We start from the raw sequence: 230,686 nt of genomic DNA on the forward strand, positions 1-230,686 counted from the left end.
CCGCCGTTGGCCTCCAGCAGATCGCCGCGCTCCATCCCGGCCGAACGCGGGCGGGCGCCGACCAGCAGCGCAACATTGACACCGTCGAACGCCTTGGTGGCGTCGTCGGTGATGTTGATGCCGCGCAGCAACGGGAACGCGCAGTCGTCCAGCTCCATCGCGGTGCCCTCGGCCGCCTTGAGCGCCGGGGTGATCTCCAGCAGGTTCAGCTCCACCGGGGTGTCCGGGCCGAGCATCTGGCCGGACGCGATCCGGAACAGCAGCGCGTAGCCGATCTGGCCGGCGGCGCCGGTAACGGTGACCTTGACGGGGGTGCTCGGCTGGGACATTGCGGTGCTCATCCTCCTCGATGTGCGCGACGTCGGGGCGGGTGTTGCGCTGGACGCCGTGCGGTGAACCGGTCTGCGGAACTGCGGGCGAGCCACTTGCGGAGCTCGGTTCGCCGTTCACCTTCCACCTTGTCACGTTGACGTCGACCCGGCTGCGGCCGGGTGGTGTGACGACCGCCGCCACCAGCCCCGCCGGTAAACTGCGGCGGCACGCTTTCGCTCGACGGGGAGGGTAGGCGCTTGGGGAACTCCGTGAGCCACCGCACGATGCGTGTCGGTGTCGGTGTCGGTGTCGGTGGCGCTGGAGGTACGGCCGGAGTGACTTCACCGCGGTGCATGCCGCGGTGAGCGCCGGATCCGCCGTCAGGGATGTGCTGCGCGGGTTTCCGGAAACCGCCAAGGCCACCGCGTGGGGGCTGGCCACGGCGTGGCGGCAGACCCGCAGTGCCGTGGTGCTCAGCGTTGCCTCCGCCGTGGTTCTCGCTGTCGCTCCCGCGGTGCAGGTGCAGGCCGTCGCCTGGCTGGTCCGCAGCTCGGAATCGTTGCGCGATGCGGCTTTTCCGCTGCTCACCCTTGTGGTCTTCATCGGTGCAGGGCAGGTGCTCGCCGCCATCGACCTGTTCACCCGCCAGCGCGCGAGCCTGCGGCTGGAGCGTTCGCTGCAAGCCACGTTGGTCGGCAGGGTGTCGGGGATGTCGCCCGCCGAGCTGGCCGACCCGGCGGTGTCGGCCGACGTGCAGATCAGCCGGGACTCGCTGCGCGAGCTCGGGATGTTGCCGTGGTCAGCGATCAGCGCGATGTCCGCGGTGCTGGCGTTCGGGGGGTTGTTCGTCTCGGTGTGGTCCATCTCGCCGCTGGCAGCCGGACTCATCATCGCCGCGATCATCCCCAGCCTGGTGATCTTCGCGTGGCCGCGTCGCGGCAGGCAGCGATCTTCGGCGAGGTCGGCGCGGAGCACCGGCGGGTCACCTATCTGGTCGAGCAACTGGTCAGCCAGCGCACCGGGGTGGAGATCGCGTCGTTCGGCTCCGGCGGCCGCCTGGTGCGGCAGATCTCCGAGCGGCAACTCCGCGCCCACACGCTGCTGGATCGGTTGCTGGTCGGCATCATTCGCGGCTCGGCCTGGGGCGGACTGGCCGGGACCGCGCTGTTGGCCGGAGCGTTGACGGCCATCGTTGTCGACGGTGCCGGCGGCGCCGGTATCGCCGCGGGGGTGCTGGGCGTCCTCGGCGGAATCGAGGCGACAAGAGGAGCTGCTTTCGCGCTGGGGGAGGTCTTGGCGGCGACGCCACGAGTGTCGACGTTCCGGCGGGTGACCGCTCCCGGCGCCGCCGGACCGCCGCCCCAGGCCTCGGTGGTATCTGCGGTCGACCGCTTGGAAGCCAGTGGCGTCTCGGTCGTCTATCCGCGTGCAGCTGCGACCGCACTGAACGACGCGAGCGTGCTGGCGCGGCGCGGCGAGATGATCGCGCTGGTGGGCGCCAACGGTGCCGGCAAGACGACACTGGTGCGCGCCCTGGTGGGGCTGGTGCGGGTGAGCTCGGGAGCCGTGCTGGTTGACGGACGCCGGCTGACCGACCTTCCGCTGACCGAGCGGCTGTCCCATTTCGGACTGCTGACCCAGGAGTTCGGTCGGTATGAGCTGACCGTCCGGCAGGCGGTGCTGCTCGGCCTGCCGGAGGGCGTCGACGTCGCCGACGACGCGATCTGGCGCGCGCTGGAGATCGCCCATCTCGCAGCTCTTGTCGCCGACCTGCCGGACGGCCTTGACACCCAGCTCGGCGAGCAGTTCGGCGGTACCGGGCTGTCCGGTGGGCAGTGGCAGCGGCTGGCCCTCGCCCGGATCGCGGTGCGAAACGCCGGCATCTGGATCTTGGACGAACCGACGTCGACCGTCGACGCCGAGACCGAGCGGGAGATCTTCGGCGAGCTGCTGCAACACCGTCGGCATCGCATCACCATCGTGGTGTCGCACCGGGCCTGGACCCTGAAGGGGATGGACCGCATCTACGTTCTCGATGCCGGCCGCATCGTGCAGTGCGGCAGCTACGAGGAACTGCTCGGTACTCCTGGCCGATTCCGCGAGCTGTTCGCCGAGCAATGAGCCGGCCAGTGAGCCCAACAGCGAGCCTCCCTGAGCGGTGCGACACCATGGGGCAATGACACTGGTCGGGAATCGGGCGAATCGCCATGCTGTATCGAATCACCGTGGGGCGTCCAAGGCGGCTGCCCGGCGCGCCGCGGCCCTGGGGTTGCTGTCGACGGTTGTGGTCGCCGGTTGTGCCGCCGTCGGCGGCCCGGCCTCGGAAGGTGTTGCGCCAACAGCAGTGTCAACAACAGCGGGGTCAACAACAACGGGGTCGACAACAACGGTGTCACCAACGGCGGGGTCAACAACGGGAGCGCTGTCCAGCGGGGGACTGCGGACGGGTGGATTCCCGACCACCCGGGTGCCTCCGCCCACCGACATCGACCGGCCGGACGGGCCGCCGCCCACCCCGGATGCCCGGCTGGGTCCGGCGGCGCTGCGAGAGCTGTTGCGTACCAAGGCGAACGGGTCAGGGACCTGCAGCGCGGAAGGCCTGCGGGTGCAATCCGGTGACGTCGATGCGGCGCTCGGCCACCGCTACACCACGATCCGCGCGACCAACATCTCACAACAGAGCTGCACCCTTGCCGGATACCCTGGCCTGGGGTTCCGCGGCGAGTGGGGTACCCCGTTCGGCGTCGTCGCCGAGCGGCGGGAGATCCCGTTGACCGGCCTCGGCAACGAGCAGCCAGATCAACAGCTGCGGTTGGAGCCAGGGGAGGTGGCCGTTGCCGCGCTGGAGTGGACCGGATCGTTGGCGGGCGCCTACGACGAAAAGGCATCGTTGCTCGTCCTGCAGGCCACCAGGGGCGGGCAGCCGATCGGCGTGTCGCTGGTCGCCGACAAGCCCGACCTCGGTGCTGGCACCAGCGTCTACATCGACAGCTGGAAGTCCGCCCAGCCGGAACGCAACTAGCCCCACGGGCTGCCCGACCGGGCGTGCTGTGCGAACGGAGCAGCACCGTGCCGGGCAGGTTCGAGATGGCGTCAGCCTGGCTCCGTCACCTTCGCCAGCTGCACCAGAAGTACGGTCTGCGGATGCCGGCGCGGCAGCCAGATACCGATGTCCGACAACGCTTTTCCGGTGACCGTGTCGTCGCCGACGGGGCCGGTCTCCGGGAGCAGGCCGGCACCCTTCCAGCGCTGCTGTTCGGACATCGGTTCCCACCACCGCAGCGAGTGTTCCGCGTCCGGCTCCAGCCCGGGAATGCGTAGCGTCACGCCGCGATCGTTCCGCGACTCGTCCAGCTGGACGCAGGCCAGCAACGCCCGGTCGCGGTCGGGGCCGACGACGCCGTGCGCGAGGATCGCCGGGTCGCCGGTGTCGATCCGGAACATGCGACCGCTGTGCAGCAGCGGTTTCCACTCGCGGTAGCGCTGCACCCACCAGGCCAGTCGATCGAGTTCGGGTTGGCTCACGTCGCTCAGATCCCATTCAATACCGAAGGATCCGAAGAGGGCCGTGGCACAGCGGAAGTCCAGCCCGATGGCACGGCCGGTCTGATGCGAGACCGGAGCGGAGACGTGTGCGCCAAGGTATTCGGGCGCCACCAGCTGCGCTGTCCAGCGCTGAATGTGTTGGCGCATCAGGGCATCGGTCATGTCCGACGCCCAGAACCGCTGCACCTGCTCGATGGTCTGCAGGTCGACCCGGCCGCCGCCGGACGAACAAGATTCCCACTGCACTGCCGGATGCCGGGCGCGCAGGTCGGCGAGCAACGCGGCGTGGGCGGCGGTCTGGTGGTGGAAGGCGGCGACGTTCCCGTGCGCGTTCGACCCGGCCTCCAGCAGATCCCTGTTGTGATCCCACTTCACGTAGTCGATGTCGTATTCGGTGAGGATCGCGTCGACCTGGTCGCGGACGTGCTGCCACGCCGCCGGCAGGGTGAGATCGAGCACCAGCGAACCCGACCGCGCTGATGCCGGCGTCCTACTACCGGCCGATGGTGCTGGCGCAGCAGGGCAGGCTCGGCGACGGTGCCTACCCGATCGGCGCCATCGACATCGGCTGAGAGAGCGGGCCCGTGACCTTCCCCGGGCCCGCTCCGCCCCGCCCGTCACCGCAAGCCACAAGGAGAATCCCCGAGTGCCCAACCCGAGTCGCACCGCCAGGCCGGTGCATCTCAACCCCGAGCCCAGCAACCCCGGGCACGACAGCGCCGGACGCAGCACCGCCGGTCATAGCACCGCCGGGGACGGCACCGAGGTGGACGGGCACCTTGCCCCGGCTGCGCCGTCGTTCAACGGGCTGCGGGTGGTCGGCACGCACTTCGAACTGGACGGCAGGCCGCACCTTCCGATCACCGGGGAGATCCACTTCTCGCGGTTGCCGCGGGCGCAATGGCGATCGGTGCTGGCGAGCGCCAAAGCCTGCGGATTGACCGGCGTGGCAACGTATGTGTTCTGGAACCACCACGAGCCCGACAGGGGCACCCGAGACTTCACCGGTGCCAACGACCTTGCGGCGTTCGTCGATCTGGCAGCGGCCTACGGCCTCGGCGTGGTGCTGCGCATCGGGCCGTGGGTGCACGGCGAGGCGCGGTACGGCGGCTTTCCCGATTGGGTGCAGGACGGACCGTGGCAGACCCGCACCGACGATTCCGACTATCTCGCCGTCGTCGGCGAGTGGTACGCGGCGATCGCCGCAGAGCTGGGCAGCTGCCGGCGAACCGACCACATCATGGCCATCCAGGTCGAGAACGAGTTGCGTACCCAGCCGGCGCACCTTGCCACCCTGCGCCGACTGGCCGAGCAGCAGGGGCTGCGCGCCCCGGTCTGGACGGCCACCGGCTGGGGAGCGGCGGAGTTCGACCGCAGCATCCTTTTGCCGGTCTACGGTGGCTATTCCGACGCGTTCTGGACCTCGGCACCTCTCGGCTGGGAATCCGCCTGCGCCATGAGTTTCAGCATCCAACCCGACCGCGACGACACGATCATCGGTGCCGACTTCGTGTCGGCTCTGCCGCAGACACCCGGAAGGGACGACAGCGACCTTCCGTATGCGACCTGTGAGCTCGGTGGCGGCATGGCTGTCGCATACCACCGGCGGCCGGTCGTGGATCCGGCCGACATCGGTGCGATGGCCACCGCCAAACTCGGCTGTGGTTCGGTGTGGCACGGCTACTACGTCTTTCACGGTGGGACGGCAACCGGAGCTGGGCGCCGGACCGCTCCAGGAGACCCACAGCACTGGCTATGCGAACGATCTTCCGTTGCGCGACTACGACTTTCAGGCGCCGATCGGCGCCGCGGGCGACGTCCGCGAGCATGCTCAACTGCTGCGGCTGCTGCACGGCGGGGTCACCGCGCTGACCGAACTCTTCGCCACCGGGGTCACCACGTTCCCGCCGCCCCGGCAGGTGAACTTGTTGGACGCCAACACCTTTCGTTACAGTATCCGTACCGCGGGCAACCAGGCGGTCGTTGTCTTCAACAATCATCAGCCGGACACCGCAATGGCGGAGCAGCCGGACGTGCAGCTGCGGGCTGCGCTGCCTGGCGGCGAGGTGCTGGTGCCGCCGGAACCGGTGACGGTACGTGGCGGCGACTACGGGTTCTGGCCGGCCGGGATCGACCTGGGCGGCGGGGCGGTGCTGCGATCGGCCAATGTGCAGCCGATCGGCCGGTGCCGAGTGGATGGCGTCCAGGTGTGGGCCTTCCGCCAGGTGGTGGACGGCGACGCGGTGCTGGACCTCACCCATTCCGCCGGCGCGGCGCGACGGTTGCGGTTGGCGCTGACCGGGGCCGATCCGGTGGTGTCCAGGATCGCAACGGAGCAAGGTCCCGACATCATGCTGATGGTCGCCAACCGGGAGCAGGCCCCGAACTTGTTCCTCACCGGCGCCGGGCCGATCCTCACCGACGCGATGGTGCGGCCGGTGGCGGCAGCCCAGGACGACGCCGAGGGCAACGACCCGGAGGATGCCGGCCGGTTCGCGCAGCAGCTCGAGGTGCTGGCGGCGCGCCCGTCGGAGATCCGGCGGTGGACGCCGGACGGTGGTTGGACCGCCGGCCGGACGGTGGGCGCCGCCGCCGGGCCGCGCGCCCTGAACACCGTCCGGGTGCAGCAGGGAACGCGGCCGTCGTTCGAGTTCGGGCGGCTCGCCGAGGGCGAGCGCACAGCGTCGGGGGACGAGGTCGGCGCCGGGGGCCGGCCCAGCGCTCCGGGTGGCGCGGCCTTCGCCGACGCGGCCGGCTGGCGGGTCGAGCTGCCACCGCTCGACGAACGCGGCCCGGACGACTGGTGCGAGGTGCACTGGGAAGGCGACGTCGTGCGGGTCGCGGTCAGCGATCCGACGATCGACGCCGATGTGGTCGCCGACCAGTTCTGGTCGCCGGGTCGGCCGCTGCGGATCGCCGCGGCCGATCTCGCCGCTGCGTCCAGCGTGGTGGTGGCGATTCTGGCGCGACCGGAGAACCTCTCGCCGCTGGCTCCGGGGCAGGGCGATGAGGCAACGCTGCTGTCGGTGCGCTGGGTGACGGTGCAGACGGCACGGCTGCCGCTGCCCGCCTGAGCCCGCGTCTCAGCCGGCGTTGACGTCCGACGCGGCGTCGGCATCCAGCAGCCAGCGGGTGACGCGGCTGCCGGTGGCGCCGCGGGCGGGCAGCGCGACCGGGTCGCCACCGGCCACGGCTTGGGCAACCGCAGGGGCCTTGTCCGGTCCGCCGACGATGAACCACACCTCGTCGGCGGTGCGGATGGCGGGCAGCGTCAACGAGATCCGCTCGGGCGGCGGCTTGGGGGAGTCGCGAACGGCGATGGCCCCGGTGCTGGTGTCGCGCACCGCATCGGTGTCGGGGAACAGCGACGCCATATGCCCCTCCGGCCCCATACCGAGCATCACGATGTCGAATTTCTCCGGCAGCTGCTCGGTGTATCCGCGGGCTGCCGCGTCGATGTCGGTGCCGAACTCACCGTCGGACGGCGCCATCTCGTAGATCCGTTCCGGGTCGGCGTCGACCACCGCAAGCAGCGCCTCGCGGGCACCCTTGGCATTGCGGTCGTCGGAATCCTCCGGGACGAAACGTTCGTCACTCCAATAGAAGTCGACGTTGCGCCAGTCCACCGCGGCACGGGCGGAGGAGGCGGCGACCTGACGCAGCGTTGCGGTACCGACGCCGCCGCCGGTGAGTGCGATGGCCGGAACCCGGCCGGTGGCCTGGATGTCGGACAGCGCGGTGATCAGCCGGGCCGCGGTCGCCGCGGCCAGCACGTCGCTGTCGGGATAGATCACGATCTCGCGGTCGCCCCGCGCCGAGCCGGGATCGGTTGCCGCGCTTGCGGTGTCGGTCACTTCGTGCTCCTCTTCGCGGTTCCGGTCTTGCTTTTCGTTGACCCGCCGCGCTTGGCCGCGGTGTCGCTCTTGCGCTTGTCGGCTGACGACGCTGACGCCGGCGATCCCTTCGAGGACCCGGCCTTGGATGACCCGGCCTTTCGTGACGCGGCCTTCGGTGACGCCGCCTTCGGTGACGCGGAGCCGGCCGAGCGGGTCGATGCGGTGGCGCGCCTGGATTTCCGGGCAGCGGTGCCAGTGGTGGCAGCGGAACGACTCCGCCCGGTGCTGGCCCGCACCGCCCGGCGGCGCACCGTGGTGCGGTCGGGGGAGTCCACGATCCGGTCGGTGCTGGTGCCGTCGCCGGTCTGCGGTACCTCGATGTCGGTGTCCAGCTCGTCCACCGACTCGACGACGCCGCTGACCCGGCGGCTGCTGGTGGCCGATCGCGGACGCCCGGTGGCCCGGCTCACCCGGCTGCGGGACACCTTGGCCGGCAACGGTTTGTCCGACACCAACGGCAGGCCCTTGATGAGCACGTCGGCGTAGACGTCATCGGCGTCCAGCCGGCGCAGTTCCTCACTGAGGATGTCCCGGAGCGGACGCCGGGGCAGCGCCAGCGTGCGCTCCGGCTGATGTTCCATGATCAGCTCGGCCGTCTTACCGTCCGGCCGCTGCAGGACGATGGCGCCGGACCGTCGGTTCAACACCACCGAGTACAGCCCGCTGCCCGCGCGCCCCTTCTCCGCCCGCTGCACCGGGCACTTCAGCCGCTGGGCCAGCCAGCCTGCCATCAGATCGGCGGAAGCCGAGTCGGGCCCTCCGGTGACGACGGCCGAGATCACCTTGTCGTGCGGCGGCTGATCCAACGCGGCCGCCAGCACGCCGCGCCACGCGGTCAACCTGGTCCAGGCCAGGTCGGTGTCACCGGGCTCGTATGCCTTGCGCCGCTCGATCAATGCGGTCAACGGGCGCTTCGCGGCTGCCACGTCGGTGATCCGCCGCTGCGCCAACGATCCGATGGGGTCGGCGGACGGGTCGGCCGGCGCCTGTCCCGGCCACCACGCCACCACCGGTGCGTCCGCGAGCAGCAACGGCACCACCACCGAGGCGCCCTGGTCGGCCATCGGGCCGAACAGCCGCATCACGATCACCTCGCTGGCGCCGGCGTCGCCACCAACCCGGATCTGGGCGTCCATTCTGGCCGCGCCGCGCTTGCTGCCCTTGGCCACCACGATCACTCTGCACGGATGCTCGAACGAGGCGGCGTTCGCGGCGTCGATCGGCGCCTCGGTGGCGTCCTCGTCCGTGACTATCACCAACGTCAGAACCCGGCCGACCGCAACGGTTCCGCCGCGCTCGCGCAGGTCGACCATCGCCTTGTTGACCGCCGCCGATGTGGTCGAAGGGAGATCAATGATCACGGGAGCCTCCAGGTTCGTCCGTCACGGGCCATCAGATCGTCGGCGGACGACGGTCCCCAGGTCCCCGAGGTGTACTGCTCGGGTTGTGTGCCGCTGCGGTCCCATGCCTTCTCGATGGGGTCGAGGATCTTCCAGGACAGCTCGACCTCCTCGTCCTGCGGGAACAAGCTCGGCTCGCCGAGCAACACATCGAGGATCAATCGTTCGTACGCCTCCGGTGACGCCTCGGTGAACGACTGCCCGTACGAGAAGTCCATGTTCACATCGCGCACCTCCATGGTCGGCCCCGGCACCTTGGAGCCGAACCGGATGGTGGTGCCCTCGTCCGGCTGGATGCGGATCACCAGGGCGTTGCTGCCGAGTTCTTCGGTGTCGGTGTGCGAGAACGGCAGGTGCGGAGCGCGTTTGAAGATCACCGCGATCTCGGTGACGCGCTTGCCCAGCCGCTTGCCGGTGCGCAGGTAGAACGGCACCCCGGCCCACCGCCGCGTGTCGATCTCCAGCTTCACCGCGGCGTAGGTCTCGGTGGTGGAGTCGGGGGAGATGCCGTCCTCCTCGAGATAGCCGGGCACCTTGGCGCCGCCCTGCCAGCCGGCCGCGTACTGCCCGCGGGCGGTGGCCGCCATGATGCCGGCCTGGTCCTTGGGTACCACCACCGCCGAGAGCACCTTGGTCTTCTCGGTGCGCAGATCCTTGGGCTCGAACGACACCGGCTCTTCCATGGCGGTGAGCGCCAGCAACTGCAGCAAGTGGTTCTGAATCACGTCCCGCGCGGCGCCGATGCCGTCGTAGTAGCCGGCGCGGCCACCGACACCGATGTCCTCGGATTGGGTGATCTGCACGTGATCGACGTAGTGGGAGTTCCAGATCGGCTCCCACAGCTGGTTGGCAAAGCGCAGCGCCAGCAGGTTCTGCACCGTCTCCTTGCCGAGGTAGTGGTCGATGCGGAACACGCTGGACGGCGGGAACACCTCGCCGACCAAGCGGTTCAGTTCCTGCGCCGATTCCAGGTCGTGGCCGAACGGCTTCTCGATCACCACCCGGCGCCAGGCATCGCCGGCGTCGGCGACCAGACCGGAACGTTGCAGCTGCCGCAACACCGTCGGGAACGCACCGGGCGGGATCGACAGGTAGAAGGCGTGATTGCCGCCGGTACCGCGGCTGCGGTCCAACTCGTGCAGGGTGGCCGCCAGTGTGTCGAAGGCGTCATCGTCGTCGAACGAACCCTGCACGAACCGGATGCCCTCGGCCAGATGCCGCCAAACCTCTTCGGAGAACGGGGTTCTGGCGTACTGCTTGACCGCTTGGTAGACCTCTTCCTCGAAGTCCTGGTCGTCCCAGTCGCGGCGGGCGAAGCCGATCAGCGAGAAACCCGGCGGCAGCAGGCCGCGGTTGGCCAGGTCGTAGATCGCCGGCATCAGCTTCTTGCGGGACAGATCGCCGGTGACACCGAAGATCACCACCGACGACGGACCCGCGATGCGCGGCAGCCGCTTGTCGCGCGGATCGCGCAGCGGGTTGCTGCGCGCGCCGTCGGCGGACGTCGCAGCGGCAGTACCGGACCGGCCGTGAGGCATGGGATTCGCTTTCTGGTTCTGGCGCCCTCGCCGCGGACGGCGACAGCGGGCATCGGGGAGTGGTCACCCAGCGGTCAGCTGAGCGGTTCGGCGCCGGGCCGGTCGATGCTGGGCGCCGGCGCCGAACCAACGGTCAGCTCAGCGCTCTGGCCAGCGCGTCCAGACCGGCGGTCCGGTCTTTCAGGTGCAGCGTCACCACCGGGCGGCCGTGCTCGGCGAGCACGCTCCCGTCACCGCGGGCCTGGGCTTGTTGCAGCTCACCGAAGGTGAACGGCTGCTCAGGGATCGGCAGATCTTCGGCGCTGTCGCCGGTGATCTGCACGAACACCCCGTTGGGGTGCCCACCCTTGTGGTACTGGCCCGTCGAGTGCAGAAACCGCGGACCCCAGCCGAACGTGGTCTGCAGCCCGGACTTTGCCGCCAACAGCGGACGTAGCGGAGCCGCGTCGTCGGTCAGCCGGTCCAGATAGGCCTGGATCGCCAGGTATCCGGCCGCCGGCGCCGCCTTCACCACGTTGTCCAGCAGCGTGGCGAGATCGGTGGCGCCGTCGACGATCTCGGGCGACCCGGAGACCGTGATGCCGTCCAGCTCGACGGTCGCGGCGGCACCGGGCTTCGACTGCTCGTCGTCACCGTCGGAGTTGCCGCTGCCCTTGGAGCTGTCGCCACCGTCGTTGTTGGTGTCCGCCAACAACTTCCGGGTGGCCGCTTTCGCCGATTCCACGTCGGGCTGATCGAACGGGTTGATGCCGAGTTCGCGCCCGGCCACCGCGATCACGTACTCCCAAGTCAGCATCTGCGCGCCCAGCGGCCCGGAGATGGCGAACGCGAAGCCGGACGCCGGCACCACGCCGGCATCGGTGCCGATGCTGGCCAGAACGGCGTCCTTGCCGGCGTCCGCGAAGCCGGGCGCCTTCGGCGACTCGACCACTACCGGCAGAATGCCGGTGCCCTGTTTGCCGGTGGACTCGGCGATCAACTGTTCCGCCCAATCGCCGAAACCCTTGATGCCGCTACCGGTATCGGCGATGACGACCTTCTCGGCCCCGGCCCGTTGCGCAAGCCCGAGCAGGGCGCCGAGCACCAGGGCCGGATTGCCGGCATCATCGGCGGCCAGCCCCGGCGCGGCCGCTGCCGCCTCGTCGAGCAGCGCCCCGATGTCCACCCCGGCCAGTCCGGCCGGCACCAACCCGAACGCGGTGAGCGCCGAATAGCGGCCGCCGACGTTCGGATCGGCGAGGAAAACCTTGCGGTAGCCCTCGGTTTCGGCGAGCTTGGCCAGCGGTGAGCCGGGGTCGGTCACCACCACGATGTGTTTGGCGGGGTCAAGTCCCTCGTCCCGGAAAGCCTTGGCATAGGCCCGCCGGTGCGAATCGGTCTCCACCGTGCCGCCGGATTTGGACGAGACCACCAGCACCGTGCGATCAAGCTGGTCGCCCAGTGCGGCCCTGATCTGCCCGGGATCGGTGGTGTCCAGGGTGACGAGCGGTTTGCCCGCGGTCGCGCAGATCACCTCTGGCGCCAACGACGACCCGCCCATGCCGGCCAGCACCACATGGGTGAGACCGTCCTTGGCGAGCAGCCCACGCAGCTCGACGATCTCGTTCACCAGCGGCCGGGACGATTCCGCCAGGCCGACCCAACTGAGCCGGATCGAGGCCTCTGACTCGGCATCGGGACCCCACAGCGTCGGATCCTGCGCGGTCAGCTTGCTGGCGACCTTGTCGTCCACCAGCTGCTGAACCTCGGCGGCCAGCGCATCCCGGTCGGGAACCGTTGTGCTCACGGTGATATCGCCGGGCGCGCTGAACGTACTGCCCTGTCGGCTCTGTGCCTGTTGGTTCGCCTCCGCGCTCGCTGCGGGCCGGTTGGACGCTCCTGCGTCGCGTCCGCCCGTTGCCTCCGCTCCCTGTCGGCTCTGTGCCTGTTGGTTCGCCTCCGCGCTCGCTGCGGGCCGGTTGGACGCTCCGGCGTCGCGGCCGCCCGTTGCCTCCGCTCCCTGTCGGCTCACTGCTGGGCGTCCTTCGCGGGGGCGGTGCCCTGATCGGTGTCGGCGTCGTGCGAGCCGTCACCCGAGGTGCCGTCCTGAGAACCCTTGGCGGCCTTGGACAATTCGTTGCCGACGGTGGCGAGCAGCTCGGCCCACGACTTGTCGAACTTCTCGACGCCTTCGCGCTCCAACACGTCGAAAACATCGTTCAGGTCGATGCCGACGGCTTCCAGCGAGGAGAACACCGACGAGGCCTGCCCGTAGTTGCCCCTGATGGTGTCACCGGTGATCACACCGTGGTCGGCGACGGCCTGGATGGTTTTCTCCGGCGCGGTGTTCACGGTGCCGGCGGTGACCAGTTCGGTGACGTAGCGGGTGTCGTCGTAGGCCTTGTCCTTGACGCCGGTCGAGGCCCACAGCGGACGCTGCGGCTTGGCGCCGGCCGCGGCCAGCTCCTGCCACTCGGGGGCGCCGAAGCGCTCCTCGTAGAGCTGGAAAGCCAAGCGGGCGTTGGCGATTGCGGCCTGGCCGCGCAGCGCCTTGGCCTCCGGCGTGCCCAGCTCGTCCAGCCGCTTGTCCACCTCGGTGTCGACCCTCGAGACGAAGAACGAGGCCACCGAGACCAGCTCGGCGATGTTGTGGCCGGATTCCTTGGCCCGCTTGATGCCCTCCATGAAGGCGTCGATCACTTCGCCGTAACGCTCCAGCGAGAAGATCAGCGTGACATTGACGCTGATCCCTTCGGCCAGCACCGCGGTGATGGCGGGCAGCCCTTCCTTGGTGGCTGGGATCTTGATCAGCACGTTCGGCCGGTCGACGATCTTCGCCAGTTCCTTGGCCTGCGCCACCGTCTTGTCGGTGTCGTGCGCCAGCCGCGGGTCGACCTCGATGGAGACCCGGCCGTCGACGCCGCCAGTGGCTTCCCACACCGGTCGGAACACGTCAGCGGCGTTCCGGACGTCGTCGGTGGTGAGGGTGGTCACCACGTCTTCCAACTGGGCGCCGCGGGCGGCCAGCTCGGCGACCTGGGCGTTGTAGGCATCTCCGGACGACAGCGCGCCGGCGAAGATTGTCGGGTTGGTCGTCACTCCCGAGATGTATTGGGTGTTGATGAGCTCCTGCAGGTTGCCGGAGTTGATGCGATCCCTGGACAGATCGTCGAGCCACAGCGAAACGCCCTGGTCGACGAGCTCCTTCAGGGGATTCTGACCGGCGCTCTGGCCGGTCTGCTTGTCGTTGGACATGATGGTCACTTCTCCTTCGGCTGGTCGCCGGGAAGATCCACGACGCCAGGGTTTTCGGTGCGGGACTCGTCGGCGCGGTTCTTGACCGGCGGGGCCAGGGGGCCGCCGTTGCCGGCTTCGGCGACGGCAGCCATCGACTGCTCGGCCGCCTGCACGGCGACGTCAGCGGTGAAGCCGAACTCCTCGAACAGCACGGCAGCGGCGGCGGAGGCGCCGTAGTGCTCGATGGACACCGGGCGGCCGAACGAGCCGAGCCAGCGGTACCACGGCTGGGCGATGCCGGCCTCGATGGAGACCCGGGCCGCCACCGACGACGGGAGCACTTCCTCGATGTAGTCGGCGTCCTGCTGCTCGAACCAGTCGAGGCTGGGCATGGAAACAACGCGCGCGCCGATGCCCTTGTCCTGCAACTGTTTACGCGCCTCGAGCGCAACCTGGACCTCGGAGCCGGTGGCGATGAAGATCACCTTCAGCTCACCTTCCTCCTCGGCCAACACGTACCCGCCGCGGGCAACCCCGACCGGGTCGGTGCCCTCAAGGGTGGGAACGTTCTGACGGGTCAGCGCAATTCCCACCGGCCCGGAGAACCAGTCGTGCTGGCGCTCCAGGATCGCCTTCCACGCGTAGGCGGTCTCGTTGGCATCGGCCGGCCGGACGATCGACAGCCCGGGGATGGCACGCAGCGCAGCCAGCTGCTCGATCGGCTGGTGGGTGGGGCCGTCCTCGCCCAGACCGATGGAGTCGTGCGTCCAGACGTAGATGACGGGGGCCTGCATCACCGAGGCGAGTCGCACCGCACCGCGCATGTAGTCGGAGAAGGTGAGGAAGGTGCCGCCGTACGGACGGGTGGGGCCGTGCAGCGCGATGCCGGACAGGATCGCGCCCATCGCATGCTCGCGGATGCCGAAGTGCAGCGTGCGGCCATAGGGGTTGGCCTCCCACTGCTTGGTGCTGGCCTCGGTGGGGCCGAACGAGTTCGCGCCCTCCATGGTGGTGTTGTTCGACTCGGCCAGATCGGCCGAACCGCCCCACAGCTCCGGCAGTTCGTCGGCGATGGCGGTCAGCACCTCGCCCGAGGCCTTGCGGGTGGCAAGGCCCTTGGCGTCCACCGGGTAGCTGGGCAGCTTGTCCGCCCAGTTCTCCGGCAGGTCGCGTTTGCTGAGCCGGTCGTAGAGCTTCTTGCGCTCCGGGTTGGCCTTGGCCCAGGCGTCGAACTCGGGCTGCCACTTCTTCTCGGCCTCTTCGCCGCGCTGCACCAGCTTTCGGGTGTGCTCCAGCACCTTCGGGTCGACCTGGAAGAACTTCTCCGGATCGAAGTCGAGGATCTTCTTCACCTCGGCCACCTCGTCGTCGCCGAGAGCGGAGCCGTGCGCCTTGCCGGTGTTCATCTTGGTGGGCGCCGGGTAACCGATGATGGTGCGGATCGCGATCAGTGACGGCTTGTCCGTCACCTTCTTGGCCTCTTCGATGGCGTCCAGGATGCCGACGACGTTCTCGCCGCCCTCCACCCGTTGCACGTGCCAGCCGTAGGCCTCGTACCGCTTGGCGACATCTTCGCTGAGCGCGATGTTGGTGTCGTCCTCGATGGAGATGGCGTTGTCGTCGTAGAAGACGATCAAGTTGCCGAGTTGCTGGCGGCCGGCGATGGAGCTGGCCTCGGCGGTGACGCCCTCCTCGATGTCGCCGTCGGAGGCGATGACGTAGATGTAGTGGTCGAACGGGCTCTTGCCGAGCGGGGTGTCCGGATCGAACAAGCCGTGCTCGCGGCGCGATGCCATCGACATGCCGACCGCTGACGACAGCCCCTGGCCGAGCGGCCCTGTGGTGATCTCGACACCGGCGGTGTGGTGGTGCTCGGGATGCCCGGGGGTGAGCGATCCCCAGGTGCGCAGCGATTCGATGTCCTTGATCTCGAGGCCGAAACCGCCGAGGAACAACTGCAGGTACAGCGTCAGGCTGGAATGCCCGGCCGACAGCACGAACCGATCCCTTGCCACCCAGTCCAGGTCGGACGGGTTGTGCCGCATGACTTTCTGGAACAACGTGTAGGCCAGCGGAGCCAGCGACATCGCGGTTCCCGGGTGGCCGTTGCCGACCTTCTGCACGGCGTCGGCGGCCAGCACCCTGATGGTGTTGACGGCCTTGGTGTCCATCTCCGTCCAGTCCGGAGGCAGATGCGGAGTGGTCAGCTCCTTGATGCTGCGCTCGGACAACTGCGCCGAGGTGGCTGGGGGATTGGTGTCGGCTTTGCTCGCTTTACTCGCCATGAGTGGCGACCCTCCTGCAATGAACTCGTCACTGACGGTCGGGTCGCGGCGCCGAAAGCGCCCTGCGCGACCGTCGAGTGGATCGGAAACGGTGAACCACGACCGGTTCGATTCGCGTGTCCGGATCGGGCCGACCCGGCCCGTCCGGTGGGCGACGTTCCGGTCGACCACTGCATGTTCGAGCCTAGTCCCGGCGCGCGCCGGACGCCCGGGGCGGTGCCGTTGGGCTCAACGCGTACCGACCCGGCAGTGGCGACGGTCACCACGGTGCTGCCCCGCGGCGGGTGTGCTGCTGGCCGCTGGGTGTGATCACCTAAGCTCGGGACGTTGGCATCCACGGCATCCAGGCGGGATGGCAGCGGGGCGGAAGGGTCAGGCAGAAGGCAGTGAGTTCAGCGAGCGCGGAGTCGGTATCGCACGGCGACGGCCGGTCCCGCGGTGCCCGCGGCAGCGCAAGCGGCGTCGCTGCGGCCGGCGATGTGCTTCTCGATCCGGCCGATCTGCGTCCGGAACCCGCCGACGGTGTTGCCACCCCGACGCCGGCGCCGGCTGCCGGCTGGCGGCAGCGGCTCGGCGCCTATGTCGCGCTCACCAAACCGCGCATCATCGAGCTGCTGCTGATCACCACCGTTCCGGCGCTGTTCGGCGCCCAGCGGCAGGTACCCGGGCTCGGCCTGATGCTGGCGACACTGGTCGGTGGGGCCATCGCGGCCGGCAGCGCCAACGCACTGAACTGCGTGGTGGACGCGGACATCGACGCCAAGATGCGGCGCACCAGGGTGCGCCCGCTGGCCAGGCACCAGGTGTCGCCCCGAGCCGCCCTGGTGTTCGGGGTGGTACTCGGCGTCATCGCCTGCACGTTCCTGTCGCTCACCACCACCTGGCAGGCCGGCGGGCTGACCGCGGTCGCGATCCTGTTCTACGTCTTCGTCTACTCGCTGTGGCTCAAGCGCCGCACCTCGCAGAACATCGTCTGGGGTGGGCTGGCCGGCTGCATGCCGGTGATCATCGGCTGGTCGGCCGTCACCGGTGGCATCGGTTGGCCGGCCTGGGTTTTCTTCGGCGTCATCTTCTTCTGGACCCCGCCGCACACCTGGGCGCTCGCTATGCGGTATCGCGACGACTACGCGGCCGCCGGGGTGCCGATGCTGCCCGTGGTGGCGCCGGAACGCGTCGTGGTGCGGCAGATCGTGCTGTACAGCTGGGCGATGGTGGTCTGCTCGCTGCTGCTGATCCCGGCATCGTCCTGGATCTACGCGGCCGCGGCTGTGCCGACCGGCCTGGTCTTCCTGGCGTGCGCGCACCTGCTGCACGTCAAGGTGCTGCGCGGGGAGCGGGCCCGCCCGATGACGCTGTTCCACCTGTCCAACCTGTACCTGACGGTGATCTCGGTGGTCTGGGCCGTCGACTCCGCCATCGGGCTCGCCCCGCTGGGTTGGCCGTGGTGACCGGGCAGGCGGTGCACGGTGGTTGAGCCGACCGGCACCGCGGGAGCGTCCGGCGCCGAGGCCGACCCGGTCGACGAGCAGGAGCCGCGCCCGGAGAACCGGCTGCGCGACGTCAGCAACAAGATCCGCGGCTTCGTCGGGAGCTTCGGCGGCGCGCCGAGCCAGACCACAGCGGTGATCGACAATCTGGGCAACCGCGGCGCGCGGATCGTCCTGGTGGCCTCCGACGGCCGCTGGGGTGAGGTGATCGCCTCGACGCCGGAACTCGCGCAACAGGCCTGCGCCGCGACCGAGGTGACGGTCGGCGAGTGGGACCGGGAACTGTCCGCCCGGCTGCGGATCACCGCCGCCGATTGGCGCCGGATGGCCGGCCTGTAGCCCGCTGCCGGTTTTCGGAGCGAGCCCCACGACGCGGCGCGAACCTCCGCCCGGAGGCGGTGTCGTCGGCCACCTCGGCCGGCACGTACGCCGGACGCTGCCGCTGGGCGCCGTAGTGATCGTCGTCGTCGACGGTCTGTGCCGGCGCCGCCACCGATGTCGGCAAACCGCTGCGCCACAACAGGATCAGCATGATCCCGGCGACCACCGCCGCCGCCACAACGGCCTGCACAATGGTGAACACCGGGATCGTCATCCCGTTGGGCATGATGATCAACGCGTAGGCGGCGGTGAACAGTGTTGCCGCCCCGCGGAACCGCCGGTCGCCGGTCGCCGCCGCCAGCGGCAGCACCGCCCACAGCAGGTACCAGGGCTGAATCACCGGGCCGAGCAACACGAAACACGACAGCGCAAGGCCGAGCGCGAGGATCGGGGGCACCCGCCGGCCCTCGTTGATCCAGGGCACGCCGCGCCAGGCCAACCACACAAAGCCGACCGCCAGCAATCCACCCACCGCCGTGCCGGCGGGCTGCAGCACCGCCACCGCGGCGTCGGTGTGGTCACCCAGTCCGAGTACCCGGCCGAGCGCACCGGCGCCGACAGCCAGCGACGTCGAGATGGACAGGAACGAGCGCACCGTGCCCGGCGCACCCAAACCGTTGATCCACCCGAGGCCGTACCCGGCTATCACGGTGAGCGCCGCGAAGGTGGCCGCCGCCACTGCGCCGACCAGAATCACCTGACGCAGCAACGGTTTCCAGCCGACACTCCGCCGCAACGCCAGCGCCACCACCAAGAACGGCAGTGCCAGGCCCGCCGTCGCCTTGATCGCCACCGCAAAGCTGATCAGCATGGTGCCGCCCACCCACGACCGGCCGAGGCCCCACTCCAGACCGACCAGCATGGCGCCGAGCATCAGCGCCTCGTTGTGCCCGCCGGCGATCAGGTGGAACAGCACCAGCGGATTCAGCGCGCCCAGCCACAGCGCCGACACCGGATCAAGGCCGCAGCGCCGGGCCAGCCGCGGCAACGCCCAGATGATGCCGGCCACGCCGATCAGCTCCACCAGCCGCTGCAACAACACCCCGACCACCACGTGCTGACCGCTGATCGCGACGATGCCCTTGGCGATCAGGATGAACGCAGGACCGTACGGGGTGGGGGTGTGCTGCCAGCGCCCGTCGGCCTGATGCACGAAGACGTCGCCGTCACCCAGCGCGTCGTACGGGCCCATCTCGTAGGGGTTGAAGCCGCGCAGCGCCATCGACCCGACAGCGAGGTAGGAGTACACGTCGCGGGAGAAGATCGGCGGCGTCACCAGGAACGGCACCGTCCACATCGCCAGCGTGTGCGACAGCTGCGACCGCGACAGTCGCCGCGCCCGGCCGGGGGCCGCCAGCCGGCCGAGCAGCAGCCAGCTGATCACCAGCAGACCCATGCCGGCGTAAGAGATTCCGAGCGCACCGGTGCTCACCCGAGAGATCAGCCCGATGATGCGCACCCCGTCCACCGGGTTGGGGTTGGGGGTGGCCGCACCGTACGACGACGTCGCGCCCAGCGCCATCAGCAGTGCGCCGGTGGTGCCCCAGCGCCGCAGCCGGCCCAGCTGGGCGCGTTCTTCCTCGTCGAGCGGGCCGGCGGAACTGCGGACGTCCGGCTCGGCCGGGCCGCCGGTATGACCGGTCAGGGCAGCCGAGGCGGGGGACACCCGATGAGTGTGCCAAACCTTCAGCGGCTTTCCAGGTCTGGCTTTCCAGGGCTGGCCGGTGTGAGCGACGATGTGAGCATGAATGACGAGCGCGGCGAGAACGGCACCGTCCTGGACATCGGCTCAGGCATGGGCATCGACTCGCTCACCCTGCGCACCGTGATCCATGACGATGCGGCGTTCACCGAGTGGGCGGCGTCCGGGCAGGACGGTGCCGCACCGGTGCTCGACCGGCTCTTTCGCGACGACCCGGACGGTGCCCAGGTCGCGCTGGACCAGGTCGGCATGACGCTGCCTGCCAGGCGACGGGACGCACTGCAGGCCGAGATCTGGCGCGACCAGCGCCGTTTCGACGACGCTGTGGACACCTACCGCCGACTCATCGAGGAAGCGCCATCGCCAGCGCGCGCCGCCGTGTTGACCCAGCATCTGGGCAAGGTGCGCTTCGCCGCGGGTGACTACGAGTCGGCACGTGACTGTTTCGCGCGGGCGCTGGACATGCGACTGGCGCAGAGCCCGCCGGCGCCCGCCGACCAGGTGGAGTCGAGTCGACTGGCGCTCAGCCGAGTCGAGCAACTTCTGACGGACGGTCGGGCGGAAGCCGGTCGCGCTGGGTCGACCACCCGCTGATCCCATGCCGAGCGGAGCCAACTAAGGGTTGCCTCGCTTGGAGTCGCGCCGGATATAGGGAACACTGGTGTTGTGAAATCAGCTGCGGCAGCGGTCGACGCGGTGGGTGGCGCGCGCCACCCGCGGGTTGACGCGCGCGCAGCCGGCGAGTTCACAGGCGACGGCGAGCGCAACACCCGCGCCGCGGTGCTGCAGCTGCTGCTGGAGCGGCCGGCCACCGCGAGTGAGATTGCCGAGCGGCTCGGGCTGACCACGGCCGGCGTCCGGCGGCACCTTGACGCGCTGGTGGACGCGGGCTTGGCCTGCGGTCGCGAGGTACCGGCGCTCGGCAGCCGCGGTCGCGGTCGCCCGGCCCGGCAGTTCCTGCTCACCGACGCCGGCCGCAGCACACTGCCGCACGGTTACGACCAGCTTGCCGGTGACGCGCTGCACTACCTCGCTGAGGTGGCCGGCGACGGCGCCGTCGAGGCGTTCGCCCGCCGCCGAGCCCAGGCAGTGGTGGACGCCAAGTCCGACGAACTGGCCGCGGCGCCCGACCTCGCCGGCCGGTTGCAGGTGATCGCCGGTGCGCTGAACGAGAACGGCTTCGTCGCCAGCGTCCAGCAGGTGGCCACCGGCCGGCAGCTGTGCCAACACCACTGCCCGGTGGCGCACGTCGCCGAGCAGTTCCCGCAGCTGTGCCAGGCCGAACTCGAGGTGTTCGCGCAGGCGCTGGGCACCAGGGTGCAGCGGCTAGCCACCATCGCCCACGGCGACTCGTTCTGCACCACGTTCGTCCCCGGTGACGAACTCGCCGACCAGCCCGCGGACGTGACCTCAGCATCCAAGACCGACGACGTCGCCACTGCGGCTGCGGCGCAACACCTTTCACCAGCAAAGCCCGGCAAGAAGACCAGCACCACCCAACCCAGCACCGAAGCACCATCGGGAAGGACATCCATATGACCAGCACCGTCCCCGGCACCGACGTTCAGGCCGACACCGGTCTCACCGAGTCGCAGATCGAACAGGCCAAGACCATCGACTCGATCGGTCGCTACGCCTTCGGTTGGGCCGATGCCGACGCCGCCGGCGCCTCCGCCCGGCGCGGTTTGAACGCCGAGGTAGTCGCCGACATCTCGGCCAAGAAGAGCGAACCAGAGTGGATGTTGCAGCGCCGGCTCAAGGCGCTGAGCCTTTTCGAGCGGCAGCCGATGCCCACCTGGGGTGCCGACCTGTCCGGCATCGACTTCGACAACATCAAGTACTTCGTCCGGTCCACCGAGAAGCAGGCCGCCTCCTGGGAAGACCTGCCCGAGGACATCAAGAACACCTACGACCGGCTGGGCATCCCCGAGGCCGAGAAGCAGCGGCTGGTCGCCGGTGTGGCCGCGCAATATGAGTCCGAGGTGGTTTACCACCAGATCCAGGAGGAACTGGAGGCGCAGGGCGTCATCTTCCTCGACACCGACACCGGCCTGAAGGAACACCCGGAGATCTTCGAGGAGTACTTCGGCAGCGTGATCCCCAGTGGCGACAACAAGTTCGCCTCGCTGAACACCGCCGTCTGGTCGGGTGGATCGTTCGTCTATGTGCCGCCGGGCGTGCACGTCGACATTCCGCTGCAGGCCTACTTCCGGATCAACACCGAGAACATGGGCCAGTTTGAGCGGACGTTGATCATCGTCGACGAAGGCGCCTACGTGCACTACGTCGAGGGCTGCACCGCGCCCATCTACAAGTCGGACTCGCTGCACTCCGCCGTCGTCGAGATCGTGGTGAAGAAGGGCGGCCGCTGCCGCTACACCACCATCCAGAACTGGTCGAACAACGTCTACAACCTGGTCACCAAGCGGGCCAAGGCCGAAGAGGGCGCGACCATGGAATGGGTCGACGGCAACATCGGCTCCAAGGTCACCATGAAGTACCCGGCCGTCTGGATGACCGGCGAGCACGCCAAGGGCGAGGTGCTGTCGATCGCCTTCGCCGGTGAGGATCAGCACCAGGACACCGGCGCCAAGATGCTGCACCTGGCCCCGCACACCTCGTCGACCATCATCTCCAAGTCGGTGGCCCGCGGCGGTGGCCGCGCCAGCTACCGCGGCCTTGTCCAGGTGAATCCCGGTGCGCACCACAGCAAATCCACCGTCAAGTGCGACGCGCTGCTGGTCGACAGCGTCTCTCGCAGCGACACCTACCCCTACGTCGACGTCCGCGAGGACGACGTCGCCATGGGCCACGAAGCAACGGTGTCCAAGGTCAGCGAGGACCAGCTCTTCTACCTGATGAGCCGCGGCCTCACCGAAGACGAAGCGATGGCGATGATCGTCCGCGGCTTCGTCGAGCCCATCGCCAAGGAGCTGCCCATGGAGTACGCCCTCGAGCTCAACCGCCTCATCGAACTCCAAATGGAAGGCGCCGTCGGCTAGGCCGAGCAATATCTGCCTTTCGAGCCAACAACGATCCGTCGCCGGCGCGGCGGGTACTCGATCGGCGAGAATCCACCCACGCGAAGGGCGGAAGCCCCGGTGCTGTCACCCCCGTCCAGCGCCGGAGTACGAGACCGCAGCCGCCGGCGATGGACGTGGCAGAAGAAGTCATTGCGATGCTGGCAGAGACAGATAGAGATAGATAGAAGGAAAAAGGAAAAGTGACTGTGACGCAGGCGCCGAATGTGAGTGGCGCGCTGGAGACCTCGGACCGGGTGGCGAGCCATCTGCATCCGGAGGGGTCGTTTGACGTGGCCGACCATCCGGTGCCGAGCGGCAAGGAAGAGTGGTGGCGGTTCACGCCGATGCGGCGGCTGCGCGGCTTGCAGACCGACGCCCCGTTCGCCGCCGGCGGCTGCACGGTCACGGTTCAGGCGCCGGCCCCGGCGACGGTCAGCCAGGTGTCGATCGATGATCCGGTGACCAGGGAGTCCGGGTTCGCTCCGACCGAGCGGGTCAGCGCCAGGGCATGGAATGCCGTCGACGAGGCCACCCTGGTGGACATTCCGGCCGAGGCGGAGCTGGACCAGCCGATCTACCTGCGGCACACCGGAAACGGTTCGGACGTCGCCACCGCGGGGCATGCGGTGATCCGCGCCGGGCGCCACTCCAAGGCGACCGTTGTGCTGGAGTTCTCCGGCTCCGCCACCGTCGCCGACACCGTGCAGGTGATCGCCGGTGACGGCGCCCAGCTCACCGTTGTGGCGATGCTGGAATGGGCCGACGACGCCGTGCACCACAGCGCCCAGCACATCAAGGTGGGTCGCGACGCCAAGGTCAAGCACGCGGTGCTCACCTTCGGCGGCGATCTGGTGCGGGTGCCGGTCTCCGTCGATTACGACGGTCCCGGCGGCGATGTCGAGCTGCTCGGCCTGTACTACGCCGACGAGGGCCAGTACCTGGAGCATCGGATCTTTGTCGATCACGCGAAGCCGAACTGCAAGTCCGACGCGCTGTACAAGGGCGCGCTGCAGGGTAAGGGCGCCCGCACCGTGTGGGTCGGCGACGTGCTCATCCGCAAGGCGGCGGAGGGCACCGAGACCTACGAGATGAACCGCAACCTGCTGCTCACCGAGGGCGCCAGGGCGGATTCGGTGCCGAACCTCGAGATCGAGACCGGCGAGATCGCCGGGGCGGGGCACGCCAGCGCCACCGGCAGGTTCGACGACGAGCAACTGTTCTACCTGCTGTCCCGCGGCATCCCCGAGCCGGTCGCGCGGCGGCTGGTGGTGCGCGGCTTCTTCGGCGAAATCCTGCTGCGCCTCGGCGTTCCGGACGTCGTCGAGCGGGCCAGCGCCATCATCGAACGTGAACTCGCCGTCACCGGCAACTGACCGGCACCCGCCCGACCCACAAACCAAGACGAGCCCGAACCAAGACGAGAAAGCAACCACCATGGCAACTTTGGATATTCGCGACCTGCATGTCGACGTCGTCACCGAGACCGAGAGCAAAGAGATCCTCAAGGGCGTCGACCTCACCGTCTCCTCCGGCGAGACGCACGCCATCATGGGGCCCAACGGTTCCGGCAAGTCGACGCTGGCGTACTCGCTGGCCGGTCACCCGAAGTACCAGGTGACCTCCGGCAGCGTCACCCTCGACGGGGAAGACGTGCTGGCGATGAGCGTCGACGAGCGCGCCCGCGCCGGGCTGTTCCTGGCGATGCAGTACCCGGTGGAGGTGCCGGGGGTGTCGATGTCGAACTTCCTGCGCACCGCCGCCACCGCCGTTCGCGGTGAGGCGCCGGCCATCCGCACCTGGGTCAAGGAGGTCAAGCAGGCCATGAAAGACCTTGACATCACCGAGGAGTTCGCCGACCGCAGCGTCAACGAGGGCTTCTCCGGCGGCGAGAAGAAGCGGCACGAGATCCTGCAGCTGGAACTGCTCAAGCCGAAGATCGCGGTGCTGGACGAAACCGACTCTGGCCTTGACGTGGACGCGCTGCGCGTGGTCAGCGACGGTGTGAACAAGTACAAGGCCGACAGCGACGGCGGCGTGCTGCTGATCACCCACTACACCCGCATCCTGCGGTACATCCACCCGGACAAGGTGCATGTCTTCGCCGGCGGCAAGATCGTCGAGTCCGGCGGTCCCGAGCTGGCCGAGGAACTCGAGAACAACGGCTACCTGCGCTTCACCTCCGGCAAGCCGGCGGCGGTCTGAGGAGCGACAACGCCGTGGTGACAACGCTTCCCGCAGAGTCCGGTACCGCGCCCGGCCCCGCACCCATGGCGGGCGCGGGGGACAGCGGGCTGCTCACCGGGCCGGAGCTGGTCGCCGCCATGCGGGCGCTGCGGGACGATTTCCCGATTCTGGACCGCACCGTGCGGGACGGAAAGCCGTTGGTGTACCTGGACTCCGGCGCCACCTCGCAGCGCCCGGTTTCGGTGATCGACGCCGAACAGGACTTCCTCGCCACCCGCAATGCCGCCGTGAAACGTGGCGCGCACCAACTGGCCGAGGAGGCGACCGACGCCTACGAAGCGGCACGGGAACGCGTCGCCCGTTTCATCGGCGCAGCTCGTGCCGACGAGGTGGTGTTCACCAAGAACGCCACGGAGGCGCTGAACCTGGTGGCGTACGCCTTCGGCAACGGTGCGGCGGGCAGCCGCTGGCGGCTCGGACCCGGCGACGAGGTGCTCGTCACCGAGATGGAGCATCACGCGAATCTGGTGCCGTGGCAACAGCTCTGCCAGCGCACCGGCGCCACCCTGCGGTGGATCGAGGTCGGTGACGACTTCCGGCTGCGGCTGGACAACCTCGACGCGCTGCTCACCGAACGCACCAAGGTGTTGGCGCTGACGCACCAATCCAACGTTCTCGGCACCGTCAATCCGGTCGCCGAGCTCACCGCGGCAGCCCACCGCGTCGGCGCGCTGGTGGTGCTGGACGCCTGCCAGTCGGTGCCGCACCAGCCTGTCGACGTTTCCGCTCTCGGGGTGGACTTCGCGGCGTTCTCCGGGCACAAGATGTTAGGCCCCACCGGCATCGGAGTGCTGTACGGCCGGTACCAGCTGCTTGCCGAGATGCCGCCGTTCCTCACCGGCGGCTCGATGATCGAGCAGGTGTTCATGGACCATTCGACGTTCGCGGCGCCGCCGGCCCGGTTCGAGGCCGGCACCCCGATGACGTCGCAGGCGGTGGCGCTCGGCGCGGCCGTCGACTACCTGGAACATGTCGGCATGGCGAACGTCGCCGCGTACGAACAGGTGCTGACCGGCCATGCCTTGCAGCGCCTCAGCGGTCTTGACGGGGTGCGGCTGCTCGGACCGGACACCGTCGAACACCGCGGCGGGGCGGTGTCTTTCGTGCTGGACGGGGTGCACCCGCACGACGTCGGGCAGATTCTCGACGACGCCGGCATCGCCGTGCGGGTCGGGCACCACTGTGCCTGGCCGTTGCACCGCAAGTTCGGGGTGAACGGCAGCGTCCGGGCCAGCTTTGCCGCGTACAACACCATCGACGAGATCGACGCGCTGGTTGACGGAATTGTTGCGGCGCAACGGTTCTTCGGTGCCGGCGTGCCGGCCGGTGGGCCGGCGGTGCCGGTGGGATCGGTCGGGCCGGTGGGAGGTGGGCACTGATGCAGATGGACCAGCTGTACCAGGAGATCATTCTCGACCACTACCGGGCGCCGCATCATCATGGCCTGCGCGAACCGTTCCAGGCGCAGGTGCAGCACGTGAACCCGGTGTGCGGCGACGAGGTCACCCTGCGGGTGCGGCTGGCCGATCCGCGCGACGCCGGGAGCGCCGTGGTCGACGTGTCCTACGACGGCGCCGGCTGCTCCATCTCGCAGGCATCCACCTCGGTGATGACGGATCTGGTGATCGGCCGGCCGCTGCCGCAGGCTCTCGAGGTGCTCGACGAGTTCACCGACATGGTGACCTCCCGCGGCACCAAGTCCGGTGACGAAGATGCCCTCGGCGACGCGGTGGCCTTCGCCGGCGTGGCCAGGTACCCGGCAAGGGTGAAGTGTGCGCTGCTGGGTTGGATGGCGTTCAAAGATGCTGCCACCCAAGCCGTCACCGGTTCCGCCGGTGCCGGCGCGGCCTCGGCGGCCAGCGCGGACAACACCCCAAACACCTTCGCAGACACCAACGGTTCCGACTCCAACAGCACGGGAGGTCGACAATGAGCGAGACCCTGAACGACGAGACCACGCCAGCACCGGCCGAGGCCGGCGCCGCGGCATCGGCCCAGCCTCCGGTCGGGGCGCCCGCAGCGACGCCGGACCGCACCGGCCGCACCGCCGCGGATCTCGACGCCGAGGTGGCCGCTGCCACCAGCGGGAGCGGCGGCGAGCCGTCCACCGAAGCAGCGGCGGAGACCAAGGTTGCACCGTCCGGTCCCGCCGGTGCCGGCGCCGCCGCAAGCGCCGACAGTGCTGGTGGCCCCGATGGTGCCGACAGCTCCGCCGCTAAGGCAGCCGGAACGTCCGCGGGGTCGGTGAGCAGCGATCCGGCCAAGGTCGACGAGATCTTCGAGGCGCTCAAGGACGTCGTCGACCCCGAGCTCGGCATCAACATCGTCGATCTCGGCCTGGTGTACGACGTGGTGCTCGGCGCCGACGACACCGCGGTGCTGGATATGACGTTGACCTCGGCGGCCTGCCCGCTGACTGACATGATCGAGGATCAGGTCCGTGGCGCCCTTGTCGGCCTGCATCCGGGTGAAGGTCTGGTGGAGGACTTCCGGATCAACTGGGTGTGGATGCCGCCGTGGGACCTGACCAGGATCACCGACGACGGCCGCGATCAGCTGCGCGCCCTCGGGTTCGCGATCTGAGCAGTGCCCGGCGGCAGCGGCGCGGCAGTGCGGCAACGGCCGATTGACAACCCGATAGGTTCGTACGGTGCCAACACCAGCCACTGCCGGCGCCACCGATCCGGCCGAACCCGCCGAGCCGGTTGCACCAGCCGGTTCGGCCGAACCGTCCACTGCGGCCGAAGCAGCCGACCAGGCCGAAGCAGCCGACCCGGCCGAGGCAGCCGACCCGGCCGGCAGCGAAGCCGGCGCCGCCCCGGCGCCCACCAGCAACCTGTCCAGGCGTGAGGCACAGCAGCGCAGTCGCTCGCTGACGCTCGCCGGCTACACGGTGGAGCTGGACCTGGCCGAGGCGGCGGAACCGGGGGCAAGCGAGTACCCGGTGCGCACCACCGTCGAGCTGACCAGCACCGAACCGGACACCTTCCTGGACTTTCTCGGCGGTGCGGTGCTGCGGGTCAGCATCGACGGCGACGAGCAGCCGGTTCGGTACGACGGCGCGCGCATCCAGCTCACCGGCCTGACGCCCGGCAAACCCCAGCAGGTAGTGGTCGACGGCCTGGCCAGGTACTCCCGCTCCGGCGAGGGGCTGCACCGGTTCGTCGACCCGGTCGACGGCAACGTGTACCTGTACACCCACAACGAGCCGGCCGATTGCCGCCGGGTGTTCCCGGTGTTCGACCAGCCGGACCTGAAGGCGCCCTTCACCTTCCGGGTGATCGCGCCGCGGGACTGGGAGGTGCTGAGCAACCAGCGGAGCGTCGATCTGCAACCGGCCGGCGAGGACTCCGGCGGCGTTGGCGACAACACGGGCGACAACGCGGGCGGTGCCGGCGGAGCGGCGCTGCGGGTGTTCGCGCCGACGCCGCCGATGTCCAGCTACCTCACCTGCGTCGCTGCCGGACCGTACGCCGGCTGGCACGACCAATGGTTCGGCGGTACGCCCAGCGGCGAGCAGCTCGGCGTTCCCCTCGGCCTGTACTGCCGGCAGTCGCTGGCGAGCGCCTTCGATCCCGAGACGCTGTTCACCCTCACCAAGCAGGGTCTGGACTTCTTCCACCGGGTGTTCGACGTCGCCTACCCGTGGGGCAAGTACGACCAGATCTTCGTGCCTGAATACAACATCGGCGCCATGGAGAACCCCGGTCTTGTCACCTACACCGACGAGGGCTATGTGTTCGAGTCGGCCGCCACCAGGGCGCAGTACGCCGGCCGCGCAAACACCCTGCTGCACGAGATGTCGCACATGTGGTTCGGCGATCTGGTGACGCCGCGCTGGTGGGACGAGTTGTGGCTCAAGGAATCGTTCGCCGACTACATGGGCGCCCTGGCCAGCGCCGAGGCAACAGAGTTCACCGATGCCTGGACGCCGTTCACCGCCGGACGCAAGGGCTGGGCCTACCGCCAGGACCAGCTGCCCAGCACCCACCCGATCGCGGCCGACATCCCCGACGTGGAGGCCGCGAAGCAGAACTTCGACGGCATCACCTACGCCAAAGGCGCCAGCGTGCTGCGGCAACTGGTCGCCTACGTCGGGCAGGACGCGTTCCTGGCCGGCACCGCCGACTACTTCCGCCGACACGCCTTCGGCAACACCACCATCGCCGACCTGATCGACGCGCTCGAACGCAGCTCGGGCCGATCGCTGGCGCAGTGGTCACGGCTCTGGCTGCAGACCAGTGGGCTCACCACACTGTCGGCCGAGCCCGACATCAAAGACGGTGTGCTGCAACGATTGTGGATCGATCAGCAGCCGGCGGACGGCGTCGGCACCGCCCCGGAGCTGCCGCACCGGTTGGCCGTCGGACTGTACCGGCGTGACGCCTCCGGGCGGTTGTCCAGGGCCGAGCGGTTCGAGCTCGACCTGACCGGCGAGCGCACCGAGGTACCGGCCGCGGCCGGCCTACCCGCGCCGGAGCTCATCGTTGTCAACGACGACGACCTGAGCTACGCCAAGGTCCGGCTGGACCCTGAGTCGCTGCGCACCGTCGCCGACTCGCTGACCGCGATCGACTCGTCGTTGACCAGGGCCGGGCTGTGGGCCAGCCTGTGGAACGCCTGCCGGGACGGGATTCTCCCGGCAACCGACTACCTGGCGATCGTCGCCCGCCAGGCACCGACCGAGACCGACAGCGCCCTGCAGAGCACCGCGCTGGGCAACGCCTGGATCGCGTTGAACCGGTACCTGCCGGCCGCGCAGCGGCCGGCCGCGGCCGCCGGGTTGGCAGCGGCCAGCAGCGAGCAGATGCTCGCCGCCGCACCGGGTTCGGATGCCCAACTGACCTGGGCCAGAACTCTCGGCAGGGTCACCGCGCTGCATCCGGACGGCGCCGAGCAGCTCCGCGGGTGGCTGGCCGGCGCAGAGCCGCCGGCCGGACTGCCGCTGGACTCGCGGTTACGGTGGCAGTGGTGGACAGCGCTGGCGGCAGCCGGACATGCCAGCGTCGCCGAACTGGACGCCGAACGCGACAGCGACCGCTCGCCGGCGGCAGCGCTGCGGCACCTCGAGGCGGTCAGCTCGCTGCCCGACCCGCAGCTGAAACACCAACTGTGGCAGCAGCTCTGCGACGATCTCGGTCAGTCCAACGATGAGCTCTCCGCACGCATTGCCGGCTTCATGGCGGCGGGACATGCCCCGCTGGTTTCCGGCTATTTCCAGCCCTATCTCTCCCAACTCGGCCGGCAGTGGCGCCGGCGCAGCCAGGAACTCGCGCAGCGCTGGGTGGAGGGGCTGTATCCAAGGGCGGTCTCGCTCACCGACCAGGCGTCGGCGGAAGCCGATCCGGAGCAGCACCCGGTGGTGGCCGGGACGACGGCGTGGCTGCGGGACAACCCGGATGCGCCGGGAGCCCTGCGCCGCCTGCTGATCGAGCAACTCGACGACACCCGCCGCGCCCTGCACGCCCAGCAAGCCACCGCCGGCTCGGCGGAATCGGCGCCATGACCGACCACCGGATCGAGCGGCGCACCCCGGAAACCCCAGTGCAGCAACGGGTTTCCAGCCCGGCGGACGCGATCAGCGTCAACCCCAGCGAAGGCCCGTTCCGGGACGATCTGGAACGCATCAGGTTCTCGCCGTACTTCTCGCGGTTGGCGGCCGTCACCCAGGTGGTGTCGCCAGGGGCGCTCGGCAACGTCATCACCAACCGGCTCACCCACACCATCAAGGTGACGGCGGTGGCCAGGGCCATCGCGATGCGGATCCGGCGCGGGCCGGACTCGGCGTTGGCTCAGCAGCTCGGCGGGGTCGATCCGGTTGTGGTGCAGGCCGCCGCCTCCGCGCACGATCTCGGGCACCCGCCGTTCGGGCACCTGGGGGAGCGCATCCTTGACCGGATCGCCCGGTCCCGGTTCGACCTGGCCGACGGGTTCGAGGGCAACGCGCAGACCTTCCGGATTCTCACCCAGCTGGACGTGCACGGCACCGCGCCGTCCGGGCTCAACCTCACCACCGCGGTGCGTGCCGCGGTACTCAAGTACCCGTGGGCGAGATTCGGTGTGCCGCAACCACATCCGTCCACCCTCGACCCCACCCCGAAGGGCGCAGGGGTCGGTGCCGACGGTGTCGGTTCCGGCAAGTTCTCCGCCTACCTGCCCGACGTCGCGGAGCTGACGCAGGTTCTCGCCGGCTACCCCGGCCGCGCCGAGTTCCGGCAGACCGTCGAGTGCTCGGTGATGGACGTCGCCGACGACATCGCCTATTCCCTGCACGATCTCGACGATTTCCATCGAGCCGGGGTGCTGCAGCACGCCAGTGTCGCCGCTGAGTTCAGGGCATGGCAGCGGCACCGCGCCGAGTTGGCCGGCGCCACCGCCGGCGAGCTGCACACCCAGGAGCGGCGCCCCGGCCGCCGGCTCGAGCTGTTGCGCCGCCGGCTGCGCGACAAGGACGGCTGGATCTTCGATGAGGACGTCTTCGCGGTGGCCGTCGCCAGGGTCGCCGACGACCTCGTCGACGGCTTGCTGGCCGCCCCCTACGACTCGTCGATGGACGCCGAGCGGGCCCTTGAAGCGTTCACCGGCAGCTGGATCAACCACCTGCAGGAATCGGTGACGATCACCGCGAACCCGAACCCGCGCAGCGCTTTTGTCGCCCTCAACCGGCAGGCCTGGCACGAGGTAGCGGTACTCAAGTTCGTGCACCAGCGGTTCGTCCTCGATCGTCCGGACCTGGCGATGTTCCAACGCGGACAGGCCGAGCTACTGGCAAACCTGGTGGCAGCACTGGATTCTTGGCTGGCCGACCCTGACGACGCCGGCCGGATCCCGCGCCGCTTGGTGGATCTGGTCGACCTGGCGACCGGCGCCTACACCAGGCTGGCCGCCGAACAGCCCGAGCTGCTGGTGGCGCCGTCGGGGGAACGCAGCACCAGCCCGGACGCCATCCGCCGGCTCGGCAGGGGCCGCGGCATCATCGACTACGTCGCTTCGCTCTCGGACGAGGAGGCGGTGCGCGCCGGCAGCACCCTCACCGGCGCCGGCGGGCTGTCCTGGACAGCGCCCTGAGGATGGCGCGAAACCGCAGAGCGCAAGCGACCGCCAGTGCTTTCCGGCCACGCCCGGCCCCCGGTGGCGGGCGGCAGCTGGAGCTCGCGCCAAGCCGAATCCCCGCGTGGATCAACAGGTTTGCCGCCGGCCACGGTGGCCTTACCGGCCTGCACGGCGACGAACGGCAGCTCCGGGTCAGCGCTGGCGACGGCGCGGCGGCCGTCTTCGATGTGCCATTTCCGCCGCTGGACATTCCCGCGTCAGCGCCAGCGGCCGAAACCGGGCGGCCCGCCACAGTTGCCACTGGCACCGACGGACCCGCCGAGCCGGTGGAAGCCCTGTTGGAGCATCTGGCCGGCCTCGGCGAACTCGGCATCATCCTGGTGCGGGCCGGGGCGCACTCGGTCGGCGTCGCGCTGGACGGCGCGGTGATCGCCTCGTCCACCGATACCCATTACGTGCAGGGCAGGACGGCGGCGGGCGGCTGGTCACAGCAGCGCTATGCCCGGCGCCGCGGAAACCAGCTCACCGCCGCGCAGGCGGCAACCGCGGCGGCCGCCGAGCGGGTGCTGTTCGGGCGGCAGCTGTCCGGCCTGGTCGTCGGCGGCGACGAGCGCAGCGCCGGCGCGGTACTGGAACTGCTGGCCGCGGCCGGCCCGGCAGGTGCGGTGCTCATCGCCCTGCCGCGTCGCGAGTTCTGGGCGGTGCCGGAGCCGCGCCGGGCGGTGCTGGACGAGGTGGCGACGCACAGCCTTGACGTCACCGTCACCGTGACGGAGCAACCGGGTCAACGCTGAGCCGGCGGCCTGAGGTAGCGGCCGGGGCCGTTTCCCGCGCTCAGAAATTCTCAGTGCTCAGAAATTCTCGGTGCTCAGAAATTCTCAGCACTCTGAAATAGGGCAGTCGCCCGATGCGCCGGCCTACCTCAGCGGCCGAACGTGGTGGTCACAACGACCCGCGACCACCTCGGAGGACCCCATGTTCACCGCCCTCGAAGCCGAAATCTCCTATCGCCAGGACCAATTGCAGCGCGCGGCCGGCGGCCCCAAGCAACACCCGGTCCGGCGCCGGCGCCGCTGGCTGTCGCTGTTCGCACCAGCACAGCGACCCGCGGAGGCGCCGCGCACCGATTCCGTCGCGCGGTCCCGACGGGCTCGGGTGGCGCCGAGTGCCTGAACCAGCAGGATCGGCCACATCGGCAGTACCCGCAGCATCGGCAGTATCGGCAGCATCGGCAGCATCGGCTGGCCCGATCACGGCGACGCGGTCCGGCACCCCCGGCCGTCCCTGGCTGTCGGTGGCGCCAGACACAATGGACGGTGTGATCGACGAGCGCCCACAGCAGCCGCTGATCGGCCGGGAGGCCGAACTCGCCGAGCTGCGGGCCGGGCTCGGTCTGCCGCCGGGAGCGGCCGATGCTGCGGCCGACGCCGAAGAACCGCGGCAACCGGGCACGGTGATCGTCGCGGGAGACGCCGGCGTCGGTAAGTCCCGCTTGTTGTCGGAACTGGCGGCGCAGGTCAAGGTGGCCGGTGGCGAGGCGCTCGTCGGGCACTGTCTCGACCTGTCCGACGCGACCTCGCCGTACCTGCCGTTCGCCGAGATGCTCGGCCGCTGGATCCGCGAGCATCCGGAGCGCGCGGCCGACCTGCAGGCCAGGTATCCGGCGCTGGCGGCACTGACCGGGCAGGCGGCCAGCGCGGCCGCCGCCGGAGCGGACGTCCGCGACCAGCTGGTCGCCGTCATCACCGAACTCTCCGAGCCGGGCGAGCGGGGCGATCCCGCCACCGTGGTGCTGATCGAAGACGCGCACTGGGCAGACCGGTCCACCCGCGACGTCATCGGTCTGCTGATGTCCCGCGGGTCGCGGCAGGCCCGGCTGGTGATCTCCTACCGCGCGGACGACGTACACCGCCGGCACCCGCTGCGCGCCGCCCTCGCCGAGTGGTCGCGGCTGCCCGGCGTGCACCGGTTGGGGCTGAACCCGTTGCCGGACAAGGCGATTGTTGAGCTCGTCGGCAAGCTGCATCCCGCGTCGTTCCAACCGTCGGTGCTGGACCGGATCGTCGAGCGGGCGGCGGGCAACGCATTCTTCGCCGAGGAGTTGGTGGGCGCGGCGGGAGACGGCAGTACCGAGTTGCCGGACGATCTGGCCGCGTTGCTGCTGGTGCGGTTGGACCGGCTCGACGACAACGGCCGCCGGGTCGCGGTCGGGGTGGCCATCGGCGGCCACGGGGTCCGGCATGAGGTGCTCAGTGCCGCCGTCGGGCTGGACGAAACCGCGCTGGAGCAGGCGCTGCGCTCGGCGGTCGAACACCACCTGCTGGTACCGGTCGGCGCCGGTTACGGCTTCCGGCACGCGCTGCTGGCCGAGGCGGTGCTGGACGATGTGCTGCCCGGCGAGCGGCGGCGCTGGCACCAGGCCTTCCACGACGCGCTGCTCGGCATGTCCGCAGAGACCGTCGGCACCACGTACTGGGCCGAGCTGGCCAGGCATGCCCGCGCCGCCGGCCGGCCCGCCGCCGCCGTTCAAGCCGGGTTGCGCGCCGCCGACATGGCCTGTGAACTCGGTGGCCCCGACGAGGCCGCCAGGCAGTACCGGACCGTGCTCGCCTCCTTGCAGGAACATCCCGAGCTGGCTGCCGAGCTCGATCCGCGGGACGCCGACCGGGTGGCCATCACCGGCGACCTGATCGCCGCGCTGTCCACCGGCGGCGACGTACTCGCCGCCATCGGCACTGCCAAAGATCTGGTTACCGAGGTTTCCCAGGCGGGCAACCAGCGCGACAAGCTCAGGGCGATGACCCAACTCGCCGAGGCGGCGCTCGCCGAAGACTCTTGGCTCTCGTTCGTGACGGCGCGGGACGCGCTCGCCGAGGCGCCGGCCGATCTGCCCGACTCGCTGCGGGCCAGGCTGCTCAGCGTGCTGGCCCGCAGCCTGATGGGGTCGGGCAAGTACGCCGAAGCCCGCCGGCGCGCCGAGCAGGCTCTCGAGGTGGCCGAGCGGATCGGCCTTGGCGCTGTCGCCGGCGACGCGGCCACCACCCTCGCCCGGCTCAACGACTTCGAGGGCGTTTCCGGTGCCGTCGAAGACGCCGAACGCGAATTCACCGCGATCATGACGAAAGCCCGTCGCGACAACCGGCAGGGCACCGAACTCCGCGCCGGGCATCACTTCGCGGGGGTCTACGCCCAGCGGGGCGACTGGCGCCGGGCCCAGCAACTGCACCAGCGCACCGCCGAACGAGCGCTTGAGCTGGGCCGGCCGTTCGGTCCGTGGGGGCTGGACTCCCGAGTGCTGGCCGCCAACGGCAGCTTTCAGCTGGGCGACTGGGACGCCGCGCTGCAGCTGGCGCAGGTTCCCGGTCAGGCACCACCCGCCGCCGCAGCGGCGCTCGAGGTCATTCGGCTGACTGTCGCCGCCGCTCGTGGCGGCGGCGAACAGCTGGCGCGTTCCGCGCTGGCCCGCAACCCCGGCCTGCCCGACGGCATGGTCGTGGTGATGACCGGGTTCGCAGCCATCGATGCCCTTGGCGACGCCGGCGATCTGCCCGCCGCCACTGCCGGCCACGACGCGGTGGTTGCCCAACTCACCGAGGCCTGGGGCACGCCGTACTTTCCCGGGCGGGTCCGGTTGGCCGCGCTGCTCATCGGCCAGCAGGCCAGGCACGTGCCGGCGCTGCCCCGCAGGGAGTGGGCCGCGCACCTGGAGCGGGCGCGGCAACTCGCCGACGACGCCGCCCGTGCTGCGGCATTCGATCCGGCGGCCGCCAGAACCACCAGCGTGCTGAACCCGACCCCGACCCGCGGCGGGCTGTTCTGGGGACCGGAGGGGCAGGCCTGGTCGGCCAGGGTGACGGCCGAGCTGCTGCGGTTGCGGTGGCAACTTGAGCCCGGCACCGTCACCTCCGCCGCATTGACCTCAGCCTGGGAGACGACGGTGGCGTTGTTCGACGCGCTGCCGTACCCGTTCGAGCAGGCGCGCGCCAGGGCCCGCTGGGCTCAGGCACTGGCCGCCGCCGGCGACGAAGCCAAGGCCAGGGACCTTCGCGACGCTGCCCATGCGGTTGCCCTTGAGTTGTCGGCGGCGCCGCTGCTGGCCGAACTACGGCGGCTGCCGGTCTCCGGCGGCCCGACGCGCCGTCGACGGGCCCGCTCCGCCGAGCCCGCGGCAGCCAAAGCGGCGTCCAGCGCCGCGACGACAACCGGGCCAGGGCGGAACCCGGACGAGTCCGGCGCGCTGGGTGCCGACTTGACCGCAAGGGAACGCGAGGTGCTCGCCCTGCTCGCGCTCGGGCGCAGCAACGGCGAGATCGGCAAGAGCCTGTTCATCTCGACCAAGACGGCGAGCGTGCACGTGTCGAACATTCTCGCCAAGCTCGGCGCCACCGGCCGCACCGAGGCCGCCGCGCTGGCCCGCGAGCATCAACTGGTCTGACCGGCCAGGTACACAGGAAGCATGAGGGCCCGTCCGGCAGCTGTGACCGCGGCCGCATTGGTTGCGCTGGCCGTGCTGCTTGGCGCCTGCACGGCGAACCGGGCCACGCCCACTACCGGGGCGGCCTCAGCGCCCGCGACGTCCGACCAGGAGAGCCGAAACCCGATGTCTGCCAACGACTCCGCCGCAACCGGTGCCAGTCCGGCTGCCGGCCATAACTCCGCGCGGAGCGCCCGGCCGAGCGCGGATCCGAGCGCCGGCCAGGCGCTGCTCGCCGCTGCCGCCGCCGGGGATCTCGCCGGGGTGCGCGCCGCCCTGCAAGCCGGCGCACCCGTCGAGACGACGGACCAGCGCGGCCGCACCGCGCTGCTGCTCGCCGTCACCAACGATCACGTCGAGGTGGCCAAGGCTCTCGTCGCCGCCGGTGCGTCGCCCGATGCGGTGGACGATCAACAGGACACCCCGTGGCTGGTCACCGGTGTTACCGGCAGCGTGGCGATGGCCGAGGTGCTGCTGCCGGCAAACCCGGACCTGACACTGCGCAACAGGTACGGCGGGGTGTCGATCATCCCGGCCAGCGAGCGGGGCCACGTCGACTACCTGCGGCGGGTGGTGCAGACCGACATCGACGTCAACCACGTCAATGACCTGGGCTGGACGGCGCTGCTGGAGGCGGTGATTCTCGGCGACGGCGGCCCGGAGCACCAGCAGATCGTCCAGATCCTGCTGGGCGCCGGAGCCGACCCGGCCATCGCCGACCGGGACGGCACCACCGCCCTACAGCACGCCCGCAGCAGCGGCTACACCGAGATCGTTCGCATCCTGGAGGCGGCGGGCTGACCCTGCCGAGCGGTCTGAGAGGCCGGCCGCGGCGGTCGGCGCACGGTGGTCTGTACGGATGGTCAAGACAGGGTGGTCAGCTCGTCGATGACACGGTGGCCGCGGTCGACCACGGCCGCGACCAGCGTGGGCCAGCGGTGCCGGACCGGCAGCTCGAGCATGTGCAGGATGTGCGCGGCGGTGAGCACCGCAGCCTGATCAGGGCCGACCGCATCCAGCAGCGCCGTCCACAGTCGGGCGCGGACCTCGGCCAGCTGCGGATCGGTGCAGGTGTACCAGACCAACGACGTGAGATCCGTTGCCCGAGTACCGCTTCCGGCGTTCCCGATGTCGACCACCGCTACCACCGCACCGGCCCCGACCAACACATTGGTCGGCGTGGCGAGGTCGGCATGCACCATGTCGGGTGCCTGGGACGGAGCCGGGACCCGCGCCGACAGTGCGCGCAGCCGCGCCACCAGCGCCGCGACGTCCGGGGAGTACTCCGGCAGGGTGGCGATGGACCGGCGCAGCCGTGTCTGCTCCGGCGTGTCGTCACCCCGGCCGGCGGTGAGCGGTGATCCGGTGGCAACGCGCCAGGCGTACCTCCAGTGGTCATACGGCTCGCTGGCCTGGCCGGCCTGCAACGCGATGACGCCCATCAGCTGCTCGATCAGCGGCGGGGTCAGGGCGGCAGCGGGCGCCGCATCGACCAACTCGGTCAGCTGCCACACGTGCCGGGCAGTGGCCCCGACGCCGAGCCACGCCGGGGTCGGATATCCGCGCTCGCGCATGTGCGCGGCCACCCGGTTGGCCCGCTGTGCTTGGGCGAACTGATCGGAGTGGGTCCGCGGCGCGGCCTTGAGCACGGCGGCCTGCCGGCCGTCCAGCACCACCCGCACGGCACCGCCATTGCTGCCGCCGGTGAGCCGGTCGACGGCGGCAACCGGGACGCCGACCACCCGCGTGACGTCGGCCAGCACCGCCGCGGGTAGCGGGTGCGCGGGGCGGCCTCGGTTCATCGGTGCGCACCCAAGACCACGGCGCTGCCGGCCCGGTAGTCGGTCACCGCTCGAGCCTATGCAGCGGCCGGACGGGCAACTCGCCAGGTTGTCTCTCGTCGGCATGACCACCGGTGTGGCCACCGCAGTGACGGCAGTGACCACCGGAGATGCCGCGCAGTGACCGGAGAGTGACCAAGGGCAACCCGGCAGCGGCGTTGACCGGCTAAATCGGTGGCGCACCGCCGGTAGCATTGATGCACGTGATCACCGCAACCGGCCTGGAATTGCGGGCTGGGACGCGGATCCTGCTCGCCGACACCACCCTGCGCCTGCAACCCGGCGACCGCGTCGGGCTGGTCGGCCGCAACGGTGCAGGCAAAACCACAACGCTGCGGGTACTGGCCGGCGAGTCACTGCCCTACGCCGGATCCGTCGAGCAGTCCGGCGAGCTCGGCTACCTGCCGCAGGACCCGCGTGAGGGTGATCTGTCCGTCACTGCACGGGACCGGGTGCTCTCGGCCCGCGGCCTTGATGTGCTGGCCGCCAAGCTGGAGAAGGTCCAGATCCAGATGGCGGAGCTGGCCGACGGGGCCGCCCGCGACGCCGCCGTCCGTGAGTACGGCCGTATCGAAGAGCGCTTCTCCGCGCTCGGCGGGTACGCCGCCGAGTCCGAGGCCGGGCGCATCTGCTCCAACCTCGGCCTGCCCGACCGGGTGCTCGCCCAGCCGATGGCCACCCTGTCCGGAGGCCAGCGCCGCCGGGTCGAGCTGGCCCGCATCCTGTTCGCCGCCGCCGAAGGGGGCGCCGGCGCCGGCACCATGCTGCTGCTGGACGAGCCGACCAACCACCTCGACGCCGACTCCATCACCTGGCTGCGCGACTACCTGAAGAACTACAACGGCGGCCTGGTGATCATCAGCCACGACGTCGACCTGCTGGACGCCGTGGTCAACAAGGTGTGGTTTCTGGACGCGGTGCGCGGCGAGCTCGACATCTACAACATGAACTGGAAGCGCTACCTGGACGCCAGGGCCACCGACGAGCAGCGGCGCCGGCGCGAGCGCGCCAACGCCGAGAAGAAGGCCGGTGCGCTGCTGGCGCAGGCCGCCAAGCTCGGCGCCAAGGCCACCAAGGCCACCGCCGCGCAGAATATGGCCCGCCGCGCCGAGCGGATGATGAGCGAGCTGGACGACGTCAGGGTGGCCGACAAGGTCGCGCACATCAGGTTCCCGGCTCCCGCGCCCTGCGGCCGCACCCCATTGACGGCGAAGAACCTGTCGAAGGCCTACGGCTCGCTCGAGGTGTTCGCCGGTGTCGACCTGGCCATCGACCGCGGCAGCAAGGTGGTGGTGCTGGGACTGAACGGCGCCGGCAAGACCACCCTGCTGCGGCTGTTGTTCGGCCAGCAGGCGCCGGACACCGGTGAGGTGCTGCCCGGCCACGGCCTCAAGCTCGGCTACTTCGCACAGGAGCACGACACCCTGGACCCGGACGCCACGGTGTGGGAGAACACCAGGCATGCCGCGCCGGACACGCCGGCGCAGGAACTGCGAAACCTGTTGGGCTCCTTCCTGTTCCGCGGAGAGCAGCTGGATCAGCCGGCCGGCACGCTGTCCGGCGGCGAGAAAACCAGGCTGGCGCTGGCCGGGCTGGTGTCGTCGTCGGCGAACGTGCTGCTGCTGGACGAACCGACCAACAACCTGGACCCGGCCAGCCGGGAACAGGTGCTGGATGCGTTGCGCCGGTTCACCGGCGCTGTGGTGTTGGTGACCCACGATCCTGGTGCTGTCACCGCGCTGGAGCCGGAGCGGGTGATCCTGCTGCCGGACGGCACCGAAGATCACTGGTCGGCCGACTATCTGGATCTGGTCGAGCTCGCCTGAGCCTGCTGCCGGCCCCGGCGTGTTGCCGACACCGCCGGCGGAATCAGACAAATTCGGCACCGAATGATGGCGGTCGGGCCGGTTGTGGCCGATGATGGATGGCAACCTCCGTCATCGATGTACTGACTCGAGGCGCCCCCCGGCAGCAGGCCGCGCCGGCGTTGCCCGTTCCGGGCGTCGTCCGCGTGACGCGCGGCCGCGCACACCCTGAAAGCACACGGGCCGGGGCGTCCGGCGTCGGTGCCAGCTGACGTGGGTGGGTAGAGCACGGCGCACCAGGGCAGCGGTCTGATCGGCCTGCTGACTGCCGCCGGCACCTGAATCATCACGAGGAAGGCACGCGATGGCTTCAACCAAGAAGGCCACCAACGGGAAGCTGGGACGGGGCGTCCGCATCACGGGCACCGATCGCAGCGCGGTCACCGAAAGCATTCGCAAGCGATACGAGAGTGGCGAGAGCATCCGCTCGCTGGCCTCCGACTTCGGCCGGTCGTACGGGTTCGTCCACCGGATCCTCACCGACGACGGTGTCGCCCTGCGCGGGCGCGGCGGCGCCACCCGCGGTCGGGGCAAGCTCGTTGAGGGAACCGTCGCCGTCCGCTGACCGGCCCCGTAACGATCCCGGCGCCCGCCCCGGTGACGTACCGGTGCCATCCCGGGATCGCTCCATACGGCCATTCGCCAGGGCCCATCACCTGCACAGTTCGTCGGTGCCGTTGCCGGCGGCGGAGCTGCATCGCCGCGCAGCACCGGCGATCAGCGGTACCCATTGACGGTCATCCATCTCGGGTAATCCCGGGCACATCGCGGCGCCACCGCTCGGCGCGCGCCGCGGATTTCGGCCTGCCCCGCGCCGGCGCCAAAGGCGGGGGTTCTACGCTGACGCCAACGCGTCCGCGGGTTTCGCCCGCGCCTCACCAGAGTGCAGGAGTAGCCATGTCAATGGGTCACAGTTCTTCGCGCAGGGCCAGCAGCCAGGAGCAGGCGGAAGCCGCGCGACCCGATGCCGGTGGCACCCGGTTGAACCGCCGTGCGTTCTTCGCGGTCGGTGGGTCGCTGGCGGCCGCCGGTCTGCTGGCTGCCTGTGGCGGTAACACCGGCCGGGGTGACGCCTCGACGACGTCCCAGCCGGGCACCGCGGCGGGCGGTGCCGGCACCAGCGGCGCCGGGACAAGCGGCCCGGCTGCGAGCGGCGCAGGTACCGGCGGCAGCAAGCCGACGCTGCAGCAGTGGTACCACCAGTACGGCGAAGAGGGCACCGAGGCCGCGGTGAAGCGCTACGCCGCCAGCTACCCGAACGCCACCGTCGAGGTCAGTTGGTTCCCCGGCGACTACGAGTCCAAGGCGGCTTCCGCGCTGCTCACCTCCAGCCCGCCGGACGTCTTCGAGGGCGCCAACGGCCCCACCATCGACCAGATCCAGCAGGGCCTGGTGGCCGACCTGACCGACCTGCTCGGTGACGCCAAGAGCGACTTCAACCCGGCGATGCTGGAGCGGATGAGCTACGACGGCAAGGTCTGGGGCATCCCGGAGACCATCGACATGCAGCTGCTGGTGTACCGAAAGTCGTTGCTGGACAAGGCTGGTGTGAAGCCACCGACCTCGTTCGAGGAGCTGCGGGCGGCTGCCAAGGCGCTCACCCAGGGCAAGCAGAAGGGCCTATTCGTCGGAAACGACGGGGGAGTCGGCACCCTGGTCGGCCCCTCGCTGTGGTCGGTCGGCGAAGACTACGTGACCGACGGCAAGGTCGGCTTCACCCCGGAGCAGGCCGGGCCGGCGCTGGCCGGGCTGCACACCCTGTTCACCTCGGGCAACCTGCTGCTCGGGGCGCCGACCGACTGGTCGGATCCGTCGGCGCTGACCAACGGCCTGTGCGCCATGCAGTGGACCGGGCTGTGGAACTTCCCGCAGTTCCAGAAGGCGCTGGGTGACGACTTCGGGGTGGCCGCCTGGCCGGCATTCGCCGCCGGCGCCGGAAAGCCCAGCGTGCCGATCGGGGCGTACGGCTCTTGTGTCGCCGCGAAGGGCGCAAACGTCGACGCCGCCAAGGCTTTCGTGAAGTGGCTGTGGGTGGACAACACCGCCGATCAGCTGGATTTCGCGCAGAGCTACGGCTTCCATCTGCCGTCGAGGGAGTCGGTCGCGGCCAAGGCCGACAAGCTCAAGAGCGGGCAGGCGGCCGAAGCGCTGAAGATCTTCCAGACCGACGGTCACGCCCAGACGCCGATGCTGTGGACCTCCAAGTCGTCGACGGCGATGTCGGATGCCGCCACCCGGATCATCAAGGACGGCGCCGACGCCAAAGCCGAACTCGCCAAGGTGGTGGCGACCGTCGAGGCCGAGCTGAAGCGCGTCACCGCCAAGTAGGCGCTCGGTCTTGGTGAGCTCGGCTGCGGCACCAGCGGCGTCGCGTCCATGGTGGCGGGTGCTCGCCGGCAACCAGAACCGCAATCTGTGGTTCTGGGCGTTTGTCGGCCCGTTCTTCGTCGGGCTGCTGATCTTCGTCTACATCCCGATCCTGTGGAGCCTGTACCTGTCGTTCTTCGACGCCAGGAACACGGTCACCCCAACGGATTTCGTCGGCCTGCAGAACTACGCGACGATGCTGACGGATCCGAACTTCCTGTCCAGCCTCGGGACGTTCGCGTTGTTCGCGGTGTTCATCGTCCCGGTGACGTTCGTGTTCAGCCTCGGCCTGGCGCTGGCGATCAACCGGACCCGGTGGTTCCAGGCGTTCTACCGCTCGGCGTTCTTCCTGCCCACCGCGTGCAGCTACGTCGTCGCCTCGCTGGTGTGGAAGATGGCCATCTTCAACGGGTTGCCGTCCGGCCTGGCGAACACCGTGCTCAGCTGGTTCGGGATCGGGAACATCGCTTGGCTGTCGATCACCGACCCGCCGTGGTACTGGCTGGTGCTGGTGACGCTGCGGCTGTGGTTGCAGGTCGGCTTCTACATGATCCTGTTCCTGGCCGGCCTGCAGCGGATCCCGCCGATCCTGTACGAGGCGGCGGCCATCGACGGCGCCAAGCCGGGCTGGCAGACGCTGCGCTACATCACGCTGCCGCAGCTGCGTGCCACCTCGGCGGCGGTGCTGGTGTTGTTGCTTATCAACGCTTTCCAGGCATTCGACGAGTTCTACAACACGCTGTCCAGCTTCGGCAGCTACCCGCCGTACGCCCGGCCGCCGCTGGTCTACCTGTACTTCATCGCCTTCGGCCGCGAGCAGAACCTCGGCCAGGGCTCGGCCGGCGCCATCATCCTGGCAGTGCTGGTCGGGCTTGTCACCATCCTGCAGCTGCGGTTCCTGCGGGAACGGGACGGAGCCCGCCGATGACGTCCGCTGCGGCGCAGCGCGTCCGGGCCCCGCATCTCAGCGGCGGCGGGGTGCGGCAGCCACCACTGGAGCGGGCCGGGGCGATCCTGCGGACCGTACTGCTGGTGCTCGGCGCACTGCTGTTCCTGATCCCGTTCTATCTGATCATCCGGACCGCGCTGGCCACCGAACCGGAGATCGCCGAGCTGGAGTTCACACTGTGGCCGGCCAAGGCGCAGTGGCAGAACTTCGCCGACGTGTTCAGCAACAGCCAGGTGCCGTTCGCGCGGGCGTTGCTGAACTCGGTGCTGGTGTCGGTGGTGCAGACCGTTCTCACCGTGGTGCTGGCCGCATTGGCCGGCTATGGGCTGGCGCGGATCCCTTATCGGTACTCGGGTCTGGTGTCCGGCCTGGTGCTTGCCACCCTGATGATTCCCGCGGCGGTGACGTTCGTCCCGACGTTCGTGATGGTGTCGTCGTTGGGGTGGGTGTCGTCGCTGCGCGGCTTGATCATCCCCGGCTTGTTCTCGGCGCTTGCGGTTTTCCTGTTCCGCCAACAGTTCTCCGACTTCCCGCGGGACCTGGAGGAAGCCGGGCGCATCGACGGGCTGGGCTACTTCGGGGTGTTCTGGCGCATCGTGGTGCCGAACACCGGCGCGGTGTTCGCGGCCATCGGCGCGATCACCTTCCTGGCATCCTGGAATGCCTTCCTGTGGCCGTTGGTGATCGGGCAGGACCCGAACTCGTGGACCATCCAGGTGGCGCTCTCGGCCTACACCACCAGCCAGAACCCGAACTACTCGCAGTTGTTCGCCGCGGCCACCATCGCCACCGTGCCGGTGCTGCTGCTGTTCGTCGGGTTGCAGCGCTTCATCCGCCAGGGCTACGAGTCCACCGGAAGCACCGGCTGAGGTCGCGCTCTGTTCGGCGAGAGCCGCGGGCCCAGAGCGTCTCCGAACGTCAGCACCCACGTCGGCTGGGATCCAACTCGGTGGCCGCCCACGTCGGCGGGGGATCCAACTCGGCGAGCGCCCAACTCGTGGCACCTCAACTCGGCGAGCACAACCGAATTCGCACGCCACAACCGTTTCAGCACGCTGGAGGGGTTGTGATGTACCGGAACGGTTGTGATCGCCGGCGAATGGTGAAGGGCCGAGCGGGGACGCGCCACCCGCGAAGGTTCACCATCCGCTCCATCCCGGGGCGTTAACGGAACTCTGACGCAATCTTGACGGTCGCCGCACCCCATTGCCGCGCTCGTCGTCGCAGGATGGATCCCATGGCCCGCACCGCTCTCGACGCCGACAGACCCGCAACACCAGCAGCTCCCGTCAGCCCGTGGCATCACCGGGTGCGCTCGGCGACCCTGGTGCTCGTCGGCCTAGGTCTGGTGGTGTCCGGGGTGCTGGGCAGCCTGGCGCACCGCGGGCTGCTGGTGCTGTTCGTCGTCGGGTTGGCGCTGCTGTTGACGGTGCGCATCAGGGCCGCCTGCGATCAGCTCAGCACGCCGCCCCGGCGCGAGCGCCAGGGGCGCTGAGGCGCCAACGAGGCAAACCGTCCGTTCCGGCGACCTGGACTCAGCGCCGGACGGAGGATTCCACCACGTCCAGCACCGCGGAGAATCGGTCGGCGGGCAGCCCGGCCGCGAGATGCGCGACCAGTCCCTCGAGCACCAGCTCCAGATACGAGGCCAGCACCTCGATGTCGACGTCGTCGCGCAGCACCCCGGCGGCCCGCTGGCGCTGCAGCCGCTCCCGGGTAGCGGTGGCCACCGCGGCCGAGCGTTGCGCCCACTCCACCCGGAACTGCGGATCGGTGCGCAGCCGCCGGGAGATCTCCAGCTGGGTGCCGAGCCAGCCGGCGTCCGGATGCGCGATCAGCTCCCGCATCACCTGCACAAGGCCTTGCTCCGCAACGGTTTCGGCCATCGCGGCCACGTCGGCGTCGGCGAGCGCGAGGAACAGCGCGTCCTTGTCGGCGAAGTGGTGGAAGATCGCCCCACGGGACAGCCCCGCAGCCTCCTCCAGCACCCGCACCGTCGCACCCTCGAAGCCGTAGCGGGCGAACGCCGTCCGCGCCGCATCGAGAATCTGCCGGCGCCGGGCGGCCAGGTGATCGGTGCTGACCTTTGGCACGGTGGACGTTCGCTCCTTTCGCACGCACCGGGCGGCTATGGACCCCGGGTGCGTTTGCTGTCGCCGGCCGCGCTGGCCGAACCTGCCGCACAACGACCGCGGCGGCGAGTCGCCGGTGCAGCGACCCGCCGCCGCGGTGCGGCGAAACTACTTACCCGACAACAGATTGCGCAGCACGTACTGCATGATGCCGCCGTTGCGGTAGTAGTCGGCCTCACCGGGGGTGTCGATGCGCACGGTGGCCTGGAAGCTGCCGGCTTCGCGGTTCGGCTTGGTCGGGGTCACCTTGACCGTCACCGTCTTCGGGGTGCGGCCCTCGTTCAGCTCGGTGATGCCCTCGATGTCGATGATCTCGGTGCCGTCCAGCCCCATGTCCTCGGCCGACTTGCCGGCCGGGAACTGCAGCGGGATCACTCCCATGCCGATCAGGTTGGAACGGTGGATGCGCTCGTACGACTGCGCGATCACGGCCTTCACCCCCAGCAGCGCCGTGCCCTTCGCGGCCCAGTCGCGCGAGGAACCGGAGCCGTACTCGGTGCCGGCCAGGATCACCAGCGGGGTACCGGCCTTCGCATAGTTCTCCGATGCTTCGAAGATCGAGGTCTGCGGCGCCTCGTCCGGGTTCTCCGACACCGAGAAGTCGCGGGTGAAACCACCCTCGATGTTGTCCAGCAACTGGTTGCGCAACCGGATGTTGGCGAAGGTGCCGCGGATCATCACCTCGTGGTTGCCGCGCCGGGAACCGTAGGAGTTGAAGTCGCGGCGCTGCACGCCGTGCTCGGCCAGGTACTTGCCCGCGGGGGAGTCCACCTTGATGGCACCGGCCGGCGAGATGTGGTCCGTGGTCACCGAATCACCGAGCTTGGCCAGCACCCTGGCGCCGGTGATGTCGGCGACCGGCTCGGGCTGCGCCGCCATCCCCTCGAAGTACGGGGGCTTGCGGACGTAGGTGGACTCCGGGTCCCACTGGAAGGTCTTGTCGTCCGGGGTGGGCAGGCTCTTCCAGCGCTCGTCACCGGCGAACACGTCGGCGTAATCCTTGGTGAACATCTCCTGGCTGATCGCTGAGGCCATCACCTCTTCGATCTCCTGAGCGGACGGCCAGATGTCTTTCAGGAAAACATCTTTGCCGTCGGTGTCGGTGCCGAGCGGCTCGTTGTTCAGGTCGAGATCCATGGTGCCGGCGATGGCATAGGCCACCACCAGCGGCGGCGAGGCCAGGTAGTTCATCTTGATGTCGGGGTTGATCCGCCCCTCGAAGTTGCGGTTGCCGCTGAGTACGGAGACCACCGCGAGGTCGGACTCGTTGACAGCCGCCGAGATCTCTTCAGGCAGCGGACCGGAGTTGCCGATGCAGGTGGTGCAGCCGAAGCCGACCAGATTGAACCCGAGCTTCTCCAGGTACGGCATCAGGCCGGCCCGCTCGTAGTAGTCCATGACGACCTTGGAACCGGGGGCAAGGGTGGTCTTCACCCACGGCTTGCGGTCGAGGCCCTTCTCGACGGCCTTCTTCGCCAGCAGCGCCGCGCCGAGCATCACCTGCGGGTTGGACGTGTTGGTACAGCTGGTGATCGCCGCGATCGCCACATGCCCGTGGTCGACGTCGAACTGCTGCCCGTCCATGGTGACGGCGGTGGGCTTGCTGGCCCTTCCACTGGTCTTGGCCGGCCGCGGCGTCACCGGCGGGCCGCCGTCGCCGTTCGGGTCGGGCGTGGTGGACGGCGCGTCCGAGGCCGGGAACGATTCGGTGTCGGCGTCGTCGACGTTGCCGGCGTCCGGGTCGTCCGCGTAGGCCTTGAGCGCCTGCCGGAACACCGGCTTGGCCTCGGCCAGCGGCACGCGGTCCTGCGGCCGTTTCGGGCCTGCGATGGACGGCACCACCGAGGCCAGGTCCAGCTCGAGGTACTCGGAGTAGCGGGCCTGGTGCGCCGGGTCGTGCCACATGCCCTGCTTCTTGGCGTAGGCCTCGACCAGCTGCAGCAGCTCATCGGGGCGGCCGGTCAGCCGCAGGTAGTTGATGGTCTCTTCGTCGATCGGGAACATCGCGGCGGTGGAGCCGAACTCGGGGCTCATGTTGCCGATGGTGGCCCGGTTGGCCAGCGGCACCGCGGCGACGCCCTCGCCGTAGAACTCGACGAACTTGCCGACAACGCCGTGCTCACGCAGCATCTCGGTGATGGTCAGCACCAGGTCGGTCGCGGTGGTGCCGGTCGGCAGTTCGCCGGACAGCTTGAACCCGACCACCCTGGGGATCAGCATCGACACCGGCTGGCCGAGCATGGCCGCCTCCGCCTCGATACCGCCGACGCCCCAGCCGAGCACCCCGAGTCCGTTCACCATGGTGGTGTGAGAGTCGGTGCCCACCAACGTGTCAGGGTAGGCGGTCAGCACGCCGTCCTCGGCCGGGACGGTGCGGGTCATCACCACCCTGGCCAGGTGCTCGATGTTGACCTGGTGCACGATGCCGGTGCCGGGCGGCACCACCTTGAACTCGTCGAACGCGGTCTGGCCCCAGCGCAGGAACTGGTAGCGCTCCCGGTTGCGCTGGTACTCCAGCTCGACGTTCCGCTCGAAGGCGTCCTCGCGGCCGAAGACGTCGGCGATCACCGAGTGGTCGATCACCAGCTCGGCAGGGGCCAGCGGGTTGATCTTGTTGGGGTCGCCGCCGAGGGTCTCCATCGCCTCGCGCATGGTGGCGAGGTCGACGACGCACGGCACGCCGGTGAAGTCCTGCATGATGACGCGCGCCGGGGTGAACTGGATCTCGGTGTCCGGCTCGGCGTCGGCCTTCCAGTTGGCCAGCGCCTTGATGTGTTCGGCGGTGATGTTGGCGCCGTCCTCGGTGCGCAACAGGTTCTCCAGCAACACCTTCAGTGAGAACGGCAGGGTGGCCGCGTTCTCCAGGCCGGGCACATCGGTGATGCGGTAGATCCGGTAGTCGGTGCCGCCGACGGACAGAGTGTCCTGGGCGGAGAGGCTGTTGATACTCACGTCAGGGTGTCTCCTCGACTGGTGCGGCCGCCGGTAGTCCCGACGACGCCGTTGCGGGCTTGCACGGCACACCACCCGACCGACCGGGCGGCGGCTCGGCGACAGCCGGCCGTCCAGCACTGCAACAACGGCTGCCGCACAGCGCTCGTCCCTGCAACGTGGCAGGGGGAACGCCTCCACCGCTAACAGTACGCGTGTCCGGTTTAGCGGGCAACGGCGGGTCGCCCGGTGCCCGTTCCGGCGCCGCGATCCGCCGTGCCGTCCTGGGCAGCGGTGTTGCGTCGTGCCGTCCTGGGAAGCCGCGCGGGACGCGTCCTGGGAAGCCGTGCTGGGGGCGTCCTGGAACACTTGAACAACGGAAAGTTACTGGCGGGGACGACGAAGGGCCCCGCCGGTGGTGCCGGCAGGGCCCTTCGGGTCTGGCGTGTGGTGCGGTCGTGCTGGCTGGTTACCTGCCAGCGAGTTACTTGCCCGCGAGCTGCAGCAGCGCGTCGACGTCGCTGGCGTCCAGCGCATTCAGCATGTCGAGGAACACGCCGGAGAAGCTGCGCACCGGGCTGACGTACCACTTGCCGTCCACCTGGGTGGTGACGATGCCGATGTTCAGCAGCGCCTTGAACTCCTTCTGGATCACGGTCTGGATGGCCGGCGGCAGCTGCGCGGACATCGAGCCGGACGAGCCGGGCGAGGAACCGGAAGCCATCTGCAGCAACATGTCCGGGGTCATGGTGCGGGTCTGGCCGTTGGCGGTGACGCTCAGCTTGTCGCCGTCGACGGTGATCTCGACGGTCATCCCGTTCGCGGTGACGGTGGCGTGCTTCAGCGAGACCTTGGTGCCGCCGGTGACCTGAGTGGTGTTCAGCTGCAGTCCGTCAACCTTCACGCCGCTCGCCTGCGGGCCGGGATAGTCGGTGGCCTCCAACAGCTTCGGGCCGTAGTCGTGCATCACGCCCATCTCGACCGGGTCGAGCAGCGAGATGACACCCTCGGCGTCGCGGCTCAGGGACTTGCTCACCAGCGACTGAACGGCCTCTTCGGGGGAACCGGCCCCGGCGTTCGGGATCGGCTTGCCCAGATCGGTGCTGAGCTTCTTGCCGTTGTTGTTCGCCGCCTTCTGCAGCATGTTGTCGGCCAGCGTGTAGAACATGCTCGGGTACCACTTGTCGCCGCGCTTGACGGTGGCGACCCGGACCGGTCCGCCGGTCTTCTTGACCAGATCGGCGATGTTCACGGTCTGCGACTTGGGCTGGTTCTGCTGGGCGCGCTCCAGCTCCGGGCCGAGCGCCTTCTTGATCTTGTCGGTGAACGGGAACTCCGACGAGCCCTTCACGGTGATGGTGCCGGCGGTCAGCTTCTGGATGCTGACGCGGTCGTTGATCTGCTCGGCCTTGGCCTCGTCGAACTTCAAGCCCTTGATCTCGATGGACGAGGAAGTCAGGTTGTTGGTCTGGACGCTGTCCTTGACGATCTGCAGTCGCTTCAGCGTCTTGAGCATGTCACCGCTGATGTCGTCGAACAGCTTGGCCTCGGCCGGGTCGAGCTGATCGGCGATGCCGACGGTGTCGCCCTTCTCCAGGGCGGTCGCGAAGTTCTGCGCGGCCAGCGCGGGGGAGTCGGTGCCACCGGAGGCGGTGGAGTCGCTGCCGTCCTTGTCGCGGAAGCCGAAGAACCAGATACCGCCGCCGACCAGCGCGGCGACCAGCACCAGCGCCGTGACGATGATGCCGGTGCGGTTCTTCTTCGGCGGCTGCTGCTGGCCCTGCCAGCCGGCCGGGCCGCCCTGCCAACCCTGCTGACCCTGTGGCTGCCAGCCCTGCTGGCCCTGCTGACCCCCGCCGGCCTGCTCGGGAGCGCCCTGCTGCCAGCCCTGCTGGCCGCCGGCGGGGAACTGCCCAGGCTGCTGGCCCTGCGGCTGACCCGGACCCCACTGCTGTTGGCCCTGCCCCTGCGGCTGCCAGCCCTGACCTTGCCCCTCGGGTCCGGGCTGCCATCCACCCTGCCCCTGCGGCCCGTAGTTGTCGCTCATGACGTTTGCGTCCTCCCGGCTGCGACCGGCGGTTCCGGTCGAAGTATCTGTGGGTGGCCCGGCTCCCCGAACCGCGCGGCGGCAGCGGACAGACCTGGCCTTACCGCCCTAAGACGAACGGTGTCGATGCTTGGTTCCAGTCTGATTCCAGACTTCTTCCCAGCCAAATCTCGCGCCGCCAAGGTGAGCGCCGTCGCCCAGGGGTGAGCGCGGCCGCCCAGGTGAGCGCCGTTGCCGGGACGGCTCAGGGGCGACCGCATTACGCTACGAGGGTGAGGCACGTCCCGGCTCGGCTGTCGCCCGAGGTGACCAGGCTGCTCCGCAACGCCGATCAGCGGCTGCGTGCCACCCACGGCATCGGCACCCTGTATCCGACAACGCTGGATTGCGCCAGGTCGCTGGCCCAGGTCGACAGCTTCTACATCGGGTTGTACACCGACAACGAGATGCTGGCGCTGGTGTACCTGGTCGATCTCGGGCAGGTGCTCAGCCCGGACGTTGTGCCGATCCGGCCTGGCTCGATCCCGGCGTGGATCCGGGCCGGCGGCTCCGGCTACCGCTACGGCCACGACCAGGGCGCGAGCTTCCGCCCCGTCATCAACTTCGGTGACGTCACCGCCGACAGCGCCGACGTGATGTTCGCGCCGATCCGCTCCGCCGACAGTGCCGCCCCGCTCGGGGTGCTGTGCGCGCTCAGCTATCAGGCTGACGCCTTCGCCGAGGACGATCTGCTCGCCTTCACCGTGCTTGCCCGCATCTTCGGCCGCGACTACCGCCGCACCCATCCGCTGCCGGCGGCGGATGACCCGCTCTACCGCGCATACCCCGAACTGCTCCCTGACGATCCGCGGGCGGTGATGCTGGAGGCGGCCAGCCGGGTGGCGCAGGCGATGAACTTGTGCTCGGCACTGATCGCCAAGGGCGCCCCGGCGGCGACGAGCGCCGGCCTGCGGGAGGTGGTCGAGGTCTGCGCCGAGGCCTCGCAGCTGCTGCTGACCGGTTCGGTCGACCAGCCGGCGGTGCCGGTCAGCGCGGCGGCCGGGGTGCGGCTGACCACCAGGGAGGCGGAGGTGGCCGAGCTGATCGTCCGCGAGGGCGCGAGCAACTCGACCATCGCGAGCCGGCTGACCATCTCGGAGAAGACCGTCAAGGCCCATGTCGGGAGCATCCTGCGCAAGTGCGGGGTCACCCAGCGGTCCGGCATCGCCCCGGTACTGCAGGGTCTTACGACCCAGGACCCGTCGATTTCCGCCTAGGTCCGATAGCGCCGGTCTGCGCGGCGCCGCCAGCATGAGATCTGCCCCCGATCCAGGGTGGCTATCCAATACCGATCCTATGCATCTGGCGGAGGCTGACGATGTGGCTGACAGTGTGGGTGAATCGTGGTGAGTGAAGCATTGGTGGTGAAACCTGCTCACCGGGCGCGGCGACGTGCCGTTGCCGGTATGCGATGGGTGCTCAGTGTTGTGCTGATAGCGGCCGGTCTGATGGCCGTGCAACCCGCCACCTCGGCGCAGGCGGCGACCGGAAACATCTTGCTGCCGTTCACCATCGGCGAGAGTTGGTCGATCTGCGAGGGCTACAAGTCAGGGACACATTCCAGTGATTTCTCGCTCGGCCTGACCAAGGGCAACAACTGTGCCGACGCCGGCACCACCGGCAGTGCGGCGCGCGCCGTGCAGAGCGGCACCGTCTATTACGTGCAACCGCAGTACGGCAACGTCTGCGTCAACACCGATAGTGGTCGGAGCTACGCGGTGTTGCATCTGAACATCGGCGTCGGCGGCGGCCAGTGGGTGAATGCCGGGCAGCAGATCGGCACGGTGGCACCGCCGGGAGCGGCGTCCAACAACGGGATCGCACACATTCACCTGCAGATGTTCAGTGGGCCGAACTGCACGTTCACAAACCCCGCCAGCCAGGTGCCGTTCGATTCCGGGCACGGCGCGCGCATCTGCGGGGCGCCGGATCTGCCGCCGGGTGGTGGCGGCTGGAACGGCCAATGGAGCGGCACCAGGTTCACCGGCGCCAACTGCGGGCCGACGGTGAAGAACGCGATCGGCGCGCGCTGGCGGGCCGACGGCGGTGCCTCGTTCTGGGGTGAGCCGACATCGGAGGAGAAGCCCACTATCAAGAGCGGTGCCTATCAGTTCTTCCAACGGGGCACCATCTACTGGACCGAGAAGACCGGTGCCTGGGGCGTTCGCGGGGGTATCTGGGGCGCATACAAGCGGTACGGCTCCGAGAATGGCGCCTTGGGATTCCCGCTGCGGAACGAGGGTGTCGGGACGGTGGCAGGCGTTGTCTCGCAACCGTTCGAGGGCGGGATGATGTTCTGGCGCGACGGGGTCGGCGGGTATTACGTCCGCGGCGGTATCCGTGCTGCCTACGCAAAGATGGGTGCGGAGAAGAGCTCGATCGGGGTCCCGACCAGCCTCGAGGCCAAGACGGCCAAGGCCGGCGGCGTGTACCAAACCTTCCAGAACGGAACCATCTGGTGGGAGTCCGACGGTTCGTGGCACTTCACCAGGGGCGCGATCAGCGTGCGCTACAAGCAGTTGGGTGGCACCGGCCGGTTCGGCTTCCCGGCCAGCAACGAGATCAAACGCAACGCCGGGGCGTACCAGAACTTCGACAACGGCGACCAGATCTGGTGGTCCGCCGCCACCGGCGCCAAGCTGGTCAAGCGGAACGCCATCTGGAACGCGTGGATGCAGCAGCGCTTCGACATCGGCCTCGGCTTCCCGGTGGCCGAACAGATCGACGGTCTGGTCCGGGGTGGCTCGTACCAGAAGTTCCAGCGCGGCGACATTCTCAAGACCCCCAGCGGCAAGGCATGGACGGTGCGCGGCGGCATCCTGGCCACCTGGCACAAGGTCAAGGCCGAGAATGGCAGCCTCGGATACCCGATCGGCAACGAGTACCTGAGCAACGGGATCGTCATTCAGAAGTTCGAGCGCGGCGAGATCCACTGGACCGACAGCGGTGGCGGCAAGGTCTTCCCCAAGGTCAATGCGGCGCTGCGCAGCGGCGGGTGATCGGCAGATCGCCGACGCCACAACAACAATGCGGTTCACTCTGAGTCAGAGAGAACCAGCGAACCAGGGAGAAACGGAGAGAACCAGATCGGACCGAACTGAACCGTCCTGAATAGCGCAACGGTGCTCGCGGCAGCTCCCGCTGTCGACGCCGCCGTCGCTCCCAGCTCGCGCCCCCGGTTGCCTCCCGCGCCGGGGGCGCGACCTTGTCGGGGGCGGGGGACTGCCGATGGTTGAGCCCTGGTCGCAGCCGATCGCGGGGCGACCTTGTCGGGGAGCGGGGGACTGTCTGCCGTCCCGTTCAGACCGGGCGCCGGCGGTACCCGGCGACGAGCAGGGTGAGGCCGCCGCCGAACAGCACGGCGGCGCCGGCGATCATCAGGACCGGCCCGTCGGTGGCCAGCGACACCCCGAGGGCCGACACGTCGGCGCCGTAATAGAGCCCACCGCCGGCGGCGAAGGCGAACACCATGGCCAACACGGCAGCGCTCGCCCCGGCCCACCGCCAGCACCGCAGGGCGATCAGCAGCAGCGGGAGTACCACCAGCGGCGGCAGCACCGGCCAGAGGGGTACCAGCGGCTGGACAGCGTCCGGCAACACGTGGAACCGCTCCAGCAAGCGTGTGGTCTGGAAACTGCTGCGGAGCGTCTCGCCCGACTTCAACCACGGCAGGAACGCCGCGATCACCACGATGGCCGCACCGGCCACCACGGCCACGCTGCCCAGTGCGACGCCGGCAGGTTGATGCAGCAGGGTGCGGGCCCTGGACGCGGCTGTCACGGCGATCAGTGTGCCGGACGAGCGCCGGCCGCCGGCACCCGGACGGCGCTCACCCTCGGTTGACGCAAGGTCGAGGTCTTGTTCTGACATGACGCTCGGGAGTTCGTGTCCGGTTTGTCGGGTGTGGGACACGATTTACCGGATGTTTCAAGAATTGTTTGCTGTGACGACTGGTCAAAAGGGGGTCAAAAGTGGCATCGTGCTTCGTGGCGTGTCGTATTGACATTCGTGAGACGAGTGGTCCAGACGAGACGCCTGGGCAGCGTCAGGCCGGCTCCGGAGGAGATTCCCCGAGCTTGACCGCAAGCAGTTGACCGAGAGATTGACCCGACGTCCACGGCCCGACCGTGGGGAGGAGCACCTCGTGGGTTCCGTTCGTGCACGTGGCCGCATGCGACCACGCCGGGCCGCCACCGCGCCGGCCTGGCTGGACAGCTGGGCGCCAGCGCCCTGGCGGCGCGCCGCCCGCAGCTTCGCCGTCCTGCTCACCGTCGGTGCGCTGACCGTCGGTGGCGTGAGCGCAGCGCAGGCCGCCCCTGGCGACAGCCCCGGCACCGCCGGGTCCTCCGACACCCAGGGCGATCCCAGCCCGGCCGACCGCGCGCAGAGCGATGCCGACAGCAACACCGGGGACGGCTCCGATAGCTCCAGCGCCGGCACCGACTCCGGTGCGGGCTCGGGTGCGGAGTCTGGTGCGGACTCGATCGGCTCCCTGCTGCCGGCCCCCGATCCGAACCCGCCGGCCAACCCGTCCGACGACGAGATCGCCGGCAGCCAGCAGCAGGCCGATCAGGCCGCGGCCCAGGTGGGGCAGCTGTCCGGTCAGATCAGCGGCACCGAAAGCAAGATCGCCGATCTCAACGACGAGATGGAGGCGAAGTCGGAGCTGGTCAACAAGGCGAACGTCGACCTGCAGATCGCGCAGGCCGACGCCGAGGACGCGGTCGCGGCGGTGGCCAAGGCGAAGGCCGCGGCCGGCACCGCCGACGCCGCCGTCACCAAGGCGAAGCAGGACGCTGCTGAGTTCGCGGCGGCATCGTTCCGCACCGGCGGCCAGCTCAGCTCGCTGGCCGTGGTGATCGGCGCCTCCAGCCCGACGGATCTGTTGTCCCGAGATTCGGTGCTGCAGCAGGTGTCTCGCTCGCAGGGCAGCGTCATCACCGAGCTGGAGAAGGCGCGCAATGGCAAGGCCAACGCCGACGCGCAGGCCAGGGACGCCGAGCGCAAGGCGACCGCCGCCAAGCAGGCAGCGGCCAAGGCCGCTACCGATGCGAAGTCTGCGGCCGACCGCACGGCCCGTGAGCTGGCCACCGGCGAGCAGCAGATGAAGCAGCTGAAGTCTCAGCTGCAGACCCAGCAGCGGGCCTACGAGGATGCGCTCAACAACACCGACAGCCTGAAGGCCGAGCGCGACGCCTACAACCAGTGGGTCGCAGAGAAGAAGGCCTACGACGAGCAGCAGCAGCGGCTGGCCGAGGAGCGGGCGCGCAAGGCGCGCGAGGAAGCCGCTCGTCAGGAAGCAGCCGCGAAGGCCGCAGCCGAGGCCAAGGCCCGCGCCGAGGCGCAGGCCAAGGCCAAGGCTGAGGCCGACGCGCAGGCCGCGGCGGCGGCGCAGGCGCAGCGCAAGGCCGACGCCGACGCCGCGCAGGCCCGCGCCGCTGCGGCCGAGCAGCAGGCTGCCGCGGCCCAGCAGAATGCAGCCCAGCAAGATGCCGCCCAGCAAAACGCGGCGGAGCAGAACGCAGCGGAGCAGGACACCGCAGTCAAACAAGAAGCGAAACAAGCAGCCGAGCAAGCCGCCGAGCAGGCCCCAGCCGAACCGGCGGCCAAACAACAGACGGCGGCCCAGCAGGCACCGGCCCGGCAGGCACCCGCTCAGCAGCAACCGGCGCAGTCGGCGGACCGGTCGGCAGCCACCGGGACTGCCGCGAAGCCAGCGCCGAAGCCCGCGGCAACGCAACCGAGCGCACCCAAGCCCGCGCCGGCTGCCGACTCCAGCAAGCCGTCCGGAAACAACACCAGCGCCAAGCCGAGCACCGATACCGCGGCGAGGACGGCGTCCGACCGGGCCGCGAAGGCCGCCGCCGAGCTCAAGGCAAAGGAGCAGGCAGCGCGGGCAGCCAAGGTCAAGGCCGACGCCGCTAAGGCTGCGCAGCAGCGGCAGCGGGAAGCCGCGGCGAAGGCGGCCGCCGACAAGGCCGCGGCCGACGCGGCGGCGAAGGCGGCGGCGGACGCCAGGGCACGGCAGGCCGAGGCCGACCGCAAGGCCGAACTGGAAGCGGCCCGCAAGGCCAAGGAGATGGCCGATCGGCTCAAACAGATCCGCGGCAGGGGCACCGGCGACGGGTCCTACTTCAAGGATTGCGACGCTGCCAGGGCCGCCGGCAAGGCGCCGCTGCGCAAGGGCCAGCCCGGCTACCGCGCCGCGCTGGACCCCAACGGCAACGGCGTCGCCTGTGATGCCGGCACCGAGTACGACCCGAGTGCAAGCAGCGGCGGCAACAGCAACGACGGCGGCAGTTCAAACGGCGGCGGCTCCAACGGCGGCAGCTCCAACGGTGGCGGCAGCCAGGTGCCCAGCGACGGCTCCAAGGGCTCCATCGTGGTGAACGCGGCGCTGCGCTGGTTGGGCACCCCGTACTCGTGGGGCGGCGGTAACGCCGACGGCCCGACCACCGGCATCCGCGCCGGCTGCTCGGCCAGCTGCCTGCCGTACGAGCCGTGGAACACCGTCGGCTTCGACTGCTCCGGCCTGACGCTGTACGCCTGGGCGCAGGCCGGGGTCAGCCTGCCGCACTACTCGGCGTACCAGTTCAACATCGGGCAGCGTATCCCGCGGGATCAGCTGCAGCCGGGTGACCTGCTGTTTTACGCCGCGAACACCTCGGACCCCAGCACCATCCATCACGTGGCCATCTACATGGGCAACGACCAGATCATCCAGGCGCCCTACTCGGGCAGCAAGGTGATCGTCAGCCCGTGGCGGTCCAGCGGCTACATCGGCGCCACCCGCCCCGGCACCTGAACCGGCGGCAGCCGACACGCAGACGGTCCGGTCGCCCCGAGGGGTGGCCGGACCGTCTGCGTTGCGGAAGGCCCGGCCGGATCGGCCGACCCGCACTGGCCGCACAGCTGGTTGTGGCAGCCTGGTGGATGCATACCCCCAGCGCCACCTCGTCCCGGCCCACACCGGCCGGTGAGGTCACACGCGATTGATGCCAAGGAGGAGCCGGTGACGGCAACCGCACAGCCCGACCAGCCGACCGATCGCCCCAGCCCGGACCTGACCCCACCGGCCGGTGGCGGCGGGACCGGTGGCGGACAGCCAGCCGGCGCGGCGGGCCCCGGCGGCGCTCCCGGCAATCCGGCGCAGGACGCGGCGCTGCTGGAACGCACCATCTTCGAGGTGAAGCGGATCATCGTCGGGCAGGACCGGCTGGTCGAGCGGATGCTTGTCGGACTGCTCGCCAAGGGCCACCTGCTCATCGAGGGTGTCCCAGGGGTGGCGAAAACCCTTGCTGTGGAAACCTTCTCGAAGGTTGTCGGCGGATCGTTCTCGCGCATCCAGTTCACCCCCGACCTGGTGCCGGCCGATTTGCTCGGCACCAGGATCTACCGCGCCGGCCGGGAGGCGTTCGACACCGAGCTGGGTCCGGTGGTGGCGAACTTCGTCCTCGCCGACGAGATCAACCGGGCGCCGGCCAAGGTGCAGTCGGCGCTGCTCGAGGTGATGGCCGAGCGGCACGTGTCCATCGGCGGGCAGACCTACCCGATGCCCAAACCGTTCCTGGTGCTTGCCACCCAGAACCCGATCGAGAACGAGGGCGTCTACCCGCTCCCGGAAGCCCAGCGCGACCGGTTCCTGTTCAAGCTGCAGGTCGGCTACCCGGAGGTGGAGGAAGAGCGCGAGATCGTCTACCGGATGAGCGTCACCCCGCCGGAGCCGAATCAGGCCCTGGCCATCTCCGAGCTGGCCAGGCTGCAAGAGGTGGCGGCCAACGTCTTTGTCCATCACGCGCTGGTCGATTACGTCGTCCGGCTGGTGTTCGCCACCCGCACCCCGGCCGAGCACGGCCTGCCGGACGTCGCCGGCTGGCTCTCGTACGGCGCCTCGCCGCGGGCCACCCTCGGCATCATCGCGGCGGCGCGGGCGCTGGCGCTCGTCCGCGGACGCGACTTCGTCATCCCGCAGGACGTGGTGGACGTCGCCCCCGACGTGCTGCGGCACCGGCTGGTGCTGTCGTACGACGCGCTCGCCGACGGGGTTCCGATGGACGTCATCCTCGGCAAGCTGATGCAGGCCATTCCGCTGCCCCAGGTGTCGCCGTTCACCCACCCGGGAGCGGCTTGATGGCATCCGGCGCCACCGGCCGCGCCGGACGCGCTACCACCCGGACCGGCGCGGCAGCCGCGGCCGAGCCGGGTGAGGGTGCCGGCACCGACAACCCTGCCGGCGTGCCCAGCACCGCCGACCCGGCCCGGCTGGACGCCGCGCTGACCACGCTGGAACTCACCGTCCGGCGGCGGTTGGACGGCCTGCTGCAAGGCAATCACCTCGGGTTGGTCCCCGGACCAGGTTCGGAACCGGGGGAGGCCCGGCTGTACTACCCGGGCGACGACGTCCGGCGGATGGACTGGTCGGTCACCGCCCGCACCACCGAGCCGCACATTCGGCAGAGCATCGCCGACCGCGAGTTGGAGACCTGGTTGGTGGCCGACCTCACCGCGTCGCTGGACTTCGGCACCACCGGCTGCGAGAAGCGCGACCTGGTGGTGGCCGCCGCGGCCGCCGTCGGACACCTGACCCAGGGCGGCGGCAACCGGATCGGTGCGGTGATCAGCAGCGGGGACGGCCTGCACCGGATCCCGGCCCGCGGCGGACGTCCGCACCTGCAGTACCTGCTGCGGCAACTCGTCGGCACCCCGCGCAGCGAGCCCGGCGCCACCGGCGGCCTCGTCGACGGTCTCGAGCAGCTGCGCCGCCCGCCGCGCCGCCGTGGCCTTGTGGTGGTGATCTCCGACTTCCTCGGCCCGATCGACTGGGAACGGTCGCTGCGCGCGCTGCGGGTCCGGCACGACCTGCTGGCCATCGAGGTGCTCGACCCGCGCGACGTCGAGCTGCCCGACGTCGGCACCGTGACGTTGGTCGATCCGGAATCCGGTCGCAGCAAGGAGGTTCAGACGACGGCCCGGCTGCGCAACGACTTCGCCGGGGCCGCCGCCGAGCATCGTCGTCAGGTCGCCGCCGCGCTGCGTCGCTGCGGCAGCGCCCAGCTCACCCTGCGCACCGACCGGGACTGGGTGAACGACGTGCTGCGGTTCGTGCTGAGCCGCAAGCGCGGCTGGACCGGCGCCGGCAGCGGCGCGGCCGGCACCCATACCGAGCCGAACACCGGGCGGGCTGCGGGAACGACGGCGAGCACGGCGGGGACGGGCGGCCCGCGACTGGCACCGATCCGGGCGGTGGGCACGCGATGACGTTCGCCTCGCCGTGGTGGCTGGCGCTGGGCGCCGTGGTGCTGGCGCTCGCCCTCGGCTACCTGATCGCGCAGCGCCGCCGCCGCCGGGACACCATGCGGTTCGCCAACCTTGAGCTGCTGGACCGGGTGGCGCCCAAACGCCCCGGCTGGATCCGGCACGTGCCCACCGCGCTGGTGTTGCTGGGCCTTGCCCTGCTGACGGTGGCCATGGCGGCGCCGACCGCGGAGGCCAAGGTGCCCCGCAATCGCGCCGTTGTGGTGCTCGCCATTGACGTGTCGCTGTCGATGGAGGCCACCGACGTGCCGCCGAACCGGCTGGTGGCCGCGCAGGAGGCCGCCAAGCAGTTCGTCACCGACCTGACGCCAGGCGTCAACCTCGGCGTCCTGGAGTTCGCCGGGGTGCCGTCGGTGCTGGTCAGCCCCACCACCGATCGGGCGCCGGCGCTGTCGGCGATCGACGGGCTGAAGCTGGACGAGGCCACCGCCACCGGCGAGGCGATCTACGCGGCGCTGCAGACCATCGACGTCTACTCCAAGGCCTACGGCGGCACCGAGGAGAAGCCGCCGGCCCGGATCGTGCTGATGACCGACGGCAAGCGCACCGTCGGCCGGGCCGAGCAGGCCGCGGCGCAGGCGGCCGCGGCAGCCAAGGTTCCGGTGTCGGTGATCGCCTTCGGTACCAACAACGCCAGCATCGACGTCAACGGTCAGCCGCAGCCGGTGCCGCTGGACGAGGCCGGGATGAAGGACATCGCCCGGCTGTCCGGTGGCGACTTCCACACCGCCGCCACCAAAGAAGAACTGAAGAAGGTCTACTCGCAGCTGGGCGAGCAGATCGGTTACGAGTTGCAACCCAAGGACGTCTCGCGGCCGTGGATGATCGCCGGCTCGCTGGCGGTGATGGTCGGCGCCGCCGGTGCGCTGGTGGTCGGTCGCCGCATTCCATGACCTCGCGGTCCGCCGGATAGGCTGCTCGGCGCGAGGCAACACCCGGCCCCCCGACGCCGGGACGCGGAGCACGTAACCGCGGCTGCCCGGACCGCAAGGAGAACGACGCCTGTGACCGACCCGAACGCGCCCGCAGCGACCACCGATGCCGCCACCGGATCCGGGACGCCCGGCCCCGGGTCGCGCAGCGTGCTGGTGACCGGCGGCAGCAGAGGCATCGGCCTGGCGGTGGCCCGCAAACTCGCGGAAGCCGGGCACCGCGTCACGGTCACCTACCGCAACGGGGAGCCGCCGGCGGGACTGGCCGGGGTGCGCTGTGACGTCACCGATGCGGCATCGGTGGACGCGGCCTTCACCGAGGTCGAGCAGCGGCAGGGACCGGTCGAGGTGCTGGTGGCCAACGCCGGCATCACCGCCGACACGTTGCTGCTGCGGATGGACGAGGAGACCTTCACCTCGGTGATCGACACCAACCTCACCGGTCCGTTCCGGGTGGCCAAGCGGGCCGCGTCCGGCATGCTCCGAAAGCGTTGGGGCCGACTGATCTTCATCTCGTCGGTGTCCGGCATGACGGGCAGTGCCGGGCAGGCCAACTATGCCGCCGCCAAGGCCGGTCTGCTCGGGTTCGCCCGCTCCATCACCAGGGAGTTGGCCACCAGGAACATCACCGCCAACGTGGTCGCCCCCGGCTTTGTCGACACCGACATGACCAAGGCGCTCACCGACGCCCAGCGGGACCGGATTCTCGGTCAGATTCCCGCCGGCCGGTACGCCCATCCGGACGAGATCGCCGCCGCTGTCACGTTTTTGGCCTCCGACGACGCCAGCTATGTCAACGGCGCGTGGCTGCCGGTTGACGGTGGCCTCAGCATGGGCCACTGACCAGTGCCCACGGCGGATCGCCGGTTGCCGACCGGCTCAGCGGCAGGTGGCCGAGCCCGCCGGCCGCCGGCTGCGCCCCTGTTGCCGATTGCGCGTGACCGCCAATACCCGAAACCCGTGTAGTCCCAACGAAAGTGAGCCTGTAGCGATGACCGAGCCGTCCCAGCCGAACTCCGCCGGCGCGTCCACCCCTCCCGCCGCTGCCGACAGCAGCGCGGCCGACCCGAGCAGCACCGGCACCGGCCTTGGCACCGACCTGTTGGCAGGCAAGAACATTCTGATCACCGGCGTGATCACCGAGGCGTCCATGGCATTCCATACCGCCCGGCTGGCACAGCAGCTCGGGGCGAACGTGGTGCTGACCGGTTTCGGGCGGATGTCGTTGGTGGAGCGGCTGGCCAAGCGGCTGCCGAAGCCGGCGCCGGTGGTGGAGCTTGACGTGAACAACCCCGAACAGCTGGACTCGTTGGCCGCCAGGCTGTCCGAGCACGTTGACCGCCTCGACGGCGTGCTGCACGCCATCGCCTACGGTCCGCCCAGCACGCTCGGTGCGCCCTTCCTCGACGCGCCCTGGGAAGACGTCGCCACCGCCGTCCAGACTTCGGCGTTCTCGCTGAAGTCGTTGGCGGTGGCCACCCTGCCGCTGCTGCACCCCGGCAGCAGCCTTGTCGGTCTGGACTTCGATGCCCGGCAGGCCTGGCCGGCCTACAACTGGATGGGTGTGGCCAAGGCCAGCCTGGAATCGGTGTGCCGCTATCTGGCCAGAGAGCTTGGGGCGCAGGGCATCAGGGTGAATCTGGTGTCGGCCGGCCCGGTGCGGACGATGGCCGCCAAGTCGATCCCTGGGTTCTCCGGACTTGAGGACGGCTGGTCAGGGCGGGCGCCGCTGGGTTGGGACACCTCCGACCCGACCCCGGTCGCCAAGGCCGTTGTCGCGCTGCTGTCCGATCTCTTCCCGGCCACCACCGGATCGATGATCATGGTGGACGGCGGGTTCCACGCCCTTGGCTTCTCGGAGACCGAGGTCGGCGCCGCGCAGCAGTAACGCCGAGCCTGGGCTCGGACGACTCGAACGGCCGGGCGGGCGCCGGGCTTGGTGTCCGATCCCGTCCCGATGTTCGTTCTGATCTAGCTGTCTGATCTGCGCAGATTGGGTATCGAGTCGATCAAAATGCGGCTAGCCGCCTCCCCGCAAGATGATCTTGGCGGTAGCATCGACGGCAGAGCGGGGAAGCCCGCTTGACGGTTCCGGATCGGGGCCGGTCACCTGAGGAAAGGAGCCCGATATGGGACTCGGAGATCTCGGCGACAAGATCAAGCACAAGGGCGAAGAGGTCGTCGGCAAGGTGAAGGAAGGTGTCGGTAAAGCCACCGACAACCCGGACGCCGAGGCCGAGGGCAAATCGCAACAGGCCGAGGCCAACGTCAAGCAGGCCGGCGACAGCGTCGTCGACAAGGCGCGGGACACCTTCGGCAACAAGTGATCTCAGCGCCGGCGGCTGGCTTGACGGCCCGCCGTGGCGGCTGATCACCTAGGTAAGAGGGGCCGGCATCGCAGTGCGATGCCGGCCCTTCTGCTGTGTCTGCCGGCCGGCGGCGCCGACTGGTGGCGGCGGATGGGCGGGTCGGAGGCTGCGCGGATCGCAAACGGCGGCCGGGTGATTGACGTACCAGGGTCGCTCGCTTTAGGTTCACAACATCGCGTCGTGAAACAGCGTTCTACGTTTCGATCCGCTTGCTGTTGCTGGTGTCAGCATCCGCGCCAGCACCATCAGCACCGTCACCGAAGCCGGCCCCCTGGAGGAACAATGCGCCGCCACCCCCGCAACCCCGCCGTCCCGCAGCGGCCAACGCTGGCGGTCGTCACGGTGGCGACGGTGGTCCTGACCAGCCTCGCCGGGAACGTCGAGACCGCGGCGGCCGAGCCGGCCCCGGTGCGGACCTTCGACAGCGAGCCGGTCGGTGTTCCTCCGGCGGACGCGGTCACCCGCGGAGCTGTCACGGTCGCGGCCGCCCCGTTCGGCGACACCGGCAACCGGGCCGTCCGGGTTCGCGACACCAGCACCACCGCAGACAGCTCCGTGTTGTTTCCCGCGCCGGCTGCACCCGCCCGGCGTTTCCAATTCGATCTCGCGCCGAGCACCACCTTTCCGGTGCAGCTCATCGTGCACGGCGTCGACGCCGCCGGCGCCGACGTGCCGGCCTACCGGATGACGGTGGCGCCGCTGTACAACTGGGGCCGCAGCAGCCTCGGCGCGGTCAGCATCGTCAACGGCGGCCAGCAACAACAGTGGGGCGCCATCCCCGATCTGACCGACCAGAACGCCCCGACGGCTCTGAGCCTGACCGCCTCCAAGGACGGCATTGTGCTTGCCAGTGGCCGCTTCTCGTTCTTCTCCACCGCGCGACCGACGGCGGCCGCCGGCCTGGTGAGCATCACCGGGCTGGAGATCGCCTCGTCGGGGGTGAGTGCCACCGGCTCGGAGGTGTACCTCGACAATCTCGCCGCCAGCACCGATGTCGGCGCCGGTGAGCTGCGCCCGGGGCCCAAGCTGGTGAACCTGGTGACCGAGTTGACGGTCGGGCAGCGGCCGGGCCTGCAGGCGGCCGCGACCATCACCGAGCCGGGGCTGAGCCGCGCCGACGTGCGCGCCCAGGTGCATGTCGGCGGCCGCTGGGTGCCGGGGGTGGTGACCGGTGATCCCGGAGCGTTGACCGTCCAGAGCTGGCTCACCGAAAGCGATATCGGCCTGCAGCCGGTCACCGTCACCGTCACCGACCTGCGCACCGGGCTGGTCCGCTCGGTACAGAATCGCACCCAAGTGTACGCCCCGTACCCGACCTCGACGGTGGCGAGCGAGAGCGGGCCGGGTGCCCCGCGATTCGTCGATGCGGTGCGTACCCGTAGCGGCCGCATCGTGCTGGTGTACCACTATGCCGACGGCCACGGCGGCGCCAACGGCGCCATCCGGATGGTGAGCTCGGACGACGAGGGGAAGACCTGGACAGCGCCGATCACCGTGGTGTCCAACGAGTATGACAACCGCGACCCCAAGATCGCCGAACTGCGCGACGGGACGCTGCTGCTGACCAGCTTCCGCACCGACTGGGCCAACGGCGGCCGCAATGTCGGCACGTTCGTCTTCCGCTCCACCGACGGCGGGAAAACCTTCGGGGAGGAGACCAGGATCGAGGGCGCCTATCCAGGCACCTACTCGCATGGCCCCGCCGTGCAGCTGGCCAACGGTGACGTGCTGCAACCGCTGTACGGCGGCGGCGCCAGGGTGGCCCGCAGCACTGATGGGGGCCGCACCTTCAAGGCCGAGAACGAGGTGACGGTGGCGCGCGATTCCGCGACCATCGGCTACCGCGAACCCAACATCACCGTGCTGCCCAGCGGCGAGCTGGTGATGCTGATCCGCGTCTACTACGCCTCGGTCAACGCCGAACGGCAATCGAAGCTCTCCCGCTCGTTCGACGGCGGCCGCACCTGGACCGCGCCGGAGGACACCGACCTGCCGACCTCGTCGCACCATCAGCTGCTCACCCGCGACGGCAGCGTGCTGCTGACCTACGGCAACATCCTGCAGCCCTGGCGGCCCACCTACGCCGCGCTGATCACCAACCCGTCCGGCAGCTGGAGCGGCTACCGCTCGGTGCCCGTCTACAACTCCGGCGCCGCCGACGATCAGGGCAACCCCACCTCGGTGCAGCTGGGCGACGGCTCGTTCCTCTCGTTCGGCTACGACATCGCGGACCGCACCGTGGTCAGCTGGCGCACCACGGTCGGCACCTACCGCTGAGGTGCAGGGGCTCGCGGCCGGTCGGCTGGCCACTAGCCGGAGTACCCGCCGACGATGAGGTCGACGGCGGCCAACCTGGCCTGCCGCGCGGCGTCGGCAAGAGGGGCGAGGGCGGCGTCGGCGGTGCGCAGCTGGTGCAGGTTCACTGCGCTGGTGCCGTGGTCGGCTGCGACCAGCACGATCGCCTCGACCAGACCGCACCTGTGCAGTAGCTCGACGCCGCGCTGGGCGGCTGCCGGCGGTAGCGGAACGGCTCGTTGCTGTTGCAGCGCAAACACTTCGCGGCGTGCGGTGGCGGCGTCCCGGCCCAGGTCCGCGCTGGTCAGCACCGCTGTCGCTTGGTGCACGGCATCGGCCAGCTGTTCGCGCGCCGTCACCGGGTCGGGCACCGGCACGTTGCCGATCCCGGTGAACACCCGCCATTGTCCGTCGCCGGGAAGCAGCGTCGCGGGCACCGCAGGCAGCGCCACCCCGGCGCCCGCGGCCAGTGCCGCGGTGCCGGCCGGACCGGCGGGGACACCGCGGACGTCGCCGGGGCGGGGGAGCAGCAGCGCTGGGCGTCCGGCCCGCAGCAGCGGCAGCAGTTCGGCCGCGCCGGCGGCCGCCTCGCCGGGCCCTGGCAACTCCGCCAGCAGCGGCGAGGTCAACGCGGGCGCCGGCGAACCCGCCGCCTGCCACGGGGTTTCCGCCCCGAGGGCAGTTCCCGCCGCGGGCGCGGGGTCGGCGCTACCACGCCGTACCCCGGCCGTCAGCCCGAAGCCGGTGGCAATGTCCAACGCGGCATCGGCGGGCACAACGCCGGCGCGGTAGGCGGCGGCCCAGACGGTCAGCGCAGTGGCGGCACAATCAAGCACGCATCCACCCTACGGATTCTTGGAAGGTGGGTGGCCGGACCGGACGACGCCGGCCCACCAGCGGGCACGGTGGCCGCTGCCGGCCGTGAGTAGCGTTGCCACCATGAACTATGTGTCTCTCGGCAACAGCGGTCTGAAAATCTCGGAGATCACCCTCGGCTGCATGAGTTTCGGCGAGCGCACCGGCGCCGCGGGCTTCGCGCAACACGACTGGACGTTGAGCGAGCAGGACAGCCGCCCACTGATCCGCGCCGCGCTGGAGGCCGGCATCACCACCTTCGACACCGCTGACGTCTACTCCCAGGGCAGCAGCGAGCGCATCGTCGGTAAGGCGCTGGCCGACTTCACCACCCGCGACCAGGTGGTGATCGCCACCAAGGTGTACGGGCGGATGGGCGACGGCCCCAACGACGAGGGCCTGTCCCGGGCGCACATCATGAATGCCATCGATGCCAGCCTGCGCCGGCTGGGCACCGATTACGTCGACCTCTATCAGATCCACCGCTTCGATCAGCACACTCCGATCGAGGAGACCATGCAGGCGCTGCACGATGTGGTGCGGGCCGGCAAGGCCCGTTACCTCGGCGCGTCGTCGATGTGGGCATGGCAGTTCGCCGAGCTGCAGCATGCCGCCGACCTTGGTGGCTGGACGCGTTTCGTCAGCATGCAAGACCAGTACAGCCTGTTGATGCGGGAGGAGGAGCGCGAGATGCACCCGTACTGCGTCGACCAGGGCGTCGGGGTGCTGCCGTGGTCGCCGCTGGCGCGCGGGCGGCTCACCCGCGATCCGGCCGAGACCACCACGCGTTCCGATTCCGACCGGGTGCTGGGGGCCATGCTGAGCAAGGCCGACGAGTCCGACAACGCCATCATCGAGGCGGTCCGGCGGATCGCCGAGCGGCGTGGGATATCCCGAGCTCAGGTGGCGCTGGCCTGGGTGCGGCAGCAGCCGGCTGTCAGCTCACCCATCGTCGGGGTCACCAAGCAGCGCCATCTGGACGACGCCATCGCTTCCGGAGATGTCACGCTGGATCAGGCCGAGCTGGACGAGTTGACCACGCCCTACGTTGCCCGGGAGCCGTCCGGGTTCTGAGCCGTCCCGTACCGGGCGGCTACGGCTACGGCTGGCCTGGCGGGAGCGGTCCCGGTGGGTCGTCAGGCGGATCGGTGCGGCCGCGCGACCGCCGGGGCATGGCGGTGTCCCGGCGCCGGGCGAGCCAGCCGCCGATCAACCCGGTGAGGATCACCGCGATCGACGCGCCGATGGCCACGGTGTCGGCCCAGAGCGCCGCGTCGTTGCGGATCGCCGGCCGCACCAGCAGCGACAGGATCAGCAGCGCGATGCCCATCCGCACCAGCACCCTGGCGGCCAGCGCGACCAGGCTGTCGTCGCCCGGCCGTCCGTCGTCGGTCAAGCGGCGGGCCCCAGCAGGCGGTTCAACGGTGGCACGCTGTCGGCGAAGTGGCAGGCGGCGTAGTGGCCGCCGCCGGTGTCCAGCAGCGGCGGCCGGGTGGTGCGGCAGATCTGCTGGGCCATCGGGCAGCGATCGACGAACGCACAGCCGGTGTCCGACGGCTCGCGGATCAATCGACCCTCAGCCGACTGTTCGCCGTCGCGCCGGTCGGCCTGGCTCGGGTCGGGTACCGGGATCGACTCGAGCAACAGCCGTGTGTACGGGTGCTTCGGTGCGGTGATCACTTCTTCGGTTGGGCCGGTCTCGACGATGTAGCCGTAGAACATCACCACGATCCGCCCACCCTGCGCGAAGTACCGCACCACCCCGAAGTCGTGGCTGATGAACACGTACCCGAGCTGTCGGTCGGTGGTGAACTTGAGCAGCAGATCGAGAATGGCGACCCGCATCGAGACGTCCAGCATGCTGGTCACCTCGTCGGCCACGATGAATTCCGGCTGCAGGCTGATGGCCCTGGCGATCGAAAAGCGTTGCCGCTGACCACCGGAGAGCTGGTGCGGGTAGCGCTGCAGGAACTCCGGCGTGGCGTCCAGCCCGACCTGCTCCAGCAGCTCGAGCATCAACGGCTCGACCGTGCGCGAGGTCGCCAGCTTGTGGCCGATCAGCCCGGGAGCCAGGGTGCTGCCGAGGGTCAGCCCCGGATTGAGCGAGCCGTAGGGATCCTGGTGGATCATCTGCACCTTGCGCCGCCACTGCATCCTGGCCTTGCCACGCAGCTTCGCGATGTCTTCGCCCTCGTACGAGATGGTGCCGGAGCTCGGTTCGTACAGCCCGGCGATCAACCGTCCGAGAGTTGTTTTTCCGCAACCTGATTCGCCGACCAGCGCAATGATCTCGCCTGGTTCGGCGGAGAGGTTCACGTGGTGCAGCACCGGCCGGCCGTTACCGGAGGCGTAGGTGTGGCTGACGTCGCGGACCTCGACCTGACTCACAGTGTTGCTTCCTTCTCGTTCGGTTCGTGGTCGGGGGCGGCGGACTTGCGCAAAGACGTTGCGTCAGCAGTGGTCTCACTGGCCTCACTGATAGGACTGACCTCAGTGACATCGCGGTTGACCACATGGCAGGCGACGCGGTGATTGTTGACGTCGATCAGCGGTGGCTCCACCTCGCGGCAGATGTCTTCGGCAAGCCGGCAGCGCGGCGCGAACTTGCAGCCGGGCGGCAGCGCGGCCAGGTTCGGCACCGAGCCACCGATCGGTTTCACCTTGAGCCCGCTGTTCAGCACGCTGGGGATGGCATTGATCAGCGCCTCGACATACGGATGCCGCCGCTTGGCGGTGAAAATCTCCTGGACGGTGCCGGTCTCCACCAGCCGTCCGGCGTACATCACCGCGACCCTGGTGGCCAGCTCCGCCACCACCGCAAGGTCGTGGGTGACGAAAATGATGGTGACGCCGAGGGTTTGGTGCAGATCCTTGAGAATGTCGATGACCAGTCGCTGGTTCAGCACGTCCAGCGCCGTCGTCGGCTCGTCAAGAACCACCAGCGACGGCTTGAGCAGTAGCGCCACCGCAATGGCGACGCGCTGCTTCATGCCGCCGGACAGTTGGCTCTCGTAGGCCCGCCAGATCCGGTCGGGGGACAGCTGCACCAGTTCGAGCAGGTGGTTGAAGTAGGCCCTGCCCTCTTTCGGGTCCTTGTACACCTCGGGGTGGGCCTGCAGGATGTGCTGCACCTGCTTGCCGATGGTCAGCACCGGGTTGAACGCGTTCATCGCGCCCTGGAAGACCATCGTCATCTCGGCGCCACGCAGTTTGTTCATCTGCTGCTTGGTGAGCGAGGTGGTGCTGGTGCCCTGGAATGTGATGTCCCCGCCGACGATCTCGCCGGGCGGCGGCACGATGTCCAGCAGCGAGTAGGCCAAAGTTGACTTGCCGCAACCGGATTCACCGACCAGCGCGTAGATCTCGCCAGGTTCGACGGCGAGGGTCACGTCGTGCACCGCGGTGACGGCCTTGGCCCCGGTTCCGAAGGCGACGGAGAGATTCTGGATGTCGATCAGCGCGGTGCCGGTGCCCGTCGTCCCGGGCTTGTCGATGGTGGGTGTGCTCATTGGACTCGCAACCTCGGGTTGAAGACGCTGTCGAGCGCCCTGGAGAAGAAGACGAACGCCACCTGCAAGATGACGATCGCCGCCATCGGGGCGAACAGGTACAGCGCGCTGTCGGTGGTGTAGAGCGCACCCTGCGCCATCGCAAGGTTGATCATGATGCCCCAGTTGGTGCCGCTGATCGGCGCGATGCCCAGCAGGAACAGGCCGACCTGTGCGTAGATGGCGCCGGTGATGGCCAGCAGGAAGTGAATGGCGACGTACGGGCCGACGTTCGGCAGCAGCTGCCGGAAGATCATGTTCCGCAACGGCACGCCCTGCAGCTTGGCCGCTTCGATGAAGTCGCTGCTGCGCAAACTCATCGCCTGGGACCGGATCGACCTGGCCAGGCCGGCCCAGGCGGTGATCGACAGGATGATAGCGAGCACCACCGGGTTGGTGGTCTGGATGAACGCGGCCAGGACGATGATCAGCGGCAGCCCGGGGATGGTCAGGAAGATGTCGGTGATCCGCATGACCAGGGTGTCGAACCAGCCGCCGATGTAGCCGGTCAACAACCCGACGGTGACGCCGATGAACACGGTGATGATGGCGGCGAGCAGGCCGACGACCATGATCGGCCGGGACCCGACGATGATCTGGGAGAGGACGCCCTGGCCCAGCGCGTCGGTGCCGAGCGGGTGCGACCAGGACGGTCCGGCGTAGGCGTTGGCCGGATCCTGCTCGTTCGACAGCGGCACCACCCACGGCCCGATCAGTGCCATCAGGCAGTAGAGCAGCACGATGATGCCGCCGATCAGGGCGCCCTTGTCACCGCGCAGAATGCGCCAGAGATCTTTGAGGAATCTCATGCCATCGTCCCTCCGGCGCCGAGGCCCTCGTCGGGCACCGACTTGTCGGCCTGCACTTCCGCCTTCTTCCGAGTGGCCGGCCGCGCGATTCGCGGGTCGACCAGCGGATAGAGCAGGTCGACCAGCAGGTTGGCAATGATCACCGACACGGTGATCAGCAGGAAGCAGCCCATCATCAACGAATAGTCACGTTGGTTGACCGACTGGATCAGATAGAAGCCAATGCCCGGATATTGGAAATAGGTTTCAATGAACACGGAGCCGCCGAACATGAAGCCGATCGACAGTGCCAGCTGGGTGATCATCGGCAGCATGGAGTTGCGGCCGATGTACGACTGGGTGATCCGCCTCGGACTGAGCCCTCGGGATTCCGCGGCGCGGACGTACTCGGCGCCGAGCACCGAAATCGCACTGCCCTTCATCGCCAGGGCCCAGCCGCCGAACGAGGTGATCACGGTGGCGGCGATCGGCAGCACTGCATGCCAGGCGACGCTCTTCAGATACTCCGCGTTGAACCCTGGGGTGACGTCCACCCCGTAGGCGCCGCCGGACGGGAAGATCTGCCACACCCCGGTGAAGAAGTACAGCAGGATGATCGCGACCAGGTAGTTCGGGATGGCGCTGAGCACCGACACGAAGAAGGTGGTGACCTTCGCGAACCAGGTGTTCTGGAAGGCCGCCATGGCCGCACCGATCGCCACCCCGATGACGAAGCTGATGATCAGCGCGAACGCCACGACGATGATGGTCCACGGCAGCGCCTCGGCGATGATGGCGACCACAGTGGTTCCCGGATTGGTGATCGGCACCCCGAGGTCACCGCGGAAGGCGTTGCCGATGTAGGTCAGGTACTGCTGCCAGACGGGGGCTGTCGGCGTCACCCCGTAGACGGCGTTCAGCCGGTTCTGAATGTCCTGCTCCGTCAGGCCGCCCTGGGCGCGCAGCTGCGCGGCCAGGGCGTCCATCGGGTTTCCGGGCATCAATCGCACCATGAAGAACGACATGGTGAGCACGACCAAGATGACGACCAAGGCCATGCCGAGGCGCCGCAGAATATATGTAGTCAAGACTGCCTTCCAGCGAGCAGGTACTTCACGGTCCGGTCAGGACTTGGGGACGACGTACCCCTTCTGGATAGCCAAAGACAAGCCACCGCCGAGGTCGTTACCGATGATGTTCCACAGCTCACTGGTCTTCTTGTCGTTCTTCTCCGGCCAGTTGTCGAACCGCGCCGTCGAGTAGCTGAACTGATACACCTTGGTGGCGTACCAGAGATACGGCACGTCGTCGTTGACCAGCTGCGCCCACGACCAGGCCTTCTTCTTCATCTCGTCGCCGGGAGGGGTGGTGCGGTAATCCCGGTCGATGGTGGAGGACACGTTGACGTTACCGACGCCGGGCAGGTCTGCCTTCGGGCCGAAACCGATGCCGCGCTTGCCGGCGTAGTTGCCGCCGGACGGAAAGTTGTAGCCAGGGCCCAGCACCGTGTTGAAGAGCTGCAGCGGGTTGCCGCCGCCGACAAACTGCATGCCGATGTCGAAGTCGCCGTTGTGCTGGTTCGCCTCGACCTGGGCGCCGTCGATGGCCCGCACCTGCGAATCAATCCCGAAGTCGGTCAGCGATTTGGCCGCGGAGTTGAACGACGTGACGATGTCCGAGGTCTGTGAATTCACGGTCAACGTCAAGGTGAATTGCTTGCCGTCGGGGCCGAACCACTTGCCGTCCTTCTTGGTGAAGCCCTTGCCCTGCAACAGCTCGGTGGCCTTCTGCTGGTCCACCGGGTACTTGTTCAGCTGCCCGAGCTGATCCGGTGTCAGGTACAGCTGGTCCAGTGATGGCGGCAGCCCAGTGTTGATCTCCTTCCAGGCACCGCCGGCATCGGGGGTGGAGCCATAGGCGGCCTCGGTCATCTGCTGCCGCGGGATCACGTACGCCAGGGCCTGCCGGACCTCTTTGATGTCAAGCGGTTTGCGGCTCGAGTTGAAGCTCATCACGAAGCCGAAGCCCTGCGGCAGTGCCAGCTCGGAGCCCTGGGTGTTCTCCCAGCGCTTGAGCAGCGGCGGCGACAGGTAGACGTTGCTGAAGTCAAGGTTGCCGGTGAAGAGCTGCGAGTAGACGGTCTCGTTGGGGCCGTTGAGGAACCGGATGCCACCGAACTTCACGTTCTGGGCGCCGTACCAGTCGGCCCAGCGGGTGAGCTTGGCCTCCTTGGTGGTGATGTTGTCCAGGGTGAACGGGCCGTTGCCGACCAGCTTGTCCACCTTCATTGCCGCGAGTTCCTTGAACGCGTCCCCGATCCGCTTGAACTCGCGCGACTGACCGGCCTTGTCCGGGTCCGCCTTCTTCGCCGCGAAGTAGGCGATCAGATCCTTCTTGGCGGCGTCGGTGGCGAACTTGCCGTACAGCTTGGACTGGTACGGCCGGATGTCCAGAATGGAGTTCTGCACCAGCTGGAGCGGCTCGCCCTTGCGCACCGTGTAGGTGACGGTGCGGTCGTCGGTCACCTGCACGTCGGTGAGCGACTCCCAGAAGGCGTCGCCGCGCAGACCGTTGAGAATGGTGGTGTCGTACAGATCTTTGGCGGTCAGCGGGGTGTTGTCCTGCCACTTCAGCCCGGACCGCAGGGTGATAGCGATCTTGTCCCCGGTGATCTTCCAGCTCTCCGCGAGCTGAGGTTCGTAATCGGTCAGGCTGGGGAACTGCACGATGCCGAGCCGCATCATCACAAAGTCGTTGGCCATATTCAACGCGTTGACGTTGTACGGATTGGCAGACCAGGTGCTCTGCCACGAGCAGCACGGGAAATACGTCAGCGTCTTACTTAAATCGGCGGGCTGGTTGTTGGCAGCGGGAGCGATGGCCCCAGCGCCGGAAGCGCTCGCGCTGCCGGAAGCGCCTGCCCCGGAACCCGGCGCGGCGCTGCCGCCACCTGCGGCGTTGCTGCCTGGCGTAGCCGCACCGTTGTTGGTTGTCGTGTTGCCCGCCGGTGCGGTGTTGTTGCCGCTCCCTGCGGTGCCGGCGGTACAGGAGGCCACCAGTACAGCAGCGGTAACTGCGCCGAATACGCTCAATGCTCGCCGACTGAATCGTCGGCGGGGTCCAGCAGTGCGGGACGGTCCCGCGGTCGTGACCGGAGCAGTCATTGGTCCTCCTTGACCAAAAGCTGTTGCGCGCGTCTCTACGATGGCGGACGCGTTGTGCCGCACAGTTAATCGGTTTCTCAAGCAGTGCGCAAGGACTCGCCGGAGGTGTCGCAGACTCTGAGACAGCGCTGTCGGGCGGCGCGGTTGCTCTCAGTACCGTGTGGTAAACGTGCGAAGGATTTCCGGCGCCAGGGCGCGAGGATTCGTCCGGCTCGAGATTGCCGCGCAGCCCGAGAGATGCATAGTGAAGGTAAGAGAGTCTGGATGGACAACTCCTACGGCGCTGACGTTCTGGCTGGCCACGACCGGTTCGGGCGCAAGCCGAAACGCGCGATCCCCGAGGTGGCCGCGACCGGTGACGTCGTCGCCGAAGACCCGCTGAGCGGCTTCTGCGGTCTGGTCGTCGGGTGCACCTCGACGGCGGTCACGCTGGAAGACCGGAACGGCAAGCAGCGGAACTTTCCGCTGACGGTCGGGGCCTTCCTCGTCGACGGGCAACAGGTGACGTTGGTGCGACCCATGGCCAAGCCGACCGCTCCGCAACGGTCGGCGTCCGGTTCGGTGGCGGTGTCCGGATTGCGGGCCCGCACCGCGCGGGCGGCGCGCATTTGGGTGGAGGGCATCCACGATGCCGCCCTGCTGGAACGGGTGTGGGGCCACGACCTGCGGGTGGAAGGCATTGTGGTGGAGCCGATTCACGGCTTGGACAACCTGGAAGCGGCGCTGCGCGAGTTCGGCCCGACTGCGCGGCGGCGGGTCGGCGTGCTGGCCGACCACCTGGTGCCGGGCAGCAAGGAGCAGCGCATCGCCGACGCGGTGGCGACCGGACGGCACCGCGCCAACGTGCTGATCACCGGGCATCCCTATGTCGACGTCTGGCAGGCGGTGCGGCCCGCTGCAGTGGGCATCGCGGCCTGGCCCGAGGTGCCGCGGGGTGTCGATTGGAAGACCGGGGTCTGCGCGGCTCTCGGCGTCAGCGACCCGGCCACCATGTGGGGAAGGGTGAACGGCGCGGTGCGCAGCTTCCGCGATCTGCAGACCCCGCTGATCACCGCGGTGGAGCAGCTGATCGATTTCGTCAGTGCCGATGACGTTGGTGTTGACGACGGTTGATGCCGTCGGTGTCGGCGACGTCGGTGTGGACGAAGGTTGATGCCGTCGGTGTTGATGCCGTCTGTGTTGATGACGGCCTCTGCTGAGACGTCAGGGCCGGCGACGAAGCCGACCGCCGCGGCTGATCAGCAGCCAACTCGCAGGGCACCGCACAGGCGCCAGGCACCGCCGTCCGGTTCGCTCATTTTCGCCCATTACAAGACGGTCACAAACAGACGTTCGCGCCCGCTGCGGCCGGGTTCGCGCCAACATTGCTCTGGCAGGATGACGGCATGAGCCCCTGGGTCTGGTTTGCCGCGGCGGTGGTGCTGTCCATCGCCGAGATCCTCGGTGGTGAATTCGTCCTGCTGATGCTCGGTGGCGGCGCGCTCGTCACCGCGCTGGTTGCGATCGGCTTCAACGACCCTTCCGACCTGTGGATTCAGTTGCTGGTCTTCGCGCTGGTCTCGGTGGCGCTGGTGGTGCTGGCGCGTCCGCCGCTGCTGCGCCGGTTCCGACCGACAGCGATCTCCACCGGGGTGGACGCGGTGATCGGCTCACCTGCCACCGTCATCTCCACCGTTGACGCCGATGGCGGCCAGGTGAAGATCGGCGGCGAGGTGTGGTCGGCGATCGGCGTCGAGGGCCATCGCTCGTTGCCGCCGGGCACGCCGGTCACGGTGGTCGAGGTGCGGGGTGCCACCGCCGTCGTGATCTGGGGACGTTGACCGGTATCCGGTTGCGGTCGACCGGAACTGACCGGCGCGAACCGCGCCGATCACCTGTTGCCGGGCTGTCGAGTCCGGCAAGATCGACCACGACGAAAGCCTCACAGCTGCCCACTGCGGGCGTCTGCAGACAAAGGAGTTGTCGCCGATGGATCCCGTCCTGATCGTCGCCATCGTGGTGGCGGTGCTCGCTGTGCTGATCGTGGTGCGATCGGTGAAGGTGATCCCGCAGGCCCAGGCCGCCGTCATCGAGCGGCTGGGCCGCTTTCACAAGGTCAGCGGGGCCGGCCTGGTGTGGCTGGTGCCGTTCATCGATCGCATCCGGGCCCGCATCGACCTGCGCGAGCAGGTGGTCAGCTTCCCGCCGCAGCCGGTGATCACCGAGGACAACCTGACGGTGTCCATCGACACCGTCGTGTACTTCCAGGTCACCGAGCCGCGGGCCGCGGTCTACGAGATCGCCAACTACATCGTCGCCGTCGAGCAGTTGACCACCACGACGCTGCGCAACGTGGTCGGCGGGATGAACCTGGAGCAGACGCTGACCAGCCGTGACGCCATCAACGGTCAGCTGCGGGGGGTGCTGGACGAGGCCACCGGCAAGTGGGGCATCCGGGTGGCCAGGGTCGAGCTCAAGGCGATCGATCCGCCGCCTTCGATCCAGGATTCGATGGAGAAGCAGATGCGCGCCGACCGTGACAAGCGCGCGATGATCCTCACCGCCGAGGGTCAGCGCGAGTCCTCGATCAAGACGGCCGAGGGTCAGAAGCAGGCGGCGGTGCTGTCTGCCGAGGGCGCCAAGCAGGCGTCGATTCTTGCGGCCGAGGGCGAGCGGCAGTCCCGGATCCTGCGTGCCCAGGGCGAGCGGGCGGCCCGCTACCTGCAGGCCCAGGGGCAGGCGAAGGCCATCGAGAAGGTGTTCGCGGCGGTGAAGGCCGGCAAGCCGACTCCGGAGCTGCTGGCCTACCAGTACCTGCAGACGCTGCCGCAGCTGGCGCAGGGCGATGCGAACAAGGTGTGGATGATTCCGTCCGAGTTCTCCAAGTCGCTGGAGGGCTTCGCCAAGATGCTCGGTGCCAAGGACGACGACGGGGTGTTCCGGTACGAGCCGCCGGTGGAAGAGGTGGTGTCCCGTCCCGGCGCCATCGACGACGACGTGGAGGACTGGTTCGGCGGGACCTCCGCCGACGAGGTGGCGCAGGCGGTGCGGCAGGCCGAGCAGGAGGCCGCCTATTCCATCGCCGATCAGGAGGCGGCCAGGATCGCCGACAACAAGTCGGACGTGCGGTCGGCGTTGGAGAAGCCCAAGGCCGCGGCCGCCGCGGCAACCGGCGGGCAGCTGGGTTCGAGTGACTCCGACACTGCCAGCGCCGGCGCCACTGACGCCGATGCCACGGGGCCGCGGCAGGTCCGCGGGGCTCAGCGCGCCGAGCTGCCGGCGTCCGATTCCGAGACCGCTGACGACTTCCGGAAGACCCCGCCGGTGGGGCAACCGGTTTCCGGCCAACCATCGGGTCCGGGTGCGCAGCCGGGCTATCCCGGCGCTCCCTTCGGTCCGGGAAGGCCGGGTGGCCCGCAGGAATCGTTCGGTCCGCCCGCTGGGCCGTCCGGTCAGCCGCCGCAGGGCCAGCCGTGGCAGGGCGGCGCGCCTGGGACGCGACCCGGCGCCGGCGGGCAGCAGGGCACGCCGGGGCAGCATCGCGCTGACCAACCCGGCCGCCCCGACTCGAACGATCGCGAGCACAACGGCCAGGACCAGAACGGCAACGGACCCGACCAACCGTTCGGCGGCTACCCGGGCCGCTGACCCGGCAGCCACGTCGTCCCACCGGCGTGGTTCCGCAACTGTCGAATCGGCCGACACCAGCTGCGGCACAGTGGATCCCAGGCAGTAGCGGCGAGCGGGAACGAGGGAGTCATGCCGAAGACACCAGCCGCGGAGGTGGCGGTCGGTGCTCGTTCGGTTCGGGTGACCAGCCCGGACCGAGTGGTGTACCAGGCCACCGAGCGCACCGGCGAGATCACCAAACTGCAGGTCTGTCAGTACTTCGCGGCGGTCGGCGAACCGCTGATGCGAGCGGTGGGGGAGCGGCCGACCGCGATGGAGCGGTGGCCGGACGGCTGGCGCGAGGGCATGCGGCTGGCGACCGGACCGCAGGACCGCGAGGGTGACGGCTTCTACCAGAAGCGGCTGCCCAAGGGTGCCCCCGACTACGTCGAGACGGTGGCGATCCGATTCCCGAGTGGTCGCACCGCAGACGAGCTGTGCCCGACCGAGCCGGCTGCGCTGGTCTGGGCGGCGCAGATGGGCGCGCTGACGTTCCATCCATGGCCGGTGCGCCGCCCGGACGTCGACCATCCGGACGAGCTCCGGATCGATCTCGACCCCCAGGACGGCACCACCTTCGCCGATGCGCAGCGGGTCGCGCAGGTCACCAAAGAACTGCTCGAGGAGCTCGGGCTCCGCGGCTACCCGAAAACCAGTGGCAACAGGGGTGTTCACATCTACGTTCCCATCCACACTCGATGGACCTTCGACGAGGTGCGGCACGCGGCGATCGGACTCGGACGCGAGTTGGAGCGGCGCGACGGCGGTGTCACCACCGCGTGGTGGAAGGAAGAGCGCGGCCGGCGACTGTTCCTCGACTACAACCAGAACCTCCGCGACCGCACCATTGCCAGCGCCTGGAGCCTGCGCGCCAGACCGGGCGCTCCGGTCAGCACGCCCATGACGTGGCAGCACCTCGCCGACGTCACCGACCCGCGCGATTACAACCTGACCACCGTGCCCGACTACCTGGCCGGCGGCGACCCGTGGGCCGGCATGCACGACCATTCCTACTCGATCGAGCCGCTGCTGCAACTCTGGGAAACCCTGCCGGGTGGCGAGCTGAACTGGCCCCCGGACTATCCGAAGCAACCGGGAGAGCCGCCGCGGGTGCAGCCGTCGAAAAAGGTTGCCGCACACTGGGATGCCGACGGCAACCGCATCGAGAGCTAACGCTCCGGCAGCGGTGCACACCTGACGGAGAGAGCGACGCGGCGCCGCGGGTGGATCCTCGGCTCGCGCCCTAAGCGCGTGCTGGGTGGCCATGTCGGGCGATACCCCACAGATCGGCGGTGGACCAGCGCGACGGGTCGACGGTGATCGACACCGCCAGACCTGGGCGCACCAGATAGAAGAGCTGGTCGCCGGTCAACCAGCCCGGTTGCCCGCGCACTGTCACCGGGCGGTAGTCAACGTCTTCGGGCGGACGCTGCTGGTAGTCGGTGAACCAGTCGTAGAGCGCCTGGCCGTCGGACAGCGCGGCGCCGCTCAACACCGTCAGGTGCAGATCAACCTGCCAGCCGTCGGCAGTCTCCGATTCCCACACCGTGCTGCTGAAATCCACGCTGCCGTAGGAATAGTCGAACGAGCTCGGCTGGCCCAAACCGGCCGGCAACCACGAGAAGCGCATCGCCCCAACGGTGGTCGGTAACGCGCGGCCGTTCGCCGCCGCGGTACCTGCGGCAACCGGACCGGCAACCGTCGCCGCGTCGGCAGCCGGGCTGCCGAACACCGGCAGCAGCACCGCCAGACCGAGCGCCGCGACGCCGGCGACCATACGCAACCACGGCGGCGCCTCCGGCTTTCGGAACCCGGCGTTCAGCCGGCCGACCCGGCCTCCAACTCGCGCCCGACCGTCTGGTCGCGCCCGCCCTTCAACTCGCGTCCGCCCTTCGACTCGCGCCCGCCCTTCACCTGCAGAACCAACCACCGAACCGCGCACCGCTACCTCCCCTTCGCTGCTGGCCGAACCCGCCGCGGGCGGCCTGTCCCCACCCTGTTGCGCCCGGCCGCTTTCGGGAAGTAGGTCGGCCAAGTTGTGGATGGATTCTCGGGGTGTGGACAACTTCATCCACAGGCGGTTTCATCCACAGATGGCTCCATTCACAGGCGGCGGAGTCGCAGGTCCGGCGCGCCAGCGCTGATGACCAAGCGCGCCGCCGTCAACAGAACGCTGCAGGGGAAATATCGGTGTCTCGATGCCGGCATCGAGAATCTGACCTGGGCAGATGCTGTTCGACTCGCCGATTTTTCCGCTGGTCCGGCCGAGCACAAGGCGCCGCTGACCCAACTCAACACCCCAGCACGTGCCGCTGATCCGACTCGACACCCGCGCCCGAGTGCCACCCGCCGCCGTCGACCGGCCACAATGTGCCGATGGACCTTCCCGTGATGCCGCCGGTGTCGCCGATGCTGGCCAAGTCCGTCCCGCAGATCCCACCGGACGCCAGCTACGAGCCGAAGTGGGACGGCTTCCGTTCCATCGTGTTCCGCGACGGCGACGAAGTGGAGCTCGGCAGCCGCAACGAGCGGCCGATGACGCGGTACTTCCCCGAGCTGGTTGAGGCGATCAAGGCGGAGCTGCCCGAGCGTTGCGTGCTGGACGGCGAAATCGTCATCGCCACCGACCACGGACTCGACTTCGAGGCGCTGCAGCAACGGATCCATCCGGCCGCTTCCCGGGTGAAGCTGCTGTCGGAGCAGACCCCGGCGGCGTTCATTGCCTTCGACCTGCTCGCTCTCGGCGACGAGGACTACACAGCTCGACCATTCGCCGAGCGGCGAAAAGCCTTGCAGGGCATCGTGACCGGCCAGGGCGGGTCGGTCCATCTCACCCCGGCCACCACCGATCAGGAGCTCGCGCAACGGTGGTTCACCGAGTTCGAGGGCGCCGGCTTGGACGGGGTCATCGCCAAGCCGATGGACGGCGTCTACCAGCCGGACAAGCGTGCCATGTTCAAGATCAAGCACACCCGCACCGCCGACTGTGTGCTGGCCGGGTTCCGCTGGCACAAGACCTCCACTCCCGAGAAGCCGCTGGTCGGGTCGCTGCTACTGGGTCTGTACAACGATGACGGCAAGCTTCAGCACGTCGGCGTTGTCGGCGCCTTCACCGCCAAGCGCCGCGCGGAACTGGTCGACGAACTGCGGCCGCTGCAGCTCGCCGACGACGAAGATCACCCGTGGGCGCAGTGGGCCAGCGCCGAGGCACACCAGGGACAACGATTGCCGGGCAACGTTTCTCGATGGAACGCCAGCAAGGATCTGTCGTTCGTCCCGCTTCGGCCGGAGCGGGTGCTCGAGGTGAAGTACGAGCACATGGAGGGCACCCGGTTCCGGCACCTTGCGCACTTCATCCGCTGGCGGGACGACCGCACCCCCACTTCGTGTACGTACCAGCAACTCGAGGAGCCGGTGACGTTCCGGCTGGGCGACATCGTCCCGGGGCTGGGGCCTGCCTGAGGCGTCCCGGCCTCTGCCCGTGACGAGCCCGGCAGGCCGCGGCGCCCACGCCAAGGCTGTCCACGCCAAGGTTGCCACGCCGAAGCTGTCCACGCCGAACCGCCCAGCGGGGCGACGCCGTGGCCCGGTACCAGCGCCACCCGCCGCCCGCGCCGCATGCCCGGCCACACCTGACGACGCGCCGAATCCATCACACGCCAGTGACGGCGCCCGCCGCTGGTGGAATGATCGTTCCACCTTGCTCGCCGTCACAGAGCTCGCACCGAGCTTGCGGCGGGCCTGGTGCGGTTTGCGCATCGTCGCCAGATCGCGCTAGCCGTTGGACCCCCCGGGAGTAGCCATGAACCGCCACGAGTCCTCGCCGCCCGCCGCCACACCGAGGCGCCGCCGGCTGCGGTTTGCCGCCGGAGCGCTGGCCGCCGCCCTGGTGGTGACCGCGTGCGGCGCTGGATCGTCAACGCAGCCGGCAAGTACCGCGCCGGCCACGACCGCCACCGCCACCACCGACGGCCAGGCCACGGCCGGCCAGGCCAGCAACGGCGCCGGCGGTGGTAGCGTCGGCTCCCAGCCCGGTGCCGGAGCGAGTGGGTCGGACGGGTCAGCGGCGCCGGCGCCCAGCGGCGACCCGAACGCCACCCTCAACGTAGGTTTCGTGGCGGCCCCGGCCAGCCTCGACTTCACCCAGGACAGCGGTGCCGCCATCCCACAGGCGTTGCTGTACAACGTGTACGAGACGCTGGTGCGCATGACGCCGACGGGCGAGATCGCCCCGTTGCTGGCCAGCAAGTGGACCGTTTCGGACGATCAGAAGGTCTACACCTTCACCCTGCGGGACAACGCGAAGTTCTCCAACGGTGCGGCCTTCACCGCCGAGGATGCGGTGTTCTCCATCAACCGGGTCAAGTCCGACTGGGCGAAAACCGTTGCGGTGGCCCAGGGAATGTCCACCGTCGCCAAGGCCGAGGCGGTGAACCCGACAACGCTGCGGGTCACGCTGACCAAGCCGAGCCAGAGCTGGCTGTTCTCGATGACCACCAGGATCGGCGCCATGTTCTCCCGTACCGGGGTGGCCGAGCTGGCCACCAAGGCGGTCGGGACCGGACCGTACCTGGTGTCGGCGAACCAGCCGAACGTCAAGCTCACCCTGACTCGCAATCCGGATTACTGGGGCACCAAGGCCGGAATGCAGACCGTGAACTTCATGTACTACAAAGACCCCACCGCGATGAACAACGCCGAGTTGTCCCGCGCCATCAACGTGATCTCGTCCGTACAGACCCCGGACCAGCTCGATCAGTTCGGTGACACCGCCAAGTACCAGATCATCGAAGGCACCACCACCGGCGAGGTGTTGTTGAGTTTCAACAACTCCAAGGCTCCGCTGAACAACAAGAACGTGCGCCAGGCGATCAGCTACGCCATCGACCGCAAGGGCCTGCTCGACACGGTGTGGGCCGGCAAGGGCGCGCTGATCGGCAGCCATGCTGTGCCGACCGACCCGTGGTACACCGACCTCGCCAACACGTACCCGTACGACCCGGCCAAGGCCAAAGAACTGTTGGGCGGCAAGACGTACACCCTGCGACTGCGGGTGCCGAACCTGCCGTACGCGACCGCGGCGGCGCCGGTGATCGCCTCGCAACTGCAGCAGGTGGGTATCACCGTCAAGGTCGACACCCTCGACTTCCCGGCGGACTGGCTGACCCAGGTGTTCACCAACGCCGACTACGACATGTCCATCGTCAACCACGTGGAACCGAATGATCTCGCCACCCTGTGGGGGAATCCGGAGTACTACACCCGTTACGACAATCCCGAGGTGCAGAAGCTGCTCGCCGACGGCGACGCCGGCACCCGCGACCAGATGATTGCCGACTACCGCAAGGCCACCGAGATCCTCGCCGACGACGCGGCGGGGGTCTGGCTCTGGGCGTTCCCGAACCTGCTGGTCGCCGATGTCGACGTGAAGGGGCTGGCCAAGAACCAGGTGTCGGAATCCTTTGACCTGACGGGTGTTTCGGTCGGTTGACCACCGCACCGTCGAGAGCCCGACCGGCAGCGGCCGCGCTGCCGGTGGTGCTCGCCCTGCTGCGGCGGCTGGCCGTGCTGCTGGTCAGCGCGCTGGTCGCATCGGTGCTCATCTTCCTGATCATGTCGGTGCTCCCCGGCAGCCCGGCTCAGGTGGCGTTGGGAACCGGCGCCACCCCGGACGCGGTGCGTGCCCTCGAACAACAAATGGGCCTCGACCGGCCGCTGCCCACCCAGTACGTCGAGTGGATCGGCGGCGTGTTGCACGGCGACTTCGGGTTGTCGTACACCTCACGGCAACCCATTGGGCCGCAACTGTTCGACCGGCTCAGCGTGACCTTGTGGCTGGTGCTCGGCGGGATGGTGGTGGCACTGCTGCTGGCGGTGCCGTTCGGGGTGATCGCCGCGCTGCGCAACGGCAGACCGACCGGCCTGGTGATTTCTGCGCTGAGTCAGATCGGGGTGGCGATCCCCGCCTTCCTGGCCGGGATGCTGCTCATCGCCCTGGTGGCGATGCGCTGGAACTGGCTGCCGCCCAACGGCTATGTGGTGCCGGCCACCGATCCGGTCGGCTTCCTGCGGCACATGATCCTGCCGTGGCTGGCGCTCGGGCTGGTGCAGGGCGCGGTCCTCACCCGCTACGTGCGCTCGTCGGTGCTGGACCAACTCGGTCAGGACTACCTGCGCACCGCGCGCGCCAAGGGCATGACGGCGACTGCGGCACTGCGCCGGCACGGGCTACGCAACGCCAGCATCCCGGTCCTGACCGTGCTCGGCGTGCAACTGGTGACGTTGATGATCGGCGCGGTGGTGATCGAGCGGGTGTTCGTGATCCCCGGCGTCGGATCGATGCTGTCCGACGCGGTGTCCAACCGTGACCTGATCACGGTGCAGGGCATCGTGTTGGTGCTGGTGGTTTTTGCGCTGCTGGTCGGCTTCGTGGTGGACGTGCTGTACACCGTGATCGACCCGCGGCTGCGGGTGCAGGCGCGATGACGAGCAGCAACTCGCCTGCGGGTACCCCGCCCGACCCCACGCTCGACCCCACGCGTGACCCGGCGCGCGACCCAGGGCCGGACGAAGCCCCCGATCGCCCGCGGAACTCCGCCCGCGGACTGCTGATCGTCGGCGGCAGCATTGTCGGGTTGGTGTTGCTCACCGGGATCGTGTCGTTCTTCTGGACGCCCTTCGACACCGGATACACCGACCTGGCCAACGCCAAGGCCGGCCCGGGAACGGCCGGGCATCTTCTCGGTACCGACCGGCTCGGCCGCGATATCGCCTCGTCGCTGATGGCGGGTGCCCGCACCACCCTGTACGTGGGGCTGGTCGCGGTAGGTATCGCCGCGCTGATCGGAACCCCGCTCGGCATTCTCGCTGCCATGCTGCCGCCGCGCTGGTCGCAGTTCGTGATGCGCTGTACCGACGTGATGCTGGCCTTCCCGGCGTTGCTGCTGGCGCTGATGTTCGCGGCGATCTGGGGTGGCGGTATCACCACGGCGATGGTGGCCATCGGCATCGCCAGCATCCCGTCGTTCATCAGGGTGGTGCGGTCCGGTGCGCTGGTGGTGATGACCTCCGACTACGTCCAGGCGGCCAGGGTGGCCGGCCGATCACGGTGGGGCATCGCGGTTTCCCACGTGCTCCGTAACGTCGCCGGGCTGGTGATCGTCCAGGCATCGGTGAGCTACGCCATCGCCATCCTTGCCGAGGCTGGGCTGTCGTACCTGGGTTTCGGCGCCGGGTTGACCACTCCGAGTTGGGGTCTCATGCTGCAGGAGTCGCAGTCGACGCTGCGCAGCGATCCGCTGATCACCGTGTGGCCGGCGGTGGCAATCGCGTTGGCGGTCTTGGGTTTCAACCTGTTGGGCGACGGGCTTCGCGACCGGTTCGATCCGCGGCGGCAACGATGAACGGCCAGGACCCGACCGATGGGCCGCTGCTGCAGGTGCGGGATCTCACCGTGCTGGCCGGGCGTCAACCGTTGGTGCAGGACGTCAGCTTCGAGCTGGCAGCGGGCGAGCGGGTCGGCCTGATCGGTGCCTCCGGATCGGGAAAGTCGGTGACCTGCATGGCGATTGCCGGTTTGCTGGCCGACGGGCTGACCGCCGGCGGATCGGTGCAGTTGACCGGCACCGGCGAGCTGCTGACCAGGTCGGAGCGCGGCTGGGCCGAGGTGCGGGGCAGCCGCGTCGGCATGGTGTTCCAGGAACCGATGACGGCACTGAACCCGACCATGCGGGTGGGACGCCAGGTGGCCGAGGCCATGCGGCTGCACGGCACCGACCGGTCGACGGCCAACAGGGCGGCGGTCGATCTGCTGGCCGCGGTGGACCTTCCGGACCCTGACCGGCTGGCGACCGCGTACCCACACCAGCTTTCCGGCGGACAACGGCAGCGGGTGGTGCTGGCCATGGCGATGGCCAACCAGCCCGATCTGTTGATCTGCGACGAGCCGACCACCGCGCTCGACGTCACGGTGCAGGCGAAAGTGTTGCAACTGATCGACGATCGGGCGGCAGCCGCCGGTTCTGCGGTGCTGTTCATCTCGCACGATCTGGCGGTGGTCGCGTCGCTGTGCGACCGGCTGCTGGTGATGTACCAGGGCCGCGTCGTCGAACACGGATCGGTGGTCGAGGTGTTGACGGCGCCGCGCCACCCGCACACCCGGCAACTGCTCGCCGACAGCGAGCTCGCACCGGCCGATGGTGCCGCCGAAGCCGATGCGGGTGATCGGTGATGAGCGCAGCGGCCATGGTGACGGTGTCGCACGGCAGCCGCACCTTCCGCTCGGGACGGCGGCAGGTGGTCGCTCTTGACGACGTCAACCTCAGCGTCGCCGAGGGTGAGAAGTTCGGCGTCGTCGGCGAATCCGGCTCTGGTAAGACCACCCTGATGCGGGTGATCGCCGGGTTGGAACGGCTGGACTCCGGCACCGTCGAGGTGGCCGGCACCGATATCACCGCGCTGTCCGAGGCGGCGTTGCGGCCGCTGCGCCGACGCCTGCAGGTGGTGTTCCAGGATCCGATGGGCTCGCTCGACCCGCGGATGCGGATTGCCGACGTTGTCGCCGAACCGCTGGTGGCGCAAGGCATCAGCGACCGGCGGGCGGACCGGGTGGTGCAGGCGCTTGAACAGGTAGGGCTGACCGCGAACGTGCGGCAACGGTATCCGCACGAGTTTTCCGGCGGCCAGCGGCAACGGATCTCGCTGGCCCGCGCCCTGGTCACCGACCCGGACATCCTGATCGCCGACGAGGCGGTGTCCGCCCTCGACGTCACGGTGCGCGCGCAGATTCTCGACCTGATCGACGCCATCGCCGCCCGCCGGTCGCTCACCCTGATCTTCGTCTCACACGATCTCTCGGTGATCCGGCGGGTATGTGACCGGGTCGCGGTGCTGCGGGCCGGTCGGGTGGTGGAAACCGGTGCCACCCAGGCGGTCTACGACGACCCGCAGCATCCCTACACCCGCGAGCTACTCGCCGCCGTTCCGCGTCTGGACCGGTCGCTGCAGCTGGCCAGGGCGCGGCCGAGCAACGCACACGAACCGCGATAACCGCGCGAGCACCGCACAACAACCGCGCGCAACGCACAACAACAAGGAGCACCCGTGATGACACCCGCGGTCCCGCCGCCGTCGGAACCCGATGCCGCTGCCGACTTTTCGGCGGCCGCGGTCGCACTGACCCAGCAACTGGTCCGGCTGCGCACCGTGAACCGCAGGGACGGCGAGAACATCGAGACGCCGGCAGCCGAGCTGGTGGCGGAGGTGATGCGCGACTTCGGTTGGCAGGTCGACGTTGTCGAGGTCGCACCCGGTCGGCCGAATGTGATTGCCCAGGTGCACGGCCGTCGCCCCGGCCGCACGTTGATGTTCGAGGGCCACACCGACGTGGTGACCGAGGGTGACAGGGCCGCGTGGTCGTTCGATCCCTACAGCGGCGACATTGTCGACGGGAAGCTGCGCGGGCGCGGTTCCGCCGACATGAAATCCGGTGTGGCGGCGATGATTCAGGCCGCCAGAGCCGTCGAACAGGCCGGCTTCGACGGCAGGATCGTGCTCGGTGTGCTGTGCGACGAAGAGGAGGGCATGCTGGGCGCCACCGCGTTCGCCGCCTCCGAGGTGGCCCGCTCCGGCATCGACGGCGTCATCGTGTGCGAGCCCGAAGGCGGAGAGATCTGCCCGATCGCCAAGGGCGCGCTGCGGATCAAGGTCGATCTGCACGGCGTGATGGCACACGGCGCGATGCCGCAACACGGACGCAATCCGATCCCGGCGGTGGGACGGTTGCTGCTGGGCCTTGGCGAGTTGGCCGACCAGATCGCCGCCAACATCGGTGACCACCCGGTGCTCGGGCGGTTCACGGTGACCCCGACGGTGCTGTCCGGCGGCAGCGAGGAACAGGTGAACGTGATCCCGTCCACCGCCTCGGTGTTCGCCGACATCCGTACGATTCCCGGTGTGGCGCACCATGTTCTGGTTGACCTGATCGGCCGGCTGGCCGATCAGATTGCCACCGAGTCCGGTCTGACCGCCACCGTTCAGGTGTTGGTGGACCGGCCGGTGGTCGAGACCCCGGTCGATCATCCGGTGGTGCAGGCGCTCGCCGCCGCGCACCGCGACATCACCGGCACCGCACCGGTTTTCGGGGGCGTCCCCGGCACCACCGACGGCACCGTGCTGACCAGGGACGCCGGCCTGCGCACCGTGGTGTACGGGCCCGGCGGGAAGTGGATAGCGCATCAGGCCGACGAGTATGTTGACGTCGCCGATATCCATACTGCCGTCCGGGTCTACGCCAGAGCTGCCGAGTTGTTCCTGGCCGGGCAACCGGACGGCAATCGAGCGGAGCAGGAGTAGGCCGTGGCCGAGGTGGACGTGACGCCCGGTCGGAGCAATTCGCTGGCCGACGTTGCTGGGCTGCGAGTGGGTCACCGTACCCAGGTCGGTCCGGATCACCTCACCGGCACCACGGTGATCTGGGGCGGCCCCGCAGGCGTCACCGCCGCGGTGGATGTGCGCGGCGGCGCCCCTGGCACCAGAGAAACCGATTTGTTGTCGCCGCTGGCCTCGATGCAGCGGGTCACCGCGATCGTGCTGACCGGCGGATCGGCCTTCGGGCTCGACAGCGCCGGCGGGGCGGTGGCCGAACTGGCCGACCGTGGTTTCGGGTTCCCCGCCGGTGACGCCCCCGGCGAAGTGGTGCCGATCGTGCCGGCGGCGGTGCTGTTCGACCTTGGCAGGGGCGGCCGGTTTCGCTCCACCCCGAGCGCCCAGTCCGGCCGGGACGCCTGCCGGGCGGCGCTGGATCCCGCGCCCACAACCGCTGCGGAGCCGGCCGAGACGGCCGCAGCGGGCTCGGCTTTGCCCGGTGTCCAGCACGGCGCCGGCCCTGCCGGGAACATCGTGGCACAGGGCAATGTCGGCGCCGGCACCGGAGCCGTGATCGGTGGGCTGAAGGGCGGCATCGGTACCGCTTCGGCCCAGCTGCCCGGCGGCGCAACCGTCGCCGCTCTGCTCGCCGTGAACGCTGTCGGGTCGCCGCTGCATCCGGTTTCAGGGAGCCTGCTGGGCGATTGGTTGCTGCTGCCGGGGGACGTCCGGAAGCTGGTGGCGCCGTCGGCGCGGGAGGCGGCCGCACTGCTGGACGTGCGTGCCGCGGCCGGACGGGCACTGTTGCAGCGTGAACAGCAGCGCGGCGCGGCGGCCGCGACGGACTACCTGGCCCGCAACACCACCATCGGTGTGATCGCCACCGACGTCGCCCTGGACAAGGCTGGTTGCGGAAAGCTCGCCGCCATCGGGCACGACGGGCTCGCCCGCGCCATCAACCCGGTGCACACACTGCTCGACGGCGACACCCTGTTCGGGGTGTCCACCGGAGCCAGGCGGTTGACCGGGATGGCAGAGCTGCAGCAGATCCTCAGTGCCGCAGCGAATGTCGTCACCCGAGCGGTGATCAGGGCAGTGCTTGCCGCCGAGTCGGTCACCACCCAGGGCGGGTCCTGGCCCGGCTACAGCCAACTCGCGCCGAGCGCCACCGGGCCCTGACAATGTCGCCGGCGCTTGACCGGCGCTGCTGTCGGCAGCGGCAATGAGCGAGAATGAAGCATGACGGTTTCCCAGCGACCGATCTGCGAGCCGGGCCGACGGACCGCTGTCGACGGCGACCCGCCGGCACCGAGCGCCGAGCAGCCGGACGCGGGGCCGCCCCATCTGGCGCTGCCCGGGCTCGAGCTGCCGGACCTCGGCAGGTTGCCGATCGGACCGGCGCCGGGGCTGCCCGTCTCCGGCCGCGCAGCCGTGACCTTCCCCTACGACGGCAGTCTGATTGCCCAGGCGCCGGTCGGCGACGCTGAGCTGGCCGAGCGCGCGGTCGACATCGCGCATGCCGGCCGCGGCGACGTCGCCGGCATCAGCACCGGCACCCGGCGAGCGGTGCTGGCGGCCACCGCCGAGTTGATCACCGCCCACCGCGATGCGCTCGTCGACCTATTGGTGCTGGAGACCGGAAAACCGTTGGTGGACTGCAGGGTTGAGGTGGACCGCACCGTGCTGACCTGGTCGCTGGCGGCCGAGGAGCCGGCGCGGCTGCACGGCGAGACGGTGCCGGTCGACCTGCTGCCCAGCGCCCAGGGGGCGGTCGGCTATTTCACCAGGCGCCCGGCCGGTGTGGTAGCAGGGATCGCCGGCTTCAACTACCCGCTGATGCTCGCCTCGCACAAGATCGCGCCGGCGCTGGCCGCAGGCTGCCCGGTGATCGTCAAGCCGGCTCCGCAGACACCGCTCGCCACCCTGTGGCTGGTGGGTCGGGTGCGGGCGCTCCTGGCTGCCGAAGGCGCACCGGAGGCTGCGGTGCAGTTGGTCACCGGAGGTGTCGAGGTCGGTGCGGCGCTCACCACCGACCCGAGGGTGGCCATCGTGTCGTTCACCGGCTCGGCGGCTGTTGGACACCAGATCGCCAAGGCCTGCGCGCCACGAAAAGCCCTGCTGGAGCTGGGATCCAACGCCGCCATGGTGGTCTGTGCCGACGCCGACCTGGACGCCGCGGTGGACGCGGCACTGCGCGGCGGCTTCTATGCCAGCGGGCAGGCCTGCATCTCGGTGCAGCGGCTGATCGTCGAGGAACAGGTGGCCGCACAGTTCACCGCCGCGCTGCTGGCCCGACTCGACGAGGTGGTCGTCGGCGACCCAAGGGACGAGCGGACCAGGGTGGCGGCACTCATCGACCCCGCCGCCACCGCGCGGGTGCAGCACTGGCTGGCCGATGCCGAGCAGGCCGGAGCCCGCACCCTGGCCGGTGGCGACCCGATCGGCAGCGCACTGCGGCCGACGGTGCTCAGCGACGTACCGACCGATCAGCCGGCCTGGCGCGAGGAGATCTTCGCACCGGTCGTCGCGGTGGCGACGGTGCCCAGCGTCGACGCCGCCTTCGCCATGGTCAACGACTCCCGTTACGGTCTGCACGCGGCGGTGTTCACCTCGTCGTTGCGCACCGCGTACGCGGCCATCGACACCCTCGAGGTGGGTGGGGTGGTGATCAACGACGTGCCAGGGTTCCGCTCCGATGCCATGCCCTACGGCGGCGTCAAGGATTCCGGCATCGGCCGGGAGGGCCCGCGGTGGGCCGTCGAAGAGTTCACCGTGACCAGAATGGCGGTGATCCGGCCATGACGCAGTCCGAGCCAGCACCCGAGACCACTGACTACCGAAGGCTTTTCGACCTGACCGGCCGGCGGGTGCTGGTAGTGGGCGCCGGCGGAATCGGCGCCCAGGTGTGCGCCGCGCTTGCCCAACACGGTGCGCTGGTCACCGCCGCCGACGTGGACGCCGACACCGCCATGGCAGCCGCGGAGCGCTGCGCCGACCACGGCGGCACCCGGGGTCAGCACCTGGTGCTGGACGCCACCGATCCCGTTGCGGTACAAGCACTTGCCGACCGCGGAACGCCGGACGTTGTAGTCGCAACGGTCGGCGCCAATGTCCGGAAACCGTTGCGCCACTACTCCGACGACGAGTTCGAGCGGGTGCTCGCGATCAACCTGCGCAGCGTGTTCAACCTGATCCGCTCGTACGGCCCCGCGATGGCGTCGGCCGGTCGGGGTTCGTTCATCGCCTTCTCGTCGATCCGCGGCCGCACCGTCGAACCTGGGCAAGGCGTCTACGCCGCGGCGAAGGCCGGCCTGCAGCAGCTGCTGGCGACCGCCGCGGCCGAACACGGACCGGCCGGGGTGCGGTTCAACGCCGTCGCTCCCGGCGTCGTCGCCACCCCGTTGACGGCACAGATCCGCGCCAATCCGGCCTGGGACACCGCGTATGCGACCAAATCGGCGCTGGGTCGCTGGGCCCGCCCCGACGAGATCGCCGGCGCGGTGCTGTATCTGGCCTCGGACGCCGCCAGCTTCGTCACCGGCTCGGTGCTGGCCGTTGACGGCGGTTGGACCGCGGTCGACGGACGCTTCGACCCGTTCGGCTCGCCCCGTGCCTGAGACCGCCAGCTGAGACCGCCAGTTGAGACCGCCAGTTGACCCCACCAGCTGACCCCGCACCATCAATAGCCTCCGATTGATCGTGTTCTGGCCGGTGGCAACGGTAGGTTTGCTGGCGCGGAACGCGCGAGCCGTCGGACGACGACCAGAAGGAGCAGCAGCGATGCCAGCAGACCAGCAGCGGAGCCGACCGCGCGGCGGCGCGCGCCGGGTGCTGTTCGGGGTCGTCGCCACGCTGCTCACCCTGAGCCTTGGGTGGCTGCTACCAACGGCGGCCGGCCTGCCGGCTGGTGCCCCCGCAGCGGCCGCCGTTCCGCTGACCGCACCGCCATCGGCAGCGTCCGCGCCGAGACTGACCGAAGTGATCGGCAGCGTCAACGTCGACCAGGCCGTCCGCGACGTGCAGGCCAGCGGCGTCGCGCTCGCCGGCGGCAGCACAGCGGACGCCAACGCGTTGCGGCAGGTGGTCAGTTCCGCCCGCGGCAAGAAGCTTCAGCTGTCGGTGGTCTCGGTCGGGTTCAATCTGACCGGCGCCGACGCCGAGGCGCTCGCGAAGGCCGTCCAGAGCCGGGTCAACGGCACCGTGCTGGTGCTGTCCACCGACAGCAGCGCCGACTACACCAACGAACTGTCCGAGAGCCAGCGCGCCGATGCCAGGGCCGCATCGGTGGCCGCCGGCCGGGACGATGTCGCGGCCGCCAGGGCCTACGCCAATGCGGCCACCGCTGAAGGCTTCCCGTGGTTCATCGTGATGATCTGCGTCGTGGTGGCGGTGATCGTCGGCGCCATCATCTGGGGTCTGGTGCGCCGCAACAAGTCTCACCAGATGGACGAGCAGCAGCGGGCCGATCTCACGGCAGCGCTGCGGCAACGCCTCGAGCGGTTGGCGCCGCTGGTGCTGTCGGTCGGGTCCAGGGTGGACGTTGCCGGCCGCCCCGACCTGTCCGACCGATTCGCGCGCGCCTCGGGGGAGTTCAGCCAACTGCAGGAAGAGCTGGCGACGCCGTTGAGCAGCCGCGGCGAGGTGGACAGCACCACCGCAAGGGTGGCCGAGGTCGAGAAGGTGATGGGCCGGTTGGACGCGGAACTGGACGATCTGCTGCCCGGTATGGAGCCACCCAGCCCGCAGGCGTGAGCCGGCCGACGCGCCCTGCGCCGTCGGCGCTGACGCGCCAGGCCCCGTCGCGCTGGTGCGCCGGGCGCCCGGATGCCGTGGGGCGGCCCAGCCCGCAAGCAATGGAACACAATGGAGTGGTGACGGCCGCGCGGTGGTACCGACTGGGGTTGGCGGCGTTGCTGCTGACCCTGCTCATGGCTGTGCTGATGCAGGCGCTCAAGGGCGATTGGATGCCACCGGAGATCTCGTTCTCGCAGTACGGCGTCGGGCCGTCGTGGTGGGCCTTCAGCCTGTTCTCACTGGGTGTGGCGGCCACCCCGTTGTGCTTCGACCGGGCGATGCCGACCCACCGGGCCATCACCTGGATGCTGCTGATCGGCGCCGCTGGCTGCCTGTTGATGGCGATCGTGCACACCGACGCCGGTGGCCTGCAGCAGTCCACCAGGGCCAAGGTGCACATGGTCGGGTCGGTTGTTGGTCTTGTCATGGTGCCGCTCGGCGCGTTCGGTGCTTCGGTGCTGTCCGGTCGGATCCACCGGTGGGTGCCGATCTGCCTGACGTTGATCTCGGCTGCCTGTCTGGTGCTGCTGCTGGTGTCCGCGGCCGGTGTCGACACCCTCGGCGTCGGCACCCAACGGTCGTGGGCGCTGTGGCAGACCGGTGCGGTGCTGGCCGACGTGGCCGGCATGCTGCTGCTCGCGGTGCTGGCCCGCCCGCGTCGGCAGCCACCGCCGGGCGGCGGCGATCCGCGCCACCCGGCGCGGACGAGCGGTCGGCCCGGTGTGACAGCAGGGCCAACAACGTCATAGCGTGTTACCAGCACCGTCATCGGTATCGGCCCTGCTGGTGAATCAGCCGGAGCGCGCGACGCAGCGGGAGCGTCGCGACCCGGTCCGGACGGTCAGCAACACGCCCAACCGGCCCCATTGCCGTGGCAGGTGACCACCCGGCTCCCAGAGCCGTGGTGCTCCGAGATCAAGACATGTCCAAGGCGGACAGTTCAGGGATAGAAGGAACAGATGAGCGAGAACCCAGCCACCTCCATCCGGCCGAGCGGCGCCCGCAAACGCCCGCACGTCGTGATTGTCGGCGGTGGCTTTGCCGGATTGTCCGCGGTGAAGGCCCTGGCCAAGGCCGACGTCGACATCACCCTGGTCGACCGGCACACCTACAACACCTTCCAGCCGCTGCTGTACCAGGTGGCGACGGCCGGCCTGAACCCTGGCGACGTCACCTACTTTCTGCGGGCCACCCGGATGAAGCAGCGCAACGTCAGCTTCCGCCAGGGCGAGGTGACCAAGGTCGACCCGCAGGCCAAGATCGTGTCCTTCGAGGACGGCGGCGCGCTCGACTACGACTTCTTGATCCTGGCCTCCGGCGCCACCACCAACTACTTCAGCACCCCCGGCGCCGAAGAATATTCGATGGCTATCTACACGAGGGCGCAGGCGGTGAAGCTGCGGGACGACATCTTCACCCAGCTGGAACACGCCGCCGCCGCGAAGTCGGGCGAAGACCTCACCATCGTGGTGGTCGGCGCCGGCCCGACCGGTGTCGAGATGGCCGGTGCGCTGGCCGAACTCCGCAACGACGCCATGTCGACGGTGTACCCCGAGCTCGACCCGCGGCGCACCCACATCGTGATGCTGGAGATGGCCGACAAGGTGCTGGCCCCCTTCGACAAGAAGCTGCAGGACTACGCCTACAAGGCGATGCGCGAGCGCGGCGTCGAGGTGCGGTTGGGCACCGCGGTGAAGGCGGTGACCCCGGACGGGGTCGAGCTCGGCAACGGCGAGTTCCTCAAGGCCGGTGTCGTGGTCTGGGCCACCGGCGTGACGGTGCCGAAGATCGTCGGCGGCTGGGGCTTCCCGCAGGGCCGGGGCGGCCGCATCGAAACCGGAGAAGACCTGCGCGTCAAGGGATTCGACAACGTCTTCGCCACCGGCGACGTGTCGATCACACCCGACCCGCTGCCGCAACTGAGCCAACCGGCGTTGCAGGAGGGGCACCACGCCGGCAAGCAGATCGAGCGCTTGCTGCAGGGCTACGACACCCAGCCGTTCAAGTACTGGGACAAGGGCACCATGGCCACCATCGGCCGCCGGGCCGCCGTCGCCGACATCAAGGTCCCGTTCCTGAAGAAGGATGTGCGGCTCACCGGCTCGCTGGCCTGGCTGATCTGGATGTTCATCCACATCTACTACCTGCTGGCCAACCGCAACCGGCTGGCCACCTTCGTCAACCTGGCAACCAAGTACCTGTCGCCGTCCCGCCGCACCAACCCCATCGTCGGCGACATCCCGGTGTTCGAGCAGCGGCAGCACCCGGATCTGCCCGCGGGCGACGCCGCTGCGACGGCCGACTCCGCCAAGGCCGGCGAGCCGGTCAAGACCGCTTGATCCGTACTGCCCCATCTGTACGGCCCCGCCGGCCGCCGCTGAGGCAGCTCGACAAACACGCTGATAACGGACGAAAGGCCGCCCCATCGCCGGGCGGCCTTTCGTCCTGCCTGATCAGTACGCTGGAGGGGTGACCGCAACGATTCCGTCCACCACCGCCGAGCTGGCCGAGGACGCCCCGGCGCGTCGACCACGGGTTGACCGGCCCGGCGCCGCCGGGTCGGCAGCCCCCTCGCGCGAGGCCGACGGCCAAGAAGAAGCGGTGCCGTGGCTGTCCGACACCGAGCAGCGGGCATGGCGGGTGGTGCACCGGATGCGCGGCCCGATGCTGGCCAAGATCGGCCGCGCGCTGACCCGTGACTCCGGGCTGTCGCTGCCCGACTACGAGGTGCTGGTGGCGCTGTCGGAGTCGGACGAAGGCGTTGTGCACGTGCAAGACCTGCTGCGCAGCACCGACTGGGAGGCCAGCCGGATGTCGCACCACCTGTCTCGGATGCAGACCCGCGGCCTGGTGCTGCGCCGGCCCTGCCCGTCCGACGGGCGCAGCTCCGAGGTGGTGCTGACCAGGGCGGGCCGAACGGCGATCGAGCAGGCGGCGCCCCGTCATGTCAGGGCTGTGCGCGCGGAGTTCATCGATCTGCTCAGCGACGAACAGCTGCGGGTGTTGGGAGAGATCGACCAGGTGATCGTCGAGCATCTTGGCGACGCGGCTCAGCTGAGCGGCGACTGTGGCACCGCCGAGCCGGGGCCGGACGCGCGATGACGCTGCCAGGCGACGGCGACACCGCCGGCGGCGCCCAGCCACGGCGCAAGGTCGACCCGTTCGAGAGCGAGCCGCCGGTGATCGAGGGCGAGATCGTCGACGACGAGCCGCGGCGGCGCGGCCCGTCTGGCAGCACTGGCCGGTTCGCGCCGGGCTACGGCGACAGTCCGTTCCAGGGCGCCGGCGGCGCCGGAACACCCATCGGCGGGTTCACCATCTTTGGACTCAGCGGATCGGGCGGTGGCGGCCGGATCGGCATGGCCGACGCCATGCGGATGCTCGGTGACACCGCCCCACAGGTCAGGGGCATGCTGGCGCTGCCGCTGCGGATCCTGTCCATCGCAGTGGCGGTGCCGGCGGTCGGCGCGTTGCTGCTGAGCATCGGCCTTGACGGTGTGCCGCGCTGGTTGGCCTGGGTGCTGGCGGCCGGTGGGGCGGCGGCGGTGGTGCTGCTCGAGGTACGGCGCAAGCGGATGCTGGCCGGGTCAGCGCCGGCGGCCGGCGACGACGCCACTGCTCCGGCGCGGACCAGTACGACGGCCGCGCGCGGCCGGGCCGGCAAGGTGGGCCTGCCGCTGCTGATCGGCGGGTCGCTGTTGTGGATGATGCTCACCGGTGGCTTCGATCTGCTGGCGATTCTGTTGATGCTGTTCGGCGCCTGGTGACCGCCGGTGCGCGCTGGAATCAGCTCGGCGCGTGACATGCTGGTGAGCAGCGGGCCGCGGATCAGCCGCAGCGCAGAGTGTGGGTAAGGAGTTTCGGTGAGCGAGCCGTACGACCAGAGCGACAACGATCCCGGCAACGAGGGCGTCGGTGAGCAGCTGACCGAGCAGGACATGCTGCTGGACCGTGGCGTTGACGATCTGCTTGACGAGGGCTACTCACCACCCGACCGGGAACCGGCGGTGGACATTCCCACCGAGGCCGAGGAGCGCGAGGGCGAGTCGCTGGACGAGCGGCTGGCCGAGGAGGTGCCCGACGTCGGCTACGTCGACCCGCTGGACGATCCGGCGGCGACCGGTGCCGCCGAACTCGGCGGCGACGAGGAGTCCGAGGACGACTTCGAGGTGGGGGAGAGCCGCTCCGGCAGGCTCACCGACAGCGAGTCCGACGGCATCAGCGACACCGAAAAAGACTTGGTGGCAGAGGATGTCGGCATCGACGGTGCCGCGGCCAGTGCCGAAGAGGCCGCCGTGCACACCATCGACGAGCCGGCATCGGACTCCCGCGGCAGCGCCACCGATCCCTACCCGGACGGTGCGCTACCGGACCAGCAAGGCTGAGCGCACCCGGCCGGCCGAGCCGGCGACGTCGATCGGCTCAGCCCGACAACACTCCGGCAACAGTCCGGCACTGGGCGCACTCAGGCCAGTGGCGGCCGCCGCGAGCGCGGAATCTTGTTGACCACCAAGCGATACGACTCGTCGACCGCCTCGTAGATCTCGGCGTCCGGAACGGCCCCGCCGATGATGAGGGTGTTCCAACCGGACCGCCCGATGTACGCCATCACCGCGGCATCGTCGGGATAGCGCAGCAGCCACTCGTCGGCCTCGTCGCGGTTCCCGCCGGCCTTGACGCCGACCGAGGCGTCCCCGAGAAAGGCGAAGATCGGTCCGCTGCGCGGTCCGCCGGGGTTCTTGCCGTCGTCGATCTTGGCGACGTAGTCGCCCTCCCACGGCTGGTCACGGAACGCGCCGGGCTTGCCGAGGCAGTAGTCGAGCAGCTGTGCCGGGGTCACCGCTCGGCGTCCTTACCCGAATCGTTCGCGGTGCCGGTCTCCGTTGTCGGTGTCGCTGCCGGCGACCCTGCGGACGTGGCGCCGGAGCTCGAGAGATGTTGCAGCGCTTGGTCTGTGCCGTCGCAGATCGCTACCCGGCTGCTCATCTCACCGGCGGACGTGGCGGCCAGCGCACTCAGCAGCTGCCAGGCCGGGAGCTGATCGCGCCAGTAGTTGCCGTCCAGCAGCACGATCGGTGGCGCGGACGTGGCGTAGAAGCTGCGGGTGGCGGCCTGGAAGATCTCCTGCACGGTGCCGGCGGCACCGGGTAGCACCAGGACGCCGGCGCTGGCCCTTGCCAGCAGGATGTCTTCGCGGATGGCGTTGGCGAAGTACTTGGCGATGCGGTCGGCGAACAGGTTGGGCGGCTCGTGCCCGTAGAACCAGGTGGGCACGCCGATCCCGGCGACGGTTGCCTGGCCGCCGGCATCCGGCTTGTCCGGCAACGCGTCCCGCACCTGCCGGGCGACCGTTGCCCACCTCGAGATGTCGGTGAAGTCCGGGACCGTTGCCAGCCGGTCGAGGGCGGTGCGCAGCGCCGTGTCGGTGTCGGCCGGAGCCGTCCGGCCGGCGACGAACGCACCGAGGTTCACCGCCTCCATCGCGCCGGGACCACCGCCGGTGGCGACCAGATATCCGGCCTGCGCCAGGGTTTTGCCGAGTTCGGCGGCCTCGGCGTAGCCGTCGGTGCCGCGCGCCAGCCCGTGCCCGCCCATCACCGCGACCACCTGGCGCGGGTCGGTGCGCAGCAGCTCGTCGAAAGCATCCGAGATGGATGCATCGTGGATGGCGGCGAACACCGCCGCGGCGACGTCAAGGTCGGCCCGGCTGTCCGCCACCGAGGTGTGGGCGAGATACCAGTCGTAGCAACGCTTGTCGAAGGTGGCCTGATAGCCGTCACCGAGGCCGGCGTAGAGCTCGTCGGCCAGGTAGAGGCCGGCGCGGTAGGGCTCGAACGGAATCGCCGGGTTCTCCGGGAGCACAACGGCGCCACCCTCGGCGAGGCCGTCGAGCACCTCGGGCGGGTAGCGGCCGCCAAGCACCACCAGCCCCGGGGTGACGGTGCGGCGCAACCGTTCCGCCACCTCGGGGTCTCCGGTGAGGTCGAGGTCTTGCAGGCTGATGCCGGACCAGTCGACCGGTGGGCGGGCCAACAGGTCGGTCAGGGCGGGCACGCTGTCGATCTCCACCCGGTTCATTGTGCTCGCCGCGGTGGTCGCCCGCTGCTGCTATTTCGTGTTCTTGGTGGTGCCGGTGTTGCCGAGCGCGTTCAACAGCTCCCGGTTGAAGTCGGGGATGTCGTCGGGGTTGCGGCTGCTGATCAGGTTGCCGTCGACCACCACCGACTCGTCCACCCACTCGGCGCCGGCATTGCGCAGATCGGTCTGCAGGCTCGGCCATGACGCCAGCCGCTTGCCCGAGACAGCGTCGGCCTCGATCAGCGTCCACGGTGCGTGACAGATGGCGGCCACCGGCTTGCCCGAGGCGACGAAGTCGCGGACGAAAGCGACAGCGTCGTCGTCCTGGCGCAACGCGTCAGGGTTGGCCACCCCACCCGGCAGCACCAACGCGTCGTAGTCGTCGACGGTGGCGTCGGCCACCGGCTTGTCCACTTTCTGGGTGTCGGCCTTGTCCAAATGGTCGAACAGCTGCACTTCGCCCGACTCGGGGGAGAGCAGCACCGGCGTGTAACCGGCGTCTTTGACGGCCTGCCACGGTTCGGTCAACTCGACCTTTTCGATCCCTTCGGATGCGGTGAGAAACGCTACGGTGCCCGGCATGTGAACTCCTTCGCAAAGATCGAGTAGGGAAACCGGCGGCCGGTCAACAGGTTTGCTTTCGCGGCGAAGCGGGTCGGCGCTTCCCACGTGGACCGGAATCGGCCGCCACTGTTGCGGTACCCAGTGCGGGCCGAGGGAAACCACCACGATCGGCGCGTGGTGAGGAAACCATTGGCGTGCCATCATCGCGGACAACGGTTGCCGGGCGACGGCGCCGTACTGCCCGCCCCGTGCGGACAACAGCTCCAGCGCGGAAGGATGCGTCGATGACGTCCGCCACCACCCCGATGACCCGCTCCCGGCTGACGGTGATGCGCCCGCGCGACCCGAACGAGCCGAACCGCTCGGCCAGCACCCTCGAGCTGTTCTTCGACCTGGTGTTCGTGGTGGCGGTGAGCACGGCGTCGGTGCAGCTGCACGATGCGCTCACCGAGGGCCACGTCTGGCAGGGCCTGGCCGGCTACGCGGGAGTGTTCTTCGCCATCTGGTGGACCTGGATGAACTTCACCTGGTTCGCCACGTCGTTCGCCACCGACGACTGGCTGTACCGGTTGTTGGTGATCGTGCAGATGGCCGGGGTGCTGGTGTTGGCGGCGGGGATCCAGCCGTTCTTCGTCAACGGCGACAACCGGGTGCTGGTGCTCGCCTATGTGGTGATGCGGGTGGCCATGGTGGCGCAGTGGCTGCGGGCGTCCCGCCATGCCGGCAAGTACCGCAGGACGACGCTGCTGTACGCGGGCGGTACCGCGTTGGTGCAGACGCTGTGGCTGCTGCAGCTGTTGATCCCGCGCGGGCCGCTGGCGCTGAGCTGCCTGCTGCTGTTGCTGGTCGCCGAGATCGCGGTGCCGGTGGTAGCCGAGCGATTCGACCGTGCCAGTACCCCGTGGCACCCGCACCACATCACCGAGCGCTACGGCCTTTTCACCCTGATCCTGCTGGGCGAGAGCCTGCTGGCATCGCCAACGCGATCATCGAGGCGGTGCACGACACCGAAGAACTCGGGCCGCTGATCTCGATCGCGGTGCTCACCCTGGTGGTGACGGCGGCGTTGTGGTGGATCTACTTCTGGCCACCGCACCACGAGCGGATCGGTTCGCTCCGGCAGTCGATCCGCTACGGGTACGTGCACTACTTCGTGTTCGCCGCCGCCGGGGCGTTCTCGTCGGGCATCGAAGTGGAGATCGACGTGGAGAAGGGCGAGAGCAAGCTCGGCGAGGTGGCGGCTTCGTTCACCGTCACCGTGCCGATCGCGGTGTTCGTGCTGGGCATCTGGTGGATCGCGATCCGCGGCAGCGCCGATCGGGTGGTGAACATCGCGGTGCCGCTGGGGGCGCTGCTGGTGTTGTTCGACCCGCTGATTCCGGTGCCGTTCACGCTGACCGCGGTGATCATGGCACTGGTGGTGGCGGTACTGGTGATGCATCCGCCGGTGCCCGAGGACGAATCGAGCGTCGCCGAGGGAAAAACCGGCAGCTCGACGTCACCTTCCGGAACCTGACCTGGGCAAACGCGATTCGAGCCGCCGATCTTTCCGCTGCGCGGGCCGGGACATCGGGCCGCCGCGGATCGAGTAGACTCCACTATCGCGCCCAGCGATGCTGGGTCGCCCCAGGTCCGGGTGGCGGAATGGCAGACGCGCTAGCTTGAGGTGCTAGTGCCCGAAAGGGCGTGGGGGTTCAAGTCCCCCCTCGGACACCGTGTGATCTCGTCGCAGATGCCGGAAGGCCGAACCATCACAGGTTCGGCCTTTTCTGGTCTTCGGCGCCGGTGGAGCGGCCAGCGGCCAGGACGGTCGCCGGTAGCGCTGCAGCGATTCGGGCGACAGCGACGCGGACCGCGACACCTACGGTTGGCAGGTGCAACGCTTCGCGGTGATCCCCGCTGTCTACCTGCTGCTGGTGCGCGGACGCGCTGAGCGCCGCGAGATCCTGCTGCAACTGCGCGCCGGGACGGGCTTCATGGATGGCTACTGGGCGTGTGGTGCGGCCGGGCACGTCGAGTTGGGGGAGTCGCTGGCAGAGGCGGCCGGGCGCGAGGCGGCGGAAGAGCTCGGCATCAGCGACCTGGCCTTGCGGCCGCTCTGCGCGATGCACCGCGTGCAGGGCGACGATCCCATCGGGCACAGGGTCGACTACTTCCTGTTGGCCGATGCCTGGCGCGGTGAACCGCGCATCATGGAACCGGCCAAATGCGCCGACCTGCAGTGGTTTGAACTCTCGCAGCTGCCCGAACCCGTTGTGCCGCACGAACTTACCGTGATTGAGGGGCTGCGCAGTGGCACCGTGCCCCCGATCATCGACATCGGCCCCACGGCCGGCTGACCGCTCTCCGCACGGCAGCACTGTGCGCACACCGCCGACCGCTGCGAGTGTGCAGATATTGCACACTCGACAATCGTGCGCAATACTGCGATGGTGACGCGACAGCACCTGACCCCGCAGCAACGCATTGAACTGGTGCAGCAGCAACTCGCCGGCAGCGTCCCGAGCGATCCTTTGGAGCTGGTCAGGCTGCTGGCCGACATCGCGGCGCAACTGGAGGAGGCGATGAACGAGGCGATGGCGCTTGCCGCGTTGGACGGCGCCGCCGGGCGCACCATCGCGGCCGCCGCCAGCCTGGCACCGAACTCGGTGCCGCCGCGGCTGGCCCGCACCGAACTGCTCAGCAACTTCGCCGAGGACGGTCGGGTCAGCAGCGAGGGAGTTGCCGCCGCCAGGTTCGTCGCCCGGCGCAGCGCGGCCGACGGGCCGGCCCCAGCGGCACCCTTGACCTTCATCCCGCGCACCAGCACCCCGCGCACCAACACCCCACGAACCAGCACCGCGCGCACCAGCACCGCCGGCGCCGACACCGCGCGCACCAGAGCGCCCGGCACCGCGAAGAAACGGAGGCAATCATGACCGATCCGAACTACACCCACATCTCGTTCCTGCTGGACCGCTCGGGATCGATGCAGGCCATCAAGGAGGACACTGAGGCCGGCTTCGACGCGTACATCGAGCAGCAGCGCAGCCAGCCGGGCCGCTGCACCGTGACCCTGGCGCAGTTCGACACCGAGTACGAGACCGTCAGCCACGGCGTCGATATCGCCGAGGTCGATGCGCTTCGGCTGGAGCCGCGCGGTGCTACGGCGCTGCTCGATTCGATGGCACGCTTGATCAACGAGACCGGCCAGTACCTGGCCTCGATGCCGGAGGATCAGCGAGCGGGCAGCGTCGTGGTCGGAATCATGACCGATGGTCACGAGAACTCCAGCGTCGAATGGACCCGCGCGGCGATCAAGAAGCTGATCGAGTCGCAAGAGGCCGACTACGGCTGGACATTCTCGTATCTCGGCGCGAACCAGGACGCCATCGAGGTGGGCACGTCGATGGGCATCGCCGCCGAACGCTCGCTGACCTACGGCACCGGCGACGGCGACGCGGCGGCTGCCTTCGCCGCCTACGGGGCGTCGACGGCGCGGCTGCGCAGTTCCGCCGCGGCCGGTATGACGATCGCCGAATCCCGGCTGCAGTCGGCCTTCACCGACGAGCAGCGAGCAGCCGCGACGGCGGGGGACTCCGGCGCGCGAGCGGCGCGGCCGAGCCGCCGCGCCCGCTGATCGCTGCTGGTCGAAACCAACGGTCATGGCATCGATCCGGGGCGACCTCGTGACGCAATCGTTCGGCTACGACGGCGGCCGGCAGGTGACCGTGTACCGGCCAGCGGAGCGGCCCGAGGCGATCGTCTACGCCGGGGACGGTCAGCTCATCTCTGGTTGGGGCGGTGTGCTGGAAGCGGCCGACGTGCAGCCCACCATGATCGTCGGCGTGCACCGCACCGACGATCCGGATGAGATGGCGCGTCTTGCGGAGTACTCGCCGGCGATAGCCCCGGAACGCTTTGCGGCACACGAGAAGTTCTTTGTCGATGAGGTCGGGGAGTGGGTGCGCGGTCGGCTCGGTGTCACGTTGCCCGCCGGACGCACGGCGGTGTGCGGGGTGTCCGCCGGTGCGGAACTCGCTCTGGCGATGGGGATTCGCCACCCTCACCGGTTCGGTGTGGTGTTCGCCGCCTCACCCGGGGGCGGGTACCGGCCGCGGGCTACCCTCGCCGGGCGGTTGCCGCGGGCCTACCTGGTGGCCGGGACGCTGGAGCCGTGGTTCGCCGAGAACGCGGCTCGCTGGGCCGACGCGCTGCGCGCGGCCGGCGCCGATGTCGTGCTGACCGAACGCGAGGGCGATCACGGAGATCCGTTCTGGCAGAACGAGTTCCCGCTGATGGTGCGCTGGGCCTTCACCGCGCCGGCGCGGCAACAGCACGAAGCCGAATAGCGTCGGCTGACCTGCCCGGAGCGAGTCCGGCCCGCTTACCCTGTCCGGTATGACGGAACAGCGACGGCAGGCCGCCCGGGCGATCCTGATCGACGAGCACGGCCGGTTGGTGCTGCTCAGGCGTTCACGGCCGGGTGAAAGTCCTGTTGGACAGCGCCGGGGGGTGGCGTTGAACGGACCGACGAGTCGCTCGAGGCGGCGCTGCACCGGGAGTTGGCGGAGGAACTCGGCGCCGAAGCTACGCGGGCCTGCGAAGTGTTCCGACTCGAAACTCCGCCGGGTGGCAGCGGACCCGTGCAGCACTTCTTCGTTACCCGGCTGGCAACCATCGACGAGTCCGCGCGTCACGGTCCCGAGTTCTCGGACCCATCGCGGGGCGGCTACGACGTGGTGCGCGTCAGCGTGCGGGGCAACGACCTGGCCGCGATCGATCTGAAACCGATCGAGTTGAAAGAGTTCATCCTGGCCAACCGCGACTCGCTCCTCGCCAACGCCGGCGTCGACGGGTGAGCGTCCCGCGGCGGTCGCCGGGCGCGTATCAGTCGAACAGCCCAGCTTCGTGCGCGGCGATGGCGATCTGCACACGGTTGGTGGCGTGCAGCTTGTCCAGCAGACGCGAGACGTGGGCCTTCACGGTGGCCTCGCTCATGTAGAGCTGCTTGCCGATGTCGGCGTTGGACAACCCCTGGCCGACGGCGGCCAACACCTCGGACTCGCGTTCGGTGAGGCCGGTCAGCCGGTCTAGCGCCGCCTTGCGTTTGGCGTCGCGCCGGCCGTCGGCGAAGTGGGTCAGCAGCCGCTTGGTGACGGCGGGGGCCAGCATGGCCTCGCCGGCGGCGACCACCCGCACCGCGTTGATCAGTTCTTGCGGCGGAGTGTCCTTGAGCAGGAAACCGGAAGCGCCGGCCTGCAACGCGCGATACACGTAGTCGTCCATGTCGAAGGTGGTGAGCACCACCACCTTCGGGCCGTCAACGGCGGTCAACTTCTCGGTGGCGGCCAGCCCGTCGACGCCGGGCATCCTGATGTCCATCAGAACGACATCGGGCCGGTGCGCTGCCACCGCGGTGGGCACCTCGGCGCCGTCGGTGGCCTCGCCGACGACGTCGATGTCGTCGGCTGCACCGAGAATCATCCGCAGGCCGGCCCGCACCAGCGACTCGTCGTCGACGATCAAAACCCTTGTCACGCGATACCTTTCGTCAAATGGGCAACATCGTTGCCGGCTGAACGGCCGCTTGCCGCGTCCGATGCTTCCGCGGAATCCCGCTGCGCCGCATCGGATCCGGCCGGCATCGGTGGCGCATCGGCGGCGGATGCGGGCAACGGGAAGCTGGCCCGTACCACCCAGCCGCCGCCGTCCGGCCCGGCGGTGAGGGTGCCGTCCAGCAGCTCAACCCGCTCGCGCAGCCCGACCAAACCGGAACCGGTACCCGGCAGCAGCGAACCGGAAGCCACCGGCGCGGCGTTGCTGACCCGCACCACCAACTCGGCAGCAGCACCCGACGGTGCTGCCCCCACCACCCGCGCCACCACAATGCGGGTGGCCGAGCCACGCGCGTGCTTGTGCACGTTGGTCAGCGCCTCCTGCACCACCCGATACACCGCGCGCCCCACCGGATCCGGAACCGCGACCTGCTCGATCCGGGCATCGATGCTGACCCCAGCGGCGCGGGACGCTGCCACCAGGGTCGGTACCTCGGAAAGGCCCGGCTGCGGGGCCAGATCGGCGCCGTCGGCCGAGGCGTCGGCACGCAGCACCCCGAGCACTCCACGCAGGTCTTCCAGCGCCTGCCTGGCCGTCGACCGGATCAACTCGGCCGACTCCCGGACCCGATCGCTGCTCATGCCGGGGTTCACCTCCATGCCGCCGGCGTGCAGCGCAATCAGGGAAACCTTGTGCGCCAACACATCGTGCATCTCGCGGGCGATCCGGGACCGCTCGGACACCCTGGCCTGGGCCGCCTTCAGCTCGCGTTCGGCCTCGGCCCGATCGGCCCGGTCCCGCAACGAGGTGACCAGGTCGCGGCGAGCGCCGATATAGGCGCCGACGGCTACAACGGTGGCGGTGAAGAAGGCCCAGAACAGCACCGGTGGCCACAGATCCTGAAAGTTCTGGCGATCGGTGAAGATCAGTCCCATGTGCAGCAGCGCCAGCAGCACCAGCACCCGATCCCGCCGCAGGATCGCCAGCGTGAACAGCCCAAGCGTTGCCACCCCGAAGGTGCCGGTCACCGCCTCCACCGCCAGCGCCAGCAGGGTGACCAGCACCGGGTGCGAGCGCCGCCACCACAGAATCAGCGGCAGCGGCAGCACCACCCATGGCACCAGGCTGTGCGGGAGCAGCGGACGGTTGGTGCTCAGCGTGAAGGCCTGCGCCGTCACCAGCAGCAGCGCGAACAGAATGGCGGCAACATCACGGGTCCGCGGGCCGACGCGTTCCCAGAACGCGATCAGGCGCCTGCGGCGCGTCGTCAGCCACTCACTCACCCGTCCAGAGTAGAAGAGCCAAGCACACCCCAGCGCTGACGAAGGTCGAGCGCTACCCGTCCAGACACCGACTTTCGTCGGTCACCGATCTCGACCCAGGGCCGATGTTCCAGCGGCCGCGGCGCGGCAGAGTCAGCGGCATGATCACCGTGGAGAACGTCACCCGTCGGTACGGCAGCTTCGTTGCCGTCGACAATGTCAGCTTCGAATGCGCGCCCGGCACCGTCACCGGGTTCCTCGGCCCGAACGGCGCCGGCAAGTCGACGACGCTGCGGATCCTGGCCGGGCTCACCCCGGCCAGCTCCGGCAGGGCCACTATCAGCGGCCGCGACTACCACGCGCTGCCCAACCCAGGGCGGGTGGTCGGGATCATGCTGGACGCCGCAGCGCAACACCCCGGCCGCACCGGCTCTGAGACGCTGCGGCTGGCCGCCACCGCGCTCGGGGTCCCGCGGCAGCGCATCGGCGAGATGTTGGACGTGGTGGGTCTGGCCGACGCCGGTGGTCGCCGGGTCGGGCAGTACTCGCTAGGCATGCGGCAGCGGCTCGGCATCGCGACCGCGTTGTTGGGCGATCCGCAGGTGTTGATCCTTGACGAGCCGGCCAACGGCATGGACCCAGAGGGCATCCGCTGGATGCGTGAGCTGCTGCGGGACTTCGCGGCCCGCGGCGGCACCGTGCTGCTGTCCAGTCACCTGCTGTCCGAGGTGCAGGCCACCGTCGACCATCTGGTGGTGATCGGCCGCGGCCGGATCGTCGCGCAGGGCAAGCTCGCCGACCTGCTGCACGGCGGCGGCACCCTGGTCCGCGGCATCGACCAGCCGGCCCTCGCGGCAGCCCTGCAGCGCGCCGGGCTGCAACCCGAGCAAACCTCGGCCGGTGCCTGGCGCGTGGCCACCGATCCCGAGACCGTCGCCAAGGCCGCGATGGACGCCCGTCAGCTGGTGGTCGAGATCCGTTCCGACGACGCCGGTTTGGAGGACCTGTTCTTCTCGCTCACCGGTGACGTCGATCGGCACGCCGCCTGAATCCTGCCGCTTGCGTCCGACTACCTGATCCCGTCGGAAAACGACCGCCCACCCACCCAATCCGTCACCACTCCCGCGGTTCCGCCCCGGCGGCCGCCCTCTTGATGGAGACCCCATGACCATGAGCACCCTTCCCGCCCAACCGGGCGACCATCCGCAGCGACCGGCTTCCGACGGACCGGCCCGGTCGCGTCCGACGGCTTCCGTCGCTCACCTCGACGAGCCCTACCCGGCGATGCCGGTGCGCCGCATCGGCATCGGCACCATGTTCCGTATCGAGTTCCGCAAACTCGTCGACACCTGGGCCGGAAAGCTTTTGCTCGCCGGGATTCTCGGCATCGTTGCGGTGATCTGCGCGTGGCTGATCTTCCGGCAGGACGGCGAGCAGGTGAACTTCGCCGACTTCGGCCGCGCCCAGGTGAACGTGGTGGGGCTGCTGGCTCCGGTGATCGGTCTGATGGCCATCACCGCGGAGTGGACCCAGCGCACCGCCCTCACCACCTTCACCCTGATGCCACGGCGTGGTCAGGTGCTGCTGGCAAAGGTGTTGGCCTCGTTGGTGTTGACCATTGCGACCATCGCGGCCTCGCTGCTGCTGACCGCCGGTTCGGCCTGGCTCGCCGGGCAGCTGCACGGCGGCGGGGTGAGTGTCGCCGGCGCCGCGGACGTGGTGCGCAGCACCCTGATCGTCGGGGCGCTGACCACCGTGATGGCCAGCGCTTTCGGTGCGCTGGTGGCGCAGACCGCCATCGCGGTGGCGCTGTACTTCCTTGCGCCCACCGCCTACTCGATGATCTCTCAGGCTCTGTTCCCGGAGGCAGCGAAATGGCTCGATGTGTTCAGCGCCTTCGATCGGCTCTCCAGCACCCATCCTGGCGCCGACCTGCCGGCGACGCTGCTGTCCATCACGGTGTGGATCGTCATTCCGGCGGTGGTCGGCTTCACCTGGGCCATGCGCCGAGAGGTGAAGTAACGCAACAGCTTGCTGGCCAACGGGTCGCGGTGCCGCTGTCGGGGCGGCGCCGCGACCCTTTCTTGGTGGGTCAGTCCTTGCGCAGCGGATCGGCGCCGGCGGTATCGGCGCCGCCGTCACCCACCGCAGCGGACGCGGCAGCCGCCGAGGCATTCCGCGCCCCAGGGCCGTCGACCGTGCTGGCGGCGCTGGAGGCCTTGGCCACCTCGTGGGTGAGGTTCTCGCCGGACTTCAGGTCGAAGATGTGCAGCTTGCTGGTGTCGTACCACAGCTCGGCGGTCGATCCGTCGCTCACCCTGGCCTCGGGATCCAACCGGACACCGACCTGGATCCCGTCGCCGCCAAGGGATTCCTGACCGGTGTCGGCTGCCAGTTCCTCCAGTTCCTTCGACTTGGCCCCCGAACCGGACAGCGTGAAGTAGGCGAAAATGTCCGAGCCCATCGATTCGACGATGTCGAAGGTGGCGTTGAACCGACCGCCGGGCACGCCCTCCTTGAGCCGGCCGATCTCGAAGTGTTCGGGGCGGATCCCGATGATCACCTCACCACCGCCGCCGCGGGACTCCACCGCGCGCCGCAGCTCGTCCGGCAGATCGACGGTGCCCAGCGCGGTGGTGACCTGACCACCGTTGATCTGGGCCGGCAGGAAGTTCATCGACGGGCTGCCGATGAACCCGGCGACGAAGATGTTCTTCGGGGCGTCGTACAGCTCCTGCGGCGCACCGACCTGCTGGATGATGCCGGCCCGCATCACCACCACCCGGTCGCCCAGCGTCATCGCCTCGGTCTGGTCGTGCGTCACGTAGAGCGTGGTGGTGCCGAGCGTCTTCTGGATCCGCGACACCTGGGTGCGCATCTGCACCCTGAGCTTGGCGTCAAGGTTCGACAGCGGCTCATCCATCAGGAATGCCTTGGGGGAGCGGACGATTGCCCTGCCCATGGCCACTCGTTGGCGTTGCCCGCCGGACAGGTTGGATGGCTTGCGGTCGAGGTGCTGGGTGAGCTCCAGCATCTCAGCAGCCTCCTCCACCTTCTGCCGAATGGTGGCCTTGTCCACCTTCGCCAGCCGCAACGGGAAGCCCATGTTCTCGGCCACCGTCATGTGCGGGTACAGCGCATAGCTCTGGAACACCATGGCGATGTCGCGGTCTTTCGGCGCGACGGTGTTCATCACCTTGCCGTCGATGCGCAGCTCGCCCTGAGTGATGTCCTCCAGACCGGCAACCATGTTCAGCGTCGTCGACTTACCGCAACCGGATGGCCCGACCAGAATGATGAACTCCTTGTCGGCAATCGTCAGGTTGAAGTCCTGCACGGCGAGGGCACCGTCCGGGTAACGCTTGACCACGTGATCCAGCTCAATCTCGGCCATCGCGGGAAACTCCTTTGCTCGTCAGATGATTCGGGAAGCGGCGGTGGGCCCCACAAGCTCACGTCAGCCCTTGACGGCGCCATTGGTCAGACCGGCAACGATGCGACGCTGGAACAGCAGCACCAGCACCAGCACCGGGATGGTGATGACGACAGCGGCCGCGGTGATCGGCCCGACCGGCACCTCGTATGTGGTGGCGCCGGTGAAGTAGCTCATCGCCGCCGGCACCGTGCGTGCCGCGCTGGTACTGGTCAGCGACAGGGCGTAGAGGAAGTCGTTCCAGCAACTGATGAACACCAGGATGGCGGTGGTGAACACGCCAGGCAGGGCCAGCGGCGCGATCACGTCCTTGAACGCCTGGAACGGGGTGGCGCCGTCCATCTTCGCCGCCTTCTCCAGCTCCCACGGGATCTCCCGGAAGAACGCCGACAGCGTGTAGATCGCCAGCGGCAGCGCGAAGGTGACGTACGGAATGATCAGACCCGGCCACGTGTCGAAGATGCCGATGGCCGTCTCGATCTTGAACAGCGGCGTGATCAACGCGATCTGCGGGAACATCGCCACCAGCAGCGACATCATGATCATCAGCTTCTTGCCGGGGAAGTCCAGCCGGGCGATCGCGTAGGCGGCGAACACCCCCAGCAGCAACGCGATCGCGGTGGAGATCAAGCAGATTCCGATGGAGTTGATCAGCGCCCTGGTGAAGACGGTGTCCTTGAAGATGGCCTGGTAGCTCTCGAACGACATGCCACCGGTCGGCAGGTACTTGCCGTCGTTGATGTTTCCTGGCGTCTTGAGCGACAACGAGATCGTCCAGATCACCGGGATCAACGCGTAGATCACCACGGCGATGTCGGCCACCCACCAGGCGGCCTTCTTGCCGGGAGTGGAGTTGAGTTCGGCGAGCGTGGTCATCTACTTCCTCCCACCCGAGTCGGAGCCCGGCGCAGCCGCGCCGAACAACTTGATGAACAGGAACGCGATGATCGCGACCATGACGAAGATCAGCACCGACATCGCCGACCCGATACCGAGATTCAGACCGCCGATCAGGTTGTTGTAGGTGATCATTGAGACCGACGAGGTGTCGTTGTTGCCCGCCGTCAGCACGAAGATGTTGTCGAAGATCCGGAACGCGTCGAGGGTGCGGAACAGCAGCGCCACCAGCAGCGCCGGCTTCAGCATCGGCAGCGTGATCGTCCAGAAACGTTGCCACGGCGAGGCTCCGTCCATCGCCGCTGCCTTCAGCAAATCCTCCGGCACCAGCGCCAACCCGGCCATCAGCAGCAGCGCCATGAACGGGATGGTCTTCCAGACCTCGGCCAGGATGATGATCGCCAGCGACGAGCCCTGGGACGTCAGTGGGGCGGAATCGCCGGCCAGCCAACCGGTTCCCTGCTCGAAGGCATACCGCCAGGAGAACGCGGCCACCACGGTGACGATCGCGTACGGGATCAGCGCCACCGTGCGCACCAGCCCGCGGCCGACCAGCGCCCGGTGCATCACCAAGGCCAGCAGCATGCCGAAGACCAGCTCGAAGAAGACGCTGACGACGGTGATCAGAAGCGTGATCCATACCGCGTGCCACCAGATCGGGCTGCTCAGAATGGTGACGTAGTTGGAGAATCCGATGAACTGGTTGTCGTCCGGCAGCCGCAGATCGGCCCGGTTCAGCGACATCCAGATGGCGTAGACCAGCGGGTAGCCGGCAACGGCGGCCATCACGATCACGGCTGGGGCACACAGCATCCAGCCCAGCCGGCGCTCGGCCTTCTTGCCGTCGCTGGCGCGTTTCCTGGCAATCGCGATGCCCTCGGCCTCATCGTGCGGGCCGACGCCGGTGCCTGCCTCCCGCCCAGGCCCAGGACCGGATGGATCAACGGTGGTTGCTGGATGGCTCACGGCAGAATCCCCTTACCCTCGAGGGTTTCCTGGATATCGGTGCGCAGGCTGTTCGCCGTCGCCTCCGGCTGGATCGACTGTGGCGGCGACAATGTCGACGACACGATCGACGAGATGTTCTGGTACACCGGCGATTTCGGCCGGATCGAGGCCACCTCGAGCTCGTCGAGGATCACCTGGTACATCGGATAGGCCTTCTGGAACTCCGGGTTGTCGTAGACGCTCTGCAGAGATGGCACGTTGCCGGCGGCCAGCGCACCCATCAGTTGGCTGGTCTCGTCCCGTAGGCACATCGCCGCCTCGAAGGATTCCTCCGGATGCTTCGAGTAGCTGGAGATGCCGTAGTTCATGCCGCCCATGGTGACGGTGGTCTGCTTGCCCGGCACGATCTGCGGGTAGACCGCGTAGCCAAGGTCGTCGGCGATCTTCTTGCTGTTCGGGTCGGTCTTGCCGGCATCCCGCATCGACGCCAGCACATAGGGCCAGTTGATCGCGAAGGCGGCCTGTCCGGTCTGCAGCTGGGCGAAGACCTGCGGTTCCTGGCTCTGCGACAGCGACGGCGAGGCCACCCCCGAGGTGGCGAAGTTCTTCAGCAAGGTCAGCGCCTGCACCGTCTTGTCGTCGACGGTGGCCTGCGTGCTGTCCTCGTTGACCAGGGTGCCGCCGTACGAGGTCAGCATGGTGTTGAACGCGACGACATAGCCTTCGTACTGGGATCCGGTGAGGCCGATCTGATAGGTCTTGCCCTCGCTCTTGAGCTGTTGGGCTGTCTTGATCATCTCGTCCCAGGTCTTGGGCGGGTTGGGCACCAAAGACTTTCGATACCACATCAGCTGCACGTTGGTGTGCCGCGGAATGCCGTAGAGCTTGCCCTTCCAGGTGGCCGTCTCCAGCGGCTTGGCCAGCACTCCGTCCGACGCCTGCTGCTGCTGCGCACCGGTGAGCTCGCGAACCCAGCCGGCCTCGGCGAACTCCGCCGTCCAGATCACGTCCATGCCGAGCACGTCCATGCCGGAGTCCTTGGCCGCGAGACGACGCACCAGTTGCTCGCGCTGGCCGTCCGCGTCCGACGGCAGCAGGTTCCCGACGATCCGATAGCGGCCATCGGCCTGCTGGTTGCACCGGTTCAGCACTTTGTCCCAGTCGGTGTCCGTGGTGCCGCCATAGACGTTGATCACCATGCCGCCGTCGCCCGAGCTGCAGGCGGTGAGGCCGGCGGCAGCGACGAGCGCAGCGGCGGCCAGCGCGGTGCGGCGCTTTCTCGCCCGGCGCCCGGTGGCGCGGGTGGAAACGCGGGGGCCGCCGCCGCGGTCGCCGGCCCGTTTGGTACCTGGAGCTTCCTGACGTCGTCGCACAGTTCCTCCATTCATCGCTGACCCGTTCGGCCTTGCGGCCGATGGGTGTGGCCGGCCGGGTAGTGACCTGGACCACGATGAGGCGTGTAGCCGACACTAGGCCGGAGTGCACCGCAGGACAACCGAGCGCGCGGCGCACGACCGCCGGAAATGATCACGTTTGAATGACGGAGCGACAATTCGGCACATGGACCCGGTGCTCCGGCGCGAGAACGGCTGCCTAGCATCGACTCTGTGAGCGAGCCCTTGAATCCGCGTGCGCAACTTTCCGAATCGGATGCCGAGCGCGAAGTGGCGCAACTGTGCAGTGAGCTGATCCGCATCCCGTCGGTGAACACCGGCGATCCGGAAACCATCGGCGACGGCGAGGCGCAGGCCGCCAAATACCTACAGCACAAACTCGAAGAGGCCGGCTACCAGTGCCGCTACGTCGAGTCGGTGCCCGGCCGCGGCAACGTGGTGGCCCGGCTGGCCGGTGCCGATCCCGAGCGCGGCGCGCTGCTGGTGCACGGGCACGTCGACGTGGTCCCTGCCGACCCGGCGGAGTGGACGGTCGATCCGTTCTCCGGCGCCATCCAAGACGGATACGTCTGGGGGCGCGGCGCCGTCGACATGAAGGACATGGTGGCGATGAGCCTGGCCGTCGCCCGAAACTTCAAGCGCCGCAACGTGGTTCCGCCGCGGGACATCATCTTCTGCTTCATGGCCGATGAGGAAGCCGGCGGCGTCTACGGCGCCCAGTACCTGGTTGAGCATCACCCGGACTGGTTCGCCGGTGCCACCGAGGCCATCAGCGAGGTGGGCGGCTTCTCCATCGAGGTGCCGGACGGTCGCGCGTACCTGGTCGCGGCCGCCGAGAAGGGGCTGGCCTGGGCCACGCTCACGGCCACCGGCCGGGCCGGTCACGGCTCGATGGTGGCGACGGACAATGCCGTCACCAAGCTGGCGGCGGCGGTGCAGCGGCTCGGGACCCACGAGTTCCCGATCGTCCGCACCGCCACCGTCGACGCCTTCCTCACCGGCATCGGCGAGTTGACCGGAATCGATTTCGCCGCCGCGGCCGACGACGGTGACCTGGAAGGAGCCGTCGGCAAGCTCGGGCCGATCGCGAAGATCGTGGCGGCAACGCTGCGCAACACCGCCAACCCGACCATGCTCAACGCCGGCTACAAGGCGAACGTGATTCCGTCCACCGCCACCGCTACCGTCGACTGCCGCGTGCTCCCCGGCCAGTTGGAGCAGTTCAAGGCGGAGGTGGGGGAGATTGTCGGTGACGACGTCACCGTTGAATGGTTCGATCTGACGCCGCTGGAGTACCCCTTCGACGGGCCGTTTGTCGATGCGATGAAGGCGGCGGTGCGCGCCGAGGACCCGGACGGACATCCGTTGCCGTACATGCTGTCCGGCGGGACCGACAACAAGTCGTTCAGCAAACTCGGTATTGCAGGCTATGGATTCTCGCCGCTGCGGCTGCCGCCCGATCTGGACTTCTCGTCGCTGTTCCACGGGGTGGACGAACGAGTGCCGGTGGACGCGCTGCAGTTCGGTTGCCGGGTGCTTCAGCGGCTGCTGCTGAGCAGCTGAGTCAGGCCGTCAGGCCGGGCACCAGGCCGCGAGGACGCTTGCGGCGCAACCAGACTCGGCGCGACCCGTCGGCGTACTTCAGCACCCTGGCCAGCTCCCAGCCGGCGAACTCCGCCTGTAGCGCCAGCATGGTCGATGCGGCGGACCGTGACATACCGGCGTCAAGGCGCAGCGGGGCGTACTCGTAGCGATCGTCATCTGCCGGGTCTGGACCGGAACCGGGGGAGCCGGCAGCCGAGGTACCGGAGTCGTTGGGTGCGTTCATCACTCTCCTTCACTGTCGTCTAGCTGGGCCATCGATTCGCCGGCGCCGGTGGCCGCGGCCGCCTGCGCCGCGGGTTGGTTCGGCGTCAACAGATGACATAGCAGGGTACGTCGTGGCCGGGAGCCGACCTGGCGAACCGCCCTGGCAACGGCGGGTCCTGCGGCGTGCACGATCGACAGGTGCCGGCGCGCCCTGGTCAGCGCGGTGTACACCAGCGGCCGGGACAGCATGCTGCCCGCCTCGGCCGGCAGCACCGCAACCACCGCGTCCCACTCGCTGCCCTGCGCCCGGTGCACGGTGATCGCCCAGCCGTGCAGCAGATCACCGAGCGCCTTCCCGCTGACCTCGGCCTCGCCGGACGAGAACGCGACGGTCAGCTTGCGTTCGCCGGCCTTGACCACGGTGCCCACCTCGCCGTTGGCGTAGCCGGCCGGCTCGGCATCGAGATGGTTGGCGGTGGCCACCACCCGATCGCCCACATCAAAACCGCGGACGGTGCCGCGCCCGGGGTTCAGCAGCTTCTTGAGCTGCTGGTTGAGAGCCTGGGTGCCGGCCGGCCCGCCATGCACCGGCGTCACCACTTGCAGTTCGGAACCGGCGACGTCGAAAACCCGCGGAATCGAGTCGGTGACCAGTTGGCTGACCCGGTGTGCCGCCTCCGCAGCCTGCCTGGCACCGACCAGCACCACCTCGTGGTCGGGGTCGTCGATGGCCGGTAGTTCGCCGGCGCGGACGGCTGCGGCGAGCCGGGCGATGGTGCCGCCCTCGTCCTGCCGGTACAACCGGTTCAGTTCGGTGACGGGCACCGCCCCGGAGTCGATCAGGTCGCCGAGCACCCGGCCGGGACCGATCGACGGCAGTTGCGCAGGGTCGCCGACGATCACCAGATGCGCCCGCGGCGGCAGCGCGTTGAACAGCGCCGCGGCCAGCTCCACGTCCAGCATGGAGGCCTCGTCCACCACCACCAGGTCGGCAGACAGCCGGTTGTCGGCGGTGAACTCGAAGCCGGCGCGGCCGGGCCTGGCGCCGAGCAGCCGGTGGATGGTGGTTGCCGGGTGGCCGGCCAGCTCCTCGAGGCGTTTGGCGGCGCGCCCGGTCGGGGCGGCCAGTGCCAGCTCGGCCCCGGCGCGTTCGCACAGCGCGACGATGGCGGCGACGGTGCGGCTCTTGCCGGTGCCCGGGCCGCCGGTGAGCAGGCTGACGCCGTGTTCGGCGGCCAGCTCGACGGCGCCGCGCTGGACGTCGTCAAGAGCGTGCTCGGCGCCGGCGGCGGCCTCCGTCACCGCCTTGATCGCGCGTTTGCCGGCCAACGTCACCGCCTCGCGCTGCAGCCGCTGGACACCGTCGGCAATGGCGGATTCGGCATCCGACAAGACCTTCCGGGCAATCCACGGTTCGCCGGAGCCGGTCGGGTCAGGGACCTCGGCGATGCGCCGGTCGGCCAGCGCAGCGGCCAGACCGGCGCGGAGCGTCTCGGGTTCGGCAGCCCAGAAGGCGCGCAGGGTCTCGGCGACCGCGGCCGTGGGAGCCGCGGTATGGCCGTCCCGTGCGCCCCGCGACAGCGACCACACCAGCAAAGCCGCCGTTCGGCGCGGATCGGATCGCCGCACCGCCGGGTCGAGATGCCTGGCCAGCCGGTCGGCGTCCGCCACCGAGGCGTCCGGCAGTGCCAGCAATCGCCACGGGTCGATCTCCAGCGCGGGCAATGCGCCGTCACCGAGCAGCTCCACCAGCCGGCCGGCCCAACGCACCGGAAAGTCCAACGGCACCAACACTTGTGCCAGTTCCCACAGGTGCCCGACGCCGATCCAGGCGCTGTACAGCCGCTCCGCACGTTTGGGTGTGGTTTTGGGCATGCGGCCCAACGCTGCAATGCTGACGTCGCCCGCGGAGGTGATGCCGGCGTCGCTCAGATTGTCCGCGGTGGCTGCGCCGACACCGGGCCAGAGCCCGGCCGCGCAGAACGCGGCGAAGGTCTGTTGGTCGCCGGAGCCGGAGCTGGAGTCGGGACCAGTCGCGTCATTCATCGACGCGCTATTCATCGACAGGGTCGGTGGCCTTGCCCCGGCGAGAACCAGTGCTGCCGGACGGCCCGGGACCGACCGGGTCGGGCCCGTCCTGATCGGCGCCGGCGGGGTCGATACCGGGAGGATCATCCGGCGTCAGGTCGGCGGACACGTCGTCAAGGGCGCCCCTGATCTCCGCGGGCAGCAACACCTCTTCGGCCGCGAGCACCCCCTGCAACTGCGCTCCGTCGCGAGCTCCGACGACGCTGCTGGCCACCTCACGCCGGTCCCTTGCCCACGCCAGCGCGACCGCCAACGGACTGGTGCCGAGCCCGTCGGCGGCGGTCACCACCGCCTCGACCACCCGCCCGGCCAACTCGGTGCGGTGCCGGTCGACGTACCTGGCGTAGTGCGACGAAGCGCCGCGGGAATCCGCGGGAGTGCCGTGCCGGTACTTGCCGGTCAGCACCCCGCGGGCCAGTGGTGCCCAGCCGAGCACACCGAGCCCGTGCAGCGCGGCGACGTCGAACAAGCCGTCCTCGGCGCTGCGGTCGAGCAGCGAGAACTCGGTCTCGGCGGACGCCAGCGGCACTCCGACGCTGCGCATCCAGGTCGCGATGGTGGCCGTCTGCCAGGCGTTGTGACCGGACACTCCCACGTAACCCGCGCGCCCCGATCGCACCGCCGACTCCAACGCCGAACAGGTTTCCTCCAGCGGAACGGTCGCATCGAAGCCGTGCACCTGCCACAGGTCGACATGATCAGATCCCAACCGCCGCAACGAGTCTGTCAACGCCGAGCTGAGCGCGCCCCGGCCGCTGCCGACGCCGACCGTTGTGCAGGCCAGCACCACATCGCTGCGCGGCACCACGTCGGGCACCAGCGTGCCGATGATCGATTCGGCATCTCCGTCGCCGAAGACGTTGGAGGTGTCGACCAGGGTGCCGCCGGCCTCGACGAAGGCCTCCAACTGGGTAGCCGCGGTGTCGGCGTCGGTGTCGCGGCCCCAGCTCATGGTGCCCAGCCCCAGCCTGGACACCGACAGACCACTGGATCCCAGTCGGCGGGTGTGCATCCGTCCAATCTAAGGCGGTGGGCACCCGCGCTCCGGCAGGCCTGCCGGGCGGTGTGCGGTGTCGCCGCCCGCTCCGGCTGCCGGTGGCGGCGCAGTAGCGTGAAGGTCACTATGGCTACCACCGACCAGCCGGCAGCACCTCAGCAACCCGCAGCACCCCAGCAACCCGCAGCGCACACCCCGGCACCGGCCGAGGACGTCCCAGCCCAACGCACCGTGATCCTGCTGCGGCACGCCAGGTCGACGGCCAACAGCGCGGGTGTGCTGGCCGGCCGTTCCGACGGCGTCGCGCTCGACGAGCACGGCGAGCAGCAGGCGCAGCTGTTGGTGCAGCGGCTCGCCGAGGTTCCGCTGGCCGGCATCATCAGCTCACCGATCCTGCGCTGCCTGCAGACCGTCGCCCCGCTGGCGCAGTCCCGTGGCCTGACCGTGCAGCAACTGCCGGAGCTGGCCGAGGTGGACTACGGCAGCTGGACCGGACGGAAGCTGTCCGAGCTGGGCGGCGAGCCGCTGTGGCGGGTGGTGCAGACACAGCCGTCCGCGGCGCAGTTCCCGGAAGGGGAGAGCCTCGCCGCGGTGTCGGCGCGGGCGGTGCGCGCGGTCCGTGGAATCGCCGCGGTGGGAGCGGGCGTGGAGCCGGCCGGGCCGGTGCTGGTGTGCTCCCACGGCGACGTGATCAAGGCGGTGCTGGCCGATGCGCTCGGCATGCACCTCGACCTGTTCCAGCGGATCAACGTCGGTCCGGCGTCGCTGTCGGTGGTGCGCTACGGCGCCAGGCACAGCCTGGTCGACCTGGTGGGCGACACCGGTTCGTTGGCGGGTGTCGGGACGCCGCCGGCCACCGGTCGATCCGGACAACCGGAAGCCGTCGTCGGCGGCAGCACCGGAGTCACCGGCGCCGGGGCGGAAGGGGCGGACGGCGGTGCGGAAGGGGCGGGCGGCAGCGAGCCGGACGCCGCCAGCCAGCACGGCCGGCACCATGCTGAAACCGCGGCTGAACCCGGGCCTGGACCAGCGGCTGAGACCGCGGCGAGCCGGCCCGGCCCCGTCCCGCCGGGGGACCGCCCCGAGTTGCCATAGTCTGGAGCGGCCATGTCACGACAGATCCATGTATTCCGATCGCCCGAGCGATTTCTGGCCGGCACCATCGGTGCTCCCGGCGAGCGCGAGTTCTACCTGCAGGCCGCCGAGGGACGCAGGGTGGTCTCCGTCGCCTGCGAGAAGCAGCAGGTCGCGGTGCTCGCCGACAAGCTCGGCGCGCTGATCAGCGAGGTCGCCAAGCGGTTCGGTGAGCAGGCCGGCGCCGCGCCGTTCGTCCCCGCCGACGAGCGACTGCTCACCCCGGTGGACGCCGAGTTCAAGGTCGGCACCATGGGGCTGGCCTGGGACGGCGACCGCTCCCAGGTGATCGTCGAGCTGTTGGCGCTCAGCGAGGACGAGGTGTCCGAAGACGTGGTGCTCGAGGACAGCGAGGAAGGCCCGGACGCGCTGCGGGTTTTCCTGTCGCTGGCCGAGGCGCAGTCGTTCGCCCAGCATGCCGAGGCGATCGTCGCTGCCGGCCGCCCGCCGTGCCCGCTCTGCGGCAACCCGCTCGACCCGCAAGGTCATATCTGCCCGCGGCTGAACGGCTACCACCGTGAGCTGGGCTGACGGTCGATCGGCGGCGTGACGGTGGTTGACGTTGGCTGAACCGGCGTGCCGCGATCTGTTGTCGACCGCTCCCATCGACATCGTCGGCCGGTTGACCGAGGCGTCGAATGTGACGCTGCTGGGCCGGCTGGAGGCGCCAGCCGGTTCCGACGGTCAACCGGAATGGTGCGTGTACAAGCCGATTCGCGGCGAGCGGCCACTGTGGGACTTCCCGGACGGCACCCTGGCGGGCCGGGAACGCGCCGCCTACCTGGTCTCCGAGGCCGCGGGCTGGCACTGTGTGCCACCGACGCTGCTGCGGCCTGGGCCGCTGGGCGACGGCATGGTGCAGCAGTGGATCGGACCGCCGCCCGAACTTGACGTCCAAGACGAAGACCGGATCGAAGACTGGGACGAGGACCAGGCCGCCGAGCAGGAAGATTTCGTTGATATCTTTCCGGCCGGCGCGGTACCGGCCGGTTGGTTGCCGGTCTTCGGCGCGCTGGACGAGGCCGGCGACCGGTTGGCGGTGTGTCACCGCGACGACCCGAGGCTGCAGACCATCGCGCTGTTCGACGCTGTCACCAACAACGCCGATCGCAAGGCGCCGCACCTGATCTCGGCCCAGGACGGCAGCGTGCTCGGCGTCGACCACGGGCTGACCTTTCACGTGGACGACAAGCTGCGCACGGTGTTGTGGGGCTGGGCCGGGCAGCCGCTGCCGCCGGCACTGCGGACCGGGCTGAGCCGGCTCGCCAGCTGGCTGGGCTCCGGCAATGACGATCATCCGCTGGACGAGTTGCTGACCGGCTCCGAGCTGCGGATGCTGCGCCGGCGGGTGCGACGGCTGCAGTCGATGCCGGTGTTCCCGCAGCCGCCGGAGGACCGCACCCCGATTCCGTGGCCGCCGCTGTGAGCACGGAACCAACGACAGAACCGATGACGAAGGAGAGTGCCGTGCTGGCAAAGGTTCTCGGCGGTGCCGGACGCATCGTCGGCGGCACCCTGCGGTCCGCCGTCACCGACGTGGCGACCACCGCAGCGCATCTGGCGGAGCTCACCACCGACCGGATCGCCCGCCGGGACCCGGACGACGCGGTGCTCAGGGTCGCCGTGGTGATCCTGTCGAACGCCGACGGCCCGCTGTGCCAGCCGGACGATGTGACGCCGGCGCTGGACCGGGCCCAGCAGATCTTCCGGTCGCAGGCCGGCATCCGGGTGCGTCCGGTGTCCATTCGGGTGGTCTCCGGGCCGGCCCCGGAACACGCGCTGCGGCCGCGCGCCAACCAGAAGCTACTGCTGGACGACCTGCTCGGCCGCACCGAGTGGTACCGCAGGTTCGAGCCGGGGGAGTCGGGTGTCGGGTCGCCGGTCACCGTTGTGGTGGTCGAGGAGATCGCCGGTCGTACCACCGGGTGTTCCCTCGGCATGACGGCGGACTGGGTGGTGTGCCAGGCGTCGCTGTTCGACAAGAACAACCCGCACACCTACGACGAAAGTGTGCTGGCCCACGAGCTCGGGCACGCCCTGAACCTGCCGCACCACAAGGACAACAAGAACCTGATGTTTCCGTCCAGCTCGCCACCCGGCCAGGTGCGCGGCACCGAACTGCAGGGTTGGCAGAAGCTGGTGCTCGGCGGCAACCGGCACGTCATCCCAGGGTTGCGAAGCCGAACCGAAGGCAAGCGCCCGCCGGCAGCGGCGGCCGGCGACCCGGCGAAAACTGCTGCCTCCGAATAGGAGTCAGCTCTTGGACTGGCGCCAGCCCCGCTCGAAAGGCAACCGCCAGGCATGCGGCGCGATCAACTGGTGGATGGCGTTGGGCCCCCAGCTGCCCTGCGGGTAACTCTTCACCGGCGGCGGGTCAGCCAGCAGCGGCGCCGACCGCTCCCAGAGCGACTCGATGCCCTCAGCGGTGGTGAACAGCGTGTGATCGCCGCGCATGGCGTCAAGGATCAGCCGCTCGTAGGCCTCAAGCACATCGCGGGCGCGCTCGGTCTCTTGAGTGGAGAACTGCATCGACAGCTTCTCCAGCCGCATGCCAGGCCCAGGTCGCTTGCCGTAGAACGACAATGACACCTTCGACGAGTCGGCAAGGTCGAAGGTCAGATGGTCAGGGCCCTCCGACCCGACGCCCGAGCCGGGTGGGAACATGCTCTTCGGCGCCTCCCTGAAGGCGATCGAGATGATCCGTTGGCCCTCGGCCAGCCGCTTGCCGGTGCGAAGATAGAACGGCACACCGGCCCACCGCCAGTTGTCGATCCCGACCTTCAGCGCGATGAACGTTTCGGTCTCCGAGTCCGGCGCCACCCCCACCTCGTCGCGGTAGCCGACGTACTGCCCGCGCACCACGTTGCTGGGCAGCACCGGCCTCATGGATCGGAAAACTTTGTTCTTCTCCTCCGAGATGGCCTGCGGCTCAAGGGCTGTCGGCGGCTCCATCGCGACAAACGCCATCACCTGGAACAGGTGGGTCACCACCATGTCCTTGTAGGCGCCGGTGGACTCGTAGAAGTTCGCGCGCTGGTCGAGTCCCAGCGACTCAGGGATGTCGATCTGGATGTGGTCGATGAACTGGCGGTTCCAGATCGGCTCGAACAACCCGTTGGCGAACCGGAACGCGAGAATGTTCTGCGCTGCCTCCTTGCCGAGGAAGTGGTCGATCCGGAAGATCTGCGATTCGGTGAAGGTGTCGTGCACAAAGTTGTTGAGCTCGATGGCGGTGGCCAGATCGGTACCGAATGGTTTCTCCATCACCACGCGCGAGTGCTCGACCAGCCCGGCGTCCCGGAGCATGGTGATCACCGACTTTGCCGCCTTCGGCGGCACCGACAGGTAGTGCAGCACCTGCACCCGTTCCGCCGGAACCCCGCTCTGCGCAGAGATTTCCTGCCGGGCGCGCTGGCAGGCGTCGCGGAGCGCATCCGGACCGGCGGACTGCGGCACGTATTCGAGCTTGGTGGCGAAGTCTTCCCACTGCGCCGCGTCGAGCTTGTGCATGCCGTACTTCTCGACGGACTCCTTGGCAATGTCCCTGAACTCGTCCTGGGTCAGGTCTTCCAGCGAGGTGCCCACCACCCTGATGTCCGGCGCCAGCGCCGACTCCGCGAGGTGGGCGAGTCCCGGGAGTAACTTGCGTTTGGCAAGGTCGCCGGTGGCACCGAACAGCACGATGACGAACGGTTCCAACGGGTCGAGATCCAGCCGGTGGGGCCGGGATCCGGGGGCGGGATAAGCGATCGGGAAGTCCGCGGGAGTGCCCATGGTTCTCATCGTGGCACGTCGTCCTCGTTGGTGCACCGGCGGTGGTTCGGTGGCCGGCGCGCTTCCGATCAGCACTTCCAGATCAGCGCTGCCGAATCGGGCCACCGGCTCGGCCCGCCGCTACCCCTCCCGCGGGACGGCGGCGGGTCCGGTGGCGCAAGTGGCACCGCGCCCGGCCGGTCATGTCCCGGCCCGTAATCTCATGGTGTGCGCTCTTGGCCGGCCCCGACCGTTCCCACGCTCCCCGCTGCGCCGGCGCAGCCGCTGCGGCTGTTCGACAGCGCCGCCGGTGCGCCGGTGGTTGTTCCCGGAATCGACCGACCGGATCCGGATACCCCGGCCACTTTGTATGTGTGCGGCATCACGCCGTACGACGCCACCCATCTCGGCCACGCGGCCACCTACCTGGCCTTCGATCTGGTGCAGCGGTACTGGCTGGCCCAGGGCCGCACCGTGCGCTACGTGCAGAACGTCACCGACGTGGACGACCCGCTGCTGGAACGCGCCGAGCGGGACGGTGTCCCGTGGGAGCAGTTGGCGACCTCGCAGATCGACCTGTTCCGCTCGGACATGACGGCGCTGCGGCTACTGCCGCCGGAGCACTACGTGGCGGTGACGGACGAGACCGCCGACATCGCGGCCGCGGTCGGGCGGTTGCTGGACAGCGGCGCCGCCTATCGGGTGGCCGACGACGAGTACCCCGACGTCTATTTCGATGTCAGCGCGACCGGCCGGTTCGGGTACGAGTCGCGGATGGACACCGCCACCATGCTGGCGTTGTCCGCCGAACGCGGGGGAGACCCGGACCGACCAGGCAAGAAGAACCCGCTCGATCCGCTGCTGTGGCGGCTGGCCCGGCCGGGCGAACCGCGTTGGCCGGCGGAGATCGGCGCCGGCCGTCCCGGCTGGCACATCGAGTGTTCGGTGATCGCTCAGAAGTACCTGGCGCCGTCGGTCGATGTGCAGGGCGGCGGCAGTGATCTGCTGTTCCCGCACCATGAATCGTCGGCGGCGCACGCCGAAGCGCTGGCCGGCATCGACAGGTTCGCCGGCGCCTATGTGCACGCCGGCATGCTCGGTTACCGCGGCGAGAAGATGTCAAAGTCGTTGGGCAACTTGGTGTTCGTCTCCAAGCTGGTTGCCGGCGGCGTTGACCCGATGGCGATTCGGCTGGCGCTGCTGGCCGACCACTACCGCGCCGACCGGGAGTGGACCGACGCCCAGCTCGACACGGCCGCCGCCCGGCTGCGGCGCTGGCGCGAGGCCGCGGCCCGCTCGGGAGCCGCCGCGGACGGCGTCGTCACCGACCTGGCCGCGGCCATCGCTGACGATCTCGATACCCCGAAAGCCCTTGCGGTGCTCGATGACTGGGCCGCCGACCCCAGCTCGGACGGGCCGTCGGTCGCGGTCGCCGTCGACGCCTTGCTCGGCGTCGAACTGAGCGGATCACACTAGTCCGGCTCGCCCCTCAACCGCCCAACAGCTGGCGTACCCGCCGCTCGCCGACTGCCAGCAGCAAAGTCGGCAGCCGTGGGCCGGTGTCGGTACCGACCAGCAGCCGGTACAGCAGCACGAAGAACTCCCGTTGTGCCGCTTTGAGTTCCGGGGTCGGCTTGGTGTCTGCCGGCAGGTCGAGCAACTGCTTGGGCACGCCGTACAGCAGCGAGGTGAGCCCCTCGAGTGACCAGTGCTCGCTGAGTCCGGCAAGCAGCAACTGCAGGCCGCGGCGCTGGCGCTCGTCGAGCCCGGTGAGCAGCTCGGTGTCGGGCTCGGTGCGCACGTGGGTGCGGCTGTCCGCCGGCATGAAGCGCTGCACCCAGGCGGCGGCCCGGTCCAACCGCGGGCGGGCCTGGTCCAGGTCGGTGATCGGATCGGCCGGATCCAACTGGCTCAGGATGCGCTGGGTCTGCGCGTCGTCACCGGTGGTGATGTCCAGTACCGAGGCCAGCATCCGGTAGGGCAGCGGCCGTGGGGTCAACGGCAATTCCCGCTCGGCGGTACGCACCGCCCGCGAGTAGGCGGCCGCCTCGGCGGCACCGGCGGATCCATCAGAGACCTTGCGCCTCAACGCATCGAACTCGTCGTGCACCCGGAAGATTTCGGCGTCGAAGGCAATGGTGAAGCTCTGGTTCGGACGGCGCCTGGCGTACATCCACCGCAGCACCGGCCCCTCCATCACCTGCAGCGCGTCCAACGGGATCGGCACGTTCCCCCGGGACGAGCTCATCTTCGCCATCCCGGTGATGCCGACGAAGGCGTACATCGGCCCGAGCGGTTGGCTGCCGCCGAAGATCTCGGTGACGATCTGCCCGCCGACCACGTACGACGAACCGGGGGACTGATGGTCGACACCCGACGGCTCGAAGTCGACGCCCTCGTAACGCCAGCGCATCGGCCAGTCGACCTTCCACACCAGCTTCCCCGAGCGAAAGTCCTTGAGCAGCACCGTCTCCGAGTGGCCGTTGCGGCAGCTGTAGCTCAGCTCGGTGGTGACGTCGTCGTAGCTCGTCACGGTGGTGAAATCCTTGCCGCACACCGTGCAGTACGGCTTGTAGGGGAAGTAGCCGAGGCTGGCGCTGGACGATCCGTCGTCCTCGTCGGCGGCGCCGCTGCCCTCGGCGGCGAGCTCGGCAGCCTGTCGCTCCTCGTCCGACAGCTTGGCCTGCTTCTGGTTCTGCTTGCCGCCCTTGGCCTTTGCGCCGGGCCTGCGCCGCGCTCCGGTACCAGGTTCGGTCGCCGCAGTGTCGCCAGCGTCGCTAGCACTGCCGGCGGGTGCAGCAGAATCGGAATCGGCATCTGAGCTGGATTCGGAACCGGCATTGGCATCGGCATCGGCCTGCTTGGTGCGGTACCGGTCGAGGATGTTGTCGATGGCCTTGCGGGCACCCACCGCTTCCAGGATCTGATCGGTGTAGGCGCCGGAGGTGTACATCTGGGTCTGGCTGATCTCCCTGACCACGATGCCCAGCTCGGCCATCGCCTGCCGCAGCGGCGCCTTGAAATGCTCGGCCCAGTTCGGGTGCGGGCTGCCCGGCGGGGCCGGCACCGCGGTCAACGGCTTGCCGATGTGTTGCTCCCACGACGGGTCGACGCCGGCCGGTACCCGGCGGAAGCGGTCGTAGTCGTCCCACGACAGGATGTGCTCGCAGGCCCGTCCCCGGCGGCGGATCTCGTCGGCGACAAGGTGCGGGGTGATCAGCTCGCGGAAGTTGCCGAGGTGTACCGGGCCGGACGGGCTCAAACCCGAGGCACAGATGATCGGGCCGGTCTTGCCGCGCCGGTCGACGTCGGCGATCACCTCGTCGGCCAACCGGGACACCCAGTCCTGCTCGGTGCCCGCGGTGGGGGCGCCCGCAGTAGGGACGACGGCCTCAGCCCCCGGCGTCGCGGTGGCGTCGGCTCCCGCCTGCGGAGTGGTGGCGCTGACTCCCGCCTGCGGAGTGGTGGCTCCGGGGGCCCCGCTCGCGGGGTGCTGCTCAGCTCGCTGGTCAGAAGGTGTGCTCACCGTGCTCCGTCTCGCTCAGGCTGAACCGCGCCGCCGGCGGCGGCGACCGGGGTTCATGCCGTCCGGTCTCTCCCGACCATTCTCCCCGGCCCCGCAGGGTCAGTGGTCGCCGGGCTCCCGGCGGCGCAGGTAGCGCTCGAACTCGGCGGCGATGGAGTCGCCGGATGCCGGGCGCAGCACTTCGGGTTCGGAGGATTCTTCCAGCGCGTGGATGTACTCGGTGATGTCCTCGTCCTGGGCGGCGATGTCGCTGACCTCGGTCTCCCATTCGGCTGCCTGCTCGGCGAGGCTGCCGGTCGGCACCGGCCGGCCCAGCAGCTCCTCGATCCGGTCCAACAGCGCCAGGGTCGCCTTCGGGTGCGGGCCCTGCGCGACATAGTGCGGAACGGCGGCCCAGAAGCTGTACGCCGGGATGCCCGCCTGCACGCAGGTGTCGGCGAAGACGCCGGTGATCCCGGTCGGGCCCTCGTATCGGCTGGTGGTGAGGCCCAGCTGCTCGGCGCTCTGTGGATCGGGGGCGGTGCCGGTCACCTGCACCGGCCGGGTGTGCGGCACGTCAGCCAGCAACGCGCCGAGACAGATCACGCTGGCCACCTGCTGCTGCTCGGCCAGCTCCAGCAGCTCGGCACAGAACGCCTTCCACCGGAAATTCGGCTCGATACCGTGCACCAGGATCACATCGGGCAGATCACCGGCCGGAGCGTCCGCCGACTTGGCCTGATGGCCGCGCGGGAAACGCACGACGGTCAGCCGGGTGGTCGGCCACTCCAGCATCCGGGTAACGCCGTCCACCAGCTTGGTGTTCGGACGGCTCACCTGGAAGTCGTAATAGGCCTCGGGGTCGATCTCCGCGAGCGGTTCCGCGTCCCAGCCGAGGCTGAGCTGCTCGACGGCGTTGGTGGCGGCGTCGCCCGCGTCGTTCCAGCCCTCGAAGGCAGCGATCATCACCGGCCGCCGCAACTTCGCAGGCAGGGCGCCGGACGGTTCCGGGGCGTCCAGATCGGTCATCGGTCCACCCTACGGCGAGCGCTCGCACGGCACGTGGAGCGTTCGCCGACGGCGATCCCGCGGTGTCGCCGGTCAGTCCTCGGGGTCGTAACCGAGGTTGGGGGACAGCCAGCGCTCGGCCTCTGCCATCGTCCAGCCCTTGCGCTCGGCGTAGTCGGCGACCTGATCCTGTGCCAGCCGGCCCACCACGAAATACCGGGACTCCGGGTGCGAGAAGTACCAACCGGACACCGACGCGCCCGGCCACATCGCCATGCTCTCGGTGAGCTCGATCCCTGCGGTCCGCTGCACGTCGAGCAGTTCCCACAGGGTGCGCTTCTCGGTGTGGTCGGGGCAGGCCGGGTAGCCGGGTGCAGGACGGATGCCGGTGTACTTCTCCTCGATCAACGCGTCGTTGTCCAGATGCTCGTCGGCGGCGAACCCCCAGAACTCCTTGCGGACCCGCTGATGCATGCGCTCGGCGAACGCCTCGGCCAGCCGGTCGGCCAACGATTCCAGCAGGATCGCGGAGTAGTCGTCGAGGTTGTCCTTGAACTCCTTGATCTTCTTCTCGATGCCCAGACCGGCCGTCACCGCGAAAGCGCCGACGTAGTCCGGCTTTTCGGTGTCCTTCGGGGCGACGTAGTCGCCAAGGCTGCGGTTGGGAACGCCGTCGCGGTGCTCGCCCTGCTGACGCAGGTTGTACAGGGTGCTGGCCACCTCGGTGCGGGTCTCGTCGGTGTACACCTCGATGTCGTCGCCGACGGCGTTGGCCGGGAACAACCCGATGACGCCGGCGGCGGTGACCCACTTCTCGCTGATCATCCGGTCGAGCATCTGCTGCGCGTCGTCGTAGAGTTTGCGCGCCGCCTCACCGGTCGCCGGGTTGTTGAGGATGTCGGGGAAGCGGCCCTTCATCTCCCAGGCGTTGAAGAACGGCCCCCAGTCGATGTACTCGCGCAGTTCGGCGAGCGAATAGTCGTTGAACGCCTTGGTGTACGAGCGGACGGTGCCGCGCCGGTGCTCGGACTCGCCCGTCCCGGAGACCGCCTCATCCTGCTGCAACAGCATCCGCGGGCGTGCCGGATGATACTCCGACCAGTCGATCGGGCTGCGGGCCGCTCTGGCCTGCTCGATGGTCAGCAGCGGCCGGTCGTTGCGCTTGGCGGCGTGCCGGCGGCGGATCGATTCGTACTCGGCCTCGGTCTCGGCCAGCAGCGCCGGCCGGCGCTCGTCGGACAGCAGCGCCGCCGCCGTCGGTACCGAACGCGACGCGTCCTTGACCCAGAGCACCGGGCCGGAGTACTTCGGCGTCACCTTCACCGCGGTGTGCGCCCGCGAGGTGGTGGCGCCACCGATCAGCAGCGGGATGTCGAAACCCTGCCGCTGCATCTCTTCGGCCAGGTTCACCATCTCGTCCAGCGACGGCGTGATCAACCCGGAAAGCCCGATGATGTCGGCATTTTCGGCCTTGGCGGTGTCCAGGATCTTCTGCGCGGGGACCATCACACCGAGATCGACCACGTCGTAGTTGTTGCACTGCAACACCACTCCGACAATGTTCTTGCCGATGTCGTGGACGTCGCCCTTGACGGTGGCCATCACGATCTTGCCGTTGCTGCGGGCCGCCTCGTTCGGGTCCTTCTCCGCTTCGATGAACGGGATCAGGTATGCCACAGCCTTTTTCATCACCCGGGCGGACTTGACCACCTGCGGCAGGAACATCTTGCCGGCACCGAACAGGTCACCGACAACGCCCATGCCCGACATCAGCGGACCCTCGATCACCTCGAGCGGTCGGCCACCGGCGGCGGCGATCTCGGCGCGCAGCTCTTCGGTGTCGGCCTCGACGTACTCGTCCAGTCCCTTCACCAGCGCGTGGGTGATGCGCTCCGCGACCGGCAGCGACCGCCACTGTGCGGCCTCCGCCGGTTCGGCATCCTTTTCTTTGGAGTTGAACTTGTCGGCGATCTCCAGCAGCCGCTCGGTGGCGTCGGCACGCCGGTTCAGGATCACATCTTCGATGCGTTCCTTCAGTTCCGGATCGACCTCGTCGTAGACGACGAGTGCCCCGGCGTTGACGATGCCCATGTCCATGCCCTTGGCGATGGCGTGGTACAGGAACACCGCGTGAATCGCCTCGCGAACCGGATTGTTGCCCCGGAACGAGAACGACACGTTGGACACGCCACCGGAAATCAAGGCGTGCGGCAGGTTTTCCTTGATCCAGCCGACCGCCTCGATGAAGTCGACGCCGTAGTTGGCGTGCTCCTCGATGCCGGTGGCCACCGCGAAGATGTTCGGGTCGAAGATGATGTCCTCGGCCGGGAATCCGACCTCGTCGACCAAGATCCGGTAGGCCTTGCCGGTGATGTCCTTGCGGCGCTGCAGATTGTCGGCCTGACCCTCCTCGTCGAAGGCCATCACCACGATCGCGGCGCCGTACTTGCGGCACAGCTTGGCATGCTCGATGAACGGTTCGACGCCTTCCTTCATCGAGATGGAGTTGACGATCGGCTTGCCCTGCACGCACTTCAACCCGGCTTCGATCACCTCCCACTTCGAGGAGTCGATCATCGTCGGCACCTGCGAGATGTCCGGCTCCGACGCGATGAGCTTGCAGAACCTGTCCATTGCCTCGACGCCGTCGATCATGCCCTCGTCCATGTTGACGTCGATCACCTGGGCACCGGCCTCCACCTGCTGCCTGGCGACGTTCAGCGCGGTCGGGTAGTCGCCGTTGCGGATCAGCTTGCGGAAGCGGGCCGAGCCGGTGATGTTGGTGCGCTCACCGACGTTCACGAACAAGGTGTCGTCGGTGATGTTCAGCGGCTCCAGCCCGGACAACCGGCAGGCCGGTTCGATGCTCGGCAGGTCCCGCGGACCGGCGCTCGCCGCCGCGGCGGCAATGGCGGAGATGTGCTCGGGTGTCGTGCCGCAGCAACCGCCGAGAATGTTCACAAGGCCGGCCTCGGCGAATTCGCCGACAACCGCGGCCATCTGGTCAGGGGTCTCGTCGTACTCACCGAAAGCGTTGGGCAGCCCGGCATTCGGGTGGGTGGAGACGAAACAGTCGGCGATCCTGGACAGCTCGGCGACGTAGGGCCGGATGTCGGCGGCGCCGAGTGCGCAGTTCAGCCCGATGGCCAGCGGACGGGCGTGTCGCACCGAGTTCCAGAATGCCTCCGTCACCTGACCGGACAAGGTACGTCCGGACGCGTCGGTGATGGTGCCGGAGATCATCACCGGCCACCGCCGGCCGCGTTGCTCGAACAGCGTCTCCAGCGCGAAGATCGCGGCCTTGGCGTTGAGGGTGTCGAAGATGGTCTCGATCAGCAGGATGTCGCTGCCGCCGTCGACCAGGCCGTTGGCCTCCTCAAGGTAGGCCTCGACCAGCTCGTCGAAGCTGACGTTGCGCTTGCCGGGGTCGTTGACGTCGGGGGAGATGGATGCCGTGCGGTTGGTGGGGCCGAGCGAGCCGACGACGAACCGCGGTCGGTCGGGGGTCTGCGCCGTCATCGCGTCGCACTCGGCGCGGGCCAGCCGGGCCGAGGCGAGGTTGAGCGCGTAGCCGAGTTCCTCCATGTGGTAGTCGGCCATCGAGATGCGCTGGGCGTTGAAGGTGTTGGTCTCGATCAGGTCGGCGCCGGCCTGCAGGTATTCGCGGTGAATGCCGGCGATCAGCTCGGGCTGGGTGATCGACAGCAGGTCGTTGTTGCCCTTGAGGTCGCTGTCCCAGTCAGCGAACTGAGTACCGCGGTAGTCGGCCTCGCCCAGCTTGTGGCGCTGGATCATGGTGCCCATGGCGCCGTCCAGCATCAGCACTCTGGTGCGCAGCAGCTCGCTGAGTTGCTCGGTGGCGTCCGGACGGACCTCGGCCGGGTCCGCCGGGGCGATGCCCAACCGATCTAGGTCGGCGTAGTCGGTGGAAGTGCTGCTGGTGGAAGCAGCGGGGGATTCTGTGATCGTCACGAAGTGTCCTGTGCGTCGGCTAACGGCTTTCCAGGTGAGTGCTCCGCCGGCCACGGGGTGCATCGGGCCTTGGCTTGTCCTTGCTGGCTGTCGACTTTGACCGCCGGCCCTTGTTCGGGCGGAGTGGCGCACGTCGTGGCAGGCCTGCCGGTAACGAGCGGACTAATACTTCAGGATACGTCGCTGAACGGCCGGCTCCCGCAACGTCGGGCGGCCGCAACGCCGGGCCGCTAGCATCACAGCGCATCGGCTCGTTGGGGAAGCTCGCGTGTGACAAGCGCGAAGGGACGTGCGGACAATGGTCATTCGGCTGCATTTCACCGCATCGGACATCGCGCGTGTGCGGCTGGCGCCCGGTCCCGCGCCGCTGCAGGAGGTGGCGGGGGCCGTCCGGAAGCTGGGCAACCAGCGCCCGGCGCATGCGGCCTGGCGTCGTGAAGTGCTCGCGGGGGTGGACCCGGGCCAGCTGCATCGGCTGGTGGATCTGGTGTGCGGGCCCGGCTGCCGACCCGAGTTCGTCGTTCCGTTGACGGAGGGTGTCGACGAGGGCATCGAGCAGATCATGGCGCAGCCGGCCGCCGTGGTGCGGCAGGATCTGGCCGAGGTCAACGAGTACTCGGGCGTCCTGCCGCGGTGGACCGAGGAGTTGGTGCCGGCCGGGAGTCCGCGCCGCCGGGAGGTGGGCGCCGCGTTGCGTGCGGTGTTCGCGGCCGCTGTGGTGCCGTACTGGCCGACGCTGTTGATCGACCTGCAGGCCGACCGCGCCAGGCTGGTGAGCCGATTGGTTCTCGGCGGGGTCGACGCGCTGCTGTCCGACCTGCATCCAGCCGTTCGCTGGGATGCTCCGGTGCTGCAGGTCGGGCTGGGGAACGAGCCGGCGCACGACATCTTTCTCGAGGGCCGTGGCCTTGTCCTGATTCCTTCGCTGTTCCTCACCGGACGCCCTGCGGTGTCCACCGGCGACGACCCCAGCCGAACCCCCGCGTTGAGTTACCCGGTGCTGCCGGAGTTGCCTGTGCTGTCGGCGCCGGCCGGAGTCAGCGGCTCCGACGCGGCCGCGCTGGCCCGGCTGCTCGGCGCCACCAGGGCGGCCGTCCTGACCGCGGTCGCCGCCGAACCGGGGCAGAGCACCTCGGCCGTCGCGGCCAACCTGGAGATCGCAGTCGCCAGCGCCAGCGAGCACCTCGCTGTGTTGCGCGGCGCCGGGCTGGTGGCCTCCCGCCGGCGGGGGACAGCGATGGCACACCGGGCGACCGATCTCGGTGGCGCTGTGCTCCGCGCTCCGCGCGCTGGCTTTTAGGACAACACAGCGCTCTTGGGAAATACAGCGCCGGCATCCTGTGCGTGCACCGGCGGGTTTCGGGCTGGGCCGAAACCCTTGTGGGGCAATGGCAGCCACCGCATACTCGCGACCGAACAGGGCGGGTAGGTCCGCGGGTCACGCAGGCATCGGGGAGATCGGGGAGTCGGTATGACGTCGCTGCCAGGACGCATGGGAAAGGTCAACCGGGGGCGCGCGGTGCGCGGGTGCGCGCTCGCCGTGGTGCTGGTGGCGGCGCCGGTGCTCGCGGCGTGCTCCGATTCGTCAAGTGGCCCGGCAATTCCGGCGATCCCCGCCGAGACCACCTCGGAGCAGACCCCAACGGCTGGGGAGAACTCGGCGCCGACCGACGCCGCGGATCCCGGCGACAGCGCGGACGTGGCCACCGACCAGACCGACAGCACCGACCAGACCGACACCGGCGGCCAGACCGGCGCGACCGACGAGACCGGCCCGGCGGGCGCGGACAGCTCTGCTGAGGCATCGGCGGGGTCCGGCATGACGCCGGTGGCGCTGACCCCGCACGATCCGCCGCTGAAGTTCGCCGACACGCCGTCGGCCGAGGTCAACAGGGCGGCATTCGAATCCAACATGGGTGGCACCATCACCTCGAACTACTCCACGCTGCGTGGCAGCTTCGACTATGTCGCCACGCCTGCCGGCCTCGAGGGTTACGACCTGGCGAAGAACGTGAAGGCCTGGACAGCACCGTTCGAGAACAACGCGCAACAGGCCAACTCCAGCGGCATGGTGAACACCCAGGGCCCGCTCGCGCCGACGATGAGTGCCGACGGCGCCACCGTCGCGGCGGCCTACGTCCAGCTGAACAAGGGCTCCGGGACCACGAAGGACACCACAACGCTGGTCGGCATCGGGGTCGATGCGAAGACCGGCAAGCAGAAGTGGAAGGTGTCGGCACCGATCAAGGGCGACGACGCGAGTTCCGCCGGTGACGCGCTCACCAGGGTGGTCGGTTTCGACGGCGACACCGCCGTCGTCACCTATTCCGGTGACGCCTCGTACGGCGCGGCGATCTCGCTGGCGGACAACAAGGTGCTGTGGGACGTGACCAGAGAAGTCGGCTGTGAGCTGCAATGCGACGCCGATAACTCGCTTCCGGTGATCGCCGCCGAGGGCGTCTTCGTCGTCGGCTCGCAGTTGCCGCACGACCCGACCGACAACGTCACCCCGATCACCTACACGCTGGACGGTTATTCGATGAAGACCGGAAAGCGAGTGTGGCGGCAGCCGGAGGCGAGCGCGGAGCAGGACGACAAGAAGAAGTGGAGCTACTCCGACACCAAGGCCGACTGGCTGGTCGGCGCGAACCGGCTGGCGGTGATGACGCACACCGAGGTGGATCCACCCGGCGCCGAGGAGTACTCGAACATGCGGGGCGCGCTGCAGATCCGGCAGCTGTCCGACGGGAAGCTGGTGGACACCATCCTCGGCATCCCGGTGAGCATGGGCGGGTCCGGCGACACCATCCGCTGCGCCGGCGACCAGGGCAAGCTGGCGGCCTGCTGGGACGGCGTTTCCAGTGATTGGGTCTTCGCCTTCGATCCGCAGACCGGCAAGGAACTGTGGGAGCTGCCTGATGAGAAGGCGGGCCGGGAGTCGCTCACGGTGGGGCCGTTGTTCCACGGCATGCTGTATGGCAAGAGCTCCAACGGTCCGGTGATCCTTGATCTGCGCACCGGCAAGGACAAGGTCACCGACCCTGGGCCGGGCAGCAACCAGGTGGCGGCGGTCAGTGAGTTCGGCGCGATGGCGCTGGGTGACAACGGCGCCGAGTTCTTCCCCGCCACCGGCTGAGGCAGCAGCTGCCGCACCCGGCATCACGGTCGTGCCGGACGATCGGGTTTACTCGGGAGACCGAGCCGCCGATCAAGACACGAGGTATCCCGCGTTGCCAGCCACCGGCCAGCCGACTCCGGAATCCGATCACCCAGCCGCCCTGCGGGCGGTGCTGTTCGACATGGACGGCACCCTCACCGACTCCGAGAAACTCTGGTCCATCTCGCTCGATCGCACCGCAGCGGATCTGGGTGGCACGCTGTCGCCGCAGGCGCGGGAGGCGATGGTCGGCCACGACATGGTCGATTCGGTCAGAATGTTTCTGGCCGACATCGCGCCGGACCGCACGGATCTCGACCCTGGTGCAGTCGCGCAGCTGCTGACCAGGCACACCGCCGAGTTGTTCGCCGAAGCCATGCCATGGCGCCCGGGCGCACAAGCCTTGTTGGCGGCCGTTCGGGCGTCGGGTTTGCGCACCGCGCTGGTCACCGCTACCCATCACAGTCTGGTGGAGCTGGCGCTGAACACGTTGGGCCGCAACAGCTTCGACGCCATCGTCGCCGGTGATGAAGTGACCAACAACAAGCCGGACCCTGAGCCCTACCTTCGGGCAATGGAGCTGCTCGGGGTGAGCGCCGACCAGGCTGTCGCAGTGGAGGACTCACCCAACGGGTCGCGTTCGGCCGCCGCCGCCGGGGTACCGGTACTGGTGGTGCCGTCGGAGACGCAGGTGGCTCCGGCGCCCGGCCTGTTCTTCGCCGAGAGCCTGGTCGATGTCGACCCCGGCGACCTTCGACGGATCCACAACGAGCACCTGACGGCGCCGCAGTCCTAGGATTCGCCCGCGGGAGCCAGCAGGACTGCGGCGTGCCCGGGCAAGGTGACGTCGGTGTCGGACACGGCGACGCCCGTCTCGGTGCGGAGCAGCTCGCCGCCGTGGGCGGCGACGGCAACGGTGAGCTCGTCGTCGCTGAAGTTCGCGGCGATCTGCAGGCCGCCGCGGTTGATCAGCAGCCAGCGGGCGTCGTCGTCGTAGTCCACATCGATCCGGTGGAAACGCGGGTCGGTGAGCTGCGGCCATTGCCGGCGCAGGGCGATCAATCGCCGATGCAGATCGAAGATTTCGGCGTGCCGTCCGGTGTCGCGTTCCGACCAGTCCAGCTTGGAATCGGCGAACGTCCGCTCGTTCTGTGGGTCGGGCACCTGCGCGGGATCCCAACCCATCCGGGCGAACTCGGCGATTCGGCCATCGGCGGTGGCTTTGCCGAGCTCCGGCTCCGGGTGTGAGGTGAAGAACTGCCACGGGGTGGACCCGGCCCACTCCTCACCCATGAACAGCATCGGGGTGAACGGTGCGGTCAACACCAGAACCGCGGCGAGTGCCAGGTCTTCCGCACCGAGCGAGGCGGTGAGCCGGTCGCCGGTGGCGCGGTTGCCGATCTGATCGTGATCCTGCGCGTACCCGACCAGCGCCCACGTCGGAATGACGTCGGTGTTGATCGGCCGGCCGTGCGAGCGACCGCGGAAGCTCGACCACGTTCCGTCGTGGAAGAAGCCGGTGGTGAGCACCTTGGCGATCGCGCCCATCGAGCCGAAATCACCGTAGTAGCCGACAGTTTCGCCGGTCAGCGCGACGTGCAGCACATGGTGGTAATCGTCGTCCCATTGGGCGGTGAGGCCGTAGCCGCCGGCCGCGCGGGGGGTGATCAGCCGCGGGTCGTTGAGATCGGATTCGGCGATCAGGGTGAGCGGCCGACCGACGTGCGCCGAAAGCGCTCCGGTGTGCACCGCCATGTCCTCCAGGATGTGCACAGCGCGATGGTCGGCCAGTGCGTGCACCGCGTCCAGGCGCAACCCGTCGACGTGGTACTCGCCCAGCCACATGCTGATGTTGTCCAGGATGTACTGGCGTACCTCGTCGGAGTCGGGACCGTCGAGGTTCACCGAGGCTCCCCAGGTATTGCTGTGTCCGCTGTGCAGATACGGCCCGAACAGCGGCAGGTAGTTGCCGCTCGGGCCGAGGTGGTTGTACACCACGTCCTGGATCACCGCGATGCCGCGGGCGTGGCAGGCGTCGACAAACCTGCGGTAGCCATCCGGGCCGCCGTAGCTCTCTTGCACGGCGTACCAGAGCACGCCGTCGTAGCCCCAGTTGTGGGTGCCGTTGAACGCGTTGACGGGCAACACTTCAACGAACTCGACGCCGAGCTCGACCAGGTGATCGAGCCGCTCGATCGCGGCGTCGAAGGTGCCGTCGGGGGTGAAGGTGCCGATGTGCATCTCGTAGATGACGCCGCCGGCCAGCTGCCGCCCTGTCCAGCTGTGGTCGGTCCACTCGAACTCGTCGGCGGGGAGCGTGCGTGACAAGTCGTGGACGCCGCCGGGTTGCCGTCGCGAACGCGGGTCGGGTCGGGGCGTGTCGTCCTCGCCCAGCAGGAAGCCGTAGCTGAAAGTGTCTGGGGCCTGGTCGATCTGCACCTGCCACCAACCCGCGGCGGCCGGTTCGGCGGCCATCTCCAACACCTGGTCGGCCGGCGGTTCTTCCGCGCCGGCGGGGGTGTCGGGGCGGACCAACAGCCGCACTCGGTCCGAGATGGGCGCCCATACTCGCATCTGCACTGCGCACTCCTTCGCTGGTGGTGCTGTTTCCGGCGGCGGACGTTTGTCCCCGGTACCGGGTGGTGCTGGACGGCGGCTTCTGCGCCTATTCCGACGGCACCAGCAGCGCGACCGGTAGCCGCTCCAGTACCGTGCTCACCCGCGTGGTTCCCGGGGCAAAGCTGTTGCCGGTCAACGCATCGCGCCACTGACCGCCCGCAGGCTCACCGGGGAGCTCAACAGTGGTGTCCGCCCAGCCGCCGCGGGCTCGCAGGCCCACCGACAGTCGGGTGGCGAGCACGATGGCAGCGCCGCGGTCGAACCCGATCAGGTGCTCGGCGGCCGGACCACCGGCTGTCAGCGGCCGATATCCGGTGAACAGGTCAGGACGGTCGCGACGCAGCCGCAATGCCCGCGAGGTCACCAACAGCTTGGCATCACCGGAAGCGTCGATGTCCGGTGTCAGACCAGACGCCGCCCGTCGGTCCAGATCGGCCAGCTGCCGGTCCAAACCGTCGAGATCGACACTGCGCCGGTTGTCCGGATCGACCAGGCTGTTCTCCCAGATCTCGGTGCCCTGGTACACGTCGGGAACGCCGACGCCGGCCAGAGTGATCAGCTTGGCGGACAGCGAGTTCGACCAGCCCGGCGGGGTGAGCCGGGCCGCCAGCTCGGTGAACTCTCGATGCAGCTGCGGATGGTCGTACAACGCATCGACGAAGGCGGACATCTGGGCCTCGAAAGCGTCGTTCACCGCGGTCCAGCTGGTGCTGACCTGTGCTTCCCTTGCTGCCTTGACGGCATACTCCTGCAGGCGGTCCCGCTCGATCGGCCAGGCGCCGATGGCGGTCTGCAGCAACAGGTTGGCCAGCGGGCCGTCGGACAGCGGCGCCAGCTGCAGCCAGCGGGGCACCGCCAGCGCCCACTGGTCGCTGATCTCCGACAACACCGCCACCCTGGCTCTGACATCTTCGCCGCGCTTGGTGTCGTGGGTGGACTGGTTCACCATGCTGTGCGGCCAGTCGGCCAACCGCTGTTGCTGGGTTTGGTGGAATTCGCTGGGGGACAGCGCGAAGATCGACGGATCGGCGCCCACCTCGGTCAGGCTGACCAGCCGCGGCCAGCGGTAGAACGCGCAGTCCTCAACGCCTTTCGCCATCACCATGCCGGACGTCTGCTGGAACCGCCGGCTCAGTTCGGTGTCGGTCTCGAGCAGCCGGCGGTGCAGGAGCACCAGCACCTCGGCCAGGTCAGGGCGACGCGCGACGGCAGTGTCGACGGCCTCGGCCAGGTACCCGGCGCCGTACTGCGGCAGATAGCTGCGATACACCGGGAAACAGGTCAACAGCTCGGCGATGGCGTCGTCGGCCCTGTCGATCTGAAGAACCAACCGGGCCAGCCGCAACACCTCCGAATGCAAAATCCCGTCAGCCACTTCACGTTTGGCTTGATGCACCAGATCGGGCCAGACCGCGGGCGCGCCGCGCAGGGTGGTGTCGAGCGCGTCGAGGGCGGGTTGCCCGGCCGGGTCGGTGAGCAGCCTGTCCAGCACGGCAAGGGCGTCGTACCCGGTGGTGCCGGCACAGGCCCAGCGGTCCGGCAACTGTTCGCCTGGCTCCAGAATCTTCTCCACCAGGACGTACCGGCCGTCGGTCAGTGCAGCAAGGCTCTGCAGGTATCCGCCGGGGTCGGCGAGGCCGTCAGGGTGGTCGACCCGCAGTCCGTCCACCGCACCTGCACCGATCCACCTGGCGATCTCGGCGTGGGAGTCGGTGAACACCTCGGGCCGCTCGACGGTGATCGCTGCCAGTGAGTTCACCGCGAAGAACCGCCGGTAGTTCAGCTCGGCGTCGGCGCGCTGCCAGTTCACCAGCCGGTAGTGCTGGCTGTCGTGAACCTGTTGCGGGGTGCCGCTTTCGGTCCCGGGAGCGATCGGGTATTCGTTGTCGTAGTACGCCAGAACCCCGTCCCGCAGTTCCAGCCTGTCGAGTTCGGCCGCCTCGGTTTCCGGCTCGCCGCCGAGTACCGGGATGCGGAGCTTGCCGTCACCGGCGGCCCAGTCGACATCGAAATAGTTTGCGTAGGGCGAACTCCGGCCCTCCCGCAGCAACTGCCACCACCACACCGACTCCCGCGGCACAGCGACCCCGACGTGGTTGGGCACGATGTCCGCCAGCACCCCCATACCGTTGGCGTGGGCGGCATCGGCCAGCGTCGCCAGGCCCTTGGCGCCGCCCCTGACCTCGTCGGTGCGGTGGTGATCGACCACGTCGTAGCCGTGGTCGGAGCCCTCGGCCGATTGCAGCAGCGGCGACAGGTACACCCAGTCGGCGCCGAGCCGGTGCAGGTAGCCGATTGACTCAGCGGCAGCGCCGAGGGGCCGGCGAGCGTTGATCTGGACCCGGTAGGTGGATGCCGGCTCGCGGCTGCGCGCTCCGGACGGCTTGGCCGCCCCGGACGGCACTACCGCCCGGTCGGTAGCCGGGGACGGCTGGGTGGTGCTCATCGGCGTCCTTTCGGAATGGATGGACGTGCGGGGAGCAGGGACCGCCCGGTCAGTCGGCGGCCCCGGTGGCCGGTGACGACGCCTGCTCTGTCATCAGCTGGGTGCTGACCGGGGTAGGCGGCACTGACGGCACGGTCGCGGCGGACTCGCTCATGGTCGGCTCGGCGTCGACGCTCATCAGGCTTTGCAGCACCACCATGCCCTTGTCCACCACCGCCACCTTGTCGCCGGCCGGGATCCGCGGCTGCTCGCCGGACATGCCGTTGGTGTCGATCACCGGCTGCCATGCGGCGGCGTACTCCGCCGGTGGCAGCACGAAGTCCAGCGGCTGATCGTGCGCGTTGAACAGCAGCAGGAACGAGTCGTCCATCACCCGGTTCCCGCGGGTGTCGCGACCGCGAATCCCGTTGCCGTTCAAGAAGACTCCGACACTGCGGCCAAAGCCGGAACCCCAATCCTCGTCGGCCATCGCCTCGCCGGCCGGGGTCAGCCAGACGATGTCGGGCAGCGGCTCGCCCTCACCGCGGCGGACCGGCCGTCCGTCGAAGAAGCGGCGCCGCCGGAACGTCGGATGGTGTTTGCGCAGCCTGGCCACCGACGCGGTGAACTCGACGAGGTTCTCGTCGGCGCCCAGCCAATCGACCCAGGTGAGCGGCGAATCCTGGCAGTAGGCGTTGTTGTTGCCCAGTTGAGTCCTGGCCATCTCGTCGCCGTGCAACAGCATCGGAACGCCTTGTGACAGCAACAAAGTGGCCAGGAAGTTGCGCCGCTGCCTGGTGCGAAGGGCGAGCACCGCCGGATCGTCCGTCGGGCCTTCGACACCGCAGTTCCACGACCGGTTGTGCGACTCGCCGTCGTTGTTGTTCTCCAGGTTCGCCTCGTTGTGTTTCTCGTTGTACGAGACCAGATCGTTGAGCGTGAACCCGTCGTGTGCGGTGACGAAGTTGATGGAGGCCACCGGCCGGCGTCCTGAGTGCTCGTACAGATCCGACGATCCGGTGAGCCTGGAGGCGAACTCGCCGAGCGTCGCGGGCTGCCCGCGCCAGAAGTCGCGGACGGTGTCGCGGTACTTGCCGTTCCATTCGGTCCACTGCGGCGGGAAGTTGCCGACCTGGTAGCCGCCGGGGCCGATGTCCCACGGCTCGGCGATCAGCTTGACCTGACTGACGATCGGGTCCTGCTGCACCAGCTCGAAGAAGGTGGAAAGCCGGTCAACGTCGTAGAACTCGCGGGCCAGGGTGGCGGCCAGATCGAAGCGGAAACCGTCGACATGCATCTCCGTCACCCAGTACCGCAGCGAGTCCATCAACAGCTGCAGCGAGTGCGGGTTGCGGACGTTCAGCGAGTTGCCGGTGCCGGTGTAGTCCCTGTAGAACTCCGGCTTGCCGTCAACCAGCCGGTAGTAGGCGGCATTGTCGATGCCGCGGAAGCTCAGCGTCGGCCCCAGGTGGTTGCCCTCGGCGGTGTGGTTGTACACCACGTCGAGAATCACCTCGATGCCGGCCGCGTGCATGGCCTTCACCATGGCCTTGAACTCCTGCACCTGCTGGCCGCGGTCGCCGAAAGCCGAATACTCGTTGTGCGGTGCGAAGAATCCGATGGTGTTGTAGCCCCAGTAGTTCCGCAATCCCTTGTCCAGCAAGGTGTTGTCCTGCACGAACTGGTGCACCGGCATCAGCTCGATGGCGGTGATACCGAGCCGGGTCAGGTGATCGATCACCGCGGGATGGGCCAGGCCGGCATAGGTGCCCTGCTGGTTCTCCGGAATCTCGGGGTGCAGCTTGGTGAGGCCCTTGACGTGCGCCTCGTAGATCACCGAATCGGCGTAGGGCGTGCGCGGGCTGTGATCGCCGGCCCAGTCGAAGAACGGGTTGATCACCACGCCCCAGAACATGTGCGGCGCCGAGTCGTCGTTGTTGATGCTCTCCGGGTCGCCCATCTGGTAGCCGTACAGCGCCGGGTCCCAGTCGATCTGCCCCGACACCGCCTTGGCGTACGGATCCAGCAGCAGCTTGTTCGGGTTGCAGCGTTGCCCCTTGGACGGGTCGTTGGGCCCGTACACCCGGAACCCGTAGCGCTGGCCGGGTTGTGCCGTCGGTAGGTAGCAGTGCCAGACAAACCCGTCCATCTCCGGCATGTTGACCCGGGTCTCGGAGCCGTCGTCGTTCAGCAGACACAGCTCGACCTTCTCGGCCACCTCGCTGAACAGCGCAAAATTGGTGCCGGTGCCGTCAAAGGTGGCCCCCAGCGGGTACTGACTTCCCGGCCAGACTTCCATGCACGCTCACTTTCCCGGGGGCATGCGCGCCGGGCGCCGGCTGCGCCCGGGCCGCAATGCCGCCCAGCCAGCGTAGCCAACGCCGGCGACTCCGACGTCCGACGGCAGCCCGACGTCGGCCCCGGCGACTACCCTCGCGGCTGTGCCGCACCCGTCCACCTACCGACCCGCCCCCGGCACCATTCCGGATTCCCCGGGGGTGTACCGCTTCCGCGACCCCGACGGGCGGGTCATCTATGTGGGCAAGGCGAAGAGCCTGCGGCAGCGGCTGAACTCCTATTTCGCCGACCCGGCTTCGCTGCACCCGCGGACGTACAAGATGGTGACCACCGCGGCCGCCGTGCAGTGGACGGTGGTGTCCACCGAGGTCGAAGCGCTGCAGCTGGAATACAACTGGATCAAGGAGTTCGACCCGCGGTTCAACGTCCGCTATCGCGACGACAAGAGCTATCCGGAGCTCGCGGTGACGCTGAACGAGGAGTACCCGCGGCTGATGGTCACCCGCGGCCCGCACCGCAAGGGCGTGCGCTACTTCGGGCCGTACGCGCACGCCTGGGCCATCCGCGAAACCCTCGACCTGCTGCTGCGGGTGTTCCCGGCCCGCACCTGCTCCAACGGTGTGTTCAAACGCTCGGCGCAGATCGGCCGGCCCTGTCTGCTGGGCTACATCGGCAAATGCTCTGCACCCTGCGTCGGGCGGGTCACCGCCGAGCAACACCGGGAGATCGTCGACGATTTCTGCGATTTCATGGCGGGCAAGGCCGACCCGCTGATCCGCCGGCTGGAGAAGGAGATGACGGCCGCCGCTGACGATCTCGACTTCGAGAAGGCGGCCAGGCTGCGGGACGATCTCGGTGCGGTGCGGCGCGCGGTGGAGAAGCAGGCGGTGGTGTTCGGCGACGGCACCGACGCCGACGTCGTCGGGATCTCCGCCGACGAGCTGCTCGCCGCCGTGCAGGTGTTCCACGTCCGCGGCGGCCGGGTGCGCGGCCAGCGCGGCTGGATCGTCGACGTCGACGCCGACAACCCCGACGCCGCCGACGCGGGGGCGGCGGGGGCGGCTGCCGACACCGAAGAGGCGATCACCCAGCGCCGGCTGCGCGCACTGACGGCCGACTTTCTGCTGCAGTACTACGGCGCGCGGGCCGATGAGCAGGCCGCGGTCGACCGGGCTGCGGACCCGGCCGTCGTCGACCCTGCGGCGATTCCCCGGGACATCCTGGTGCCGGTGCTGCCGGACGACATCGACAACATCACGGCATGGCTGACCGAGCGGCGCGGCGCAAAGGTGAACATCCGGGTGGCGCAGCGGGGCGACAAGCGGGCGCTGGCAGAGACCGTGCACCGCAACGCGATCGAGGCGCTCACCCAGCATCGACTCAAACGGGCCAGCGACCTCACCGCCCGGTCGGAGGCGCTCGCCGAGTTGGGCGAACTGCTCGACATGCCGACGGCCCCGCTGCGCATCGAATGCATCGACGTCTCGCACGTGCAGGGCACCAATGTGGTGGCCTCACTGGTGGTGTTCGAAGACGGCATGCCGAAGAAGAGCGACTACCGGCGGTTCATCATCCGCGACCGCCCCGGAGACGATGTCGCCTCCATCGCCGAGGTCGTGCGCCGTCGGTTCAGCCCGCACAACTACGGACCGAACGGGGAAGCATCGGCCGAGCCGAACGGGGAGGGCGCGCCCCGGCCGGAGCTGACCAGCGGGGCCGTCACGGCCGACGATCCTGGCGGCAGGCCGGGCATCGATCCGGAGACCGGCAGGCCGCGGCGATTCGCCTATCCGCCACAGCTTTTGGTGGTGGACGGGGGCGCCCCGCAGGTCAACGCGGCGGCTGAGGTGCTCGCCGAGCTCGGCATCGACGACGTCAAGGTCTGCGGGTTGGCCAAGCGGCTGGAGGAGGTGTGGGTGCCGGCCAGGGGCGACGAGCCCGCGGAACCACTGATCTTCCCGCGAACCAGCGAGGCGCTGTACCTACTGCAGCGACTGCGGGACGAGGCCCACCGGTTTGCCATCACCTTCCACCGGGCGCGGCGCTCCAAGGCGATGACCAGCTCGGCCCTGGAATCGGTCCCTGGGCTGGGGGAGACCCGTCGCAAGGCGCTGCTGCGGCACTTCGGCTCGGTCAAGCGGGTGCGCGCGGCCAGCGCCGCGGAGCTCACCGAGGTGCCGGGCATCGGCGCCGCGACCGCCGATGCCATCGTGGCAGCGCTCGCCGCGGGCTCGGAGAACGCCAACGGCCCGGAGAACGCAGCCGGTCCCGATACCGCCGCCGGTCCCGATACCGCTGCTGCTACCGCCGCTGGATCCGATACCGCCGCAGAGTCAAGCACCGTGATCGGCGGCAAGCCTTAGGCACTGCCGCGGACCACTACGCTGGGCGGGCGGACCCGACTCGAAGTTCCCTGGGTCGGGGCAACCCAGGCGGGCGGCCCGCCGGAACCGATTCGCGCACGTCCAGGAGCACTCATGACGCAGGCACCGCCGGCCGACACCGATCAGCTGCCGCCCGACGGGGAGGTCACTGGCATCGAGGTGGCGGTGGTGTCCGGGCTGTCCGGCGCCGGCCGCTCGACCGCCGCCAAGTGCCTGGAAGATCTCGGCTGGTTCGTTGTCGACAATCTGCCTCCCGAGCTGATCGCCACCATGGTCGATCTGGGGGCAAGGGCAAGAGGCGAACTCACCAAGATCGCCGTGGTGCTTGACGTCCGGTCCCGGGCATTCACCGAAGACCTTGCCGAGGTGATCCGTGATCTGGACAGCAAGGGTTATCCGGTGCGGCTGCTGTACCTGGAGGCCAGCGACGCGGCGTTGATCCGGCGCTACGAGGCGAACCGGAGGCAGCACCCGCTGCAGGCCGGCGGACGCATTTCCGACGGGCTGGCCGCCGAGCGCAGCCTGCTCGGCCCGCTGCGCGACGAAGCCGACGTGATCATCGACACCAGCGACATCTCGGTACACGAACTCCGCGATCGCATCGAGGAGGAGTTCACCGCTGGCCCGCGCAGCTCGACCCTGACGCTGCTGTCGTTCGGCTACAAGTACGGGCTGCCGTTGGACGCAGATCTGGTGGTGGACATGCGTTTTCTGCCGAATCCGTTCTGGATCCCCGAGCTGCGCGACAAGACCGGCCTCGACCCCGAGGTGCGCGACTACGTGCTCACCCAAGAGGGCGCAGCGGAGTTCCTCGACCAGTACATCGGCCTGCTCGATCTGGTGGGCGCCGGCTACCAGCGGGAAGGTAAGCGCTACCTGACGGTGGCTATCGGCTGTACCGGCGGCAAGCACCGCAGTGTCGCCATCGCCGAGGAGCTCGGTCGCCGGCTGCGGGACAACCGGCTCAGCGCAGGACGGCCGTCCGGCGGGCACCCTGATGTGCAGCTGGACGTGCAGGTGGCCCACCGAGACCTGGGGCGCGAGTGACGTCCCGCTCGGTCGTCACCCTTGGTGGAGGCCACGGCCTTTACGCGATGCTGCGCGCGCTGCGGACGTTGGCCCGGCGGGCCGAGGTCGACGTGACGGCGGTGGTGACGGTCGCCGACGACGGCGGCTCGTCAGGGCGGTTACGGCGCGACAACCCGGGCATCCTGCCACCGGGTGACCTGCGGATGGCGCTGGCCGCGCTGGCCGACGACGGCCCGGACGGGACGTTGTGGGCCAACACTTTTCAGCACCGGTTCTCCGGTGAGGGCGCGCTGGCCGGGCATCCGGTCGGCAACCTGGTGCTCGCCGGGCTCGGCGAGGTGCTGGGTGATCCGATCGCCACCCTCGATGCCGCGGGCAGGATGCTCGGCTGCCGAGGCCGGGTGCTGCCGATGAGCTGCCAGCCGCTGACGATCGTGGGTGAGGTGGCCGGACTGGATGACCAGCCGGACACCGTGCGGCGCATCCGCGGCCAGGTCGCGGTGGCCGCCACCCCGGGGCAGGTGCGCTCGGTCTCGTTGGAACCGGCCGATGCAGTGGGCTGTGACGAGGCCGTGCAGGCGATCTCCACGGCCGACCTGGTGATCTTGGGTCCGGGGTCGTGGTTCACCTCGGTGCTGCCGCATCTGCTGGTCCCCGGCCTGCGCGAAGCCCTGATCGGGACCGCTGCGCACAGGCTGCTGGTCTTGAACCTGGTGCCGCAACCCGGTGAGACCGAAGGGTTTTCACCCGAGCAACACCTCGACGTGATCTCCGAGCACGCCCCGGATTTCCGAGCGGATACCGTCCTGGCCGACCCTGCTGCGGTTCCGAACCGCAGCAGGTTGACCTCGGCCGTCCGGCACTGGAACGGTGAGCTATGGACGCGGACGGTCGCCGCTGAGGGCAAGCCGGAACAGCACGACCCGGACGCCCTGGCCAACGTCCTTGACGAACTGCTGACCGCACTGCCGCCCGGCGGCCGGACCCGGAGCGGCAACCCCACGTCGGCCACCACCGGGTAGTCAGCAGCCGACAACGCAAAAGCATTACCAGCACAGCACTTCCAGCAACGCAATACCCCACAAGCAGTACCCGACAAGCAGCACCCGAAGGAGAGCCACTCCCGATGGCCATGACCGCCGACGTCAAGGACGAGCTCAGTCGCATCAACGGCGTCTTCGACCGCAGACTCGGCAAGCAGCGGCAACTGAACACCGCTGAACGCCGGGCCGAGGTGTCGTCCATGCTGCGGTTCGCCGGCGGTCTGCACATTGTCGGCGGCCGAGTGGTGGTGGAGGCGGAACTGGACACCGGCGCGGCCGCGCGCCGGCTGCGCAGCGAGATCGCCGAGCTGTACGGGCAGGACGCCGAGTTCCAGGTGCTGTCGCCCTCCGGCATCCGCAAGAGCACCCGGTACATCGTGCGGGTGGTGGCCGGCGGCGACGCGCTGGCCAGGCAGACCGGACTGCTCGACAACCGCGGCCGGCCGGTCAGGGGGCTGCCGCCGGCCGTGGTGTCCGGCACCGCGGGCGACGCGGTCGCCGCCTGGCGCGGAGCATTCCTGGTGCACGGATCGCTGACCGAGCCCGGCCGGTCGGCGTCGCTGGAGGTGACCTGCCCGGGACCGGAGGCCGCGCTGGCACTGGTCGGGCTGACTCGGCGGATCGCCGCCGCCGTCCCGACCGATCCACCCACCACCATCCCGGCCAAGGCCAGGGAGGTGCGCGGAGCAGACCGGGTCGTGATCCGCGACGGCGACGCCATCTCATTGCTGCTGCGCGAGATGGGTGCCAGCTCATGCGTCGTCACCTGGGAGGAGCGCCGCACCCGCCGCGAGCACCGGGCCTCGGCGAACCGGCTCGCCAACTTCGATGACGCCAACTTGCGCCGCTCGGCCAGGGCCGCGGTGGCCGCCGCCGCCAGGGTGCAGCGAGCGTTGGAGATCCTCGGGCCGGAGGCCCCCGACCACCTGACCGTTGCCGGCCGGCTGCGCATCGAGCACGGCCAGGCCTCGCTGGAGGAACTCGGCCAACTCGCCGACCCGCCGCTCACCAAAGACGCTATCGCCGGCCGGATCCGCCGGTTGCTCACCATGGCCGACAAGAAGGCCCAGGATCTGGACATCCCGGACACCGAATCGGCCGTCACCGCCGACATGCTCGACGGCTGAGCAGCGGATTCCCGACGACGGCCACACGGCACCAACCGGGGGCGGCGCGGCCGCCGCAAGCGCTCCGTCTAGAGTGGAACTGTCACCCCCAGGGCTGTGGGTGTCGTCACTTAATCGATTCCGCTCGACTGCCGGGACGCCGTTCGCGACGCCGGCGCGGCGGGATGCCAACTTCTCTCAAAGGGGACGAGCGTGACCGTGCGCGTAGGTGTGAATGGATTCGGCCGGATCGGCCGCAACTTCTGGCGAGCCGTCGATCAGCTCGACACCGATCTCGAGATCGTCGCGATCAACGATCTGACCGACAACAAGACGCTGGCCCACCTGCTCAAGTACGACACCATCCTGGGCAAGCTGGACCACGACATCAGCGCCACCGACGACGGCATCGTGGTGAACGGCAAAGAGATCAAGGCCTTCGCCGAGCGTGATCCCAGCAAGCTGCCGTGGAAAGACCTCGGCGTCGACATCGTCATCGAGTCGACCGGTCACTTCACCAAGGCTGCCGACGCTCGCAAGCACATCGACGCCGGCGCCAAGAAGGTCATCATCTCCGCCCCGGCCACCGACGAGGATCTGACCGTGGTGATGGGCGTGAACGACGACGCCTACGACGGCAGCCAGACCATCCTGTCCAACGCCTCCTGCACCACCAACTGCGTCGCGCCGATGGCGAAGGTGCTCAACGACGCCTTCGGCATCGTCAAGGGCCTGATGACCACGGTGCACGCCTACACCAACGACCAGGTGATCCTGGACTTCCCGCACAAGGACCTGCGCCGGGCTCGCGCGGCCGCCCAGAACATCATCCCGACCACCACCGGCGCCGCGAAGGCCGCCGCCCTGGTGCTCCCCGAGCTCAAGGGCAAGCTGCACGGCTACGCGTTGCGGGTGCCGGTGATGGACGGCTCCGTCACCGACCTCACCGTCGAGTTGGAGAAGAAGATCACCGCCGACGAGGTGAATGCCGCCTTCAAGAAGGCAAGCGAAGAAGGCCCGCTGGCCGGCAAGCTGGTCTACTCCACCGACCCGATCGTCTCGACCGACATCGTCGGTTCGCCGGCATCGTGCACCTTCGACTCGCCGTTGACCATGACGATCGGCGACAACCTGGTGAAGGTGGTCGGCTGGTACGACAACGAGTGGGGCTTCACCAACCGGCTGGTCGACTTCACCTCGCTGGTCGCCAGCAAGCTCTGACCCCGGCACTGCTGCCGCGGTCCTATCTGCCGCGGTCCTTTCTGCCGCGGTGCTATCTGCCACGGCACACGCACCCCGAATTCCCTGCACCCCAGGAGCTTTCGTGAACACCTTGGACGATCTGCTCGGCGGTGGCGCCGGCCAGCCCGGCTCGCTGACCGGCACCACCGTGCTGCTGCGGTCCGATCTGAACGTGCCGCTGGACGGCGACACGATCACCGACGACGGCCGCATCAAGGCCAGCCTGCCCACTATCAAGGCGCTGACCGACGCCGGTGCCAAGGTGGTCGTCACCGCGCATCTCGGCCGGCCGGACGGCAAACCGGACCCGAAGTTTTCGCTGGCTCCGGTGGCCGCCCGGCTGGGCGAGCTGCTCGGCGCCGACGTCGTCCTCGCCTCGGATGTGGTGGGGGACAGCGCGAAAGCCACCGTCGCCGGCCTACAGGACGGGCAGGTGGCGCTGTTGGAGAACGTGCGGTTCGACCCACGCGAGACCAGCAAGGACGACGCCGAGCGGGGTGCGCTGGCCGCCGAGTTGGCGGGGCTGGCTGCCGGGGCCGGCGGCCGCGCCGTTTTCGTCTCCGACGGGTTCGGGGTGGTGCACCGCAAGCAGGCGTCGGTGTACGACGTGGCAAAGCTGTTGCCGCACTACGCCGGCTACCTGGTGTCGGAAGAGACGGCGGTGCTGCGCAAGCTCACCACCGAGCCGGAACGGCCGTACGTCGTCGTCCTCGGCGGGTCCAAGGTGTCGGACAAGCTCGGGGTGATCAAGGCACTGCTGGAGCAGGTGGATCAGGTGCTGATCGGCGGCGGGATGGCGTACACCTTCCTGGCCGCCGAGGGCAAGGACGTCGGAAAGTCGTTGCTGCAGCAGGACATGGTCGACACCTGCGGGCAACTGCTGAACGAGTACGGCAGCAAGATCGTGCTGCCCAACGATGTGGTGGTCGCCGACAGCTTCTCGCCCGACGCGAAGACCGAGGTGGTGTTCGCCGGCGAGATCCCTTCCGACTGGCAGGGGCTGGACATCGGCCCCGACACCAGGGCCACCTTCCGGCGCATCCTGGGCGAGGCCAGGACGGTGTTCTGGAACGGCCCGGTCGGCGTCTTCGAGATGGCGCCGTTCGCCGGCGGCACCAAGGCGATCGCAGAGGCGATCGCAGACTCGTCGGCGTTCTCGGTGGTCGGTGGCGGCGACTCCGCCGCCGCTGTCCGGCAGCTGGGGGTCGACGAAGCCGGCTTCACGCACATCTCCACCGGTGGCGGAGCGTCGTTGGAATACCTTGAGGGCAAAGAACTTCCGGGACTTGCCGTGCTCGACGAGCCGCAGCCAGAGAATGGAGCAGGCCAGTGAGCGCCGCCAAGAAGTCGGCAGCCGCCGAGAAGCCGGTCGGGCGCCAGCTGTTGATCGCCGGCAACTGGAAGATGAACCTCAACCACCTTGAGGCCATCGCCGCCGTGCAGAAGCTGGCATTCACGCTGCCGGACAAGTACTACGCCAAAGAAGAGGTGGCGGTACTGCCGCCGTTCACCGACTTGCGCAGCGTGCAGACCCTGGTGGACGGCGACAAGCTCAAGATCAAGTACGGCGCGCAGGACATCTCGCCGTACGACAACGGCGCGTACACCGGCGACATCTCCGGGCCGATGCTGGCCAAGCTCGGCTGCACCTTCGTCGTTGTCGGGCATTCGGAACGCCGTGAGCACCACGACGAGAGCGACCAGGTGGTGGCCAGCAAGGTGGCCGCGGCGCTGCGCAACGGGCTGGTGCCGATCCTCTGCGTCGGTGAGGGCCTTGAGCTCCGCGAGGCCGGCGGTCAGGTGAACCACTGCACCCAGCAGCTGCTGGCTGCGATGGAGGGCGTCGACGCCGAGCAGGCCGCCACCGTTGTGTTGGCGTACGAGCCGATCTGGGCCATCGGCACCGGCCGGGTGGCCACCGCCGCCGATGCCCAAGAGGTGTGCGCCGCGCTGCGCGCCACCCTCGCCGACACGTACGGGCCGGAGGTCGCCGGCGCGGTGCGGATCCTCTACGGCGGCAGCGTGAAGTCCGGCAACGTCAACGAGATCGTCAGCCAGCCCGACGTTGACGGCGCGCTGGTCGGCGGGGCCAGCCTGGACCCGACCGAGTTCGCGACCCTGTGCGCCAACGCGGTGGGTGTGCTGACCTGAGCGGATGCTCGGGTTAAACTGACCCTGCCGTCGCGGCCAGCGTCGCGGCTGCCGCTTGACCATCCGGACCAGCCGTATTGGTTCTAACCGCTCAGCGCCATCCGGCGCACCGACCGCAAGGCGATCATGGAACTGTTCCTGGACATCCTGCTGGTGATCACCAGCCTGGCGCTGATCGGCCTGGTGCTGCTGCACAAGGGCAAGGGCGGTGGCCTGTCGTCCATGTTCGGCGGCAGCATGCAATCGTCGCTGTCCGGATCGTCCGTGGTGGAGCGCAACCTCGACAGGCTGACCTTGTTCGTTGCCGCGATCTGGGTGATCTCGATCGTCGGCGTCGGGCTGATCCTCAAGGTGAACCACGTCCCGTAGTCAGAGCTGCTTGAGCATCCTGGTGTTGCCCAAGGTGTTCGGCTTCACGTACGGCAGGTCGAGAAACTCCGCCACGCCACGGTCATAGCTGGAGCGCAGCTCGGCCAGTGCGTCCGGCCCAAGGTCGAGTTCGCCGATCCGCCGAAACCCCAACGCGGAGAAGAACATCACCTCGAAGGTGAGCACGAACAGCCGCGTCAGGCCGAGGTTTCTGGCCTGTTCGATCAACTCGAGGCAGAGCGTCCGGCCGATGCGTCGACCGCGGCACTGCGGGTCGGTGGCGATGGTGCGCAACTCGCCAAGGTCCTCCCACAGCACGTGCAACGCCCCGCAGCCCACCACCCTTGGGGTCGGCCCACCGTCGGGATCGGGGATCTCCGCCACCCAGAACTCGGTGACGTCCTCATAGAGGTTCACCAGTGACTTTTCCAGCAGAATGTCCGGTGCATACTGATCAATCAGTTCTTTGATGCGGCGTACGTCGCCGACCTTGGCCCGGCGGACGGTGGGTGACGCGTTCGACACCGGTTCCCGTTGGGCTGGTTCTTGCTTCGCCACCCGGGCAGCGTAGCCAGCAGGTCCGCGCCGCAGCTCAGCGGCCCGGCACGGGGCGCGGCTCCGTTAGGCTGAGGTATGTGAGCAATGCACCCACCGTGTCGATCGTGACGCTGGGGTGCGCGCGCAACGACGTCGACTCCTCGGAGATCGCGGGCCGCTTGGCCGCCGGCGGCTACCGACTGCTGGACGAGCCGGACACCGCCGCCAATGCGCCGGAGGAGCCCGCCGACGTGGTGGTGGTGAACACCTGCGCTTTCGTCGCCAGTGCCAAGAAGGATTCCATCGACACGCTGCTGGCGGCCGCCGATTCCGGATCCAAGGTGGTGGCTGTCGGTTGCCTCGCCGAGCGGTACGGCGCGGAGCTGGCCCAGGCGCTGCCGGAAGCCGACGCGGTGCTCGGGTTCGACGCCTATCCGGAGCTCGGCGCTCTGCTCGGTGACGTGCTGGACGGGCACCGGCCGGCGGCGCACACCCCGCAGGATCGCCGCACCCTTCTGCCGATCACCCCGGTGGCCAGACCCGATGCCGCACAGTCGGTCTCGGTGCCGGGCCATGCGCACACCGCGTCGGCGGCGGCGCCCGGTGGGCTGGCGGCCGGCCCGCAGCTGGTGCGCAAGCTACTGCATGCCGGACCGGTCGCACCGCTGAAGATCGCCTCAGGCTGCGACCGACGTTGCACCTTCTGCGCGATCCCGTCGTTCCGCGGGTCGTTCGTCTCCCGGCACCCGGACGAGGTGGTCGCCGAGGCGCAGTGGCTGGCCGGGCAGGGCGTCCGGGAGATCGTGCTTGTCAGCGAGAACTCGACGTCCTACGGCAAGGATCTGCCGGGACGCGATCAGCTGGAAACCCTGTTGACCCGACTGGCTGCGGTGCCGGGCATCGTCAGGGTACGGCTCAGCTATTTGCAACCGGCGGAGACCAAACCCTCACTGCTGCAGGCAATCTCGGCAACCACCGGGGTTGCTGACTATTTCGACATGTCGTTCCAGCATGCTTCGGAGCCGGTACTGCGCCGGATGCGCCGGTTCGGTTCTGTCGCCGGCTTTCTCGACCTCACCCGCCGCATCAGGGCGGCGGCGCCCGAGGCCGGGATCCGCTCCAATGTGATTGTTGGTTTCCCCGGCGAGACCGAGCGAGACGTGCAGGCGCTTGAGGAGTTCCTGATCGGCGCCAGGATGGACGCCGTCGGAGTGTTCGGCTACTCGGACGAGGACGGCACCGCGGCGCTGGAGCTACCGGACAAGGTCGACGAGGACGAGATCGCCGCGCGGGTGGAGCGGATCACCGCGCTCGCCGACGAGCTCGCCGCACAGCGGGCCGAAGATCGGGTCGACACCGAGATCGTGGTGCTGGTCGACGATGTGACTCCCGACAGCGAGAGCGGCAGCACCGACGGCACCGTTGTCGGCCGCGGCGAGCACCAGGCGCCGGAGGTCGACGGCACCACGACGCTGACCGGTGCCGACGGCATTGAACTGGGCGACCTGGTGCTGGCACGGGTGGTCGGCACCGACGGCATCGACCTGATCGCGGAGCCGCTGCGGGTGCTGCCGCGCCCGGAGCCGGCGGACCCAGATGTGTTGCGGCCCAAAGCATCGGCACCAGCGGCGGAGGCGACAGGGTCGTGAGCGCAACGGTGCCCCCGTCCCGCCCGCCGACTCCGGCGGGCAATCCCGCCGAGCCCCCACACCGGGGACAGCAGGACGGGCCGGGGGAGTTGCCGCACGCCTACGTGCCCGCCTCGCTGATCAACCTGCCGAACGCTCTGACGGTGCTGCGGCTGATCTTGGTGCCGGTCTTCCTGTTGTGTCTGTTCAACCTCGGCGGGCACGACGCCACCTGGCGCTGGATCGCGGCCGGAGTCTTCGCCGTCGCCGCCATCACCGACCGGTACGACGGGCGGATCGCCCGCAGCCGCGGCCAGGTCACCGACTTCGGCAAGATCGCCGATCCGATTGCGGACAAGGCACTCACCGGTTCGGCGCTGCTGGGGCTGTCGATGCTGGGCAACCTGCCGTGGTGGGTCACCGTGGTGATCCTGGTCCGCGAGGTCGGCATCACGCTGCTGCGCTTCGCCATCCTCCGCTACGGCGTCATCTCGGCGAGCCCTGGCGGCAAGGCCAAGACCCTGGTGCAGGTGGTGGCCATCGGGCTGTACGTGATGCCGCTGCCGGACCAGCTTGAGTGGCTGCGCTTCGGGCTGATGCTGGTGGCGGTGGCGCTGACGGTCGGCACCGGCATCGACTATCTGGTCAGGGCGACCGCGTTGGTCACCCGCTCCCGCCGACCCTGAGCATCCGCGGTGCGATGACGGAGATGGACGAGTTTCTCGAACTGCGGTCCGGCCGGCTCGCCGCCGTTGTCGTTGGGCTGCGCCGGGCCGGGCTGACGGTGGCCACCGCGGAGTCGCTGACCGGTGGACTGCTCGGGGCGGCGTTGTCGTCGGTACCGGGATCGTCTGCGGTGCTGCGCGGCGGGCTGATCGTCTACGCGACCGACCTCAAGCACACGCTGGCAGGCGTTCCGGCCGAGTTGCTGGCGGCTCGCGGCCCGGTGGATCCGGACGTTGCGGTGGCCCTCGCCGCCGGTGCCAGGGAACGCTGCGGCGCCGATCTCGGCGTCGGGCTGACCGGGGTGGCCGGGCCCGACCCGCAGGACGGCCATCCGCCCGGCACCTGGTTCGTCGCGGTCACCGGGCCGGACCTGGCCGATTCGGGAACCGCGGTGGTGACCACGCGAACCGGACACCCGGTGCCGGACGTCAACCCGGACCACCACGAGCCGCAGCGGCAACGGCACCGGATCCGTCTGCAGGTGGTGAGCGCCGCGCTGGATCTGCTGGCCGAGCGCTGCACAGCGTCAGGCCGATGAACTCAAGCCGGCGGCTGGTGCGATTCACCGGCGTCCGCCATGCAATGTTCACGTGACTCCGGGAACAACTGCCGGATGCACCGGCGTTGACCGGGTAGGTTGGCGGGACACCCGGACCAGCCACGCGACCGGAGTTTCCGCCGGCGCAGACCAGAGCTGTCGAGGCTGTGAAAGTCCGGCGCCGGAACAGGAGGTGGCACGTGTTGCTGCGAGATGCATTGGGCGAAACTCTTCGCGATGCCCGGACCAGCCAGAACCGGACGCTGCGTGATGTCTCCACGGCCGCCAACGTGTCGCTCGGATACCTGTCCGAGGTGGAGCGCGGCCGCAAGGAGGCGTCCAGCGAGCTGCTGGCGTCCATCTGCGTCGCCCTCGAGCTGGAACTTTCCGACGTGCTCACCACGGTCAGCGAGGCCATCCGCACCGACGATCAGGCCAAGCGCGCCGTCGCGGTGAACAAGGCCGAGCAGCTGGCCCAGCAGGCCAACGTCAGCCGCGGTTTCCAGGCCGTCCCCGCGAACGGCTACCCACGCCGCCCGGTCGCCAGCTTGGACAAGACCAACGCCCCGAAGGCCGGCAGCAAGCCGGTACCGACCAGGCCGGAACCGGCGCGCGCCGCCGCCCGTCCCGAGCGGCCGTTGCGGATCGTGGTGCCGTTCAGCCCCGCGCCGCAGACCAACTGATCATGTGGTGACCTGCCGTAAAGGGGCTCGGCGTCGCAGCCGTCCCGGCGTCCCAGGACGAGGTCGCCTTGCCAGTTCGTTTCGTGGCCCCGGGGTCACCAGCGAGGCCGGACTCGACCGTTTGCTCGACACCGTCGGGGATCGTGTCCCATGACGGCGGAACACCTCGCCGCAGTCTTTCGCTGCCCCGTCTGCGACGGCGCCTTCTCACCCCGTGCGGGACGCACGCTGGCGTGCCCATTGGGTCACGCGTTGGACGTCGCGAGGGAGGGGTACGTCAACCTGGTCACCGCGCAGGCCAAGAAGTCGAAGGACCCTGGCTACAACGTCCAGCTGATGCAGTCCCGCCACGCGTTCTTCGGCACTGGAGGCTACGAGCCGGCTGCTCGGGCGATCGCCGAGCTCATGTCTACGGCGCTCCCCGCCGGCGGACGTGTCCTGGACGCCGGCTGCGGCGAGGGGTACTACTTGCGCGTCCTCCGCGAGGTGGCCCCAGGGCTCGACATTGTCGGGACCGATCTGTCCCGCTCAGGGATGCGGATGGCGGCACGGCTCGACCCAGCGGGGGCATAAGCCGTGGCGAACTCGTACCACCTTCCGATGGACGTGAACTCGCTCGACGGGGTCGTCAGTCAGTTCTCTCCGAACCCGGTCGAGGAGTTCGCCCGTGTGCTCCGGCCAGGCGGAACGATGCTGATCGGTAGCCCAGGAGCTGATCATCTGTTCTCGATGAAGGCCGCCGTTTACGACTCCCCGCGTCGTCATGATGAGGAGAACCACCGGGTCGTCGACGCCAGGTTCGTCCAGACCAATCGGCGGGTGGTCCGATACCCACTGGTCATCAATGACGTGGCGGCGCTCAAGGCCCTGTTCAGCATGACCCCGTACAGCTACGGGGCGAACGACGCAGCGCGGCTACTCAACAGCGAGGCCTCGACGTTCACGACCGAGGTGCACATGCTGCTCGACACATACCGCTACGACCCCTGAACCGCTTCCCAGGCCGGTGCAGCGCCGCCAGTCCCAGCACGGTCCCACACCGTTCAGCCCCGCGCCGCAGACCAACTGACTGCACGGTTGAACCGGGTTCTCAGTTGCCGGGACTGGTGTACCAGCGGCTCATCCTGGTGAAGAACGCGATGCCGCCCGCCAAGATGATCGGGCCGGCGAGCGGCGAGAGCCACGCCACGATCGGCGGCACCAGCAGATCGTCGGTATGGCCAAGGATCACGGCCGCCGGCAGGTAGGCCATGAACGCCAGCGGCAACAGCACGGTGAGCAGCCAGGTGCCGATGGTGCCGAAGATCGTCATCGGGTAGGCGCCGAAGTCGGTGAGCACGCGGTCGACAGTGACCTTGACCCTGGAGGTGGGGCCCATTCGAAAGTCCAGCCCGGAGATGCCGATCTGCAGGCCGGCCTCGACCAGGCCGCCGCCGATTGCCGCGGCCACCACGTACAGCACCAGCCAGGGCGTCCAGTGCACATCGACCCTGGTGGCTGCGGTTATCAGGATGACGCTGCCCAGCACCAGGTCGCCCAGGGTGCCAGGGTTGACGAAACGCGTGAGCAGCTGCATCAGCGGGCCGGCCGGCCGCAGCAGGTAGCGGTCCCATTCGCCGTTGCGGACCGCCCACGCACTGGCGCTGTGCTGTCCGAAATTGATGGTGCAGACTCCGTGAGCGGTGAGCCGCAGACCGTAGAGGAAGGCGACGTCCGCGACGTCCCAGCCGGCGATCGCCCCGAACGCGCCGAGCAGCACCCCGATGAACGCGAGTTGTGTGCCCTGCATGGCCACCGACCCAAGCGCGGTGAGAACCAGGTTGACCCGGTGCACCCGCAGGTCGCGCCACGCCGCGCCCATCAGAATCAGGTACGTCCGCCAACGGGGGACGGGCCGGGCCAGACTGCCGCGCCCGTCGGCAATGCTGCTGTCAAGGGCAGTTCCGGTGTCACGGTTCGAGCGCGTCTCGGTCTCAGCCACCGAACACCACCAGCCGTCGGATCGCCCGGCGCCAGATCAGCACTCCGAGCGCGATCAGCACGCCGATCCAGAGCAGTTGCAGGCCGATCGCCCTGGCGGTGTGCCAGCCTGGATCGGTGTCGACGTAGATCGATAGCGGCACGAATACCTGGGCGGAGAACGGCAGCGCGGTCAACGTCCCGGACAGCCATCCAGGCATGAACCACAGCGGGATCAGCGCACCGGACGAGAACTGGGCCAGCATCCGATAGATCAGGAAAACGCCGCCGACCTCGAGGGTCCAGAACCCGATCAGGCCGACGGTGAAGTTCATGATCAGCGCGATCCCGAACCCCAGCACGATCGACACCGCAAAGGCGAAGCCGGAGATCACCGATCCCGGCGGGTCGATCGCACCGAACGTCAATCCCGCCACCAAGCCTGCCGCGGCGGCGGGCAGCTGTGCGGCGGCAGCACCGACCTGCTGGGCCAGCGCCAGCGGCACCGCCGAGACGGGCCGCATCACGTCGAAGGCGATGGCACCCGTCCGCAGCCGACCGTAGAGCGTGTCGAAAGTGAACGGCTGGAACACGATGTTGACCAGCACCCCGAGCACCGCGTACGTGATGGCGTCGCGCTGGTTGACGCCGGCCACCTCGGTCCGGGCGCCGTAGACGGCGGTCCACACCAGGTAGACCAGCACCACCTGCAGTACGCAGCCGATGATGCCGGTCCACGTGGAGGCGCGGAAGGCGAACTGTGCCATCGCACCCTGCCGCATCGACGCGGCCATGCCGCCAAGGGCGAATCGAAACGGCAGTCGCTGGGTGCGGCCAGACCTGTCGCGGGCCACCGGCGGCGCGGTCACAGCGCAACCTCACGGTCGGTGTAGATCTGCCGGATCACGTCCTCAACGCCTGGCTCGCTGGACGACAGGTCGGTGATTGCCATCGCGTCGGTCAGCCGGCTGATGGCCGCGGGTGCCGGCAGCTGGGCCGGGTCGAACCGGAACGTCGCCTTGACCTGATCACCGGCTTGTTGAACGTTGCGCAGGTCGAGACCGTCGATGCGGAGTTCGGCAGGCACTTCCGTTGCGGTGACGACGATCTCGCGGAACGCGGGCGTAGCGGGCCTTCAACCGCTGCAGGTCGCCGTCGTAGAGGATGCGTCCCTCGTCGATGATCACCACCCGACGGGCCAGCTGCTCGATGTCGGAGATGTCGTGGGTGGTGAGTAGCACGGTGGTTCCCTCCGAGCGATTCTGCTCGGCGATGAAGTCGCGGATCCTGGCCTTGGCCACCACATCGAGCCCGACGGTCGGCTCGTCGAGGTAGAGCACCGGCGGGCGGTACAACATCGCGGCGACGATGTCGCCGCGCATCCGTTGCCCCAGCGACAGTGACCGCACTGCGGTGTCCAGCAACGGGCCCATGTTGAGCAGGTCGACGAACGCATCGAGTGAGCGGCGGTAATCGACCGGGTGCAGACCGTACAGCTTGGCTATCAGATCGAACGAGTCGCGCAGCGGCAGGTCGATCCACAGCTGCGAACGCTGGCCGAACACCGCACCGATGTTCCTGGCGTTGGCGCGCCGGTCTTGCCACGGCACGATGCCCTCCACCTCGACGTGCCCGGCGGTGGGCACCAGGATTCCGGTGAGCATCTTGATGGTGGTGGACTTGCCGGCGCCGTTCGGCCCCAGATAGCCGACCAGCTCGCCGTCGTCGATGGTGAGCGAGACATCGTCAACGGCGCGGGTCACCACCTTCTTGGTGCTGAAGAACGAGCGCACCCCGGAGAAGCGGCCCTGCACCCGCTCCGGCCGGCTGAACTCCTTGACCAGTCCCTCTGCCCGGATCACGCAGCGGTCCCGACCACCAGGTGACCGCGCCCGGCGCGGAACCGGATCCCCGTGCGGCAGTGCGGCTTTGCAGCCCGGTCGCGGACGAGCCTGGCGAACGGCGCAGGGGTAGCTAGCACGGCGGGAGCATCAACCACTGAGGGAGCATCAACCACTGAGGGAGCATCAACACTGAGGCGCACCGGCTCACCGTGTCACGTCCAGCCGCGGCGAGCGAGGCGTTAACCGGCCACGCGTGTCGTCACCACGGTTCGATCACTCCTGGCCCGTGACAGGATGGATGCATGCCGCTGATCGATGACGCCAAGGCCATGTCCGACGAGCTGAGCACCCTGCGCCGCAAGCTGCACGCGGTGCCGGAGGTCGGGCTGGATCTGCCTGTCACCCAAAAGATCCTGCTGGACGAGCTCGCCGACCTCGGCCTCGAGGTGAGCACCGGCAAAGACCTCACCTCGATCACCGCGGTGCTGCGCGGTGGAAAGCACACCGACAACAGCCCTGTGGTGCTGCTGCGCGCCGACATGGATGCCCTGCCGGTGGTGGAGCAGTCGGGGGAAAGCTTCGCCCCGGCAGCGGATTCGCCGCACCATCAGGCCATGCACGCCTGCGGGCACGACATGCACATGGCTGGCCTGATCGGTGCGATTCGGCTGCTGGTGCAGCGCCGCGACGAGCTTCCCGGTGACGTGGTGTTCATGCTGCAGCCGGGGGAGGAGGGTATGGACGGTGCCCGCTACATGATCGACGAGGGGGTGCTCGACGCCGCCGGCCGCCGTGTCGACGCCGCATACGGGCTGCACGTGTTCTCCGGCTACTTCGAGAAGGGCACGATCGCCGCCAGGCCCGGAGCGCTGATGGCGGCATCGGCGGGATTGAAGGTCGTGGTGCACGGCCGCGGCGGACACGGTTCGGCACCGCACATGTCGGCCGACCCGGTGCCGGCCGCCGCCGAGATGGTGACCGCGCTGCAGACCGCCGTTACCCGGCAGTTCAACGTCTTCGACCCCGTCGTCGTCACCGTCGGCACCTTCCACGCCGGCACCAGGCGGAACATCATCCCGGACGACGCCGAATTCGAGGCCACCATCAGGGCGTTCTCGCCGGAGGCGATGCAGAAGGCCGGCGAGGTCACCACCACGGTGTGCAAGGAGATTGCCGCCGCTCACGGACTGACCGCCGATGTCACCTTCACCGGCGAGTACCCGTTGACGGCCAACAACGCCGACGAGTTCGAGTTTGTCGCCGACACCGCCCGGGACCTGTTGGGCGACAAACGATTTCTGCAGATGGCGGACCCGATTACCGGATCCGAAGACTTCTCCAGGGTGCTCGATGAGGTGCCCGGCTGCTACTTCTTCGTCGGTGCCGGACGCGACCCGCTCGCCAAGGCCGGCTCCAACCACTCGCCGATCGCCGCCTTCGACGACTCGCTGTTGCCGGACTGCTCCGCGCTGCTCGCCGAGCTGGCGATCCGGCGGCTCAACCGGGCCTGAGTCCGGCCAGCGGCTGCATCCGCCGGCGGGGATTCAGCGCACGGCCGGTCTCAGACCGCGATGGGCGCCAGGATGCCCTTGTCGTGCACATAGTCGTGCACCGTGATGTCGTCCAGGGTGAGCGTTTTCAGGTCGTCAAGGCTGCGGACGTGGTCGGCAATGGTCAATCGCGGCAAGGGTTTCGGGGTGCGCTGCAGCTGCCGGCCGACCTGCTCGAAGTGGTTGTGGTAGATGTGCGCGTCACCGAAGGTGTGCACGAAATCGCCTACCTGCAGACCGGTCACCTGCGCGACCAGATGCACCAGCAGCGCGTAGGAGGCGATGTTGAACGGCACCCCGAGGAAGGCGTCGGCGCTGCGCTGGTACAGCTGGCAGGAGAGTTTCCCGTCGGCGACGTAGAACTGGAACATGGTGTGGCACGGCGGCAATGCCATGTTGTTGACCTCTGCGACGTTCCAGGCCGAGACGATGTGCCGGCGGGAGTCCGGCTTGTTCTTGATGGACTCGACCACCTGGGCGATCTGGTCGACGCTGGCACCGTCGGCGGTCGGCCAGCTGCGCCACTGGTGGCCGTAGACCGGGCCGAGTTCACCCTCGGCGTCGGCCCACTCGTCCCAGATGTGCACGTCGTTGTCGTGCAGGTAACCGATGTTGGTGTCGCCGCGCAGAAACCACAGCAGCTCGACGATCACCGAACGCAGGTGGATCTTCTTGGTGGTGACCACCGGGAAGCCCTCGGACAGGTCGAAGCGCATCTGGTGCCCGAAAATGCTTCTGGTGCCGGTGCCGGTGCGATCCGGCCGGTCGGTGCCCTCGGTCATGATCCGCTGCAGGAAGTCGAGGTATTGCTGCATGCTGTCGAGCCTACGGCGGCCGTGGCAGGCATCGTCGGCGGCTCGCCTACCCGCCCAGCTCGCCTACCCGCCCGGGTGGCCGGTGCCGCTCAGCCGATCTGCTCGTCGAGGTAGCACCAACGCCAGGTCTCGTTCGGCTCGAAGCTGCGCATCACCGGGTGCTCGGTCTGGTGCGAGTGACGTTCGGCATGCCGGCCGACCGAGGAGTCGCAGCAGCCGACGTTGCCGCAGGCCAGGCACATCCGCAGGTGTACGGGCACGGTGCCCTCCCGGTCGCAGTCGAGACAGTGGTCGCTGGTCGGTTCGGTGCGCCGGCTGGCCGCGCGCAAATGCTCGCACTCCGGCGGGGCCAGCCGGTCGGCGTGCACCTCGTCGCCGGTGTGCCGCTCGGACTGCCCGCCAGCGACGGTCAGCATCGACTCCTCGACATCCAACGCGGACAGCACCGAGCTGAGCACGGTCTGGTCGACGTTGCCATGGCTGCGCATGTCCACCACCGCCTGCCGTTCCACCCCAAGGGTGTAAAGCCGCACCCTGCGGTACTCATCCGACGGAGTGGCGGAACCGCCGCCGCCGAGCTTCTCCCAGATCTGATCGGTGCGCCGCCGGATCCGGTCGGTGACAACGGCCCTGGTCTCGTCGGACACCTCATCGAGCTGGTCGAGCGCCGAGATGGCTTCCCGCCCAGCGGTTTCCAGCACCGTCGCCGCCGCCAGCGCGTCCTGCCGCGGGTCGGGTCCACGGACGTCGAGCCGGCGCACCAGCCACGGCAGCGTCGTGCCCTGGATCAACAGCGTGCCCGCCGTCACCACCAGGGCGGACAACAGCAGCAGCTGCCGGTGCGGCACGTCCTCCGGGATCAGGAACGCCACCGCTAGGGTGACGACGCCGCGCATCCCGGCCCAGCCGACGATCACCGCCCACGACACCGGCGACCGCTCGTCACTGCCGGGCAGCTTGCGGAACAACAGCACCCGACCGAGCAACACCCACAGCATCCGCACCACCACGACGGTGCCGAACACGGCGGCGCAGAAGCCGATCACAGTCCCGATGCCGGCGCCGTCGCGGCCCACCTCCTGGATGATCCACCTGGTCTGCAGCCCGATCAGCAGGAACACCGCGTTCTCCAGCAGGAACTGGATGGTCGACCAGTTGGTGCGCTCGGCCATCCTGGACTGCGCGGTCTGAATCAGCGGCGCCTTGTGACCAAGAATCAGCCCGCAGGTGACAACGGCGATCACGCCGGACGACCCGATCGCCCCGAAGTGCAGTTCTTCCGCCGGCAGGTACGCCGCCCACGGCATCACGAACGAGATGGCGGTGTCGGTGACGGCGTCGGTGAGCCGCCTGCGGACCCACACCGCGACGGCGGCCACCACGGTGCCGATCAGCGCGCCGCCGACCAGGGCGAGCAGGAACGATTCACCGACCGTCCAAACCGTCGCGACCCCGCCGATCGCCATGATCGCGGTGCGAAGGCAGGTGATAGCGCTGGCGTCGTTCACCAGCGACTCGCCCTCCAGGATCGACACCAGCGGCCGCGGCAACCCGACCTTGCGGGCCACCGCGGTCGCCGCCACCGCATCCGGCGGGGCCACCACCGCGCCGAGCGCGAAGGCGACGGCGAACGGCAGATCCAGCACCGCCCAGGCGACCACGCCGACGGCCAGCGCCGTCACCCCCACCAGCAGCACCGACAGGTAGCCGATCACCCTGATGTTGACCCGGAAGTCGACAACGGAGGTGCGGATAGCCGTCGAATACAACAGCGGCGGCAGCAATCCGAGCAGCACCATCTCCTCGGTCAGCCGCACCTCGGGAATGAACGGCAGAAACGAGGCGACGATGCCGACCAGCATCAGCACAAGGGGAGCGGACAGGCCCAGCCGATGCGCCACCCGGTCGAACAGGATCACGGCGAGCGCGAGCGCGCCGATGCCCAACGCAACGTTCACCGCGACATCGTCACACGCAACGGCGTCGGCCGGCGGCGTGGTTCGCCCGCCGCGGTCACCGAGCGGTCCCGGCTACAGCACGCGCAGCCGGATAGTCTCCGGCATCGCCGACAGCTCCTCGATCAGATGCTCCGGCAGTTTGGCGACGTCCGTCACCACATAGCCGTTCTGTCCCAGGGTGTTCAGCACCTGGCCCTCGATGTTGACGCCGTGATCGCCGAGCAGTCCGTTGATCTTGGCGAGCACACCGGGGGAGTTGACGTGGAAGTGCACGATGCGCCGGTCGCCAGGGCGCTGCGGAAGCGACAGCGACGGCAGGTTGACGCTCAACGTTGTGGTCCCGAGACCGAGGTAGTCGCGCAGCTTGGTGGCGACGAACCGGCCGATGTCCTCCTGCGCCTCCTCGGTGGACCCGCCGATGTGCGGGGTGAGGATCACGTTGGGAATGCCCTGCAGCGGCGAGCCGAAGGCATCACCGCGGGATTTGGGTTCGTCCGGGAAGACGTCGACGGCGGCGCCTGCGACGTGACCGGACCGCAGGTTGTCGGCCAGCGCCTGGTAGTCGACGACGAATCCGCGGCACAGGTTCAGGAACAGCGAGCGCGGTCGCATCCTGGCGAACTGCTCGGCACCGAAGAAGCCGGCGTTGCCAGGCCGCCCGTCGACATGCAGCGAGACCACTTCGGCGTTGTCCAGCAGCTCGTTCAGCGACGAACAGCGCTGCGCGTTGCCCAGCGCCAGCTTGTCGTCGGTGTCGTAGAAGAACACCTGCAGGCCGAGTGCCTCGGCCACCACCGAGAGCTGCGAGCCGATGTTGCCGTACCCGACGATGCCCAGCTTTCGCCCGCGGATCTCGTGGCTGCCGGTGGCCTGCTTGTCCCAGACCCCGTTGTGCAGCGCGGTGTCCTTCTCGGTGAGCCGCCGCGCCAGCATGATGATCTCGGCGATCACCAGCTCAACGACGGAACGGGTGTTGGAGAACGGCGCGTTGAACACAACGACGCCGCGGCCGGCCGCGGAGAGCAGATCGATCTGGTTGGTGCCGATGCAGAACGCGCCGATGGCCTGCAGCTCGGGCGCGGCCTGCAGCACCCGGTCGGTCACCTCGGTCTTGGAGCGGATACCGAGCAGCGACACGCCGTCCAGCGCCGCGATCAGCTCGTCCTCGTCCATCGCACCGGAGCGGGTCTCGACCTCATAGCCGGCCTCGGTGAGCAGATCGACCGCCAGCGGGTGCACATTTTCCAACAGCAAAGCTTTCACCAGTCCATGGTGGCAGGCGCCGCGGCCGGATTCCGCATCGGGTGACCGGCGCGACACTTGCGCCCACGCGGGTTGTGCGGACAGATTTGCTCGACCGGCCATGCCGATTCCGGATACCTCCGAGCAATCCGGCACAATCAGCGCCATGACACAAGCCGTGCAGGTGTCGGGGCTTCGCAAGACCTACACGACGAAGAAGGTGACGACCGCTGCCGTCGACGGTGTTGATCTGAGCATCAACACCGGCGAGATCTTCGCGCTGCTCGGGCCGAACGGCGCCGGCAAGAGCACCACCGTCGAGATCCTCGAGGGTTACCGGCACCGCGACGCCGGCGAGGTCTCCGTGCTCGGTGAAGACCCGCAGACCGCCGGCACCAGGTGGCGGGAACGGATCGGCATCGTCCTGCAGAACACCAAAGACCTTTCGCTGCTGACGGTGCGGGAATCGCTGCGCACGTTCTCGTACTATTACCCGAACGCCAGGGGAGCGGACGAGTTGATGGAGCTGGTGGGCCTGTCGGGCAAGGCCGACGCCAAGCTCACCGCGCTGTCCGGCGGGCAGCGGCGCCGGATGGACGTTGCCCTGGGCATCATCGGCCGCCCCGAGCTGCTGTTCCTCGACGAGCCGACCACCGGCTTCGACCCTGAGGCCCGCCGGCAGTTCTGGGACCTCATCCGGCAACTGCGCGCCGACGGCACCACCATCCTGCTGACCACGCACTACCTGGACGAGGCTGAGGCCCTCGCCGACCGGGTTGGCGTCATCAACGCCGGCAAGGTGATCGAGGTCAACACCCCAGACCGGCTGGGCGGCCGGCACGGCGCCGAAGCCACCGTGCGCTACCGCGATCCGAGCGGCGAGCTGGTCAGCATCGGCACCAACACCCCCACCGAGACGGTCAGGGAACTGATGCAGCGCTTCGACAATGCCGAGATCCCGGAGCTGACGGTGGCCCGGCCAAGTCTGGAAGACGTCTACCTGAAGATGATCGGAGTTCCGGCCGCATGAGCAGCACCAGCCAGACCAACACCTCGGTACGGGCAGGGTCGGGCCGGCGTATCAGCCTGGCCGCGATGTGCAGGGCCCGCGCCGTCGCCGAGATCAAAGCCTTTCTGCGCCAGAAGGAGTCGGTGGTCTTCACCCTCGCCTTCCCGGTGATCATGCTGGTCCTTTTCGGGACGATCTTCGGCAGCAACAAGGCCGATGGCGGCATCAATTTCGCCACCTACTTCGTCCCCGGGATGATCGGCGCAGGCATTCTGGCGTCCAGCTTCCAGACCCTGGCAATTCAGATTCCGATCGAACGCGACGACGGCCTGTTGAAGCGGCTGCGGGGCACCCCGATGCCCAAGGCCGCGTACTTCATCGGCAAGGTCGCCATGGTGCTGTTCGTGATGCTCCTCGAGATCATCCTGCTCACCGTGGTGGGGATGATCATGTTCGGGCTCAAGCTACCCGTCGACGCCAACCATTGGCTGGTGCTGATCGCGCTGGTGCTGCTCGGCACCACCACCCTGACGCTACTGGGCATCGCCTTCTCGTCGCTGCCGCGCACCGGCAGCAGCGCGCCGGCCCTGGTCACCCCGATAGCGCTTGTGCTGCAGTTCATCTCGGGTGTCTTTTTCCCGTTCTATCAGCTGCCGACCTGGCTGCAGGAAGTGGCGGCGATCTTCCCGCTGAAGTGGCTCACCCAGGGCTTGCGCTACGCCTTCCTGCCGGACGCGGCCAAGGGCAACGAACCGGCCGGCGCGTGGGAGCTTGGCAAGGTGTTCGGCATGCTGGGCCTCTGGGCCGTCATCGGAATGGTGCTGTGCCTGTTGACCTTCCGGTGGCGCAGCTCCAACGACGGCTGAGTTGTCCCGTGATGCTGTTCCCGGGATGCTGTCCAGGAAGCTGTCGGAGTGCTGTCCGGGCTTGCAGCCGGGTGGCGTGAGCGGCGGGCGCCCTAGACTCGCCGGATGAGGCACACCAACTGGGCGGGCAACTACCGCTATCGCGCCGCGGCCCTCGCCGAGCCGACAACGGCGGCCCAGCTGCGGGACCTGCTTGCCGACACCGGACCGGCAGCCGGCCGGCTGCGGGTGGCGGCCACCGGCCACACCTTCAACGATCTGCCCGACACCACCGGGACGCTGCTGACGTTGCGTTCGCTGCCGCGGGTGTGCGAGGTCGACACCGCGGCCCGCACCGTGCGGATCGACGGCGGCGCCAGCTACGGCGAGATCGCGCCTGCGGTGCAGGCCGCAGGGTTGGCTCTGCCGAATCTCGCGTCGCTGCCGCACATCTCGGTGGCGGGAGCGATCGCCACCGGAACCCACGGCTCTGGGGTGGGCAACAAGATGCTGGCCGACGCGGTGGTCGGGTTCGAGGTGCTCACCGCGGACGGCGAACTGCGCCAGGTGGGCCGCGACGACGATCCCGACTTCCCGGCGTTGGCAACGCATCTCGGCGCGTTCGGGGTGATCACCGCGCTGACCCTGCGACTGGAACCGACCTTTGACGTCGCCACCACCGTTTACCTCGGGTTGCCCTGGGATCGGCTCACCACCGAGTTCGCCCAGATCGCCGCGGGCGGCTACTCGGTCAGCGTGTTGCCGCAATGGACCCAGGACGGCGCTGCCCCCGAGTCCATGGCCTTCGTCAAGCGCCGCTTCCCGGCGGTCGCAAGGGAGGAAACTCCGCGGGGGGTAACGGATTCGGCCGCAGCCGCAAGCACCCCCGACTTCTTCGGCGGCCGACCGGCCGATCGGATGATGCACCTGACGCCGGGGGTGGACCCGAGCGCGTGCACGCCCCAGCTCGGCGACGTAGGGCCATGGCATCTGCGGCTGGCGCATTTCCGGCTGGAGGCAACTCCGAGTTCCGGTGACGAACTGCAGACCGAGTATCTGATGCCCATCGGCAATGCCGCGGCGGCGTTGGAGCAGCTGCGGCAGCTGGGCGGCCGGCTGCCGGCACTGGCCACCACGACGGAGGTCCGGACCGTCGCCGCCGACGATTTCTGGTTGTCCCCGGCCTACCAGACCGACTCCGTTGCCGTGCACTTCACCTGGAAACCGGATCAACCGGGAGTGCAGGCGCTGCTGCCGGAATTGGAGGCAAGGCTCGGCCCACTGGGCGCCCGGCCGCACTGGGGCAAACTGTTCGCCACGCCGGCGGACCGGCTCAACCAGCTCTACCCGCGGTTCGGCGACGCCGCGGACGCGGTGCAGCGCTGGGACCCGAACGGCAGGTTCAGCAACGACTTCCTGCGTCGGGTGGGTCTGCGGATCGACTGAGCGGCATTGGTGCTGCCGGTCAGGCCGCGACTCATACCTCGACGCGGCGACCGTCGAGCGCTGCCAGCGCCACCTCGGTGTCGTCCTCAGGTCCGGTGGGCCGCCGAGTTCGACACCAGGGTGCCGCACTGGTTCGGCGCGGCCGGCCCCGGGCCGGTAGAACTGTTGGTGTTGTTCGGTCCACAGGGCGAACGCATGCACATGCGGGCCACGCCGAAGCAGCGCTGACGAGCCTCCAGCCAACCGGAAGGGAACTCACCGATGAGCCAGTCCAGTCCCAAGACCCAGCCGGAGCCGGTCCGTGATCCGGCCACCGACCACCTGCTCACCCCGCAGAACTGCATCGTCGCGCTGATCGACTATCAGCCGGAGCAGTACTCGACGGTCACCTCCAGCACGCCGGAGGAGATAGACCTGAACGTCCTCGCCGTGGCGAAACTCGCGACGGCGTACCAGGTTCCGGTGGTGCTGTCCACGGTCGGGGTCGACATGGGCAAGAACAAGGGCACCAACAAGGCGATCCTTGATGAGCTACCCGGGGTCAAGGAGATCGACCGTTCCGGTGTGAACGCCTGGGAAGACCCGGACTTCCGGGCCGCGATCGAGACGTCTGGACGGCGAAACGTGGTGATCGGCGGTCTGTGGACCGAGGTCTGCCTGACTTTCCCGACGCTGGACATGCTGGCCGAGGGCTATCGGGTGTTTCCGGTGGCCGACGCCGTCGGCGGGATCAGCCAGGTCTCGCACGACCGGGCCTTCGACCGGATGATTGCCGCTGGGGCACAACCGATCACCGCCATCTCGTTCGGCGCCGAGCTGATGCGCAACTGGGCCCGCTCCGACGCGGACAAGCTCCGCCAGGTGATGAACTGGTATTTCCCGAAGAAGCAGCAGTTGGACGCCAAACGCGGTTAGCCGCCGGCACGTTCCAGCAGCACCAACACCTCGCTGTGCCGGGTCTGCGGGAACATGTCGAACAGCCGCGCCGACCGCACCCGCAGCGCCGGCATGGCTGCCAGATCCTTTGCCAGTGAATCCACGTTGCAGCTGGAGTACAGCACGTGCGCCGCCGGCGAGGCGTTCAGGGCGTGCGCCAGTTCGGTACCGATGCCGCGCCTGGGCGGATTGACGATCACCAGGTCGGCGGCCGTGTCCACGGCGGCGGCGTCACCTCCGGCGAAGGTGAACCGCTCGGGCCCGGGTCGGTCGCCCGCGCTCTGCCTGGCCCCGGCGACGGCCTCATCGGAGATTTCCACACCGCGGATGCTGGTGGCGGAGCGGGGAGCGCAGTGCAGTGCGAAACCGCCGACGCCGCAATACATGTCGAGCACCGACGTGGGTTGCAGCTCGTCGGCCCAGGCGCCGGCCTGGCGGTAGAGGCCGGCAGCGACGGCGCTGTTGGTCTGGAAGAAGCCCTGCGGTCGCAGCTGCAGGGTAATGCCGTTGAGCGTCATCGGCAGGGTCTGTTGCTCGGTGAGGATCACCTCGTCGCTCCCCTCGAGTACCGCCTTGTGTTCCGGATGGATGTTGACGCTCGCCACTCGAAGCTGCGGCAGGGCCTGTCGCAGCGCCGGTAGCCGTTCGGCGATCGGGGCAACGTCGGCGCGGGCGCGCACCACGAACCGCACCATCAATTCGCCGGCAGGGGAGACGGTGATGATGAGGTTCTTCAGCTCGCCGGTGCGGCGCGGCACGTTGTACGGCGGCAGGCCGGTGCCGCCGACAAAGTCGGCGAGTGGCCCGAACGACTCACGCAATCGCGGCTCGCAGATGCCGCAGTGCCGCAGATCGGTGACCCGCCCGCTGCCATCGAGGATGCCGATGGTCGGCTCGGTGGGCCTGCCACCGATCACCCACTTCGCCTTGTTCCGGTACCCGCTCGGCGGGCTGGAAAATGGCTCAAGCCAGGAGCTTTCGTTGAAGGCAGCGGCCAGGGCGGTGGCCGCTGCGCGCTGCTTCTCCGCGAGCTGCCGCTGGTACGGCACGCCCATCAGGGTGCACGAGGCACACCTGCCGTCAGAGAAGTAGTCACACTGCATCGCCGCGCCAGCCTACTGGCAGCGACCCAGGTGGCGAGCGCTGCGGGCCGTCAGCACTGCCACCGCGACCGCGCCGACCACCGAAATCCCGGCGCCGAGTGCCGCGACCAACCGCCAGCCCGCGACGGCGCCGGCCTGGGGGTGAGCCAGAACGCTGATCACGGTGACTCCGATGGAGGCGCCGAGGTAGCGGACGGTGTTGTTGGCCGCTGCTCCCATCGCCGTCCGGTCGGCGGGGACCGTCGCCACCGATTGCGCGGCAAGCGAGCCGTTCAGCACGCCGGTGGCAGCTCCCGTCACCAGCAGACCCGGTAGTAGCTCCGCGGGCGACACTGGCGCGAAGACGTTGAGCAGCAACAGCAATCCGGCACTGACACCGACGAGCCCAACGATCAACCGCCCGGGACCTACGCTGCCCGAGCGGCGCCCGGAAACAATCGCGGTGAGGGCGCTGGTGCCCGACCACACGGCCAGCACCAGACCGGCTTGCAGCGAACTCAACGAGAGTTCGGTGATCAAAAAGGTGCAGCAGAACGACATCAGCGCAATGACGCCGGCACCGGTGGCAAAGCCCGCCACCGTCACGCCGATGAAGGGGCGGTGCCGAAACAGCGCAACGTCGAGCAGCGTGACCGTGCGCCGCAGCTGCGAGGCCACCAGACCCGCACCGAACAACGCCGCAGCAATGAACAGGACCCACGCAACGCCGCCCCCGGCGCCGCGGAGTTCCACCAGGCCGGTCAACAGGGACGTCAGCGTGGCCAGCAGCAACCCAAAACCGAGCAGATCCGGGCGGCGCGGTCGGGTATCGGGCTCCGCGGAGAACACCCGGTTACCCGCAGCCGCGACGAGCAGCGCGGCAACGGCAAGTCCGGCGTAGAACAACCGCCAGGCACTCGCCAGATCGAGCACCCCGGTCAGCACTGGGCCGACAGCGATGCCGGCGCCCATGGTGGCACCCCACCACCGCGCCGTCCGGGCCGGCTGGGGGTTCCCGGCTCCGGCCGCGTTGATCAGCGGGACGGCGGTGGCGATCAGCCCGGCGGCGCCCGCGCCTTGCACTACCCGCCCGACGACGAACATCAGCACATCCGTCGCTGCCGCAGCGAGCACGGCACCGATGGCGAAAACCACCGCGCCCCAGCGGAAAACCCGGCGCCTGCCGTAGTCGTCGGCGAGGATCCCCACCACCAGCAGGCTGGCCGCGAGGCCGGCGCTCATCGCGCTGAGGATCCAGATGGCACCCTGCGGGCCGGCAGCCAACTCCCGGTCCAACACCACCGCATTACCCAGCGGGCCGGCATAGGCGAGCATCGCCACGAACGTCGCGAGGCAGCCGAGAATGAGCGCGGCGCGATAGCGGTGGGCCGTCGATCGCGCGGTCGGCAGGCCAAGCAGTCTGGTCACAAGACCGATACTGCTGCATCTCGAGTCTGGTGACAAGACTTGACTGACGCTAGATTGATATTCATGGCACTGGGCAACGACTACCGTGAGCAGAACTGTTTCCTGGCCAGGGCGCTGGAGGTGGTGGGGGAGCGCTGGACCCTGATGATCCTGCGCGACTGTTGCTACGGTGTGCGTCACTTCTCCGACCTGTTGGCGCACCTGGACATCTCGCGCGCAGTGCTGGCCGAGCGTCTCGACACCCTGGTGGACAACGGGCTACTGACCCGCTCGCGGACCGGCCGGCAGGTCGAGTACCAGCTGACCGTAGCCGGAAAGGCGCTGTGGCCGACCATCTTCGGCCTGATGAGCTGGGGGCAGAAATATCTGCCGGCCGATCATCCGCCGCGTCGATTCCGGCATGTCACCTGTGCTGCGGATCTGGACGACAGTGGCCGCTGTCCCGACTGCGGCCGCGTCCCCGAGGTCGCCGACGTGGAGACCCGGCCGGCCGTCCGTCGCAGAGCCATCGATCGGGACGATCCGGTGGCCAAGGCGCTACGGGAGCCGCATCGGATGCTCACACCGGTGCCCTGAGACACGCTCGTCGACCGCCGATGTGCCGCGTTGACCGAACAGCCCGACCTCGGCACCACCGGCCAGGCGCGCCACCACCTGCGGCCGCTACTGGCCGCCGCCACAGCGCAGGGTGGTGGCGTCAGCTCACATACTCAGCGAGATGCTGGCCGGTGAGGGTGGAGCGCTGCTCGACCAACTCGGCGGGGGAGCCCTGGAAGACGACCCGGCCACCGTCGTGCCCGGCTCCGGGGCCAAGGTCGATGAGGTGATCGGCATGCGCCATCACCGCCTGGTGGTGTTCGATCACGATCACCGAACGCCCGGAGTCGACGAGGTCGTCCAGCAGCCCCAGCAGTTGCTCGACATCGGCCAGGTGCAGACCGGTGGTGGGTTCGTCCAGCACCAGCACGCTGCCCTTGTCGGCCAGCTGCACCGCCAGCTTGAGTCGTTGCCGCTCACCGCCGGAGAGGGTGTTGAGCGGCTGGCCCAGGTGTAGATAGCCGAGTCCGACATCGGCCAGCCGCTTCACAATCTGGTGCGCCGCTGGGATTCTGGCAGGGTTGTCGGGCTCGCCGCCGAAGAACTCCTCGGCCTCGGTCACCGAAAGGTCCAATACTTCGGCGATGTTCTTGCCGCGATTCCCGGAGCCACTCTTGCCCGCGCCGGGATCACCGCCGAAGGTGTATTCCAGCACCTCGGCCTGGAATCGCTTGCCCTCGCAGACCTCACAGGTGGTGGCGACGGTGGCCATCACCCCAAGGTCGGTGTACACCACGCCGGCACCGTTGCAGTTCGGGCAGGCCCCATCGGAGTTCGCGCTGAACAGCGCCGGCTTCACCCCGTTGGCCTTGGCGAAGGCCTTGCGGATCGGGTCGAGCAGGCCGGTGTAGGTGGCAGGGTTGCTGCGCCGCGAGCCGCGGATCGGCGCCTGGTCCACCGAGACGACGCCGTCCAGCTTCGCGACCGAGCCGTCGATCAGCGAGCTCTTGCCGGAGCCGGCGACCCCGGTGATCACTACCAGCACACCGAGCGGAATGTCCACGTCGACGTCGCGCAGGTTGTGGCTGTTCGCGCCGCGGATCTCCAAGACTCCCTTGGCTTCTCGGACGGCTTCTTTCAAGGTGGCTCTGTCGTCCAGATGCCTGCCGGTAACGGTGTCGCTGCTGCGCAGGCCGTCGACGGTGCCCTGATAGCAGATCTCCCCGCCGTTGCTGCCCGCCCCCGGCCCGAGATCGACGACGCGGTCGGCAATCGCGATGGTCTCCGGCTTGTGTTCCACCACCAGAACGGTGTTGCCCTTGTCACGCAACTGCAGCAGCAGTCCGTTCATGCGCTGAATATCGTGCGGGTGCAGGCCGATGGTCGGCTCGTCGAACACATAGCTGACATCGGTCAGCGCCGAGCCCAGGTGCCTGATCATCTTGGTGCGCTGCGCTTCTCCACCGGACAGGCTGCCGGCCGACCGGCTCAGCGACAGGTAGCCGAGCCCGATGTCGACGAAGGAGTCGAGGGTGTCACCGAGCGCGTCCAGCAACGGTGCGACCTCGTCGTCGTCGATGCCGCGCACCCACTCGGCGAGGTCGCTGATCTGCATGGCCGACGCTTCGGCGATGTTGATGCCGTTGATCTTGGACGAGCGAGCCAGCTCGGACAGTCGGGTGCCGTCGCACTCCGGGCAGACGCTGAAGGTGATGGCTCGGTCGACGAAGGCGCGGATGTGCGGCTGCATCGCGTCGCGTTCCTTCGACAGCATCGACTTCTGAATCTTTCCGATGACGCCCTCGTAGGTGAGGTTGATGCCCTCCACCTTGATCTTGGTGGGCTCCTGGTACAGCAGATGCTGCAGTTCCTTCTTGGTGAACTTGCCGAGCGGCTTGTCCATGTCGAAGAAGCCGCTACCGGCGAAGATCCGGCCGTACCAGCCGTCCATCGAGTACCCGGGTACCAGCAGCGCGCCCTCACTGAGGGATTTCGTCTCGTCGTAGATGGCGGTGAGATCGAAGTCGCTGACCGATCCCCGTCCCTCGCAGCGCGGACACATGCCGCCGATCACCTCGAAGCTGCGCCGCTCCTTGACGGTCTGCCCGCTGCGTTGCACGGTGACGGCGCCGGCTCCGCTGATCGACGCCACGTTGAACGAGAACGCCTGTGGGGAACCGATCTGCGGCTCGCCGAGCCGGCTGAACAGGATGCGGAGCATGGTCCCGGTGTCGGTGGCGGTGCCGACGGTGGACCGCGGATCAGAACCCATCCGCTCCTGGTCGACGATGATGGCGGTGGTGAGTCCGTCAAGCACGTCGACATCAGGGCGCGACTGGCTGCTCATGAAGCCCTGCACGAACGCGGGATAGGTCTCGTTGATCAGTCGCTGCGATTCTGCCGCGATGGTGCCGAAGACGAGCGAGCTCTTGCCCGAACCGGAGACCCCGGTGAAGACCGTCAGCTGCCGTTTGGGGAGCTCGACGCTGACGTCCTTGAGGTTGTGTTCGCGGGCGCCCACCACCCGGATGACATCGTGCCGATCACGCGTGGCGTCGGCACGTCGGCTCTGACGAGGGGTGGACCTGTTGCTGCTGGACGGCTTCGCCGTTGTCGAGCTCTTCCGGGTGGTGGTTGCCATGCGCGCGTGAGGTCCTTCTTCTTGGGCGGTCGGTGGTACCGGCGGTCACAGCTGTTGCAGGCGGATCAGGTTGCCGGCCGGGTCGCGGAACGAGCAGTCGCGGATACCGTAGGGCTGATCGGTCGGCTCCTGAACCACCTCGGCACCGGCGGCCTGCACCTGGTCGAACGCGGCATCGACGTCCTTGCTGGCGAGATTGATGCTGGCATAGGTGCCCTTGGCCATCATCTCGGTGATCATGGCGCGTTCGTCGTCGGTGAGACCGGGGGTGGCGGCCACCGGGTACAGCACGATGGCGGTATCGGGCTGTTGGGGTGAGCCGACGGTCAGCCAGTGCATGCCGTTGTATTCGACGTCATTGCGAACCTGGAAACCGAGGGCGTCGCGGTAGAAGCCGAGTGAGGCGTCGTTGTCGTTGTGCGGAAGCATGGTCTGAGCAATGGTGATGTCCATGTCGATCACCGTACGAGCGGCGGCGCCGGCCGCGCTTCTTGATTCCTGATCGGTCTGCTGACCTGCTTGGCCACGCAGGCCGGCATGCCACCGAGGGCGCCGTCACCCTGCTGCCGGTACCCGCTGGGGGACACCCCGACGAGTTCGGTGAACCGGGTGCTGAAGGTTCCGAGTGACGAGCAGCCGACGGCAAAGCACACCTCGGTGACGGTGGCATCGCCCTTGCGCAGCAACGCCATCGCCCGTTCGATCCGCCTTGTCATCAGATACGCATACGGCGACTCGCCGTAGGCCTTCTTGAACGCGCGGCTGAAATGGCCTGGTGACATCAGCGCGTCACGGGCCAACGCGTCGACGTTGAGCGGCTGGGCGTACTCGCGATCGATGCGGTCACGCACCCGGCGCAGTCGGACCAGGTCGGCCAGCTGATCGGCGTTGGAATGAGGTTCCCGCGGGTCCACGAGGGTCATCCTGCCAGCCCCCGGCGTCAACACGCTCATACCGAACGGGGCGGGTGCGCGGCTACCCCCGGCGCCGTCCGTTCCGTGCCACCCGTTTCGCGCTGCCCGCGAGCGCTGTCCCGTGCCTGTGAAATCGGTTGGATCGACCGCGTGGCCGGGTCTACGGTGGCCGGATGGGCGTGCAGCTGATCAGCACCGTCTTCGAAGCCCGCGATCCAGACCGCTTGGGGCAGTTCTGGAGTGAGCTGCTGGACGTGACACCGGTGCGCGACAACGCCGGCACCCTGCTGCCGGGCGACCGGACCCGCGCGGGCCTACGATTCGCTCCGGGAGTGGGTCGCGCGCCCGATCCCAACCCGACGCATCTGCACCTGGTGACCGACTCGGTCGACGACCAGCAGGTGACAGTGGCCGCGGCGCTCGCGCGCGGCGCTGTTCCGGCCGACGTCGGCCAGGGTCCTGACGCCGATTTCGTGGTCCTCGCCGATCCGGAGGGCAACGAGTTCTGTGTGCTGCTGCGCAACAACTACCTGGTGGGGACCGGATTCTTCGGTGAGATCGCCGGCACCGGAAGCAGATCGGTCGGGTTATTCTGGAGCCAGGCTCTGAGCTGGCCGCTGGTCTGGGACCGCGACGGTGAAACCGTTGTGCAGTCACCGCACGGGGGTACCAAGGTCGCCTGGAGCGGTACGCCGGCGACCCGCCACGGTCCGCGGCCGCAGCATCTCGAGGCCGCGACCGACCAGCCGCTGGGTGCCGAGATCGATCGGTTGCTGGCGTTGGGTGCCGCCGTCGTCGACCAGCCGCGCGCGGACAGCGCGGGTACCGAATCGGTGAGGCTGGCCGACCCCGACGGCTACCCCTTCGTGCTACGGGTGGGTTGAGCGGCCGGCGCTCGACCCGGCTGGTTCCCGGCAAGCACCGCTCGGGCGCCCTTTTTGGCCCTGGCATAGGCGGCGTGGTCGCCGAGCGTGCTCGCGATCACCTGAGCGCCCTCGTACAGCAACTGCAGGTGATCGGCCTTCGCCTTGCTCGACACCAGGCTACGAAAGAGCTGGCGCATCCAGCGTTTCTCGTCGCAGACCACGGCGGCCACCGGATGCGCGGTGTTCCCGAACTCGGCCCAGGCGTTGACGAATGCGCAGCCACGTGGGTTCTGCTCGGCCCAGCGCGCGGCGGCGTCGTACACCACGAGCGGTCGCTCTTCGTCGCGCGTGAGCGACAGGGTGTCGAGCAGCAGCGCCTGCCAGTGGTGGGCGCGGCGCTGCAGGTATGCGCACGCCAGCTCGCTCTTGGAGCCGAACCGTTGGTAGAGAGTTCGTTTGGTGACGCCGGCGGTCTCCGCCACCAGGTCGACGCCCACCGCACCGATGCCGCGCCAATAGAAAAGGTCTTCGGCCGCGTCGAGCAGTCGCTCGCCGGCACCGGTGGTGACCGGCAGTGGAACCGGTTGCAGGGTCAGTACGCTGCGCATGGCGAGTCCGTTCAGCAGGGCGTGAAGTGGGGCGTGCACTGCGAGTATACCGACCGGTATGGTTACCTCGACGCCATGACGGGAGATCGGCGATCGCTCGGCTGGAGTATCGGCTTCGTGCTGTGCTGGTCGTCCGGTTTTGTCGGCGCGGTGTTGGCCGAACCAGCCGGATCGACGGCCGGAGTGTTGGCGTGGCGCTACCTGGTGACGGCCGTCCTGCTGCTCGCCGTCACCATGGGCCGGTGGCATCGCTTGTCTCGCACGGAACTCCTGCGCCAAGCCGTTATCGGGCTGCTCGCCCACGTGGTGTTTCTGGGCGGGGTGTTCGCCGCGACGGCCGGGGGAGTCAGTGCGGGCGCGGTCGCCCTGGTGTGCGGGCTGCAACCCATGCTGGTGCTCCTGGCGGGCCGAATCGGCTGGGGGGACGCGGTTTCCGCGCGTCAGGTTATCGGCCTCGGACTCGGCTTCGGTGCCGTCGCCATCGCGGTCGGTGGCGACGCTTCGGGTTCGGCGGGTTTGCTGGTGCTCCCGGTCGCGAGCGTGCTCGCCCTGTCCGGGGCCGCGCTACTGGAGCGGCGGTGGCGTCCGCAGCTGGACGCGCCGACGGCGCTGACCGTGCAGGTCACCGTGTCGGCAGTGGTGTTCGCGGGGTTCGCCATGGTCACGCACCGGTTATCGGTCGCGCTCAGCTGGCAGTTGATCGGAGCACTCAGCTGGTTGGTGCTGCTGTCCGGCATCGGCGGCTATCTCTGCTTCGTCATGTGTCTGCGCCGGTTGGGCAGTACCGGTACCAGCCTGCTGCTGTATCTGACGCCGGCGGTGACGACGATGTGGGTGTGGCTGATGCTGGGCCAGCCACCGACTCTCTGGCAATGGCTTGGCCTCGGCATTGGCGCCCTGGCGGTTGCCCTGGCCTGGCCACGCCCGACAGCGGCCGCCCAGCAACCGGAACCGCCCGACGGTGACCAGCCGGCCCGGTCGAACCGCGGTGTCGACCCGGGGCTGCCACCAGTTCGGTGACCCCGCGATCGTGTCAGACCGCAGGGAGTCGGGCCTTCAACAGGCAGAACGCATTACCCTCGGGATCGGCGAGTACGTGCCATTGCTCATCACCGGTCTGGCCGACATCGGCGGGGCGCGCGCCGAGCGCCAGCAGCCGCTCCAGTTCGGCGTCCTGATCGCGGTCGGTGGCGTTGACGTCGATGTGCAGGCGCGGCTTCGCCGTTGCCGGATCGTCGTTCCGGCTCAGAATGATGGTCGGCTGCCGGCCGCCGAATCCGTCGGCGGCGCCGATCTCCACCTCCCCGACGGTGCCATCCGGTTGCAGCTCCCGATCGAGAACGACGAAATCCAAGACGTTGCACCAGAACTGCGCCAGCAGCTCCGGGTCGCGGCATTCCAGCACCAGCTCACTGATTCGGCAGGCCATCCGTCGAACCTACCTACCGGCGGCCCGCTCGATTGGGGCGCGGGAATGATCTGCCGCCGGCGGCGGTTACACCTGTCGACGGTCCTGGACATGCCCCGGGCCCCAACCTATTGCCGCTACGAGCGGCCACTCGCCGAGAGGCGCACTGGCAGGGCCGTCCCACCGCTGAGCCGCCCGCGACCGCAAGGTCCGGGCGGCTTTGTGGCATTCGAGGCAGAGTCGGCGCAGGCTGTGAGGCAGTAGGGCAGGCGAGGCGAAGGGCGGTGAGGTGCCGATGACGGGCTCGCTCGGCTGGGATCTGCTGATTGGGCTGGGCGCCGCACTACTGCTGGCCTGGATCGCCCTGATCATCGTCCTGGTCATCGTGCGGCCACGCCGCGGCTTGTTGCCGGAGGCACTTCGGTTGCTGCCCGACGTGCTGCGCCTGGTGCGCCGACTCGCCGCGGACAAGACCCTGCCGCGCGGGGTGCGGATCCGGCTGGGGTTGCTGCTGGTGTATCTGGCGTCGCCGATCGACCTCGTGCCTGACTTCATCCCGGTGCTGGGCTACGCCGACGACGCCATCGTGGTGACAGCGGTGCTCCGCGGCGTCGTCCGGCGGGCGGGTCTGGCGGCCGTGCGCGCGCACTGGCCGGGCACCGACGACGGCTTCGCCGCCGTCGTCCGGCTCGCCGGCCTTGATCGCCGGAGCTGACTGCGTCTCGCCGGTAGTCCGGGTCGCGCTCGGTACATCAACTGCGCCCTGCCTGGACCATTCCAGACATCCCTCGACACATCATTTGCTGATGAATGGTTTCGCACGATCGGTCCGGTCGGCACCGAAACGCGACGGGCCACCCGGGCTGGGTCGTGGCGCGCCGGAAAGAAGTGACAAAGTGGATGGACTTGCCCAGCGCAGATCGCTACGGTGTGCAAGGTGTTGCCTGCCCGCCCGGAATCCGCGAGTGCGTACGGGCACGTCGAACCCGCGGCGGGGGCTGTGATTTGCCTCCCGCAGCGCACCGGTGGCGTCCGATGACGTTCGCATCCCGCGGCGCAAACATGCCGAGGCTGGCCGACTTCAACCAACGCGTCGTTCTTGAGACGATCCGGCGTCAGGCCGGGGATGTGAGTCGCACCGAGCTCGCCGAGCTGACAGGCCTGTCGCCGCAGACGGTTTCGAACGTGACGCGGCGCCTCCTCGATTCCAATCTGATCCGCGAGACCGGGCGGGCGGCCACCGGGCCGGGCAAGCCGAGGACGATGCTCCGGCTCAACGCCGGCGGGGGATTCGCGGTCGGGGTGCATCTGGATCCGCTCGTCATCGACTTCGTCGTTGTCGACGTCAGCGGCGCGATGGTCGCCCGGGGCGCGCGCACCACGCCGACGGTCGGCAGCCCGCGGCATGTGCTGTCGGCCATTGCCACGTCGATCAAGCAGATTCTCCGGAAAGCGGGCGCCGACCATACGGCGGTGATGGGCGTTGGGGTGGGCGCCCCCGGACCGATCGATCATGCCAACGGAGTGGTGCTGGACCCCCCGTTGCTGACCGGTTGGCGCAATGTTCCGGTGGTTGCCGACCTGGGCCAGCGGCTCGGCCTGCCGGTGATGCTCGAGAAGGACGTGGTGGCCGCAACAATCGGCGAGAACTGGGCAAGGCTGTCGGACGAGACAGCCAGCTTCCTGTACTTCTACCTGGGCACCGGCGTGGGGATCGGTGCCGTCCTTGATGGCCAGGTGTTGCGCGGCGCCAGCCAAAACTTCGGCGAGGTCGGACATTTGGTGGTCGCACACGACGGCCCCCGCTGCACCCGCTGCGGCCGGGTGGGGGAGTTGGGACCACTCCTGGAGCCGACCAGCGTGGTGGCCGACGGTGTCGCCGCCGGTGTTGTCGCGCCTCCGGCGTCCGCCGCGGTGGACGACGTGGATGCACGCTTCCGGGAGATCTGGGACGCCGCCGAGAACGACTCCGCTGCCGGCAACATCGTCGAGAACTACATCAGCCGACTCGCGGTCGGTGTCGCCAGAGTGACTGACCTGCTTGATGTTCGAGAAGTCGTGTTCGGGGGACCGTACTGGTCGATGATGGCCGAGCGCGTGCTCGCCGGAATGCCGGCGACCCTCGCCACCGAAGCCGTGCTCCGCTCGGTCGGCAGCGTCCGGCTCAGCGCCTCCCGATTTGCCGACACCGGCGGTGCCATGGGCGCCGCCTCGTTGGTGCTCGACCACGCCTTGTCGGTGCGCCCGGACTTTCTGAGCCTGCGGCCCTGACCAGCGGCGTCCGCGCGCGCGTGCAGCCCCGACGGCGGTGCGGGCCGGTCCGACTCCGAGCTGGCTGTGCCGGCACCCGTCATGACGCTCAACCTGGCATTCCTCGAATGTCCATACGGTGGAGTAACTCGTCCGCCAGCACAGGTCCGGCGCACGCCGAGGCAGCCGTCTGACCTGGCGATATTTACTGCAGGACAACGGGAACGGCGCGCCGTCATGCGGTTGATCCTGGGTACGTCAGCTACGGCCGCCGTTCAGCGGGGTTTATCCAAGTTATTGACAAGCGGCCGCTCGCGTGTGAATGTGCACACACACAATGCCGTGCGCCGACGATGAGGAGCCCGCCGTGGATCGCGATCCGCTGACCGTTGACGTGAACGATTTCCTACTCCATCGACTGGGTCGGCGCGCGCTGTTCGGTTCGGCCGCAGCGCTGGCCGGTGGGCTGCTGGTCGGTTGCGGCTCCGGCGACGACAAGTCATACGTCGGCGGTGAGAGCAGTGGCGCCGCCGGCGCCGGCGGTTCCGGTGGTGCGTCCCGTCCCAAACCGACCGGCACCATCCAGCCTGGCAAGGCCAACATTCCGACGCCGCGGGACCAGACGGTGATCATCGGTCAGGTCGACATGACCACCTTCGACAACTGGAACTCGATGGTGCCCAACGGTGCTGCACTGGGCTCGGGGTTCTTCACGGTCGCCAAGGAGTACATGTTCTACCTGAACCTGGCGACCGGCGAGCTGCTGCCGTGGCTGGCGACGGGCTACAAGTACAACGACGCATCGGACCAGCTGACCATCACCTTCGATCCCAAGGTGACCTGGAGCGACCGAAAGCCGATGACGGCCAACGACTTCGCGTTCACCCTGCTGCTCAAACGGGACAACCCAGAGCTGATCGGAGGCGGCGGTGATCTCAAGACCTACGTCAAAGACGTGAAGGTCACCGATCCGCAGACCGCGGTGATCAGCATGAGCAAGCCGAATCCGCGCCTGCACTACATGTTCATCGCGACCATCGTCGACGGGTTCGACATTCTGCCCCAGCACATCTGGAAGGGGCAGGACCCGCTGAAGTTCAAGGATCCCAAGGCGATCCGCACCGGCAGCTACAAGCTCAAGCAGGTGATCCCGTCCCAGAAGATGTTCGTCTGGGAGCGGAACCCGCAGTACTGGAACACCGCCAAGCTCAACCCGAAACCCCAGTACGTGGTGTACACCAGCATCAACGAGCAGGCGGATGCGGCGTCGCTGGCCTTCGAGCGGGCTCAGTTCGATGTCGGCTCACTGGACGATCCGCACGCGCAAGCATTGATGAGCAAGGGCTATCCGGCAATCGCCGAAGCGCAGTTCCGCGACCCGTGCCCGCGTGGGTTCTGGGTGAACTGCGATCCGGCCCGCGGCATCATCGGCGAACCCAAGGTGCGGCAGGCGCTTGCGCTGCTCGTCAACCGCGAGAAGATCGGCTCACAGGTGGTCACCACTCCGGCGCCGCCTGCGCAGTGGCCGTGGGCGGACTACAAGAGCAACAAGACCTTCGAGACTGCCTCCATCGCCAAAGAGCACCCGATGCGGTACGACCCGGCGGCCGCGGCCAAACTGCTTGATGAGGTCGCGCCGAAGGGCGCGGATGGCAAGCGCATGTACAAGGGCAAGCCGGCCAGCATCGACATCACCACCCCGGTGCCCGTCACCGATCCGGTGTTCATCTTCGGTGATCTGCTCAAGGCCGAGCTGGTGGCGCAGGGCATCGAGTCCACCTGTCGTGCACTGACTCCCGCGGTGTTCGACCAACAGTTCCAGGCCGGGCAGTTCGACGTCGCCTCGCAGTGGTCGTGCGACGTCAAGATGGATCCGGTCGAGATGTTCACCAACCTGCGCTCGGACTTCGCCAAGCCGATCGGGCAGCGATCAGCCAGCAAGAACCCGGTGCGATTGAAGAACCCCGAGGTGGACAAGCTGGTCGACCAGCTCACCGCGATTCCGCCGGATTCACCCCAGGCACCGGCGCTGCGAAACCAGCTGCTCGAGCTGTACTACACCGAGATGCCCTTCATCCCGATCGTGCAACAGGTGGCCCCGCAGTACTTCAACACAGCATTCTGGACCGGGTGGGCGGCCGGGGACAACATCTACCAGATTCCGCTGAACTGGTGGGGTGCCTTCGTCTTCGTCATCGGCAAGCTGCAGCCCACCGGGCTCAAGGGATAGCGGTGTCGTTCCCCCTCGCCGGCGGAACGAGCACCGAGCCGGCGCTGGAGCCGGGCGCCCCGCCACCGGAAGAGCGGTCATCGTTGTGGGAGCGCAGGCCGTGGTTCCGTTACGCGCTCCGCTGTTTCCTGCTCTACCTCGCGTCGCTGTGGGGTGCCCTAACGATCGCGTTCTTCTTCTTCCGGATGCTGCCAGGCGACCCGGTGTCGACGGTGTTGCAGTCGATGCAGCAGCAGTACGGCACCACCGTGCAAGCCAGCGGTGACCTGGTCGCCAGGTACCGCACCGAGTTCGGCCTTGACGGCAGCGTCATCGAGCAGTACCTGCGGTTCATGAAGAACCTGGTGCTGCACCAGGATTTCGGACCGTCGCTGCTGTCGTATCCGACGCCGGCGCAGGACGTGATCGGTGCGGCGCTGCCGTGGACCATCGGCCTGATGGGAATCACCGCGGTGCTGTCGTGGGTGATCGGGGTGGCCGCCGGGGCGATCGCCGGTTGGCGACGCGGCAGGCTGGGTGCCGAAGTCACGGCGAACGTGGCGATCGCGTTCTCGCAGATGCCGTTCTACTTCGTGGCGCTGGTGCTGGTGTACGTGTTCTCGTACCTGCTCGGGGTGTTGCCGAACCGCTCCGCGTACGATTCCCAGCTCACGCCGGGCTGGAACCTCGAGTTCATCGGCAGCGTGCTGCAGCACGGGATTCTGCCCGCGGTGTCGATCGTGGTGATCGGTTCGCTGGGCTGGTTGCTGTCGACGCGGATGCTCATCGTGCCGCTGCTGGGGGAGGACTTCTTGAGCTACGCAGAGGCGAAAGGCCTTCGCCCCTCGGTGATTCTGCGCAAGTACGCGCTGCGCAACTGCTACTTGCCGCAGGTCACCGCGTTCGGGCTCGGACTCGGCTTCATCTTCAACGGCAATGTGTTGGTCGAGCAGTTGTTCAGCTATCCGGGCCTTGGCTCGACGCTGGTCGCCGCCATCAAGTTGCAAGACCTGAACACCATCATGGGCATCACCAGTCTGGCCATCTTCGCGGTGCTGACGGCCAACTTCGTCCTTGAGTTGGTGCTGCCGTTGCTCGACCCGCGGATTAAGGGGTGGCGATGACGACGACGCTGAGCGCCCCCAAGCGAACCGCCGGTCGCTTGTCACTGCTGCGCCGCAGCCCGAAGCTGACCATCGGCATCCTGCTCATCCTGCTGCTGGTCGCCATCGGCTTGTCCGCACCGCTGGTGGCCCAGGCGATCGGCGGCGGGCAGGACCCCACCGAAACGGCCGCCTTCCCGCGGTGGCTGAAACCCTCGGGCGCGCACCCGCTAGGCACCGATCAGTACGGCCGAGACATTCTCGTCATGGTGTGCAGGGGTGTGCTGGTGTCGCTTCAGATCGGGGCGATCGCGGGGCTGGTCTCCACGGTGATCGGCGTCATCGTGGCGTTCGTCGGCGGTTACCTCGGCGGTTTCGTCGACACCGTGCTGTCGTTCTTCACCTCGATTCTGCTGGTGGTGCCGACGTTCCCGCTGCTGATCACTTTGTCGGCCTATGCGAAGGAGGTCACCCTGTTCGAGGTCGGGTTGATGCTGTCGATCTTCAGCTGGCCGTTCGCTGCCCGCACCATCCGCTCGCAGGTGCTGACGTTGCGGACCAGGGCGTACGTCGACCTGGCCAAGACCACCAACTCCCGCGACCTTGAGATCATCTTCAAAGAGCTGCTGCCGAATCTGTTGCCGTACGTGATGGTGGGGTTCGCCACCTCGGCGCTCGGATCCATCTTCGGTCTGATCGGGTTGGAGGTGATCGGTCTGGGCCCGGCCGGCGTGATCGATCTCGGGCACCTCATTTTCGTGGCAATCAGCACCGGTGCGTTGACGTTGGGAGCGTGGCCGTTGTTCGTCGTTCCGATCATTCTGCTGACGGCGCTGTTCGCCGGGCTCAACCTCATCAACATCGGGTTGGAAGAGGTCTACAACCCGCGGCTGCGGAGCGTCTCCGGTGTCTGACGCGCTGACCACGACAGCCGCGGCGAGCGTTTCGGACGGCGTCGCAACTGGAACGACCGATCCGGCCGGCGCAGGCCGCGACCTGGACGTCATCCTCGACATCGCCGACCTGTCGGTGGCATATGCCACGGGCTCCGGCGATCTGGTCGCGGTGAAAGACGTCAACCTGCAGGTGCGCAGGGGTGAGATTCTCGGCATCGCAGGCGAATCCGGCAGCGGCAAGACGACGATGGCGGCCACCCTGTTGCGACTGCTGAAGAAGCCGGGACGGGTCAGCGGCGGCACCGCGCAGTTCTTTCCCGGCAGTGCACCGGAAGGCGTTGACCTGCTTGCCATTACCGGTAACCGGCTGCGCCGGTTGCGCTGGTCGTCGTTGTCATACCTACCGCAGGGTTCGATGAATTCACTGAACCCGGTGGCCAGGATCGAGCGGCAGTTCGCCGACGTGATTCTCGAGCACGCCCCGAAGCGCAAAGCCGAGCTACCGACGCTGATTCCGCGTCTGCTGCAGCAGGTTGGTCTTGATCCGTCGGTGGCCCGGTCTTACCCGCACGAGTTGTCCGGCGGCATGCGGCAACGGGTGCTGATGGCCATCGCCATCTCGTTGGAACCGGATCTGATCGTCGCCGACGAGCCCACAACGGCGCTGGACGTCACCGTGCAGCGGGTGATCCTGCAGACGCTGGCCGACCTGAGCCGGGACTCCGGGGTCACCATCATCCTGATCTCACACGACATGGGCGTGCATGCGCAGCTGGCCGACCGAGTCGCCGTGATGCTGGACGGCGCCGTGGTCGAGGTGGGGGAGGTGCGTCAGGTGTTCCACCAGCCGCAGCACGAGTACACCAGGCGGCTGATCGAGTCGATTCCCAAGCTGGCCGGGGCCGCGGTCGGCGTCAACGCGGGCCACCCGGTCGCCACCGGGGAGGACGACCGATGACGGAACCGGCCGACGCCAAAGCAGTAAGGGCCGCCGAGACTGCCGTAGCCGCCGAGGCGCCCGACGGGGCAGGAGCCTCGATCAGGGCCGAGCACCTGGTGCAGCGCTTCGGCTCCGGGCGCGGGGCGGTGCTGGCCGTTGACGACGTCTCGTTCGAGCTGGACCGCGAGCCGGCCCGCATCGTCAGCCTGGTCGGCCAGAGTGGATCGGGTAAGAGCACCATCGCCCGGCAGGTACTAGGGCTGCAACGCCCCACCAGCGGCGCGGTGACCTACGGTGGTAAAGATGTTCTGCGCCTGAATCGCAAGCAGCGCAGCGAGTTCCGGCGCAATGTGCAGCCGGTGTTCCAAGACCCCTATGCCATCTTCAACCCGTTCTACCGGGTTGACCGGGTGTTCTGGACCGCGGTCCGTAAGTTGACCGACCTACCGAACAAGCGGGCGGCGGACGAGGCGATCAGGGACTCGTTGCGGGCCGTCAAACTGCAACCCGAGTCGGTGCTGGGCCGTTACCCACACCAGCTTTCCGGTGGCCAGCGTCAGCGGATCATGCTCGCCCGGATCCATCTGCTGCGGCCACAGTTCGTGATCGCCGACGAGCCGACGTCGATGCTGGATGCTCAGACCCGCAGGGGATTTCTCGACATCCTGCAAGACTTTCGCGTCAGGTACGGAATCACCACCCTGTTCATCACCCACGATCTCTCGTCTGTGCACTACCTTGGCGGTGACATCATGGTGATCAACAAGGGCCGCATCGTCGAACAGGGCGCCGTCGCCGAGGTGATGGCGGCCCCCTCGCACGACTACACCCGCCTGCTGCTGGCCTCGGTGCCGGCGCCGGATCCCGACCAACGCTGGACCGAGCGCATCGACATCGGCCAAATCAGATGAGCGGCGAGGCGCTACCAAGGCGCTTTCGCAGATAATCGACCGCCTCGGTAGCCGCTTGGCGGACGCCCTGGTTGTCGATGTAGTGGTACGAGAATGTTTCCGAACGACCCGTGGGGGCATATCCGAGGCGCTCGTAGAGTCTCCTCGCAGCGGGATTGTCCTGTCCCACGCCGATTTCCATCGCTTCTGCAGCGGCCGACTGCTGCTCTGCTGCTCCGATGAGCGCGGTGCCGATGCGACGGCCGCGCCAGCGTTCAGCCACCCGAAGGTTCTTCAGCTCCGGAACTGCGCTCCACTCCAGTTCACCGGATCCGACGGGGGTGGTACCCAACCAGGCAACGAGCAGGACGCACTCGCCATGCTCCTGGCGGCGAAAGGTGCTGCGAGCATAGTTCTTTCCGGCTGGTTCCAACGCCGCCAACAGTTCAACATCCGCTGCCGTGCAGGCACGGATCGTTGCCGCGCCGCCAGTTGCTGGCCCGGTGTTCACTCCGCGAGGGTATCCCGTGGGGGCCGGCGCCCGATGAGTTCGTGTGCCGGTGGGCGGGTGAACGACCTGAGCAGTGCATGGCCCGTACGATCCGTCGGGTGGACCACGACGAGATCGTCCGGCTGTACGGGCCGTGGGTGCAGCGTGGACCTGACGATGTTGCCGACCTGTTCGCTGGATACGACGGGCTTTGGTGGATCGCCGGCGGCTGGGCCATTGAAGCGTTCGCCGGCCCGCATCGGTCGCACGACGATATCGATCCGAGCATTCCTCAGCGGGACATCCCTGCGTTGCGCGCCCACCTGGCTGGCCGCTACGACATCTGGCAGGCGGACGACGGCAGTTTGCGGCCGCTCGTCAGCGAAACCGATCCGGTCTCGGACACCTGCGAAAACCTGTGGTTGCGCCGCAGCGGAGCCGATCCGTGGGAATACGACTTCATCCTGATGGATGCCTCGTCGACCACGTGGACCTTCAAACGAGACGCCCGCATCCGTCGGTCGCTGCCTGACATCGTCTGGGAACGTGCGGGAATCCCATATCTACGCCCAGAAGTGCAGCTGCTGCACAAGGCTCAGGGTCTCAGACCCAAGGACCAACTCGACTTCGATGCATGTCGTCCGCTACTGAACACTGACTCACGCGACTGGCTGCGCTGGGCGCTGGGGCTTGCGCATCCTGCTCATCCCTGGCTGAAAATGCTGTGATACCAGCGGCTTCCACGGATAGTGTCGGAGCATGGTGACCATGGCATGGCGGGGCGCGTTCGGCAACGACGAAGTGAATCGGTTGCACGCCAACGCGTTTCAGCACGGTCCGATCCGAGACGACTGGACCGCGAAGCTGGAGCGATACAGCCTCGGCTGGGTCACCGCCCGCGCGGACGACGGCGCGCTCGTCGGGTTCGTCAATGTCGCGTGGGACGGCGGCGTGCACGCCTTCATCCTCGACACCATGGTCGACCCGACGCGTGGCCGAGCGGGCATCGGTACCGACCTGGTGCGCATGGCCGCCGAAAACGCCAGCAACTCCGGCTGCGAATGGCTGCATGTCGACTTCGAACCGCATCTGCGCTCGTTCTATCTCGACGCGTGCGGCTTTACTCCGACGGCGGCCGGACTCATCCGGCTGCGGTAGTCGTACGGAGAGACGGGGAACTGGCTTTCGGACAACAAGTTCGCGAACCGGCTGCGGATTGCCCGGTGATGTTCCAGCATTGGACGATGAGCGTCAGCGGAAGGCGCGGTCACCTGCTGGGGGATCGGCGTGCTCGTCCGGGCCCGCGTTCTCTGGCCGGCGCGCTCGCAGTGGGACTTGCAGCGTCGATGCTGGCGGGCTGTTCGCCTAAAGTGGTCGGGCTCATCGGCATCGCGAAGGATCCCCAGGGGAACCTTGTCGCCGTCACCGACGGGTGTGGTGAGGTGCTCGACTATGTCCGACTCACCGCGACTCGCGATGGTGGCCCGACGGCGACCGCTGCCAACGGACAACTGCAGTACGACCGGTCGGAGCTGGGCCGGTTCGAGCTGCCGGGTGATGGCGCTTACCTGAATCTCCCCAGTCCTGCTCACTGAAATTCCCCACCTGCGTGGCTCCCGCACATGCGGCGGGGCCCCTTCGATGCTGGCGGTCTCTGACCACCTGCCAGCTGACCGAAGGGGCCCCGCTTCATGCTCACACAGGAGGACGACGTGGACATCCATGCACTACGAAGACGGGGCTGGTCGATCTCGGCGATCGCCCGGCATGTGGGCCGGGACCGTAAGACGGTCCGGGCCTACCTCAACGGCGTCCGGCAGGTCGGTCAGCGTGCCCCGGCCGGCGAGGACGCGTTCGCCCGGTTCGTCGACTACGTCGCCGCCCGGCTGGCTGAGGACCCGCATCTGTGGGCCACCGCCCTGTTCGATGAGGTCCGCCGGTTGGGCTACGACCGCTCGTATCCCTCGTTCACCCGGGCGCTGCGCCTGCGTGGGCTGCGGCCGCCGTGCGAGCGGTGTCGGCCGGCGACCGGGCGCCCGGTCGCGGTCATCGAGCATCCGGCGGGTGAGGAAACCCAGTGGGACTGGGTCGAGCTACCCGACCCGCCGCCGGGCTGGGACGGCTACGGCCGCAAGGCCTGCCTACTGGTCGGCGCGTTGGCCCACTCCGGGAAGTGGCGCGGCGAACTGTGTGAAGCCATGGACCAGGCGCAGCTGGCCGCCGCGCAACACAAGATCGCGACCAAACTCGGTGGGGTGACGCAGGATTGGCGGTTCGACCGGATGGCCACCGTCGTCCACCCCAGCAGTGCGAAGGTCACCGCCAGCTACGCCGCGATCGCGAAACACTTCGGTGTCCGGGTCACGGTGTGTCCGCCGCGGCGCGGGAACCGTAAAGGCGTGGTCGAAAAGGCCAACCACACTGCGGCGCAACGCTGGTGGCGCAGCCTGCCCGACGACATTACTGCTGCGGCAGCGCAGGCATCGCTGGACGACTTCTGTGAACAGGTCACCGACCAACGCGGCCGCATCGATCCGGACGGAAACCGGTGCACCGTAGCCGACCTCGCCGCCCATGAGCCGCTACGGCCGGTCCCCGCTGCACCGCCGGTCGCGGTGATCACCGTGGCCAGGAAGGCCTCCGCGCAGGCGTTGGTGTCCTACCGCGGCAACACCTACTCCGTCCCACCGGCCCAGGCTGGCCAACTCGTGACCGTGAGCCATCGGCTCGATGCGGCCACTCTGTCGATCACCACCAACGCTGGTGTCACCGTCGTGGTCCACCACCGGCGGCCCGACGGCGCAGGCGCAGTGGTCCGTACCGAGCAGCATGTCACCGCGTTGAACACCGCCGCGATGACCGCCACCACCCCGGCGGCGCCGCACCGGTCCAAACAACGGATCCCACCCGGCCCGGCAGCGCGAGCCGCCGCCGACACCCTCCGCGGCAGGACCCCGACACCAGCGGCCTCAGCCGCGGTGATCGACCTGAACCAATACGCCCAAGCCGCCGCCCGCCGCCGCACCCTGCCCCAATGAACAAGCACACCACAACACCCGAACATGTTGGAAGGAAACCACTCTCATGACAACCACCTCCGAGGCCAGCCGCTACCAGCAGCTCCGCGACCACCTGACCTACCTCCGACTGGCCGACGCCGCCGAAGCCCTCCCGGCCGTCCTGGACGAAGCGAAAGCAGGCCAGCACAGCATCACTGCGACACTGGAACAGCTGCTGCGGATCGAGGTGCAGGCCACCGAAACCCGCCGACTGGCCGGCCGGCTCCGCTTCGCGAACCTGCCCACCCCAGCCACCCTGGAAGACTTCGACTACGACGCCCAACCCGGCATCGACCCCGACCTGATCCGCGACCTCGCCTCCGGCCGCTACCTCGACACCGCCACGAACATCCTGCTGATCGGGCCGCCCGGCGTCGGCAAAACCATGCTCGCCGTCGGCCTGGCCCGCAAAGTCGCCGAAGCCGGCCACCGCACCTACTTCACCAACGCCGCCGACCTCGTCGCCCGCTGCCACCGCGCCGCCATCGAGGGCCGCTGGGCCACCACCATGCGCTTCTACGCCGGCCCCGCCGCCCTGGTCATCGACGAACTTGGCTACCTGCCGCTGCCCGCCGAAGCCGCCTCATCACTGTTCCAAGTCGTCAACCAGCGGTACCTGAAGTCCTCGATCATCCTGACCACCAACAGACCGGTCACCGAATGGGGCCAAGTCCTCGGCGATAACACCGTCGCCGCAGCACTCTTAGACCGCCTACTCCACCGATCAGTTGTCATCGACATCACCGGCGACAGCTACCGCCTCCGCGACCACCAAGCCCGCACCGACAACCTCCGACGCGCCACCCAACCCAGCTCCGCTACGATCCCACGGTCACCAGATGGCCAATTTCGATGAGCAACCCTGGGGATTTTCGGTAAGCGTCATCACCGGGCGGTCCACAGGCGACCCGGCTCGGGCCAACAGCCGAATTCACCGCGGGTTTCACCTACAACGTGGGTGCCTGGAATGACAGCCAGTCGGTAGGCGCTGGCATCATCAGCTTCCGCGTCGATGAACTCACTCGGCTCCCGGTCGATCGCGTGTATCGCGGAAAGTCGGGAATTGGGGGTCCATCGGACCGCACGACGCCGCAGTTGACGGTCAATGATTGGCTCGCTGCCACCTGCGACGACAAGCGCTGACTCGCGCCGCCGCTCCCGTTCGTGACGACTTGCCGTTTGTCCCGGCTGCCGATCCGCCGGCCGGCGGTGTCCCAGCATCTCCGGGTGCTGACGGGTGCCGGGCTTGCCGGCGATCAAGCGGCCGGCACCCGGCGGATCCACGCGCTGGATCCGCCGGTCTGGACGACATCAGGTCATTCGTGTCGACGTTCTGACACGACGATCTTGCGCACTTCGCCGACTGCATTGAGCAAGAGACCAGGACCGGGGGAGCGGCGTGAACACCCTGCATGCCAACAGTTTTGAGTGTGCGCCCGCCGCGTCGGCTGACCCTTGCCTGGATGGTCAACGCGCGGGCGAGGGACTGAGCGTGAGTAGAGCTGCAGCCGCCGTGCCCATCGGGACGGTGTCCTCGATCGGCTTCGCTCAGCCGGCTGGCTCGGTGTTTCGGTGTTGGCGCAGGCGCACAACGATGAACAGCGTCACCGCCGCGACGATCGCGACGATGACAACCTTCTGCAGGACGTCGGTGTAGCGCTCGACGAGGTGCCAGTTCTGGCCGAGCTGGTAGCCGGCGGTGACGAAGATGGCGTTCCACGCCAGGCTTCCGAGGGTGGTGAGGATGAGGAACCGCAGCAGATTCATCCGTTCGACACCGGCGGGGAGGGAGATGAAGCTCCTGACCAGCGGCACCATCCGGCCGAAGAGCACCGCCTTACCGCCATGTCTGCTGAACCACGTCTCGGCGCGGTCCACGTCCGTGACCTTCACCAGCGGAATCCGGTCAGCGAGTCTTCTTACCCGATCCCGACCCAACAGGGCGCCCAGCGCGTAGACGATGACCGCACCGGCGACCGACCCTGGTCGGTCCTCGAACGCCGTCGAATCGAACGACGAGCGCCTAGCTGTACGAGGCCAGGTCGGTTCTGATCCACATGCCGGACTGCCGGCATCCCAGGTCCCGCAGGCACCAGCCATGGGGGTGCTGGCCGGGCGCTAGGGGGGATGCGCCCGACCAGGGTGCCGGCACGGAGCTGTACGCCTCGGTGCCGGCGGTTCGGGAACAACACCCGCGGCGAGATACTGCTTGACCGTCTCGGATCATGCTGACCAACGGCCCACCCCACATGCCGTGACCTGCTACTGGACAACCTGCGTATCAAGTTCGTGCGTATTGGTGTCCGGAGATGGTGATTCGTATCAGACGCGACCAGGTCTCAGAAGCCGAAAGAGTTGTGGGGCAACGGGTCGATGCTGAAGAGTCGCGAGATCCGGTCGACGGCGTCGAGACTGTTGGCTTTGATTTGGCCGGCGTAGGCCAGGTCATGAGCCGAGACGCCACCGAAGAAGAGTGAGCTGATGGCCTGGATGCTCAGAACTGCGTCAGGAACGCGGTCGACGGGCACGCATGTTGGCCGCTGGCCGCGGGTCTTGAGTTCCCATGTGCCGACGTTCTGTGGGCACATCGGGTCGTCGGGAATCCGAAGAGTGATCGATTCCTCGTTGGCGTAGGCGCGTCCCGCCAGCGCGGTCGGCACGTCGAGGAGCCTGGCCCACAAATTGTCAGACTGCCGCGTGACCCGAACGGCGCGTGGATTGGTGAGCATCCACGTGAGAGGCTCCTGCCGTGGTCGTCCCGGCGCAACAACGGTACGAGTGAGATCGAAGTCGAGCAGCAACTGCCACAACGCGCGGTAGGCCTGAGAGTCTGTCGCCTCTAGCGCCTCAATAATTAGCGTTCCTGCGTCGCGCTCGGTGGCCGACCAGGGCAGACGAAAATTGGCGATGCCGTCGGCCACGCCCTCAGCGGAGCGATGGATGAGGAATCTCAGTGGCCCACTAGTCCCTGCGGCGCTGTCCGAGAGACTGCTCCAATGACTAGCCAGAGGTCTGAGCTCGCCGACGCGGTTGGCGCGAACAGGTCTGTGGACTTCAGGCCATACTGAGCGCGCTACGGTCGCGTCGACGAGCTCGAGCGAGCCTGTGTCGGCGGGGGCCGGAAGGAATTCTGCTTCGTGGCGGCCGATCTCAAGTCGAGAACGGTAGGTCGCCACGGAGAACCCGAATCGACCGTAGATACTCCCCTCGCTGGCGCTGAGCATCGCCAGCGGTTCAGATCGTTCTAACGCGCTGACGAACATCGCCTGCATCATTCGGCGGAGATGTCCGCGGCGTCTGTGCGTCGCAATGACGCCGGTTGCCGTCACACCGGCCATGGGCATTGTTCGGCCACCCGGGACGGTCACGTCGAAAGAGATTGTCGCGGACGCACCAACGCATTGGCCATCGACGAACGCAGCCATGGGATGAAAGGCTGAATCCTCGATGTCAGCTGCAGCCCACTCATCCAACTGCGTGTCCGCAGCAGGACTGTTCGGCGGTGGCCACGGCTCGCTGCCACCATGCCAAGCTGCATTCGCCGGCTCCCAGTTCGGTAGGCCGTTCGCGAAGGGCAAGGCGCGGTAGTAGGCGCGCATCTCGTTTGGTTCCGGTGGCCTCGTTGAGTCGTTCACGACAGGTATTCCACACCAGTTGGATCGCAATCACTACCTAATAACCCAGGCAGGGTCGTGGAGGAGATCAGCGACCATCCGGTGGGTCTGTCACGGCGACCTGATTGCGCGTCCTGCGTTGATGGCGCTTACCTGAATCTCCCCAGTCCTGCTCACTGAAATTCCCCACCTGCGTGGCTCCCGCACATGCGGCGGGGCCCCTTCGATGCTGGCGGTCTCTGACCACCTGCCAGCTGACCGAAGGGGCCCCGCTTCATGCTCACACAGGAGGACGACGTGGACATCCATGCACTACGAAGACGGGGCTGGTCGATCTCGGCGATCGCCCGGCATGTGGGCCGGGACCGTAAGACGGTCCGGGCCTACCTCAACGGCGTCCGGCAGGTCGGTCAGCGTGCCCCGGCCGGCGAGGACGCGTTCGCCCGGTTCGTCGACTACGTCGCCGCCCGGCTGGCTGAGGACCCGCATCTGTGGGCCACCGCCCTGTTCGATGAGGTCCGCCGGTTGGGCTACGACCGCTCGTATCCCTCGTTCACCCGGGCGCTGCGCCTGCGTGGGCTGCGGCCGCCGTGCGAGCGGTGTCGGCCGGCGACCGGGCGCCCGGTCGCGGTCATCGAGCATCCGGCGGGTGAGGAAACCCAGTGGGACTGGGTCGAGCTACCCGACCCGCCGCCGGGCTGGGACGGCTACGGCCGCAAGGCCTGCCTACTGGTCGGCGCGTTGGCCCACTCCGGGAAGTGGCGCGGCGAACTGTGTGAAGCCATGGACCAGGCGCAGCTGGCCGCCGCGCAACACAAGATCGCGACCAAACTCGGTGGGGTGACGCAGGATTGGCGGTTCGACCGGATGGCCACCGTCGTCCACCCCAGCAGTGCGAAGGTCACCGCCAGCTACGCCGCGATCGCGAAACACTTCGGTGTCCGGGTCACGGTGTGTCCGCCGCGGCGCGGGAACCGTAAAGGCGTGGTCGAAAAGGCCAACCACACTGCGGCGCAACGCTGGTGGCGCAGCCTGCCCGACGACATTACTGCTGCGGCAGCGCAGGCATCGCTGGACGACTTCTGTGAACAGGTCACCGACCAACGCGGCCGCATCGATCCGGACGGAAACCGGTGCACCGTAGCCGACCTCGCCGCCCATGAGCCGCTACGGCCGGTCCCCGCTGCACCGCCGGTCGCGGTGATCACCGTGGCCAGGAAGGCCTCCGCGCAGGCGTTGGTGTCCTACCGCGGCAACACCTACTCCGTCCCACCGGCCCAGGCTGGCCAACTCGTGACCGTGAGCCATCGGCTCGATGCGGCCACTCTGTCGATCACCACCAACGCTGGTGTCACCGTCGTGGTCCACCACCGGCGGCCCGACGGCGCAGGCGCAGTGGTCCGTACCGAGCAGCATGTCACCGCGTTGAACACCGCCGCGATGACCGCCACCACCCCGGCGGCGCCGCACCGGTCCAAACAACGGATCCCACCCGGCCCGGCAGCGCGAGCCGCCGCCGACACCCTCCGCGGCAGGACCCCGACACCAGCGGCCTCAGCCGCGGTGATCGACCTGAACCAATACGCCCAAGCCGCCGCCCGCCGCCGCACCCTGCCCCAATGAACAAGCACACCACAACACCCGAACATGTTGGAAGGAAACCACTCTCATGACAACCACCTCCGAGGCCAGCCGCTACCAGCAGCTCCGCGACCACCTGACCTACCTCCGACTGGCCGACGCCGCCGAAGCCCTCCCGGCCGTCCTGGACGAAGCGAAAGCAGGCCAGCACAGCATCACTGCGACACTGGAACAGCTGCTGCGGATCGAGGTGCAGGCCACCGAAACCCGCCGACTGGCCGGCCGGCTCCGCTTCGCGAACCTGCCCACCCCAGCCACCCTGGAAGACTTCGACTACGACGCCCAACCCGGCATCGACCCCGACCTGATCCGCGACCTCGCCTCCGGCCGCTACCTCGACACCGCCACGAACATCCTGCTGATCGGGCCGCCCGGCGTCGGCAAAACCATGCTCGCCGTCGGCCTGGCCCGCAAAGTCGCCGAAGCCGGCCACCGCACCTACTTCACCAACGCCGCCGACCTCGTCGCCCGCTGCCACCGCGCCGCCATCGAGGGCCGCTGGGCCACCACCATGCGCTTCTACGCCGGCCCCGCCGCCCTGGTCATCGACGAACTTGGCTACCTGCCGCTGCCCGCCGAAGCCGCCTCATCACTGTTCCAAGTCGTCAACCAGCGGTACCTGAAGTCCTCGATCATCCTGACCACCAACAGACCGGTCACCGAATGGGGCCAAGTCCTCGGCGATAACACCGTCGCCGCAGCACTCTTAGACCGCCTACTCCACCGATCAGTTGTCATCGACATCACCGGCGACAGCTACCGCCTCCGCGACCACCAAGCCCGCACCGACAACCTCCGACGCGCCACCCAACCCAGCTCCGCTACGATCCCACGGTCACCAGATGGCCAATTTCGATGAGCAACCCTGGGGATTTTCGGTAAGCGTCATCATGCGTAGCGGGCCCATGGCTCAGCGGCCTTGCTCGCGTGAAGAAACGCGACTTGGTGGCTGTACCCGAGCGCGTCGGCGACGAGTGATGGCGGGCATTCCAGGACGAGCTCCCCGATGGCTCTGTTCCGGGCGCCGCGAAGGTTGATTCCGAGGTTTCGGAGTCGGATCATCACGGTGTTGGGGTGTAGGTGCTGCCCGGCGGCGTATCCGGGGAAGAGCCAGGGGCTGTCCGGACCGGTGGAGGTTCGCAGGTTGGGTCGTGCGGCGATGTGACTGCGAAGGACACCGGCGAACGGCTCTGGTACGGCAACAGGCTTCTCGCCGAACCGAATGGTCATGCCGATGTCGGTGTCTCTGATGATGTTGGTTTCGAACGTGACGACTCTGACCAGTGGCTGCGCGTATAGCAGCAGAAGCATGCCGGCCGTACGGTAGGGAAGCGATTCGCTTGTGCCGGTGAGTAATTCGTGGATCCAGGCGAGCCGCTGGTCCTGGCTGAGTGATGGGCTCGCTTTGGCCGATCGATGTTGGATTGTCACGGCCGTGTTGAGTTGTGCTCGTTTGGTGACGACGAAGAAGGTTCTGATCGCGCTGCGTGTTGTCGGCCCGCCGGCAAGCCACTCGTCGGCGTCCGGCTGCGTGCAGGTCTCCGCGGTCCGTTCGTACGTTTCGTGGAGCCACACCAGGAACTTGAGTGTTTCGGTGATCTCCTGCTTGGCCGAGTGCACGGGTCCACGGGTGGAGCTACCTGCCGCCGCCTTTGCGCGGATGCGGCGCAGGTGGTGCCAGGTGGCAAATTGCCGCACCGGCTGGCTGACTTCGTCGGGCAGCCCGTCGAGCTTGGCGTCAATCCACTGCTCGAAGCGAGGAAGGTACTGGTCGCGCTGGGGGAGTAGCCCGTGATGTTGCAGGATCGCGCGCAGGTGCTCGGTCGGCTTGCCGGGCACCGTGTCGAGCCCTTCGTGGGTAGCGGGAATGGTGCCGTCACCGAGCGCGCGCAGTAGCTGTTGAACTTTCGCGGAGCGTTTCCAGACGATGATCGATTCGGGTCGGTCGGCGGCACACAGTGCGTCGACGAGTCCGACGAGGGCTGGGTCGGTTGGTTCGCCGCCGAGGATGCGGTGCAGGTCGTCGCGCAGCGCGCACCGAGCGCATAGCCGACCGCGGTGGTGTCCGGCTTCAATGTCGCACCGTTCGCAGTGGAAGTCGTAAGGGATATCAGCGCAGGTCGAGCAGATCGGGTCGCCGTCGGCGCTGGGCGGTCCGGGCAGGAGTCGCTCTTGCAAGCACTCAGGGCAGGTTCCGCGGGTGTGGACGGCGTCGAAGTAGCAGGTGAAACACAGCCGGCCTTCGGGCCAGATGGCGGCCAGTCGAGGGATGTTGCGACCGCAGCGCGCGCACGGGTCGTGACGGTCGCTGGTGGTGCGTGGGCGTCCGCGGATGGTGCGGCGAGGGGAGAGGCCGACAGGTTGCGGATCCATCGCTACGCCAGTCCTATTCGTCGAGGATGTTGGCCCTGCGTGGCCGGACGCTGCGGTCCAATTGCACGACGTTAGGAGCCGCCGCGGTGCCGGTCTTTACACGAAAGGTCTGCCAGCAGCAGCAGCTGGTCGTCGTCGGCCATTTGGGCACGTGTCGCGCACACGATCTCAGTGCCGCCGGAGATCAGGGTTACCCATGCGGTGTCCGGGCGGTGCACGAGCGCCCGGGCCACAGCCCGCGCAGATCCCTGAGAGGCACCGTCGTGCCGTGTGAGGTGTCGGAAAGCTGCATGATTGCTGTCTATCACGTCGCTTTCAGCCACTTTTGGGCCGAGCGCAACGCATCTGTCGTCGATCTAGATGTACTGATCGGGGACGTTGATCAATCGTGAGAAGGGCGGCTGGTTGCCGCAGGCTGTGTGGGGCCGGTGATGGTTGTAGTAGTGCAGCCACCCGTCGAGTTCCCCTCGCCGCTCGGTCTCGCTCGTGTAGCAGCGGGCGTAGGCCCAGCCGTCGGCCAGCGTGCGATGGAATCTCTCGATCTTGTCGGGCACGAACGTAGTTCGAGCCGAGCGAGTCACGGCTCGAGCTTGTGAGAGGCTCACCTGCAGGGAGGTAAGAGTGACGCTCCACGCAACGGACGGCGTGCATCTCGTCGCGCTTGGCCGACCAGGAAAGACGTCGATTGGTCGATTGGGGTCGTTGAACGGTCGATCGACGTCGTCGACCGGCTTCGCTCACCAGCTGCACCGACGGTGAGCACAGACGAGAATTCGAAATGACCAAAGAGCGGCCCGATGGAAAGTCCCGCCGCCCAGCTCCCGACCGCCCGCGCTAGTGCCGGCCACCCAAGCCCGTCCGTAGGGAAGGCCCGACGTGCACGAGGCACAGCGGGCCTTCCCTGCGTCCCTCTGGGGCCTGCACCTGAGGGCTGGGGAGGGTGCAGGTCCCGGGGCGGGAGTCAGTTCTGGATGAGTCCGAACTCTTCCAGCAGCTCTCCGATCTGGTTGTCTTCGAGCTTGTTGAGCAGGAGCTTGCGGGCCAGCGGCCCGCCGGGGATCTTGATCTCCTTGCCGTCGCGCAGGCGGCTGGTGGCCGCCAGCAGCTTGCGGATGTCGTAGGTGGAGTTGTAGACCTCGGGGACGCCTCGTTCGATGTTCAGGAGGGTGTAGACGGCTTCCATAGGGGTTCGGACCGAGTACTCGGTGGTGAAGATGCAGTCGCGCTCGGCGGATTCGGAGAACTGGCCGATGAATGCGAAGTTCACCGAGCCTGCCGGGACGACGTCGGGGCGGTCGCCGGCCTGTCGGGGCATGAAGAATCCGGTGACGTAGGGCATCATCACCGGGACGGTCTTCGCACCGTTCGCGGCGAGCTCGTCGATCTGGTCGACTGGCACGCCGAGGTGGTAGAGCCATTCGCGGGCGATCTCCTCGCCGGTGGACTCCTGGATCGTCTTGCCGGTGTAGTCGCCGGGGACGTCGGAGAACAGGGCGTAGACCCAGATGACGATCTCGTCGGGCTTCTGCTGCTTGAAGTGCGGCTGCCGGTTGACCGTCCAGGACAGCAGCCAGGTGGAGTCCGTGGCGGTGACGATCCCGCCGGTGACGACCTTGCCGCTGAACGGGTCGCGCTTGGCGATCTTCTCGATATACGCGGGTATGCGCTCGTCGAGGGTGGTGACGGTGGCGGACTCCCACTTGGTCTCGGGGATGTGGTCGGCGAACACGCCGGGGCGGCCGAACGCGGAGTCCTTTTCCGCGATGCGCCGCCAGAGGTCCCATGCGGGTGCGGGGCCTTCGTTGAGCTTCGCGGGGGTGTGCTGGTCGCCCTCGTCGGAGTTCTCCGTCAGCGACCCGATCGTGACGAACAGCAGATCGTTCTCCGTCAGGTCGACGCCGTCGCCGGGTGCTCCGCCCTCCCGGGAATCCCAGTGGATGCGGGTGGCTTGCTTCCGGCCGCCGGCCTTATCGATGTCGAAGTCGACGTCGGTGACGGTGGTGGAGAAGTGGAACACGACGCCCTGGTCCAGCAGCCACGTGTACAGGGGCAGCACGAGCGATTCGTACTGGTTGTACTTGGTGAACTTCAGCGCGGAGAAGTCGGGGAGCCCGCCGATGTGGTGGATGAAGCGGTGCAGGTAGAGCTTCATCTCCAGTGCCGAGTGCCACTCCTCGAAGGCGAACATGGTACGCCAGTACATCCAGAAGTTGCTCTTCAGAAACTCCTGCGAGAACACCTCGTTGATGCGCTTGTTCTCCATCTCCTCGCGGGTGGCGAGGAAGACCTTCACGACCTCCTTCTGCGCCTTCTCCGACAGCGTGAACAGCCCGTCGGTGTGTGCGTCCTCGCCGCGGTTCACGGTCGCGCGCTGCAGGGAGTAGTTCGGGTCGTCGCGGTTGAGCCAGTAGAACTCGTCGAGCACGCTCGCGCCCTCGATCTCCAGCGACGGGATCGAGCGGAACAAGTCCCACAAGGTCTCGAAGTGGTCCTCCATCTCCCGGCCGCCGCGGATCACGAAGCCCTTCTTCGGCTCCTTGATGCCGTCCAGCGCACCCCCCGGGAGTTTCAGCTCCTCGAGGATGGTGATCTTGTTGCCGGGCATCTGCCCGTCGCGGATGAGGAAGGCGGCGCCGGCGAGCGAGGCGAGCCCCGCCCCCACGAACCACGCCGACTTGTCATCGACGCCTTCCGGCTTGCGAGGGCGCGCGAACGCCTCGTAGTTGCCTGCGGTGTAACGCATGAGAGTGCTCCTTGTCGTGTCCTGCTGCGGTGATGGTTACTTGCTGGTGTCGTAGCTGTAGAAGCCCTCGCCGGTGGCGACGCCGAGCTTGCCCTTGTCGATGTAATTCGTCTTGATCCAGTCCGCGAGCGGCTTCGCCTCGGCGCCGGCGTTGGACAGGATGTTGTACGGCGTCGTGAGGCCGATGATGTCGGTGATCTGGAAGGGTCCCATCGGCGCCCCGGTGGCGATGCGCCACACGTTGTCGATGTCCTTCGGCTCGGCGTAGCCGCCCGCGGCGAGTGCATATCCGGCGTTGAGGAAGGGGACCAGCAGAGAATTGAGCACATAGCCCGCCTTCTCCTTGTGGATCGGGATCGGCACCATGCCGATTTCGCCCGCGAATGCGACGACCTCGTCGAACACCGCCGGGTCGGTGTCGGCGGTGCCCATCACCTCGGCGGTGTTGAACTTCCACACCTGGTTCGCGAAGTGCAGCGCGAGGAACTTCGCGGGGCGGCCGGTGAAGTCCTTCAGATCGCTCGGCAGCAGCGTCGACGAGTTCGTCGCGAAGATGGTCTTCGCAGGGGCCACCTTGCCCAGCTGCTCATACGTTTCCTGCTTCAGCGCGAGCACCTCGGGGATCGCCTCGATGACGAGATCGGCATCCGCGACCGCGGCCGCAAGGTCGGAGGAATAGGCGATGCGTGTCAGCGCCGCATCCGCCTTGCCGTCGGCGGCGCCCGCGACACCGTCAGCCTGGTAGGTCGACGCGAGTCCTTCGAAGCGCTCCTTCGCCTTCGCCAGGATCTCGTCGCTGATGTCGTATGCGGTCACCGCGAACCCGCTATACGCGGTCTGGTAGGCGATCTGGGACCCGAGCACGCCGGTCCCGAGCACGGTCACGTTCTTGATGTCTGACATGTCATTCCTTTTCTGTGAACAGGCCATCCACGACCTGCTTGATCTGAACCCGAAGGTTTCGCTCGATATCCGACAGCTCAACCGGCGCGTCAGAGAGCCGCGCGATGGTGAGATTGACGATGCCGAACACGGTCTCGCCCGCCAGGCGGACGAAAGCGGCATCCACGGCGAGGCGACGTCGACGCGGATCCGCGTTCAAACGGCCGACGATCAGGCCCTCGAGCCGGTAGACCAGCTCCACGCCCTCGGCACGGTGCGGTTCCACCGCGGAGCCGAACAACAGCTCCCGCTGATACGCGATGGAATTCTCCGGCGTGCGCACACTGCGCTCGATCGTCGGGATCACGAGTGCACCGATCGCAGCCACCGTCTCGGCAACAGGTGCCGCACGTCGTTCGCCCTCGTCGATCGCGGCCCGTAACTCCTCGTTGTAAACCATGAGAAGCAGTTCGCTCTTCGAGGCCGCGTACCGGAACAGCGTGCCCGCCGCGACATCCGCCCGATCGGACACCTCCTGGGTCGTCACCTCGGAAAAGCCGCGCTCAGCGAACAAGTCGGACGCCGCCGCGAAGATGCGATCTCGTTTCTCCCGCATGTTCCGGTCGCGACGCCCAGACATCCGCATCGTGTCTGCCATTCCTAGCCACCTGACTCTTGCTACTGAGCTTCCTCATCAGTGAGCTTACTCAGTTTTGAGGGAGGTGCAAGACGAGACCGCCCACCACTGGTGGGTTGCGAGACAACGGATTTCGGGCTCCAACCTGACATAATGTACATTATCGGCGTTCTGCTGACCGGCGGTCCGAAATCAGGGGGCGTCTCATTCCGTCGGCTTGCGGACCATCCACACCGCGTCGGGCCAGCCTTCGGCCCCCGGGGTCTCCCGCCGCGCATGGCCGGCACCGACGCCGTGATGTTCCGGCAGCACGTACAGCTTCCAGATGACCGGCTTGTCCGGCCGCAGGTCGATGTTGCCCATGCCGACCGTGGCGCCGTCGACCTCGGCGACGAAGGTCTTTGTTGTCTCGATTCCGCGCAGCTCAGCCTCTTCGGACCACCAGGTCTGCAGGCCGCGCCCCGCACGTTGCCTCACGGGAGGCGACGGGTGTCGACGACAGCGAGGCCCAGTGATCGCCAGGCGGTCAGGAGCTGTAAGTCGCCGGTGGCCGCGACGGTTTGCTGGTCATCCACAGAGAGTGCGGCCGCACATTGCACTGCGTCATAAGCGCGCAGCGCCAATGACGAGGCCAAATGTGCTGCTACAGCGGTCAATTCGGTGGTCAGCTCGATGACGTCAGCGTCGGCCCAGATGGCAACAAAGTTCGACCAAGCGGCGTCTTGCTGTGGAGTGGTGATTCGATGCTGCCGCTCCGCCATCGCCAGCGCTGCGGCCGTTTCGACGAAGGTCAGACGTGCGGTGACCCGACGGTCCGCTTCGGTCCACAGCTGGCGACAGAGCTGCGTCGTGGGCTCATCGATCAGAATGGGAACGACAGCCGAGGTGTCGAAATAGACGATCAACGTCGTTGCGGGTCCACGAGATCGCTGACCGTTCCCGAGGCTTTGATCGGTGCTGGTAGCGAATGACGCTGCCGGCGAGCGGGACGCACGGCACCCGCAGCAATCAACTGCTCAAGCTTCGTCGGCACGCCGACCGGCACGATGCGTGCCACTGGGCGCCCATGATCGGTCACCGTGATCGTGGCCCCTTGGCGGACAGCCGCGAGGTGCCGGCTGAGCCCGTCCCGCAGCTCACGCACCCCAACGTCAGCCACCTGCAGCTCCCTCCTGTGGCGATATTCTCCTCATCCAATATAGCCATTTTGCCAGATCGGCTGGCCTGCTTCAAGGAGTCTGTCCCCCGTCACCGACCGGTGCGTTCGGCGCAGTCGACGCAGCGGTCGGCCATCGGGCGCACCAGCAACCGCTCCATCGGGATGGGTTCGCCGCAGTCAACGCAGACCGCGGGATCGCCATCGTCCAGGCGGCGCCGGGCTTGCTCCAACTGCGCGAGCTCATCGCGGGCATCAGCGGCCCGGCCCTCCAGCCGGGACCATTCCGCTGACATGGTCGCGCCGTCCGGGTCATGCTCGTCGTCATCGCTTTCGGCATTCTTGGCCGCCCGAAGATTGACCAGATCGTTCTCGGCAGTCTCCAGCAATTGCTGGGTCTCAGCAGTTCTATCTTTCAGTGCCTTTCGCAGCGCAGCCACACCATTGCGTTTCGTCACTGTGACGTAATACCTCCTGTCAGTCCGGGTTCGGCGCGAGAACTATCGGCGCCTCGATCGTCGTTCTGGAAATGCGACCTGCGGCAATGTACTTCGAGCCGCCGATAATTCCACTGGGCCGGCGGCCATTCCAGCGCATCCGGCCGTCCGTGCCGCAGCGTCGCAGTGCGGCACCTGACGCGCCTGCTGCACAGCGCCGGGACCACAGCGCGGCGCGCCAAGGTCGCGCCGTCGTCGTGCCGACTCGCCGGGCGCCACAGATTCGCCGCGCGCCGCAGACACTGTGCGACAACGGCGATCCCAGCCGCCTGGGAATCCGACGAGTGGTCGAACGGCCGGCATGTCAGCTCGGCGCATGGCCGGCGCCGGCGAGGCCGAGCTGGGCGGTGGTTTGTTCACGCATCTGGACCTTGCGGATCTTGCCGGTCACCGTCATCGGGAACTCGTCGACCAGGATGACATAACGTGGGATCTTGTAGTGCGCCAGTTTTCCCGTGGCGTATACCCGGATCATCTCGGCGTCCAACGGTTCGGCACCATCCTTCATCTTGACCCAGGCGGCGAGTTCTTCGCCGTATCGCTCGTCGGGAACGCCGATCACTTGCACATCTTCAATGTCGGGATGGGTGTACAAGAACTCTTCGATCTCGCGCGGATAGATGTTCTCGCCGCCGCGAATCACCATGTCTTTGATCCGGCCGACAATGTTGCAGTAGCCGTCCGGACGCATTTCGGCGAGATCGCCGGTGTGCATCCAGCCGTCGGCGTCGACGGCCTCGCGAGTCTTGGCTTCGTCGTCCCAGTAGCCAAGCATCACAGAGTATCCACGGGTGCAGAACTCCCCCGGCTGTCCACGCTCGACGGTCTCGCCGGTGGCCGGGTCGACAATCTTGATCTCGACGTGCGGATGCACCCGTCCGATGGTGGCGGTCCGGCGGTCCAGGTCGTCGTCCGAGCGGGTTTGGCAGCTCACTGGCGACGTCTCCGTCATGCCGTAGCAGATGGCCACCCCGGTCATGTTCATCTCGTTGATGCAGCGCTTCATCACCTCGACCGGGCAGATCGAGCCGGCCATCACCCCGGTGCGCAAGGTCGACAGGTCCATCGATCCGAAGCTCGGGTGGTTCTGCATCGCGATGAACATCGTCGGGACCCCGTACAGCGCCGTGCAGCGCTCATCCTGAACCGCGCGCAAGGTCGCCTCGGGGTCGAACCCTGGCGCCGGGATCACCATGGTGGCGCCGTGCGTCGTGCATCCCAGATTCCCCATCACCATGCCGAAGCAGTGATAGAACGGCACCGGAATGCAGAGCCGATCGTCCGGCGTCAGCTCAATGAGCTCGGTGGTGAAGTAGCCGTTGTTCAAGATGTTCCGGTGGCTGAGCGTTGCCCCCTTCGGATAGCCGGTGGTGCCCGAGGTGTATTGGATGTTGATCGGCTCGTCCGGCCGCAGTTGACCCATCCGGTCCGCGACCGCATCGGCCGGCAGCTCGGCACCTGACCGCAGCAGGGCGTCCCACTCCGGGTCGCCGAAGAAGATCACCCGCTCCAAACCCGGTGTCTGCGTAGACGTTTCGGCCACCATCGCGCGGTAGTCGCTGGTCTTGAAGTCTGGCGCCGCCAGCAGCATCCGCATGCCGGATTGGTTGACGGCGTAGGCGAACTCATGGGTGCGGTAGGCCGGGTTGACGTTCACCAGAATCAAACCGAGCTTGGCCGTCGCGTACTGCGCCATGGTCCATTCGGCGAGGTTCGGGGCCCAGACGCCGAGCCGGTCGCCCTTGCCGAGCCCGGCCGCGAGCAGTCCGCGGGCCAGGGTGTCCACGGCGTCGTTCAGCTCCGTGTAGGTCCAGCGTCGCCCGGTGGCGCACTCGACCAGGGCTTCGTTGTCCGGATGGGCGGCGACGGCACGCTCGAAGTTGGCGCCGATGGTCTCATCGAGGATCGGCCGGTCGGTCTCGCCCACGGCATGCGACTTCATGGACGGAACCTAGTACCTTCCGCCGCCCACGGCCATGGCACCGCGAGCATGCCCGGCTAGCGCTGCACCGGTAGTCCCAGCCAAGCCCCCAGTGCATCAATCTCCCGATCGACAGCGGCTCGCAGCGCAGCGCTGGGCGCCTGATCCCAGTGCAGCGCATTCACCCGCAACACCCCGGACTTGTGGTCGGCGGTGGCATCCAGCTTGCCCACCAGCTTGTCGCCGTACAGCACCGGCAGCGCGTAGTAGCCCCAGCGGCGCTTCGCCGCGGGCTTGTACATCTCCAGGATGTATTCGTAGTCGAAGAGTTCGGCGACACGGCGACGGTCGAAGACCAGCCGGTCGAAGGGCGACAGCAGCGCCGCCCGGCCGCGGAACGGCTGGTCGAGCAGTTCCGGATCCACCCGCCAGAGTCCGCTGACCCCGGCGACTTCGGCAGGGACGCCGACCTCGCCGACCGCGGTGGTCTCGAACACGCATTCCTGTCCGCTCGCTCTGGCGATGCCGAGGGCTGTCAACCGCCGCTTGTTACGTTCGTGCGCGGCCTGCTCGAGCGGCAGCGTCGGCCCGTCCGGGTACACCCGTTCGGCGAGATCCCACATCCGCTCCCCTGCCTGGTGCCCGGCGATGGCCACCTCCCCACGCTGCACCATCAGGTTGAGCAGCTGGCTGACGTTGCGATTGTTGGTCCAACCGCTGGATTTCCACGGCACCTCGCAGATGTCAGGAAACGCCCCGGTGGGCAGCGGGCCTTCGGTCTCCAGCCGGTGCAGGATGTCGCGGCGACAGGCGTCGTTGGCGTCCACCCACTCGGCCTGGATTTCTTGCCACGGCCGCAGCGGGGGCAGACCGGGCCACGCCGCCATATCGGCCCGGAACAGCGCCATGTCGGCGGCCAGTCGCAGCGTGCCGCGGTACTCCACCACCCTGCCGTCGGCGATGGCCTCGTCCACCTGCTCCGGCCGGAACGTGTTGCCGAGCCGGCTCCAGAGCACCAGTTCCGCGCTGGGCGCCACCGCCTTGGTGGGTTCCAACTGCAGGAAGAACAGCTGCCGCAGCACGGCTTCCAGATCGTCCGGGCGCTGCCGCTGCAGCGCCTGCGCGCGAATCGCCGTCCGCCGGGCGTCGCGTTTGCTCAACCGCAACGGCGGCGAAGCCGAGCCGGGCGGACCGGTTGGCCCGGCTGCCGATCCAGGTTTCGTCATTGGCGCAGACTACGACCGCGCGCCGACGCTGGTGCCACCCGAGGGCCCGACGGTGCCGGGCACACAGGCGTTCCGATGACGCCTTAGCCGGCGTGCCGCTGCAGCGCTGCGCCAAGCCTGGGCAGCGCAGCCTGCACGTTGTCTTCGGCCTTGCCGCGCATGCCGCGGTACGCCTTCTTGATCGCCTCCCGGCTGGAACCCTCGACCCGCTTGTCGGTGACGGCCAGTAGCGCCGCCGAGACCTCGGCCTTGCGGCCGCTGAGGTAGCTGCCGAAGTCTCCACCGCCGGCCGAGGTGAAGTCGGCCCAGAACGGGTCGAGCGCGGCCGCGAAGTCCGGCAGCATCCGGTTCAGCGCCCGATCGGTGAGACCGGGAGACACCTTGCGGGCGGCGGCGAACCCGGTCTTGATGGCCGCACCGGAGATGCCCTTCTTGTCCTTCACCTCGGCCTCGACAACGGCGCCGAGATCGGCGACGACGGCGCTGCGGCGGTCGTCGGACAGCAGGGTTGCGGACAGGCTCATCGGTGGTCTCGCTTTCGGGGGGGATGACGCTGGAGGGACCAGCTTTGCCGCCGCAAGTCTAGGGAGTACCGGCAGCAGACAGGCAGCAGTCAGGCACCAGTCAGGCAGCAGTCAGGCAATCGCGCTGCTAACGTCCGCCTCCATGAGCCGCGCGCCGCATCAGAACCCGCAGCCGACAGGTGACAACGCCGAAAGCGCCGAGAACGCCGAGAACGCGGAGAACGCCGAAAACTCTAACGGCGCCGGGAAGTCTGACCAACCGGGCGAGCCGGAGAACCCGGAGGAAACCGCCACGCAGCGCCTGCACAGGGCTGGGGCTGCGCTCGGGCCCGGCGAGATCATCGCGCGGCATGCGCCCGACGACCTGATTGAACGGTTCGGCCCCGATGCCCCGCCCGGCGTTGTGCTCGTCCATGGTGGCTATTGGCGGCCGCGCGTCGACCGCGAGTATCTGCGACCGATGGCCGCCCGGTTGGCCGCTGAACTCGGTCCGACCGGAGGCTCGGTGTGGCTGGTCGAATACCCCCGTGTGCCCGGTGATCCGGACGCCGGCGTCCGCGCGCTGCAACGGGTCAGGCAGCGCAGCGGTGACGCGGTGTGGGTTGGTCACTCCGCCGGGGGTCACCTGGCACTGCTGACGGCGGGATCGGCCGGTTGCGTTTCGTTGGGTGGCCTGACGGATCTGGAGCGGGCGGCGGCCGCCGATCTGAGCGACGGCGCGGCGGCCGAGTTCACCGGAGAGCGGTGGGATCCGGAGTGGGTGCCCGGCTCGGATGCCGTTCCGGACAACGCGTTCCGCCGGCTGAACCCGATTCGGCGCGGGTTTGCAGATCACACCGTCCTGGTACACGGCGATGCGGATCGAGCGGTTCCTGTCGAGTTCTCCCGTTCGGCCGCCGACTGGCTCGGCAAGCCGGTCGAGTACCGAGAGTTGGCTGGCGGCAACCATTTCGACCCGGTCGACCCGGGATCGTCCTATTTCCCTCAGGTCGCTGAGCTGATCGTCGAGCTGAGTCGGGCGACCGCGGCGGCGAACTCCGACACCACCCGGTCCGCCGGCCAATAGGAGGACGCTATTGCGGGGTCGGCGCCGGCCAGGTCGTCGGGATGGTGCGGCACCCAGCCGATGCGGAGCGCCTCGGCCGCCCGGCCGGGCTGCTGCGCATACATCGCGGCCAGTGATTCCAGCACCTGCTTGGAACGGCCGTAGGAGTTCTGCCGCAACCCCAGCCCGGCGGGCTCGGCCCAGCCCGACGATGGCAGCAGCACCGCCGGAACGTCGGTGTTGTTGCATGCCTGCAGTAATCGGGTGGCCGACGCGACAGCCTGCCAGTGCACAGCGGCGTCGGCGTACGGATCCGGGCTGGTCGCCACGTGGATCACGACGTCGGCGCCCGTCAGCGTCGCCCGGACGGCAGGGTCGGCGTAGTCCACCGTGTCCAGGTCCCATCGCAGGTCGGCGCCCGGCGCTCGATCGACTCCGATCAGCTGCTGCCCGGTCGCTTCCGGAAGGCCGCGGTGCAGCAATCGGCCGACGGCGCCGAGCGCGCCGATCAGCAGGATGGTCATGGAATCATGGTGTCGGCGTTGGGGTTTGACCGCCGTCGGCGGCGCTGGCGCCGCGCCACGGGTGTCCGGTGCCGGCCGAGTCGAGTGCGGTCAGTTCGAGGGTGAGCCGGCGCAACGCGGTCGCCACCTCGCGGAAGCTGGTCGACAGCGGCGCCAACCCGATCCGGATACCGTCGGGCTCGCGGAAATCGGGGATCACTCCGTCCGCCCAGAGCCGGCCGATCAACTCCCGGAACCCGGGGTGCCCGAACGTGACGTGACTACCGCGGCGCTCGTCGTCGGTCGGCGACAACACCCGTACCCCAAGCGGTTCCAGCAGCGCACCGGCCCAGTCCAGCACAAACTGGGTGAGCCGCAGTGACTTTGCCCGGATCTGGGCAAGCCCGGCCCGCTCGATCAACGCGACGGTGTCTCCGATTCCAGCCATCCCCAGAATCGGCGGAGTGCCGCTGATGAACCCTCGGATGCCCGGCGCCGCACGGTATTCCGGTCCCATGACGAACGGGTCGGCATTGCCCATCCACCCGTGGATGGGCTGGCGGAACGTATCCTGGTGCCGCCGCGCCACGTAACCGAACGCCGGAGCGCCCGGGCCGCCGTTGAGGAACTTGTACGAGCAGCCCACCGCAACATCAACGTCGTTGGCGTCCAGGTCGATCGGCACCGCCCCCGCGGAATGGCACAGATCCCAGAGCACCAGCGCACCGGCCCGGTGCACCGCCGCGGTGATCGCCGGGAGATCGGCCAGCCACGCCGACTTGTAGGCAACGTGGCTGAGCAGGACGACGGCGGTGCGCTCCCCCAGCACTGCTGCCACCTGCTCGACGGTGACCCCGGCGGCGGCGTCGGGCCGCAACCACACCAGCCGCATCCCCAACTGTTCGGCGACACCGGCCGCAACGTACCGGTCGGTGGGAAAGTTCTCGGTGTCCACCACGATCTCGGTGCGCTGCGAATCCCGTTGCCGTGCAGCGGAAGCCGCCGCGTACAGCAGCTTGTAGAGCATCACGGTTGTTGAATCGCCGACGACGGTCTGTCCGGCCGCCGCGCCGAGCACCACGCGGCCGAGCTCATCGCCGAGCGACTCCGGCAGTTGCATCCAGCTCTCGTCCCACGAGCGGATCAACCGGGTGCCCCAGCCCACCCTGATCAACTCGTCCACCCTGGTGGCGGTCGACTTCAGCGGTCGCCCGAGCGAATTGCCGTCCAGGTAGGCGGTGACCGCCCCGTGGCGTTCGTCCGGGGCCAGGAACTCGTTGCGGCACCAGCCGATCGGATCGGCGGCATCGAGCTGGTCGGCCCGCACGCCGAACTCCGCAGCGGCCGCCTCCATGTCCGCTGCGGCCGCTGTGTCGGCGGTGGGCGCGGGCTCTGCGCCGGTCCCGTCCGGTCCGGACACCACTGGCGCCCGGTCCGGTGTCTCGGTGCGGCCGAGCGGCCCCGTCACTGGCCGATCCTGGTGCGGACGGCGAACAGTTCGGGGAAGAACGTGAGCTGCAGCGCGCGTTGCAAGAACTGCACCCCGGACGAGCCGCCGGTGCCGGTTTTCATCCCGATGGTGCGCTGCACGGTCTTGAGGTGCCGGAACCGCCAGAGCTGGAAGTTGTCCTCGAGGTCGACCAGTTCCTCGCAGGCTTCGTAGACGTCCCAATGGTTTTCGGCATCGGCATAGATGTCAGTGAACACTTCGACCAGCGCCTCGTTCTCGACGTGCGCTGTGCTGACGTCGCGGTCGATCACCTCGTCGGGAATCGGATAGCCGCGGCGCCGCAAGCAGCGCAGGAACTCGTCGTACAGGCTCGGCGCGGTCAGTACCTGCTGCAGCAGCTGTTGGGCGGCAGGGTCGGCCCTGAACACCTGCAGCATCGCGGCGTTCTTGTTGCCGAGCACAAACTCGACGGCCCGGTACTGCCACGATTGGAATCCCGAGGCGTGTCCGAGGAATCCGCGAAACTCCGAGTACTCGGTCGGTGTCAGGGTGGCAAGGACCGACCATTGCTCGGTCAGGGTGCGCTGGATGTGCTTGACCCTGGCGATGCGTTTCAGCGACACCCGCAGTTCGTCGCCGGCGAGCAGCTCGCAGGCGGAGCGGAGCTCGTGCAGCACCAACGTGAACCACAGCTCCGAGGTCTGGTGTTGGATGATGAACAGCATCTCGTCGTGGTGGACCGGGTTGCTGATCGGACGCTGGGCGGACAGCAGGGTGTCGAGCCCAAGGTATGCGGAATAGCTGAGCTGATCGGACAGGTCGGTATGCACGCCCGCCTCGACCGGACGGGTGTTGCCTGCGACGGCACTGCCGCCGGCTGACTGCGTCACCGGTCCACCATATCCAGCCGATTTGGTCCAACCGGTGGGGACCGCGACCTGCCGGCGCCCTGGAACGTCGCGCGGTTGCCGTGCAGCGCCGGACAAGCAGCACCGGGCCAGCAGCACTGTGCGGCGCAAAGCCGTGTGCCGGGCGAATCCGGGCACCGTCGGCCCGTCGAGATGCGGGTTGGCAGTTGGCGTCAGACACTAGGCAGGCCACTCAACGGCACTGAACGGAGGCGGCCCGCGCGAGCGTGTGTTGACGCTTGCCGGTCCCCCGCCGAGCCCGACTCGGTCACGTCCGCCAGTTCCGACAGACTGGTGCCCCTGCTAGTCCCACTGATGGAGGAATGATGAGCGACAATTTCACGAGTAACCCGGAAGGCCCGGCCGACGGCGGCGCGGCCGGCACCCCCGGCCAGCACGACGGCGGTGCCGACGGTGGCGCCAACCGTGGCGTCGAAGGCCCGGCCGACGGCGGCGCGGCCGGCACTCCCGGCCAGCACGACGGCGGTGCCGACGGTGGCGCCAACAGTGGTGCTGAAGGCCCGGCCGACGGCGGTGCGTCCGGCACGCCCGGCCAGCACGACGGCGGTGCCGACAGTGGCGCCGACAGTGGTGCTGAAGGCCCCGCCGACGGCGGCGCGGCCGGTACCCCAGGTCAGCACGACGGTGGCGCCGACAGTGGTGCTGAAGGCCCGGCCGACGGCGGTGCGTCCGGCACGCCCGGTCAGCACGATGGTGGCGCTGACGGCGGTGCCGATGGTGGCGCCGACGGCGGGGCGGACCGCGGCGCGGACAGCTGACCGTTGACGCTGACCGACCAACAGCTCGGCGATCGTCAGCACCCCGGTTCCGCTTCGCAGGTTGAAGCCGGCACCGGGGTGCTGCAGTCGCGGCTGCTGCAGATTCCGCTCGCCGAGTTCGGCGAGAAGTATTGGGCCACCAAGGCTCTGCTCACCCGGGCGCGGGACGCGACGACGCCTGGGCCCGCCGGATTTCACGATCTGTTCTCCGCCGCTGCCGTCGACGAGCTGGTGTCCCGCCGGGGTCTGCGCGCGCCGTTCCTCCGGGTGGCGAAGAACGGTGCCACCCTGCCGGACACCGCCTTCACCCGGCCGGCGGGAGTGGGTGCCAGCATCGCCGACCAACTGGACGACACCGCACTGTGGCGGCACTTCGCCGACGGCGCCACCCTGGTGTTGCAGGCACTGCACCGCACCTGGCAACCGGTCGCCGATTTCAGTTCGGCGCTGGCCGAGGATCTCGGACATCCGGTGCAGGCCAACGCCTACATCACCCCGCCGCAGAACCGCGGCTTCGACGATCACTACGACGTGCACGACGTTTTCGTCATGCAGATCGAGGGCAGCAAACGCTGGATCATCCACGAGCCGGTGCATCGGGATCCGCTGCGCGACCAGCCCTGGAGCGACAGGGCCGACGAGGTGGCCAGGGCAGCCGAAACCGAGCCGGCCATCGACACCGTGCTTGAGCCCGGCGATGTGCTGTACCTGCCGCGGGGCTGGCTGCATGCCGCGCAGGCGCAGGGTGAGGTCAGCATTCACCTGACCCTGGGGATTCACGTCTGGACCCGGTATGCCCTGGCCGAGCAGTTGCTGCAGGACGCGCTCAGCGCGCTCCGGGACGATCCGGAGATGCGGTCGACGCTGCCGCTCGGCTTCGACCCGGCGACCACCGACCTGGGGCCGATCCGGGACCGTCTGGTGGCCGCGCTCGGCACTGCCGATCCGGCGGCAGCGGTCCAGCGCACTCGACGCGGCCAGGCCAGGCCGGGTCCGCTCGGACCGCTGGCCCAGCTGGCCGCGACCAACGCGCTGACACCCGATGCGCAGCTCCGGCTGCGCCCGGCGCTGGACGCTGGGCTGGACGGAAATCGGCTGCGCAGCCGGGTTGGCTGGCTGGACTTTCCAGAGCCGGACCTGGCCGCCGTCCGAACGTTGTTGAATCGGACGACGGCGACTGCCGGTGAGTTGGGTCTGCCGCTGGCCGAGCGGTTGTTGCGGGCCGGCGTGCTGGTACCGGCGGGCGCCACGCCGGCGCAGACCGACTCGGCTCCGGATGCCGGCCGGCCGGCCGCCGCACCGGCGTGAGCGGGCCGGCACGCTGGTTCTGCTCCGACGACGCCCGGCTGCGCGGCGATGCGATGGCGGCGACGGCGGCGCCCGGCCGCAGTTGGCTGCTGATCGAATATCCGCACGGCTGGCCGATTCTCGGCTTTCCCGAGCTGCCGCTCGACCCGCCGGTGCGGGACCGGGTGACCGCGGCCGCCGCCGCGGCCGGCGCCAGGATCGTGCTGATTCGCCGTCCGCTGCGGCACTACGCGCCCGAGCAGCGGCCGCGGCGCTGGGCCGTGCTGCACTACCAGGACGCCGGCCACTACCGGCAGCTCTGGGGCGAGTGGAGCAGCGCCGCCGATCTGCTCGCGATTCCCGAAGCGTTGTCAGCGCCGGGTGCGGCCGGGCTGCCCCCGGTGCTGATGGTGTGCACCCACGGCCGCCACGACGTGTGCTGTGCGGTGCGCGGCCGGCCGGTCGCGTTCGCGCTGTCGGAGCGCTGGCCGGAGTTGACCTGGGAGTGCAGCCACATTGGTGGCGATCGGTTCGCCGGCAATCTGGTGGTGGTACCGGACGGTGTCTACTACGGCGGGCTCGACCCCGACGTCGGCATCGACGTGGTCCGGCACCATCTCGCCAACCGCATTCACGCCGAACACTTGCGCGGCTACACCAACCTCGACATTCCCCAGCAGGCGGCGGTGATCGCCGCGCTGGCCCGGTTCGGGCCGGCCGGGCGGCACGACTGGACGGTGCTGCACACCGACGACGGCGCCGGCGAGGCCACCGTGTGGCTGGCGGGCAGCGACGGCCTGCCCGAGCGCATCGAGGTGCGGTTGCGCGCCGAGCGCAGCACCCCGCACCGGTTGACCTGCAGGGCCACCAGGGAGTCGTCCGTCGTCAACTACCGGGTCATCGAGCTGGTCGGGTCTTGATCGGCTGCGCCGACTCCACCGCCATCACCACACCTGCCACCGGTCCGGTGTCGGCACGAAATCCCGCCGTGCGGGCGTGCCGCTGACGCTGCTAGGTTGCCTTGGGTCGGGTAGCCCACGGAACTTCACGAGCACAGGAGTGGTGCGGTGCGGGACATTGCGGTGTTTTCCGGAAGTGCCCATCGGGAACTCGCCGCGGAGATCTGTTCCGAGCTCGGGGTGGAACTGCAACCGTCGAAGCTGACCCGCTTCGCCAACGACTGTCTGGAAGTGCAGCTGCTGGCGAACTGCCGCGAGCGCGACGTGTTTCTGATCCAGCCGCTGGTGGCTCCGGTGCAGGAGAACCTGGTCGAGCTGCTGTTGATGATCAACGCGGCCAGGGGCGCATCGGCGGCCAGGGTGACCGTGGTGATGCCGCATTACGCCTACGCCCGCTCGGACAAGAAGGACGCCCCGCGCATTTCCATCGGCGGCCGCTTGATGGCCGACCTGATGGTTGCCGCCGGCGCCGACCGGGTACTCACCATGACACTGCACTCCCCGCAGGTGCACGGCTTCTTCTCGATCCCTGTCGACCACCTGCATGCGCTGCGCGAGTTGGCTTCCCACTTCGCCGGCGGCGACCTCTCCAACACCGTCGTGGTGTCGCCCGATCTGGGAAATGCCAAGGAGGCAGCCACTTTTGCCCGCATGCTGCAGGTGCCGGTTGCCGCCGGCGCCAAGCAGCGCTTCGCCGACGACAAGGTGTCGATCACCTCGGTGATCGGCGACATCGCCGGACGCGACGTGATCGTGCTTGACGACGAGATCGCCAAGGGCAGCACCATTCTCGAACTGGTGCGGGTGCTGCGCGATCAGGGGGTGAAGTCGGTCAGGGTGGCCTGCACGCACGGGCTGTTCGCCGCCGGAGCGCTCGGCCGGATCGGTGCGCTCGACGAGGTGAAGGAAATCGTCTGCACCAACACCGTGCCGATTCCCGCGGACGAGCGCGCCGCGGCGCCGGAGGGCACCTTCACGGTGTTGTCGATCGCTCCGGCCATCGCCGAGGCGATGCGCCGCATCCACGACGGCGAATCGGTGTCGGCGCTGTTCACCGCGGAGACACCCGTTGCCGGGCAAGGACTTTTCTGACCTGACCGACCCGGGAATCTGTTGCCCGCGGATGGTGCCGTGGCGACCACCAGAATCGGGCGGTCGCCATCGGGTCAGTCGGCCTCGACGGCCGACTCGGCGTGAATGTCCCGCCGCAGCGGTTCGGGCCACAGCCGGGCACCCGGATGGGACCCGTCGGCGCCGAGCACATCGTCGGGGTTGTTCAACGTGCACGACCGCAGGGACAGACACCCGCAGCCGATGCAACTCGCCAGCCGGTCGCGCAGCGCCTCGATCGCGGCGATCTGATCGTTCAGCCGTCGCTGCCAATCGCGGGAGATCCGCACCCAGTCCCCCGCCGTCGGTGCCCGCCCCGACGGCAACCGCGCCAACTCCTGGGCGATCTCGTCGAGAGACAGCCCGACATTGCGTGCCGCGCGGATGAACGCCAACCGGCGCAACACATCCCGTCGATAGCGGCGCTGACCTCCCGACGTGCGGCCGGCATCGATCAGTCCCTCCGCCTCGTAATACCGCAGTGCCGACGGCGCGAACCCGCTGCGGCGTGCCACCTCGCCCACCGTCAGCGGAGCTGCCTTGTCCATGCCGGCCACCGTAGCAAACCTCAAGCTGAGTTGAACTCACCGCGGACAGCGGCGGCGGCACCGGCATCGTGACCCGCCGTCCGAGCGGAGCCTTAGGCTGACCGTCATGGATCCGATCGAAGCGCTGCTGCGGGTGTCGTACCTGTCGGATCGGGGACGGCTCGACAAACGCAAGTCCGAGGCGTTTCTGAAGGCGGCGAAGGTCCTGCAGGCGCTGCCCCCCGACGAGCTGTCGCAGCGGATCGACAACGGCACCATCACCTTTCTGCCAGGCATCGGCCCGAGTACCGCCGCGGTGATTCAGCAGGCGGCCGCCGGCAAGACGCCTGACCGGATCGTCGCTCTGGAGGCCGAGACCCAGGTGCCGCTCGGCGACGGCGCGGACCTGCGCGCCCGGCTGCAGGGTGACTGTCACAGTCACACCGAGGCCAGCGACGGCAGCGCAGACCTCGCCACCATGGCCGCCGCCGCCAAGGCCATCGGGCACCACTACCTGGTGATCACCGACCACTCCCCCCGGTTGACCGTCGCCAACGGGCTGTCCAGGGATCGGCTGGAAGCGCAGCTCGACCAGATCGCCGAGCTGAACGAATCCTTTGCCGGGCAAGACTTTCAGATCCTCACCGGCATCGAGGTGGACATTCTGCTCGATGGGTCGTTGGACCAGGACGACGATCTGCTCGACCGGCTCGACGTGGTGGTCGCCTCGGTCCACTCCAAACTGACCATGGAGCGGGCGGCGATGACAAGGCGGATGATCGCCGCCGTGAAGAACCCGCGGGTGGACATCCTCGGGCACTGCACCGGACGCAAGGTGCAGGACACCGCCTTCGGCCCGCGGGAGCTGCGCAAGCAGTCCACCTTCGACGCCGAAGCCGTCTTCGCCGCCTGCGCCGACGCCGGCACCGCCGTCGAGATCAACTCGCGTCCGGAGCGGCAGGACCCGCCCGACGATCTGCTGCAGCTGGCCGTCGAGGCCGGCTGCGAGTTCTCCATCGACACCGACTCGCACGCCCCCGGCCAGCTCGAGTTCGTCAACTACGGCGCCGACAAAGCGGCCCGGCACGGGATATCCGCCGACCGGATCATCACCACCCGTGGTGCCGACGGACTCCGCGCCTGGACCCGCGGCGAATAGGCCGGCCGCTCAGTCCCTGAGCACCTCCGCGTCGCGCGCGGTGGCCAGCAGTTGGTCGACCAACGCGCCCAGTTCGCCGCCGGTCGCGCCGTCGGCCACCGCGGTGGCGACGTCTTCGGCAGCACAGCGCACCTGAAACAGCTTGTCCGCCAAAAGTTGTCGCTCGCCCGCAGTGAACAGCACGGCATCCTCCGGCAACCCGGCCGATGCCATGGTTGTGCGGTTCTCGTAAGCCCGCTGCCGACACGACTGCCGGCAGTACTGTCGCCGCCGACCCATGGTCGGCTGTTCGCCGAGCTCGCGTCCGCACCACAGGCACGTCGCCTCCGCGCGCCGCCGACGTCGGGCATCGGCCACCGGATCGGACGGCAGCGCGGCAGTGGAGCGCCTGCCGTCGGCGGGCCGGCGGGAGCCGGGAGTCGCTGGTGCCATCCGTCCACGGTATGCGCAGTGCTCGCCGCGCCGTGCCACCCTGCGCCGTGGAACACTGCGACCGTGACCCGTTACCTGGACGGCCCCCGCCCGCGGGTCTTCGCCCATCGCGGCTGGCACAGCGGCGCCCTCAGCGGCCTGGAGAACTCCATGGCGGCGTTCGGCGCGGCGGTCGATGCCGGCATCCGGTATCTGGAGACCGACGTGCACGCCACCGCCGACGGCAAGCTCATCGCCTTTCACGATCAACGGTTGGACCGGGTCACCGATGCCACCGGCGTGGTCAGTGAGCTGACCTGGCCGCAGCTGCAGCGGGCCAGAATCGGTGGCCGCGAGCCGATCCCGCTGTTCGACGAGGTGCTCGAGCTGGTGCTCGGCACCGACGCGGTGATGCTCAACGTCGACCCGAAAACCGACAAGGCCATGCCGCTGCTCGCCGAGTCGATCCGCCGGCACGGCGCCCAGGACCGGTTGTGCGTCGGCTCGTTCTCCGGACGGCGGCTGCGGAGGTTCCGTGACGAGTTCGGCGCAGCGGTGGCCACCTCGCTCGGTCCCTCCGAGGTCACCCGGCTGCTGCGCGGTGCGACGCTGCGGCCCGGGCGCCGGGTGCGGCTGCCCACCGGCGTGGTGGCGGCCCAGGTGCCGGTGCGGGCCGGACGCGTGCCGGTGGTCACCCGCAGGATGATCGACACCGCGCACGCCAGCGGCATCGAGGTGCATGTCTGGACCATCAACGAGGCACCGGAGATGCACCGGCTGCTGGACCTGGGGGTCGACGGCGTGATGACCGACCGCCCCGAGCTGCTGCGGGCGGTGCTCGCTGAGCGCGGCGGGACGCCGAGCTGACACAGGCGCGGCGCCACGCCTGCTTCATCCGGCGTCAACCAGCGGCGGTTCAGCGTTCGTTCAGTGTCCGTTGAGCGTCCGCTCAGCAACCGCGCGAGGCTCGGCACCCGCGCGAGGCTCGACACCCGCGGACGCTCGGCACCGCAGGGAACCCGGGACCCTGGGCGTCAACCCGACCGGCGCGACCCCGTAAGGTGCCGTGGTGCCCGATCCGCTGCTGCCGCCCGAACCGGACTCCGCGCTGTCGGCGGTACCGGCGGCAGGTTCCCGGCGCGGCCTGCCCCCCGCCGGGGTGCTGAAGTTCTTCTACGGGCCAATGGACTGCGGCAAGTCGACACTGGCATTGCAGTTGGACTACAACCATTCTCGGCAGGGACGGCGCGGGCTGCTGCTCACCAAACTGGACCGGTCGCGACGCGGCCAGATCACCTCACGGATGGGCCTGTCGAAGCCGGCGATCGAGGTGGACGGCGATCTGGATCTGCGCCGGCTGGTGCGGGATTGCTGGGCCAAGGGCCGGCGTGTCGACTACGTGATCGCCGACGAGGTGCAGTTCTTCTCGACCGAGCAGATCGATCAGTTGGCGCAGCTGGCCGACGAGGCACAGTTGGATGTGTATGCGTTCGGCATCGCCACCGACTTCCGCTCACGACTGTTTCCCGGCTCGCAGCGGCTGTTCGAGCTGGCCGACGAGATCCTTCCGGTGCAGGTGGAGGTGCTGTGTTGGTGCGGCCGGCCCGGGCGCTTCAACGCCAGGGTGGTCAACGGCGCGATCGTCCGGCACGGCGCCACCGTCGTCGTTGCCGACACCGCGGAGACCGACGCCGGCACCGACGCAGATGCCGCCGATGCCAGTGGCGCCAATACTCCTGGCAGCAACGGCATTTCCGGCACGGACGCCGCGGCACCAGCGGAGGAACACGTCCGCTACCAGGTGCTGTGCCGGATCCACCACCGCAGCGGCGATCTCGGACCCAACGCCGACACCGACCCGGCGCTCCCGCTGGGCTGACCTTGCTCGGCTGACCTTGCTCGACTGACCTTGCTCGACTGACCTTGCTCGACTGACCTTGCTCGACTGACGGCGGGTGCCTGACACAGCGTTTCATCTCACGTCACCCGACGTTCAACGCGCGTTCGACCGGCACCGCACCGGGCCGCTCTAGCGTCCCTAGGGTCCGTTCGACAGCAGACGGGCACGCCAAGGGGCGTCCGTGCTCCCGGCGCTGCCGTCGCCAACCTCAGGAGCATCCTTGATCCGCATTCGTCCTGCCATGCTCGTGTCCTTGACCGTCGCGGCGACCGCCACCATCGGAGCCGGTGGCGCGCTCGCCGCACCCGCCGAAGCCCCCAGCGCCGCGCCCGCAGCCACCGACTTCACCTGGCGCACAACGACTACCAGCACCCTGGCGCCCGGGGTGTCGGTCGCCGAGCTGGCCATCACCACCGCCGCCGGACCGAGCCAGGGATATCTCACCACCGTCGACCTCACCGCGGCCGGTGTCAGCACCGACCTGCTCACCGCACCGTCCGTCGGGCAGCGTCAGCCGATCGACACCATCGCCGACCGGGCCGGGGCACTGGCCGCCGTCAACGCCGACTACTTCGACATCTCCGAGGAGGCCAGCCACGCCGGCATCAGCCCGACCAATTCCGCCGTCGGCGCGGAGATCAGGGACGGCGTACTGCGCAAGTCGGCGGTGCCGATGGCCCAGCGCTTCGGCGAGGGCCCGTCCAAACCCGTCAACGACGGCACCCAGGTGATCGGGGTGGACCGCAGCGGGCGGGCCAGCGTCGGCAGCGTCCGGTTCACCGGGACCCTGCACAGCAGCGGCTTCCTGCGCGGCGCGAACCCGGCGGCCGTGGTCTCCGCCGGCGATCGCCGCGGCGCGGCGGTGGTGCCGCTGAACGGGTTGAACCAGTACGGCTTTGCCCGCAACCAGATCGGTGTATTCACCACGGAGTGGGGCGCGGTGTCCAGGGCAAGGGCCGCCTGCGGTTCCGAGGTGGCCCGGCGCGATCCGTGCGCCGGCAACGTCGCCGAGGTGATCGTCCGCAACAAGCGAGTGGTCTCGGTGTCGTCGAGCATCGGGGCCGGGCAGCTCCCTGACGGAACCGTCGCCGTTGTCGGCCGGGAGCAGGGCGCCGATCTGCTGCGCAAGCTCCGTCCCGGTGACGTGCTGCAGGCGAGCTGGCGGGCGGACACCTCCGCCCCGTACAGCTGGGCGGTGGGCGCCGCCGTCACCGGTGTGGACGGCGCCACCCTTCCCGGGCTGAACACGTCGCCGGCTCCGCGGACCGCGGCGGGCGTCTCCGCCGACGGCCGCACCCTGCTGCTTCTGGTGGTGGACGGCCGCCGCGCGGACAGCGTCGGCGTCTCCACCCTGCAGACCGCCGAACTGTTGCTGCAGGCCGGCGCCGACGACACGGTCACGCTCGACGGCGGCGGCTCCAGCGCACTCGTCGCGCGCACTCCCGACGAGCCGGCGGTGCGGGCGGTCAACCAGCCGAGCGACGGCACCATCCGTCCGGTGCCGAACGGTATCGGCGTGTTCTGGACGCAGCAGGCGGCACAACGCTAGCTGGTCGCCGCCCCCTGCTCGCCGAGCGCCCAGCTCCCGCAAGGGGGCTGGGCGCTACGCGCATGCCTGCCACGATTTGACCCGACCGTAGAATGGAGTGGTGACGGTTGCGCCCACAACGGCCAACCCCCAGCGGGTCGCCGCCGGTGCGCGGTAACCCACTCAGCATGCCGCGATCGACAGCGGCCTCCTCCATCGGAACATCGCTGCCGCTGCGCGCGTTGAATCTGGTCGAGGGTGCAGCTGGGCGAGTCGCTGCTCGGCACCGGCGGGCACCCCACCACCGGCAAGCACCGCATCATTAGCAGGCACTGCATCACCAGCAGGTACCGCACCACCAGAAGGACCAGCGTCAGGAAGGACGTCACGACATGGCCGACCGCGTACTCCGCGGATCCCGGCTCGGAGCCACCAGCTACGAGGCCGACCGCAATCATGATCTTGCCCCGCGCCGCACCGCCACCTACGCGTGCCCACGGGATCACGAGTTCACCGTTCCGCTGGCCGACGACGCCGAGGTTCCCGGCACCTGGGACTGCCGCATGCACGGCCTGGAGTCGACCCTGGTGGACGGTTCGGTCCCGGACGCCAAGGCGATCAAGCCGCCGCGTACCCACTGGGACATGCTGCTGGAGCGGCGATCCGTCGAAGAACTCGAGGAGATCCTCAACGAGAAGCTGGACGAGCTGAAGGCTCGCCGCACCCTGCAGTCCTGACCTGGGCCACCGCCCGGCAGGTTACGGTCGGGCGCACGCACCAACACCCACGCCACTTGCGATGTCGCACCGCAAGCAGCGCGGGTGTTTGCTGTTGTGACCGAGCCCCGGTGGTTGCTGGGTCAGCGATCGGAGCGCCGCCGCAGCAGGCCGACGGCGCGTTTGCCGAGGTTCCCGAGCTGACGCAGCCGGCGGCGCACTCCCCAGATACCGATCTTGGTGAACGACTCGGAGATCACCCCGCCGCTCATCTTCGACTCGCCGACCTCGCGCTCGGTGAAGGTGATCGGCACCTCTGTCACGCCGAACCCACTGTCGATGGTGCGCATGGTCAGGTCGACCTGGAAGCAGTAGCCGTGCGACTCGATGGTGTCCAGGTCGAGCTCGCGCAACACCTCGGCGCTGTAGGCCCGGTAACCGGCGGTGGCGTCGCGTACCGGCAACCCCAACGCCATCCGCACGTAGAGGTTCGCGGCCTTGCTCAGCAGCTCGCGCTGCCACGGCCAGTTCACCAGCCCACCGCCCGGCACGTACCGGGAGCCGATCACCAGATCGGCGTACCGCCCGGCCCCGAGCAGCCGGGGCAGCTGTTCGGGTGCGTGCGAGCCGTCAGCGTCCATCTCCACCAGCACGTCGTACCCGTGGTTCAGACCCCAGCGGAACCCGGCGATGTAGGCCCGGCCGAGACCCTCCTTGCCGGCCCGGTGCAGCACCTTGACCGCGTCGTCGGCGCCGGCGAGTTTGTCGGCGATCTCGCCGGTGCCATCCGGTGAGCTGTCGTCGACCACCAGCAGATCGGCGTCCGGCACCGCCGCCCTGAGCCGCTCAACGATGCGCGGCAGGTTCTCGGCCTCGTTGTAGGTCGGGATCACCACCAGCACCGAATCGGACGGGGCGGCGGACGGCGACGAACTCACGGGTCGGAAACCTCCTGTGGCGTACCGGGATTCAGGTTCTTGCCCGGCACCTGTGCTGGCGTTTGCTGGGCCGGTGCTGCCGGTGCGGAGCGCTTCCGCAGCCGGCCGACCAGCCACAGCACCAGCAGCGCCAGCGGCGCCGCCGCGGTGAGCAGCCATTCCGCCGGACCCCCGAGCACCGTACCCGGTGTTGTCTTGTTGATCAGCGGGACGCTCGGGGTCAGGTAGCCGGGAGTGAAAAGCCCGATCCGGCCCGACACCGAGCCGTCGGTGTTGATCACCGCGGACACCCCGCTGGTCGCCGAGATCAGCACGGTCCGGCCGTACTGCACTGCCCTGACCCGGCTCATCGCCTGCTGTTGGTAGGTCTCGTTGGTGTAGCCGAAGGTGGCATTGTTGGTCTGCACCACCAGATACTGGGCGCCGCCGTTCACCACGTCGCGGGTCAGCGAGTCTTCGACGATCTCGAAACAGATCAGGTCGCCGAAGGCGATCCCGTCGACGGTGAAGTTCCCCGGCCGGGTGCCAGCGACAAACTCCGACCTGACCAGATCGACCTTGTCGGAGAACAGCCGGAAGAAAGATCGATACGGCATGTATTCGGCGAACGGCACCGGATGCCGTTTGGTGTACGTCTCCCCCGGCCCGGCATTCGAGCGGCTGCTCGGGTACCAGACGATCCCCATGTTGTAGGTCCGGTTCGGCTGCCCAGTGCCCACCACAGCGCCGATCAGAATCGGCACGCCGATGGCGTCGGCCGCCCCGCTGATCACCGCGGCCGCGTCCGGGTTGGTGTACGGATCGATGTCCGACGAGTTCTCCGGCCACATCACCAGGGCCGGCCGCGGCGCCCGGCCGGCTCTGACGTCGGCTGCCAACTGCAGGGTTTGGTTGACGTGGTTGTTGAGCACCGCCCGCCGGCGATCGTTGAATTCCAGCCCGGGCTTGGGAACGTTTCCCTGGATGACGGCGATGGTGCGCTGCGGATAGGTCTGCGCCTCGTCCGGGCTGATCATGCTCAACCGAGCGAGCAGACCGACGGCGAAGGTACCGGCCAGCAACAGCACCGACAGCACCAGCGCGGTCGGGCGGACCGCGGCGCGCCTATCGTGCGCGTCCCCGGCGGTGCTAGCGGAACTGTGCGGATTGGCGGCACGGTGGGGCCCGCCGGCACCGACCGACGCGGCCGGCGATGACCGGCGGTTGATCAGCCGCGCCAGCGTCACCGCCAGTTGGGTGAGCGCGAACCCGGCCAGCGCGGTGAGGAAGACCAGCCCGGCCGACCCGATCAGCGACGCGGCGGGCAGCAGCGGTCCGGTTGCCTGCGAGAACGCCAGCGACCCCCAGGGAAAACCGCCGAACGGAAAGCGCGCCTGCAGCGCCTCACCCGCCACCCAGGCGGCGGCGGCGAACACCGGCCAGACCGGGAGCCGCCGCATGCACCAGCAGATCAGCACCGCCGCCAGACCGGTGAGTAGCGCCTCGGCCAGCGCCAGCGCCAGCCATGGCAGGTTCCCGACGTACACGTTGGTCCAGCTCAGTAGCGGCAGGTAGAACGAGGCCGCCCACACCGCACCGAGCCAGTAGCCGGAACGCCCGCGCACACCGTGCACGGCAAGGCCGAGCAGTGCGATGCCGGCAATCGCCGTCCACCACTGTTCCGACGGGGCGTAGGCGGCGTAGGTCGCCAGTCCGCCGGCGACGGCGGCCAGCAGCCGCAGCCAACCGCGGCGCAGGAATCCGGTTCTGGCCCTTGCCCACCGGCCGGGCTGCGGCTGGTCCGATTCCGACGGCGGAGCGTCCGGCGACGCCGACCCGGTCGCGGGGACGGCTGATTGTGTGCTCATCAATGGACGAATTTACGTTGCGTGTGTGTGAGCCAGCGTCGCCACTGTTCGGGGAGTTGCCCGCTGACCCAGACGGGAGGCATGGCCGAGGCGGATCCCGGCCAGCTTCCCAGGTCGCATGCGCATCTGGTCGCCTGCGGCAGCCGGACCTGCACCGCAGGTACGCCCCGGACGTCCCGGTACCGTCCCTGATGGCCGAGAATGGTCGCGTGCCAGATGAAACGGTGCCGGACGGCTGGAACTCACCCGAAGGGTCGGATTCGACGTTGCCTGCAGGTTCCGAGATTCTGTACTCCGGCCGCACCGATTATGCCGAGGCCAGGATCGAACGCGACCCGGCCTGCTCGTCCGGTCGGCTGCTGTTTCTCGACGGTGTGGCGGCCTCGTACATCGATCTGGACGACGCCGACCACCTCGAGTTCTTGTACATCCAGCGGTTCGCCGCGATGCTCGGCGTGCTCTGGCCGGAGCCGCAGCCGCTGCGGGTGACGCATGTCGGCGGCGCCGCCGCCAGTTTGGCCAGATACCTGGGCGAGTCCCGGCCGCACTCGTCACAGCTGGTCTACGAGTACGACGGCGCGCTGGTCGAGCTGGCCAGGCGGGAGTTGGGACTGCTCACCTTTCCCGGCCTCAAAGTGAAGACCGGCGATGCCAGGGCGCGCATGGACCGCCGCTCCCCCGGCTCCGCCGATGTGGTGATCGGCGATGCCTTCGTCGGGCGAAAGGTGCCGGAAGCGTTGCGTGGCACCGACTACCTCAGCCAGGTGGCGAACGTGCTCGCCGACGGCGGTGTCTATCTGCTGAACACCATCGAAGGTCCTGACCTGTTCGGCGCGCGCCGGCACGCGGCCACCCTGCAACGCCAGTTCCGCACGGTGTTCTGCACCACCGACCCCGACGTGCTGGCCGGACGCAACAGCGGCAACGTGCTGTTTCTGGCGACTGACAGGGAGAAGTTCACCTTCCCGCTCGGCGCGCTGGTGCGGGTGTGCACCACCGGCAGCTACCCGGACCAGGTGATCCGGCCGGACGAGATCGCCGACTTCATCGGCGACGCCCAGCCCTACCCCGGTTGATCCGATGATTCCGGGTTCAGCCCGGTGTGCGCAGCGGCGAAGGCCAGCTGGTCGGCGTACTCGGCGGCCAGAGCCTGCATGGACTTGCCGGCACCGTGCCCGGCCTTGGTGTCGATGCGCAACAGCACCGGAGCATCGCCGCCCTGGCTGTACTGCAGCTGGGCGCCGAACTTGAGCGAGTGCGCCGGCACCACCCTGTCGTCGTGGTCGCCGGTGGTGATCAGGGTGGCGGGATACGACGCCCCTTCCACCGTGTTGTGCAGCGGTGAGTAGGCCCGCAACGCCGGAAACTGTTGCGGGTCATCGGGATTGCCGTACTCGGTGGTCCAGGCCCGTCCGATGGTGAACAGGTGGAAGCGCAGCATGTCCAACACCCCGACGGTGGGCAGCGCGGCCGCCCACAGGTCCGGTCGCTGCACCAACGCGGCGCCGGCCAGCAGACCGCCGTTGGAACGGCCGTGCACCGCCAACTGCGCAGCGGTGGTGGTGCCGTCGGCGATCAGCGCCTCGGCGCAGCCGTACAGATCGTCGAACACCCGCTGCTTGTGCTCCAGCATCCCCGCCTCGTGCCAGGACTGGCCGAACTCGCCGCCGCCGCGCAGGTTGGCAACCACCAGCACGCCGCCGGCGCGCACCCAGGCGTCGAACATGGCGCGATACTCGGGGACCACGGCGATGTCGAAACCGCCGTAGCCGTACAGCAGAGTCGGGCGCGGGCCGTCCGGCAGTCCGGACCGCCGCACGACCGTCATCGGCACCGGCGTGCCGTCCGCCGAGACGCCGGTGCGGCGCTCGATGACCACGTCGACGGCCGGCACCGAACCGGACCGCACCGAGCCGCCCTGCGCGGTGGTTCCGCGCGCTTGGCCCTCTCGCCCTGAATCGTTGTCCGGCAACGGTTCCGGCTTCTCCGGCGCGTCGGCGGCGACCCGGTAGCAGCTACCAGGGTCGGTGAACGAGCTCCACTCCAGGAATACCTCGTCCGACGACAGCCGGCTGTGCAGTCCACTCAGCGACGAGAAGTTTGGTGCCGGAATCGGTTGCGGCGCCTGGCCGCCGCCGTCCAGCGCGCCGGTGCTGTCCACCCCGGCTGTGCCGTCCGACCCGGCTGTGCCATCCACCCGGGCTGCGCCGTCCGACCCGGCGGCGGAGTCGAGCCGCGGGACCAGATCGATGCGGTGCGCGGTGTCGTGCGAGTACACCGCGAGCCAGCCGGCCGCACATGCCGCGACCTCGGTGAGTACGTCCTCGGGGTGCTCACCGATCACCTCGACCAGCTGCGGTCCGGCGGCGCCGTCAGTGCCGTCAGTGTGGGCGGCGGTGCCGTCGGTGTTCGAGTCGCTGTCGGCCAGGTTCAACCGCACCAACCGACCTCGCTCGGCGCCGGCCTTGGTGGTCAGAAACAGTTGCTCGCCGACGATCTCGACCGGCCAGTAGGTGTCAGTGAGCTCGCCGATCACGGTGCGAACCGCACCGAAGGGAGCTGCCGGATCGTCCGAGACCGGCACGATCTGCACCAGGGTGCGGGAGTCGGTGCCCGGACCGGCGGTGAGCATCAGGTAGCGGCCGTCGTCGGAGAACTGCGGCTGCACCAACCACTCCGGTCCGTCGGCCCGGGCCGCGGCCGTTTCCGGCAAATCCTTTGCGGCGGACCAGATCGAGATGTCCTGATCCTGATCGGTGCCCAGCCGATGCAGGGTCAGCGCTCCTGGCGGCATCTCCACCACGAACTCGCCGTGGCCGTCGGTCTGCGGCTCGGGATAGCGCCAGTACACCAACCCGCTGGAATCCGGCAGCCAAGTCGGCCCCACCCACTTGGTCCACTGCAATTCCACGTCGACACGGGCGCCGTTGTCGGCGTCCAACACCACGATGCGCCGCCAGTCCGAGCCGGATTCCGACAACGCCACCGCCGCGAACCTGCCGTCCGGGCTGATCCCGACGTCGGCGATCGACACCGAGCCGTCGTCCGCCAACTCGTTGGGATCGAGCAGTACCCGCGGGGTGGAGATCAGCTCGGGCAGGGTGTTCCCGGCGAGCAGACGATGTTGGTTGGCGCCGGCCGGCTTCTGTAACCGGAAGTAGCGCCCACCGCGCTCCCACGGCGCCCCGGCATGTGGCCGGTCCAGCAGGTGCGTCAGCAGCCGCCGGAAGTAACCGGCGGTCGGCAGCGCATCCAGGTACGGCTGGCTGACCGCGTTCTGGGCGGTGACAAACGCGACGGTGCGGTCGGCGTCCGGATCCTCCAGGTAGCGGTACGGGTCGGCGACGCGCTCGCCGTGCAGGGTGTCCGCGGTGTCGTCGCGGGTCGCCTGCGGGTACTCCACCGTTGCCTGGTTCACCGAACTCACCGCTGTCGCTCACTTTCCTTGTTGGTCGTTGCTTCCGGTGACGGCACCGTCCGCTCCTCGAACGGCGTGGAGAGCACCACCGTGGTGCGGGTGGAAAGCCCTGCCCGAGAACGAATCTCGGCGAGCAGTGTCTCCAGGGCCGCGGGCGAGGCCACCCGCACCTTGACGATGTACGACTCGATGCCGGCAACCGAGTAGCAGGATTGAATCTGCGGCAGCGCCGACAGCCGCTGCGGGTAGTCGTCGGGCGCCGCCGGGTCGATCGGGGTCAGCGAGATGAAGGCGGTCAGCGGCAGGCCGAGCTGTTCCGGGTCGACCACCGCCGCGTAGCCGCGGATCACGCCGCGCTCCTCCAGCCGGCGAACCCGTTGGTGCACAGCAGATACCGACAGTCCGACCCGCTCGGCCAGATCGGTGTAGGAGCATCTGCCGTCCGCGGCGAGCTCCATCGCGATCCGCGCGTCGACGTCCTCAAGCACTGGTCACCTCACGCACTGGTCATCCCGGCCCGGTCGCTCCACCATCGCCGCGCTCAGGGCTTCGCACCGCCCACCGAGACCAGCTCGGTCGGGGCGTGGTTGAGCCGCTGGCCGACTCCATCTGCGTCGATCACCACGATGTCTTCGATGCGCACCCCGAACTTGCCGGGCAGGTAGATCCCCGGCTCCACCGAGAAGGCCATTCCCGGCTCAAGCTCGCGGTCGTTGCCGCGCACCAGGTACGGATGTTCGTGCACCTCAAGGCCGATGCCGTGGCCGGTGCGGGTGATGAAGTAGTCGCCGTAGCCGGCATCGACGATCACCTGCCGGCTAGCGGCGTCCACCGCTGCGCAACCGGCGCCGGCCCGCGCCGCCTGCACCCCGGCCTGCTGCGCCTGCTGCACAATTCGGTGCACCTCGGCGAACTCCTCGGTCGGCGCACCGACCACGTACGTCCTGGTGCAATCGGAGTTGTAGCCGGCCGGGCTCGGGCCGCCGATGTCGACAACGACGGGGTCGCCCTCCCGCAGCACCCGATCGGACGCCTCGTGGTGCGGGCTGGCGCCGTTCGGACCGGACGCCACGATCACGAAGTCGGCGGCCTGGTGGCCCTCGGCGACCAATGCGGCGGCGATGTCGGCGGCAACCTCCCGTTCGGTGCGGCCCGGCAGCAGCCACTCGCCGATGCGCCGCTGCACCCTGTCGTTGGCGGCCGCCACCGCCGTCAGCGCGGCCAGTTCGGCCGGGTCCTTGCGCATCCGCAGCTCGGCGATGGCCTCGCCGGCCAGCGCCAGCTCGGAGCCGGGCACAGCGGCCCGCAGCCCCAGCGCGTGCATCGCCGGCAGGTAGTAGTCGACGCCGAGCATCCTGGCCGACTCGGGCAGCAGCGCCGCCAGCGCGGCGTACGGGTCTTCGCCGTCCAGCCAGGTGGCGATCTCCAGGCCGAGTTGCTCGGCGCCGCTGCCGTTCCAGCCGGGCCGTTCCAAGCTCGGCACCAGCAGCTTGCCGGTGCCGTCCGGGGTCACCACCAGGCAGGTGAGCCGCTCGTGCGACGACACCGAATGCCCGACGAAGTACGCGAGGTCGGCGCCCGGCCCGATCACCACGGTGTCAAGGCCGGCGGTGGCGAGCTCGTTGCCCAGGCGCTGCAATCGGCCGGCCAGATCGGCGGTCGGGGTAGGCGCGGTCAGCGCCGGATCGGTGTTGGGGCCACCCCCGGCCGGTGCGCCCGTGGCGGCCGAATCGGTGCCGGAGGCTGGACGTGAGGTGCTCGGTGCTGCCATGCCGAAGACTGTATCCGTCGGTGGTCTGCCTGGGCCGGTAGCCTCCGTGCATGCTCCAGCTGCTGGATTTCGCCGGCATCTACTTCCGTGCCTTCCACGCCGTACCCGGTTCGACGGTCGGTCCGCACGGCCGGCCGACCAACGCGGTGCGCGGCGCCCTCGACATCACCGCGCGGGTCGTCGCCGACACTCGTCCCAGCAGGTTGGTGGCGTGTCTCGACCTGGACTGGCGGCCGGCCTGGCGGGTCGAGTTGTTGCCGAGCTACAAGGCGCATCGGGTGGAACGGCTCGGTGCCGGGGACGCACCGGACGTCGAGCAGATGCCGGACGAGCTGACCCCGCAGATTCCGGTGCTGCTCGACGTGATCGCGGCTATCGGCATCGCCAGCGCCGGTGCCGAGCAGTGCGAGGCGGACGACGTGATCGCCACCTTGGCCAGCAACGAGCGGGTCGACCCGGTGGAGGTCGTCACCGGCGACCGCGACCTGATGCAGCTGGCCGACGACACCCCACCCGGGGTTCGGATCAGGTACATCGGCGCGGGGATGAGCAAGCAGGTGGTGCTCGACGCGGCCGGGGTGCACCGCAAGTACGGAGTTCCGGCAACCGGTTATGCCGACTATGCAACGTTGCGCGGCGACCCGTCCGACGGGCTGCCGGGCGTGCCGGGCGTCGGCGACAAGACCGCGGCGGCGCTGATCGGGTCGTACGGCAACATCGACGCCATGCTGACCGCCGCCGGCGATCCGGCATCGGCGATGGCGTCCGGTCCGCGGCGCAAGTTGCTGGCCGCCGCCGACTATCTCGCCGCCGCCCCTGCTGTTGTCGCGGTGCGACGCGACGCCGAGGTGCTGCTGTCCGGGCCGGACGCGGTGCCCGGCAAGGTCTTCGACCGGCCCCGGCTGGATGCGCTGGTCGCCGAGCACGGCCTCGCCGGTCCGGTCGAGCGGCTGCTGCGGGCGCTCGGCATCACCGGCTGACCGGGCAGCCGAACCCGACGCAAACGGTCAGCTGCCGCCGAAACCGTTGTAGTGCACCACTTCTGCCGTATCGCGACGTTTACGACTGCGGGTACTTCCGGACGGTGTCGTGGTCGCAGGGTGGCCGAGCGCGATCACCCCGACGATGTTGCGGTCGGCGGGGATCCGCAGCGCGGTCCTGACGGCATCGAGTTG

General features: G+C 68.7%; 202 protein-coding genes, 1 tRNA gene and 5 pseudogenes (2 of these 208 cut by a window edge). 125 read left to right on the top strand and 83 right to left on the bottom strand.

What is annotated here, in order from left to right:
• On the bottom strand, positions 1-341 hold the beginning of the coding sequence (locus tag HKD39_RS00775; protein ID WP_246231760.1) for a malate dehydrogenase. It extends 664 nt beyond the left edge of the window; 341 of the gene's 1,005 nt are visible here — the first part of the coding sequence; its start codon is at positions 339-341; its stop codon lies off the left edge, out of view.
• Positions 342-673: 332 nt separating this feature from the next.
• On the opposite strand from HKD39_RS00775, the gene HKD39_RS19065 reads away from it, so the two are divergent.
• The 3 genes from HKD39_RS19065 (at position 674) to HKD39_RS00785 (ending at position 3,334) form a co-directional block, all read left to right on the top strand.
• Entirely contained in the window at positions 674-1,495 is an 822-nt protein-coding gene (locus tag HKD39_RS19065) for a hypothetical protein (RefSeq protein WP_246231762.1), read from the top strand.
• 188 nt (positions 1,496-1,683) lie between these two features.
• Positions 1,684-2,433 (top strand): ATP-binding cassette domain-containing protein, encoded by a 750-nt coding sequence (locus HKD39_RS19070; RefSeq protein WP_343074549.1) that lies wholly within the window; start codon positions 1,684-1,686, stop codon positions 2,431-2,433.
• Positions 2,434-2,656: 223 nt separating this feature from the next.
• Positions 2,657-3,334, top strand: a complete 678-nt coding sequence (locus HKD39_RS00785; RefSeq protein WP_171197942.1) for a DUF4232 domain-containing protein — start codon at positions 2,657-2,659, stop codon at positions 3,332-3,334.
• A 71-nt stretch (positions 3,335-3,405) separates the two neighbouring features.
• Here the strand turns inward: HKD39_RS00785 and HKD39_RS00790 are convergent, their stop codons facing one another.
• Positions 3,406-4,317 (bottom strand): alpha-galactosidase, encoded by a 912-nt coding sequence (locus HKD39_RS00790; RefSeq protein WP_171197943.1) that lies wholly within the window; start codon positions 4,315-4,317, stop codon positions 3,406-3,408.
• Positions 4,318-4,672: 355 nt separating this feature from the next.
• Here HKD39_RS00790 and HKD39_RS20720 point away from each other — a divergent pair.
• Positions 4,673-5,512: pseudogene (locus HKD39_RS20720) on the top strand (beta-galactosidase); the annotation flags it as partial.
• A gap of 43 nt (positions 5,513-5,555) precedes the next feature.
• A complete protein-coding gene (locus tag HKD39_RS19075) occupies positions 5,556-6,932 on the top strand; it encodes a hypothetical protein (RefSeq protein ID WP_246231766.1) in 1,377 nt (458 codons plus the stop codon).
• 9 nt (positions 6,933-6,941) lie between these two features.
• Here the strand turns inward: HKD39_RS19075 and pgl are convergent, their stop codons facing one another.
• From pgl to tkt, 6 genes are all read right to left on the bottom strand, one after another.
• Complete coding sequence (gene pgl, locus HKD39_RS00800; protein ID WP_171197944.1) at positions 6,942-7,712, bottom strand: 6-phosphogluconolactonase; 771 nt, start codon at positions 7,710-7,712, stop codon at positions 6,942-6,944.
• Positions 7,709-9,115 (bottom strand): glucose-6-phosphate dehydrogenase assembly protein OpcA, encoded by a 1,407-nt coding sequence (locus HKD39_RS00805; RefSeq protein ID WP_171197945.1) that lies wholly within the window; start codon positions 9,113-9,115, stop codon positions 7,709-7,711. The genes pgl and HKD39_RS00805 overlap by 4 nt, the downstream gene beginning before the upstream one ends.
• Positions 9,112-10,692, bottom strand: coding sequence for a glucose-6-phosphate dehydrogenase (gene zwf, locus HKD39_RS00810; RefSeq protein ID WP_171197946.1), 1,581 nt, complete (start codon positions 10,690-10,692; stop codon positions 9,112-9,114). The genes HKD39_RS00805 and zwf (HKD39_RS00810) overlap by 4 nt, the downstream gene beginning before the upstream one ends.
• Positions 10,693-10,825: 133 nt before the next feature.
• Entirely contained in the window at positions 10,826-12,478 is a 1,653-nt protein-coding gene (locus HKD39_RS00815; protein ID WP_212753741.1) for a hypothetical protein, read from the bottom strand.
• A gap of 221 nt (positions 12,479-12,699) precedes the next feature.
• Positions 12,700-13,926, bottom strand: a complete 1,227-nt coding sequence (gene tal / locus HKD39_RS00820; RefSeq protein ID WP_171197947.1) for a transaldolase — start codon at positions 13,924-13,926, stop codon at positions 12,700-12,702.
• 5 nt (positions 13,927-13,931) lie between these two features.
• Positions 13,932-16,079, bottom strand: coding sequence for a transketolase (tkt, locus tag HKD39_RS00825; RefSeq protein ID WP_425488407.1), 2,148 nt, complete (start codon positions 16,077-16,079; stop codon positions 13,932-13,934).
• 614 nt (positions 16,080-16,693) lie between these two features.
• Here tkt and HKD39_RS00830 point away from each other — a divergent pair.
• Entirely contained in the window at positions 16,694-17,641 is a 948-nt protein-coding gene (locus tag HKD39_RS00830) for a heme o synthase (RefSeq protein ID WP_171198373.1), read from the top strand.
• Between the two features lie 18 nt (positions 17,642-17,659).
• Positions 17,660-18,019, top strand: coding sequence for a hypothetical protein (locus HKD39_RS00835; protein ID WP_171197949.1), 360 nt, complete (start codon positions 17,660-17,662; stop codon positions 18,017-18,019).
• On the opposite strand, the gene mptB is transcribed toward HKD39_RS00835, so the two are convergent.
• Positions 17,982-19,727: a polyprenol phosphomannose-dependent alpha 1,6 mannosyltransferase MptB gene (gene mptB, locus HKD39_RS00840; protein ID WP_171197950.1), complete on the bottom strand. Its 1,746-nt coding sequence runs from the start codon at positions 19,725-19,727 to the stop codon at positions 17,982-17,984. The genes HKD39_RS00835 and mptB overlap by 38 nt on opposite strands.
• 78 nt (positions 19,728-19,805) lie before the next feature.
• On the opposite strand from mptB, the gene HKD39_RS00845 reads away from it, so the two are divergent.
• From HKD39_RS00845 to HKD39_RS00905, 13 genes are all read left to right on the top strand, one after another.
• Positions 19,806-20,357 carry a tetratricopeptide repeat protein gene (locus HKD39_RS00845; RefSeq protein WP_171197951.1) on the top strand — a complete coding sequence of 184 codons (552 nt, stop codon included), beginning with the start codon at positions 19,806-19,808 and terminating at the stop codon, positions 20,355-20,357.
• Positions 20,358-20,429: 72 nt separating this feature from the next.
• Positions 20,430-21,302, top strand: a complete 873-nt coding sequence (locus tag HKD39_RS00850) for a helix-turn-helix transcriptional regulator (protein ID WP_343074511.1) — start codon at positions 20,430-20,432, stop codon at positions 21,300-21,302.
• On the top strand, positions 21,299-22,765 hold the full coding sequence (gene sufB / locus HKD39_RS00855; protein ID WP_171197952.1) for a Fe-S cluster assembly protein SufB: 1,467 nt from the start codon (positions 21,299-21,301) through the stop codon (positions 22,763-22,765). The genes HKD39_RS00850 and sufB overlap by 4 nt, the downstream gene beginning before the upstream one ends.
• A gap of 227 nt (positions 22,766-22,992) precedes the next feature.
• Positions 22,993-24,159, top strand: a complete 1,167-nt coding sequence (gene sufD / locus HKD39_RS00860; protein WP_343074512.1) for a Fe-S cluster assembly protein SufD — start codon at positions 22,993-22,995, stop codon at positions 24,157-24,159.
• A 61-nt stretch (positions 24,160-24,220) separates the two neighbouring features.
• Positions 24,221-24,988 (top strand): Fe-S cluster assembly ATPase SufC, encoded by a 768-nt coding sequence (gene sufC / locus HKD39_RS00865; RefSeq protein ID WP_171197954.1) that lies wholly within the window; start codon positions 24,221-24,223, stop codon positions 24,986-24,988.
• A 119-nt stretch (positions 24,989-25,107) separates the two neighbouring features.
• Positions 25,108-26,409, top strand: coding sequence for a cysteine desulfurase (locus HKD39_RS00870; RefSeq protein ID WP_171198375.1), 1,302 nt, complete (start codon positions 25,108-25,110; stop codon positions 26,407-26,409).
• Positions 26,409-26,963, top strand: coding sequence for a Fe-S cluster assembly sulfur transfer protein SufU (gene sufU / locus HKD39_RS00875; RefSeq protein WP_171197955.1), 555 nt, complete (start codon positions 26,409-26,411; stop codon positions 26,961-26,963). Before HKD39_RS00870 ends, sufU begins: the two co-directional genes overlap by 1 nt.
• A 134-nt stretch (positions 26,964-27,097) precedes the next feature.
• On the top strand, positions 27,098-27,613 hold the full coding sequence (locus HKD39_RS20165) for a metal-sulfur cluster assembly factor (RefSeq protein ID WP_425488408.1): 516 nt from the start codon (positions 27,098-27,100) through the stop codon (positions 27,611-27,613).
• Positions 27,614-27,680: 67 nt separating this feature from the next.
• Complete coding sequence (pepN, locus tag HKD39_RS00885) at positions 27,681-30,536, top strand: aminopeptidase N (protein WP_212753742.1); 2,856 nt, start codon at positions 27,681-27,683, stop codon at positions 30,534-30,536.
• Entirely contained in the window at positions 30,533-32,098 is a 1,566-nt protein-coding gene (locus tag HKD39_RS00890; RefSeq protein ID WP_171197957.1) for a deoxyguanosinetriphosphate triphosphohydrolase family protein, read from the top strand. The genes pepN and HKD39_RS00890 overlap by 4 nt, the downstream gene beginning before the upstream one ends.
• A gap of 2 nt (positions 32,099-32,100) precedes the next feature.
• The gene (locus HKD39_RS00895) at positions 32,101-32,877 is read left to right on the top strand and encodes an acVLRF1 family peptidyl-tRNA hydrolase (protein WP_246231768.1); all 777 of its coding nucleotides are present in this window, start codon (positions 32,101-32,103) and stop codon (positions 32,875-32,877) included.
• Between the two features lie 524 nt (positions 32,878-33,401).
• Positions 33,402-36,518 carry an AAA family ATPase gene (locus tag HKD39_RS19860; RefSeq protein WP_171197959.1) on the top strand — a complete coding sequence of 1,039 codons (3,117 nt, stop codon included), beginning with the start codon at positions 33,402-33,404 and terminating at the stop codon, positions 36,516-36,518.
• A gap of 21 nt (positions 36,519-36,539) precedes the next feature.
• Positions 36,540-37,358 (top strand): ankyrin repeat domain-containing protein, encoded by an 819-nt coding sequence (locus HKD39_RS00905; RefSeq protein WP_171197960.1) that lies wholly within the window; start codon positions 36,540-36,542, stop codon positions 37,356-37,358.
• Between the two features lie 62 nt (positions 37,359-37,420).
• On the opposite strand, the gene HKD39_RS00910 is transcribed toward HKD39_RS00905, so the two are convergent.
• Positions 37,421-38,359, bottom strand: a complete 939-nt coding sequence (locus tag HKD39_RS00910; RefSeq protein WP_171197961.1) for a phosphotransferase — start codon at positions 38,357-38,359, stop codon at positions 37,421-37,423.
• Between the two features lie 242 nt (positions 38,360-38,601).
• Here HKD39_RS00910 and HKD39_RS00915 point away from each other — a divergent pair, with 242 nt between their 5' ends.
• The 6 genes from HKD39_RS00915 (at position 38,602) to HKD39_RS00940 (ending at position 45,074) form a co-directional block, all read left to right on the top strand.
• Positions 38,602-40,224, top strand: a complete 1,623-nt coding sequence (locus HKD39_RS00915) for an ATP-binding cassette domain-containing protein (RefSeq protein WP_171197962.1) — start codon at positions 38,602-38,604, stop codon at positions 40,222-40,224.
• A 343-nt stretch (positions 40,225-40,567) separates the two neighbouring features.
• Positions 40,568-40,828: a helix-turn-helix domain-containing protein gene (locus tag HKD39_RS00920; protein WP_171197963.1), complete on the top strand. Its 261-nt coding sequence runs from the start codon at positions 40,568-40,570 to the stop codon at positions 40,826-40,828.
• Positions 40,829-41,160: 332 nt separating this feature from the next.
• Positions 41,161-42,591: an ABC transporter substrate-binding protein gene (locus HKD39_RS00925; RefSeq protein ID WP_212753744.1), complete on the top strand. Its 1,431-nt coding sequence runs from the start codon at positions 41,161-41,163 to the stop codon at positions 42,589-42,591.
• Between the two features lie 10 nt (positions 42,592-42,601).
• The gene (locus tag HKD39_RS00930; protein ID WP_171197964.1) at positions 42,602-43,558 is read left to right on the top strand and encodes a carbohydrate ABC transporter permease; all 957 of its coding nucleotides are present in this window, start codon (positions 42,602-42,604) and stop codon (positions 43,556-43,558) included.
• The gene (locus tag HKD39_RS00935) at positions 43,555-44,448 is read left to right on the top strand and encodes a carbohydrate ABC transporter permease (RefSeq protein ID WP_171197965.1); all 894 of its coding nucleotides are present in this window, start codon (positions 43,555-43,557) and stop codon (positions 44,446-44,448) included. The genes HKD39_RS00930 and HKD39_RS00935 overlap by 4 nt, the downstream gene beginning before the upstream one ends.
• 368 nt (positions 44,449-44,816) lie before the next feature.
• Positions 44,817-45,074, top strand: coding sequence for a hypothetical protein (locus tag HKD39_RS00940; RefSeq protein ID WP_171197966.1), 258 nt, complete (start codon positions 44,817-44,819; stop codon positions 45,072-45,074).
• A gap of 40 nt (positions 45,075-45,114) precedes the next feature.
• Here the strand turns inward: HKD39_RS00940 and HKD39_RS00945 are convergent, their stop codons facing one another.
• From HKD39_RS00945 to HKD39_RS00955, 3 genes are all read right to left on the bottom strand, one after another.
• Positions 45,115-45,672, bottom strand: a complete 558-nt coding sequence (locus HKD39_RS00945) for a TetR family transcriptional regulator (protein WP_171197967.1) — start codon at positions 45,670-45,672, stop codon at positions 45,115-45,117.
• A 147-nt stretch (positions 45,673-45,819) separates the two neighbouring features.
• Complete coding sequence (locus HKD39_RS00950) at positions 45,820-48,663, bottom strand: aconitate hydratase AcnA (protein ID WP_171197968.1); 2,844 nt, start codon at positions 48,661-48,663, stop codon at positions 45,820-45,822.
• Positions 48,664-49,126: 463 nt separating this feature from the next.
• Positions 49,127-50,689, bottom strand: coding sequence for a hypothetical protein (locus HKD39_RS00955; protein ID WP_171197969.1), 1,563 nt, complete (start codon positions 50,687-50,689; stop codon positions 49,127-49,129).
• 272 nt (positions 50,690-50,961) lie between these two features.
• Between HKD39_RS00955 and HKD39_RS20170 the strand changes: the two genes are divergently transcribed.
• Positions 50,962-51,945, top strand: coding sequence for a helix-turn-helix transcriptional regulator (locus HKD39_RS20170; RefSeq protein WP_212753746.1), 984 nt, complete (start codon positions 50,962-50,964; stop codon positions 51,943-51,945).
• 189 nt (positions 51,946-52,134) lie between these two features.
• Entirely contained in the window at positions 52,135-53,727 is a 1,593-nt protein-coding gene (locus HKD39_RS00965; RefSeq protein WP_171197970.1) for a peptidoglycan DD-metalloendopeptidase family protein, read from the top strand.
• 301 nt (positions 53,728-54,028) lie between these two features.
• On the opposite strand, the gene HKD39_RS00970 is transcribed toward HKD39_RS00965, so the two are convergent.
• Positions 54,029-54,508 (bottom strand): hypothetical protein, encoded by a 480-nt coding sequence (locus HKD39_RS00970; RefSeq protein WP_171197971.1) that lies wholly within the window; start codon positions 54,506-54,508, stop codon positions 54,029-54,031.
• A 391-nt stretch (positions 54,509-54,899) separates the two neighbouring features.
• Here HKD39_RS00970 and HKD39_RS00975 point away from each other — a divergent pair, with 391 nt between their 5' ends.
• The 8 genes from HKD39_RS00975 to HKD39_RS01010 all read left to right on the top strand — a co-directional run bounded on the left by HKD39_RS00975 (position 54,900) and on the right by HKD39_RS01010 (position 65,621).
• Positions 54,900-57,533, top strand: coding sequence for a C40 family peptidase (locus HKD39_RS00975; protein WP_171197972.1), 2,634 nt, complete (start codon positions 54,900-54,902; stop codon positions 57,531-57,533).
• Between the two features lie 357 nt (positions 57,534-57,890).
• Positions 57,891-58,859 carry an AAA family ATPase gene (locus HKD39_RS00980; protein ID WP_343074551.1) on the top strand — a complete coding sequence of 323 codons (969 nt, stop codon included), beginning with the start codon at positions 57,891-57,893 and terminating at the stop codon, positions 58,857-58,859.
• Positions 58,859-59,986 (top strand): DUF58 domain-containing protein, encoded by a 1,128-nt coding sequence (locus tag HKD39_RS00985; protein ID WP_171197973.1) that lies wholly within the window; start codon positions 58,859-58,861, stop codon positions 59,984-59,986. Before HKD39_RS00980 ends, HKD39_RS00985 begins: the two co-directional genes overlap by 1 nt.
• Positions 59,983-60,936 (top strand): VWA domain-containing protein, encoded by a 954-nt coding sequence (locus HKD39_RS00990; RefSeq protein ID WP_171197974.1) that lies wholly within the window; start codon positions 59,983-59,985, stop codon positions 60,934-60,936. Before HKD39_RS00985 ends, HKD39_RS00990 begins: the two co-directional genes overlap by 4 nt.
• A 189-nt stretch (positions 60,937-61,125) precedes the next feature.
• Positions 61,126-61,818: a beta-ketoacyl-ACP reductase gene (locus HKD39_RS00995; RefSeq protein WP_343074553.1), complete on the top strand. Its 693-nt coding sequence runs from the start codon at positions 61,126-61,128 to the stop codon at positions 61,816-61,818.
• 148 nt (positions 61,819-61,966) lie between these two features.
• Positions 61,967-62,863, top strand: coding sequence for an enoyl-ACP reductase FabI (fabI, locus tag HKD39_RS01000; RefSeq protein WP_171197976.1), 897 nt, complete (start codon positions 61,967-61,969; stop codon positions 62,861-62,863).
• Positions 62,864-63,104: 241 nt separating this feature from the next.
• Positions 63,105-63,302, top strand: coding sequence for a CsbD family protein (locus tag HKD39_RS01005; RefSeq protein ID WP_171197977.1), 198 nt, complete (start codon positions 63,105-63,107; stop codon positions 63,300-63,302).
• Positions 63,303-63,626: 324 nt separating this feature from the next.
• Positions 63,627-65,621: a sialidase family protein gene (locus HKD39_RS01010; protein ID WP_171197978.1), complete on the top strand. Its 1,995-nt coding sequence runs from the start codon at positions 63,627-63,629 to the stop codon at positions 65,619-65,621.
• Between the two features lie 32 nt (positions 65,622-65,653).
• On the opposite strand, the gene HKD39_RS01015 is transcribed toward HKD39_RS01010, so the two are convergent.
• Positions 65,654-66,475 carry a hypothetical protein gene (locus tag HKD39_RS01015; protein WP_171197979.1) on the bottom strand — a complete coding sequence of 274 codons (822 nt, stop codon included), beginning with the start codon at positions 66,473-66,475 and terminating at the stop codon, positions 65,654-65,656.
• A gap of 103 nt (positions 66,476-66,578) precedes the next feature.
• Here HKD39_RS01015 and HKD39_RS01020 point away from each other — a divergent pair, with 103 nt between their 5' ends.
• Positions 66,579-67,568, top strand: coding sequence for an aldo/keto reductase (locus HKD39_RS01020; protein WP_171197980.1), 990 nt, complete (start codon positions 66,579-66,581; stop codon positions 67,566-67,568).
• A gap of 25 nt (positions 67,569-67,593) precedes the next feature.
• Here the strand turns inward: HKD39_RS01020 and HKD39_RS01025 are convergent, their stop codons facing one another.
• Genes HKD39_RS01025 through HKD39_RS01050 form a run of 6 tightly spaced genes read right to left on the bottom strand, consistent with a single transcriptional unit; the run spans position 67,594 to position 73,886 of the window.
• A complete protein-coding gene (locus HKD39_RS01025) occupies positions 67,594-67,890 on the bottom strand; it encodes a hypothetical protein (protein ID WP_171197981.1) in 297 nt (98 codons plus the stop codon).
• Positions 67,887-68,882, bottom strand: coding sequence for an oligopeptide/dipeptide ABC transporter ATP-binding protein (locus tag HKD39_RS01030; RefSeq protein ID WP_171197982.1), 996 nt, complete (start codon positions 68,880-68,882; stop codon positions 67,887-67,889). Before HKD39_RS01030 ends, HKD39_RS01025 begins: the two co-directional genes overlap by 4 nt.
• Entirely contained in the window at positions 68,879-70,003 is a 1,125-nt protein-coding gene (locus HKD39_RS01035) for an ABC transporter ATP-binding protein (RefSeq protein ID WP_171197983.1), read from the bottom strand. The genes HKD39_RS01030 and HKD39_RS01035 overlap by 4 nt, the downstream gene beginning before the upstream one ends.
• Entirely contained in the window at positions 70,000-70,851 is an 852-nt protein-coding gene (locus HKD39_RS01040; RefSeq protein ID WP_171197984.1) for an ABC transporter permease, read from the bottom strand. The genes HKD39_RS01035 and HKD39_RS01040 overlap by 4 nt, the downstream gene beginning before the upstream one ends.
• A complete protein-coding gene (locus HKD39_RS01045; protein WP_171197985.1) occupies positions 70,848-71,918 on the bottom strand; it encodes an ABC transporter permease in 1,071 nt (356 codons plus the stop codon). The genes HKD39_RS01040 and HKD39_RS01045 overlap by 4 nt, the downstream gene beginning before the upstream one ends.
• 36 nt (positions 71,919-71,954) lie before the next feature.
• Positions 71,955-73,886, bottom strand: coding sequence for an ABC transporter substrate-binding protein (locus HKD39_RS01050; protein ID WP_171197986.1), 1,932 nt, complete (start codon positions 73,884-73,886; stop codon positions 71,955-71,957).
• Positions 73,887-74,258: 372 nt separating this feature from the next.
• Here HKD39_RS01050 and HKD39_RS01055 point away from each other — a divergent pair, with 372 nt between their 5' ends.
• The 4 genes from HKD39_RS01055 (at position 74,259) to HKD39_RS01070 (ending at position 78,815) form a co-directional block, all read left to right on the top strand.
• Positions 74,259-75,107 carry a DUF3097 family protein gene (locus HKD39_RS01055; RefSeq protein WP_171197987.1) on the top strand — a complete coding sequence of 283 codons (849 nt, stop codon included), beginning with the start codon at positions 74,259-74,261 and terminating at the stop codon, positions 75,105-75,107.
• Positions 75,108-75,379: 272 nt separating this feature from the next.
• Positions 75,380-75,814, top strand: a complete 435-nt coding sequence (locus tag HKD39_RS01060; protein WP_171197988.1) for an NfeD family protein — start codon at positions 75,380-75,382, stop codon at positions 75,812-75,814.
• Positions 75,815-75,962: 148 nt separating this feature from the next.
• Complete coding sequence (locus HKD39_RS19095) at positions 75,963-77,621, top strand: SPFH domain-containing protein (RefSeq protein WP_171197989.1); 1,659 nt, start codon at positions 75,963-75,965, stop codon at positions 77,619-77,621.
• A gap of 111 nt (positions 77,622-77,732) precedes the next feature.
• Entirely contained in the window at positions 77,733-78,815 is a 1,083-nt protein-coding gene (locus tag HKD39_RS01070; protein ID WP_171197990.1) for a DNA polymerase domain-containing protein, read from the top strand.
• A gap of 70 nt (positions 78,816-78,885) precedes the next feature.
• On the opposite strand, the gene HKD39_RS01075 is transcribed toward HKD39_RS01070, so the two are convergent.
• On the bottom strand, positions 78,886-79,425 hold the full coding sequence (locus HKD39_RS01075; RefSeq protein ID WP_171197991.1) for a hypothetical protein: 540 nt from the start codon (positions 79,423-79,425) through the stop codon (positions 78,886-78,888).
• 593 nt (positions 79,426-80,018) lie between these two features.
• Between HKD39_RS01075 and HKD39_RS01080 the strand changes: the two genes are divergently transcribed.
• From HKD39_RS01080 to HKD39_RS01155, 16 genes are all read left to right on the top strand, one after another.
• Positions 80,019-81,104, top strand: coding sequence for an ATP-dependent DNA ligase (locus tag HKD39_RS01080; protein ID WP_171197992.1), 1,086 nt, complete (start codon positions 80,019-80,021; stop codon positions 81,102-81,104).
• Between the two features lie 340 nt (positions 81,105-81,444).
• Positions 81,445-83,133, top strand: coding sequence for an ABC transporter substrate-binding protein (locus tag HKD39_RS01085; protein WP_171197993.1), 1,689 nt, complete (start codon positions 81,445-81,447; stop codon positions 83,131-83,133).
• A gap of 44 nt (positions 83,134-83,177) precedes the next feature.
• Entirely contained in the window at positions 83,178-84,128 is a 951-nt protein-coding gene (locus HKD39_RS01090; protein ID WP_171198380.1) for an ABC transporter permease subunit, read from the top strand.
• A complete protein-coding gene (locus HKD39_RS01095) occupies positions 84,125-85,045 on the top strand; it encodes an ABC transporter permease (RefSeq protein WP_171197994.1) in 921 nt (306 codons plus the stop codon). The genes HKD39_RS01090 and HKD39_RS01095 overlap by 4 nt, the downstream gene beginning before the upstream one ends.
• Positions 85,042-85,872, top strand: a complete 831-nt coding sequence (locus tag HKD39_RS01100; RefSeq protein ID WP_171197995.1) for an ABC transporter ATP-binding protein — start codon at positions 85,042-85,044, stop codon at positions 85,870-85,872. Before HKD39_RS01095 ends, HKD39_RS01100 begins: the two co-directional genes overlap by 4 nt.
• The gene (locus HKD39_RS01105; RefSeq protein WP_171197996.1) at positions 85,872-86,690 is read left to right on the top strand and encodes an ABC transporter ATP-binding protein; all 819 of its coding nucleotides are present in this window, start codon (positions 85,872-85,874) and stop codon (positions 86,688-86,690) included. Before HKD39_RS01100 ends, HKD39_RS01105 begins: the two co-directional genes overlap by 1 nt.
• Before the next feature lie 57 nt (positions 86,691-86,747).
• On the top strand, positions 86,748-87,995 hold the full coding sequence (locus HKD39_RS01110; protein WP_171198381.1) for a M20 family metallopeptidase: 1,248 nt from the start codon (positions 86,748-86,750) through the stop codon (positions 87,993-87,995).
• A 3-nt stretch (positions 87,996-87,998) separates the two neighbouring features.
• A complete protein-coding gene (locus HKD39_RS01115) occupies positions 87,999-89,186 on the top strand; it encodes a P1 family peptidase (RefSeq protein ID WP_212753750.1) in 1,188 nt (395 codons plus the stop codon).
• Between the two features lie 60 nt (positions 89,187-89,246).
• A complete protein-coding gene (locus HKD39_RS01120) occupies positions 89,247-90,809 on the top strand; it encodes an aldehyde dehydrogenase family protein (protein WP_171197997.1) in 1,563 nt (520 codons plus the stop codon).
• Positions 90,806-91,624, top strand: coding sequence for an SDR family NAD(P)-dependent oxidoreductase (locus tag HKD39_RS01125; RefSeq protein WP_171197998.1), 819 nt, complete (start codon positions 90,806-90,808; stop codon positions 91,622-91,624). The genes HKD39_RS01120 and HKD39_RS01125 overlap by 4 nt, the downstream gene beginning before the upstream one ends.
• A gap of 163 nt (positions 91,625-91,787) precedes the next feature.
• Positions 91,788-92,759, top strand: a complete 972-nt coding sequence (locus tag HKD39_RS01130; protein ID WP_171197999.1) for an Rv1476 family membrane protein — start codon at positions 91,788-91,790, stop codon at positions 92,757-92,759.
• A gap of 119 nt (positions 92,760-92,878) precedes the next feature.
• The gene (locus HKD39_RS01135) at positions 92,879-93,550 is read left to right on the top strand and encodes a DUF998 domain-containing protein (protein ID WP_171198000.1); all 672 of its coding nucleotides are present in this window, start codon (positions 92,879-92,881) and stop codon (positions 93,548-93,550) included.
• A gap of 210 nt (positions 93,551-93,760) precedes the next feature.
• Positions 93,761-95,140, top strand: coding sequence for an NAD(P)/FAD-dependent oxidoreductase (locus HKD39_RS01140; protein ID WP_171198001.1), 1,380 nt, complete (start codon positions 93,761-93,763; stop codon positions 95,138-95,140).
• A gap of 130 nt (positions 95,141-95,270) precedes the next feature.
• A complete protein-coding gene (locus HKD39_RS01145) occupies positions 95,271-95,903 on the top strand; it encodes a MarR family winged helix-turn-helix transcriptional regulator (RefSeq protein ID WP_212753751.1) in 633 nt (210 codons plus the stop codon).
• On the top strand, positions 95,900-96,568 hold the full coding sequence (locus HKD39_RS01150; RefSeq protein ID WP_171198002.1) for a hypothetical protein: 669 nt from the start codon (positions 95,900-95,902) through the stop codon (positions 96,566-96,568). Before HKD39_RS01145 ends, HKD39_RS01150 begins: the two co-directional genes overlap by 4 nt.
• A 96-nt stretch (positions 96,569-96,664) precedes the next feature.
• The gene (locus HKD39_RS01155; protein WP_212753752.1) at positions 96,665-97,186 is read left to right on the top strand and encodes a DUF5709 domain-containing protein; all 522 of its coding nucleotides are present in this window, start codon (positions 96,665-96,667) and stop codon (positions 97,184-97,186) included.
• A gap of 80 nt (positions 97,187-97,266) precedes the next feature.
• On the opposite strand, the gene HKD39_RS01160 is transcribed toward HKD39_RS01155, so the two are convergent.
• The 3 genes from HKD39_RS01160 to HKD39_RS01170 are packed head-to-tail and all read right to left on the bottom strand — an operon-like array spanning position 97,267 to position 99,461.
• Complete coding sequence (locus HKD39_RS01160; protein WP_171198003.1) at positions 97,267-97,641, bottom strand: MmcQ/YjbR family DNA-binding protein; 375 nt, start codon at positions 97,639-97,641, stop codon at positions 97,267-97,269.
• Entirely contained in the window at positions 97,638-98,879 is a 1,242-nt protein-coding gene (locus HKD39_RS20175) for an SLOG cluster 4 domain-containing protein (RefSeq protein WP_171198004.1), read from the bottom strand. The genes HKD39_RS01160 and HKD39_RS20175 overlap by 4 nt, the downstream gene beginning before the upstream one ends.
• 30 nt (positions 98,880-98,909) lie before the next feature.
• Positions 98,910-99,461 carry a type 1 glutamine amidotransferase domain-containing protein gene (locus HKD39_RS01170; RefSeq protein ID WP_171198005.1) on the bottom strand — a complete coding sequence of 184 codons (552 nt, stop codon included), beginning with the start codon at positions 99,459-99,461 and terminating at the stop codon, positions 98,910-98,912.
• Positions 99,462-99,772: 311 nt separating this feature from the next.
• On the opposite strand from HKD39_RS01170, the pseudogene HKD39_RS20180 reads away from it, so the two are divergent.
• The 7 genes and pseudogenes from HKD39_RS20180 to HKD39_RS01205 all read left to right on the top strand — a co-directional run bounded on the left by HKD39_RS20180 (position 99,773) and on the right by HKD39_RS01205 (position 104,284).
• Positions 99,773-100,959 (top strand): annotated as a pseudogene (locus HKD39_RS20180) (low temperature requirement protein A).
• A 114-nt stretch (positions 100,960-101,073) separates the two neighbouring features.
• Positions 101,074-101,156: transfer RNA gene (locus tag HKD39_RS01180), tRNA-Leu, on the top strand.
• 161 nt (positions 101,157-101,317) lie between these two features.
• Positions 101,318-101,782, top strand: coding sequence for an NUDIX domain-containing protein (locus HKD39_RS01185; protein ID WP_171198006.1), 465 nt, complete (start codon positions 101,318-101,320; stop codon positions 101,780-101,782).
• A 75-nt stretch (positions 101,783-101,857) separates the two neighbouring features.
• Positions 101,858-102,361: a hypothetical protein gene (locus HKD39_RS01190; RefSeq protein WP_171198007.1), complete on the top strand. Its 504-nt coding sequence runs from the start codon at positions 101,858-101,860 to the stop codon at positions 102,359-102,361.
• Positions 102,358-103,062, top strand: a complete 705-nt coding sequence (locus tag HKD39_RS01195) for a VWA domain-containing protein (RefSeq protein ID WP_171198008.1) — start codon at positions 102,358-102,360, stop codon at positions 103,060-103,062. Before HKD39_RS01190 ends, HKD39_RS01195 begins: the two co-directional genes overlap by 4 nt.
• 25 nt (positions 103,063-103,087) lie before the next feature.
• The gene (locus HKD39_RS01200; RefSeq protein WP_171198009.1) at positions 103,088-103,774 is read left to right on the top strand and encodes an alpha/beta hydrolase; all 687 of its coding nucleotides are present in this window, start codon (positions 103,088-103,090) and stop codon (positions 103,772-103,774) included.
• Between the two features lie 201 nt (positions 103,775-103,975).
• Complete coding sequence (locus HKD39_RS01205) at positions 103,976-104,284, top strand: NUDIX hydrolase (RefSeq protein ID WP_246231859.1); 309 nt, start codon at positions 103,976-103,978, stop codon at positions 104,282-104,284.
• Between the two features lie 28 nt (positions 104,285-104,312).
• Here the strand turns inward: HKD39_RS01205 and HKD39_RS01210 are convergent, their stop codons facing one another.
• Both HKD39_RS01210 and HKD39_RS19110 read right to left on the bottom strand, forming a co-directional pair.
• Positions 104,313-104,963, bottom strand: a complete 651-nt coding sequence (locus HKD39_RS01210) for a response regulator (RefSeq protein WP_171198010.1) — start codon at positions 104,961-104,963, stop codon at positions 104,313-104,315.
• The gene (locus HKD39_RS19110) at positions 104,960-106,264 is read right to left on the bottom strand and encodes a sensor histidine kinase (RefSeq protein ID WP_212753756.1); all 1,305 of its coding nucleotides are present in this window, start codon (positions 106,262-106,264) and stop codon (positions 104,960-104,962) included. Before HKD39_RS19110 ends, HKD39_RS01210 begins: the two co-directional genes overlap by 4 nt.
• Positions 106,265-106,404: 140 nt before the next feature.
• Between HKD39_RS19110 and HKD39_RS01220 the strand changes: the two genes are divergently transcribed.
• Together HKD39_RS01220 and HKD39_RS01225 are read left to right on the top strand one after the other, a co-directional pair.
• Positions 106,405-107,292, top strand: a complete 888-nt coding sequence (locus HKD39_RS01220; RefSeq protein WP_171198011.1) for an ABC transporter ATP-binding protein — start codon at positions 106,405-106,407, stop codon at positions 107,290-107,292.
• Positions 107,293-107,407: 115 nt separating this feature from the next.
• On the top strand, positions 107,408-108,265 hold the full coding sequence (locus tag HKD39_RS01225) for an ABC-2 transporter permease (RefSeq protein WP_171198012.1): 858 nt from the start codon (positions 107,408-107,410) through the stop codon (positions 108,263-108,265).
• 70 nt (positions 108,266-108,335) lie between these two features.
• Here HKD39_RS01225 and HKD39_RS01230 read toward each other — a convergent pair whose 3' ends face one another.
• From HKD39_RS01230 to HKD39_RS01245, 4 genes are all read right to left on the bottom strand, one after another.
• Entirely contained in the window at positions 108,336-109,637 is a 1,302-nt protein-coding gene (locus HKD39_RS01230; RefSeq protein ID WP_171198013.1) for an ABC transporter ATP-binding protein, read from the bottom strand.
• 63 nt (positions 109,638-109,700) lie between these two features.
• Positions 109,701-110,552 (bottom strand): carbohydrate ABC transporter permease, encoded by an 852-nt coding sequence (locus tag HKD39_RS01235; protein ID WP_171198014.1) that lies wholly within the window; start codon positions 110,550-110,552, stop codon positions 109,701-109,703.
• The gene (locus tag HKD39_RS01240; RefSeq protein WP_343074554.1) at positions 110,553-111,446 is read right to left on the bottom strand and encodes a carbohydrate ABC transporter permease; all 894 of its coding nucleotides are present in this window, start codon (positions 111,444-111,446) and stop codon (positions 110,553-110,555) included.
• A gap of 89 nt (positions 111,447-111,535) precedes the next feature.
• Positions 111,536-112,894, bottom strand: coding sequence for an ABC transporter substrate-binding protein (locus tag HKD39_RS01245; RefSeq protein ID WP_212753757.1), 1,359 nt, complete (start codon positions 112,892-112,894; stop codon positions 111,536-111,538).
• Positions 112,895-113,128: 234 nt separating this feature from the next.
• Here HKD39_RS01245 and HKD39_RS01250 point away from each other — a divergent pair, with 234 nt between their 5' ends.
• The gene (locus HKD39_RS01250; protein ID WP_425488405.1) at positions 113,129-114,478 is read left to right on the top strand and encodes a M20/M25/M40 family metallo-hydrolase; all 1,350 of its coding nucleotides are present in this window, start codon (positions 113,129-113,131) and stop codon (positions 114,476-114,478) included.
• 1 nt (position 114,479) lies between these two features.
• Here HKD39_RS01250 and HKD39_RS01255 read toward each other — a convergent pair whose 3' ends face one another.
• The 3 genes from HKD39_RS01255 to HKD39_RS01265 are packed head-to-tail and all read right to left on the bottom strand — an operon-like array spanning position 114,480 to position 117,824.
• A complete protein-coding gene (locus tag HKD39_RS01255) occupies positions 114,480-114,743 on the bottom strand; it encodes a DUF5703 family protein (RefSeq protein ID WP_171197814.1) in 264 nt (87 codons plus the stop codon).
• On the bottom strand, positions 114,743-116,770 hold the full coding sequence (locus HKD39_RS01260) for an AAA family ATPase (RefSeq protein ID WP_171198016.1): 2,028 nt from the start codon (positions 116,768-116,770) through the stop codon (positions 114,743-114,745). Before HKD39_RS01260 ends, HKD39_RS01255 begins: the two co-directional genes overlap by 1 nt.
• Positions 116,771-116,777: 7 nt before the next feature.
• Positions 116,778-117,824 (bottom strand): aldo/keto reductase, encoded by a 1,047-nt coding sequence (locus HKD39_RS01265; protein ID WP_171198017.1) that lies wholly within the window; start codon positions 117,822-117,824, stop codon positions 116,778-116,780.
• A gap of 111 nt (positions 117,825-117,935) precedes the next feature.
• On the opposite strand from HKD39_RS01265, the gene HKD39_RS20725 reads away from it, so the two are divergent.
• Genes HKD39_RS20725 through HKD39_RS01285 form a run of 4 tightly spaced genes read left to right on the top strand, consistent with a single transcriptional unit; the run spans position 117,936 to position 121,193 of the window.
• Positions 117,936-118,904 carry an MSMEG_4193 family putative phosphomutase gene (locus HKD39_RS20725; protein WP_171198018.1) on the top strand — a complete coding sequence of 323 codons (969 nt, stop codon included), beginning with the start codon at positions 117,936-117,938 and terminating at the stop codon, positions 118,902-118,904.
• 12 nt (positions 118,905-118,916) lie between these two features.
• Complete coding sequence (locus HKD39_RS01275) at positions 118,917-119,474, top strand: DUF3090 domain-containing protein (RefSeq protein ID WP_171198019.1); 558 nt, start codon at positions 118,917-118,919, stop codon at positions 119,472-119,474.
• A gap of 31 nt (positions 119,475-119,505) precedes the next feature.
• Positions 119,506-120,369, top strand: a complete 864-nt coding sequence (locus HKD39_RS01280) for an SCO1664 family protein (RefSeq protein WP_171198020.1) — start codon at positions 119,506-119,508, stop codon at positions 120,367-120,369.
• Between the two features lie 23 nt (positions 120,370-120,392).
• Positions 120,393-121,193 carry a matrixin family metalloprotease gene (locus HKD39_RS01285; protein ID WP_171198021.1) on the top strand — a complete coding sequence of 267 codons (801 nt, stop codon included), beginning with the start codon at positions 120,393-120,395 and terminating at the stop codon, positions 121,191-121,193.
• 3 nt (positions 121,194-121,196) lie between these two features.
• On the opposite strand, the gene zwf (HKD39_RS01290) is transcribed toward HKD39_RS01285, so the two are convergent.
• Positions 121,197-122,717: a glucose-6-phosphate dehydrogenase gene (zwf, locus tag HKD39_RS01290; protein ID WP_171198022.1), complete on the bottom strand. Its 1,521-nt coding sequence runs from the start codon at positions 122,715-122,717 to the stop codon at positions 121,197-121,199.
• 207 nt (positions 122,718-122,924) lie between these two features.
• Between zwf (HKD39_RS01290) and mshC the strand changes: the two genes are divergently transcribed.
• A complete protein-coding gene (gene mshC, locus HKD39_RS01295) occupies positions 122,925-124,172 on the top strand; it encodes a cysteine--1-D-myo-inosityl 2-amino-2-deoxy-alpha-D-glucopyranoside ligase (RefSeq protein ID WP_171198023.1) in 1,248 nt (415 codons plus the stop codon).
• Positions 124,173-124,185: 13 nt separating this feature from the next.
• Here mshC and lysS read toward each other — a convergent pair whose 3' ends face one another.
• The 3 genes from lysS to metH all read right to left on the bottom strand — a co-directional run bounded on the left by lysS (position 124,186) and on the right by metH (position 131,112).
• Positions 124,186-126,036: a lysine--tRNA ligase gene (gene lysS / locus HKD39_RS01300; protein ID WP_171198387.1), complete on the bottom strand. Its 1,851-nt coding sequence runs from the start codon at positions 126,034-126,036 to the stop codon at positions 124,186-124,188.
• 285 nt (positions 126,037-126,321) lie between these two features.
• Positions 126,322-127,230 carry a PAC2 family protein gene (locus HKD39_RS01305; RefSeq protein WP_171198024.1) on the bottom strand — a complete coding sequence of 303 codons (909 nt, stop codon included), beginning with the start codon at positions 127,228-127,230 and terminating at the stop codon, positions 126,322-126,324.
• Positions 127,231-127,302: 72 nt separating this feature from the next.
• Positions 127,303-131,112: a methionine synthase gene (metH, locus tag HKD39_RS01310; RefSeq protein WP_343074555.1), complete on the bottom strand. Its 3,810-nt coding sequence runs from the start codon at positions 131,110-131,112 to the stop codon at positions 127,303-127,305.
• Between the two features lie 367 nt (positions 131,113-131,479).
• On the opposite strand from metH, the gene HKD39_RS01315 reads away from it, so the two are divergent.
• From HKD39_RS01315 to HKD39_RS01325, 3 genes are all read left to right on the top strand, one after another.
• Complete coding sequence (locus HKD39_RS01315) at positions 131,480-132,481, top strand: winged helix-turn-helix domain-containing protein (protein ID WP_171198026.1); 1,002 nt, start codon at positions 131,480-131,482, stop codon at positions 132,479-132,481.
• Between the two features lie 171 nt (positions 132,482-132,652).
• Positions 132,653-134,317, top strand: a complete 1,665-nt coding sequence (locus tag HKD39_RS01320) for an outer membrane protein assembly factor BamB family protein (RefSeq protein ID WP_171198027.1) — start codon at positions 132,653-132,655, stop codon at positions 134,315-134,317.
• A gap of 94 nt (positions 134,318-134,411) precedes the next feature.
• Positions 134,412-135,134 (top strand): HAD family hydrolase, encoded by a 723-nt coding sequence (locus tag HKD39_RS01325; RefSeq protein WP_212753762.1) that lies wholly within the window; start codon positions 134,412-134,414, stop codon positions 135,132-135,134.
• Here HKD39_RS01325 and treZ read toward each other — a convergent pair.
• From treZ to glgX, 3 genes are all read right to left on the bottom strand, one after another.
• Positions 135,131-136,912, bottom strand: a complete 1,782-nt coding sequence (gene treZ / locus HKD39_RS01330) for a malto-oligosyltrehalose trehalohydrolase (RefSeq protein WP_171198389.1) — start codon at positions 136,910-136,912, stop codon at positions 135,131-135,133. The two genes, HKD39_RS01325 and treZ, sit on opposite strands and share 4 nt — an antisense overlap.
• Before the next feature lie 91 nt (positions 136,913-137,003).
• Positions 137,004-139,403 (bottom strand): malto-oligosyltrehalose synthase, encoded by a 2,400-nt coding sequence (gene treY / locus HKD39_RS01335; protein WP_171198028.1) that lies wholly within the window; start codon positions 139,401-139,403, stop codon positions 137,004-137,006.
• A gap of 49 nt (positions 139,404-139,452) precedes the next feature.
• Positions 139,453-141,681 (bottom strand): glycogen debranching protein GlgX, encoded by a 2,229-nt coding sequence (gene glgX, locus HKD39_RS01340; protein ID WP_171198029.1) that lies wholly within the window; start codon positions 141,679-141,681, stop codon positions 139,453-139,455.
• A 142-nt stretch (positions 141,682-141,823) separates the two neighbouring features.
• On the opposite strand from glgX, the gene uvrC reads away from it, so the two are divergent.
• From uvrC to secG, 8 genes are all read left to right on the top strand, one after another.
• The gene (gene uvrC / locus HKD39_RS01345) at positions 141,824-144,043 is read left to right on the top strand and encodes an excinuclease ABC subunit UvrC (RefSeq protein WP_171198030.1); all 2,220 of its coding nucleotides are present in this window, start codon (positions 141,824-141,826) and stop codon (positions 144,041-144,043) included.
• A 114-nt stretch (positions 144,044-144,157) separates the two neighbouring features.
• On the top strand, positions 144,158-145,111 hold the full coding sequence (gene rapZ / locus HKD39_RS01350; protein ID WP_171198031.1) for an RNase adapter RapZ: 954 nt from the start codon (positions 144,158-144,160) through the stop codon (positions 145,109-145,111).
• Complete coding sequence (locus HKD39_RS01355) at positions 145,108-146,115, top strand: gluconeogenesis factor YvcK family protein (protein ID WP_343074515.1); 1,008 nt, start codon at positions 145,108-145,110, stop codon at positions 146,113-146,115. Before rapZ ends, HKD39_RS01355 begins: the two co-directional genes overlap by 4 nt.
• 104 nt (positions 146,116-146,219) lie before the next feature.
• Complete coding sequence (gene whiA / locus HKD39_RS01360) at positions 146,220-147,263, top strand: DNA-binding protein WhiA (protein ID WP_171198032.1); 1,044 nt, start codon at positions 146,220-146,222, stop codon at positions 147,261-147,263.
• Between the two features lie 192 nt (positions 147,264-147,455).
• A complete protein-coding gene (gap, locus tag HKD39_RS01365; RefSeq protein ID WP_171198033.1) occupies positions 147,456-148,463 on the top strand; it encodes a type I glyceraldehyde-3-phosphate dehydrogenase in 1,008 nt (335 codons plus the stop codon).
• A gap of 103 nt (positions 148,464-148,566) precedes the next feature.
• Positions 148,567-149,817, top strand: a complete 1,251-nt coding sequence (locus tag HKD39_RS19115; RefSeq protein ID WP_171198034.1) for a phosphoglycerate kinase — start codon at positions 148,567-148,569, stop codon at positions 149,815-149,817.
• Positions 149,814-150,635: a triose-phosphate isomerase gene (gene tpiA / locus HKD39_RS19120; protein ID WP_343074516.1), complete on the top strand. Its 822-nt coding sequence runs from the start codon at positions 149,814-149,816 to the stop codon at positions 150,633-150,635. The genes HKD39_RS19115 and tpiA overlap by 4 nt, the downstream gene beginning before the upstream one ends.
• Positions 150,636-150,761: 126 nt before the next feature.
• Positions 150,762-151,004, top strand: coding sequence for a preprotein translocase subunit SecG (gene secG / locus HKD39_RS01380; protein ID WP_171198035.1), 243 nt, complete (start codon positions 150,762-150,764; stop codon positions 151,002-151,004).
• On the opposite strand, the gene HKD39_RS01385 is transcribed toward secG, so the two are convergent.
• On the bottom strand, positions 151,005-151,562 hold the full coding sequence (locus HKD39_RS01385) for an amino-acid N-acetyltransferase (protein ID WP_171198036.1): 558 nt from the start codon (positions 151,560-151,562) through the stop codon (positions 151,005-151,007).
• Positions 151,563-151,639: 77 nt separating this feature from the next.
• Between HKD39_RS01385 and rimO the strand changes: the two genes are divergently transcribed.
• The 6 genes from rimO (at position 151,640) to HKD39_RS01415 (ending at position 156,106) form a co-directional block, all read left to right on the top strand.
• Entirely contained in the window at positions 151,640-153,190 is a 1,551-nt protein-coding gene (rimO, locus tag HKD39_RS01390) for a 30S ribosomal protein S12 methylthiotransferase RimO (RefSeq protein ID WP_171198037.1), read from the top strand.
• A gap of 89 nt (positions 153,191-153,279) precedes the next feature.
• Positions 153,280-153,855 carry a CDP-diacylglycerol--glycerol-3-phosphate 3-phosphatidyltransferase gene (gene pgsA, locus HKD39_RS01395; RefSeq protein ID WP_171198392.1) on the top strand — a complete coding sequence of 192 codons (576 nt, stop codon included), beginning with the start codon at positions 153,280-153,282 and terminating at the stop codon, positions 153,853-153,855.
• Between the two features lie 23 nt (positions 153,856-153,878).
• A complete protein-coding gene (locus HKD39_RS01400) occupies positions 153,879-154,433 on the top strand; it encodes a CinA family protein (RefSeq protein WP_171198393.1) in 555 nt (184 codons plus the stop codon).
• A 200-nt stretch (positions 154,434-154,633) separates the two neighbouring features.
• Positions 154,634-155,116 (top strand): helix-turn-helix domain-containing protein, encoded by a 483-nt coding sequence (locus tag HKD39_RS19880; protein WP_171198038.1) that lies wholly within the window; start codon positions 154,634-154,636, stop codon positions 155,114-155,116.
• Positions 155,117-155,266: 150 nt separating this feature from the next.
• Positions 155,267-155,689, top strand: coding sequence for a putative RNA methyltransferase (locus HKD39_RS01410; protein WP_343074517.1), 423 nt, complete (start codon positions 155,267-155,269; stop codon positions 155,687-155,689).
• Between the two features lie 27 nt (positions 155,690-155,716).
• Positions 155,717-156,106, top strand: a complete 390-nt coding sequence (locus HKD39_RS01415; protein ID WP_171198040.1) for a class I SAM-dependent methyltransferase — start codon at positions 155,717-155,719, stop codon at positions 156,104-156,106.
• A 100-nt stretch (positions 156,107-156,206) separates the two neighbouring features.
• Here the strand turns inward: HKD39_RS01415 and HKD39_RS01420 are convergent, their stop codons facing one another.
• The 4 genes from HKD39_RS01420 to HKD39_RS01435 are packed head-to-tail and all read right to left on the bottom strand — an operon-like array spanning position 156,207 to position 158,937.
• Positions 156,207-157,097 (bottom strand): ABC-2 family transporter protein, encoded by an 891-nt coding sequence (locus tag HKD39_RS01420; protein WP_171198041.1) that lies wholly within the window; start codon positions 157,095-157,097, stop codon positions 156,207-156,209.
• A complete protein-coding gene (locus tag HKD39_RS01425) occupies positions 157,090-157,944 on the bottom strand; it encodes an ABC-2 family transporter protein (protein WP_171198042.1) in 855 nt (284 codons plus the stop codon). Before HKD39_RS01425 ends, HKD39_RS01420 begins: the two co-directional genes overlap by 8 nt.
• The gene (locus tag HKD39_RS01430; RefSeq protein WP_171198043.1) at positions 157,941-158,162 is read right to left on the bottom strand and encodes a hypothetical protein; all 222 of its coding nucleotides are present in this window, start codon (positions 158,160-158,162) and stop codon (positions 157,941-157,943) included. The genes HKD39_RS01425 and HKD39_RS01430 overlap by 4 nt, the downstream gene beginning before the upstream one ends.
• A complete protein-coding gene (locus HKD39_RS01435; protein ID WP_171198044.1) occupies positions 158,104-158,937 on the bottom strand; it encodes an ATP-binding cassette domain-containing protein in 834 nt (277 codons plus the stop codon). The genes HKD39_RS01430 and HKD39_RS01435 overlap by 59 nt, the downstream gene beginning before the upstream one ends.
• A gap of 284 nt (positions 158,938-159,221) precedes the next feature.
• Between HKD39_RS01435 and HKD39_RS01440 the strand changes: the two genes are divergently transcribed.
• Positions 159,222-160,430, top strand: coding sequence for a M20 metallopeptidase family protein (locus HKD39_RS01440; protein ID WP_171198045.1), 1,209 nt, complete (start codon positions 159,222-159,224; stop codon positions 160,428-160,430).
• Between the two features lie 50 nt (positions 160,431-160,480).
• On the opposite strand, the gene HKD39_RS01445 is transcribed toward HKD39_RS01440, so the two are convergent.
• From HKD39_RS01445 to serA, 3 genes are all read right to left on the bottom strand, one after another.
• Positions 160,481-161,284, bottom strand: a complete 804-nt coding sequence (locus HKD39_RS01445; protein WP_171198046.1) for a thymidylate synthase — start codon at positions 161,282-161,284, stop codon at positions 160,481-160,483.
• A gap of 89 nt (positions 161,285-161,373) precedes the next feature.
• Complete coding sequence (locus HKD39_RS01450) at positions 161,374-163,242, bottom strand: cation:proton antiporter domain-containing protein (protein ID WP_171198047.1); 1,869 nt, start codon at positions 163,240-163,242, stop codon at positions 161,374-161,376.
• 72 nt (positions 163,243-163,314) lie between these two features.
• Positions 163,315-164,505, bottom strand: coding sequence for a phosphoglycerate dehydrogenase (gene serA / locus HKD39_RS01455; protein ID WP_343074518.1), 1,191 nt, complete (start codon positions 164,503-164,505; stop codon positions 163,315-163,317).
• A gap of 145 nt (positions 164,506-164,650) precedes the next feature.
• Here serA and HKD39_RS01460 point away from each other — a divergent pair, with 145 nt between their 5' ends.
• The 5 genes and pseudogenes from HKD39_RS01460 (at position 164,651) to HKD39_RS01475 (ending at position 168,699) form a co-directional block, all read left to right on the top strand.
• Positions 164,651-165,514 carry an ABC transporter ATP-binding protein gene (locus tag HKD39_RS01460; protein ID WP_171198049.1) on the top strand — a complete coding sequence of 288 codons (864 nt, stop codon included), beginning with the start codon at positions 164,651-164,653 and terminating at the stop codon, positions 165,512-165,514.
• Positions 165,511-166,359: an ABC transporter permease gene (locus HKD39_RS01465; protein ID WP_171198050.1), complete on the top strand. Its 849-nt coding sequence runs from the start codon at positions 165,511-165,513 to the stop codon at positions 166,357-166,359. Before HKD39_RS01460 ends, HKD39_RS01465 begins: the two co-directional genes overlap by 4 nt.
• Before the next feature lie 105 nt (positions 166,360-166,464).
• Entirely contained in the window at positions 166,465-167,784 is a 1,320-nt protein-coding gene (locus tag HKD39_RS01470) for an FAD-binding protein (RefSeq protein WP_171198051.1), read from the top strand.
• A 99-nt stretch (positions 167,785-167,883) separates the two neighbouring features.
• Positions 167,884-168,012, top strand: a pseudogene (locus tag HKD39_RS20190) (XRE family transcriptional regulator); the annotation flags it as partial.
• 33 nt (positions 168,013-168,045) lie between these two features.
• Positions 168,046-168,699 carry an isochorismatase family protein gene (locus HKD39_RS01475; protein WP_171198052.1) on the top strand — a complete coding sequence of 218 codons (654 nt, stop codon included), beginning with the start codon at positions 168,046-168,048 and terminating at the stop codon, positions 168,697-168,699.
• Here HKD39_RS01475 and HKD39_RS20195 read toward each other — a convergent pair.
• Together HKD39_RS20195 and HKD39_RS01485 are read right to left on the bottom strand one after the other, a co-directional pair.
• A complete protein-coding gene (locus HKD39_RS20195) occupies positions 168,696-169,775 on the bottom strand; it encodes a methyltransferase domain-containing protein (RefSeq protein ID WP_343074556.1) in 1,080 nt (359 codons plus the stop codon). The genes HKD39_RS01475 and HKD39_RS20195 overlap by 4 nt on opposite strands.
• Positions 169,776-169,835: 60 nt before the next feature.
• On the bottom strand, positions 169,836-171,230 hold the full coding sequence (locus HKD39_RS01485; protein WP_171198054.1) for an MFS transporter: 1,395 nt from the start codon (positions 171,228-171,230) through the stop codon (positions 169,836-169,838).
• 63 nt (positions 171,231-171,293) lie between these two features.
• On the opposite strand from HKD39_RS01485, the gene HKD39_RS01490 reads away from it, so the two are divergent.
• Entirely contained in the window at positions 171,294-171,806 is a 513-nt protein-coding gene (locus tag HKD39_RS01490; protein ID WP_171198055.1) for a winged helix-turn-helix transcriptional regulator, read from the top strand.
• A 121-nt stretch (positions 171,807-171,927) separates the two neighbouring features.
• Here the strand turns inward: HKD39_RS01490 and HKD39_RS01495 are convergent, their stop codons facing one another.
• From HKD39_RS01495 to HKD39_RS01505, 3 genes are read right to left on the bottom strand one after another with little or no spacing between them, the layout of a single operon-like run.
• Complete coding sequence (locus tag HKD39_RS01495; RefSeq protein ID WP_171198056.1) at positions 171,928-174,408, bottom strand: ATP-binding cassette domain-containing protein; 2,481 nt, start codon at positions 174,406-174,408, stop codon at positions 171,928-171,930.
• Between the two features lie 45 nt (positions 174,409-174,453).
• Positions 174,454-174,861: a VOC family protein gene (locus HKD39_RS01500; RefSeq protein WP_171198057.1), complete on the bottom strand. Its 408-nt coding sequence runs from the start codon at positions 174,859-174,861 to the stop codon at positions 174,454-174,456.
• A gap of 5 nt (positions 174,862-174,866) precedes the next feature.
• Positions 174,867-175,331, bottom strand: coding sequence for a helix-turn-helix transcriptional regulator (locus tag HKD39_RS01505; protein WP_171198058.1), 465 nt, complete (start codon positions 175,329-175,331; stop codon positions 174,867-174,869).
• Between the two features lie 164 nt (positions 175,332-175,495).
• On the opposite strand from HKD39_RS01505, the gene HKD39_RS01510 reads away from it, so the two are divergent.
• Positions 175,496-176,206: a VOC family protein gene (locus tag HKD39_RS01510; RefSeq protein WP_171198059.1), complete on the top strand. Its 711-nt coding sequence runs from the start codon at positions 175,496-175,498 to the stop codon at positions 176,204-176,206.
• On the opposite strand, the gene HKD39_RS01515 is transcribed toward HKD39_RS01510, so the two are convergent.
• Complete coding sequence (locus tag HKD39_RS01515) at positions 176,179-176,796, bottom strand: TetR/AcrR family transcriptional regulator (protein WP_171198060.1); 618 nt, start codon at positions 176,794-176,796, stop codon at positions 176,179-176,181. The genes HKD39_RS01510 and HKD39_RS01515 overlap by 28 nt on opposite strands.
• Positions 176,797-176,871: 75 nt before the next feature.
• Here HKD39_RS01515 and HKD39_RS01520 point away from each other — a divergent pair, with 75 nt between their 5' ends.
• Positions 176,872-177,816, top strand: a complete 945-nt coding sequence (locus HKD39_RS01520; protein ID WP_171198061.1) for a DMT family transporter — start codon at positions 176,872-176,874, stop codon at positions 177,814-177,816.
• 13 nt (positions 177,817-177,829) lie between these two features.
• Here the strand turns inward: HKD39_RS01520 and HKD39_RS01525 are convergent, their stop codons facing one another.
• Positions 177,830-178,225: a VOC family protein gene (locus tag HKD39_RS01525; RefSeq protein WP_171198062.1), complete on the bottom strand. Its 396-nt coding sequence runs from the start codon at positions 178,223-178,225 to the stop codon at positions 177,830-177,832.
• 274 nt (positions 178,226-178,499) lie between these two features.
• Between HKD39_RS01525 and HKD39_RS01530 the strand changes: the two genes are divergently transcribed.
• From HKD39_RS01530 to HKD39_RS01560, 7 genes are all read left to right on the top strand, one after another.
• Positions 178,500-178,919 carry a YkvA family protein gene (locus HKD39_RS01530; RefSeq protein ID WP_171198063.1) on the top strand — a complete coding sequence of 140 codons (420 nt, stop codon included), beginning with the start codon at positions 178,500-178,502 and terminating at the stop codon, positions 178,917-178,919.
• 320 nt (positions 178,920-179,239) lie between these two features.
• Positions 179,240-180,475, top strand: coding sequence for an ROK family transcriptional regulator (locus tag HKD39_RS01535; protein ID WP_171198064.1), 1,236 nt, complete (start codon positions 179,240-179,242; stop codon positions 180,473-180,475).
• Positions 180,476-180,821: 346 nt separating this feature from the next.
• Positions 180,822-182,684 (top strand): ABC transporter substrate-binding protein, encoded by a 1,863-nt coding sequence (locus HKD39_RS01540; protein ID WP_212753765.1) that lies wholly within the window; start codon positions 180,822-180,824, stop codon positions 182,682-182,684.
• A 2-nt stretch (positions 182,685-182,686) separates the two neighbouring features.
• Positions 182,687-183,787, top strand: a complete 1,101-nt coding sequence (locus HKD39_RS20200; protein WP_212753766.1) for an ABC transporter permease — start codon at positions 182,687-182,689, stop codon at positions 183,785-183,787.
• Positions 183,784-184,680, top strand: coding sequence for an ABC transporter permease (locus HKD39_RS01550; RefSeq protein ID WP_171198066.1), 897 nt, complete (start codon positions 183,784-183,786; stop codon positions 184,678-184,680). The genes HKD39_RS20200 and HKD39_RS01550 overlap by 4 nt, the downstream gene beginning before the upstream one ends.
• Positions 184,673-185,620, top strand: a complete 948-nt coding sequence (locus HKD39_RS01555; protein WP_212753767.1) for an ABC transporter ATP-binding protein — start codon at positions 184,673-184,675, stop codon at positions 185,618-185,620. Before HKD39_RS01550 ends, HKD39_RS01555 begins: the two co-directional genes overlap by 8 nt.
• Positions 185,617-186,513, top strand: coding sequence for an ABC transporter ATP-binding protein (locus HKD39_RS01560; protein WP_171198067.1), 897 nt, complete (start codon positions 185,617-185,619; stop codon positions 186,511-186,513). The genes HKD39_RS01555 and HKD39_RS01560 overlap by 4 nt, the downstream gene beginning before the upstream one ends.
• On the opposite strand, the gene HKD39_RS01565 is transcribed toward HKD39_RS01560, so the two are convergent.
• On the bottom strand, positions 186,506-187,003 hold the full coding sequence (locus tag HKD39_RS01565; protein WP_212753768.1) for a GNAT family N-acetyltransferase: 498 nt from the start codon (positions 187,001-187,003) through the stop codon (positions 186,506-186,508). The genes HKD39_RS01560 and HKD39_RS01565 overlap by 8 nt on opposite strands.
• Positions 187,004-187,101: 98 nt before the next feature.
• Here HKD39_RS01565 and HKD39_RS01570 point away from each other — a divergent pair, with 98 nt between their 5' ends.
• The 6 genes and pseudogenes from HKD39_RS01570 to HKD39_RS20205 form a co-directional block, all read left to right on the top strand.
• Positions 187,102-187,710, top strand: a complete 609-nt coding sequence (locus HKD39_RS01570) for a nucleotidyltransferase domain-containing protein (protein ID WP_212753769.1) — start codon at positions 187,102-187,104, stop codon at positions 187,708-187,710.
• A 31-nt stretch (positions 187,711-187,741) separates the two neighbouring features.
• Positions 187,742-188,140 carry a GNAT family N-acetyltransferase gene (locus tag HKD39_RS01575; protein ID WP_171198068.1) on the top strand — a complete coding sequence of 133 codons (399 nt, stop codon included), beginning with the start codon at positions 187,742-187,744 and terminating at the stop codon, positions 188,138-188,140.
• 86 nt (positions 188,141-188,226) lie between these two features.
• Complete coding sequence (locus tag HKD39_RS01580) at positions 188,227-188,577, top strand: hypothetical protein (RefSeq protein WP_171198069.1); 351 nt, start codon at positions 188,227-188,229, stop codon at positions 188,575-188,577.
• A 96-nt stretch (positions 188,578-188,673) separates the two neighbouring features.
• Positions 188,674-190,020 (top strand): Mu transposase domain-containing protein, encoded by a 1,347-nt coding sequence (locus HKD39_RS01585; protein WP_171198070.1) that lies wholly within the window; start codon positions 188,674-188,676, stop codon positions 190,018-190,020.
• 46 nt (positions 190,021-190,066) lie between these two features.
• Complete coding sequence (gene istB, locus HKD39_RS01590; protein ID WP_171198071.1) at positions 190,067-190,897, top strand: IS21-like element helper ATPase IstB; 831 nt, start codon at positions 190,067-190,069, stop codon at positions 190,895-190,897.
• A gap of 332 nt (positions 190,898-191,229) precedes the next feature.
• Positions 191,230-191,337: pseudogene (locus HKD39_RS20205) on the top strand (ArsR/SmtB family transcription factor); the annotation flags it as partial.
• Positions 191,338-191,589: 252 nt separating this feature from the next.
• On the opposite strand, the gene HKD39_RS01595 reads toward HKD39_RS20205, so the two are convergent.
• Positions 191,590-192,141, bottom strand: a complete 552-nt coding sequence (locus HKD39_RS01595; protein WP_171198072.1) for a DedA family protein — start codon at positions 192,139-192,141, stop codon at positions 191,590-191,592.
• A 239-nt stretch (positions 192,142-192,380) separates the two neighbouring features.
• On the bottom strand, positions 192,381-193,640 hold the full coding sequence (locus tag HKD39_RS01600; RefSeq protein ID WP_171198073.1) for a GNAT family N-acetyltransferase: 1,260 nt from the start codon (positions 193,638-193,640) through the stop codon (positions 192,381-192,383).
• A gap of 291 nt (positions 193,641-193,931) precedes the next feature.
• On the opposite strand from HKD39_RS01600, the gene HKD39_RS01605 reads away from it, so the two are divergent.
• Together HKD39_RS01605 and istB (HKD39_RS01610) are read left to right on the top strand one after the other, a co-directional pair.
• Positions 193,932-195,278 (top strand): Mu transposase domain-containing protein, encoded by a 1,347-nt coding sequence (locus HKD39_RS01605; RefSeq protein WP_171198070.1) that lies wholly within the window; start codon positions 193,932-193,934, stop codon positions 195,276-195,278.
• A gap of 46 nt (positions 195,279-195,324) precedes the next feature.
• A complete protein-coding gene (gene istB, locus HKD39_RS01610; protein ID WP_171198071.1) occupies positions 195,325-196,155 on the top strand; it encodes an IS21-like element helper ATPase IstB in 831 nt (276 codons plus the stop codon).
• A 29-nt stretch (positions 196,156-196,184) separates the two neighbouring features.
• Here the strand turns inward: istB (HKD39_RS01610) and HKD39_RS01615 are convergent, their stop codons facing one another.
• The 13 genes and pseudogenes from HKD39_RS01615 to HKD39_RS01675 all read right to left on the bottom strand — a co-directional run bounded on the left by HKD39_RS01615 (position 196,185) and on the right by HKD39_RS01675 (position 207,255).
• Positions 196,185-197,669: a recombinase XerD gene (locus tag HKD39_RS01615; RefSeq protein WP_171198074.1), complete on the bottom strand. Its 1,485-nt coding sequence runs from the start codon at positions 197,667-197,669 to the stop codon at positions 196,185-196,187.
• A 71-nt stretch (positions 197,670-197,740) separates the two neighbouring features.
• Positions 197,741-197,902, bottom strand: a complete 162-nt coding sequence (locus HKD39_RS01620) for a hypothetical protein (RefSeq protein ID WP_171198075.1) — start codon at positions 197,900-197,902, stop codon at positions 197,741-197,743.
• A gap of 123 nt (positions 197,903-198,025) precedes the next feature.
• Positions 198,026-198,214: pseudogene (locus HKD39_RS01625) on the bottom strand (integrase core domain-containing protein); the annotation flags it as partial.
• Positions 198,215-198,630: 416 nt separating this feature from the next.
• Entirely contained in the window at positions 198,631-200,412 is a 1,782-nt protein-coding gene (locus tag HKD39_RS01630) for an oleate hydratase (protein ID WP_171198076.1), read from the bottom strand.
• A 36-nt stretch (positions 200,413-200,448) separates the two neighbouring features.
• Complete coding sequence (locus HKD39_RS01635) at positions 200,449-201,315, bottom strand: 3-hydroxyacyl-CoA dehydrogenase (protein ID WP_171198077.1); 867 nt, start codon at positions 201,313-201,315, stop codon at positions 200,449-200,451.
• Position 201,316: 1 nt separating this feature from the next.
• Positions 201,317-201,952 carry a TetR/AcrR family transcriptional regulator gene (locus HKD39_RS01640; RefSeq protein ID WP_212753770.1) on the bottom strand — a complete coding sequence of 212 codons (636 nt, stop codon included), beginning with the start codon at positions 201,950-201,952 and terminating at the stop codon, positions 201,317-201,319.
• Positions 201,953-202,135: 183 nt separating this feature from the next.
• A complete protein-coding gene (locus HKD39_RS19140) occupies positions 202,136-202,408 on the bottom strand; it encodes a GNAT family N-acetyltransferase (RefSeq protein WP_171198078.1) in 273 nt (90 codons plus the stop codon).
• Positions 202,405-202,836, bottom strand: coding sequence for a type II toxin-antitoxin system VapC family toxin (locus HKD39_RS01650; RefSeq protein WP_171198079.1), 432 nt, complete (start codon positions 202,834-202,836; stop codon positions 202,405-202,407). The genes HKD39_RS19140 and HKD39_RS01650 overlap by 4 nt, the downstream gene beginning before the upstream one ends.
• On the bottom strand, positions 202,833-203,090 hold the full coding sequence (locus HKD39_RS01655; protein WP_171198080.1) for a type II toxin-antitoxin system prevent-host-death family antitoxin: 258 nt from the start codon (positions 203,088-203,090) through the stop codon (positions 202,833-202,835). Before HKD39_RS01655 ends, HKD39_RS01650 begins: the two co-directional genes overlap by 4 nt.
• 89 nt (positions 203,091-203,179) lie before the next feature.
• Complete coding sequence (locus HKD39_RS20210; protein WP_171198081.1) at positions 203,180-203,545, bottom strand: TraR/DksA family transcriptional regulator; 366 nt, start codon at positions 203,543-203,545, stop codon at positions 203,180-203,182.
• A 343-nt stretch (positions 203,546-203,888) separates the two neighbouring features.
• Positions 203,889-205,526 carry an AMP-binding protein gene (locus HKD39_RS01665; RefSeq protein WP_171198082.1) on the bottom strand — a complete coding sequence of 546 codons (1,638 nt, stop codon included), beginning with the start codon at positions 205,524-205,526 and terminating at the stop codon, positions 203,889-203,891.
• Positions 205,527-205,582: 56 nt separating this feature from the next.
• Positions 205,583-206,731, bottom strand: a complete 1,149-nt coding sequence (locus tag HKD39_RS01670) for a DNA glycosylase AlkZ-like family protein (protein WP_171198083.1) — start codon at positions 206,729-206,731, stop codon at positions 205,583-205,585.
• Positions 206,732-206,814: 83 nt separating this feature from the next.
• Positions 206,815-207,255, bottom strand: coding sequence for a DUF6918 family protein (locus tag HKD39_RS01675; protein ID WP_171198084.1), 441 nt, complete (start codon positions 207,253-207,255; stop codon positions 206,815-206,817).
• Between the two features lie 142 nt (positions 207,256-207,397).
• On the opposite strand from HKD39_RS01675, the gene HKD39_RS01680 reads away from it, so the two are divergent.
• Positions 207,398-208,321: an alpha/beta hydrolase gene (locus HKD39_RS01680; protein ID WP_171198085.1), complete on the top strand. Its 924-nt coding sequence runs from the start codon at positions 207,398-207,400 to the stop codon at positions 208,319-208,321.
• On the opposite strand, the gene HKD39_RS01685 is transcribed toward HKD39_RS01680, so the two are convergent.
• The 3 genes from HKD39_RS01685 to kynA all read right to left on the bottom strand — a co-directional run bounded on the left by HKD39_RS01685 (position 208,240) and on the right by kynA (position 211,143).
• On the bottom strand, positions 208,240-208,824 hold the full coding sequence (locus HKD39_RS01685; protein ID WP_171198086.1) for an NAD-dependent epimerase/dehydratase family protein: 585 nt from the start codon (positions 208,822-208,824) through the stop codon (positions 208,240-208,242). The two genes, HKD39_RS01680 and HKD39_RS01685, sit on opposite strands and share 82 nt — an antisense overlap.
• Before the next feature lie 4 nt (positions 208,825-208,828).
• The gene (locus tag HKD39_RS01690) at positions 208,829-210,157 is read right to left on the bottom strand and encodes a kynureninase (protein ID WP_171198399.1); all 1,329 of its coding nucleotides are present in this window, start codon (positions 210,155-210,157) and stop codon (positions 208,829-208,831) included.
• 110 nt (positions 210,158-210,267) lie between these two features.
• Entirely contained in the window at positions 210,268-211,143 is an 876-nt protein-coding gene (gene kynA / locus HKD39_RS01695; RefSeq protein ID WP_171198087.1) for a tryptophan 2,3-dioxygenase, read from the bottom strand.
• A 344-nt stretch (positions 211,144-211,487) separates the two neighbouring features.
• Here kynA and HKD39_RS01700 point away from each other — a divergent pair, with 344 nt between their 5' ends.
• The 4 genes from HKD39_RS01700 (at position 211,488) to HKD39_RS01715 (ending at position 215,278) form a co-directional block, all read left to right on the top strand.
• Positions 211,488-211,940 (top strand): BatC protein, encoded by a 453-nt coding sequence (locus HKD39_RS01700; protein WP_212753772.1) that lies wholly within the window; start codon positions 211,488-211,490, stop codon positions 211,938-211,940.
• A 9-nt stretch (positions 211,941-211,949) separates the two neighbouring features.
• A complete protein-coding gene (locus tag HKD39_RS01705; protein ID WP_343074557.1) occupies positions 211,950-213,248 on the top strand; it encodes a cupin domain-containing protein in 1,299 nt (432 codons plus the stop codon).
• Complete coding sequence (locus HKD39_RS20215; protein ID WP_171198089.1) at positions 213,245-214,147, top strand: sucrase ferredoxin; 903 nt, start codon at positions 213,245-213,247, stop codon at positions 214,145-214,147. The genes HKD39_RS01705 and HKD39_RS20215 overlap by 4 nt, the downstream gene beginning before the upstream one ends.
• 147 nt (positions 214,148-214,294) lie before the next feature.
• On the top strand, positions 214,295-215,278 hold the full coding sequence (locus HKD39_RS01715; RefSeq protein WP_171198090.1) for a ribose-phosphate diphosphokinase: 984 nt from the start codon (positions 214,295-214,297) through the stop codon (positions 215,276-215,278).
• 74 nt (positions 215,279-215,352) lie between these two features.
• On the opposite strand, the gene soxR is transcribed toward HKD39_RS01715, so the two are convergent.
• Positions 215,353-215,844, bottom strand: coding sequence for a redox-sensitive transcriptional activator SoxR (soxR, locus tag HKD39_RS01720; protein WP_171198091.1), 492 nt, complete (start codon positions 215,842-215,844; stop codon positions 215,353-215,355).
• A 106-nt stretch (positions 215,845-215,950) separates the two neighbouring features.
• Between soxR and HKD39_RS01725 the strand changes: the two genes are divergently transcribed.
• On the top strand, positions 215,951-216,982 hold the full coding sequence (locus HKD39_RS01725; RefSeq protein ID WP_171198092.1) for a PHP domain-containing protein: 1,032 nt from the start codon (positions 215,951-215,953) through the stop codon (positions 216,980-216,982).
• Positions 216,983-216,991: 9 nt separating this feature from the next.
• Here HKD39_RS01725 and HKD39_RS01730 read toward each other — a convergent pair whose 3' ends face one another.
• Positions 216,992-217,414 (bottom strand): hypothetical protein, encoded by a 423-nt coding sequence (locus tag HKD39_RS01730; RefSeq protein ID WP_212753774.1) that lies wholly within the window; start codon positions 217,412-217,414, stop codon positions 216,992-216,994.
• Between the two features lie 63 nt (positions 217,415-217,477).
• On the opposite strand from HKD39_RS01730, the gene HKD39_RS01735 reads away from it, so the two are divergent.
• The 4 genes from HKD39_RS01735 (at position 217,478) to HKD39_RS01750 (ending at position 221,558) form a co-directional block, all read left to right on the top strand.
• The gene (locus HKD39_RS01735) at positions 217,478-218,260 is read left to right on the top strand and encodes a glycerophosphodiester phosphodiesterase family protein (protein WP_171198093.1); all 783 of its coding nucleotides are present in this window, start codon (positions 217,478-217,480) and stop codon (positions 218,258-218,260) included.
• 202 nt (positions 218,261-218,462) lie between these two features.
• Positions 218,463-219,272: a thymidine kinase gene (locus HKD39_RS01740; protein ID WP_343074519.1), complete on the top strand. Its 810-nt coding sequence runs from the start codon at positions 218,463-218,465 to the stop codon at positions 219,270-219,272.
• Between the two features lie 262 nt (positions 219,273-219,534).
• Positions 219,535-220,842: a phosphodiester glycosidase family protein gene (locus HKD39_RS01745; RefSeq protein ID WP_171198094.1), complete on the top strand. Its 1,308-nt coding sequence runs from the start codon at positions 219,535-219,537 to the stop codon at positions 220,840-220,842.
• A gap of 371 nt (positions 220,843-221,213) precedes the next feature.
• The gene (locus HKD39_RS01750) at positions 221,214-221,558 is read left to right on the top strand and encodes an RNA polymerase-binding protein RbpA (RefSeq protein ID WP_171198095.1); all 345 of its coding nucleotides are present in this window, start codon (positions 221,214-221,216) and stop codon (positions 221,556-221,558) included.
• A 122-nt stretch (positions 221,559-221,680) separates the two neighbouring features.
• Here the strand turns inward: HKD39_RS01750 and HKD39_RS01755 are convergent, their stop codons facing one another.
• Together HKD39_RS01755 and lnt are read right to left on the bottom strand one after the other, a co-directional pair.
• Positions 221,681-222,475, bottom strand: coding sequence for a polyprenol monophosphomannose synthase (locus tag HKD39_RS01755; RefSeq protein ID WP_343074520.1), 795 nt, complete (start codon positions 222,473-222,475; stop codon positions 221,681-221,683).
• Positions 222,472-224,322 carry an apolipoprotein N-acyltransferase gene (gene lnt / locus HKD39_RS19150; protein ID WP_246231770.1) on the bottom strand — a complete coding sequence of 617 codons (1,851 nt, stop codon included), beginning with the start codon at positions 224,320-224,322 and terminating at the stop codon, positions 222,472-222,474. Before lnt ends, HKD39_RS01755 begins: the two co-directional genes overlap by 4 nt.
• Positions 224,323-224,531: 209 nt before the next feature.
• Between lnt and HKD39_RS01760 the strand changes: the two genes are divergently transcribed.
• Complete coding sequence (locus HKD39_RS01760; RefSeq protein WP_171198097.1) at positions 224,532-225,398, top strand: fused MFS/spermidine synthase; 867 nt, start codon at positions 224,532-224,534, stop codon at positions 225,396-225,398.
• On the opposite strand, the gene HKD39_RS20220 is transcribed toward HKD39_RS01760, so the two are convergent.
• Genes HKD39_RS20220 through HKD39_RS01775 form a run of 3 tightly spaced genes read right to left on the bottom strand, consistent with a single transcriptional unit; the run spans position 225,386 to position 229,511 of the window.
• The gene (locus HKD39_RS20220; RefSeq protein ID WP_171198098.1) at positions 225,386-227,749 is read right to left on the bottom strand and encodes a prolyl oligopeptidase family serine peptidase; all 2,364 of its coding nucleotides are present in this window, start codon (positions 227,747-227,749) and stop codon (positions 225,386-225,388) included. The two genes, HKD39_RS01760 and HKD39_RS20220, sit on opposite strands and share 13 nt — an antisense overlap.
• A complete protein-coding gene (locus tag HKD39_RS01770) occupies positions 227,746-228,228 on the bottom strand; it encodes a winged helix-turn-helix transcriptional regulator (protein ID WP_171198099.1) in 483 nt (160 codons plus the stop codon). The genes HKD39_RS20220 and HKD39_RS01770 overlap by 4 nt, the downstream gene beginning before the upstream one ends.
• 53 nt (positions 228,229-228,281) lie before the next feature.
• Complete coding sequence (locus HKD39_RS01775) at positions 228,282-229,511, bottom strand: M24 family metallopeptidase (RefSeq protein ID WP_171198100.1); 1,230 nt, start codon at positions 229,509-229,511, stop codon at positions 228,282-228,284.
• A gap of 50 nt (positions 229,512-229,561) precedes the next feature.
• On the opposite strand from HKD39_RS01775, the gene HKD39_RS01780 reads away from it, so the two are divergent.
• Positions 229,562-230,491 carry a 5'-3' exonuclease gene (locus HKD39_RS01780; RefSeq protein ID WP_171198101.1) on the top strand — a complete coding sequence of 310 codons (930 nt, stop codon included), beginning with the start codon at positions 229,562-229,564 and terminating at the stop codon, positions 230,489-230,491.
• A gap of 27 nt (positions 230,492-230,518) precedes the next feature.
• On the opposite strand, the gene HKD39_RS01785 is transcribed toward HKD39_RS01780, so the two are convergent.
• A protein-coding gene (locus HKD39_RS01785) for a nitroreductase family protein (RefSeq protein WP_212753775.1) crosses the window boundary here: on the bottom strand, positions 230,519-230,686 show its 3' end. Its footprint extends 531 nt past the window's final position; 168 of the gene's 699 nt are visible here — the last part of the coding sequence; the start codon falls outside the window, past its right edge — the gene reads right to left on this strand; its stop codon occupies positions 230,519-230,521.

It is taken from the genome of Nakamurella aerolata, from assembly GCF_013002705.1.
Taxonomy (GTDB): Bacteria; Actinomycetota; Actinomycetes; order Mycobacteriales; family Nakamurellaceae; genus Nakamurella; species Nakamurella aerolata.

Excerpts from the sequence above, each read along its gene's own strand:
- zwf (WP_171197946.1), bottom strand. The coding sequence starts at position 10,692 with ATGCCTCACGGCCGGTCCGGTACTGCCGCTGCGACGTCCGCCGACGGC.
- tal (WP_171197947.1), bottom strand. The coding sequence starts at position 13,926 with ATGTCCAACGACAAGCAGACCGGCCAGAGCGCCGGTCAGAATCCCCTG.
- tkt (WP_425488407.1), bottom strand. The coding sequence starts at position 16,079 with ATGGACACCAAGGCCGTCAACACCATCAGGGTGCTGGCCGCCGACGCC.
- HKD39_RS00845 (WP_171197951.1), top strand. The coding sequence starts at position 19,806 with ATGAATGACGAGCGCGGCGAGAACGGCACCGTCCTGGACATCGGCTCA.
- sufB (WP_171197952.1), top strand. The coding sequence starts at position 21,299 with ATGACCAGCACCGTCCCCGGCACCGACGTTCAGGCCGACACCGGTCTC.
- sufC (WP_171197954.1), top strand. The coding sequence starts at position 24,221 with ATGGCAACTTTGGATATTCGCGACCTGCATGTCGACGTCGTCACCGAG.
- HKD39_RS00870 (WP_171198375.1), top strand. The coding sequence starts at position 25,108 with ATGCGGGCGCTGCGGGACGATTTCCCGATTCTGGACCGCACCGTGCGG.
- sufU (WP_171197955.1), top strand. The coding sequence starts at position 26,409 with ATGCAGATGGACCAGCTGTACCAGGAGATCATTCTCGACCACTACCGG.
- HKD39_RS00890 (WP_171197957.1), top strand. The coding sequence starts at position 30,533 with ATGACCGACCACCGGATCGAGCGGCGCACCCCGGAAACCCCAGTGCAG.
- HKD39_RS00895 (WP_246231768.1), top strand. The coding sequence starts at position 32,101 with ATGGCGCGAAACCGCAGAGCGCAAGCGACCGCCAGTGCTTTCCGGCCA.
- HKD39_RS00905 (WP_171197960.1), top strand. The coding sequence starts at position 36,540 with ATGAGGGCCCGTCCGGCAGCTGTGACCGCGGCCGCATTGGTTGCGCTG.
- HKD39_RS00910 (WP_171197961.1), bottom strand. The coding sequence starts at position 38,359 with ATGAACCGAGGCCGCCCCGCGCACCCGCTACCCGCGGCGGTGCTGGCC.
- HKD39_RS00920 (WP_171197963.1), top strand. The coding sequence starts at position 40,568 with ATGGCTTCAACCAAGAAGGCCACCAACGGGAAGCTGGGACGGGGCGTC.
- HKD39_RS00925 (WP_212753744.1), top strand. The coding sequence starts at position 41,161 with ATGTCAATGGGTCACAGTTCTTCGCGCAGGGCCAGCAGCCAGGAGCAG.
- HKD39_RS00935 (WP_171197965.1), top strand. The coding sequence starts at position 43,555 with ATGACGTCCGCTGCGGCGCAGCGCGTCCGGGCCCCGCATCTCAGCGGC.
- HKD39_RS00940 (WP_171197966.1), top strand. The coding sequence starts at position 44,817 with ATGGCCCGCACCGCTCTCGACGCCGACAGACCCGCAACACCAGCAGCT.
- HKD39_RS00955 (WP_171197969.1), bottom strand. The coding sequence starts at position 50,689 with ATGAGCGACAACTACGGGCCGCAGGGGCAGGGTGGATGGCAGCCCGGA.
- HKD39_RS00965 (WP_171197970.1), top strand. The coding sequence starts at position 52,135 with ATGCGATGGGTGCTCAGTGTTGTGCTGATAGCGGCCGGTCTGATGGCC.
- HKD39_RS00975 (WP_171197972.1), top strand. The coding sequence starts at position 54,900 with ATGCGACCACGCCGGGCCGCCACCGCGCCGGCCTGGCTGGACAGCTGG.
- HKD39_RS00985 (WP_171197973.1), top strand. The coding sequence starts at position 58,859 with ATGGCATCCGGCGCCACCGGCCGCGCCGGACGCGCTACCACCCGGACC.
- HKD39_RS00990 (WP_171197974.1), top strand. The coding sequence starts at position 59,983 with ATGACGTTCGCCTCGCCGTGGTGGCTGGCGCTGGGCGCCGTGGTGCTG.
- fabI (WP_171197976.1), top strand. The coding sequence starts at position 61,967 with ATGACCGAGCCGTCCCAGCCGAACTCCGCCGGCGCGTCCACCCCTCCC.
- HKD39_RS01005 (WP_171197977.1), top strand. The coding sequence starts at position 63,105 with ATGGGACTCGGAGATCTCGGCGACAAGATCAAGCACAAGGGCGAAGAG.
- HKD39_RS01010 (WP_171197978.1), top strand. The coding sequence starts at position 63,627 with ATGCGCCGCCACCCCCGCAACCCCGCCGTCCCGCAGCGGCCAACGCTG.
- HKD39_RS01020 (WP_171197980.1), top strand. The coding sequence starts at position 66,579 with ATGAACTATGTGTCTCTCGGCAACAGCGGTCTGAAAATCTCGGAGATC.
- HKD39_RS01035 (WP_171197983.1), bottom strand. The coding sequence starts at position 70,003 with ATGAGCACACCCACCATCGACAAGCCCGGGACGACGGGCACCGGCACC.
- HKD39_RS01040 (WP_171197984.1), bottom strand. The coding sequence starts at position 70,851 with ATGAGATTCCTCAAAGATCTCTGGCGCATTCTGCGCGGTGACAAGGGC.
- HKD39_RS01055 (WP_171197987.1), top strand. The coding sequence starts at position 74,259 with ATGGACAACTCCTACGGCGCTGACGTTCTGGCTGGCCACGACCGGTTC.
- HKD39_RS01060 (WP_171197988.1), top strand. The coding sequence starts at position 75,380 with ATGAGCCCCTGGGTCTGGTTTGCCGCGGCGGTGGTGCTGTCCATCGCC.
- HKD39_RS19095 (WP_171197989.1), top strand. The coding sequence starts at position 75,963 with ATGGATCCCGTCCTGATCGTCGCCATCGTGGTGGCGGTGCTCGCTGTG.
- HKD39_RS01070 (WP_171197990.1), top strand. The coding sequence starts at position 77,733 with ATGCCGAAGACACCAGCCGCGGAGGTGGCGGTCGGTGCTCGTTCGGTT.
- HKD39_RS01080 (WP_171197992.1), top strand. The coding sequence starts at position 80,019 with ATGGACCTTCCCGTGATGCCGCCGGTGTCGCCGATGCTGGCCAAGTCC.
- HKD39_RS01085 (WP_171197993.1), top strand. The coding sequence starts at position 81,445 with ATGAACCGCCACGAGTCCTCGCCGCCCGCCGCCACACCGAGGCGCCGC.
- HKD39_RS01095 (WP_171197994.1), top strand. The coding sequence starts at position 84,125 with ATGACGAGCAGCAACTCGCCTGCGGGTACCCCGCCCGACCCCACGCTC.
- HKD39_RS01100 (WP_171197995.1), top strand. The coding sequence starts at position 85,042 with ATGAACGGCCAGGACCCGACCGATGGGCCGCTGCTGCAGGTGCGGGAT.
- HKD39_RS01105 (WP_171197996.1), top strand. The coding sequence starts at position 85,872 with ATGAGCGCAGCGGCCATGGTGACGGTGTCGCACGGCAGCCGCACCTTC.
- HKD39_RS01110 (WP_171198381.1), top strand. The coding sequence starts at position 86,748 with ATGACACCCGCGGTCCCGCCGCCGTCGGAACCCGATGCCGCTGCCGAC.
- HKD39_RS01120 (WP_171197997.1), top strand. The coding sequence starts at position 89,247 with ATGACGGTTTCCCAGCGACCGATCTGCGAGCCGGGCCGACGGACCGCT.
- HKD39_RS01125 (WP_171197998.1), top strand. The coding sequence starts at position 90,806 with ATGACGCAGTCCGAGCCAGCACCCGAGACCACTGACTACCGAAGGCTT.
- HKD39_RS01130 (WP_171197999.1), top strand. The coding sequence starts at position 91,788 with ATGCCAGCAGACCAGCAGCGGAGCCGACCGCGCGGCGGCGCGCGCCGG.
- HKD39_RS01140 (WP_171198001.1), top strand. The coding sequence starts at position 93,761 with ATGAGCGAGAACCCAGCCACCTCCATCCGGCCGAGCGGCGCCCGCAAA.
- HKD39_RS01150 (WP_171198002.1), top strand. The coding sequence starts at position 95,900 with ATGACGCTGCCAGGCGACGGCGACACCGCCGGCGGCGCCCAGCCACGG.
- HKD39_RS20175 (WP_171198004.1), bottom strand. The coding sequence starts at position 98,879 with ATGAACCGGGTGGAGATCGACAGCGTGCCCGCCCTGACCGACCTGTTG.
- HKD39_RS01170 (WP_171198005.1), bottom strand. The coding sequence starts at position 99,461 with ATGCCGGGCACCGTAGCGTTTCTCACCGCATCCGAAGGGATCGAAAAG.
- HKD39_RS01195 (WP_171198008.1), top strand. The coding sequence starts at position 102,358 with ATGACCGATCCGAACTACACCCACATCTCGTTCCTGCTGGACCGCTCG.
- HKD39_RS01200 (WP_171198009.1), top strand. The coding sequence starts at position 103,088 with ATGGCATCGATCCGGGGCGACCTCGTGACGCAATCGTTCGGCTACGAC.
- HKD39_RS01220 (WP_171198011.1), top strand. The coding sequence starts at position 106,405 with ATGATCACCGTGGAGAACGTCACCCGTCGGTACGGCAGCTTCGTTGCC.
- HKD39_RS01225 (WP_171198012.1), top strand. The coding sequence starts at position 107,408 with ATGACCATGAGCACCCTTCCCGCCCAACCGGGCGACCATCCGCAGCGA.
- HKD39_RS01230 (WP_171198013.1), bottom strand. The coding sequence starts at position 109,637 with ATGGCCGAGATTGAGCTGGATCACGTGGTCAAGCGTTACCCGGACGGT.
- HKD39_RS01235 (WP_171198014.1), bottom strand. The coding sequence starts at position 110,552 with ATGACCACGCTCGCCGAACTCAACTCCACTCCCGGCAAGAAGGCCGCC.
- HKD39_RS01255 (WP_171197814.1), bottom strand. The coding sequence starts at position 114,743 with ATGAACGCACCCAACGACTCCGGTACCTCGGCTGCCGGCTCCCCCGGT.
- HKD39_RS01260 (WP_171198016.1), bottom strand. The coding sequence starts at position 116,770 with ATGAATGACGCGACTGGTCCCGACTCCAGCTCCGGCTCCGGCGACCAA.
- HKD39_RS01265 (WP_171198017.1), bottom strand. The coding sequence starts at position 117,824 with ATGCACACCCGCCGACTGGGATCCAGTGGTCTGTCGGTGTCCAGGCTG.
- HKD39_RS20725 (WP_171198018.1), top strand. The coding sequence starts at position 117,936 with ATGGCTACCACCGACCAGCCGGCAGCACCTCAGCAACCCGCAGCACCC.
- HKD39_RS01275 (WP_171198019.1), top strand. The coding sequence starts at position 118,917 with ATGTCACGACAGATCCATGTATTCCGATCGCCCGAGCGATTTCTGGCC.
- HKD39_RS01285 (WP_171198021.1), top strand. The coding sequence starts at position 120,393 with ATGACGAAGGAGAGTGCCGTGCTGGCAAAGGTTCTCGGCGGTGCCGGA.
- zwf (WP_171198022.1), bottom strand. The coding sequence starts at position 122,717 with ATGGGCACTCCCGCGGACTTCCCGATCGCTTATCCCGCCCCCGGATCC.
- HKD39_RS01305 (WP_171198024.1), bottom strand. The coding sequence starts at position 127,230 with ATGACCGATCTGGACGCCCCGGAACCGTCCGGCGCCCTGCCTGCGAAG.
- HKD39_RS01315 (WP_171198026.1), top strand. The coding sequence starts at position 131,480 with ATGGTCATTCGGCTGCATTTCACCGCATCGGACATCGCGCGTGTGCGG.
- HKD39_RS01320 (WP_171198027.1), top strand. The coding sequence starts at position 132,653 with ATGACGTCGCTGCCAGGACGCATGGGAAAGGTCAACCGGGGGCGCGCG.
- treZ (WP_171198389.1), bottom strand. The coding sequence starts at position 136,912 with ATGCGAGTATGGGCGCCCATCTCGGACCGAGTGCGGCTGTTGGTCCGC.
- treY (WP_171198028.1), bottom strand. The coding sequence starts at position 139,403 with ATGAGCACCACCCAGCCGTCCCCGGCTACCGACCGGGCGGTAGTGCCG.
- glgX (WP_171198029.1), bottom strand. The coding sequence starts at position 141,681 with ATGGAAGTCTGGCCGGGAAGTCAGTACCCGCTGGGGGCCACCTTTGAC.
- rapZ (WP_171198031.1), top strand. The coding sequence starts at position 144,158 with ATGACGCAGGCACCGCCGGCCGACACCGATCAGCTGCCGCCCGACGGG.
- whiA (WP_171198032.1), top strand. The coding sequence starts at position 146,220 with ATGGCCATGACCGCCGACGTCAAGGACGAGCTCAGTCGCATCAACGGC.
- secG (WP_171198035.1), top strand. The coding sequence starts at position 150,762 with ATGGAACTGTTCCTGGACATCCTGCTGGTGATCACCAGCCTGGCGCTG.
- HKD39_RS01400 (WP_171198393.1), top strand. The coding sequence starts at position 153,879 with ATGGACGAGTTTCTCGAACTGCGGTCCGGCCGGCTCGCCGCCGTTGTC.
- HKD39_RS01410 (WP_343074517.1), top strand. The coding sequence starts at position 155,267 with ATGACGGCGGAACACCTCGCCGCAGTCTTTCGCTGCCCCGTCTGCGAC.
- HKD39_RS01415 (WP_171198040.1), top strand. The coding sequence starts at position 155,717 with ATGGACGTGAACTCGCTCGACGGGGTCGTCAGTCAGTTCTCTCCGAAC.
- HKD39_RS01440 (WP_171198045.1), top strand. The coding sequence starts at position 159,222 with ATGCCGCTGATCGATGACGCCAAGGCCATGTCCGACGAGCTGAGCACC.
- HKD39_RS01445 (WP_171198046.1), bottom strand. The coding sequence starts at position 161,284 with ATGCAGCAATACCTCGACTTCCTGCAGCGGATCATGACCGAGGGCACC.
- HKD39_RS01460 (WP_171198049.1), top strand. The coding sequence starts at position 164,651 with ATGACACAAGCCGTGCAGGTGTCGGGGCTTCGCAAGACCTACACGACG.
- HKD39_RS01465 (WP_171198050.1), top strand. The coding sequence starts at position 165,511 with ATGAGCAGCACCAGCCAGACCAACACCTCGGTACGGGCAGGGTCGGGC.
- HKD39_RS01470 (WP_171198051.1), top strand. The coding sequence starts at position 166,465 with ATGAGGCACACCAACTGGGCGGGCAACTACCGCTATCGCGCCGCGGCC.
- HKD39_RS01475 (WP_171198052.1), top strand. The coding sequence starts at position 168,046 with ATGAGCCAGTCCAGTCCCAAGACCCAGCCGGAGCCGGTCCGTGATCCG.
- HKD39_RS20195 (WP_343074556.1), bottom strand. The coding sequence starts at position 169,775 with ATGGGCGTGCCGTACCAGCGGCAGCTCGCGGAGAAGCAGCGCGCAGCG.
- HKD39_RS01490 (WP_171198055.1), top strand. The coding sequence starts at position 171,294 with ATGGCACTGGGCAACGACTACCGTGAGCAGAACTGTTTCCTGGCCAGG.
- HKD39_RS01495 (WP_171198056.1), bottom strand. The coding sequence starts at position 174,408 with ATGGCAACCACCACCCGGAAGAGCTCGACAACGGCGAAGCCGTCCAGC.
- HKD39_RS01500 (WP_171198057.1), bottom strand. The coding sequence starts at position 174,861 with ATGGACATCACCATTGCTCAGACCATGCTTCCGCACAACGACAACGAC.
- HKD39_RS01505 (WP_171198058.1), bottom strand. The coding sequence starts at position 175,331 with ATGACCCTCGTGGACCCGCGGGAACCTCATTCCAACGCCGATCAGCTG.
- HKD39_RS01510 (WP_171198059.1), top strand. The coding sequence starts at position 175,496 with ATGGGCGTGCAGCTGATCAGCACCGTCTTCGAAGCCCGCGATCCAGAC.
- HKD39_RS01515 (WP_171198060.1), bottom strand. The coding sequence starts at position 176,796 with ATGCGCAGCGTACTGACCCTGCAACCGGTTCCACTGCCGGTCACCACC.
- HKD39_RS01520 (WP_171198061.1), top strand. The coding sequence starts at position 176,872 with ATGACGGGAGATCGGCGATCGCTCGGCTGGAGTATCGGCTTCGTGCTG.
- HKD39_RS01525 (WP_171198062.1), bottom strand. The coding sequence starts at position 178,225 with ATGGCCTGCCGAATCAGTGAGCTGGTGCTGGAATGCCGCGACCCGGAG.
- HKD39_RS01530 (WP_171198063.1), top strand. The coding sequence starts at position 178,500 with ATGACGGGCTCGCTCGGCTGGGATCTGCTGATTGGGCTGGGCGCCGCA.
- HKD39_RS01535 (WP_171198064.1), top strand. The coding sequence starts at position 179,240 with ATGACGTTCGCATCCCGCGGCGCAAACATGCCGAGGCTGGCCGACTTC.
- HKD39_RS01550 (WP_171198066.1), top strand. The coding sequence starts at position 183,784 with ATGACGACGACGCTGAGCGCCCCCAAGCGAACCGCCGGTCGCTTGTCA.
- HKD39_RS01560 (WP_171198067.1), top strand. The coding sequence starts at position 185,617 with ATGACGGAACCGGCCGACGCCAAAGCAGTAAGGGCCGCCGAGACTGCC.
- HKD39_RS01575 (WP_171198068.1), top strand. The coding sequence starts at position 187,742 with ATGGTGACCATGGCATGGCGGGGCGCGTTCGGCAACGACGAAGTGAAT.
- HKD39_RS01580 (WP_171198069.1), top strand. The coding sequence starts at position 188,227 with ATGAGCGTCAGCGGAAGGCGCGGTCACCTGCTGGGGGATCGGCGTGCT.
- HKD39_RS01585 (WP_171198070.1), top strand. The coding sequence starts at position 188,674 with ATGCTCACACAGGAGGACGACGTGGACATCCATGCACTACGAAGACGG.
- istB (WP_171198071.1), top strand. The coding sequence starts at position 190,067 with ATGACAACCACCTCCGAGGCCAGCCGCTACCAGCAGCTCCGCGACCAC.
- HKD39_RS01595 (WP_171198072.1), bottom strand. The coding sequence starts at position 192,141 with ATGGCTGGTGCCTGCGGGACCTGGGATGCCGGCAGTCCGGCATGTGGA.
- HKD39_RS01600 (WP_171198073.1), bottom strand. The coding sequence starts at position 193,640 with ATGCGCGCCTACTACCGCGCCTTGCCCTTCGCGAACGGCCTACCGAAC.
- HKD39_RS01605 (WP_171198070.1), top strand. The coding sequence starts at position 193,932 with ATGCTCACACAGGAGGACGACGTGGACATCCATGCACTACGAAGACGG.
- istB (WP_171198071.1), top strand. The coding sequence starts at position 195,325 with ATGACAACCACCTCCGAGGCCAGCCGCTACCAGCAGCTCCGCGACCAC.
- HKD39_RS01615 (WP_171198074.1), bottom strand. The coding sequence starts at position 197,669 with ATGGATCCGCAACCTGTCGGCCTCTCCCCTCGCCGCACCATCCGCGGA.
- HKD39_RS01630 (WP_171198076.1), bottom strand. The coding sequence starts at position 200,412 with ATGCGTTACACCGCAGGCAACTACGAGGCGTTCGCGCGCCCTCGCAAG.
- HKD39_RS01635 (WP_171198077.1), bottom strand. The coding sequence starts at position 201,315 with ATGTCAGACATCAAGAACGTGACCGTGCTCGGGACCGGCGTGCTCGGG.
- HKD39_RS01640 (WP_212753770.1), bottom strand. The coding sequence starts at position 201,952 with ATGGCAGACACGATGCGGATGTCTGGGCGTCGCGACCGGAACATGCGG.
- HKD39_RS01665 (WP_171198082.1), bottom strand. The coding sequence starts at position 205,526 with ATGAAGTCGCATGCCGTGGGCGAGACCGACCGGCCGATCCTCGATGAG.
- HKD39_RS01670 (WP_171198083.1), bottom strand. The coding sequence starts at position 206,731 with ATGACGAAACCTGGATCGGCAGCCGGGCCAACCGGTCCGCCCGGCTCG.
- HKD39_RS01675 (WP_171198084.1), bottom strand. The coding sequence starts at position 207,255 with ATGAGCCTGTCCGCAACCCTGCTGTCCGACGACCGCCGCAGCGCCGTC.
- HKD39_RS01680 (WP_171198085.1), top strand. The coding sequence starts at position 207,398 with ATGAGCCGCGCGCCGCATCAGAACCCGCAGCCGACAGGTGACAACGCC.
- HKD39_RS01685 (WP_171198086.1), bottom strand. The coding sequence starts at position 208,824 with ATGACCATCCTGCTGATCGGCGCGCTCGGCGCCGTCGGCCGATTGCTG.
- HKD39_RS01690 (WP_171198399.1), bottom strand. The coding sequence starts at position 210,157 with ATGGAGGCGGCCGCTGCGGAGTTCGGCGTGCGGGCCGACCAGCTCGAT.
- HKD39_RS01700 (WP_212753772.1), top strand. The coding sequence starts at position 211,488 with ATGAGCGACAATTTCACGAGTAACCCGGAAGGCCCGGCCGACGGCGGC.
- soxR (WP_171198091.1), bottom strand. The coding sequence starts at position 215,844 with ATGGACAAGGCAGCTCCGCTGACGGTGGGCGAGGTGGCACGCCGCAGC.
- HKD39_RS01725 (WP_171198092.1), top strand. The coding sequence starts at position 215,951 with ATGGATCCGATCGAAGCGCTGCTGCGGGTGTCGTACCTGTCGGATCGG.
- HKD39_RS01730 (WP_212753774.1), bottom strand. The coding sequence starts at position 217,414 with ATGGCACCAGCGACTCCCGGCTCCCGCCGGCCCGCCGACGGCAGGCGC.
- HKD39_RS01745 (WP_171198094.1), top strand. The coding sequence starts at position 219,535 with ATGCTCGTGTCCTTGACCGTCGCGGCGACCGCCACCATCGGAGCCGGT.
- HKD39_RS01750 (WP_171198095.1), top strand. The coding sequence starts at position 221,214 with ATGGCCGACCGCGTACTCCGCGGATCCCGGCTCGGAGCCACCAGCTAC.
- lnt (WP_246231770.1), bottom strand. The coding sequence starts at position 224,322 with ATGAGCACACAATCAGCCGTCCCCGCGACCGGGTCGGCGTCGCCGGAC.
- HKD39_RS01775 (WP_171198100.1), bottom strand. The coding sequence starts at position 229,511 with ATGGCAGCACCGAGCACCTCACGTCCAGCCTCCGGCACCGATTCGGCC.
- HKD39_RS01780 (WP_171198101.1), top strand. The coding sequence starts at position 229,562 with ATGCTCCAGCTGCTGGATTTCGCCGGCATCTACTTCCGTGCCTTCCAC.